The organism is Companilactobacillus sp. y65-5 (assembly GCF_057541095.1).
The window spans coordinates 229,006-459,691 of record NZ_BAAJOA010000002.1 but is presented as its reverse complement, the minus strand read 5'-3'; the positions used below and the strand labels follow the sequence as shown (position 1 = coordinate 459,691).

General features: G+C 40.0%; 218 protein-coding genes, 1 tRNA gene and 2 pseudogenes (2 of these 221 running past the window's edge). 119 read left to right on the top strand and 102 right to left on the bottom strand.

The window, feature by feature from the left end:
- A protein-coding gene (locus tag AC27FM_RS06285; protein ID WP_487086815.1) for a cysteine hydrolase family protein crosses the window boundary here: on the top strand, positions 1 to 136 show its end. 422 nt of this gene lie to the left of the window's left edge; 136 of the gene's 558 nt are visible here — the last part of the coding sequence; its start codon lies beyond the left edge, outside the window; the stop codon is at positions 134 to 136.
- Between the two features lie 34 nt (positions 137 to 170).
- Here the strand turns inward: AC27FM_RS06285 and AC27FM_RS06280 are convergent, their stop codons facing one another.
- From AC27FM_RS06280 to AC27FM_RS06250, 7 genes are all read right to left on the bottom strand, one after another.
- A complete protein-coding gene (locus AC27FM_RS06280; RefSeq protein ID WP_487086899.1) occupies positions 171 to 2,201 on the bottom strand; it encodes a KUP/HAK/KT family potassium transporter in 2,031 nt (676 codons plus the stop codon).
- Between the two features lie 31 nt (positions 2,202 to 2,232).
- Positions 2,233 to 3,000 (bottom strand): DUF1003 domain-containing protein, encoded by a 768-nt coding sequence (locus AC27FM_RS06275; protein ID WP_487086813.1) that lies wholly within the window; start codon positions 2,998 to 3,000, stop codon positions 2,233 to 2,235.
- 143 nt (positions 3,001 to 3,143) lie between these two features.
- Positions 3,144 to 4,331 carry an NAD(P)/FAD-dependent oxidoreductase gene (locus tag AC27FM_RS06270; protein ID WP_487086811.1) on the bottom strand — a complete coding sequence of 396 codons (1,188 nt, stop codon included), beginning with the start codon at positions 4,329 to 4,331 and terminating at the stop codon, positions 3,144 to 3,146.
- A gap of 87 nt (positions 4,332 to 4,418) precedes the next feature.
- Positions 4,419 to 5,567: a cation:proton antiporter gene (locus tag AC27FM_RS06265; protein ID WP_487086809.1), complete on the bottom strand. Its 1,149-nt coding sequence runs from the start codon at positions 5,565 to 5,567 to the stop codon at positions 4,419 to 4,421.
- An 8-nt stretch (positions 5,568 to 5,575) separates the two neighbouring features.
- Positions 5,576 to 6,163: a TetR/AcrR family transcriptional regulator gene (locus AC27FM_RS06260; protein ID WP_487086807.1), complete on the bottom strand. Its 588-nt coding sequence runs from the start codon at positions 6,161 to 6,163 to the stop codon at positions 5,576 to 5,578.
- 118 nt (positions 6,164 to 6,281) lie between these two features.
- The gene (locus AC27FM_RS06255) at positions 6,282 to 7,214 is read right to left on the bottom strand and encodes a glycosyltransferase family 2 protein (protein WP_487086805.1); all 933 of its coding nucleotides are present in this window, start codon (positions 7,212 to 7,214) and stop codon (positions 6,282 to 6,284) included.
- A 71-nt stretch (positions 7,215 to 7,285) separates the two neighbouring features.
- Positions 7,286 to 9,226, bottom strand: coding sequence for a hypothetical protein (locus tag AC27FM_RS06250; protein WP_487086804.1), 1,941 nt, complete (start codon positions 9,224 to 9,226; stop codon positions 7,286 to 7,288).
- 137 nt (positions 9,227 to 9,363) lie between these two features.
- On the opposite strand from AC27FM_RS06250, the gene AC27FM_RS06245 reads away from it, so the two are divergent.
- Complete coding sequence (locus AC27FM_RS06245) at positions 9,364 to 10,560, top strand: acetate/propionate family kinase (protein ID WP_487086803.1); 1,197 nt, start codon at positions 9,364 to 9,366, stop codon at positions 10,558 to 10,560.
- Here AC27FM_RS06245 and AC27FM_RS06240 read toward each other — a convergent pair.
- A complete protein-coding gene (locus tag AC27FM_RS06240; RefSeq protein WP_487086801.1) occupies positions 10,557 to 11,471 on the bottom strand; it encodes a 1,4-dihydroxy-2-naphthoate polyprenyltransferase in 915 nt (304 codons plus the stop codon). The two genes, AC27FM_RS06245 and AC27FM_RS06240, sit on opposite strands and share 4 nt — an antisense overlap.
- Before the next feature lie 82 nt (positions 11,472 to 11,553).
- Here AC27FM_RS06240 and AC27FM_RS06235 point away from each other — a divergent pair, with 82 nt between their 5' ends.
- Entirely contained in the window at positions 11,554 to 12,525 is a 972-nt protein-coding gene (locus tag AC27FM_RS06235) for a polyprenyl synthetase family protein (protein WP_487086799.1), read from the top strand.
- Positions 12,526 to 12,562: 37 nt separating this feature from the next.
- Here the strand turns inward: AC27FM_RS06235 and AC27FM_RS06230 are convergent, their stop codons facing one another.
- The 7 genes from AC27FM_RS06230 to thiD form a co-directional block, all read right to left on the bottom strand.
- The gene (locus AC27FM_RS06230) at positions 12,563 to 12,772 is read right to left on the bottom strand and encodes a hypothetical protein (RefSeq protein WP_487086797.1); all 210 of its coding nucleotides are present in this window, start codon (positions 12,770 to 12,772) and stop codon (positions 12,563 to 12,565) included.
- A gap of 115 nt (positions 12,773 to 12,887) precedes the next feature.
- On the bottom strand, positions 12,888 to 14,627 hold the full coding sequence (gene cydC, locus AC27FM_RS06225) for a thiol reductant ABC exporter subunit CydC (protein WP_487086795.1): 1,740 nt from the start codon (positions 14,625 to 14,627) through the stop codon (positions 12,888 to 12,890).
- A complete protein-coding gene (cydD, locus tag AC27FM_RS06220; RefSeq protein ID WP_487086793.1) occupies positions 14,614 to 16,359 on the bottom strand; it encodes a thiol reductant ABC exporter subunit CydD in 1,746 nt (581 codons plus the stop codon). Before cydD ends, cydC begins: the two co-directional genes overlap by 14 nt.
- A gap of 2 nt (positions 16,360 to 16,361) precedes the next feature.
- The gene (gene cydB / locus AC27FM_RS06215; protein WP_487086791.1) at positions 16,362 to 17,375 is read right to left on the bottom strand and encodes a cytochrome d ubiquinol oxidase subunit II; all 1,014 of its coding nucleotides are present in this window, start codon (positions 17,373 to 17,375) and stop codon (positions 16,362 to 16,364) included.
- Positions 17,372 to 18,814 (bottom strand): cytochrome ubiquinol oxidase subunit I, encoded by a 1,443-nt coding sequence (locus AC27FM_RS06210; RefSeq protein WP_487086790.1) that lies wholly within the window; start codon positions 18,812 to 18,814, stop codon positions 17,372 to 17,374. The genes cydB and AC27FM_RS06210 overlap by 4 nt, the downstream gene beginning before the upstream one ends.
- A 142-nt stretch (positions 18,815 to 18,956) precedes the next feature.
- On the bottom strand, positions 18,957 to 20,042 hold the full coding sequence (locus AC27FM_RS06205) for a hypothetical protein (protein WP_487086788.1): 1,086 nt from the start codon (positions 20,040 to 20,042) through the stop codon (positions 18,957 to 18,959).
- Positions 20,043 to 20,076: 34 nt separating this feature from the next.
- Positions 20,077 to 20,889 (bottom strand): bifunctional hydroxymethylpyrimidine kinase/phosphomethylpyrimidine kinase, encoded by an 813-nt coding sequence (gene thiD, locus AC27FM_RS06200; RefSeq protein WP_487086898.1) that lies wholly within the window; start codon positions 20,887 to 20,889, stop codon positions 20,077 to 20,079.
- 135 nt (positions 20,890 to 21,024) lie between these two features.
- Between thiD and AC27FM_RS06195 the strand changes: the two genes are divergently transcribed.
- Positions 21,025 to 21,789, top strand: coding sequence for a MerR family transcriptional regulator (locus tag AC27FM_RS06195; RefSeq protein WP_487086786.1), 765 nt, complete (start codon positions 21,025 to 21,027; stop codon positions 21,787 to 21,789).
- 38 nt (positions 21,790 to 21,827) lie between these two features.
- Here the strand turns inward: AC27FM_RS06195 and AC27FM_RS06190 are convergent, their stop codons facing one another.
- Positions 21,828 to 22,580, bottom strand: coding sequence for a DUF975 family protein (locus AC27FM_RS06190; RefSeq protein ID WP_487086784.1), 753 nt, complete (start codon positions 22,578 to 22,580; stop codon positions 21,828 to 21,830).
- A gap of 204 nt (positions 22,581 to 22,784) precedes the next feature.
- Here AC27FM_RS06190 and proC point away from each other — a divergent pair, with 204 nt between their 5' ends.
- Complete coding sequence (proC, locus tag AC27FM_RS06185) at positions 22,785 to 23,552, top strand: pyrroline-5-carboxylate reductase (protein WP_487086782.1); 768 nt, start codon at positions 22,785 to 22,787, stop codon at positions 23,550 to 23,552.
- A gap of 6 nt (positions 23,553 to 23,558) precedes the next feature.
- On the opposite strand, the gene AC27FM_RS06180 is transcribed toward proC, so the two are convergent.
- Entirely contained in the window at positions 23,559 to 24,149 is a 591-nt protein-coding gene (locus AC27FM_RS06180) for an NAD(P)H-dependent oxidoreductase (RefSeq protein WP_487086780.1), read from the bottom strand.
- 96 nt (positions 24,150 to 24,245) lie between these two features.
- On the opposite strand from AC27FM_RS06180, the gene AC27FM_RS06175 reads away from it, so the two are divergent.
- From AC27FM_RS06175 to AC27FM_RS06165, 3 genes are all read left to right on the top strand, one after another.
- Positions 24,246 to 24,812: a Crp/Fnr family transcriptional regulator gene (locus tag AC27FM_RS06175; RefSeq protein ID WP_487086778.1), complete on the top strand. Its 567-nt coding sequence runs from the start codon at positions 24,246 to 24,248 to the stop codon at positions 24,810 to 24,812.
- A gap of 65 nt (positions 24,813 to 24,877) precedes the next feature.
- Positions 24,878 to 25,468, top strand: coding sequence for an ECF transporter S component (locus tag AC27FM_RS06170; RefSeq protein WP_487086776.1), 591 nt, complete (start codon positions 24,878 to 24,880; stop codon positions 25,466 to 25,468).
- 14 nt (positions 25,469 to 25,482) lie between these two features.
- A complete protein-coding gene (locus AC27FM_RS06165) occupies positions 25,483 to 26,151 on the top strand; it encodes a type 1 glutamine amidotransferase (protein WP_487086774.1) in 669 nt (222 codons plus the stop codon).
- A gap of 60 nt (positions 26,152 to 26,211) precedes the next feature.
- Here the strand turns inward: AC27FM_RS06165 and AC27FM_RS06160 are convergent, their stop codons facing one another.
- Positions 26,212 to 26,880, bottom strand: a complete 669-nt coding sequence (locus AC27FM_RS06160; RefSeq protein WP_487086772.1) for a type 1 glutamine amidotransferase — start codon at positions 26,878 to 26,880, stop codon at positions 26,212 to 26,214.
- 13 nt (positions 26,881 to 26,893) lie between these two features.
- Between AC27FM_RS06160 and AC27FM_RS06155 the strand changes: the two are divergent.
- Together AC27FM_RS06155 and AC27FM_RS06150 are read left to right on the top strand one after the other, a co-directional pair.
- Positions 26,894 to 28,261, top strand: a pseudogene (locus AC27FM_RS06155) (C1 family peptidase).
- A gap of 139 nt (positions 28,262 to 28,400) precedes the next feature.
- Entirely contained in the window at positions 28,401 to 29,063 is a 663-nt protein-coding gene (locus AC27FM_RS06150; RefSeq protein ID WP_487086770.1) for a helix-turn-helix domain-containing protein, read from the top strand.
- A 44-nt stretch (positions 29,064 to 29,107) separates the two neighbouring features.
- Here AC27FM_RS06150 and AC27FM_RS06145 read toward each other — a convergent pair whose 3' ends face one another.
- The 4 genes from AC27FM_RS06145 to AC27FM_RS06130 form a co-directional block, all read right to left on the bottom strand.
- Complete coding sequence (locus AC27FM_RS06145) at positions 29,108 to 29,755, bottom strand: EAL domain-containing protein (protein ID WP_487086768.1); 648 nt, start codon at positions 29,753 to 29,755, stop codon at positions 29,108 to 29,110.
- A gap of 118 nt (positions 29,756 to 29,873) precedes the next feature.
- Entirely contained in the window at positions 29,874 to 30,593 is a 720-nt protein-coding gene (locus AC27FM_RS06140; RefSeq protein WP_487086766.1) for a zinc ribbon domain-containing protein, read from the bottom strand.
- A gap of 166 nt (positions 30,594 to 30,759) precedes the next feature.
- Entirely contained in the window at positions 30,760 to 31,500 is a 741-nt protein-coding gene (locus AC27FM_RS06135) for a hypothetical protein (protein ID WP_487086764.1), read from the bottom strand.
- Positions 31,501 to 31,578: 78 nt separating this feature from the next.
- Positions 31,579 to 32,037, bottom strand: coding sequence for a GNAT family N-acetyltransferase (locus tag AC27FM_RS06130; protein WP_487086762.1), 459 nt, complete (start codon positions 32,035 to 32,037; stop codon positions 31,579 to 31,581).
- A gap of 187 nt (positions 32,038 to 32,224) precedes the next feature.
- Between AC27FM_RS06130 and rsmG the strand changes: the two genes are divergently transcribed.
- From rsmG to AC27FM_RS06100, 6 genes are all read left to right on the top strand, one after another.
- Entirely contained in the window at positions 32,225 to 32,950 is a 726-nt protein-coding gene (rsmG, locus tag AC27FM_RS06125) for a 16S rRNA (guanine(527)-N(7))-methyltransferase RsmG (RefSeq protein WP_487086760.1), read from the top strand.
- 75 nt (positions 32,951 to 33,025) lie between these two features.
- Positions 33,026 to 33,802 (top strand): ParA family protein, encoded by a 777-nt coding sequence (locus AC27FM_RS06120; RefSeq protein ID WP_487086758.1) that lies wholly within the window; start codon positions 33,026 to 33,028, stop codon positions 33,800 to 33,802.
- Entirely contained in the window at positions 33,783 to 34,655 is an 873-nt protein-coding gene (locus tag AC27FM_RS06115) for a ParB/RepB/Spo0J family partition protein (RefSeq protein WP_487086756.1), read from the top strand. The genes AC27FM_RS06120 and AC27FM_RS06115 overlap by 20 nt, the downstream gene beginning before the upstream one ends.
- Positions 34,656 to 34,665: 10 nt before the next feature.
- Positions 34,666 to 34,932 (top strand): DUF951 domain-containing protein, encoded by a 267-nt coding sequence (locus AC27FM_RS06110; protein ID WP_487086754.1) that lies wholly within the window; start codon positions 34,666 to 34,668, stop codon positions 34,930 to 34,932.
- On the top strand, positions 34,932 to 36,035 hold the full coding sequence (gene ychF / locus AC27FM_RS06105) for a redox-regulated ATPase YchF (protein ID WP_487086753.1): 1,104 nt from the start codon (positions 34,932 to 34,934) through the stop codon (positions 36,033 to 36,035). Before AC27FM_RS06110 ends, ychF begins: the two co-directional genes overlap by 1 nt.
- Before the next feature lie 15 nt (positions 36,036 to 36,050).
- On the top strand, positions 36,051 to 36,797 hold the full coding sequence (locus tag AC27FM_RS06100; RefSeq protein ID WP_487086752.1) for a DUF1129 domain-containing protein: 747 nt from the start codon (positions 36,051 to 36,053) through the stop codon (positions 36,795 to 36,797).
- A 108-nt stretch (positions 36,798 to 36,905) separates the two neighbouring features.
- Here the strand turns inward: AC27FM_RS06100 and AC27FM_RS06095 are convergent, their stop codons facing one another.
- Positions 36,906 to 37,541: a GntR family transcriptional regulator gene (locus AC27FM_RS06095; protein ID WP_487086750.1), complete on the bottom strand. Its 636-nt coding sequence runs from the start codon at positions 37,539 to 37,541 to the stop codon at positions 36,906 to 36,908.
- 135 nt (positions 37,542 to 37,676) lie between these two features.
- Here AC27FM_RS06095 and AC27FM_RS06090 point away from each other — a divergent pair, with 135 nt between their 5' ends.
- The 3 genes from AC27FM_RS06090 (at position 37,677) to AC27FM_RS06080 (ending at position 40,231) form a co-directional block, all read left to right on the top strand.
- Positions 37,677 to 38,444: a dimethylarginine dimethylaminohydrolase family protein gene (locus AC27FM_RS06090; protein WP_487086749.1), complete on the top strand. Its 768-nt coding sequence runs from the start codon at positions 37,677 to 37,679 to the stop codon at positions 38,442 to 38,444.
- 78 nt (positions 38,445 to 38,522) lie between these two features.
- Positions 38,523 to 39,941, top strand: coding sequence for a basic amino acid/polyamine antiporter (locus tag AC27FM_RS06085; protein WP_487086748.1), 1,419 nt, complete (start codon positions 38,523 to 38,525; stop codon positions 39,939 to 39,941).
- 158 nt (positions 39,942 to 40,099) lie between these two features.
- Positions 40,100 to 40,231 (top strand): hypothetical protein, encoded by a 132-nt coding sequence (locus AC27FM_RS06080; RefSeq protein ID WP_487086747.1) that lies wholly within the window; start codon positions 40,100 to 40,102, stop codon positions 40,229 to 40,231.
- A 79-nt stretch (positions 40,232 to 40,310) separates the two neighbouring features.
- Here the strand turns inward: AC27FM_RS06080 and AC27FM_RS06075 are convergent, their stop codons facing one another.
- Entirely contained in the window at positions 40,311 to 40,673 is a 363-nt protein-coding gene (locus tag AC27FM_RS06075) for a winged helix-turn-helix transcriptional regulator (RefSeq protein WP_487086745.1), read from the bottom strand.
- A 107-nt stretch (positions 40,674 to 40,780) separates the two neighbouring features.
- Here AC27FM_RS06075 and AC27FM_RS06070 point away from each other — a divergent pair, with 107 nt between their 5' ends.
- From AC27FM_RS06070 to AC27FM_RS06020, 11 genes are all read left to right on the top strand, one after another.
- Positions 40,781 to 41,956 (top strand): NADH-dependent flavin oxidoreductase, encoded by a 1,176-nt coding sequence (locus tag AC27FM_RS06070; protein ID WP_487086743.1) that lies wholly within the window; start codon positions 40,781 to 40,783, stop codon positions 41,954 to 41,956.
- A 377-nt stretch (positions 41,957 to 42,333) separates the two neighbouring features.
- Positions 42,334 to 43,020, top strand: a complete 687-nt coding sequence (locus tag AC27FM_RS06065) for a response regulator transcription factor (protein WP_487086741.1) — start codon at positions 42,334 to 42,336, stop codon at positions 43,018 to 43,020.
- A gap of 4 nt (positions 43,021 to 43,024) precedes the next feature.
- Complete coding sequence (locus AC27FM_RS06060) at positions 43,025 to 44,152, top strand: sensor histidine kinase (RefSeq protein ID WP_487086740.1); 1,128 nt, start codon at positions 43,025 to 43,027, stop codon at positions 44,150 to 44,152.
- A gap of 11 nt (positions 44,153 to 44,163) precedes the next feature.
- Positions 44,164 to 45,378, top strand: coding sequence for a D-alanyl-D-alanine carboxypeptidase family protein (locus AC27FM_RS06055; RefSeq protein WP_487086739.1), 1,215 nt, complete (start codon positions 44,164 to 44,166; stop codon positions 45,376 to 45,378).
- Between the two features lie 24 nt (positions 45,379 to 45,402).
- The gene (locus AC27FM_RS06050; protein ID WP_487086737.1) at positions 45,403 to 46,923 is read left to right on the top strand and encodes a UDP-N-acetylmuramoyl-L-alanyl-D-glutamate--2,6-diaminopimelate ligase; all 1,521 of its coding nucleotides are present in this window, start codon (positions 45,403 to 45,405) and stop codon (positions 46,921 to 46,923) included.
- A 3-nt stretch (positions 46,924 to 46,926) separates the two neighbouring features.
- Positions 46,927 to 47,664: an amino acid racemase gene (locus tag AC27FM_RS06045; protein WP_487086735.1), complete on the top strand. Its 738-nt coding sequence runs from the start codon at positions 46,927 to 46,929 to the stop codon at positions 47,662 to 47,664.
- A gap of 69 nt (positions 47,665 to 47,733) precedes the next feature.
- A complete protein-coding gene (locus AC27FM_RS06040; protein ID WP_487086733.1) occupies positions 47,734 to 48,261 on the top strand; it encodes a hypothetical protein in 528 nt (175 codons plus the stop codon).
- A 100-nt stretch (positions 48,262 to 48,361) separates the two neighbouring features.
- Complete coding sequence (locus AC27FM_RS06035; RefSeq protein ID WP_487086731.1) at positions 48,362 to 49,249, top strand: metal ABC transporter solute-binding protein, Zn/Mn family; 888 nt, start codon at positions 48,362 to 48,364, stop codon at positions 49,247 to 49,249.
- A 96-nt stretch (positions 49,250 to 49,345) separates the two neighbouring features.
- The gene (locus AC27FM_RS06030; protein WP_487086729.1) at positions 49,346 to 50,005 is read left to right on the top strand and encodes an ATP-binding cassette domain-containing protein; all 660 of its coding nucleotides are present in this window, start codon (positions 49,346 to 49,348) and stop codon (positions 50,003 to 50,005) included.
- Positions 50,006 to 50,015: 10 nt separating this feature from the next.
- Positions 50,016 to 50,813 (top strand): metal ABC transporter permease, encoded by a 798-nt coding sequence (locus AC27FM_RS06025; protein WP_487086728.1) that lies wholly within the window; start codon positions 50,016 to 50,018, stop codon positions 50,811 to 50,813.
- A gap of 25 nt (positions 50,814 to 50,838) precedes the next feature.
- Entirely contained in the window at positions 50,839 to 51,261 is a 423-nt protein-coding gene (locus AC27FM_RS06020) for a GtrA family protein (RefSeq protein WP_487086896.1), read from the top strand.
- Between the two features lie 116 nt (positions 51,262 to 51,377).
- On the opposite strand, the gene AC27FM_RS06015 is transcribed toward AC27FM_RS06020, so the two are convergent.
- From AC27FM_RS06015 to scrK, 3 genes are all read right to left on the bottom strand, one after another.
- Positions 51,378 to 52,325: a 2-hydroxyacid dehydrogenase gene (locus AC27FM_RS06015; protein ID WP_487086727.1), complete on the bottom strand. Its 948-nt coding sequence runs from the start codon at positions 52,323 to 52,325 to the stop codon at positions 51,378 to 51,380.
- Between the two features lie 45 nt (positions 52,326 to 52,370).
- Positions 52,371 to 52,961, bottom strand: coding sequence for a helix-turn-helix transcriptional regulator (locus AC27FM_RS06010; RefSeq protein ID WP_487086725.1), 591 nt, complete (start codon positions 52,959 to 52,961; stop codon positions 52,371 to 52,373).
- Positions 52,962 to 53,106: 145 nt separating this feature from the next.
- Positions 53,107 to 53,979 carry a fructokinase ScrK gene (gene scrK, locus AC27FM_RS06005; protein ID WP_487086723.1) on the bottom strand — a complete coding sequence of 291 codons (873 nt, stop codon included), beginning with the start codon at positions 53,977 to 53,979 and terminating at the stop codon, positions 53,107 to 53,109.
- Between the two features lie 161 nt (positions 53,980 to 54,140).
- Here scrK and AC27FM_RS06000 point away from each other — a divergent pair, with 161 nt between their 5' ends.
- The 3 genes from AC27FM_RS06000 (at position 54,141) to AC27FM_RS05990 (ending at position 57,943) form a co-directional block, all read left to right on the top strand.
- Positions 54,141 to 55,118: a LacI family DNA-binding transcriptional regulator gene (locus AC27FM_RS06000; protein WP_487086722.1), complete on the top strand. Its 978-nt coding sequence runs from the start codon at positions 54,141 to 54,143 to the stop codon at positions 55,116 to 55,118.
- A gap of 158 nt (positions 55,119 to 55,276) precedes the next feature.
- Complete coding sequence (locus AC27FM_RS05995; RefSeq protein WP_487086721.1) at positions 55,277 to 56,500, top strand: oligosaccharide MFS transporter; 1,224 nt, start codon at positions 55,277 to 55,279, stop codon at positions 56,498 to 56,500.
- A gap of 12 nt (positions 56,501 to 56,512) precedes the next feature.
- Complete coding sequence (locus tag AC27FM_RS05990) at positions 56,513 to 57,943, top strand: glycoside hydrolase family 32 protein (RefSeq protein ID WP_487086720.1); 1,431 nt, start codon at positions 56,513 to 56,515, stop codon at positions 57,941 to 57,943.
- A gap of 95 nt (positions 57,944 to 58,038) precedes the next feature.
- Here AC27FM_RS05990 and AC27FM_RS05985 read toward each other — a convergent pair whose 3' ends face one another.
- Together AC27FM_RS05985 and AC27FM_RS05980 are read right to left on the bottom strand one after the other, a co-directional pair.
- On the bottom strand, positions 58,039 to 59,646 hold the full coding sequence (locus AC27FM_RS05985) for a putative polysaccharide biosynthesis protein (protein WP_487086718.1): 1,608 nt from the start codon (positions 59,644 to 59,646) through the stop codon (positions 58,039 to 58,041).
- 13 nt (positions 59,647 to 59,659) lie between these two features.
- A complete protein-coding gene (locus AC27FM_RS05980; protein ID WP_487086717.1) occupies positions 59,660 to 60,031 on the bottom strand; it encodes a DUF1304 domain-containing protein in 372 nt (123 codons plus the stop codon).
- Positions 60,032 to 60,183: 152 nt separating this feature from the next.
- Between AC27FM_RS05980 and AC27FM_RS05975 the strand changes: the two genes are divergently transcribed.
- On the top strand, positions 60,184 to 60,738 hold the full coding sequence (locus AC27FM_RS05975; RefSeq protein WP_487086715.1) for a TetR/AcrR family transcriptional regulator: 555 nt from the start codon (positions 60,184 to 60,186) through the stop codon (positions 60,736 to 60,738).
- Positions 60,739 to 60,860: 122 nt separating this feature from the next.
- Entirely contained in the window at positions 60,861 to 62,660 is a 1,800-nt protein-coding gene (locus AC27FM_RS05970) for an oleate hydratase (RefSeq protein WP_487086714.1), read from the top strand.
- Positions 62,661 to 62,804: 144 nt separating this feature from the next.
- Here the strand turns inward: AC27FM_RS05970 and AC27FM_RS05965 are convergent, their stop codons facing one another.
- The 7 genes from AC27FM_RS05965 to AC27FM_RS05935 form a co-directional block, all read right to left on the bottom strand.
- Positions 62,805 to 63,107, bottom strand: a complete 303-nt coding sequence (locus AC27FM_RS05965; protein WP_487086712.1) for a nucleoside triphosphate pyrophosphohydrolase — start codon at positions 63,105 to 63,107, stop codon at positions 62,805 to 62,807.
- A 61-nt stretch (positions 63,108 to 63,168) separates the two neighbouring features.
- Positions 63,169 to 63,375 (bottom strand): helix-turn-helix domain-containing protein, encoded by a 207-nt coding sequence (locus AC27FM_RS05960; RefSeq protein WP_487086711.1) that lies wholly within the window; start codon positions 63,373 to 63,375, stop codon positions 63,169 to 63,171.
- Positions 63,372 to 63,860 (bottom strand): DUF2975 domain-containing protein, encoded by a 489-nt coding sequence (locus AC27FM_RS05955; protein WP_487086709.1) that lies wholly within the window; start codon positions 63,858 to 63,860, stop codon positions 63,372 to 63,374. The genes AC27FM_RS05960 and AC27FM_RS05955 overlap by 4 nt, the downstream gene beginning before the upstream one ends.
- Positions 63,857 to 64,336, bottom strand: coding sequence for a DUF2975 domain-containing protein (locus AC27FM_RS05950; RefSeq protein WP_487086708.1), 480 nt, complete (start codon positions 64,334 to 64,336; stop codon positions 63,857 to 63,859). The genes AC27FM_RS05955 and AC27FM_RS05950 overlap by 4 nt, the downstream gene beginning before the upstream one ends.
- Positions 64,337 to 64,346: 10 nt before the next feature.
- Positions 64,347 to 64,823 carry a DUF2975 domain-containing protein gene (locus AC27FM_RS05945; RefSeq protein ID WP_487086706.1) on the bottom strand — a complete coding sequence of 159 codons (477 nt, stop codon included), beginning with the start codon at positions 64,821 to 64,823 and terminating at the stop codon, positions 64,347 to 64,349.
- Positions 64,824 to 64,941: 118 nt separating this feature from the next.
- On the bottom strand, positions 64,942 to 65,256 hold the full coding sequence (locus AC27FM_RS05940) for a DMT family transporter (RefSeq protein WP_487086704.1): 315 nt from the start codon (positions 65,254 to 65,256) through the stop codon (positions 64,942 to 64,944).
- A 2-nt stretch (positions 65,257 to 65,258) separates the two neighbouring features.
- Positions 65,259 to 65,594 (bottom strand): DMT family transporter, encoded by a 336-nt coding sequence (locus AC27FM_RS05935; protein ID WP_487086702.1) that lies wholly within the window; start codon positions 65,592 to 65,594, stop codon positions 65,259 to 65,261.
- A gap of 147 nt (positions 65,595 to 65,741) precedes the next feature.
- Here AC27FM_RS05935 and AC27FM_RS05930 point away from each other — a divergent pair, with 147 nt between their 5' ends.
- Complete coding sequence (locus tag AC27FM_RS05930) at positions 65,742 to 66,095, top strand: hypothetical protein (protein ID WP_487086700.1); 354 nt, start codon at positions 65,742 to 65,744, stop codon at positions 66,093 to 66,095.
- 185 nt (positions 66,096 to 66,280) lie between these two features.
- Positions 66,281 to 67,759 carry an IMP dehydrogenase gene (gene guaB, locus AC27FM_RS05925; RefSeq protein WP_487086698.1) on the top strand — a complete coding sequence of 493 codons (1,479 nt, stop codon included), beginning with the start codon at positions 66,281 to 66,283 and terminating at the stop codon, positions 67,757 to 67,759.
- 52 nt (positions 67,760 to 67,811) lie between these two features.
- On the opposite strand, the gene AC27FM_RS05920 is transcribed toward guaB, so the two are convergent.
- Together AC27FM_RS05920 and AC27FM_RS05915 are read right to left on the bottom strand one after the other, a co-directional pair.
- Complete coding sequence (locus AC27FM_RS05920) at positions 67,812 to 68,063, bottom strand: hypothetical protein (RefSeq protein ID WP_487086696.1); 252 nt, start codon at positions 68,061 to 68,063, stop codon at positions 67,812 to 67,814.
- 11 nt (positions 68,064 to 68,074) lie between these two features.
- The gene (locus tag AC27FM_RS05915; protein WP_487086695.1) at positions 68,075 to 68,500 is read right to left on the bottom strand and encodes a MarR family winged helix-turn-helix transcriptional regulator; all 426 of its coding nucleotides are present in this window, start codon (positions 68,498 to 68,500) and stop codon (positions 68,075 to 68,077) included.
- Positions 68,501 to 68,732: 232 nt separating this feature from the next.
- Between AC27FM_RS05915 and AC27FM_RS05910 the strand changes: the two genes are divergently transcribed.
- Entirely contained in the window at positions 68,733 to 69,281 is a 549-nt protein-coding gene (locus AC27FM_RS05910; protein ID WP_487086694.1) for a GNAT family N-acetyltransferase, read from the top strand.
- A gap of 25 nt (positions 69,282 to 69,306) precedes the next feature.
- Here the strand turns inward: AC27FM_RS05910 and AC27FM_RS05905 are convergent, their stop codons facing one another.
- Positions 69,307 to 70,704 carry an amino acid permease gene (locus AC27FM_RS05905; RefSeq protein ID WP_487086692.1) on the bottom strand — a complete coding sequence of 466 codons (1,398 nt, stop codon included), beginning with the start codon at positions 70,702 to 70,704 and terminating at the stop codon, positions 69,307 to 69,309.
- A gap of 134 nt (positions 70,705 to 70,838) precedes the next feature.
- Between AC27FM_RS05905 and AC27FM_RS05900 the strand changes: the two genes are divergently transcribed.
- Positions 70,839 to 72,011: a MalY/PatB family protein gene (locus AC27FM_RS05900; RefSeq protein ID WP_487086690.1), complete on the top strand. Its 1,173-nt coding sequence runs from the start codon at positions 70,839 to 70,841 to the stop codon at positions 72,009 to 72,011.
- 2 nt (positions 72,012 to 72,013) lie between these two features.
- On the opposite strand, the gene AC27FM_RS05895 is transcribed toward AC27FM_RS05900, so the two are convergent.
- Together AC27FM_RS05895 and AC27FM_RS05890 are read right to left on the bottom strand one after the other, a co-directional pair.
- A complete protein-coding gene (locus tag AC27FM_RS05895) occupies positions 72,014 to 72,178 on the bottom strand; it encodes a hypothetical protein (RefSeq protein ID WP_487086688.1) in 165 nt (54 codons plus the stop codon).
- Entirely contained in the window at positions 72,171 to 73,022 is an 852-nt protein-coding gene (locus AC27FM_RS05890; RefSeq protein WP_487086686.1) for a class I SAM-dependent methyltransferase, read from the bottom strand. Before AC27FM_RS05890 ends, AC27FM_RS05895 begins: the two co-directional genes overlap by 8 nt.
- 96 nt (positions 73,023 to 73,118) lie before the next feature.
- On the opposite strand from AC27FM_RS05890, the gene AC27FM_RS05885 reads away from it, so the two are divergent.
- The 6 genes from AC27FM_RS05885 (at position 73,119) to lrgB (ending at position 79,245) form a co-directional block, all read left to right on the top strand.
- A complete protein-coding gene (locus AC27FM_RS05885; RefSeq protein ID WP_487086685.1) occupies positions 73,119 to 73,676 on the top strand; it encodes a M15 family metallopeptidase in 558 nt (185 codons plus the stop codon).
- Between the two features lie 99 nt (positions 73,677 to 73,775).
- Complete coding sequence (locus AC27FM_RS05880) at positions 73,776 to 75,347, top strand: cation:proton antiporter (RefSeq protein ID WP_487086684.1); 1,572 nt, start codon at positions 73,776 to 73,778, stop codon at positions 75,345 to 75,347.
- A 125-nt stretch (positions 75,348 to 75,472) separates the two neighbouring features.
- Positions 75,473 to 77,239, top strand: coding sequence for a LytS/YhcK type 5TM receptor domain-containing protein (locus AC27FM_RS05875; protein WP_487086682.1), 1,767 nt, complete (start codon positions 75,473 to 75,475; stop codon positions 77,237 to 77,239).
- On the top strand, positions 77,220 to 77,930 hold the full coding sequence (locus tag AC27FM_RS05870) for a LytR/AlgR family response regulator transcription factor (protein ID WP_487086680.1): 711 nt from the start codon (positions 77,220 to 77,222) through the stop codon (positions 77,928 to 77,930). Before AC27FM_RS05875 ends, AC27FM_RS05870 begins: the two co-directional genes overlap by 20 nt.
- Positions 77,931 to 78,064: 134 nt before the next feature.
- Positions 78,065 to 78,526 carry a CidA/LrgA family protein gene (locus tag AC27FM_RS05865; protein WP_487086679.1) on the top strand — a complete coding sequence of 154 codons (462 nt, stop codon included), beginning with the start codon at positions 78,065 to 78,067 and terminating at the stop codon, positions 78,524 to 78,526.
- On the top strand, positions 78,523 to 79,245 hold the full coding sequence (gene lrgB / locus AC27FM_RS05860; RefSeq protein ID WP_487086678.1) for an antiholin-like protein LrgB: 723 nt from the start codon (positions 78,523 to 78,525) through the stop codon (positions 79,243 to 79,245). Before AC27FM_RS05865 ends, lrgB begins: the two co-directional genes overlap by 4 nt.
- A gap of 54 nt (positions 79,246 to 79,299) precedes the next feature.
- Here the strand turns inward: lrgB and AC27FM_RS05855 are convergent, their stop codons facing one another.
- The 3 genes from AC27FM_RS05855 to AC27FM_RS05845 all read right to left on the bottom strand — a co-directional run bounded on the left by AC27FM_RS05855 (position 79,300) and on the right by AC27FM_RS05845 (position 83,349).
- Positions 79,300 to 80,238, bottom strand: coding sequence for an AEC family transporter (locus AC27FM_RS05855; protein ID WP_487086676.1), 939 nt, complete (start codon positions 80,236 to 80,238; stop codon positions 79,300 to 79,302).
- Positions 80,239 to 80,305: 67 nt separating this feature from the next.
- On the bottom strand, positions 80,306 to 81,733 hold the full coding sequence (locus AC27FM_RS05850) for an amino acid permease (RefSeq protein ID WP_487086675.1): 1,428 nt from the start codon (positions 81,731 to 81,733) through the stop codon (positions 80,306 to 80,308).
- Between the two features lie 194 nt (positions 81,734 to 81,927).
- Positions 81,928 to 83,349: an amino acid permease gene (locus tag AC27FM_RS05845; protein WP_487086673.1), complete on the bottom strand. Its 1,422-nt coding sequence runs from the start codon at positions 83,347 to 83,349 to the stop codon at positions 81,928 to 81,930.
- 197 nt (positions 83,350 to 83,546) lie between these two features.
- Here AC27FM_RS05845 and AC27FM_RS05840 point away from each other — a divergent pair, with 197 nt between their 5' ends.
- The 3 genes from AC27FM_RS05840 to AC27FM_RS05830 all read left to right on the top strand — a co-directional run bounded on the left by AC27FM_RS05840 (position 83,547) and on the right by AC27FM_RS05830 (position 87,579).
- Positions 83,547 to 85,202, top strand: a complete 1,656-nt coding sequence (locus tag AC27FM_RS05840; RefSeq protein ID WP_487086671.1) for a hypothetical protein — start codon at positions 83,547 to 83,549, stop codon at positions 85,200 to 85,202.
- A gap of 85 nt (positions 85,203 to 85,287) precedes the next feature.
- On the top strand, positions 85,288 to 86,223 hold the full coding sequence (locus AC27FM_RS05835; RefSeq protein WP_487086669.1) for an NADP-dependent oxidoreductase: 936 nt from the start codon (positions 85,288 to 85,290) through the stop codon (positions 86,221 to 86,223).
- Positions 86,224 to 86,373: 150 nt separating this feature from the next.
- The gene (locus AC27FM_RS05830) at positions 86,374 to 87,579 is read left to right on the top strand and encodes an SLAP domain-containing protein (RefSeq protein WP_487086668.1); all 1,206 of its coding nucleotides are present in this window, start codon (positions 86,374 to 86,376) and stop codon (positions 87,577 to 87,579) included.
- A 40-nt stretch (positions 87,580 to 87,619) separates the two neighbouring features.
- Here AC27FM_RS05830 and AC27FM_RS05825 read toward each other — a convergent pair whose 3' ends face one another.
- Both AC27FM_RS05825 and AC27FM_RS05820 read right to left on the bottom strand, forming a co-directional pair.
- Complete coding sequence (locus AC27FM_RS05825; protein WP_487086666.1) at positions 87,620 to 87,943, bottom strand: helix-turn-helix domain-containing protein; 324 nt, start codon at positions 87,941 to 87,943, stop codon at positions 87,620 to 87,622.
- A 166-nt stretch (positions 87,944 to 88,109) separates the two neighbouring features.
- On the bottom strand, positions 88,110 to 89,495 hold the full coding sequence (locus tag AC27FM_RS05820; protein WP_487086664.1) for a DHA2 family efflux MFS transporter permease subunit: 1,386 nt from the start codon (positions 89,493 to 89,495) through the stop codon (positions 88,110 to 88,112).
- 118 nt (positions 89,496 to 89,613) lie between these two features.
- On the opposite strand from AC27FM_RS05820, the gene AC27FM_RS05815 reads away from it, so the two are divergent.
- From AC27FM_RS05815 to AC27FM_RS05805, 3 genes are all read left to right on the top strand, one after another.
- Positions 89,614 to 90,039, top strand: a complete 426-nt coding sequence (locus AC27FM_RS05815; protein WP_487086662.1) for a MarR family winged helix-turn-helix transcriptional regulator — start codon at positions 89,614 to 89,616, stop codon at positions 90,037 to 90,039.
- A gap of 260 nt (positions 90,040 to 90,299) precedes the next feature.
- Entirely contained in the window at positions 90,300 to 91,208 is a 909-nt protein-coding gene (locus AC27FM_RS05810) for a PLP-dependent cysteine synthase family protein (RefSeq protein ID WP_487086660.1), read from the top strand.
- Positions 91,209 to 91,248: 40 nt separating this feature from the next.
- On the top strand, positions 91,249 to 92,388 hold the full coding sequence (locus tag AC27FM_RS05805) for a trans-sulfuration enzyme family protein (RefSeq protein WP_487086658.1): 1,140 nt from the start codon (positions 91,249 to 91,251) through the stop codon (positions 92,386 to 92,388).
- 38 nt (positions 92,389 to 92,426) lie between these two features.
- Here the strand turns inward: AC27FM_RS05805 and argD are convergent, their stop codons facing one another.
- The 7 genes from argD to trpX all read right to left on the bottom strand — a co-directional run bounded on the left by argD (position 92,427) and on the right by trpX (position 99,433).
- On the bottom strand, positions 92,427 to 93,584 hold the full coding sequence (gene argD, locus AC27FM_RS05800) for an acetylornithine transaminase (protein ID WP_487086656.1): 1,158 nt from the start codon (positions 93,582 to 93,584) through the stop codon (positions 92,427 to 92,429).
- A gap of 21 nt (positions 93,585 to 93,605) precedes the next feature.
- Positions 93,606 to 94,337 carry an acetylglutamate kinase gene (gene argB, locus AC27FM_RS05795; protein ID WP_487086654.1) on the bottom strand — a complete coding sequence of 244 codons (732 nt, stop codon included), beginning with the start codon at positions 94,335 to 94,337 and terminating at the stop codon, positions 93,606 to 93,608.
- A gap of 26 nt (positions 94,338 to 94,363) precedes the next feature.
- The gene (gene argJ / locus AC27FM_RS05790) at positions 94,364 to 95,578 is read right to left on the bottom strand and encodes a bifunctional glutamate N-acetyltransferase/amino-acid acetyltransferase ArgJ (RefSeq protein ID WP_487086652.1); all 1,215 of its coding nucleotides are present in this window, start codon (positions 95,576 to 95,578) and stop codon (positions 94,364 to 94,366) included.
- 17 nt (positions 95,579 to 95,595) lie between these two features.
- On the bottom strand, positions 95,596 to 96,621 hold the full coding sequence (argC, locus tag AC27FM_RS05785; protein ID WP_487086650.1) for an N-acetyl-gamma-glutamyl-phosphate reductase: 1,026 nt from the start codon (positions 96,619 to 96,621) through the stop codon (positions 95,596 to 95,598).
- A 180-nt stretch (positions 96,622 to 96,801) separates the two neighbouring features.
- Positions 96,802 to 97,551, bottom strand: coding sequence for an ABC transporter ATP-binding protein (locus AC27FM_RS05780; RefSeq protein WP_487086648.1), 750 nt, complete (start codon positions 97,549 to 97,551; stop codon positions 96,802 to 96,804).
- Complete coding sequence (locus AC27FM_RS05775; RefSeq protein ID WP_487086647.1) at positions 97,548 to 98,438, bottom strand: ABC transporter permease; 891 nt, start codon at positions 98,436 to 98,438, stop codon at positions 97,548 to 97,550. Before AC27FM_RS05775 ends, AC27FM_RS05780 begins: the two co-directional genes overlap by 4 nt.
- The gene (trpX, locus tag AC27FM_RS05770; protein ID WP_487086894.1) at positions 98,435 to 99,433 is read right to left on the bottom strand and encodes a tryptophan ABC transporter substrate-binding protein; all 999 of its coding nucleotides are present in this window, start codon (positions 99,431 to 99,433) and stop codon (positions 98,435 to 98,437) included. Before trpX ends, AC27FM_RS05775 begins: the two co-directional genes overlap by 4 nt.
- A gap of 430 nt (positions 99,434 to 99,863) precedes the next feature.
- On the opposite strand from trpX, the gene AC27FM_RS05765 reads away from it, so the two are divergent.
- Both AC27FM_RS05765 and AC27FM_RS05760 read left to right on the top strand, forming a co-directional pair.
- Positions 99,864 to 100,943, top strand: a complete 1,080-nt coding sequence (locus AC27FM_RS05765; RefSeq protein ID WP_487086645.1) for a YibE/F family protein — start codon at positions 99,864 to 99,866, stop codon at positions 100,941 to 100,943.
- Positions 100,940 to 101,686, top strand: a complete 747-nt coding sequence (locus AC27FM_RS05760) for a YibE/F family protein (protein WP_487086643.1) — start codon at positions 100,940 to 100,942, stop codon at positions 101,684 to 101,686. The genes AC27FM_RS05765 and AC27FM_RS05760 overlap by 4 nt, the downstream gene beginning before the upstream one ends.
- A 34-nt stretch (positions 101,687 to 101,720) precedes the next feature.
- On the opposite strand, the gene AC27FM_RS05755 is transcribed toward AC27FM_RS05760, so the two are convergent.
- Positions 101,721 to 102,674, bottom strand: a complete 954-nt coding sequence (locus AC27FM_RS05755) for an aldo/keto reductase (protein WP_487086641.1) — start codon at positions 102,672 to 102,674, stop codon at positions 101,721 to 101,723.
- A gap of 157 nt (positions 102,675 to 102,831) precedes the next feature.
- On the opposite strand from AC27FM_RS05755, the gene AC27FM_RS05750 reads away from it, so the two are divergent.
- The gene (locus tag AC27FM_RS05750) at positions 102,832 to 104,598 is read left to right on the top strand and encodes a glycerophosphoryl diester phosphodiesterase membrane domain-containing protein (RefSeq protein WP_487086639.1); all 1,767 of its coding nucleotides are present in this window, start codon (positions 102,832 to 102,834) and stop codon (positions 104,596 to 104,598) included.
- A gap of 36 nt (positions 104,599 to 104,634) precedes the next feature.
- On the opposite strand, the gene AC27FM_RS05745 is transcribed toward AC27FM_RS05750, so the two are convergent.
- The 4 genes from AC27FM_RS05745 to AC27FM_RS05730 all read right to left on the bottom strand — a co-directional run bounded on the left by AC27FM_RS05745 (position 104,635) and on the right by AC27FM_RS05730 (position 110,504).
- Positions 104,635 to 105,021, bottom strand: a complete 387-nt coding sequence (locus tag AC27FM_RS05745) for a MerR family transcriptional regulator (RefSeq protein WP_487086637.1) — start codon at positions 105,019 to 105,021, stop codon at positions 104,635 to 104,637.
- A 98-nt stretch (positions 105,022 to 105,119) separates the two neighbouring features.
- Positions 105,120 to 108,257 (bottom strand): AAA family ATPase, encoded by a 3,138-nt coding sequence (locus AC27FM_RS05740; protein ID WP_487086635.1) that lies wholly within the window; start codon positions 108,255 to 108,257, stop codon positions 105,120 to 105,122.
- A 1-nt stretch (position 108,258) separates the two neighbouring features.
- The gene (locus AC27FM_RS05735; protein ID WP_487086633.1) at positions 108,259 to 109,377 is read right to left on the bottom strand and encodes an exonuclease SbcCD subunit D; all 1,119 of its coding nucleotides are present in this window, start codon (positions 109,375 to 109,377) and stop codon (positions 108,259 to 108,261) included.
- A gap of 200 nt (positions 109,378 to 109,577) precedes the next feature.
- Positions 109,578 to 110,504, bottom strand: coding sequence for a hypothetical protein (locus tag AC27FM_RS05730; protein ID WP_487086632.1), 927 nt, complete (start codon positions 110,502 to 110,504; stop codon positions 109,578 to 109,580).
- A 243-nt stretch (positions 110,505 to 110,747) separates the two neighbouring features.
- On the opposite strand from AC27FM_RS05730, the gene AC27FM_RS05725 reads away from it, so the two are divergent.
- The gene (locus AC27FM_RS05725; RefSeq protein WP_487086631.1) at positions 110,748 to 111,227 is read left to right on the top strand and encodes an AraC family transcriptional regulator; all 480 of its coding nucleotides are present in this window, start codon (positions 110,748 to 110,750) and stop codon (positions 111,225 to 111,227) included.
- Between the two features lie 216 nt (positions 111,228 to 111,443).
- Here the strand turns inward: AC27FM_RS05725 and AC27FM_RS05720 are convergent.
- Positions 111,444 to 111,516: transfer RNA gene (locus AC27FM_RS05720), tRNA-Lys, on the bottom strand.
- Positions 111,517 to 111,682: 166 nt separating this feature from the next.
- On the opposite strand from AC27FM_RS05720, the gene yycF reads away from it, so the two are divergent.
- The 9 genes from yycF (at position 111,683) to AC27FM_RS05675 (ending at position 122,447) form a co-directional block, all read left to right on the top strand.
- On the top strand, positions 111,683 to 112,387 hold the full coding sequence (gene yycF / locus AC27FM_RS05715) for a response regulator YycF (protein ID WP_025023587.1): 705 nt from the start codon (positions 111,683 to 111,685) through the stop codon (positions 112,385 to 112,387).
- Between the two features lie 90 nt (positions 112,388 to 112,477).
- Positions 112,478 to 114,376 carry a cell wall metabolism sensor histidine kinase WalK gene (walK, locus tag AC27FM_RS05710; RefSeq protein WP_487086630.1) on the top strand — a complete coding sequence of 633 codons (1,899 nt, stop codon included), beginning with the start codon at positions 112,478 to 112,480 and terminating at the stop codon, positions 114,374 to 114,376.
- Complete coding sequence (locus AC27FM_RS05705) at positions 114,366 to 115,679, top strand: YycH family regulatory protein (RefSeq protein WP_487086628.1); 1,314 nt, start codon at positions 114,366 to 114,368, stop codon at positions 115,677 to 115,679. Before walK ends, AC27FM_RS05705 begins: the two co-directional genes overlap by 11 nt.
- 3 nt (positions 115,680 to 115,682) lie before the next feature.
- Entirely contained in the window at positions 115,683 to 116,504 is an 822-nt protein-coding gene (locus AC27FM_RS05700; protein ID WP_487086626.1) for a two-component system regulatory protein YycI, read from the top strand.
- Positions 116,434 to 117,297, top strand: a complete 864-nt coding sequence (locus AC27FM_RS05695) for an MBL fold metallo-hydrolase (RefSeq protein ID WP_487086625.1) — start codon at positions 116,434 to 116,436, stop codon at positions 117,295 to 117,297. The genes AC27FM_RS05700 and AC27FM_RS05695 overlap by 71 nt, the downstream gene beginning before the upstream one ends.
- Before the next feature lie 160 nt (positions 117,298 to 117,457).
- Entirely contained in the window at positions 117,458 to 118,813 is a 1,356-nt protein-coding gene (locus AC27FM_RS05690) for a S1C family serine protease (protein ID WP_487086624.1), read from the top strand.
- A 379-nt stretch (positions 118,814 to 119,192) separates the two neighbouring features.
- Positions 119,193 to 119,672 carry a 23S rRNA (pseudouridine(1915)-N(3))-methyltransferase RlmH gene (gene rlmH, locus AC27FM_RS05685; protein WP_487086622.1) on the top strand — a complete coding sequence of 160 codons (480 nt, stop codon included), beginning with the start codon at positions 119,193 to 119,195 and terminating at the stop codon, positions 119,670 to 119,672.
- An 18-nt stretch (positions 119,673 to 119,690) separates the two neighbouring features.
- Positions 119,691 to 120,416, top strand: coding sequence for a TSUP family transporter (locus AC27FM_RS05680; RefSeq protein WP_487086620.1), 726 nt, complete (start codon positions 119,691 to 119,693; stop codon positions 120,414 to 120,416).
- 105 nt (positions 120,417 to 120,521) lie between these two features.
- Positions 120,522 to 122,447 (top strand): oxidoreductase, encoded by a 1,926-nt coding sequence (locus AC27FM_RS05675; RefSeq protein ID WP_487086618.1) that lies wholly within the window; start codon positions 120,522 to 120,524, stop codon positions 122,445 to 122,447.
- Between the two features lie 67 nt (positions 122,448 to 122,514).
- Here the strand turns inward: AC27FM_RS05675 and AC27FM_RS05670 are convergent, their stop codons facing one another.
- On the bottom strand, positions 122,515 to 124,569 hold the full coding sequence (locus AC27FM_RS05670) for a hypothetical protein (RefSeq protein WP_487086617.1): 2,055 nt from the start codon (positions 124,567 to 124,569) through the stop codon (positions 122,515 to 122,517).
- A 135-nt stretch (positions 124,570 to 124,704) separates the two neighbouring features.
- Here AC27FM_RS05670 and AC27FM_RS05665 point away from each other — a divergent pair, with 135 nt between their 5' ends.
- From AC27FM_RS05665 to AC27FM_RS05650, 4 genes are all read left to right on the top strand, one after another.
- Positions 124,705 to 125,778 (top strand): helix-turn-helix domain-containing protein, encoded by a 1,074-nt coding sequence (locus AC27FM_RS05665; RefSeq protein ID WP_487086615.1) that lies wholly within the window; start codon positions 124,705 to 124,707, stop codon positions 125,776 to 125,778.
- Between the two features lie 234 nt (positions 125,779 to 126,012).
- The gene (locus tag AC27FM_RS05660) at positions 126,013 to 126,858 is read left to right on the top strand and encodes a LytTR family transcriptional regulator DNA-binding domain-containing protein (RefSeq protein WP_487086613.1); all 846 of its coding nucleotides are present in this window, start codon (positions 126,013 to 126,015) and stop codon (positions 126,856 to 126,858) included.
- Positions 126,859 to 126,962: 104 nt separating this feature from the next.
- On the top strand, positions 126,963 to 127,811 hold the full coding sequence (locus AC27FM_RS05655) for an ABC transporter ATP-binding protein (RefSeq protein ID WP_487086611.1): 849 nt from the start codon (positions 126,963 to 126,965) through the stop codon (positions 127,809 to 127,811).
- Positions 127,808 to 128,527 carry an ABC transporter permease gene (locus tag AC27FM_RS05650; RefSeq protein ID WP_487086609.1) on the top strand — a complete coding sequence of 240 codons (720 nt, stop codon included), beginning with the start codon at positions 127,808 to 127,810 and terminating at the stop codon, positions 128,525 to 128,527. Before AC27FM_RS05655 ends, AC27FM_RS05650 begins: the two co-directional genes overlap by 4 nt.
- A gap of 86 nt (positions 128,528 to 128,613) precedes the next feature.
- On the opposite strand, the gene AC27FM_RS05645 is transcribed toward AC27FM_RS05650, so the two are convergent.
- Positions 128,614 to 129,552 (bottom strand): nucleoside hydrolase, encoded by a 939-nt coding sequence (locus AC27FM_RS05645; RefSeq protein WP_487086607.1) that lies wholly within the window; start codon positions 129,550 to 129,552, stop codon positions 128,614 to 128,616.
- 11 nt (positions 129,553 to 129,563) lie between these two features.
- The gene (locus AC27FM_RS05640) at positions 129,564 to 129,998 is read right to left on the bottom strand and encodes a MarR family winged helix-turn-helix transcriptional regulator (protein ID WP_487086605.1); all 435 of its coding nucleotides are present in this window, start codon (positions 129,996 to 129,998) and stop codon (positions 129,564 to 129,566) included.
- 83 nt (positions 129,999 to 130,081) lie between these two features.
- Here AC27FM_RS05640 and AC27FM_RS05635 point away from each other — a divergent pair, with 83 nt between their 5' ends.
- Positions 130,082 to 130,933: a fructosamine kinase family protein gene (locus AC27FM_RS05635; RefSeq protein WP_487086603.1), complete on the top strand. Its 852-nt coding sequence runs from the start codon at positions 130,082 to 130,084 to the stop codon at positions 130,931 to 130,933.
- Here the strand turns inward: AC27FM_RS05635 and AC27FM_RS05630 are convergent.
- Genes AC27FM_RS05630 through AC27FM_RS05620 form a run of 3 tightly spaced genes read right to left on the bottom strand, consistent with a single transcriptional unit; the run spans position 130,923 to position 133,707 of the window.
- Entirely contained in the window at positions 130,923 to 131,924 is a 1,002-nt protein-coding gene (locus AC27FM_RS05630) for a FecCD family ABC transporter permease (protein WP_487086601.1), read from the bottom strand. The two genes, AC27FM_RS05635 and AC27FM_RS05630, sit on opposite strands and share 11 nt — an antisense overlap.
- Complete coding sequence (locus AC27FM_RS05625; protein ID WP_487086600.1) at positions 131,921 to 132,916, bottom strand: FecCD family ABC transporter permease; 996 nt, start codon at positions 132,914 to 132,916, stop codon at positions 131,921 to 131,923. The genes AC27FM_RS05630 and AC27FM_RS05625 overlap by 4 nt, the downstream gene beginning before the upstream one ends.
- On the bottom strand, positions 132,913 to 133,707 hold the full coding sequence (locus tag AC27FM_RS05620; RefSeq protein ID WP_487086598.1) for an ABC transporter ATP-binding protein: 795 nt from the start codon (positions 133,705 to 133,707) through the stop codon (positions 132,913 to 132,915). The genes AC27FM_RS05625 and AC27FM_RS05620 overlap by 4 nt, the downstream gene beginning before the upstream one ends.
- 281 nt (positions 133,708 to 133,988) lie before the next feature.
- Between AC27FM_RS05620 and AC27FM_RS05615 the strand changes: the two genes are divergently transcribed.
- The 5 genes from AC27FM_RS05615 (at position 133,989) to AC27FM_RS05595 (ending at position 138,629) form a co-directional block, all read left to right on the top strand.
- Positions 133,989 to 134,801 (top strand): ABC transporter substrate-binding protein, encoded by an 813-nt coding sequence (locus tag AC27FM_RS05615; RefSeq protein WP_487086892.1) that lies wholly within the window; start codon positions 133,989 to 133,991, stop codon positions 134,799 to 134,801.
- A 146-nt stretch (positions 134,802 to 134,947) separates the two neighbouring features.
- Positions 134,948 to 135,586 carry an SDR family oxidoreductase gene (locus AC27FM_RS05610; RefSeq protein WP_487086596.1) on the top strand — a complete coding sequence of 213 codons (639 nt, stop codon included), beginning with the start codon at positions 134,948 to 134,950 and terminating at the stop codon, positions 135,584 to 135,586.
- A 155-nt stretch (positions 135,587 to 135,741) separates the two neighbouring features.
- Positions 135,742 to 137,202 (top strand): DHA2 family efflux MFS transporter permease subunit, encoded by a 1,461-nt coding sequence (locus tag AC27FM_RS05605; RefSeq protein WP_487086595.1) that lies wholly within the window; start codon positions 135,742 to 135,744, stop codon positions 137,200 to 137,202.
- A gap of 166 nt (positions 137,203 to 137,368) precedes the next feature.
- On the top strand, positions 137,369 to 137,503 hold the full coding sequence (locus tag AC27FM_RS05600; protein ID WP_487086593.1) for a hypothetical protein: 135 nt from the start codon (positions 137,369 to 137,371) through the stop codon (positions 137,501 to 137,503).
- A gap of 118 nt (positions 137,504 to 137,621) precedes the next feature.
- Complete coding sequence (locus tag AC27FM_RS05595) at positions 137,622 to 138,629, top strand: aldo/keto reductase (RefSeq protein ID WP_487086591.1); 1,008 nt, start codon at positions 137,622 to 137,624, stop codon at positions 138,627 to 138,629.
- Between the two features lie 25 nt (positions 138,630 to 138,654).
- Here the strand turns inward: AC27FM_RS05595 and AC27FM_RS05590 are convergent, their stop codons facing one another.
- The 3 genes from AC27FM_RS05590 to AC27FM_RS05580 all read right to left on the bottom strand — a co-directional run bounded on the left by AC27FM_RS05590 (position 138,655) and on the right by AC27FM_RS05580 (position 141,807).
- Positions 138,655 to 139,041 (bottom strand): YxeA family protein, encoded by a 387-nt coding sequence (locus tag AC27FM_RS05590; protein ID WP_487086589.1) that lies wholly within the window; start codon positions 139,039 to 139,041, stop codon positions 138,655 to 138,657.
- 256 nt (positions 139,042 to 139,297) lie between these two features.
- Positions 139,298 to 140,425 carry a 5-methyltetrahydropteroyltriglutamate--homocysteine S-methyltransferase gene (locus AC27FM_RS05585; protein WP_487086890.1) on the bottom strand — a complete coding sequence of 376 codons (1,128 nt, stop codon included), beginning with the start codon at positions 140,423 to 140,425 and terminating at the stop codon, positions 139,298 to 139,300.
- Between the two features lie 374 nt (positions 140,426 to 140,799).
- Complete coding sequence (locus AC27FM_RS05580) at positions 140,800 to 141,807, bottom strand: D-2-hydroxyacid dehydrogenase (protein ID WP_487086587.1); 1,008 nt, start codon at positions 141,805 to 141,807, stop codon at positions 140,800 to 140,802.
- A 160-nt stretch (positions 141,808 to 141,967) separates the two neighbouring features.
- On the opposite strand from AC27FM_RS05580, the gene AC27FM_RS05575 reads away from it, so the two are divergent.
- Entirely contained in the window at positions 141,968 to 142,315 is a 348-nt protein-coding gene (locus AC27FM_RS05575) for a hypothetical protein (RefSeq protein ID WP_487086585.1), read from the top strand.
- Positions 142,316 to 142,342: 27 nt separating this feature from the next.
- Here AC27FM_RS05575 and AC27FM_RS05570 read toward each other — a convergent pair whose 3' ends face one another.
- From AC27FM_RS05570 to AC27FM_RS05560, 3 genes are all read right to left on the bottom strand, one after another.
- Entirely contained in the window at positions 142,343 to 143,347 is a 1,005-nt protein-coding gene (locus AC27FM_RS05570) for a D-2-hydroxyacid dehydrogenase (RefSeq protein ID WP_487086583.1), read from the bottom strand.
- 25 nt (positions 143,348 to 143,372) lie between these two features.
- Entirely contained in the window at positions 143,373 to 144,296 is a 924-nt protein-coding gene (locus AC27FM_RS05565; protein ID WP_487086582.1) for a DMT family transporter, read from the bottom strand.
- 126 nt (positions 144,297 to 144,422) lie between these two features.
- A complete protein-coding gene (locus AC27FM_RS05560; protein WP_487086580.1) occupies positions 144,423 to 145,859 on the bottom strand; it encodes a C69 family dipeptidase in 1,437 nt (478 codons plus the stop codon).
- A 219-nt stretch (positions 145,860 to 146,078) separates the two neighbouring features.
- Here AC27FM_RS05560 and AC27FM_RS05555 point away from each other — a divergent pair, with 219 nt between their 5' ends.
- The 3 genes from AC27FM_RS05555 to AC27FM_RS05545 all read left to right on the top strand — a co-directional run bounded on the left by AC27FM_RS05555 (position 146,079) and on the right by AC27FM_RS05545 (position 149,315).
- Positions 146,079 to 147,374, top strand: a complete 1,296-nt coding sequence (locus AC27FM_RS05555) for a nucleobase:cation symporter-2 family protein (protein ID WP_487086578.1) — start codon at positions 146,079 to 146,081, stop codon at positions 147,372 to 147,374.
- A 159-nt stretch (positions 147,375 to 147,533) separates the two neighbouring features.
- Positions 147,534 to 148,328 (top strand): hypothetical protein, encoded by a 795-nt coding sequence (locus AC27FM_RS05550; protein WP_487086576.1) that lies wholly within the window; start codon positions 147,534 to 147,536, stop codon positions 148,326 to 148,328.
- A gap of 204 nt (positions 148,329 to 148,532) precedes the next feature.
- Entirely contained in the window at positions 148,533 to 149,315 is a 783-nt protein-coding gene (locus tag AC27FM_RS05545) for a hypothetical protein (protein ID WP_487086574.1), read from the top strand.
- A gap of 65 nt (positions 149,316 to 149,380) precedes the next feature.
- On the opposite strand, the gene AC27FM_RS05540 is transcribed toward AC27FM_RS05545, so the two are convergent.
- Together AC27FM_RS05540 and AC27FM_RS05535 are read right to left on the bottom strand one after the other, a co-directional pair.
- Positions 149,381 to 152,854 carry a SpaA isopeptide-forming pilin-related protein gene (locus AC27FM_RS05540; protein ID WP_487086888.1) on the bottom strand — a complete coding sequence of 1,158 codons (3,474 nt, stop codon included), beginning with the start codon at positions 152,852 to 152,854 and terminating at the stop codon, positions 149,381 to 149,383.
- A gap of 427 nt (positions 152,855 to 153,281) precedes the next feature.
- A complete protein-coding gene (locus tag AC27FM_RS05535) occupies positions 153,282 to 154,166 on the bottom strand; it encodes an aldo/keto reductase (protein ID WP_487086572.1) in 885 nt (294 codons plus the stop codon).
- Positions 154,167 to 154,305: 139 nt separating this feature from the next.
- Here AC27FM_RS05535 and AC27FM_RS05530 point away from each other — a divergent pair, with 139 nt between their 5' ends.
- Positions 154,306 to 156,201: a fructose-1,6-bisphosphatase gene (locus tag AC27FM_RS05530; RefSeq protein WP_487086571.1), complete on the top strand. Its 1,896-nt coding sequence runs from the start codon at positions 154,306 to 154,308 to the stop codon at positions 156,199 to 156,201.
- Here AC27FM_RS05530 and AC27FM_RS05525 read toward each other — a convergent pair whose 3' ends face one another.
- The gene (locus AC27FM_RS05525) at positions 156,202 to 157,485 is read right to left on the bottom strand and encodes a solute carrier family 23 protein (protein ID WP_487086569.1); all 1,284 of its coding nucleotides are present in this window, start codon (positions 157,483 to 157,485) and stop codon (positions 156,202 to 156,204) included. It abuts the gene before it with no gap.
- A 219-nt stretch (positions 157,486 to 157,704) separates the two neighbouring features.
- On the opposite strand from AC27FM_RS05525, the gene AC27FM_RS05520 reads away from it, so the two are divergent.
- The 5 genes from AC27FM_RS05520 (at position 157,705) to AC27FM_RS05500 (ending at position 163,121) form a co-directional block, all read left to right on the top strand.
- Positions 157,705 to 158,313 (top strand): histidine phosphatase family protein, encoded by a 609-nt coding sequence (locus AC27FM_RS05520; RefSeq protein ID WP_487086567.1) that lies wholly within the window; start codon positions 157,705 to 157,707, stop codon positions 158,311 to 158,313.
- A gap of 19 nt (positions 158,314 to 158,332) precedes the next feature.
- Positions 158,333 to 159,040, top strand: a complete 708-nt coding sequence (locus AC27FM_RS05515; protein WP_487086565.1) for a demethylmenaquinone methyltransferase — start codon at positions 158,333 to 158,335, stop codon at positions 159,038 to 159,040.
- 409 nt (positions 159,041 to 159,449) lie between these two features.
- Positions 159,450 to 160,433, top strand: a complete 984-nt coding sequence (locus AC27FM_RS05510; protein ID WP_487086563.1) for a LacI family DNA-binding transcriptional regulator — start codon at positions 159,450 to 159,452, stop codon at positions 160,431 to 160,433.
- Positions 160,434 to 161,208: 775 nt separating this feature from the next.
- Positions 161,209 to 162,594 carry an amino acid permease gene (locus AC27FM_RS05505; protein WP_487086562.1) on the top strand — a complete coding sequence of 462 codons (1,386 nt, stop codon included), beginning with the start codon at positions 161,209 to 161,211 and terminating at the stop codon, positions 162,592 to 162,594.
- A gap of 56 nt (positions 162,595 to 162,650) precedes the next feature.
- Positions 162,651 to 163,121: a YbaK/EbsC family protein gene (locus tag AC27FM_RS05500; protein WP_487086886.1), complete on the top strand. Its 471-nt coding sequence runs from the start codon at positions 162,651 to 162,653 to the stop codon at positions 163,119 to 163,121.
- 59 nt (positions 163,122 to 163,180) lie between these two features.
- Here the strand turns inward: AC27FM_RS05500 and AC27FM_RS05495 are convergent, their stop codons facing one another.
- The 5 genes from AC27FM_RS05495 to AC27FM_RS05475 all read right to left on the bottom strand — a co-directional run bounded on the left by AC27FM_RS05495 (position 163,181) and on the right by AC27FM_RS05475 (position 167,140).
- Positions 163,181 to 163,615 (bottom strand): Hsp20/alpha crystallin family protein, encoded by a 435-nt coding sequence (locus AC27FM_RS05495; protein WP_487086560.1) that lies wholly within the window; start codon positions 163,613 to 163,615, stop codon positions 163,181 to 163,183.
- Positions 163,616 to 163,714: 99 nt separating this feature from the next.
- Entirely contained in the window at positions 163,715 to 164,377 is a 663-nt protein-coding gene (locus AC27FM_RS05490) for an ABC transporter permease (protein ID WP_487086559.1), read from the bottom strand.
- Positions 164,377 to 165,303 (bottom strand): osmoprotectant ABC transporter substrate-binding protein, encoded by a 927-nt coding sequence (locus tag AC27FM_RS05485; protein ID WP_487086558.1) that lies wholly within the window; start codon positions 165,301 to 165,303, stop codon positions 164,377 to 164,379. Before AC27FM_RS05485 ends, AC27FM_RS05490 begins: the two co-directional genes overlap by 1 nt.
- A gap of 2 nt (positions 165,304 to 165,305) precedes the next feature.
- Positions 165,306 to 165,941: an ABC transporter permease gene (locus AC27FM_RS05480; RefSeq protein WP_487086556.1), complete on the bottom strand. Its 636-nt coding sequence runs from the start codon at positions 165,939 to 165,941 to the stop codon at positions 165,306 to 165,308.
- Positions 165,938 to 167,140, bottom strand: a complete 1,203-nt coding sequence (locus AC27FM_RS05475) for a betaine/proline/choline family ABC transporter ATP-binding protein (protein WP_487086554.1) — start codon at positions 167,138 to 167,140, stop codon at positions 165,938 to 165,940. Before AC27FM_RS05475 ends, AC27FM_RS05480 begins: the two co-directional genes overlap by 4 nt.
- A gap of 79 nt (positions 167,141 to 167,219) precedes the next feature.
- Here AC27FM_RS05475 and AC27FM_RS05470 point away from each other — a divergent pair, with 79 nt between their 5' ends.
- Both AC27FM_RS05470 and AC27FM_RS05465 read left to right on the top strand, forming a co-directional pair.
- Complete coding sequence (locus AC27FM_RS05470; protein WP_487086552.1) at positions 167,220 to 167,585, top strand: DUF488 domain-containing protein; 366 nt, start codon at positions 167,220 to 167,222, stop codon at positions 167,583 to 167,585.
- Between the two features lie 63 nt (positions 167,586 to 167,648).
- A complete protein-coding gene (locus tag AC27FM_RS05465; RefSeq protein ID WP_487086551.1) occupies positions 167,649 to 168,485 on the top strand; it encodes a helix-turn-helix transcriptional regulator in 837 nt (278 codons plus the stop codon).
- 104 nt (positions 168,486 to 168,589) lie between these two features.
- On the opposite strand, the gene AC27FM_RS05460 is transcribed toward AC27FM_RS05465, so the two are convergent.
- Complete coding sequence (locus AC27FM_RS05460) at positions 168,590 to 169,477, bottom strand: SDR family oxidoreductase (RefSeq protein WP_487086549.1); 888 nt, start codon at positions 169,475 to 169,477, stop codon at positions 168,590 to 168,592.
- Positions 169,478 to 169,609: 132 nt separating this feature from the next.
- Here AC27FM_RS05460 and AC27FM_RS05455 point away from each other — a divergent pair, with 132 nt between their 5' ends.
- Positions 169,610 to 170,110, top strand: coding sequence for a hypothetical protein (locus tag AC27FM_RS05455; RefSeq protein ID WP_487086548.1), 501 nt, complete (start codon positions 169,610 to 169,612; stop codon positions 170,108 to 170,110).
- A 244-nt stretch (positions 170,111 to 170,354) separates the two neighbouring features.
- Here AC27FM_RS05455 and AC27FM_RS05450 read toward each other — a convergent pair whose 3' ends face one another.
- The gene (locus AC27FM_RS05450) at positions 170,355 to 171,128 is read right to left on the bottom strand and encodes a TerC family protein (RefSeq protein ID WP_487086547.1); all 774 of its coding nucleotides are present in this window, start codon (positions 171,126 to 171,128) and stop codon (positions 170,355 to 170,357) included.
- A gap of 272 nt (positions 171,129 to 171,400) precedes the next feature.
- Between AC27FM_RS05450 and AC27FM_RS05445 the strand changes: the two genes are divergently transcribed.
- The 5 genes from AC27FM_RS05445 (at position 171,401) to AC27FM_RS05425 (ending at position 178,011) form a co-directional block, all read left to right on the top strand.
- Complete coding sequence (locus AC27FM_RS05445) at positions 171,401 to 173,077, top strand: glycoside hydrolase family 13 protein (RefSeq protein WP_487086545.1); 1,677 nt, start codon at positions 171,401 to 171,403, stop codon at positions 173,075 to 173,077.
- Between the two features lie 21 nt (positions 173,078 to 173,098).
- Complete coding sequence (locus tag AC27FM_RS05440; RefSeq protein WP_487086544.1) at positions 173,099 to 174,478, top strand: SLC45 family MFS transporter; 1,380 nt, start codon at positions 173,099 to 173,101, stop codon at positions 174,476 to 174,478.
- A 95-nt stretch (positions 174,479 to 174,573) separates the two neighbouring features.
- Positions 174,574 to 175,581 carry a LacI family DNA-binding transcriptional regulator gene (locus AC27FM_RS05435; protein WP_487086542.1) on the top strand — a complete coding sequence of 336 codons (1,008 nt, stop codon included), beginning with the start codon at positions 174,574 to 174,576 and terminating at the stop codon, positions 175,579 to 175,581.
- 234 nt (positions 175,582 to 175,815) lie between these two features.
- On the top strand, positions 175,816 to 176,865 hold the full coding sequence (locus AC27FM_RS05430) for an ornithine cyclodeaminase family protein (protein ID WP_487086540.1): 1,050 nt from the start codon (positions 175,816 to 175,818) through the stop codon (positions 176,863 to 176,865).
- 12 nt (positions 176,866 to 176,877) lie between these two features.
- Positions 176,878 to 178,011, top strand: a complete 1,134-nt coding sequence (locus AC27FM_RS05425) for an aminotransferase (protein WP_487086538.1) — start codon at positions 176,878 to 176,880, stop codon at positions 178,009 to 178,011.
- 49 nt (positions 178,012 to 178,060) lie between these two features.
- On the opposite strand, the gene AC27FM_RS05420 is transcribed toward AC27FM_RS05425, so the two are convergent.
- The gene (locus AC27FM_RS05420; RefSeq protein ID WP_487086537.1) at positions 178,061 to 179,425 is read right to left on the bottom strand and encodes an Nramp family divalent metal transporter; all 1,365 of its coding nucleotides are present in this window, start codon (positions 179,423 to 179,425) and stop codon (positions 178,061 to 178,063) included.
- 186 nt (positions 179,426 to 179,611) lie between these two features.
- Between AC27FM_RS05420 and AC27FM_RS05415 the strand changes: the two genes are divergently transcribed.
- Positions 179,612 to 180,079, top strand: a complete 468-nt coding sequence (locus AC27FM_RS05415; protein ID WP_487086536.1) for a hypothetical protein — start codon at positions 179,612 to 179,614, stop codon at positions 180,077 to 180,079.
- 88 nt (positions 180,080 to 180,167) lie between these two features.
- On the opposite strand, the gene AC27FM_RS05410 is transcribed toward AC27FM_RS05415, so the two are convergent.
- On the bottom strand, positions 180,168 to 181,790 hold the full coding sequence (locus AC27FM_RS05410) for an ABC transporter permease (protein WP_487086534.1): 1,623 nt from the start codon (positions 181,788 to 181,790) through the stop codon (positions 180,168 to 180,170).
- 5 nt (positions 181,791 to 181,795) lie between these two features.
- Positions 181,796 to 182,704 (bottom strand): ABC transporter ATP-binding protein, encoded by a 909-nt coding sequence (locus AC27FM_RS05405; protein ID WP_487086532.1) that lies wholly within the window; start codon positions 182,702 to 182,704, stop codon positions 181,796 to 181,798.
- A 238-nt stretch (positions 182,705 to 182,942) separates the two neighbouring features.
- On the opposite strand from AC27FM_RS05405, the gene AC27FM_RS05400 reads away from it, so the two are divergent.
- Positions 182,943 to 183,545, top strand: coding sequence for a TetR/AcrR family transcriptional regulator (locus tag AC27FM_RS05400; RefSeq protein ID WP_487086530.1), 603 nt, complete (start codon positions 182,943 to 182,945; stop codon positions 183,543 to 183,545).
- Here the strand turns inward: AC27FM_RS05400 and AC27FM_RS05395 are convergent.
- Both AC27FM_RS05395 and AC27FM_RS05390 read right to left on the bottom strand, forming a co-directional pair.
- Positions 183,507 to 184,166 (bottom strand): endonuclease III domain-containing protein, encoded by a 660-nt coding sequence (locus tag AC27FM_RS05395; RefSeq protein ID WP_487086528.1) that lies wholly within the window; start codon positions 184,164 to 184,166, stop codon positions 183,507 to 183,509. The genes AC27FM_RS05400 and AC27FM_RS05395 overlap by 39 nt on opposite strands.
- Before the next feature lie 125 nt (positions 184,167 to 184,291).
- Positions 184,292 to 186,622: an ABC transporter ATP-binding protein/permease gene (locus AC27FM_RS05390; protein WP_487086526.1), complete on the bottom strand. Its 2,331-nt coding sequence runs from the start codon at positions 186,620 to 186,622 to the stop codon at positions 184,292 to 184,294.
- 186 nt (positions 186,623 to 186,808) lie between these two features.
- On the opposite strand from AC27FM_RS05390, the gene AC27FM_RS05385 reads away from it, so the two are divergent.
- From AC27FM_RS05385 to AC27FM_RS05365, 5 genes and pseudogenes are all read left to right on the top strand, one after another.
- Positions 186,809 to 187,357: a TetR/AcrR family transcriptional regulator gene (locus AC27FM_RS05385; RefSeq protein WP_487086525.1), complete on the top strand. Its 549-nt coding sequence runs from the start codon at positions 186,809 to 186,811 to the stop codon at positions 187,355 to 187,357.
- 101 nt (positions 187,358 to 187,458) lie between these two features.
- Positions 187,459 to 187,749, top strand: coding sequence for a hypothetical protein (locus tag AC27FM_RS05380; RefSeq protein WP_487086523.1), 291 nt, complete (start codon positions 187,459 to 187,461; stop codon positions 187,747 to 187,749).
- 348 nt (positions 187,750 to 188,097) lie between these two features.
- Positions 188,098 to 188,230: pseudogene (locus AC27FM_RS05375) on the top strand (IS607 family transposase); the annotation flags it as partial.
- 31 nt (positions 188,231 to 188,261) lie between these two features.
- Positions 188,262 to 189,428, top strand: a complete 1,167-nt coding sequence (locus AC27FM_RS05370) for an RNA-guided endonuclease InsQ/TnpB family protein (RefSeq protein WP_487086521.1) — start codon at positions 188,262 to 188,264, stop codon at positions 189,426 to 189,428.
- 191 nt (positions 189,429 to 189,619) lie between these two features.
- Positions 189,620 to 190,000: a VOC family protein gene (locus AC27FM_RS05365; RefSeq protein WP_487086519.1), complete on the top strand. Its 381-nt coding sequence runs from the start codon at positions 189,620 to 189,622 to the stop codon at positions 189,998 to 190,000.
- A gap of 48 nt (positions 190,001 to 190,048) precedes the next feature.
- Here AC27FM_RS05365 and yaaA read toward each other — a convergent pair whose 3' ends face one another.
- The 6 genes from yaaA to AC27FM_RS05335 all read right to left on the bottom strand — a co-directional run bounded on the left by yaaA (position 190,049) and on the right by AC27FM_RS05335 (position 197,224).
- A complete protein-coding gene (gene yaaA / locus AC27FM_RS05360) occupies positions 190,049 to 190,792 on the bottom strand; it encodes a peroxide stress protein YaaA (protein ID WP_487086884.1) in 744 nt (247 codons plus the stop codon).
- Positions 190,793 to 190,866: 74 nt separating this feature from the next.
- Entirely contained in the window at positions 190,867 to 192,363 is a 1,497-nt protein-coding gene (cls, locus tag AC27FM_RS05355) for a cardiolipin synthase (RefSeq protein WP_487086517.1), read from the bottom strand.
- 154 nt (positions 192,364 to 192,517) lie between these two features.
- Positions 192,518 to 193,219 (bottom strand): zinc metallopeptidase, encoded by a 702-nt coding sequence (locus AC27FM_RS05350; RefSeq protein ID WP_487086516.1) that lies wholly within the window; start codon positions 193,217 to 193,219, stop codon positions 192,518 to 192,520.
- Positions 193,220 to 193,225: 6 nt separating this feature from the next.
- Complete coding sequence (locus tag AC27FM_RS05345; RefSeq protein WP_487086514.1) at positions 193,226 to 193,660, bottom strand: hypothetical protein; 435 nt, start codon at positions 193,658 to 193,660, stop codon at positions 193,226 to 193,228.
- Positions 193,660 to 196,452 (bottom strand): YhgE/Pip family protein, encoded by a 2,793-nt coding sequence (locus AC27FM_RS05340; protein WP_487086512.1) that lies wholly within the window; start codon positions 196,450 to 196,452, stop codon positions 193,660 to 193,662. The genes AC27FM_RS05345 and AC27FM_RS05340 overlap by 1 nt, the downstream gene beginning before the upstream one ends.
- A 22-nt stretch (positions 196,453 to 196,474) precedes the next feature.
- Positions 196,475 to 197,224 carry an alpha/beta hydrolase gene (locus AC27FM_RS05335; protein ID WP_487086510.1) on the bottom strand — a complete coding sequence of 250 codons (750 nt, stop codon included), beginning with the start codon at positions 197,222 to 197,224 and terminating at the stop codon, positions 196,475 to 196,477.
- Positions 197,225 to 197,292: 68 nt separating this feature from the next.
- On the opposite strand from AC27FM_RS05335, the gene AC27FM_RS05330 reads away from it, so the two are divergent.
- Complete coding sequence (locus AC27FM_RS05330) at positions 197,293 to 197,970, top strand: ribonuclease H family protein (protein ID WP_487086508.1); 678 nt, start codon at positions 197,293 to 197,295, stop codon at positions 197,968 to 197,970.
- Between the two features lie 33 nt (positions 197,971 to 198,003).
- Here the strand turns inward: AC27FM_RS05330 and AC27FM_RS05325 are convergent, their stop codons facing one another.
- Positions 198,004 to 198,954: a DUF1002 domain-containing protein gene (locus tag AC27FM_RS05325; protein ID WP_487086506.1), complete on the bottom strand. Its 951-nt coding sequence runs from the start codon at positions 198,952 to 198,954 to the stop codon at positions 198,004 to 198,006.
- Positions 198,955 to 199,129: 175 nt separating this feature from the next.
- Between AC27FM_RS05325 and AC27FM_RS05320 the strand changes: the two genes are divergently transcribed.
- From AC27FM_RS05320 to AC27FM_RS05310, 3 genes are all read left to right on the top strand, one after another.
- Positions 199,130 to 200,182, top strand: coding sequence for a D-alanine--D-alanine ligase family protein (locus AC27FM_RS05320; RefSeq protein ID WP_487086504.1), 1,053 nt, complete (start codon positions 199,130 to 199,132; stop codon positions 200,180 to 200,182).
- 129 nt (positions 200,183 to 200,311) lie between these two features.
- The gene (locus AC27FM_RS05315; RefSeq protein ID WP_487086502.1) at positions 200,312 to 200,509 is read left to right on the top strand and encodes a hypothetical protein; all 198 of its coding nucleotides are present in this window, start codon (positions 200,312 to 200,314) and stop codon (positions 200,507 to 200,509) included.
- 62 nt (positions 200,510 to 200,571) lie between these two features.
- A complete protein-coding gene (locus AC27FM_RS05310; protein ID WP_487086500.1) occupies positions 200,572 to 200,742 on the top strand; it encodes a hypothetical protein in 171 nt (56 codons plus the stop codon).
- 81 nt (positions 200,743 to 200,823) lie between these two features.
- Here the strand turns inward: AC27FM_RS05310 and AC27FM_RS05305 are convergent, their stop codons facing one another.
- Positions 200,824 to 202,839 (bottom strand): FAD-dependent oxidoreductase, encoded by a 2,016-nt coding sequence (locus AC27FM_RS05305; RefSeq protein WP_487086498.1) that lies wholly within the window; start codon positions 202,837 to 202,839, stop codon positions 200,824 to 200,826.
- A 188-nt stretch (positions 202,840 to 203,027) separates the two neighbouring features.
- Here AC27FM_RS05305 and AC27FM_RS05300 point away from each other — a divergent pair, with 188 nt between their 5' ends.
- The gene (locus AC27FM_RS05300; protein ID WP_487086496.1) at positions 203,028 to 203,951 is read left to right on the top strand and encodes a LysR family transcriptional regulator; all 924 of its coding nucleotides are present in this window, start codon (positions 203,028 to 203,030) and stop codon (positions 203,949 to 203,951) included.
- 59 nt (positions 203,952 to 204,010) lie between these two features.
- On the opposite strand, the gene AC27FM_RS05295 is transcribed toward AC27FM_RS05300, so the two are convergent.
- Complete coding sequence (locus AC27FM_RS05295) at positions 204,011 to 204,853, bottom strand: AraC family transcriptional regulator (RefSeq protein ID WP_487086494.1); 843 nt, start codon at positions 204,851 to 204,853, stop codon at positions 204,011 to 204,013.
- A 189-nt stretch (positions 204,854 to 205,042) separates the two neighbouring features.
- On the opposite strand from AC27FM_RS05295, the gene AC27FM_RS05290 reads away from it, so the two are divergent.
- Positions 205,043 to 206,491 (top strand): amino acid permease, encoded by a 1,449-nt coding sequence (locus AC27FM_RS05290; protein ID WP_487086883.1) that lies wholly within the window; start codon positions 205,043 to 205,045, stop codon positions 206,489 to 206,491.
- Between the two features lie 2 nt (positions 206,492 to 206,493).
- Positions 206,494 to 209,568 (top strand): beta-galactosidase subunit alpha, encoded by a 3,075-nt coding sequence (gene ebgA, locus AC27FM_RS05285; protein ID WP_487086492.1) that lies wholly within the window; start codon positions 206,494 to 206,496, stop codon positions 209,566 to 209,568.
- 131 nt (positions 209,569 to 209,699) lie between these two features.
- On the opposite strand, the gene AC27FM_RS05280 is transcribed toward ebgA, so the two are convergent.
- The 3 genes from AC27FM_RS05280 to AC27FM_RS05270 all read right to left on the bottom strand — a co-directional run bounded on the left by AC27FM_RS05280 (position 209,700) and on the right by AC27FM_RS05270 (position 211,255).
- Positions 209,700 to 210,350, bottom strand: coding sequence for a TetR/AcrR family transcriptional regulator (locus AC27FM_RS05280; RefSeq protein ID WP_487086490.1), 651 nt, complete (start codon positions 210,348 to 210,350; stop codon positions 209,700 to 209,702).
- Between the two features lie 113 nt (positions 210,351 to 210,463).
- On the bottom strand, positions 210,464 to 210,733 hold the full coding sequence (locus AC27FM_RS05275; RefSeq protein WP_487086488.1) for a hypothetical protein: 270 nt from the start codon (positions 210,731 to 210,733) through the stop codon (positions 210,464 to 210,466).
- Between the two features lie 159 nt (positions 210,734 to 210,892).
- Positions 210,893 to 211,255 (bottom strand): ArsR/SmtB family transcription factor, encoded by a 363-nt coding sequence (locus tag AC27FM_RS05270; RefSeq protein ID WP_487086486.1) that lies wholly within the window; start codon positions 211,253 to 211,255, stop codon positions 210,893 to 210,895.
- Positions 211,256 to 211,382: 127 nt separating this feature from the next.
- On the opposite strand from AC27FM_RS05270, the gene AC27FM_RS05265 reads away from it, so the two are divergent.
- The 3 genes from AC27FM_RS05265 (at position 211,383) to AC27FM_RS05255 (ending at position 215,332) form a co-directional block, all read left to right on the top strand.
- A complete protein-coding gene (locus AC27FM_RS05265) occupies positions 211,383 to 213,287 on the top strand; it encodes a heavy metal translocating P-type ATPase (protein WP_487086484.1) in 1,905 nt (634 codons plus the stop codon).
- Positions 213,288 to 213,442: 155 nt separating this feature from the next.
- Positions 213,443 to 214,135, top strand: coding sequence for a GntR family transcriptional regulator (locus AC27FM_RS05260; protein ID WP_487086483.1), 693 nt, complete (start codon positions 213,443 to 213,445; stop codon positions 214,133 to 214,135).
- A gap of 75 nt (positions 214,136 to 214,210) precedes the next feature.
- Entirely contained in the window at positions 214,211 to 215,332 is a 1,122-nt protein-coding gene (locus tag AC27FM_RS05255; protein ID WP_487086481.1) for an amidohydrolase/deacetylase family metallohydrolase, read from the top strand.
- 2 nt (positions 215,333 to 215,334) lie between these two features.
- Here AC27FM_RS05255 and AC27FM_RS05250 read toward each other — a convergent pair whose 3' ends face one another.
- Positions 215,335 to 215,634 carry a metal-sulfur cluster assembly factor gene (locus tag AC27FM_RS05250; protein ID WP_487086480.1) on the bottom strand — a complete coding sequence of 100 codons (300 nt, stop codon included), beginning with the start codon at positions 215,632 to 215,634 and terminating at the stop codon, positions 215,335 to 215,337.
- A 161-nt stretch (positions 215,635 to 215,795) separates the two neighbouring features.
- Between AC27FM_RS05250 and AC27FM_RS05245 the strand changes: the two genes are divergently transcribed.
- From AC27FM_RS05245 to AC27FM_RS05235, 3 genes are all read left to right on the top strand, one after another.
- Entirely contained in the window at positions 215,796 to 217,679 is a 1,884-nt protein-coding gene (locus AC27FM_RS05245; RefSeq protein ID WP_487086478.1) for an LTA synthase family protein, read from the top strand.
- A gap of 119 nt (positions 217,680 to 217,798) precedes the next feature.
- On the top strand, positions 217,799 to 218,776 hold the full coding sequence (locus tag AC27FM_RS05240) for a DMT family transporter (RefSeq protein ID WP_487086476.1): 978 nt from the start codon (positions 217,799 to 217,801) through the stop codon (positions 218,774 to 218,776).
- A 141-nt stretch (positions 218,777 to 218,917) separates the two neighbouring features.
- Positions 218,918 to 220,543, top strand: coding sequence for an APC family permease (locus tag AC27FM_RS05235; protein WP_487086474.1), 1,626 nt, complete (start codon positions 218,918 to 218,920; stop codon positions 220,541 to 220,543).
- Between the two features lie 153 nt (positions 220,544 to 220,696).
- On the opposite strand, the gene AC27FM_RS05230 is transcribed toward AC27FM_RS05235, so the two are convergent.
- Complete coding sequence (locus AC27FM_RS05230) at positions 220,697 to 221,875, bottom strand: multidrug effflux MFS transporter (protein ID WP_487086472.1); 1,179 nt, start codon at positions 221,873 to 221,875, stop codon at positions 220,697 to 220,699.
- Positions 221,876 to 222,210: 335 nt separating this feature from the next.
- On the opposite strand from AC27FM_RS05230, the gene AC27FM_RS05225 reads away from it, so the two are divergent.
- Positions 222,211 to 222,864, top strand: a complete 654-nt coding sequence (locus AC27FM_RS05225) for an HAD family hydrolase (RefSeq protein WP_487086470.1) — start codon at positions 222,211 to 222,213, stop codon at positions 222,862 to 222,864.
- Positions 222,865 to 222,981: 117 nt separating this feature from the next.
- On the opposite strand, the gene AC27FM_RS05220 is transcribed toward AC27FM_RS05225, so the two are convergent.
- A complete protein-coding gene (locus AC27FM_RS05220; protein ID WP_487086468.1) occupies positions 222,982 to 223,158 on the bottom strand; it encodes a hypothetical protein in 177 nt (58 codons plus the stop codon).
- A 138-nt stretch (positions 223,159 to 223,296) separates the two neighbouring features.
- Between AC27FM_RS05220 and AC27FM_RS05215 the strand changes: the two genes are divergently transcribed.
- The 5 genes from AC27FM_RS05215 (at position 223,297) to AC27FM_RS05195 (ending at position 228,812) form a co-directional block, all read left to right on the top strand.
- The gene (locus tag AC27FM_RS05215) at positions 223,297 to 223,839 is read left to right on the top strand and encodes a DUF1836 domain-containing protein (protein WP_487086466.1); all 543 of its coding nucleotides are present in this window, start codon (positions 223,297 to 223,299) and stop codon (positions 223,837 to 223,839) included.
- Positions 223,836 to 224,690 (top strand): DegV family protein, encoded by an 855-nt coding sequence (locus tag AC27FM_RS05210; protein ID WP_487086464.1) that lies wholly within the window; start codon positions 223,836 to 223,838, stop codon positions 224,688 to 224,690. The genes AC27FM_RS05215 and AC27FM_RS05210 overlap by 4 nt, the downstream gene beginning before the upstream one ends.
- A 97-nt stretch (positions 224,691 to 224,787) precedes the next feature.
- On the top strand, positions 224,788 to 225,237 hold the full coding sequence (locus AC27FM_RS05205) for a MarR family winged helix-turn-helix transcriptional regulator (RefSeq protein ID WP_487086463.1): 450 nt from the start codon (positions 224,788 to 224,790) through the stop codon (positions 225,235 to 225,237).
- 57 nt (positions 225,238 to 225,294) lie between these two features.
- The gene (locus AC27FM_RS05200; protein ID WP_487086461.1) at positions 225,295 to 227,058 is read left to right on the top strand and encodes an ABC transporter ATP-binding protein; all 1,764 of its coding nucleotides are present in this window, start codon (positions 225,295 to 225,297) and stop codon (positions 227,056 to 227,058) included.
- Positions 227,058 to 228,812, top strand: coding sequence for an ABC transporter ATP-binding protein (locus AC27FM_RS05195; protein ID WP_487086459.1), 1,755 nt, complete (start codon positions 227,058 to 227,060; stop codon positions 228,810 to 228,812). The genes AC27FM_RS05200 and AC27FM_RS05195 overlap by 1 nt, the downstream gene beginning before the upstream one ends.
- Before the next feature lie 41 nt (positions 228,813 to 228,853).
- Here AC27FM_RS05195 and AC27FM_RS05190 read toward each other — a convergent pair whose 3' ends face one another.
- On the bottom strand, positions 228,854 to 229,933 hold the full coding sequence (locus AC27FM_RS05190; RefSeq protein WP_487086457.1) for a GDSL-type esterase/lipase family protein: 1,080 nt from the start codon (positions 229,931 to 229,933) through the stop codon (positions 228,854 to 228,856).
- Between the two features lie 181 nt (positions 229,934 to 230,114).
- Here AC27FM_RS05190 and AC27FM_RS05185 point away from each other — a divergent pair, with 181 nt between their 5' ends.
- Positions 230,115 to 230,686, top strand: the 5' portion of a protein-coding gene (locus AC27FM_RS05185; protein WP_487086455.1) for a GntR family transcriptional regulator. 160 nt of this gene lie beyond the right edge of the window; 572 of the gene's 732 nt are visible here — the first part of the coding sequence; its start codon is at positions 230,115 to 230,117; its stop codon lies beyond the right edge, outside the window.

Genomic DNA, 230,686 nt, shown 5'->3' with positions numbered 1-230,686 from the left:
TACGGCGATCGACGCATACAACTTGAATTACAAGCTAGTGATCCACAGTTCATGTGTCGCATCGTTCAATCCGGCTGGTCACGATTGGGCTATGGAACATTTTGAAAAGGTCTTAGGCGCTAAGATCGTTAAATAGACGTTTCCAAAAAAAGGAACTAGGATATTATTTTTTATCCCAGTTCCTTTTTTGTCGTGTTTTTAACTTTTTTCTGAATCAAACAATCATCGTGGTGTATACCTAGAAAGAGTGGGACTTTTTCTTCGGTCACATCACTGAATTCTAATCCATACCAGAGAGCTGGCGGTAAGGTGATATTTTGGAGTAAGATTCGTCCGCCGATCAAGAATCTATCCCAACCATTCATATACTCCTGAGCGCCGAGATCTTGGAACTGTTCATTCAAAATGATAAATTTGAACGATCCCACACGACGGTCCGGCATCATCGAGTAGTCAGGTGTCTGTGGATCGATGATCTGATCGTTCAACAGTTCATTGACGATCTGGCGAATATAGATATTAACGTGTTGCGATTTCTTGAATCCCAGATTCAATTGAACATCAACGACATTGCGTGTGTGCATCATATCGACCTTATAGTTACATTCATACGGTTTGTCGGTTTGATTGACGGTAATGAACCAATAAACTTTGGCACGCTTTGGTTCTTGATCGAGAATTGAGTAAATAATCGTCCGTTTGATCGAGTAATCGTCGTTGACGCGATTCAAGAAGACGAGGTTGGTGGCGAATAGGGGCACGCTAGTATCTTTACTGAGTTTTTCCAGTTGCGGTATATAAGCTAATAATGAGACTGATTGGCTCTCGTCTAAGTGTGCATCGCGGCACTTATTACCGAAGTACCAGACGACCATGATCATCAGGATGAGTGTGGTGATGATGACGGTGATATAGCCACCGTGGACGAATTTCGTCAAACTAGAAATAAAGAATAACATCTCTAATGCAAAGAAAAAGCTGACAAAAATCAATGCACCGATCCGATGTTTTTTCATGATCAAAAATTGATGTAATAAAATAGTCGTCATCAGCATGGTCAAGGTTATTGCTAGCCCGTAGGCGGCTTCCATATGTTCAGAAGTGCGAAACCCCCAGACGATACTGATAGTCACTAGGCACAGGAGCCAGTTGACCGATCCGATGTAGAGTTGGCTCTTACTGTCGCCGGGGAATTTGACCCGCAATCGTGGCAGTATCTTGAGTCCGATGGCTTCTTGAACCAGTGTATAGGAACCAGTGATAAGTGCTTGTGAAGCGATGATAGCTGCCATAGTAGCGATGATGATTGCGAAAACTTTGAGTTGTCCCGGTAACATTTCATAAAATGGATTGACGGTATTGAGGTTCATATACTGGCTGTCCAAGTAATATTTCATCACCCAAGCTCCTTGTCCTAGGTAATTGAGCATCAACATCGTGTAGACAAAAGGCCATGTACCGTAAATATTGTACTTGCCGACTTGTCCCATATCGGAGTAGAGAGCCTCAGCTCCAGTGGTAGCCAAAAAGACGCTACCTAAAATAAAGATGCCCACGTGATTGACGGGGCTGTAAAGAATCTTTATTGCATAGAGTGGGGAGAGGGCGCGCAAAATGGTCCAATCGCTTGTGAGATTGATCAGCCCCATGATGCCGATAAAACTAAACCAGATCAACATGATTGGTCCAAATGACTTACCGATCTTTTCAGTACCGAATTTTTGAATCACAAAAATAGTCATCAAGATGATAGTCACCATCACCAAGATTATCCCTTGATCGTTAGGCAAGACTAGTGCGCCGATCGACTGCCCTTTGAGGCCTTCCATCGCTGAAGTAACAGTTACTGCTGGTGTCAGTGTTCCATCTGCTAAGAGCGCTGAGCCACCGATCAAGGCAGGGATCAGTAACCATTTTTTAGCACGCACTAAAGCAAACAAGGCGAAGATACCACCTTCATTGTGATTATCAGCTTTCATGGCGATACCGACATATTTGATAGTCGTTATCAGCATCAAAGTCCAAAAAATCAGAGAAATACTCCCGATAATGTATTCAGGAACGGCTTGTTTCATTTTGCCAGCATCGTTGATGATGGCGTTCATAACGTACAGTGGTGAGGTACCTATATCACCGTAGACTATTCCCAAGGTTATCAGCATACCTAGTTTTGAAAATGAGGATGTCGTTTCTTTCATAATCTGATCCTCCTAAAATAGCGTTAATTTCAAATCAAAGGTTTTTTTTCTGATGCCGTAAGTGTTCAGGATTGATTTGTTTCTTTTTTTCTTTTTCGATCGAATGAATCTCGTTTTCCAATTCGCTCAAAACTTCTACTTGCATCTTTTGAATATCGAGCAAATGAGGCCATTGGACTTCATTCATCTGGTCGATTTTTTTGTGGAGCATGCTGATCTCCATCTCAGACTTACTATTAGTCCGATAATCGTTTTCAGCATCGAAACGATCACGTTCAGCTTGGCGATTTTGACTCATCATGATGATCGGTGCTTGGATCGCCGCAATACAGCTGAGGAATAAATTCAATAAAATAAAAGGATAGGGATCAAAATTGACACCAAATAAGTGGGTGACATTTATCGCCATCCAAGCTATCAAGATGATGATAAAGGCGATGATAAAACCCCAACTACCACCGAATTTAGCCACGGCGTCAGATAGTTTTTGCCCCTTGGTCATCTTGCCATGGATAGTATCGTTCAAGTTACGAATGACATAAGTATTCTTAGCTAATTCTTTTTCTAAGTTGTCGTTCATTTGGCGGTCTATCTCCAGATCATGGTCGATGACTTCTTGCATTCGCTGTAGCCGAATTATCTGTAAATCCTTCAAGCAGACGAAACTGGACTCACGCGCAAAGCTGTTTTTTGTTTTGATCTTTGCTTGCAGTGAGGAATTCAAATCTCTTAAAAAAAGTCCTTCGGTCAGTGAAAATCGATTTTGACAAATAATGCAACGTTGCGTTTTTTTGATTGACATTATTCACCTCCATATTTACCGAAGATACTAATATGAATCTATTAGATATACAATTTAAAGACACTAAAATTGTTATAAGAATACCGATCGTCTATGAATAGTGTACAAAAAAAGACCTCGAATTGAGGTCTTGATTGGGAAGTTTAAATAGTACCCTTCTTGAAGGCAGTCTTGAGACCAGCTACTTCCATCAAACTTCTGTCGCCTGAGAGATGTTTGAGTAGTGAGGCAGTGTGACCTTTGAACTTGTAACCTTTGCTTAATATTTCAGCGATACCGTGGTTTTGACCAAGGGATGCGATCGTACCTAGTGAATTGTAGACGAACGGTACTAATTCTTTGCCATTCAAAGCGGCACCGATATTAGTAGCTACTGACACACCTTCAGCTGATGCTAGTTGTCCAGTAGTTGGTAGTGGACGCTCTGCACCTTCAGGGATCATTGCTGAATCGTCACCGATGAAGAATGCTTCAGGATGATCTTCAAGGTTGAGGAATGATGTCGTCATAACACGGTTTCTTCTAGCTTCGATCCCAGATTCCTTGATAACATCACTACCACTGACACCAACAGTCCAAAGAATCGTGCTTCCTTCGACTTTCTTCTCAGTGTCACCATCCATGTAGACAACGGCCTTTGGTTCGATCTTAGTGATCTTAGCGCCTGTTAGGAGCTTGATACCGTTCTTTTCAAGGTATGAAACGGCATAGCTAGCTAGACCTTCGTCAAACATTGGTAAGATATGAGTTGCCATTTCTAGACAAGTAACTTTGATCTCAGGAACGCCATATTTTGCTTTCAAAATCTTAACAGTATCAACTAATTCCCCAAGAATTTCGATACCAGTGAATCCAGCACCACAGACCACAATACTCAAGTCAGCTGGGTCTTGTGATTCTTTGTAGTTAGCGATATTTTGATTCATAGTTTTATATATATTTTGAGCTGTTTCTAAATCTTGGAGGATGAGGGCGTTATCGCTAGCACCTTCGAGGCCAAAGTCTTCAGAGCGGAAGCCAAGAGCTACGACAACATAATCATAAGTAATATCATCGTGATCCTCAAATCTAACAGTCTTATTATCGAGATCAAGGTCCTTAACTGTCGCTTGAATGAAGTTGACGTTTGAAGGGAGAACTGAACGAATATCAAAACTAACAGCATCTGCTCTTGTTGTTCCCGCTGCGATCATGTGTAGTCCAGTTTTTTCAACGTGTAATTCGTTTTTATCTACTAAGTCGATTTGTGTTCCCGCTGGTGTTGTTTTGGCAAGGTCACGAGCGGCCGTTAACCCACCGTATCCAGCGCCTAATACTAAAATATGTGCCATAATAACCTTCTCCTTCATATAATTGATTAAAAAATTGTTTACGCTATCATTATATATCTTTTTATCAAACAAGTGCTACTGATAAGATTATATAGGGTTTTTACTAATAGAGTGTTTCAAGAAAAACGGTGCTAAAATCGTTATCAAAATAATACTGATAATAACTGATGAATAATATTCCTCTGATAATAGATGAACGCTGAAACCTACTTGAGCCACGATCAAAGCCATTTCACCACGAGATATCATCCCTGAGCCTATCACGTATGAGTCCTTCATGTCGAATCCTGAGATCCGTGCTCCGAAGCCAGCTCCGATAAGTTTGCCAATGATACCAGTGATGGTGAAGAGTAAGATCAACCAGAAGTCTTTGATGAGACTGTCGAATTCCAAATTAAGTCCAATACTGATAAAGAAGACGGGAATGAAGACGGTGTAACCGATGATCTCGATATTACGATTGATCTTAGTATTGTAGTTCTTGGAATTAGAGATAGCAATCCCAGCTACGAAGGCTCCTAGGACGGAATCTAGCTGTGCCCAGTCAGCGAAGTAGGCGAACAAGAGACAGACTACTAGAGCAGTGATGGTCGGTGCGTGAGTCGCGTCGAGGTATTCTGCTAAGTGCATCATCCCCGGAATGAGCCAGCGATAGGAGATGTATGTGATGACCATGAAGAGGATCCAGAGAGCTATTAAGAGCCAGATTTTTTTCATTGAGAAGTGTCCCGTCAAAGTTCCAGACATGACACTCAAGATGGAGATGGCCAAAATATCATCTGCGACTGCCGCACCTAAGATGACAGTTCCAGAAGTACTCGATAAGTAACTAAGGCTCTTCAAGACTTCGACCGAGATCGAGACGGAAGTAGCCGCGAAGACGACGGAAATGAAGATACTCTCACGCAAGTTGATGCCGAAGATTAGTGACGTGAGAAGTGTCAAGGCAACTGGGAGAATAACCCCGAAGATCGCTACGGTAATGCTAGGTCCTAGGTGCTTACGCAATAGCTTTAAGTCACTTTCTAGACCAGCCAAAAACATCAACAAGATGACGCCGATGTCAGCGAATAATTCCAGTTCGTGTGTAGATTGAACGATGTTCAACAGGCCACGTCCTAGGACGACCCCCAAGATCAGCTGTCCGATGACAGCCGGGAGATTCATTTTGTTGAAAATATGACTAACTATCAGAGTTAGGAAGAGCATCAGTGCTAGCAGGGTTATAAATTCCATTAGTTCTCCTATTCTTTTTTGATACCGTGAATAAAAATCTTGATCATGGTATTAAGATTAGCGATATTACGTTTGCGGCGAGCTTCGCTGTACTCGATATATGGAACTAGCATCGTCAAAAAAGTTCCTACTTGAACAGGAATTGATAGATCAGATCGTAGTTCATCTTTGTGCGCCTGGAAGATATTGAAGAGAACTTTATAATATCCACCGTCCCAATTTTTACTGATTTCTTTTTTTTCTTCGTCATTGAAGACCGTGTCTAAGTCGTGTCTCAGCATGAAGAAATTGAGCTTGAAATTTTCGACCATAAAAATTGAGATAGTCGTCAACATCTCGTCAAAGGGTAGATCCTTATTACGATTATATTCATCGTAGAGTTTTTCACTGAAACCACCGACTTCGTGTTCGATTGCCTTGGCATAGAGCACTTTTTTATTCTTGTAGTAATGATACATATTGGGTTGAGTGATGTTGAGTTCTTGAGCAATCTTTCTGGTAGATGTAGCTTGGTATCCTTGGGATAAGAAGTCTTTAGCGGCTACTCGTAAGATCGCGTTCTTAGTGTTCTCCGCTTGTTTATCACGTGAATTCATTTTTTTATCCGTCCTCATGTTCGTTGTTTCTATTATATCCCAATCTAACGTAGTTTTTGGGGTCATTTATCAATTGATAAGAAAATATTTTCCTAAAAAAATAAAGACCTGGAGGTCTTTACTTCTTTTCTCTAATAATATAAATCGGACGTTTTTTTACTTCTAAAAATATCTTGCCGATATATTCGCCCAATATCCCGATACTGAGCAACTGAATCCCACCGATCAACAAGATGATCGAGACCATGGAGGCCCAACCTGTAACGCTACTGAGGGGGTAGATCAACTTGCGAATGATGATCCCGATGATGGCAATCACGGAGATACCTGAGAACAATATCCCCATCCAAGTGGCAAACATCAGTGGTCGTTCGGTGAAGTCGATGATCCCAGTGATTGCGTATTTGAGCAACTTCCAGAAGTTCCATGAAGTCGTACCAGCGACACGTTCACGGTTCTTGTAAGGGATGTACTTAGTTCGGAAGCCAACCCAGCTGAAGATACCCTTAGAGAAGCGATTGTATTCTGTCATAGAAAGGATGGCATCGACCATTTGGCGAGTCATCAGGCGATAGTCTCTGGCCCCAGGGATGATCTTCGTCTGTGACATTTTGTTGATAACACCGTAAAAAGCATTGGAGAAGAAGGAAATAATCGGATTCTCACCTTCGCGATCCATTCTCGCGGTACCGACGCAATCATAGTCGTCTGACTCTAAGAGGTCGAACATCTCGTCCAGCATCTCAGGTGGGTCTTGTAGATCCACGTCCATAACGGCGGTATAATCACCAGTTACAGCGTTGAGACCAGCATAAAGGGCAGCTTCTTTACCGAAGTTTCTTGAGAAAGAAATATAGTGGACCTCGTCAGGATGAGCTTTTTGTAACGCCTTTAATACAGGGTAAGTTTTATCCTTTGAGCCGTCATCTACGAACCAGTATTCAATTTGAAATTTATTGCTGTTGTTTTTTACCTTAGTCATAGCGTCATAATACAAATTGATCGTTTCTTCTTCGTTATAACAGGGCACAATTATGGATATGGTTTTCATATTCTTATTCACTTTCCTAAACTTAATCCAAAAAAAAGTACTCAAACAGATGAGTACCCGTCATGGTTCTATTATATTTCTAGTGATTCAGGTAATGCAAGGTTGCTACTGTTGGAAGTTCTGATAACACTGACGCTGATGTCACGGTGTGTCTCGCTTTCGACAGCATGCAGGTCTTTGCTAAATTGAACTAAGATATTGGCGATGTCAGTATCTTTGTCGAGTGCTTTGATGACGTTGTCAATATTTTCAGAGACACTTTGGATAAGTGGGATAGTTTGATCACTATTCAAATCGTTCTTTTTGACGATCAATTGATAGAGTTGATCGTCTTGGCTACCGACGAAGATAGCATTTTGAGTATCAGGTGAGATGCTCTCAAGCCACCATGAGATGAGCTCTTCTTTGGTATTGAAGTCGTGTTCTAGTAAGCCATTCTTATCGAATAGTTGATAGCTAGTTGGTTTGTCTTCTTCGAAGATGATCGTTAGGACGATCGAACCGTCGGTGCGATAGAAGTTTTGTTCAGTCAGAACTTTTTCTTTGTTGAAGTTTTGGACTGAAGACAATTGACCAGCGGCGTTATAAATATTGGCTTTGACCACTTGATCGTTCTTGTAGTAATTGATACGGTCGATTCTCTTGTCGTCATTGGTATTGTCATATTCAACAGTCATCAATAGAGTGTTGTTTTGGTCATAAATAACGGTGTCGTGTGACTTAACGTCAGTTCTAGTTACCCAGTCTTCATTGGCAGGGATAGCAACTGTCTTATCAGTTGGATTAGGACTAGCTTGTAGTTGGTCAAATAAGCTAACGACGTTAGGAATATGGACTTTTGATTCTCTAGCGTTGTGGTCGACTAATTCGTTCAAGTGATTATTGTAAAAAGTCGAAACTAGAGTAACTGGTTTTTGTAGTTTAGTTTCCAGTAGGGTGACCATATCGAAGACGTCACGTTGTTGTGATTCTGTCTCGAAGGAGTTGGCTGTCACGTAGTAATCCTTATCTTTGTCCAAGTAAACATCACGTACTAAATAAGCAGAATGGAAGACGTCCTTGATGTATTTTTCAAGGTAATCGATCTTACCGTTGACTTCGTCCAACTCAGATTCGATCTTTTTACGTTCTTCATCGAGACTTTGAAGATGTCTCTCTAAACCGGCTTTAGTTTCGATACGATAGTTGCGGTCGTTTTTGATCTTGTCTTCGATTTGATTGACCTTAGACTTCAACATGTCGATGTTAGAGCTAGTGTCGTTGATGTTGTTATTGACTTGGTCGAGTTCTTTTTGAAGATCGTCGATCGTTGACTTGATGTCGGCGATATTAGCTTGAATGACTTCACGCTCTTTGTAAAGTTTGTCGATCGAGTTCTTCTGTTCCTCCATCAAGACCATCATCTTTTGAAGATCTTTTTCTTCTTTGATCGATGAAGACATGTCTGTTTCAGCTTGCTCGTTCTTCGTCAATTCATCTTGAGCATTGCTTAATTTGGATTGGTTATCAGAGATTTGGTCTGACAAGTCTTGTTGTTGTGACTTGAACTTGTTCAGCAATTCATTTTGTTCTTTTTGGTCAGCATGAACTCCAGCTAGGCGTTCTGTCTCGGCATCGTCATTTTGTGCCTTAACGTCAGCTAGCTTCTCACTTGATTCTTTTTGATCACGTTTCAAAGTATTCAAATAATTATCGAGTGTTTCTTTCTTGGTCTCATGCTCATCTTTTTCGGAGAACAAATTGGTCTTCAGATCATTACGTAATTGTGCGTAATGATGTGAAAGTTGATCCATTTGTTCTTCAATACTGATACGTTTGTCATGAGTTGTAACTGGAAGTTGTTCTTTTTGGTCGGTTTTTTCTTCAACAACTTCATTTTTTACATCATTATTTTGATTTTTTTCGTCAACCGTTGCATCCTCTTGAGGTGCCTTGGAGGAAGCGCTATCAGTACTTGGAGTACTTTTCTCCGGCTCTGAATCTATTTTGCGTAGCATATCTAAAAATTTCACGAATGAATTCCCCCAACAATTGACTTATAATAGTTACTAAAGAGTAGCATTTTTTTAAAGTGGTGTAAAGTTGTTACAAAGCCTACCAGCGACCACTTGAGCTAAATGTTAACATCAAAAATAAGGGAGATTTGTATATGAAGATAATGGCCATAAATGCGGGGAGCTCAACTTTGAAATGGAAGCTGTTCGAAATGCCTGAAAAAAAGACGATCGCATCAGGTATGATCGACCGTCTAGGCTCACCAAAATCAGTATTTAAACTTAAATATAATGGTGAAAAGTTTGAACATGAGGAAGCAATCGAATCCAACGAGATTGCTGTCTTGTCAGTTCTTGATGCGTTAAAAGATAAAAATATCATCGAAAAATTCGAAGATATCGTAGCTTTCGGTCATCGTGTCGTAGCCGGTGGTGAAGAGTTTAAGAAGTCTGAAATCGTGACTGAAGAAAACTTAGATAAGATTCTTCAATTATCAGAGTACGCTCCATTGCACAATAAAGTTGAAGCTTACTACATTGACGTCTTCAAAAAATTAGTTCCAAAGGCTATTCAAGTAGCTGTCTTTGACACGTCATTTTTTGCGGATATTCCAGAAGTTAACTACCTGTATAGTGTCGATCTCAATGACTATAAAGAATTCAAGGCTCGCCGTTACGGTGCTCACGGTACTAGTCACCGTTATATCGCCCAACGTCTGAACGAATTAGTTGACGGTGGAATCGATGATAAGAACGTTATCGTTATGCACCTTGGTAGTGGCGCTTCGATCAGTGCGATCAAGCAAGGAAAAGCCTTTGATATTTCAATGGGATTCACTCCACTAGCTGGTATTACGATGAGCACTAGAAGTGGTGATATTGATGTTTCGATCTTGCCATACTTGATGAAGAAGTTAGATTTGACAGATATGGACGACATGATCGAGATCTTGAATCACAAGTCTGGTTTGTTGGGTATCTCTGGTATTTCTGCTGATATGCGTGATATCGAAGCAGTTCAAGATACAAATGAACGTGCCAAGTTAGCCTTAGATATTTTCCGCAATCGAATCATCAAATTCGTCGGTTCATATATCGCAGAAATGGGCGGAATCGACGTCTTAGCATTCACCGCTGGTGTCGGCGAAAATTCTCCTGAGGTACGTGAAGACATCTTGAATGCCTTTGGTTACCTAGGCGTAAAAGTAGATACAGATAAGAACAAGTTACGTGGAAAAGAAGTTCGTATCACGACTGATGATTCAAAAGTTGCAGCATATACCGTGCCAACCGATGAAGAATTGATGATCGCACAAGATACTTATGGATTTGCACAATTACTCAATAACTAGAAGTTGAGCAAAACACCGATGAAGAAGGTCACTACTTCCGTCAGGGTTATCAAGAGTAAGTTTTTGATGATGAACGGGAAGGTCTTTTTCTTGATCGGTTCACTGCAAAAGGCTTTAGTATTTTTGTAAACAATTGGTGTGATCAAGAAGGTCAAAAGCATCATCTTAGGTAAGAGACCAATAATAACAGAACAGGTCAAGGCTAAGTATCCCAAGACGTAGAATGATTTCAAAATGAAAATAGCGTTGTCTCTACCTAGATAGTAGACGATAGTTTTGCGACCGAGAGTCTTATCTTCATCTTCGTCCGCAATGTTATTAGCTAATAATAAGTTTGAGATCGAGAAGACGGTCAGTAAGGATGATAATAAAATATCACCGTAGAACTTGAAATCTAACATGACGGCTGGTGAATCAAAGACGTTGATGTAGATGGCGATCAGATAGATGACAAAGCCCATTGTGAAACCAGAAAAGAATTCACCGAGTGGCCCGCGATTGATCGGGTGGGGTCCACCGGCATAAAAAAAGCCGACGGCAAAAGAGAACAGTCCCATAAATAATAGGGGTAGCCCAGTTCGGTAGACGATGAAGATGCCAATGATCGCTGCGATGGCGGTGAAAGCAAAGTCGATCCAACCGATCAGATGGATATTTAGATGATTGACTCCGATAACGTTGGTGTTCCTGCGAAAACTCTCCGCTCCAGTAGCGTTTTTATAGTCCCAATAGTTGTCATTGATATCGACGGCCATGTTGAATAAGAACATGGCGATGAAGAATAAAATTAAATCAAGAGCATTAATAGACTGCCAGTGATAGTATGAATACAATGTTCCCATCAAAAAGGGAAATACACTGGCAGTTTTTGCTTTTATTTCAACTAATTCAAAAAATACAGACGGTTTCACAAAATCATTCCTTTGGATTTGATAAACTATATTATAGAATTAGTTTAAGCTACACTACAAGTAATAGGGTGAGAGGGATTTCATGGCGCATTCAATTTGGAAGGGTTACCCGAAGATTGATCACAAATTAGATCAAACGACGGAGTTTATTCACAAGAGTATCAAAATTAGAAATACAGAAATAAGTCAGATGATCATTGATTTAACTTCAGGTGGAAAGATGCTGCGGCCAGCTTTCTTTTTACTGTTCAGTGCCTTTGGACCTGAGAAGAGACCGGATGAAGAGCTAATACCACTAGCGTCTTCATTGGAATTATTACATGTCGCCACCTTGATCCATGATGATGTGATCGATGATTCGCCGTTACGACGAGGACGTCCGACCATTCATACGCGTTATGGAAAACGTAACGCTATCTATGCAGGAGATTACTTGTTTACTTTGTATTTTGAGATGATCTCAAGGTATTCTTCGGAACAGAAAAATATCTTGATAAATGCTCTCAGTATGAAAAAGATCTTAATTGGGGAATTAGATCAAATGTTGATCAATTACAACGTTGACGCGACTGCAAAAATGTACATTCGCGAAGTCAGTGGTAAGACGGCAGAATTATTCAGCTTGAGTACTGAGATGGGTGCTATTTTGAGTGGCGCGGATACCAAGTTAGTCAGATTGAGTAAGAATATCGGCCATGACATTGGTATGTCTTTCCAGATCATTGACGATATTTTAGATTTTGGTGACAGTCAAACCACGGGTAAGCCAAACTTTGAAGACTTGAGAAATGGTGTCTACACGCTACCGTATATTCTCGGTTTGCAGGCCAAGGACCAACGGCTAGTGACGATCTTATCCGGTAGTGATATCAGCAATGATGACATTCAGCGTGCGGCTGATATCGTTGAGAATAACGGTTATCTAGATGCTGCCAAAAATATCGCTAGAACGTATAATCGTCATGCCTTGCATCGCATCAGCCTGTTGCCTGATGGTAAGAACAAGATAGTTTTGCAAAAAGTCGTAAAGAAGTTATTAGACCGTATCAAATAAGAAGGAATCTTTATCGTTATAACGATAAAGATTCCTTCTATTTTTTATATTTATTTTGTAGTTTATCTAAGTTCTTTTTATAGGTCGTCTTCTTGTTAGATTTAATGACCAAGTAAGTTGCCACAAACATGAAAATCCCTAGTGAGAAGATGTCTAATGAGGGATTATTCGAGTACAACATTCTAAACCAAATGACGGCTGCTGTGACGATAGCCAAAAGGACTAAATAATTTATCAATTTAAACATTTTGATCACCCCAATGCATTATTTTGGGGAAATAATACTGCCTCAATTACAAATTGGCAACGATAGGAATCGATAAATTGTAAAAAAAATAACGCCAAGCTTGGCGTTATTAGGTTTATAGACCTTGGTCCATTTTGTATAGTTCTTTGAAGTGATCGTTTGTTTGGTATAGTTCATGTGGAGAACCTTGCATCTCGATCTCTTCAGAATTTATGAAGATGACGTGATCGACATGATCGATACCTTGTAGATGATGAGTTACCCAGATGATAGTCTTATCTTTCAAGACTGTGAAGAAGGTCGACAAGAGGTCATTTTCGGTGATGGGATCGAGTCCGACAGTTGGTTCGTCTAATAAGACGACGGGAGCATCTTGTAACAAGATTCTAGCTAAAGCTAGACGTTCCTGTTCACCACCGGAGAAGTTAGAACCATTCTCACCCACTAGGGTATTGTATTTGTCAGGCAGTGATTCGATCAGGTCTTTTAATCCGACTTTTTCAAGGGCATTTTTGACTTCAGAATCACTCGTGTTTTCGTTACCTAAACGGACGTTATTCATAATACTCGTATTGAACAAGAATGGTTTTTGATTCAAGACTGAAAAGATTTGTTCGCGGTGCTCCTGAATCGCTTGAACATCGTGTCCATTGACGGTGATGCTTCCTTTTTGTGGCTGCAGATCACCTAGGATCAATTGAAGGATCGTAGTTTTACCGATACCACTAGGTCCTAATAAAGCGACCTTTTGTCCGCTCTGAATAGTTTGAGTGAAGTTCTTGATCAAGACTGGTGAATCAGTATCATACTCGAAGTCGATATTTTTGATCTCGATCTTGGAGAAGCCTGCTGGATCTAGTTCGACTTGGTCAGGCAAATTATTCTCAACCGGTTTGAGTGTATTCAAGCGCACGATCGAGTCACGATACTCAGGCCACTCCTCGTATCCTTGACTAACGGGAATGAAGGTCTCGGATAGTGGGAAGAGACATAGTACGACAGCAGATACGAAATTGGCTTGTTCTTGTCCGTTTGTCATCGTTAGGTTGGTGAAGACGATGAAGCAGATGGCGATCCCGGCAAAGATCAACTGTAAAAATAAATCACGATTGCGTCGGAATGACTTGGACTTGTCTTTAGAAACGTTCAACTCAGTGATATTTTTGGCAGATAAATCCTTGAAGTCTGCTTGACGACCAGAAATGATCCAGTCATCAGCTCCTAAGATATTGTCGGTAAGATTCGTATACAGATCAGCTTTGATCTGCTTTTGGCGCTCACGACGAGCACTCTCGATCGCAACCGATGCTAGTGGTACGATCAAAACTTCGACAGCTAATAATAAGAAGACGAAGAAACCAAAGGCTGGATTATAAATGCCTAGGACGAGTGAGCCGATGATCGCCAATAAATACGAAATGACAGTTGGAAATACGGTTCTTAAATAGAGATTTTGTAAGTGACTGATGTCTTCCGAAAGCAAGCCCATGATGTCACCAGTCTTGTGGTGTTCATTCAAGAAGGCGGCGTCACTCTCAAGGGTGGTGTATAGTCGTGTTCGCAAATTAGAAGTCACTCGGAGGACCCAATTGTGACTCTTGAGTCGTTCGATATACTTGAACGTTGGACGACCGATACCGAAGGCACGGGTCAGTAGGATGGGAATATATATCAATAAAATATTGACTGGATGAGTTGCCGCCTTATCGATCGTATAACCAGAGGTGAACATCAGTGCTGAGGCACAGATCGAAGTTACCAAACCTAACAGTAAAACGGTGATCAATAGGCCCTTGTATTGCTTGATATAAGGTTTGACCCAAGTGTCGTCTTTAAAGGTTTTAAAGAAGTTCATTTTGATCACCTCGCATATTAGAGATTAATTGCTCGTAGGCACCGTTATGAGAGGCTAATTCTTCCGGTGTACCTTGTTCGGCAATTTGGCCGTTATTCATAACTATCACGTAATCCATTTCCTTGATCCAGTGTAGCCGGTGAGTAGCGAAAATGACTAGGTGATTTTTGAATAATTCTTCCATGGGTTTTTTTAGTGAAGATTCAGTTTCAATATCCAAATGAGCTGTTGGTTCGTCAAAAATCAAGATGTGACGATCACTGGCTAAGAAGGCACGCGCCAACATGATACGTTGCTGTTGACCACCAGAGATACCACGCCCACCTTCCCCAATTATCGTTTGATAACCGAGTGAGAGACTACTGATAAAATCGGTTAGACCGGCTTTTTTAGCGGCTTCCTCAATCTGACCTTCAGTTGATTCTGGTGCGTAGAAGGCGATGTTTTCAGCAATCGTACCAGCGAATAAATATGGGGATTGCGGTAAAAAGGTCAGTTCGTTTTGCCAAGCACGTTGTTTGAAGTGTTTGACGGAGGTGTTATTTATCGTTATAACGCCACTGTCAGGTGTCAAAAATCCACCTAAGGCCCGAATCAGAGTGGTCTTACCAGAACCAGACTTACCGATGACACCGATGTTGGTATAACCCGATAATTTTAGCCGGTCAATGTCCAAACTGGAATCAGCATTAGTTTGATCGCGGGTGTAATTGAAGACTAGGTTTTTGATATCAACTTCGGAATCCTTGTCCCAAGTGACATGTTCCAATTCTTCTTCAGTAGCCGTGTCTTTGAATTCTAGAATCTCAAAGATAGCGTTGAGCGCATTTTTACCATTCAAAGTAGCGTGATAATCACTGGAGAAGTCACGGAGTGGCAAGAAATATTCTGGAGCTAGGATCAAAGTTACCAAAGCGGGAAAGAGCGAGAAACTGTTCTCGATCAGACCTAAGCCTAAGAAGACCGCTAAAATGGCAATTCCAAGCGTTGTGAGCCAGTCCAAAGCGAAAGTCGATAGAATGGCAATCCGCAGAGTATTCATCGTACGCCGCCGATATTCGTCACTGACGGTATAAATATTTTTGGCGTAGCGCTTACTCAAGCCTAGCATCTTCAACGTTGGTAAGCCTCTCAACGCATCTAAGAAATGGTTGGAGAGAATAGTGTATTGATGGTACTGTGCGTCCGCTCTAGCTTGTGCGGCTAATCCCAAGATGATCATGAATAAGATAACTAGGGGCACGATGACGGTAAGAGTGATCCCGGAGGCTAAGTTTTGCATGTAGATATAAACTAGCAGGACTGGCGGGATAATGGACATGTTCATCAGTTTAGTAAAGATCAGTTTGAAATAATTTTCGATCAAGTCGATACCGTCTAAGGCCGAATTTACCAGGCTACCAGTACCCTCAGCAGAAATCATCGCTGGTCCCGATGAGTATACTTTATCGAGTAGGCGGGAACGGACTTCTTCTGAAGTGTTTTCGGCATAATTTTCGACGATGTTGCTATTTATCCAATTGAGACAATGACGGATGAGAAAGGCTACTGCAAATAAGGTCATCGGCTGGATAATCGTTTGGAGAGATTTTTGTTCCCACGAATTTACTAGTGCTTCTGCTAAGAACTTACCTTGGAATAAGATAGCAAATGCTTGCAAGAGGGTTAGTCCTGCAAGCATTATGAATAGTTTCTTTGTTCCTGGTAAGCTAAATAACCGCTTATCAATCATGTTTAATATTTCACCGTATTTTCTCTTGGATTTATTCTCTTAGTGAATAGAGTATATGACCAAATAAAGTAGATAGCTACGATCGGTACCAATATAGCGGCTACGATCGTCATAATCGTCAATGTATATTGAGAATTGGCGGCGTCTTTGATCAAGATACTGTGTGCAGGGTTAGTAGCAATCATGACACGTGGGAATAATCCGTTGAAGATAAGGACGATAACCATGCTGAGTGACAAACCACTACCAGCAAAGCTCCAGCCTTCTCTGTTCTTTAATACTCCGTAGTAGCCGAGGAGTGAGAAGAGAACGATCAGTAATGTAATTACGAGTGATGTACCAAATCTCTTAGTAAAGAAGTCTGTTTGCAAGAATACTAAGATTGCAAAGACTACTTCACCAGCAAATAAAATTGGGTAGAGGATCTGGTTGAGTTTTCTTGCACGTTCACGTAGTGGTCCATCCATTCTTAGTCTGATGAAGTTGAGACCATGAACGAGTGATAGAAGTGTCCCGGCAACTCCTCCGACGACTGATAACAAATTAACAACGTCGAGGAACTTAGGGAAGGCATCGCCGTTGGCGTTCATTGGGATACCTTGAACCATACTTAGAAGCATCAAACATAGTAAGAACGGAGCGAGGAAGCTTCCAAGGAAGAATGCCCACATCCAGATATTCTTACCGGCTTTCGTTTCAGCGTGTTTTACGAATTCGAACGACACACCACGAATGATCAAGCCGACTAAAACTAATAGTAAGACGATGTAATAACCTGAGAACAATGAAGCATACATAAGTGGTAAGGATGCGAACATCGCACCACCAGCCGTAACTAACCAAGTTTCGTTTCCATCCCAGTGAGGTCCGATCGAAGTCATAAGAGCTTCACGTTCTTCTAGATCTTTGGCTAGAAAACGAGTAGACATACCTACACCGAAGTCGAACCCTTCCAAGAAGATGAAAATCGCGAATAAAAGTCCGATTAAGATAAACCATAAATTAGCGAGTGTCATTTTACAAAGGCCTCCTTTGCAAATGGATCAACATTTTGTTTTGAGTCTTCCATTTCATAATAAGGTCCGTGATGGAGTGTTTGTCTACAGTACCAGATCATTACTCCACCAAGTAATGTAAAGAGTAAGAAGTATACAATATTACTGAATAATAGACTACCGACAGTAGATGTTGGCGAAACCGCATCTGCGATCGTGAAGAGTCCGTAAACGATCCAAGGATAACGACCGAATTCGGTGATGAACCAACCAGCCGAGTTACCAATAAATGGAACCCAGATCATTAGTCCAACGATAACCATGAACCATTTCTTGTTTTCGATAGTATCTTTCTTCTTACGTGTCCAAATGACACCGAAGAGAGCTACTAGCATGATCAGCAAGTCGATACCTGTCATAACTCTAAAGCTCCAGAATAAAGTCTTAGGTGGGACATAGTAGTCCATATCCTTACCGAATTGCTTGTCGTATTTAGCATGTAATTCCTTGTTGATAGTGTTCATACCTTTTACGGAACCACTAGCCTTGTGATATGTCAGGATACTGAGGACGGTTGGAATATCAACTTGATTAGATGCTGTGTGACTGTCAGCGTCGATCAATTCCACGACCGTCCATGGAGCTGGATCCTTAGTATCTTCATAGATACCTTCAGTGGCGGCGAATTTCATAGGTTGATCCTTGATCATTTGTTGCGTCTGGAAATCACCTGCTCCAGCTGATAGAATAGCAAAGATCAAACTTGTCCAAAGACCGAAGCGTAAAGAAGTCTTGAAGAAATGATTCTCGCGATTCTTCTTACGCAATAGTCCCCAAGCACTCATACCTGCAATTACAGCACCTGCAGTTAGAATGGCAGCTAAGATAACGTGTGGGAAGACTCTCCACAATTGTGGATTAGCAACCACAGCCCCGAAGTCGGTCAATTGAATCCGACCAGTGGCATTGTTGATCTTGAAGCCTGTAGGATGTTGCATGAAACTGTTAGCGGCTAAGATCCAAATAGCGGATAACATAGTACCGATAGCAGTCATCCAAATCATGAATGCGTGAACCCCAGGTTTAAATCTATCCCAGGTAAACATCCAAATACCGATAAAGACAGATTCGATAAAGAATGCTAGTAAAGCTTCAATAGCAAGTGGTGCACCGAATACATCACCCATGAAACGTGAGTATTCAGACCAGTTCATACCAAACTGGAATTCTTGAATAATACCAGTAACAATACCAACAGCAAAACTTAAAAGAAAAATTTTTCCCCAGAATTTTGCCATATCAAGATATACTTTGTCTTTTTTAACTGCGTAGATAGTTTCCATAACAGCAACTAGAACGCCCATCCCGATGGAGAAAGGAACGAAGAAGAAATGGAATACTGTTGTCATAGCGAACTGAAAACGAGCTAAAGAGACAATGCTTAAACCAATACCTAGCATGGTAATAGCCTCCTTAAAACAATATTTATAATCCCTTATTTATACACATTTATCATATGATTACTTAGTGAATTAATCAACAATAAGCCCTTACAATTAGAAAAAAAGTGCCAAAGTCAACTTTTTGACTTTGGCACTTTTTTTAACGACGACTACGACTCTGGTTAGGGTCGTAATTCGAGTAACCATAAGGGTTGTTCCCATTATTGTTGTTAGGATATTGCGGTGCTTGTGGGTTCTGCTGGTTACCAAATTGATTGTCAAAACGATTGTTCATAGAATTATTTTGATTCTGACCGAACTGTCCGTTTTGACGATTGTTTTGATTATTGTTGAACTGATTTCCGCGAGATTGTCCGGAATTATTAGGCATCGGATAATTGTTGGATTGGTTTTGGTTCTGTTGTGGATATTGTGATTGATTGGGGTTCTGATTGTTGCGAGGGTTGAACTGACCATTTGGCATTGGCAGATTATTTTGTGGCATTTGATTTTGACCGTAAGGATTTTGAGGTTGACTCATATTGCCCATCTGATTGTTGTAATTATTAGGCTGACCAAATTGATTATTGCCTTGATTTTGAGGTTGATTCTGTTGCCCACGTGTCCCATAAGCATTGTTTTGGTTAGGTTGAAAATTAGGTTGTGAGTAACCGTTATTCGCCTGATTATTACCCGGTTGCTGATAAGGATTTTGCTGCTGGAATTGTTGTTGTCCATATTGCGGCTGTCCTTGCATAGGGTCTGGTTGCTGGAACTGACCTTGTTGACCGAATTGTTGTTGAAAATTAGGCTGTTGGTTGAAGTTGTTATTCTCGTATTCGTTATTAGCGTCATTCGCTTCATCATCCTCATCTGGTGCAGGATTCATGATTAGATCGACGATACTGATGATCAAGACGATAGCACCGATCACGATGCCGACCCATGACCAAATAACTAGATATTTGGTGTCTGGTAAATTGGAATTGAATAACCCCATTAATCCACCCAAAATCAAAATAACGAAGCTGACAGCATCAGGTACGATACTGTAAGTTCGATTTGTCAAAATATAAATAGCCGCTGCAATAATATAGGTTATGGCTAACAAAATCCCTGCCGCTCCACCGATTTGACCATTACCGACCAAAGCCGCGATGAAATCTTCAAAACCAGCTTTGATTATTAAGATAATTGATAGAATGAGTAGTAATGTTCCAGCAGAAATTTTTGTGATTCTTACCATGAGTTAACCCTCCGATTCATTTAGTGCTTAACTCTTATTTTACATCATCCTTGACAAAATGGTTAATAGGTCCGTATTTGTGACCTACGTCGATTTCATTCTTGATGGCATGATATGTGAATGTCTTAGAGATCCTGATAGCATCTTCAAGTGATTTACCCTTAGCAACTTCAGCGACGATGCTGGATGAGAGTGTGTCACCTGTGCCGTTGACATGTTCTGTCTTGACGAATGGTTCTGAGATCCAGAATGATCCACCATCTTCCATCAGAACAAAGTCTTCAACGTAATCGAGTGAATCATCAGCGTGTTCACCCTTGATCATGATATTTTTAGGACCGAGGTCACGTAATTTATGTGCAGCCTCAACGATATCTTCTTTGGTTTTGAGTTCAATACCAGATAATTTTTGAGCTTCATAGAAGTTTGGTGTGATCAGGTCAGCGAGTGGGAATAATTCGTCGATCAACGTTTGGTAGGCCTCAGCTTCTAGTAACATAGCCCCATGCTTAGTGATGATAACTGGATCTAGGACAAAAGTTCCGAATGGCTTGTCTTTGATCTCTTCAGCAACCGTATGGATTATTTCAGAATCTGACAACATACCGGTTTTAAAAGCTGAGACTTCGAAGTCATCTTTGATATCCTTGATTTGGCTCTTGATGAAGCTCGAAGGCATATTGATACTGTCGTGGATGCCATATGAATTACCAGCTACCGCAGCAGTCAAAACAGACATACCATAAACGCCACGGGCCATAAAAGTTTTAAGATCAGCTTGAGCTCCAGCACTACCATCAGAGTCGGAGCCAGCTATAGTTAATACTTGAATAAAATTGTTCATTATTTCACCCACCTAGTTTTTTTAATAATTTTAACCTTAATCTTAACAGTTAAGTAAAAAAAGTGATATTGATTTGAAAAATTTCTTGAGATTTACGTTACGTCATACTTTATACTTCAATTTGTTGGAGGAGTTATCATGGAATATACAATCAAGCAATTGGCTGATCTGGCAGGGATCAGTACTAGAACGTTACGTTATTATGATCAAATTGATTTACTGAAACCTAAGTATAATAGTAAGAATAATTACAGGATTTATACTGAAAATCAACTGGATCAGTTGCAACGAATTCTCTTTTACAAGGCCTTGGAGTTTCCGTTGAAAAAGATCCAGTCGCTAATGCACGATGACAGTTATTCTGAAATGTCAGCTTTAAAAGAGCAACAGCGATTGTTGCTCCTGAAAAAGCAAGACTTAGATGCCCTTCTGACAACGATCGATCACACTATCAAGAATAAGCAAGGTGAATTAGAAATGACCGACAAAGAGAAGTTTGAAGCATTTAAAAATGCTAAATTAAAAGAGAACGAAGACAAGTTTGGTGCGGAGATCCGTGAAAAATATGGTGAAAAAGAAATTACTCAATCTAATCGGAAGTTCATGAACTTATCAGAGAGGGATCTGCAACGGATGCAAGCAATCGAAGCAGATCTATTCGATAATCTGAAAAAAGTAAACCGGGATGATCTGGACTCGACGTTTGCGCAAAAAGTATACCAAGATCATCGAGATTGGCTGAATTATAGTTGGCCAAGTTACAGTCCTCAAGCCCACCGAGGTCTAGTCGATATGTACTTAGCTGACGAACGTTTCGCTGAATACTATAACGATAGAGCGGGTGAGCCGATCATCCAGCTCTTACGTGACGTGGTGTATCACTATACGGAACCTCAAAAATAACCCAACTGAAAAAACTTAGATCTCAGTCTAAGTTTTTTTTATTGGATCAATTCAGGATTTTGTTCCGCTAAGTCCTGATAAAAATTAGCCAACGTCAACGAAAAGTATGGGTAGAACCACAACATGTAAAGCGCTAGTAACAAGGTACTGACTATCGTCGAGAAGGGACCAAAGAGGCTACCGATAGAGGCAATGATACCAGATAAGAACCACCAGCCGATAAAGCTCAATTGGAGCACAAAGTAGCGCCATTTATTACCATTCATCAATTGACGGCTGATAGTGATAGCATCGGTTAAAGAATGTTTATCGCCCAAACCTTTGTCATTCAAATCCTTGTAGACGAAGTATGTTTGAGAATAGGCTATTGATTTGATGATTCCTGGTATCACTAATAATATCGACCATAATAAGGTGAAGATGCTCATTAATAAGTATGTGAGAATCAGTTTCCACCAATCAGGGCTCCTGAAGTAATTGAAGTTACTTCGTAATGGATTAAAGTTTTCATCAGGATCACGTAACCAGTCTAGACCTTTGAAGTCAGCTGACTGTCTGATCAACAAGAAGACCATCCCTAAAATAAGATTGACGATCAGGGATACAGATATAGCCTTTATGATGTAAAACTGATCAAAGGTCCCAATATCAGGGATGTGACGACTGGCAGAACCAGTAAATATGATGATGAACATTGGAATCATATACAATAATGAAGCTTGTTTACGATTATTATGTAGAATATCTTTTACCGTGCGTTTCAATTCATACCTAGAACGGTAGTTTTTCATTAGCAGATCCCCCTTGTAATTAGATATACATTTAGCATATCTTAACCAGTAGGAATTATCACTGAAAATATAATGTTATTAACGATTCGTTACGTATATATGTTGTATATTGATATTTATGAGATTAATTTTCTATTTCTTGTGAATTTGTATAGAATATAAAGCATAATAGAAAGAAAATAAGGCTGAAAAGGGGTAGAAGATATGATTGGATTTATTGGTGCTGGTAGTATCGGTGGTGCCGTGATCACAGGTTTGGTGAAGAATGGCTATAATGAAGAAGAAATCATCGTTAAGGGCGGAAAAACGAGTCGGACTAATGATCTGCAAGAACATCTAGGATTTAAGTTGGTACAGAAGATCAAACAAATGGAAGATGCGGATCCAATCTTCATCGCTGTGGGTGCCAATGCGTTGGATAGCGTTCTGGCAGAATTGAAGGCAATTAGTGAGGGTAAGCTCGTTATTGCGTTCACAGGTAGTGCTACGATCACTAAGCTCAGACAGGCACTTCCCGATGCCAAAGTCGCACATGCTATCCCTAATACGCCGGTCAAAGTGGGTGCCGGTTTCACAGGTATCACTTATTCAGAGAAATTCACGGATGACGATAAGAAAAAAGTCGCATCTGTCCTGGGATACACGGGGCAATTGGTGGAAGTTCCAGAATCACAGCTGGGGATCTTAGGTACAGTTGCTGGTTGTAGTCCAGCTTTCTTAGACTTATTTATTGAAGCTTTAAGTGACGCTGGAGTTAAACATGGATTGAACCGTAAACTATCCTATGAGGCCGCAATTGGTATGGCATTGGGTGCAAGTAAACTGGCGATGCAGTCAGACTTGAATCCGTCAGCCTTAAAGGATGAAGTTACCTCACCGGGTGGTTCAACTATCAGAGGTGTGGCAGCATTGGAAGAATATGGATTACGTAACGCCGTTATAAAAGCTGTCGATGCAGCAGAAGGCGAATAATAGGAATTAAAGTCTGAAGTCACGTAACAATTGTTCACGTTTGGCGGCAGACTTTTTTTCTATACCACTGATGTTAGTCCACTTGAATTTTTTGAGTTGGGTTTTTAAAAAAGTTCCTCGGAATAACATTTTTGTGATCGGGGAGCCAAAGATGAGACGGTAGATCCAATTAGGAGTGCTCATGGTCGTGATGACTCTGATCTTTGGTTGACGGGTGAGGTTGTTTTTCATAGAACCACCTTGAAAGAGAATGTTTTTAGCATATACTTTGTCGATGAAGCCTTTAGTCATCGCTGGCATGACCTCCCACCAGATCGGAAACATAAAAATGATCTGGTCGGCAGATTTTAATCGTCTTTGGTAATCTTCCACCTGTTCGTTGATAGGGATGCCACGGCGCCAGTTAGTTAAATCGTGCGCTGACATCGTAGGGTCGAACTGATCAGCGTGTAAGTCGATCAAGTCTACCTCGTCTTCTGGAGTAGATAATTGCTTCATGACCTGTTTGAGTAGGGCAGCTAAAAATGAACGATGATGGGGAATGTTTTCCGATGCGCTAGCAGTATAGGGATGGTCAAAAATAATTACAGTTTTCATAGATTGTTACCTCGCTTAATTGATGAGCTCATTCTATGAAAATTTTTCAGAGGTAGCATTAACAATTGTTAATTTGATAATGGAAGTGACGGGATAGTGCAAAAAGAATTGTCGGCTTACTTGAAAAACAAATTTCCTGAATTGGCTGAACACTGGTCTGAAATAGGTCCATTGTTTGTTTTGGATAGCTACCCGAAGGGTGGGATACTACTGAGAGAGGGGAATGTCGCGACAGAAATATATATCGTCGTCACTGGGGCGTTACGACTCTGGCATAACGATGAAACTAAAGATATAACGTTGCAATTTTTCTTTGAAAATCAGATGGTTTCTTCATTTGAGAGTTTTTATTTAGGCAGACCCAGTGGTTTTTCGATCGAGAGCATCGAAGATACTGAGGTCTTGAAGATCAGTAAGGCTGATTTCGATCAAATCAGGACTAGATATCCGTCTATGGAAGCATCGATCACCGCCTTTATTTGCGAACGTTTCATTGAATATCGAAATATATTTTTCTCACAGATTCAACACTCGCCAGAGGAACGTTATCAAGAACTGGTGAGTGACAATCCAGAATTAGTCGAGCGAGTGCCGTTACACTTTGTGGCTTCATACTTGGGCATCACACCAGTATCATTAAGTAGGATTCGTCAACGAAACTAGACTAAGCTTTGATAAGTTCTGAATAATCAGCTAAAATTAAAGAAATGATTTTGAGGGAGACATAAATGCAAAGAAGAAAAGCCTATCGCATAGCTATTCTTGGTATTTTAATGGCAATTATTTTTGTGCAATCACTAGTGCCATTTTTGGGATTCATTCCTACGGGATTTATTAATATAACAATTATCCATATAACTGTAATTGTGGCAGCGATTGTTTTAGGCCCTAAAAATGGCGCCATCGTAGGCCTAGTTTGGGGATTAGGGACTATGGTGCGTGCTTTTACTAGCCCAACGTCGATCATCGATACGACCGTCTTTACTAATCCAGTAGTGGCAATTTTGCCACGGATCATCGTCGGTATCGTTGCTGGATATATTTATTTGGCTCTGAAAAATCACTTCAAAAGAAGAGTCATCGCGATGGGAATCGCTTCAGCCGCAGGTTCACTGACTAACACCATACTAGTATTAGGCTTGATGAGGCTGATGTATGCCAGTGCGCTTTCACAAGCCTATACTACACAGACTGACTTGTTGAATAAATTATTATTGGTGATCGTCGGAACGAATGGAGTTCCCGAAATGATCGCGGCGATTATAATTGCTCCAGCTATTTCGGCTGCTATTTTGAAAGCTAATAAATTCTTAGATTAAGAGGATAGATTATTATGAGAATAAATATTTTACAACATACCCCGAATGAAGGCCCCGGTTCGATCAAAGATTGGGCGCATTTGCACGGTCATGAAGTCTACGTCTATCATCCTTATGCCTTCAATGGAATATTACCCAGTGCAGATGAGACCGACATGCTGGTGATTTTAGGTGGTCCGATGAGCCCTAATGATGACTTAGATTGGATCAAGAACGAACGAAAATTGATCAAGCAATTGCTAGATGAGAATAAACCCATGTTTGGCGCTTGTTACGGTGCGCAACAGATTACCAAGACTTTGGGTTATCCAGTCAGTAAGGCTCCTGCTAAAGAAGTGGGCTGGGCGCCAGTTTACTTACAAACTGATACGATTTCAGAACTTCCTGACGAGTTAGTAGCATTGCACTGGCATGAAGAAATGTTCGACATCCCCGATGATGCGGAGTTACTCTTCTCCAGTGATTTGGTAAGAAATCAAGGTTTTGTCATGAACCATCGAATCGTGGGTCTGCAATTTCACTTTGAACCGCAAACTGATGATGTCAAAGAGATTGTAATCAATGACGGTCAGTATACGATTGGCTCGCAAATACACCAAACTCCTGCTGAAATTATCAGTCATTCAGTGCCTGCAGAAAATAAAGACGTTATGTTCAAGTTGTTGGATTATATTACAGAATAATAAGCTTTACGTACAAAAATAGCCTCGCGATAGAATAAAATTCTATTGCAGAGGCTTTTTTTAAATCGTAGCCATACGTTCCTGATAAGAAGCAACAATCTTATCAGCAATCGCACGAGCAATATTTTCATTTTTTAAGATAGGACCGTGGGAATAACTACCGATCGTATTCTTATAACGCATACCTTCGACCCCTTCTTCAGGGTTATTACCGTAACCTTCGATCATTTTACCAAATGGTTTCAGCATTTCTTTGTCATCGAAGTAAGTTCGACCAGAATGATTTTCAAAGGCACGAACTTTGCCCCATTCAGTCTCGTATTCGGTGTCGCCGATCATACGACTATCTGCTTTGAAAATAGTGTGGAACGGAAGGATATTCAATCCCTGGATGGTCTCGCCACCGGAAGTCTCGTAGTATTCACCCAGGAATTGGTAACCGCCACAGATGCAGAGCATGGGTTTGTTGGCATTGATGTATTTGTCGATCGTATCTTTGTGACGAACAAGGTCTTTAGCTACAACGGACTGTTCGAAGTCTTGACCACCACCCCAAAAGACGAAGTCATAATCAAAGGCGTTGAAGTCATCTCCGAGACTAATATTGTCAACTTGAGTTTCGTAACCTTTTTCTTTGAGCAAGAAGGCGAGTATCTTCACGTCACCACTGTCTCCGTATGTATTCATTAAATCTTCATATAAGTAAGCAATTTTGATTGTTTCAGGCATAATTTTCTCCAATGTGATTATAACTATTGTAATATATTTAGTTAATGAGGTGATTGAGTTGACTAAAGAAATTAACAAAAAGATTCTAGCAGATTTTCGCAATAACTTAAATCAAGACGTTTCGAACAATGTTTTGAAAAATGCGGTGGCACAAGTAGGAATTTTTCAAGCTGCTCTAAATATTGATGCTAAGAGCAAGCTGAATCCGACCTTTAATATCGAAGTACCCAGTGGTAAGGTCTCGAATCAGAAGCGTTCGGGACGTTGCTGGCTATTTTCTTCATTGACGAATTTACGAACGGAATTCGCTTTGAGATACAAGGTACAAGATTTTGAATTATCCCAAAATTATATCTCATTTTGGGATCGTTTGGAAAAGGCTAATTATTTTTATCAAGGTATTTTGGAGACAGCAGCACTTCCGATCACGGATCGAAAAGTAAATTCACTATTCAGCCATCCGACCGGTGATGGTGGATTTTAGCAGTATGCGGCAGATTTGATCAAAAAATACGGTGTCGTTCCAGCTTACGCAATGCCGGAAACAGCCGTGTCGAATAATACAGCTGAATTCAATGCTACAACGGGCATCATGTTGCGCAAGAACGGGATCGAATTGCGTAAGATGGTCAATGAAGGTAAGTCAGAAGACGAGATCGACCAGAGGATCGAAGACATGCTTTCGGACTTTTACCGAATCTGTGTTTATTCGTTTGGACAGCCACCAGTGGAGTTTGAATTAGCGATTCGGACTGATGATGGCAAGTTGATCGAACAGCCAAATTTGACACCTAAGTCATTCTTCCAACAATATTTCACCACGGATCTGAATGATTACGTCGATGTTGTCAACGCCCCACAAGATTCCAAGGAGTACGGTAAATTATACACGATCGATACTGAAGGCAATGTAGTCGGAGGTACAAAGACTATATTCTTGAATTTGCCGATGGCACGCCTGAAAGAAATCAGTATCGCACAACTACAATCCAACGAGACAATCTGGTTTGGTAATGACGTTGGTAAGCAGTCTCAACGAACTCAAGGGATGTTATCTGGCAATCTGTATCAAGTCGATCAGTTATTTGGTATCGACACGAAGATGAGCCGTGGTGAGGCACTGGATTACAAAGAAGCCAGCATTTCACATGCTATGACGCTGACGGGTGTCAATCTAGTGAAGGGACAACCTAATCGCTGGAAGGTCGAAAATTCGTGGGGTGAAGCCAATGGTGACAAAGGTTACTTCATGATGGACGATGCTTGGTTCAACGACAACGTGTATGATGTGGTAGTCCATAAAAAATATTTAACTGATGATGAGTTACAAATGTTAGATCAAGAACCTATTCTATTGCCAGCATGGGATTCGATAGGTTAAGCGAAATGGTATTGGGAGTATTCCAATACCATTTTTATCGTTATAACGATAAAAAACGATTTGTTTTACAGATAGGCAAAGTTTTTCCACTGTCTTAGCTCTAGTTATACGATATACTGCCTTTAAGGGAGTGAGGCTAGTGGAGCTAGGGGAGATACTAAAGGCCAAACGGCTTGAAATGGATCTGACTCAAGATGAATTGTCAGAGTTGATTTTTGTTTCCAAACGGACGATCACTAACTGGGAAAATAACCGGACGTATCCAGATATTGAGAACTTACTGCAATTGTCCAAACTGTATCAGATCAGTCTGGATGAATTGCTGAACAGTGATGCTCGCGTAGTCCAAAGAATGGACCATCGGATGCACCACTTCAACTTATTGGTATCATTACTGACAATGGTAAGTGTGCTATTAGCCGTTGTCTTGATCGGAGGAGGTCAGGTCATGAATATAGGGATGTTAGTATTGAGTGCAGCCGTGTTTTATTTCGTCATCAAATATGCGACTCGTAATGCCATCATCGAGGCCAAGGTGAGAGAGAAACCACTGTCTAAGCAGATCAAGGTCGATGATCTGTATAATGAAATGTTCCAGATCTGGAATGACTTCGATGCCAAGATCAAGAAGTCCAAGGATATGACTAAGGAAACAAAAAAGGACTACTTGGCTAGGTCAAAACAAATTCAAGATGAAGCGACGGATATTGATCTACTAGAAGAGGATGTCAATGAGCAATATAAAAAAATGCTTCAGATGAAACAAAAACTATTAGTCTTGATCGAGGAAGTAGAAGAATAGCCCCATAATCGGAAGACGATTACAGGGCTATTTTTATGCTATATTCAAATCAATGCCGGCTTACCATATAAGTAACCTTGTTGGATATTGATACCGAATTTTTTAGCTAGGATTTGATCAGCTTGATCTTCAACACCTTCTAGGATCAACTCTAAGTGATGTTTTTCAGCGAGGTGAGCCCAAAATTCTAGGCAGTGAGGGATCTTGTCAGCGTCCCCATTCATCCGTAAATTCTGCATGGCAAACTTGATCTGGTCGACATAAGGGAGCAATGTTTGTACATTATCATAAGTGTTAGTGCCAGTGCCCACATCATCGAAGACGACTTCGATATTATACAGATGTAAGAGTGAACTGACTTCTTTCATTTTGTCCAAAGTAGGAGCTTCAGTTAATTCGATCATTAATGGTACGGGATTGATACGCTTCTTTAGCTGAACGATCGCATTCAAAGTAAGCGGATCATTCAATTGCTTGCAGTTCAAATTCAACGCCAGTGCAATATCTTGTACAGCCGCATTTAGTTTGATAGCTATTTGTTCCAACAGCTTAGCTTGTTGGTCGATCGAAACAGCCGTGAAGTCCTTTGGCAGGTTCCATGAACCACTTTCGTCGGTTCTAAGCAAGAGCTCGTATCCAAAGATAGAATTATTTTCTTCATTTACTTGAGGTTGAGCAAAGAATCGGTACATAAGCGCATCTCCCGTAAGTTTGATTAAAATTATCAAAAAATAATTACACATTCATTTTAAAACAATTGCAATGGTATATACAAACGAAATTACTTATTTCACGGTATTTTTAGCCAATTTAAGGACTAGGGGTATATTTCATCGTTACTTCTACCTCAGTCAAGTCTGATTCACCAGAAACAGGGACGGTCACACGCTCAGTTTTTTGAATTTTACTCGATTTACTACCGATATCGACCGAATATAGACCGGGGATGTCTTTTTGTAAGTAATATTCACCATTTTGATTCTTCGCTTTGACGCTTTTTCCAGCTATTTTAAAAACTGGTTTATTGACATTAGTCTCAACGATTATTTTACGTCTTTTCAGTGCGATCTTATACTTGGGGAATATCCCAAAATATCTGCCGACTTTGATAACTTCAAAGTTGCTATAAGTGCTTTCATGTTCAATGATAGTTCTGATCTGGGCGGTGATATTGGTCTGTTTGGTAACTAATTTTTTTAAGGGTATCAGTTCACCTGGAGAAATATTGTTTCCGTCAGGGGTAACGGTCGCACTGGCCATCTTTTTGGTCACGCCGCTAGTTATATTGTCCGACAGATGGTCGAGTTGACGGTCTTTACTGTAATACCACGAACCCCAAAAGTAACCAGCACTCAGTAATAGCACTGCCAGAGTGATAGGTAGTTTGAGTGATCGTTTCTTAGTATTAGGTTCTGCGTCGGACTTTTTCAAGCGTTTGATCCAGTTTGTGCTAAACAGTTGCTTAATTTTCGTTATTATATTAGTAAAAATTTTTTTCGCAAAATCTTTGACATCTTTTTTTGTTGTCATGTTTATATCTCCCTGATAAAAATAAAATCCACTAATTATTGAGAGTAGAAACAGTGGCTATTTTATCGGTAACCCCAGTTTCTCATGATAATTTTTAGCTCCTTTGATGTCGATTGTCGAATTATTTGCCGCAAAAAAAAAGATACCCATAGGCATCTTTTTTAAACTATTTAAAACTGCTTTCTTCTCGTTCACGTTTTTGCGGAGCAGTATCTTTTAAGACACTCATCTTGAGCAGTGCAATAGCAGTTAGACCGATTGAAGCTAAGAGCCCCATGTAGAAGCCAGTATCGATCATGTTCTTGATGATCACATTACTACCACTAGCGATGTAGGCGATGATATAAAAGGCCGCTGGTACAATAGAACAAATTAGCAAAATAGAGTTATTGTGTTTTCTAAATAACTGGGCAACGGCGCCGATGAAAGCAAAGATGATCGTGATCAGAATCGCATATTTACCATACTGAATGTACTTATCTGGCGTACTAGATTTCGTCAATAGAATACCAATATCAAATAAAGTCATTCCACTCTTGTGTTGTAATGAACCTATCGATGCCATCATGTTGCTGTCTAAATTTAGTTTATTGACGGTTGAATCAAGCGTTAAGACGGGTAGTCGGAAGATCGATAGCATATTTAGAATAAAGGCGATACCTTCCATAACGAAGAAGTCCTTAGTCGTAACGACGGACTTGTCTAATCTGTTGAGACCGGTAACTTCGGCTAGATAGTCGTTTGAAGGCACTTTTCCACCTTGGCTCTTGCTAAAGATCGTGCCTAAGATGACCAATTCTATAACGATAGCGGCGATACCGATATATGTGTTGATGATACAAAAAAGTATCGCAATGATGATGTAGATTGCTATCAGAACTGGATTATTTTTAATGAATTTTGACATTTTTTTACTATTCCCCCTCAAGGATACAATAGTAATAGTATCAAAAAAGAACACTGCTGTGCTCTTAAGTCTAAAAATTTAATTATTCTTTTCGATCAGCATATCCAAATGAGGGATATCATCTTCTAAATAAACGTCAGAGATTGCTTTGAAACCAAAGCTGGCGTAGAAATCCTGCAAGTAAGATTGTGCTTGAATCTGGATATTTTTCTTGGGGAATTTTTGTTCGATCTCGGCTAGCTTTGCGTCGATTAATTCACGGGCATACCCCTGCTTACGATATTCATTGACAACTAGTACACGTCCAAAAGTCACATGGTCACCTTTGTCCATGATCCGAGCATAAGCTGCTAGATCTTTAGTATCGTCGGAATCTTTTGATAATAAGCAGACGTGGATCGCTTGATAATCATCGTCATCAACTTCTTGATAGGGACATTTTTGTTCGACTACGAAGACTTTTACCCGAGCTTTCATAATGTCGATCACTTCGTTAGTTGACAATTCGTTCGTTGTTTTGATCATGATATTAGCCATTGATTTACCTCATTTATACAAAATATGATTTTTTTAAGATAGCGAATATAATAAAACTTTTTTGTTGCAAAAGCAACATAATTTGAACTGAGTTGTTTCTAAATGGATAACTCATCATTGAATTAAGCACTATAATAATATAGGATTAAATAGTGTGAAACATGTGTTTCACGAGTGGAGGGTATAAATGAAACCAGAAGAATTTTATCAGGCTTTGGCCGCAAAAGGTATTGAATTGAACGATGTTCAGAAGCAACAATTTGAGATATATTTCAACGAATTGGTTGAAACTAATAAAGTTATGAACCTGACTTCGATCACCGAACAAGACCAAGTTTATTTGAAGCATTTCTACGACTCCTTGGTTTTGGATTTTGTTGATAATAAGCTGTTGACTGAAGAATTAACGCTCTGTGATGTTGGTTCTGGAGCTGGATTCCCATCGATTCCATTGAAAATCGTCAACCCTAAACTAAAAATAACTATCGTTGATTCATTGAATAAGCGCATCAAATTTTTGGACGGACTAGTCAGCAAGTTGAATCTGGACGATGTGACTTTGGTGCATGGACGTGCTGAAGAGGTCGGCAAGAACAAATCATATCGCGAAAAATTCGATCTTGTAACGGCTAGAGCCGTTGCAGCCTTGAATGTTTTGACCGAGCTATGTCTACCATTATCAAAGGTGGGCGGAACTTTCATCGCTATGAAATCAGAAAAGGCTCCTGAAGAATTGGATAACGCTGAATATTCGATAAAAGTTCTCGGTGGACAGGTCACTGACCAAAAGTCATTCGAGTTACCTAACGCTGAAGGTGTTAGGAATTTTATTTTCATCGATAAAATCAAGTCGACACCCGCCAAGTATCCTAGAAAGCCGGGAACTCCAAACAAAAAGCCACTCGTGAAATAATCAAATGACCTTAAATTAACTACTATTAAATGTTAAAATTTAATGTATGTATTTTGCAAAGAATAGGGGAATAAAATGGCACGAAAAATATCCGTTGCGAACCAAAAGGGTGGTGTAGGTAAAACAACTACGACTATCAATCTTGGTGCGTGCTTAACTGACTTAGGTCAAAGAGTCTTGATAGTAGATATTGATCCACAAGGCAACGCTACAAGTGGTTTGGGTATTAAAAAAGCCAATGTAGAAAAAGATATTTATGATGTCTTAGTGAACGAATATCCACTGACCAAGACGATCATTCATTCAAAACATAAAAATCTTGATATTGTTCCAGCTACGATCCAATTGGCTGGTGCTGAAATGGAACTAACTACGATGATGGCACGTGAGACGAGGTTACGTGCTGGATTGGAAGAGGTAGATGACAAATACGACATCATCTTAGTTGATTGCCCGCCATCTTTGGGCCAACTGTCTACTAATGCTTTCACTGCGAGTGATTCGATCATCATTCCAGTCCAAAGTGAATATTACGCCTTAGAGGGATTGAGCCAATTGTTGAATACGATCCGCTTAGTCCAAAAACACTTCAATAATAACTTGGCGATCGAAGGTGTACTGCTGACGATGTTGGATGCCAGAACTAACTTGGGTGCGCAAGTGGTCGAGGAAGTTAAATCGTACTTTGGGGATAAGGTTTATAAGGCAATTGTTCCACGCAATACACGATTAGCTGAGGCGCCTAGTTATGGTCTACCGATCGTAGACTTCGATGACAAGTCTCGTGGTGCCGAAGCATACTGTGATCTTGCCAAGGAGGTGTTGAAGCGTAATGGCATCAAACAAAAATAAAAAAGGTTTGGGTAAGGGTATCGATGCGATCTTTTCTGAATTTGAAGCGATCGATGAGAATAGTGAGACAGTCGTAGACCTGTCACTTGATGATATCCGTCCTAATCCATACCAACCGAGAAAGACTTTTGATGAGCACGCTTTGAATGAGTTGGCTCGATCGATCCAACAAAACGGCGTTTTCCAACCGATCATTGTTCGTGAAAGCGTCAATGGTTTCGAGATAATCGCTGGTGAACGTCGATTCCGTGCTAGTAAAATCGCTAAGCAGACGACGATACCGGCTATTGTACGTCCACTTAGTGAGTCAGGCATGATGGAGATCGCGGTATTAGAGAATTTACAACGTGAAGATCTGACACCGCTGGAAGAAGCAGACGCATATCAAACTTTGATTTCTAAGTTGAACTTGACGCAGGAACAAGTTTCGCAGCGCTTAGGCAAGAGTCGACCATATATCGCCAATTACTTGAGATTGCTGAATCTACCCGATGCAACCAAAAAACTCGTCCAAAATGGTGATCTGTCAATGGGACAGGCTAGAACATTACTGAGTTTGAAGGACAAAGAGCAGATCGACAAACTAGCCAAGCGAGCAGTCAGTGAAGACTTAACTGTTCGTCAATTGGAACAACTAGCGACTGAAACTAAACATGACATCAAGAAAAAGAAAAAAGTTTCAAAATCTAAATCACCTTATATCCGAGCAACTGAAGAAAGATTAGTCGAAAAATTCGATACCTCCGTAGCGGTCAAAGAAACTCGTAGTGGTCACGGTAAACTAGAGATCGACTTCACTAATACTGAAGATCTCAATCGAATCTTGGACATCTTAGGAATAAAATTAGATTAGAGGGCGACGTATGTTTAATTTAGGCGATATCGTAATGATGAAAAAACCTCACGCCTGTGGGGCCAATAAGTGGGAAGTCATCCGAGTAGGCGCTGATATCAAGGTCAAGTGCCTAGGATGTGGTCATATCGTGATGATCCCTAGAAATGATTTTAATAAGAAATTTAAAAAAGTAATAACAGAAGCTGCACAAGTTGATGTGAGCCAAGAAGAATTTTATTTGAAGCAGACACAAATTGTACAACCTAATATTAATGGAAACGAGGAGAATTTATAATGGCTTTAACTGCCGGAATCGTAGGATTACCTAACGTTGGAAAATCAACACTATTCAATGCCATAACCAAGGCTGGAGCAGAAATGGCGAACTATCCATTCGCTACTATCGACCCTAATGTTGGGATGGTTGAAGTACCTGACAAGCGTTTATCAAGGATCGACACGCTGATCCCTGCTAAAAAATTGATTCACACAACTTTTGAGTTTACAGATATTGCCGGAATCGTTAAGGGTGCTAGTAAAGGTGAAGGACTGGGTAACAAGTTCCTTGAAAACATCCGTCAAGTTGATGCGATCGTACACGTAGTTCGTGCTTTTGATGACGATAACATCACTAGTGTCACAGGAACAGTTGATCCATTGGACGACATCGAAACTATCAACTTGGAGTTGAGTATCGCTGATTTGGATAGCGTCAACAAGCGTTATAGCAAAGTTGAAAAGATGGCTAAGAGTGCTAAGGACAAAGAGGCTATCGCTGAGTTTGCTGTTTTGCAAAAGATCAAGCCAGTTCTTGAAGAGGGTGGCTCAGTAAGAACCATCGAATTCAATGAAGATGAACAAAAAATCGTCAAGGGCTTATTCTTATTGACTTCAAAACCAGTTTTGTATGTCGCTAACATTGCTGAAGATGACATGTCCGATCCAGAGGCTTCGAAGTACTACAAGATCATTGAAGACTATGCTAAAAAAGAAGAGGCTGAAGTCATCGGTGTATCTGCTAAGACAGAGGAAGAAATCGCTGAATTAGATGATGATGATAGACGTGAGTTCCTTGAAGCTGAAGGCGTTAAAGAGTCAGGTCTTGATAAATTGATCAAGGCTAGTTATAAATTACTAGGTCTAAGAACTTTCTTCACCGCTGGTGGTAAAGAAACACGTGCTTGGACATTCCATAAGGGCATGAAAGCACCGCAAGTAGCTGGTATCATTCACTCAGACTTTGAACGTGGATTCATTCGCGCTGAAGTCATGTCATTTGATGCTCTAGATGCTTTGGGCAGTGAACAAGCTGTTAAGGAAGCTGGTAAATTGCGTGTTGAAGGTAAAGATTACGAAGTACAAGACGGCGATATTATTGAGTTCAGATTCAATGTCTAATTTGGGGGAGAATTAATGGCTGACGATTTAAGAGAGAAGAATAAGGTGGCTGCGGAAAAGCAGAAAATTACAGCCGCCAAAAAAATAAAACGTGAAGATACAACTGAAAAAATTTATTCAGCTGATCCAGATGCGTTACGTGAACAATTGAGTAATAAGAATCAGGAATATGTCTTTAAGCTGAACAAATACTTAGTCGATAATGACTTCAAGGAAGATGAAGCCAAAGAAGCGATTGATAAGTTGATGCCAGAGATGATCGACAATCAGATCAATGGTGTACCTGCCAATCAGTTGTATGGTCCAGTAACAAAGAAGGCTGGGGAGATCGTGCACCCGGTTAAACCAGTTAAGAAGACACCATTCTGGGCATCATCAGTCGATAATTCATTGTTGTTCTTCGCACTGTTTGCTTTGTTATACGGAATCGTTGCATTGACCAGCAAGAAGGCTGGTGCCAGCAATCAAACCGGTATCGTGACCTTGGTAATCCTTTCAGGGATGTGGGGAACGTTATTAACATGGTTCAATATTCAAATGAAGAAACCTAAGAAAGAACGTCCCGGTTGGGGAATTACTCTCGGTTATCTAGCCATAGGCTTGATGCTGATGTTTATTTTCCTAGGCGCTATGACGTTTGTTCCAACATCAATCAATCCATCGTTGAGCGCAATTGGCTATCTTATCGTAGCTGCTGTTGCTTACGGAATCCGTTTTGTTTTCCGTCGTTATATGGGAATTCATGATCGTGGATTCTTCTAGGCAGATACTATTTGTAAAATAATATAATAAAAAAGGCATCGCTTATTTATCTTTTAGAAGATATGGCGATGCCTTTTTGGTAACTATTCGGTTGCGATAAACAGCAAGTTACCAAATATCATATTTAGCATTTTTTATATTCCAATGTGTATTCTCTAGAAATGATCTCAGTTCTAGAGATTTTTTTTCTTTAAAATAATTCAGTATTTTTTGATGTTCGTCATTCGTATGTCGTAAAATCTGTTGAATCGAATCTTTATCAACTCTTGAATAGGCTTTACCGATGAATATCTTTTTCTTAGTATTCAACTCTTTTTTAATCAATGAATTGTGACACTTGTCGGTATAAACGTTATGAAATTGTTCCTGTAAACTATTGTATTTTGTATACAATTGATTGTCGATGGCAGAATACATGCTATCGACCAAAAATTGCATCAGTGCATAATCGTCACTATTCAGAGCATCGAGTTCCATTTGCGCGATCTTACCGTCTAAAACGCCGATCAATTGATATACTTCTTCAACGTCTTTCTTGGTATATGTTTTTAACTTGAATCCCTTTCGAGGTTCGCGTTCTAGAATATCATCGGCAGAGAGTTGTAATAGGGCTTCTCTGACTGGTGTACGGCTTATTCCTAAATGGTTAACTAAGTATTGTTCCGTTAATCTATCACTTCGCTGTAATTTTCCCAGCGTTAATTGTTCAGAAATAAAATTATATACTTTTTCTTTTGGCTCCATGCTTATCCTCCTATGAGTATATTGTACTATACGTTATTTCATATTCATAAAATCGTGGTTGTAAATCCATATTGTATATTGTATACTTTAGTTGTGAATTAGTGAACATTAAATACAAGAGAAGAGGAAAATAAAATGTTTAAAAATGTTATTGTACGTGTCCCATCGAAACATATCTCAGAGGGAATCACTAGTGCTGATGAAGGTAAGCCTGATTATCGAAAGGCATTACAGCAACACGAAAACTATGTCAGTGCATTAACAAAAACTGGCGTAAATGTAACTGTTCTTGAGCCAGAAGACGATTTTCCGGACTCATGTTTTGTTGAAGATGTTGCATTATGTACAAGTAAATGTGCAATCGTTACACGTCCTGGTGCTTTGAGCAGAAGAAAGGAAGCAGCACTTCCCGATATGATCGAAGCTCTAAATAAATTTTATGAACATGTTGAGTATATCGAGGATCCAGGTACTGTTGAAGCTGGAGATATCATGATGGTAGGTGATCACTTCTATATTGGACATTCAGCTAGAACTAACGAGGCTGGTGGTAAACAATTGATTGCCATTCTTGAAAAATATGGACTTTCAGGTCAAATGGTAGAAATGAAAGAAATGCTACATTTGAAGACAGGTCTAGCATATTTAGAGAATAATAATTTGCTAACGGCTGGTGAATTTAAAACAGCTCCAGAATTTGAAAAATTCAATAAGATCGGTATTGAAATGGACGAAGCATATGGAGCAAATTGTATTTGGGTAAATGATTATGTATTAGTTCCAGCAGGATATCCTAAAGTGCAAAAGAAGATCGAAGATCTTGGATACAAAGTATTAGTTGTTGATACTTCAGAATATCGTAAGATTGATGGCGGATTAAGTTGCTTATCATTGAGATTTTAGTTAATTGAATTAATTTGGAGAATTGTCATCTACTAAACTATGCAATTCTCTATTTTTTTATCAAAGAAGGTGTAGCGATTGGAAAAAGCTGATAATAAAATTGGTTTATTCTCACTTGTTGGAATAATTATTAGTGCTATTGTCGGAGCCGGAATCTTTAACTTAATGAAGGAAGTAGCTAATTCGGCTTCAGTCGGTGTAACGATTTTAGGATGGATCGTAGCAGGTTTAGGAATGGGTTCATTAGCTTTTTGTTTTGAAAATCTCAATAATAAACGTCCAGACTTGAACTCAGGTGTTTTCAGTTATGCCCAAGAAGGATTTGGCGATTACATTGGGTTCAATTCAGTTTGGGGATATTGGATCTCAGTCATAATCGGTAATGTTGCCTTTGGAACATTACTTTTTAGTGCGCTAGGTTATTTCTTCCCGATTTTTGGAAATGGTCAGAATATTCCTTCAATAATTGGTGCATCTATCATGCTGTGGGTGATTCATGCAATGATCATTAGAGGATTGGATAAAGCGGCACTACTTAATACGATAGTTATGCTTGCTAAATTAGTACCGATTCTCATCTTCATTGTTTGTATACTCTTAGCTTTCAATAAGGATGTTTTTATGGCCGATTTTTGGGGTAATCTCTCTAGTAATGGGACCCATTCATCTAGTATCATGGAACAACTAAAAGGGACAGTTTTAGTTACAATTTGGGTATTTATTGGTGTCGAAGGTGCAGTAGTATTCTCTGGACGAGCAAGAAAACGTAGCGACGTTGGTAAAGCTACGATAATTGGTTTTTCGGCTGTAACATTGATCTATGCCACCGTAACAGTATTTTCATTCGGTATTTTAAGCCAAAAACAATTACAGAATTTACCTAACCCAGCAATGGCCTACGTACTTGAGGAAGTTATCGGTAAACCGGGAGCAATCCTTGTAAATGCCGGTGTCATCGTTGCTATCTTTGGCGCTTGGATCGCTAACACGATGCTAGCAGAAGAAGTTGCTTATCAAGCCGGACTAAGAGAACTATTCCCTAAAGTATTTACCAAAGAAAATAAGAATGATATGCCTATCAACTCCATCTTCATTACTAATTTGATTGTTCAGATCTTATTGTTGAGCTTTTTATTCACGGATGAGGCGTACTCATTACTTTCTAAATTATCGTCTTCTACGATACTATTGCCATACACTTGCGTGGCACTGTTTCAATTAAAATTGACTAAACAAAATAAAGAAAAGTTTCTATCTAAAAACGTATTAGTGGGTTCGCTAGCGACTATTTACATGTTCTGGTTGATATATGCGTCCGGATTAATGTATCTAGTCTTAACTATCCTAGCGTTAGTTCCAGGAACAATCATGTATATCTATGTTAAGAAGAAAAATTCTGAAAAGATTTTTACTAGAAATGAGATTTATATCTTTACCATAGCGGTTGGCCTATTTTGCTATGGGATTTACATGTTACCGGAGATTATCAAGCTCTAATTATCCTCAACCCCCCCAAACTTGCATATTTCAATATTTGCGTTAGCATGGAGTTGTGATCAGTTATGAATTACAAGAAAAGAGCTTCAACGCTAACAACGCCTACTATTTTTTTTGCAATACTCATATGGTCTTAATAAGACGTGGAGGTATTAAGAATGAAAAAGTTAGACAAGAGTGAAAAGAAAAGATTGAGTAAATTGGCTGAATCGAAGGTAAATAGCAAGGGTGCTGACATTAAGAAGTCATCATTTAAGGCCTTTGCCGATCAAATGGACAGTGAAAAGTAAAATTTAGAGTACAAAAAACTACGGCATGATTCCGATATTCCATCGGAATCATGCCGTAGTTTTTTTGATTTAAATCAGATTATACAAAATTGTTATATTGAAAACCAACTTTTTCACCGTGCTTTTCTAGTCCAATCGCATGTTTCTCGCCCCAGTTCGACATGTCGATCAAGACTTTTCGTAAGGATTCTCCTTCAGGTGTCAGTGAATATTCAACATGCAGAGGTAGTCCGGGATAACTAGTTCTTTTGACGATACCATCAGCGATCAGTTCATTGAGCTGTTGTGTTAAGACTTTTTGACTAATATCTGAAATTTTTCTCATTAATTCACCATTGCGCATGGGTCTGGAACCAAGGTTACATAAAATGAGTGATTTCCATTTACCATTAATAATTGACATCGTTAAATCAAGGGCCATGTGATATATTTTTTCAACCATAATAAACCTCCTTGATTTACAGGTGGTTACTTAAAAGTGCGTACTATTATTCTAGCATATTAGCGATTACAATGACTTCATCAACAGTTAAAAGAGAGGTATTCATTGTGACAAAAAATTATAAATTTTTGGAGCCATATACTTTTGCGAATGGAGTTACTGTCAAGAATAGAATCGTAATCCCACCAATGACTGAAGCTGCAGCTCTAGAGAATGGTGCTGTTTCTCAAGATGAATTGAGATATTTTGATATCCATACTGGTGGAGTGGGGATGTTCATTGCTCCAGTAATGAATGTTTCTGACGACGGTAAAGGTTTCGAGGGAGAACCATCAGTCGCTGATGACAAGTTCTTGCCGGGCTTACAAAAATTAGCAAATACGATGAAGCAAAATGGTACTAAAGCGATTTTGCAGATTTTCCACGCTGGTAGAATGTCTAATTCCAAGATCCTACGTGGTACTCAACCTGTATCAGCCAGCGCTGTGGCCGCTCTGCGTCCTAATGCTGAAACTCCAAGGGAATTAACAAATCAAGAGATCGAACAAATCATTGACGACTTTGGTCAAGCAACGAGACGTGCTATTGAAGCTGGTTTTGATGGTATCGAATTGCATGGAGCTAACACATACTTGATGCAACAATTCTTCTCACCACATTCAAATCGTCGAAGCGACAAGTGGGGCGGAAGTGTTGAAAAAAGAATGACCTTTGCGTTGGAGATCATTAAACGTGTTCATGAAGTTGTTGATGAGTATGCTGATGACAAATTCATCGTTGGTTATCGAATTTCTCCTGAAGAAATTGAGGAACCAGGAATTCGTTTGGAAGATACTTTGAAGTTTATCGACGTATTGGCAGATCAACCAATCCACTATCTTCACGTTTCGATGGGATATGCTTGGCGCGCTTCACTCAGCGACAAGTCAGATACGACGCCAATTATTTTAAGGATCAAGGAAGCAGTCAATGGTAGATTACCATTGATTTCAGTTGGATCGATCGAAACACCTGAAGATGCTGAAAAAGTTATCGACGCAGGCGTTGACTTTGCTGCCATTGGTCGCGAGTCGATCAGAGAACCAAACTGGGTTCAAAAAGTCGAACTAGGTCAAGAAAATTCAATCAAGTATGACCTTTCCTTAACTGAATTGGAAGAACTAGGAATTAATTCAGCGTTCTTAGATTTCTTACATCAACTACATTCCGACTTACATATGGTAGATTCAGACCAACCAAAGGATGATTTTGTTAATAACTTGGGTGGAGTTGAAGGTAACTAAACTATTACTATGTATATGTCTGCAAAAAGTTAGACATTTATAAATTTAAGGCTTGCGTTCTGTGATTTACAGGACGCAGGTCTTTTTTTATTTGACTCTAAAGAACATAACGATCGCATACAGTCCAAAACCTATGCAGGCGGACTTTAAAATTTCAGATATCCAAAGTACCCTGTCGCCACTGAGATTTACGTTAGTGGACATCTGCCATTGGACGACGCCAAAAATAATTAGTGAAAAAATAAATATCATGATGAAGCGGATTCTTTTCTTTAAATAGTCCATAGATACTCACTTTCTTATACGGTTAGTAATACACTAACATAATATTGTATAATATGACTAGTTGTAAAAATGTGCGCTTGAGAGGTTTATTAATGAAGATATTAGTGGTAGATGACGATAAAGAAATTGTTGAATTACTCAGTATTTACATAAAAAATGAAGGCTATGAGCCTATATCAGCTAACTCCGGTCAAGAGGCTCTCGATGCATTGGCCGCACACAGTGATATTGCCTTGATGGTCTTGGATATTATGATGCCAGGGATCGATGGGATCGAAGTAGTAAAGCGCGTCCGCAAAGAATCGCAGATTCCGATCATTATCGTATCCGCTAAGACGACGGATATGGATAAGATTCAAGGTCTGATCACTGGTGCAGATGATTATGTCACGAAGCCATTCAATCCCTTGGAAGTTATGGCTCGAGTACGTTCCTTGCTACGTCGTAGTGCACAGCAAACATCCAAAAATGTCCCTGACAAGCTAGAGGTCGGTCCAATCACGATTTATAAGGACTCACATGAGGTAGTTACTAGTTCTGGCAATAAGGTGCAATTGACAGCCTTAGAGTTTGGGGTCTTGTACCTTCTGGCAAGTCATCCCAATCGGGTGTTCTCAGCAGATGAGATTTTTGAACGGGTTTGGAAGCAAGAGAGTGTTGTTTCAGCCAAAACAGTTATGGTGCACGTAAGTCACCTTAGAGATAAGCTCGAAGAAGCAACAGACGGTGAAAAGGTTATCGAGACCGTCTGGGGCGTTGGCTATAAAGTGGAGGTTTGATTTTTTGAATAAGCGAATCAAACTGGATAGAAGAGAAAAAGGTGTCCTCCTGTTTGAAGGAATAGGCACCTTTCTTTTATTTCAGATTATAAATTTTATTTTGATCATCATTTCAGATCTCTTCTATAGTAACGAAACCTTTAAGAGCATCGATCGGGTCATTCAAAATATCAATCATAATTTAGTGAAGTCGACTTTTTGGGGTATCTGGTTTTTCTTGATACTAGTGATTCTGATCGAGTTAGCTGTTTCCGTCCACGTGGTCATCAAAACGTATCGCCAATTTGAAGTTTACAAGGTCGAATCAGAACTGATCCAAATTGCGGCGGGAGATCTTAATCACAAGATAAATCTCAAGGTCAACAAGAGATTACAAAGTATCGTTGACAGTGTCAACCTGTTGGTCTTGAATACAAATAAACATATTTCAGAACAAAAGAAATCTGAGGACAGTAAAGATGAATTGATCGCCAACGTCAGTCACGATCTGCGAACTCCGCTGACCTCAGTTATCGGTTACTTAGGTTTGATCGAGGGCAAGAATTTTGAAGATATCGGTCAGATTTTGAAGTATTCACATATCGCCTACAAGAAATCCTTGGAGATGCAAAATTTAGTCAATTCATTATTTGAGTACGCCAATGTCGAACAAGCTACGAGTCGTCTGTCTATCTCTACCTTTGACATGACTCAGATGTTGGACCAATTGGCGGCTGACTTCGAATTGGAAGCAAATAAACGCGGTATGGAGATCATCGTCAAGTCTAAGCCTGCCAAAATCATGATGAATGGTGATACCGAAAAATTAGGACGGGTCTTCAATAACTTGATAACGAACGCCTTCAAGTATGGCAAAGGGGCGACACACTTGTGGCTAGAAGCTGAAGAAACGGCAACGGATGTCGTAGTGCGAGTAGCCAATAATGGTCAATCGATCCCACAAGAATCATTGACACATTTGTTTGACCGTTTTTATCGGGTCGAGGACTCGCGTAATAAGGAGACGGGTGGCACTGGACTGGGATTAGCTATTGCTCAAAGCATGGTTAAACTCCACGGTGGTACAATAGCAGTTACATCGGATAACGAACGCACGGCCTTTGTTATCTACTTCCCAATTTCAAAGCAATAGCGAGGAACTCAATGAAAAAAATAATACACAAACTCTTATTACTAATGTCCGTGATGATACTATTACCGATCAATCCGCAAGTAGTTAAGGCGGATGATGAACCAGAGTTGAATGCCAGTGCGGCGATGGCATTTGATGAAAATAGCGGTCAAGTTATTTATTCAAAAGAAGCAGATAAAAAAGTGGCGATCGGTTCGATCACTAAAATAATCACGCTCTATCTAGTCACCAAGGCTATCCATCAAGGTGACTTGAAGTGGACCGATACGGCCAGTCCCACAGCTGAGCAAGCAGAGATGACTCAACAAGACGAGTTGACGAATGTTCGTCTTGATACTGACAGGCTCTATACGGTGAAACAGCTATATGATGCATCTTGGATAGTTTCATCGAATTCTGCTGCGATGATGTTGGCACAGATGGTCAGTGGCAATCAAAAATCCTTTGCTAAGTTAATGCGCCAGACTTTGAAAGACTGGGGTATCAAAGACGCCGAGATCTACAATGCGTCAGGATTGAATAACAGTGATCTTCGTGAGGGGATGTACTTAGGCGATGAGACGGGTGAGAATAAGCTATCAGTCAATGATATTGCTATCATCGTCAAGCACATCTTGGACGAATATCCAGAAGTCTTAGAGACTACTTCGCAGGCTAAATTACAATTTCCAGTTGGTGACGAAACGAAGACTTACAACTCGCTGAACTTATTGTTGAACGGTCAGCGTGATTATCAAGCTGGTTATGAATTCGATGGTCTCAAGACTGGTACGACTGAACAAGCTGGTGAGTCCTTCGTAGGGACATTGCCGATGGATAATACTAGGGTCGTCACGATCGTGATGAATGTTGCGGGTGAAGACGATGATATCGACAAACGATTCCGAAGTACGCAGAACTTAGCTCACTACGTGAAAGAAAATTTTGTTTATCAAAAAATCATGACACCGGGTGATCTGGTCAATCAGAAGTACAAACCTAAGCAAGATGTTTATATGTGGTTACCTAATGGTTTCGATAATTCTACATTAAGTTATACTGTATCTAAGAATGATTTAGGGTTTGAGGCGACTGCTAACAAAAAGACGTTCAAGTTGATCGCAACTAACGCCCCGGGTGGCTATATTCCCTATACTCAAACTAAGAAAAAATTAACGATCAAAAAAGTAGTAGTTAAAAAGAATCTGTGGGATCAGATAGTAGATTTCTTTAGTAATTTATTTTAAATAATTTGATTAGGAGTGCAGACGATGAGTTTAGAAGTAAGTAAGGCAATCGATATTTTAAAAGAGCATGACTTATTAGTTTCCAGTAAGGTTCTCGTTGATGACTTGACGGTCACAAACATCAGTTATAATTCTCAAGAAGATCAGACTGATGGGATCTTTTTCTGCAAAGGAAATAATTTCAAGGCTGAATACTTGCGCCAAGCGATCGATTCAGGTGCACGATTGTATGTCTCTGAACAAGAGTATGACGACAGTATCAGTCGTCTGATCGTTACAGATGTTCAAAAAGCACTGTCGATCTTGAGTGCGGCTTTTTACGGTAATCCAGAGAAAGAATTATTCATCATTGCCTTCACAGGCACCAAAGGTAAGACGACAACAGCGTACTTTATCCATAATATCTTGAACCAAGCGTATCCTGGTAAGGTTGCTCTATTCTCGACGATAGATCGGATCGTTGGACCTAAGCCTGAGGATGAGTTCAAATCTGACTTGACTACGCCTGAATCAATGGAATTGTTCCGTGATATGCGCCGTGCAGTAGATAATGGTATGACCAAGTTAGTCATGGAAGTCAGCTCACAAGCTTATAAAAAAAATCGTGTCTACGGTTTGAACTTTGATGTCGGGGGTTTCTTGAATATCACACCTGACCATATCGGTGAGAATGAACATCCAACCTTCGCTGATTATTTGTATTGTAAGAAGCAATTATTAGTCAATTCTAAGGTCAACGTGATAAATGCGCAGACCAATGATTTGGAAACAGTCTTGGCAGCCGCGCGTGAAACTAGTTCTGATGATGACATTTACTTATTTGGTCGTGAGACGGTAGATGCCGACTTCAGTATCTCTAGTAAAGAAACAACTCTGAGCGACAGTATCTTCGATGTCACAGCTGTGACTGACAAGGGCAAAAAACTCAACCTCGATGGTGAATACAAGTTGGGGGTAGTGGGTGACTTCAACGAGATGAATGCGATAGCAGCTATTATCGCTTCCGGTCTTGCTCACGCTAGCAAGGAAGATATCGCTGAGGGATTACATACAGCGCGGGTACCGGGTCGAATGGAGCATATCAACACTAAGAGCCACGGGACAATATTCGTGGATTACGCGCACAATTATGCTAGTATGAAAGCTCTACTAAGTTTCTTACGAAAAGAATATCCAGAATCAAAACTAAAAGTAGTCGTTGGTAGTACTGGGAATAAGGGCGTCTCTCGTCGTGAAGGTTTTGGTAAGGCTCTGACTGAGTCTGCCGACAGTGTGATCTTGACTACCGACGATCCGGGATTTGAGGATCCAGTTGAGATTTGTAAGCAGATCGACTCATATATCGACCACTCCAAAGTCGAAGTTAAGACGGTCATTGATCGCCAGAGCGCTATTCGGGAAATGATTGAGACTAGCTCAGGCAGTGATATTGTTGTCTTAGCAGCTAAGGGTGAGGATCATTATCAAAAGACAAATGGCGTGGACGTGCCATATCCTAGTGACCCAGTTGTTGCAAAGAATATTTTAAAAGATATCGAGGGATAAACTATGCAAAAATTCTTTACTGTTATTGGTGGTATGGGAACACTCGCCACTGAAAGTTACATTCACTTATTGAATCAAAGAACGCCGATAACTAAAGATCAAGATTACTTGAACTATATTCTCGTCAATCATGCGACTGTTCCTGATCGAACTGCCCATATCTTAGACCACTCTAAGCCTAGCTTCTTGCCACCACTAGTGGAAGATTTGAAACAACAAAGTCTCTTGGATCCAGCCTTCATGGTCATCATCTGTAATACAGCCCATTATTACTATCAAGAATTGCAGGCGGCGACAGATATTCCGTTGATCCACATGCCACATCTAGCCATCACAACGATGAAGAAAAAATATCCAGATGCTAAAAAAGTCGGTTTGATCGCTACTAAAGGTACGATCGACGACCATATCTACGAAGATGAGATCAAGAGTGCCGGTTTCAATTACACATTAGGTGATCAGTCCATCCGTGATGACGTCGAGAGTTTGATCTACGATGACATCAAGGAAAAAGGTCAAATGAACGCTAAGAAGTATTACGATATTTTGAAGCGCATGTATAATGAATTCGATTGTGACGTGATCGTGTTGGGCTGTACTGAACTATCATATGCTCAAGAAAAAGCCTCAGATCATCCTTATAACGTGATCGATGCGCAAAGCATCGTGGTGGATAAGTCGATCGAGTTAGAAACAATGATGCGTCAAGGTGAAAAAATCGATTTCTCTAAGATTTATTAATGTTTCTTGTCTACTGTTGCATAATGGCGAATTCCCCATATATAATAAAAAGATAGGGAGGTACCGATTATGTTTAAAAAAATCTCACTTGTAACTATAGCTTTGCTCGGAGTTTTATTAGCGGGCTGTTCAACACAATCAGCAAGTTCAACTGATTCTAATTCCAAGTCAGAACAAACACAAAAGAGTACCAAGAGTGCAACACCTGAGAAATCTACCAAATCAACTTCAAGCAGTGACAATCAATCAACTAAAGATGATAATGATGATTCCGATAGTGAGAGCAATAATTCTCAAAGCACTACAAGTAGTAATGACACTAATACTGATAGTGACAAGACTGCTACGACTGATACTCAAAAGGATCAAGAGACACAGACTAGTGTTAATTTGACCACTTCGGACCAAGCGGTCGAGTATTTGGCTAGTGCTTTGAGTACGACGTATGACAATAGCACGACGCAATACGTTGCGAACGGTAAAATAACTTGGAACAACGTAACAGGTTACCAAGTAAACATTTATAGCAAGAATTCAGATTCACCAGTTGGCAGTTATCTGGTTCAAACTAATGGGCAATATTCACAGCTCTGGTAGAACGGGATTTGCTTGCCTTTGAAGTTAATATTCGATACTATTCTAGAGATTGGGACTTCGTCCCGAACTCTATTTTTTTGGGCAATTTAGGGAGATTGATATGATGCGAATCAAACAAATTAAAATAATCATGCTACTGACGTTGGTCACCATGCTTGTAGTTTTGAGCGGGTGTGCTCCCACGGAGCATGCACAAAATGTGATAACCACCACGGTCAATACTTACAAGGAACCAGTTCAAAGTGTCGTGGGGGATAAGTACAAAGTCGAAGCAATCATCAAATCAGTTAACGTTGACCCGCACAGTTTCTCTCCATCAAACAACAATGCCAAGCAAGTCGCTGACTCTAAATTGATCATTTCAAATGGACTGGGTTATGACGACTGGGTGGATAAATTAGTGACGGCTAATAGTCAGGATAAAAATTTGATCGACTTCTCGTCTGACGTGCTTCACAAAAAGAACGGTGATAATGAACATGTCTGGTTTGGTGTGTCAAATGTTCAAAAACTCAGCCGCGCGGTCTATCAAAAGATGGCCAAAAAAGATCCCAAGAATAAGTCTTACTATCAGAAGAATTACCAACAGTATGCTAAAAAACTGGATAAATTGATCGTTCGTGAAGATAAGTTGAAACAAAAACTCAATGGTAAAAAAGCTTACGTGACTGAACCACTCCCTTATTACTTACTGCAAGACCTTGGTGTCACGATCGATAATCAACATTTTGCCAAGGCGGTCGAAGAAGACACTGACCCGTCGATCTCTGATATTGAGAATATGCAGAATGGTTTGAAAAATCATAAGGTCGATTTCTTAGTCGTCAATAAGCAAGTAACTAGTGGCATCATTACTAAGATGACCAGTTTAGCCAAAAAAAATAATATTCCGATAATTTATTTCACAGAGACTCTACCTAGTGATTTAGGCTACTATCAGTGGATGAATGACAATCTCAATCAAATTGAAAAGATAGTTAATGAATAAATTCTTGTAAATGATAATTTTTACTATTTACAAATGAACTAATTTTGTTTATTCTGTAATATGTCATTAAATCGATGAAAGGCCTAGGATTAATCAGTGATTGAAGCAAAAAACTTAACTAAAAAGTTTGGCAAACAATTAGTATTTGAAAATGTAAATTTTAAGATAGATGATGGTGAATTCATCAGCCTAGTTGGACCTAATGGGTCTGGTAAAACGACATTGGTCAAGATAATCATGGGGATGGAGAAGAAAACTAGTGGGGAATTATTGATGAACAGTAAGCAGACTGTCGGTTATGTCCCACAATTTCGCAACATTGACATCGACTATCCACTGGATATCGAAAGTTTTGTTAGATTGAATTTGAAATTTACACTTAGTCCCCAAAAGCGGACAGAAAATAATGAATTGATTGAACAGATCCTCGAAAAAACTCGCTTAACACACTTGAGAAAACGAGCTTTAGGATTGGCATCTGGTGGTGAAAAACAAAAAGCCTACTTAGCGCAGGCTCTGTTGAACGATCCGCAAGTCTTGATCTTGGATGAATCGACTGCCAGTCTGGATGTCGAAGTGAAGATGCAATTGATGGATCTAGTGCAAGAATTGAACGAAAAATATAATTTGACTGTAATATTTATCACTCATGATTATGATTTGACGAAGAAATATACACATAGAGCATTGTTCTTCGAGAACAATACGATCAAACCAATCGGTGTCGATGAAATTTCAGAAGCAATGTTTGAGTGAGGTGTAGTCTATGTTTGGATATGAATTTATGAGGGAAGCTTTTATAGCCAGTACTTTTATCGCTATAACGGCTGGATTAGTAGGTGTTTTCGTTGTTTCCAGAAATATGTCCTTTTTATCGCATACACTTTCTGAAATTGGTTTTGCGGGGGCATCATTTGGTATTTTGATTGGTATTTCACCATTAGCGGGGATGATAATCTTTACACTGGTCAGCTCGATCGCAGTTGGTTCATTGAGCTCGGAATCTTCAAGGCGTGAAGCCTCGATCAGTGCCATCTCATCACTATTTATTGGTTTAGGTATCCTTTTCTTGTCATTATCATCAGAATCAAGTAGCTACGCGACAAATATCTTGTTTGGTAGTATCGTTGGTATTAGTTCTAAGGAAGTACACCAGTTGATGATACTAGCACTGTTCGTGATTTTGGTATTCGTCATCTTTTATAAACCGCTGGCCTTTGACTCGTTCGATCACATCGGTGCGCGATCAGCAGGCTTACCGACACGGATGTTGTCAATTGCCTTCTTAGTGACGTTGGCACTAAGTGTCAGTATCGGAGCCCAGATCGTTGGATCGTTACTAGTGTTCATCTTGCTGACATTACCTGGCGCAACTGCTAAATATCTGGTACACTCAGTTTCTAAGTTAATTATGGTTTCAGTCGGTTTGTCACTGGCTGGTGTATGGTTAGGACTGTATCTGGCTTTTGTTACCAATTGGCCGGTTACGTTCTTTATTTCTGCATTTGAAGTCATTGCTTATTTCTTAGGATTGACTTATAAAAACTGGAAATTAAACCATTAGAGTTGGAGAACTTTTTACTATGGATATGAAACAATTATGGAGCAAATATAAAGATGCCATTCCTTATCTGGTCTTCGGCGTCTTAACGACAGTAGTGAACTACGTTGGTTTTTGGTTTTTTACTTATATTGCTGGGTGGAACTATCAATTTGCCAACGCCTTCGCATACTTATTATCAGTGATCTTTGCATATGTGACGAATAAATTATGGGTATTTGACTCACATACGGACACGATGAAGGCCTTTTTGTTAGAGATGGGTTCCTTCTTCCTCTTTCGTGGAGGTTCGTGGATCATCGATCAAGGGACGATGACGATTGGCGTTTCGCTACTACATATTAACGATATGATCGTAAAATTATTCGCTAATGTATTCGTAGTCGTACTCAATTATATTTTCAGTAAATTTATTATTTTCAGAAAACGTGAAAAATTCGATAAAAATTAAAATAGATGCAAAACCAAATTTTGGTTTTGCATCTATTTTTTTTAGAGCTTATTTATGTCAAAAACAATTTGAACGGCAATTTCTTGCATATAAGAGTTTGTCAAATGTTATATCGATCAAACAATTCGCTGGATCTCTTGACCATCGAGCCAAGCTTGAACTTGTTCACCGACTAGTCGCACTAATCGTTGGCGTGTCTCCAATCCTCGCCAGCCGATATGTGGTGTCAAAATGACGTTGTCCAGATCATACAATGGCGATGTCTCTGGTAGTGGTTCGGTTGCCTGAACATCTAAGCCAGCTCCAGCTAATTGACCTGCTTGCAGGGCCGCTACTAAAGCCGATTCATCTACTAGGCCGCCACGTGCAGTATTGATCAAAAAGGCACTTGATTTCATCTGCTTCAAGGTCTCCGGATTGATCAGGTTTGCCGTTTCCTTGGTCAAAGGAGCGTTCAATGAGACAAAGTCACTTTTAGCCAACAAATCTGACAGATCCGTGAAGTGAATCCCAGGTTGATCGGGTCGAGCCGTGCGGGTCGAAACTAAAACATTCATTTCTAAAGCCTGTGCACGTTTAATAATGGCTTGTCCAATATGCCCAAAGCCAACTACTCCCAATGTTTTGTCATTTAATTCCACATGTGGAACTTGTAAATGGTCGGTAAAATTAGTGTGATCACCTGCGGCCAACATTCGTATCTGCTGTTGTAGTGAACTGGCTAAACTCAGCATCAACATCAATGCAGTGTCGGCTACTCGTTGTGTCGAATACGCCGAAACATTGGTCAAAGCGATCCCACGTTCTTTTAATGCTGCGAGATCATAATTATTGTAACCAGTTCCTGCTTCTACACATAGGGTGACTGAGTCTGGCAATTGTTGAATCAGTTCAGCTCCCATCGGCATTTCTTTAGTTATGATGACTGTTGCTCCTTGCACGTGTGACGCAAAATCACTCGAAGTCGTTTGGCCATACACGACTAGATCTGGTGCTATTTTGGTGTAGTCGATCTGTCCATCGTAATTAACAACGTCACCATTTAGAACTACAACTTTTGACATGCTTATTTTCCTCCGCAATCCCAGTATGTCGCCAGTATACACCATTTACTTAGCACCGAATAGTAAGGCAACTGCTATCGACAGCAGACAGATGAATAAGAAAACGAGGATGAAGATGGTTACCACACCAACCATCGACAGGAAGTTGCTCAACCGATCAGTTTTTGGTTGCTGTTCGACAGGTCTGCCCTCAGAAAAAGCCACAATATCCGAGAATGTTTTGAGTTTAGCCGATCGTTTGAGTATTTCGATTCTGTTCGAGCTGTAAAGGCCCGGTAAAAATAATACTAGAGGTACTAGAAAGATCCAGCGTGAGTGAACAAACATGATTGGCCCAAGGGATATTGCTGCCAAGGTAAGGGAAATCAGCATGATCTTTACGTAGTGATTCATTTGTTGGTCGATTTTATTATTATCTAAAGTTTTTTTCATTGTCGATAAATCCTCCTTTACTAAGGCATCTAGGGAAGTATTGAAAATGGCACTCAGTAGTAAAAGACTTTGAATATCGGGGTAACTTTTGTCATTTTCCCAATTGGAGATGGTCTGTCGTGAGACAAAAAGTTTTTCCGCTAACTGTTCTTGTGAATAGTGAGCGTCGGAGCGATATCGTTTGATTTGTTTTCCTAGTTCCATGTTCTACTTCCTTTCTGCTTAATCTCAGGTTACGATTTTTAGGATGATTTGTCTGTCAAAAGTGTTTGACATTGGGTAAAATCAGCTTTTTGGGGGAATAAAATAGAACCGAAAATCATCTTCGATTCTATTTTTGAAATTCTTTTTATTCAGCTAATTCGCGTACTGCCAACGCAAAGTCTCCCATGGTGGCAGAGCCATTATTCTTAACCAATGGCATGGTAATGTACTTATCTAGCTCTGGTACTTCAACGTAGTCGTTGAGCAATTCTTTGAATTGTTGACGAACTTTCACTAAGAAGGTCTCACTAACAACGCCTCCTCCGAAAACAATCTTGTCAGGACGCAGGATCAAAGTCGCTTGAAGGGCTGCTTGAGCCACGTAATAGGCCATGATGTCCCAAACGTGATCAGTCATAGGAACGTCCTTACCTGGTTTGCCGAGTCGAGCATCAAAAGTAGGACCAGCCACTAGTCCTTCTAGGCAATCACCATGAAAGGGACAGATACCTTTGAAATTCAAATCGTCAGGATGTCGTTTGAGTAACGTGTGTCCCATTTCGGGATGACCTAGACTACCAACAAACTTGCCATCCGCAATGGCACCAGCGCCGACACCAGTTCCAATCGTGTAATAGACTAGCGAGTCGATTTTTTCATTGGAGAGAGTCGACATGACATATTCTCCGTATGCGGAGCCGTTGACGTCAGTTGTCCAGAAGATGGGAACGTCCAATTCTGCTTTGATCTTTCCGACGAAATCGATATTTTGCCAACCCTTTTTAGGAGTTGATGTGATATAGCCGTACTTAGGTGAATTCTTACGTAATTCGATCGGACCAAAAGAAGCGATACCGAGTGCTTCGATGTCGAATTGTTTAAAATACTCGATTGATTTTTGTAAAGTTTCTTCTGGCGTTGTGGTTGGAAAATGAATACTATCCTTGATACGATAGTCCTCGTCACCAATTGCACAGACAAATTTTGTTCCACCTGCTTCAATACTTCCCACTAACAATATAATTTCCTCCCATGTGTATAAAATGCGAAACCGTTTTCGATGACATAAGATACCATTATAAAAACTGACCGTCAATTGGATTTCTTTGGGATTTCGTAAAAAAATACTCGTATACGGTATAATGGATTTATTAGAATCAAGGGTATAGGTGAAATTTTATGGTAGTAAAAATCGATGATGTAGCAAGGGTTGCCGGAGTTTCTAAGACGACCGTTTCACGAGTGATGAACAATCGTGGATATCTGAGTGAAAAAACAATAAAAAAAGTTCATGATGCAATGGAATCTTTGAACTATCAACCGAATGCTGTAGCTAGACAACTTTACAAAAAAGAAACGAAATTGGTCGGCTTGATTTTTCCGACGGTTGACAATCCTTTCTTTGGTCAGCTAGTGGCTGCGTTAGAAAAACGTTTATTTGATGCAGGCTTCAAAGTATTGATCGGTAATTCGATGAATGATCCTGCTAAGGAAGAGACTTATCTAAAGGAATTGATAGCGAATCAAGTTGATGGTTTGATAGTCGGGGCTCAAAATAGAGGTATCGATGAATATCACAAAGCAAACTTGCCGATTGTCGCGATCGATCGAGTAATGAATGAGGACATACCAGTCATCGCCTCAGATAACTACCAAGGCGGTAAGTTAGCGACGGAATTATTGATAAAGAACGGCGCTAAACACATTATGAATACTGATGGACCTGTCAATTTGGAAACACCAGCCCATCGTCGCCGTGAAGCTTATGAAGACGTTATGCGGGAACATGGACTAGAACCTCACACGTACATTGTTGATTTTAGCTGGGATACAGCTAAGAAAAGTCATGCGATCGAAAAACTATTTGAAGAATACCCTGAGATGGATGGAGTATTCGTGACCAATGATATGGACGCAGCTTTGGTTTGGCAGACGGCTACTAGGCTAGGCTATAAAGTGCCAGATGATTTGAAGATTGTTGGATATGATGGAGCTGATGCTACTAGAGTGTTGTTGCCCGAATTGACTACGATTGAACAACCTATCGAGGAAATGGCAAATGTAGCGGTTGAAACTCTACGATCGCGGATAAACGGTGACGATACACCGTTAGAACAGATCATCCCTGTTAAAGTATGGCAAGGTAAGTCGGTCTAGTTTATGATCAAAATCACTGTTAAATGATTTTGATTATTTTTTAGAAACTTTATGATAACCGGTTGACATGTTAATTGTTAGCGATTACAATAACTTTTGAAAACGTTTTAATAAGAATGTGTCAACCGGTTGCTATAAAATATATTGGGAGAGTTATTATGAGAAAACAAGTCTATTTTAAGCTAAGTGCCTTTTTCTTCTTCTTCTTTGTCAGTTGGTCAGCCTGTTATTCGCTATTTGCTATCTGGTTAGGTCAAGAGATTCATTTGAACGGAGCGGCTACTGGCTTGATCTTTGGTATCAATGCCGGATTTACCCTAATCATGCAACCACTTTACGGGTTCATATCAGATAAGCTAGGTGTCCGTAAGAATTTACTTATTGGTTTGAGTGGTATTTTGATTTTTACTGGTCCATTTTTTATCTATGTTTATGGACCATTGCTCAAATACAATGTTTTACTGGGTTCCATTGTTGGAGGACTATTTCTTGGAATTGGTTATTTAGCTTCATGCGGTGCGATCGAATCTTATATCGAAAAAATTAGTCGCAAATATGATTTTGAATATGGTCGCGCTAGGATGTGGGGATCACTAGGATGGGCGGCTGCTACTTTCTTTGCGGGACAGCTATTCAATATTAATCCTAATTATAATTTTTGGATTGCTTCAATTGCGGCCATTGTTATGTTTGTTATCATGCTATCATTAAAAATTGAAATTTCAGATGTTGAGGTTAAAAAAGCACAATCTGTAAAAGTAGTTGATATTTTTAATTTATTCAAGATGAAGGACTTTTGGTTCTTTATTATCTTCGTTCTAGGTGTCACTTGTGTTTATGGTGTTTACGATCAACAATTTCCAAGATATTTTGCAGAACAATTCAGTACGATCAAGGAAGGTAACTTGATGTTTGGCTACCTGAATTCATTCCAAGTCTTTCTAGAAGCTGGAATGATGTTTATTGCACCTAAGATCGTTAATAAATTAGGAGCTAGGAACTCGCTATTACTAGCAGGATTTTTGATGGCATTTAGAATTACAGGTTCAGGTTTGGTCAATGGTCCAATTCTGATTTCTATGATGAAATTGATCCACTCGATTGAATTACCGATTTTACTAGTCTCAGTCTTCAAATACTTAGATGCTAATTTTGAATCCAGACTTTCATCAATTCTTTATTTAGTCGGCTATCAGTTTTCAGGTCAAATCGGAACCATTATTTTATCATCATTGGTTGGTAAGCTATACGATCAGATGGGGTTCAAAACCACATATTTATATTTAGGAATATTTGTTTTTATATTCGCAACATTAGCAGTCTTTACATTGAAAAAAACAAATCAACAAGAAATAGATACCTCACAAGTAGGTCACATCTAATAGGAGATTATCATGCAAACAATTTTGAAACCGATAAGAGTAAGTAATAATCGTTATCGCTTAGGCTACCATGTGGCGGCTAAAGCAGGATGGATAAATGATCCTAATGGATTCTGTTATTTTAAGGGATACTATCATATTTTTTATCAACATTATCCTTTTGCGGCAGAATGGGGACCAATGCATTGGGGTCATGCTCGTAGCAAGGACTTAGTTCATTGGGAAACTTTACCGGTTGCACTTAAACCTGGTGATAAAGAAGATGAAGATGGTTGTTTCTCAGGTAGCGCCGTTGTACATAATGGAAAAATGTATCTAATCTATACAGGTCATCATTACTATGCAGATGACAATGATCCAGAGCATTTTTGGCAAAATCAAAATTTGGCTGTCAGTGAAGATGGTATTAATTTTGAAAAATACGCAAATAACCCTATCATCGAACATGCCCCTTCGGATAATACTCAACATTTTCGAGACCCAAAGGTCTGGTATGAAAATGGTAAATGGTATCTGATTCTAGGTAGTCAAGGTAATGATGATCTAGGTAGAGTTCTTTTGTATAATTCTAATGACTTACTGAATTGGGATTATTTAGGACCGATTGCTAAATCATCCAATCGTGAAATTGAAGGCTACATGTGGGAATGCCCTGACTTTTTCTCTTTAGGAGACAAACAAGTTTTATTGATGTCACCACAAGGGATGGTTGCGGATGGCATGCACTATCATAATGAAAATGAAACTGGTTACGTGACTGGTGATTTCAGCTACACAGATAATAAATTTGAGCATAATTCTTTTAAAGAATTAGATAGTGGACATGATTTTTATGCGACACAGACACTCTTAGCGCCAGATGGTCGTAGATTGTTATTTGGCTGGATGGATATGTGGGGTAGTGAGTTCCCTGAAAAAGAGGATGGATGGTCAGGAGCATTGATTTTCCCTAGAGAGTTAACGTTAAAAAATGATCAACTATATATGAATCCTGTCACTGAATTGAAATTACTGCGTACTAGACAATTATTAAGTGGTGAGAGTAATGTGGAAAGAAAATTACAACTGGATTTTTCGAGTCAGCAATATGAGGCTTTAATAGAATTCAACAATAATAATTCAAACGAAGTTGGTTTTTCATTAACCGATGATGATGGAGAAAATTTACTAGAGTTCAAGTATTCTAAGAATAATAAGCATGTTTCTGTTAAACGGCTAGGACATGATGGTCTTAGAGAAACTGAACTTCAAACGACTGATAAATTAAAGCTACATATATTAGTAGATACTAGCTCAGTAGAGATATTTATCAATGACGGTGAAGCAACGTTTACAGAACGAATTTACAGTGAGAGAAATCTGAAATTTAATATCTTGTCAGATGCTGGCGTAATGGTTAAATACGATATCTACCAGTTAGAAAATAATGCAATTAAATATTAAAGGTTATTATCAAAAAGAGGCTGATATTTTTCAGCCTCTTTTTGTCATCTAATCCATCGTTATAACGCCAAAAAAAATAAGCCTAACGGCTTATCCTAATAAATATCAGTACCACGAATTTCTTTAAGAATCTTAATCGAACCATCTTTGTAAACTAGTATTCCATAGACGATCATACCGATAACGGCACAGATCGAAAGGATGATTGCGGCACCTATCTTGGTCTCGCCATTGATAAACTTCGACAACAGAAGATCAGCGCCATAAACGATGATCAGCATGATGACGGCATCAACGATGATCTTCAGCAAGCGGATAGCCAAAGCTTTATCGACGATTTGATATTGCTTATTGATGATGCGAAAGGCGAAATGTCCCATAATAATGAAGGCAATCGCTGTTGCTACAACTGGACCGAAAGCTCCCATGTAGATGGTCAAAGGATACTGCAACACGATTTTGATCAAATAGGCGATGGCCAAAAAGATCATTGAAGTTTTAGTCTTATTATCTACTTGCAGGAGGTTCTCTAGGATCATGAAGATACAATAGAAGAAGGCCTCGATACATGACACGGCTAAAATCTGAGTCCCCAAGGTACTAGGCTTGTAAAAGGCGGTCCAAAGATGTCGACCGATACCGATCATACCGAAGGTGGCGGGTAAGATGATGAAGACGGTAAATTGGACCATGTTACGAAGTAATTTTTGAATCTCTGCGTGCTTAGCCTTACGGCTAATAAGTGCTGACAAAGCGGGGATGATCGAAGCTGAAACGGAAATAGCCAAGGAAACTAGAACCATGATCAGTTTGTTAGCCTGGAATCCGAACATGGAGTATAGGTCATCGATCGTGCTTTGACTAGCGTGCAGGACATTTTGATAGATCAAAACGAAAGTAGTCTGATCGAATAATTGTAAGACGGTCATGATAGTATCGACTAATAAGAACGGAATCGAAGATTTCAACATTGATCCGAAGTTTACTTGGGTCAATTCACTATCAGGGACTTCGTCGGCAGTCTTGATATCTTCAGCCGGAATCGACTTTCTAACACGAATTCGCATCCAGATCAGGAAGATATAAGCTAAAGTGGCACCGATAAAAGAAGCAAAGGTAGACTGATTGACGGCACTCATATAGCTACCTTTTTGCATGACCATGATGGTATAAGTTGCGTATAACATGTAGGCTACACGGGCGATCTGTTCGATAACTTGAGAAAAAGCTGAGAACGAGATGAAAGCATAACCTTGAATATAGCCCCGCATGATCCCGAGAGCAGGAATGATTAAGAGAGCGACACTCAAGTACTTGATCGGTGTAACGACACGCATGTCCCCAGCCGCAAAAATAATAGCAACGTACTTAGCACCAAAGAACATGAAGATGGCTAAGACGATTCCGACTAAGGTCATGTAGAAACTGTATTTCTTGAGTAATTTTTCACTCTGATCATAACGCCCTAAAGCATTATGTGCAGCGACTTCTTTGGAGATGGCTGATGGGATACCAGCGGTGGCGATGATCAGAAACAAGTTGTAGATATTATAAACTTTTCCGTATAACGCATTCGCTGCTCCTAGAGCAATGGGTCCGATCCAGATATTCCAAGGGATGATATAGACTACGGCTAGGATCCTTGAAAAAATACCAGAGATCGAAATCCAAAGCGAACTTTTAAGTAGTGAATCTTTTTTCATTTCAATTTCCTAACTATTTATAAAATACTGCTACAAAAATCAACACGATCAGAGCAGGCAATCCCTGTAGATATAATATTTTTTTAGTGGCAGTGAAAGCACCATAGACAGCGACAACGATGATGTAGACCATCAAAAGGATCATGATAGTTTTTAGAACGGCACCAGTAAAAAATAAAATCATAGCTAGGATCAAAACACCTAACATTCCGTTATAGATTCCTTGGTTCGATAGAGCAGTCTGAGCATTTTTTTGTTTGACAAAATCTAATGGCATATCAAAGGCAGCGGCTTGCTTTTCTGGAGCTGCGAATATTTCTAGAATAGCAATTCCAATATGTTCTAGGGCAATCAATGCGACTAGAAATAAGGTAAGAATTTCCATAAATAATTTCCCCTCCTCTTAGGGTATGTCTACTATAATAAACTGTTTTTACAGTCTTCACAATGTTACACCTGAATGTTGGACTAAAAAGAGAAATAATATTAAAAGAATTATATAATTAACTTAGTAGAAACTTCGAAAGGATGAGTTAGATGCAGATTACGACTAAGAAAATTTTGTCAGATTCTTTAAAGAGTATTTTGGTCAAAAAACCAGTCGATAAAATTACGGTTAAAGATATCGTCAGTGAATGTGGTTTAACTCGTCAGACCTTTTATAATTATTTTTCTGACATTTATGAGTTGGTGGAATGGACGGCTAAGATGGCGGCGGAACGGTCTTTGGCTAATGTTGCTGACTACGAAAATTGGCAACACGGATTTTATAACGTTATGGTGGCGATCAAAGATAATAAGGATTTAATCATGCATACTTATCAGTCAGTCTATCGTGATTTATTTGAGAAGTATATTTACGAGGTGATTTACAGTTATATCATCGTTGTAGTCGAGCGTCAGGCAGTCGGCATGGTCGTTGATCAGAAGCACAAGGATTTCATCGCGCACTTTTATACGTTAGCGTTCATCTCGCTGATTTTTGAATGGGTCAAGGATGGGATGAAGGAAGATCCAAAGGATATCGTAGAACAAACTGGGGTCCTAGTTCAAGGAGATTTCAAGAAGGCACTCAAGAAATATGCGGAGTAGTGGTTTACAAAAGTTGGGAAGTGTAAATTTATTTTACACTTCTCTTTTTTTGTAAATTGTTTGATCGATAATGTGGGCTTATCTTAGATGCAAGGCAAATAAAACGAAAGAGGGTCAACAGAATGAATATTTATAAAACAATGTATCATCCACACAAACCAGCTGGGGTCGACGATCGTCAAGCAAATATCGTCGGTGGTGGTATCGCTGGTTTAGCAACTGCTGTCTTTTTGATCGACGACGCTAAGATGCCCGCCAGAAATATTACGATTTATGAGAAGAAACCAGTCATGGGTGGCTCGATGGACGGAACTAAGAGCAATCAAGGTTATCTCTGTCGTGCTGAGCGTGAACTGGAGCCATACATGGAGTGCCTGTGGTATCTTTGTAGCAAGATTCCATCATTGGAAAACGAAGGCAGAACCGTCCTAGATGATGTTGTGGACTTCAACCGTGATGAACCTATTCACAGTGAAGCACGTGTTATCATCGACCAAGGTAAGATCGACGGTCACTATCACGAATACAAGTTAGCTCCTCAATACGCTGCCGCAATGAGTAAGATCGTTGCTTCTTCTGAGGAAGAATTAGCTGACAAGAGTTTAAATGATTTCTTTGACAAAGACTTTTTCAGAACTAACTTCTGGACTTGCTTCCACAGTCAATTAGCATTCAAAGATTATCACAGTGTTATCGAATGCCGTCGCTATTGGCAAAGATTTACTTTTATCGCTCGTCACGAATATCTCGAAGGTTTCATCCATACTAAATATAACGAATATGACGCAATTATTTTGCCTATTGAGAGATTCTTGATCGATCACGGTGTAAAGTTTGTTAACAACTTCTCTGTCTACGATCTCGCCTTCGACGACAACAACAATACAGTGCAAAAAATCTTGGCTCGCCAAGATGGTGCTGAAGTTGAAGTTCCTGTTCAAGCTAGAGACTTAGTCTTCGTAACGACAGGTTCGATCAGTGAGAACAGTACTTTCGGTGACAATAAGACAGTTGCTGTAACTAACACTGATACAGAAGATATGGGTACTTTCACTATCTGGAAGAATCTAGCTAAAAAAGATGACAAATTCGGTCATCCTGAAAAATTCTTAGGTCAGATCGACAAGACGAAGTGGATCTCATTCTTCCCAACAGTCAAAGACTATCCAGAATTCTTCAAACGTGTCGAAGAGTTATCAGGTAGTAAAGCTGGTACTGGTGGTTTGATGACCTTCAAAGATTCTAATTGGGACATGTCATTCGAACTACATCACAAACCATTCTTCCCATATCAAGCTGATGATGAAGAAGTTGGCTGGGGCTATGGTTTGTATGGTGAAAATATCGGTAACTACATCAAGAAACGCATGTGGGATTGTACTGGTGACGAAATCTTGACGGAATTGCTCTATCATCTGGGCATGCTCGACATCAAGGATGAAGTATTGGCACACACATACATGTCGACAGCAATGATGCCATACTGTACTAGTCAATTCATGCCTAGAAAATATGGTGATCGTCCTAAGGTTGTTCCCGATGGCTGTACTAATCTCGCCCTACTAGGCCAGTTCGTTGAAATCGACGATGATGTAGTATTCACCGTTGAAACTTCAGTTCGGACAGGTTTGGAATCAGTTTATGCCTTGCTAGACGTTGAAAAAGATGTATTGGAAGTTAACCCTTCTCGTTACGACATTCGTTATCTGTTGGAACGTATCAAGAGATTCAGAGGTATCAAGGGTCAAGTTACAGCTGATGACTTACCAGCGATCACACCTGAATCAATACCACAGATCACGCAACAAGCACTACACTTGATCAATAATGTTCCACCATATTATCAAATGTATCTAGGACGTGACCAGACGATCCCTACTAAAGAGTCAGTCTTACATCCTAAAGCACCACATACCAAGTAGAAGTAACATCTAACAGATTGAATTACTCCCAAGTGTTGTCTCTTAAATTCCATAATATACAATAGAGAGGTTGGCAGACGTCAGCCTCTTTTTTCTGCAAAAAAATTGCAGAAGGGACTAAAAAAGACCGCCATCGGCAGTCTTTTAGTTTTTAGCTATCATTACGTATTTTTGTTCGAACTTACCTCGTTGTAGAATTTTTGATTGACGGATACTATCCATCTCTTCGTAATTGATCGAGGCGTCATTCAAAATTGCGCGCATTACTTCTTCCAAGTCCCCCAACTCTTCAACAAGACTGGCGCGAGTGTCAGCGGCCTTAACTTCTTGGGCCTCCTCGACTAATTTATCACGAAGCGACGTTCGATATTCATCGTTAGACAGTATTTCGAACTCAGCTTTCCCTTCGGCAATATCCGGTATTTTATCACGAACTAATTTTTTCATATATCTTCCCCCTACGAAACTAATAAATAGTCTGTAAAAGAATTTTACCATAATTATTGGTCTAGAGGTTTGATTTGTATTCCAGAATGTCGCCCGGTTGGCATTCTAGGACTTGGCAAATTGCCTCAAGGGTCGAAAAGCGAATGGCTTTAGCCTTACCATTTTTGAGGATCGACAAATTTGCCATCGTCAGACCGACTTTTTGAGACAGCTCGGTCAAACTCATTTTTCTTTTGGCTAACATTACATCTAAGTTAATTACAATCATAGCGATGGCTCTTTTTCTATATTAGAGTGGGTGGTACTGGAGGGGCGAGTGATACTGCGGAGGATCCGTTCTAGGACATTAGTGAAGACGCCTAATGTCAAGGCGACTGAAATCAAAAATCCGTTCATGAACAGTCCAACGGGGGAATAATCGTCAGATAGTATCTCTGAGAATACGGGGATGAGCAGGGTGTAAATGACGGTGATCGTATAAAAACAGCGCTTGATCATTTGGACTGAATGCAAGCTGGCACTGGAAAAAATACGGTGTTGATCAGTCAAATTCAACAGTTTCCAAGTTAGGTAAATAATGCCATAGGAGATCAAACCAGACAGATAGAGACCGATGGTGAAGAAGACTTGTTGGCCTCTAAAACTATAATCCGTCGTAGTGATCAAGTCAGGGAACAGGAACCAAAAAATCAGTGCTAATAAAAAAATCAAGATCACTAAGACGAAACGTAAAAATTTTGTTAGTAATTTCATAGTGTTTCCCTCCTGATGACGAGATGATCGTCCAGTGCCGACTGCATGATCTTTTGAAGTAAGTGAGTGAAGATGCCCATCGTCAGACCGACCACGATAAAAATCACATCGACCATGATAGGTGCGGGAGCTTTTTCGATTTTTGCGATTTCCATGGCACCGACAAAGGCTAGTAAGTAGCAGATGCTGATGCTGTAAAATGAAATTTTGATGACTTTGATAGCGAAGAAATTCGCCATTGAAAAGATTTTTTTGTGATCGATCAAGTACAACAGTCTCCACGTGAAGAAGATGATCGAGTAGGATAAGATAGCTGATAAATATAGTAATATCCCAAACCAGATCGTAAGGAATAAGGGTGAGTTATTGGAGTTCATGTAGCCTAGTAAGTTAGGGAACATCATTATGATCGTACGAGTTAGAAAAAGTAGCATCCAACAAAGTGTTAAACGTAAAAAAATCGTCAGTAGTTTCATTTTTCTCCTCCTAAATCGTTAAGTCGTTTTCAGATTTGATTTCGATTGCTTGGTGGAGCAGTTTTTGTAACATGCTGGCGAAGATGGCGATGACTAAGGCTGCACCCGAGAAGACTAAACAGACGAGGATCACGCCCGGTGCGTCATCTTTATCGGCAAAGATGAAGAATATTGGTAGTTCTAGGATGTAGATTAGGCAGATGAGATAGGCGTAGTTCTTGATATTTTTCAAAGCCAGGACTGATTTATGTGAAAAGGCAGCCTGTCGGTCGATCAGATTCAGTAATTTCATTGCCTGATAAAGCACTAAGAAAAATAAAATTGCTGTGCTGTATAAGCCCAAGCCTAATAAGGTCGGGAAAATCAGATTAGGGATGAGATTGTGTGCCCCAATCAAATAATGTGGCGCTACGATGGTACACATCAAGACCATAGCTAGCGCCATGACGTAAATAGTAATCCTCAAGAAGATGGTTTCTTTCTTCATTTTAGTGACACCTCATTAATAATTTATGACTTTAGTATAGCATGCATTTATCGATAAAAAATAAATAATTATCATTTTACAATAAAAAAAGACCGTGACAGCGTCACGGTCAGTGTATCTAACTTACTAGTTTTAAACCAATAACAGAAATAATTATCAAGAAGATAAAGAAAAAACGTTTGAAACTCTTGGACTCATTGAAGAGCCACATATTCATCAAGGAACCACCGGCAGCGCCGATCCCGGTCCAGATCGAGTAACCGATCGACATGGGGAGGGTCTGCAGTGATAGATACAAAAAGGAGAAACTAAAGATAAAAGAAATTATCATCGCGGCTAAGGCCGTTTTTTTCTTGGTCGATGAGTAAAATCCGAGGGATGTAACGCCGGACATCTCACCGCACCCCGCCAATATCAAAAAAATCCAATCCATAATTAATGAGCCTGTCTTTCTTCGATGTCAGTGACTATCTTTAGTCCGATCACACCGATGGTTAGTAGGAGAATGAAGAATAATTTGGGCCAACTGAAAGGTTCGTGATAGACTAGGACCCCCGCCAAGACGACGAAGAGTGAACCCAATCCCACGTAGACCGCATAGGTCGTCCCCGCGGGAATATTCTTACTGGCATCTATCATCAAATAAAAACTCAAGATCAAGATTGCAATTACTACGATGGCTGATATGAGTGAATGTTCGTGTTTCATAGCTGAAACCCAAACGACCTCAAGTAGTGCACCGATAAAGATTTCGAACCAACTTCTGGACATAATGTCACCTCTAAATAATTTTGTGCTAGTAACTAATTTACTTGAGATACGTTAATAGTCAATCGCAAATTAAGCGTAAAAATTGATAAAAAAAATAGTAACATGATACGATATTATCAATTAAATCCAACAAAGTAGCTGATAATTATGAACAGGGTAAATGTTGAAGTATTTGGCATATATGGGAGTATCTTCCTATTAGCACTCGTCGGCATTATTGTAGCATTAGTTGTCAACGACCTGCTGCGACGGAGAATGATTTTAGCGTGCAATTCTTTATTAGACGATAATAATAAGATATCAAAAGTAGCCTTGGATCAAGAGACCAAGAACTATTTGCTCAGCAATCATCACAGTCATCTTTATCGAATCGATGAAAAAATCGAGCGTGAAGGTGGTGTTTTGAAGTATCAACTGTGCTTGAGGAAGAAGACTTTCAAATTTTATTTGAAGAAACGCAACTTTTGGAGCTACGATGTATTGGCAGTCAAAATGAATTAGATTTTAGTTGGGAACTTGCGACCTCAGTCACGAGTTCTTTTTATTTTTTTGTGATAACTCAGTGAAATTATCTGGAAAATGCTCGCAAGTTATGATTTTGTTTGATTGACTAACTTATCAAAATCAGCTACCATGTTTATAAATTTTACCTATCTAATAGGCAAACAATAATAGGAGGCTTATTCATGTCGGCATGGGAAACAAAATTTGATAAAAAAGGATTCACTTTTGATGACGTTCTACTGGTACCTGCGGAGAGTCACGTTCTGCCAAACGAGGTTGATCTATCGGTTCAATTAGCAAAAAATATTAAATTGAACACACCAATCTTGAGTGCAAGTATGGATACTGTTACAGAAGCACCAATGGCTATTGCGATGGCTCGTCAAGGTGGTTTGGGTGTTATTCACAAGAATATGTCCATCGAACAACAAGCAGACGAAGTTCTAAAAGTAAAACGCTCAGAAAATGGAGTTATTATCGATCCAATCTACTTAACAGTCGATGCTCCAGTAAGTGCCGCTGAAGATTTGATGCACACTTATCGAATCAGTGGTGTGCCAATTGTTTCTAATACCGAAGAATTAAAATTAGTCGGGATCATTACTAATCGTGACCTTCGCTTTATCGACGATTACTCAGTAAAAATCGATACAGTTATGACTCGCGAGAATTTGATCACAGCACCCGTTGGAACTTCATTGGAGGATGCTGAAAAGATTTTGCAAAAACACAAGATCGAAAAATTACCATTGATCGATAAGAACGGCCGTCTAGGCGGACTAGTAACGATCAAAGATATTGAAAAGTTACAACAATTTCCTAATGCCGCCAAAGACCAATATGGTCGTTTACTAGTCGCTGCCGCAGTCGGCGTTACAAGTGATACCTTCGACCGTGCTGCCGCATTGCTCAATGCCGGAGCTGATGCGATCATCATCGATACAGCCCATGGTCATTCTGCCGGTGTGCTTCGTAAGATCTCAGAGATCCGCGCGAAGTTCCCAGACGCAACTTTGATTGCTGGTAATGTTGCAACTGCTGAGGGTACACGTGCCTTGTATGACGCTGGTATTGATGTCGTTAAAGTTGGTATTGGACCTGGTTCTATCTGTACGACTAGAATCGTTGCCGGTGTCGGTGTTCCACAACTAACAGCCATTTATGATGCTGCCAGTGTAGCGCATGAATATGGCAAGACGATCATCGCTGATGGTGGTATCAAGTATTCTGGTGATATGGTCAAAGCGCTAGCCGGTGGTGGTAACGCCGTTATGCTTGGCTCGATGTTGGCTGGTACTGATGAAGCACCTGGCGATTTCGAAATTTATCAAGGTCGTCGTTTTAAGACTTACCGTGGAATGGGTAGCTTGGCTGCCATGTCACATGGTTCATCAGATCGTTACTTCCAAGGTGGAGTTAACGAAGCTAATAAGCTAGTTCCAGAAGGTATCGAAGGTCGTGTCGCAGCTAAAGGTGCTGTCGGCGACGTGATTTATCAAATGCTAGGTGGACTACGTTCAGGTATGGGTTACGTAGGTGCACACGATTTGAAGGAATTACAAGATGCTCAATTCGTTCAAATCTCAAACGCAGGTTTGAAAGAATCACATCCACATGACGTTACGATCACTAAAGAAGCTCCTAACTATTCAGTTCGTTAATAAGATTCAAAAAAATATGCCAACCGGAAAATTCCCGATCGGCATATTTTTTTTAGTCACGATATTTTTTCAGTCGTTCGTAATTATCAGTGTTTATTTCTGAACCGATGATACCAGTGATCATCAGTGCAACTGGAAAAATATTGCTCAGGACATTACTGATACCCGTGAAGGCCATGATGTCTAGTCTAAAAAAGTGATTGACGACTAGTAATGAAAGTTTGATGAATAAAAAGATAAACCCTAACATGAAGGTCACATTAAAAGCAGTTTTTAATCGGGAAGCGGTAGTCTTATGAGCCATAGCAGTAACTCCTATTCGCTTATTTCAGCGTCCATTTTTCTTAGTAGTTTTAATAAAATTTTGGTTTCGTCTTTTGATAGTGGTGCAATTACTTGATTTTCTACTTCTGCGAAGAGATGTCCCAATTCTTTGATGATCGCCATACCTTTGTCAGTCAAAAAGATACGCTTGTTACGGTCGCTATGACGGTCACGTCGTCTTATAACGTAGCCGTCACGCTCTAAATTCTTTAACATGCTGGAGACACTGGCGTCTCGGATACTCAAAAATTCCGCGATCTCACGCTGGATCATCCCCGGAGTTTTTTCGATCAGTTCCAAAGTCCTAGCTTGCTGGACCGTTAAATCGTATTTGTTGGACTTTTCATTGAAAAGCCTCTGTTGGTTAAAAAGTATAGAATGCATTAAATAATTGGTTTCCTGGGCACACTCGTCCATAATTCCCTCCGTATTACATAGATACGTTTAGTATAGCATATGGAAATATTAAACTGGTATAGATACTGTTAAATCAGCGTTTAAAAATTTAAATCTCTCATTGTTAGATATTTAATCATTAAATACTTGACAGTCGCCTCTATTGGTATTATAACTTTACTTGTCAATATTTTAATTCTTAGATATCTAAGTGTTAAAAATGAGATAAATAAAAAGTAAAGAAGTGAGAATAATGTTGTTACGTCATGCGGAAATGAAAGATTTGCCACAAATTAAACAAATAATCTTAGATGGGAAGGCCCACCTGGCGGCCCAGAATATCAATCAATGGAGGGGACAATATCCGAATATGGATGTCCTAGTTCATGATATTCAGAATGGGTACAACTTTGTTCTCGCTGAAGGTGATGAGGTTCTTGGGACTGTCTCAGCTATTCCCGGACCAGATATGAGCTATCAAACACTCGATGGCGAATGGTTGACGGAAGAGGGAGAATACATCGCACTTCATCGCGTTGCAGTGTCAGCGAATCACCGTGGCGAGGGCCTATCCACTAAGTTATTCAATGCTGTGTTGGACGAACTATCACTTAATCCAACGATCAGAGGCATCAGAGTCGATACACACAAAGAAAATTTTGGCATGCAACATGTCATCAAGAAGTCAGGTTTCCAAGAGACTGGTTTCGTTAAAGTGCTCAATAGTAGCAATATAGAACAAGTTTATAACATCGGTTATGAGAAGCTCAATCTACCTGTTTCTCTTCCAATGGCAAACTAAAAGAGACCATGCGGTCTCTTTTTTTTTAACTATTTTTTTTGACTAAACTGTGCCAATATCCATAACCAAAGTAGATCAGCAAGCCGATCCCAGTCCAGATACCGTACATATGCCAAGTGAATGGCTGTAATTGTGTCATCAAATAAATGCAGGCTACGAAAGAAACTAGAGGAAAGATGGGATATAGCGGTACCTTGAAGGCAGGCTTGAGTTCTCTAGTGTTCTTGCCGTGGCGCAGGAAGATCACACCGATGGAGGTGGATGCAAAAGCTAGTAAGGTACCGATATTAACTAATTCAGTGATTTTATCGATCGGTAAAACGGCGGCGGCGATGGCAGCTGCCAATCCAACTAAGAGCGTACTGTTGGCGGGGATGCTCTTTTTGTTTACAGCTTTGAAGCTCTTGGGCAATAAACCATCGCGACTGAATGAATAGATCAATCGGGTACCACCATACATGATGACGAGTAAGACGGTCGTCATACCCATAACGGCACCTAGTGAGATGATACCAGATGCCCAGTTTTGATTGAGCAGATTGAGGGCGTGAGCCACAGGGTCAGCTACGTTCAATTGTTTATAGTTAACTGCCCCGACGAGCACGAATGATACCAGACTATACAAGATCGCAACCACCAGCAATGAGACGATGATACCGATCGGCATGTTGCGTTTAGGATTCTTGACTTCCTCACTAGCGGTCGAGACGACATCGAAGCCTAAGAAGGCATAGAAGGCGACTGAGGCACCTTTACCGATCCCGCTCCAGCCGAATGGTAGAAATGGATTGTAGTTTTCTGGTTTGACGAAGAAGGCAGCAACGACTACGAATAATAAGATGACGAAGATTTTGACGTAAACCATGATAGCGTTGATCCGGACAGATTCAGTCAATCCTTGTAGCAACAAGGTCGTTGCCAAGAGCACGATGACGAAGGCGATCACGTCAAAACGACCTTGATAATTGCCATTGGTGTTAGCGGCCGATTGGAGCGCCTTAGGCAACGTTACTCCAAAACCTGCCAGTAGGTTTCGGAAGTACGCAGACCAGCTGACAGCCGTTGATGCGGCCGCAAAGAGGTATTCTGATACCAAAGACCATCCGACTATCCAAGCGATGATTTCCCCATAGACTGAATATGAGTAGGTATAGGCACTACCGGCTAAAGGGATCGTAGAAGCGAACTCAGAGTAACAAAAGGCAGCACCGATACAGACTAGTGCCGCAAAAAGATACGTAAAAATAACCCCAGGACCAGCGTAGTTAGCGGCAATGATCCCCGGTGTGATGAAGATACCTGAACCAACGATCACGCCGACGCCCATGATAACTAGGTCTTTGGCAACGAGTGTTCTTGTAAGGATCACATCTTTATTTTTTAAGTCGTTGACGACATCTTTTTTTCTGAAGAACGACGGCATAGCTATCTCCTCTAATTTTTTTCTAATTAGATTAGTATAATACAAATGACATCAATAATGGGAGTTATCCCATACTTTTTTTGAACAAAGTGATAATATTTTAATTAATGAATTATCTAATGAGGGGTGAAGTTATGTCATTTGATTTTGATAAAATAAATAATCGTTTTAATACTTCTTCTGTTAAGTGGAATGTTAAGGAAAATGAGTTGCCCATGTGGGTAGCGGATATGGACTTTCAGACGGCACCTGAGATTTTGGAAGCAATGCATAAGTCCATCGACGGAGGTATCTTTGGTTATCAATTAGTACCCGACAAGTATTATGAAGCCGTGATTGATTGGTTTGAAAAAGAACACGACTTTAAACCAAACAGGGACTGGTTGCTCTTTAGTACTGGCGTTCTACCTTCGATCTCAGCTGTGATTCGCCATTTGACTGATGTAGGCGACAACATCTTGTTACAAGAACCAAATTACAATGCGTTTTATGGTGTGATCGAACATAACGGTCGTAACGTTACAAATAATGAATTGGTCTATGAAGATGGCACTTATAAAATCGACTGGGAGGACTTGGCAACCAAACTAGCTGATCCACAAACGACAGCGATGATCGTCTGCAATCCACACAACCCCACAGGACATATTTGGAACAAGGAGACGCTGACAAGAGTTGGTCAATTGGCTAAAGAACACAATGTCATGATCATTTCAGATGAGATCCACGGTGATCTCTCTATGCCTGGACACGGATATACGCCGTTTTCATCACTAGACTCACAAGTTGCTGAAAATAGTATCTCACTAGTCTCACCAACGAAGACTTTTAACTTAGCTCAGTTACACGCTTCAACTGTCATCGTACCTAACGCAAATCTTCGTGCTCGAGTAGAGCGTGCCATTTCGATCGATGACCAGATAGAACCGGGTATCTTAGCAATCGATGGCACGATAGCCGCATATACGCAAGGACATGAGTGGCTATCTGGATTGAGACAGTATGTGGATATCAATCGCCAATTGTTAGTTGATTATGTTGAGAAGAACATCCCCGAATTGAGTGTCGTTAAGAGTGATGCAACTTACTTGGCTTGGATCGACTGTACTAAGGTCACTGACGATTCAGCAGCGTTGAATAATTTCATTCGTGAAGAAACTGGTCTGTACTTAGCAGAGGGTACTAAGTATCGCGGTAATGGTGATCAGTTCTTGAGGATCAACCTAGCTACGAACAAGTCACGAGTTGAAGATGGACTGCAACGACTTGAACGCGGTGTTAAATCGTACTTGAGCACGAATAAATAATTTCAGTGTTTGATGGAATGACCGTAACAAATCGCGGCGATCAAAAAACCACCGATCAATGAAAGGACAGCAGAGATTTCGACTGGACCGTGTAGGATGATGTTGCCCAATAAAATGACAATGGAGATGGCTAAAACTATGGAGAGACTCTTGATAGTTTTAGTCATTTTTTGATACCTTTTCGGCGACTATTGCAAAAGTCAGCGGGATCTGCGGTGCATCATCAGGCAAAGTGAACCAATCATCCTTCTGCACTAATTCAGGTAGTGACTGCCACTCAGTTCGTGGGTATTCACCGAGAAACTTGATCGTCAGTCCTGCTGATAATAGTGCTGAGGTTATTTCTTGAAAATCGTGATTCCAATTGTGATTGGTCGTGTGCGTTATTTGAAAATCACTGCTGTCAGTATACGAGTCAGCGCTCTCATAAGTATCTACATTAAGGTTGAAATAATCAGCTGACACATTCATGGATTCAAAATTCAAGGCACTCAATATCGGATGATCATCACGAATCAAGAAATGACCGCCATCGAGCAAGAGCTGGTAGATCGACTCAGCCCAATCATTCAAGTCCGGCAACCAAGTGATCGTCCCCATACTGGTGACGACGATATCGAATTGTTTGGCAATCTTACTCGAAGCAAAACGGGCATCTCCTTGGATATAAGTGATGTCAGTATCAGCCTTTGAGGATATTTCACGAGCATGGAGCAAAGAATTTTCCGAAAAGTCCAATCCGTAGACTTCTTTAGCACCCAGGCGCTGCCAAGAGAGCGTGTCAGTTCCAATGTGACATTGTAGATGTAGTAAGTCTAATCCGGAGATACTGTGATCAGGTAAAAAAGGCTTTATCACGTCATAGTCGTGCTTAGTCGTGATCGAAATATTATTCTGATCGTTGATTAGTTCATCGACCTCATAAAAATCAGACTGTACGTGCACCTCGGCACGGTCATTCCAATTGGCCTGGTTATCCAAAATATCTTGTTGAATATTTTCACTTTTCATGGGCTACCTCCTCTAATAACAACAGATTAACAGACATTAAGAGCTAATCAAAACGATATCAGATATAATGAAATTAATACTATTTGGAGGTGTCACATGCCACAACTGAAAACCGGATTTACTAACATACAGACGCTAGATCCTGAGATTATTGTCGACTTGCGTTACGCCACTACCAATAACTTCACCGAACAGGTGGTGTATGATTTCACCACGGCGATCGCTAGAACAGGAACTGCCGAAAAACTAGCTGTCGTCAGTGGAGAATTAAAAAAACAAGGTTATCGTATCAAAGTTTGGGATGCCTTTCGCCCAGTCAAGGCACAGGAACGGTTATTTGAGGTTTATCCCGATCCCGAATTCGTTGCCAAGCCGAATCCGAACTTCTCTCATCAAAAAGGAGTGACCTTTGACTTAACGCTCTGTGATCTGGAAGGTAATGAATTGGAGATGCCGACGTTATTCGATGATTTCACAGCCAAAGCTCATCGTGGCGCTGATTGTTCAGCTGAAGCTAAGAAACATTATCAGATCCTTGATGACGCAATGTTAGAGGCCGGCTTCGTCGGTTATGAAAACGAATGGTGGGATTATCGCGATGCTGATATGGACGACTACGAACCAGCCGCCGCTGACCCTAATGACTACAAATAACTAAATAATTGACAAAGTTTTTAGATTACTATAATCTCAACGTAACTTAATATGCAGGCTCTTCTGGAGACTGCTTTTTTATTTTTCTGGGGGAATATCATGGAGCTTTTTATATCAGCAGTAGTTATTTTGCTATTAGTAGCTATTAGTAATTTGATTGCTAAATTTATCAAAGTTATACCTAGGTCGTATATTAACTTATTCGTCGGGATAATTTTTGCATGTATTCCTGCAATCAGCTCACTGGTCATCGGTTTTGACTCTGAATTTTTCATGGTCTTCATCATTGCCCCATTACTATTTTTTGATGGACAGCAGACACGAAGTTTCATCGTCCAAAAAGGATTTCGAGATATTTTAGGTACAGCCATCGTCCTAGCCTTGATCTCGGCTGTGGTTGGTTTGTTCGCCATCAACAAAATCTTCGAGGTCGCCTTACCATTAGCGTTGATCATGGTAGCCATCAGTACACCGACCGATGCGACAGCACTGGATTCAGTCCGTGAAGGTCGCAACGTTCCCAAGCGAACGGAAACGGTTTTGAAGATGGAATCATTATTCAATGATGCTTCAGGGATTATTTTGTTGCAGGCGGCGGTCGTCTGGTACAAGACCGGTGAGTTATCATACACTCAGAATTTGGGAGATTTTTTGTTTTCAGCGATCGGTGGGGTGATTTTTGGAGTGATCGTCGCCTTTATCACGATGTTGATTCGGCAGATGATCATTCGTAGTCGTTGGAACGTGACTTCATCACATTTGATAATTTACTTTGCGACTCCGATTTTGATCTATTTGATCTCTGAGGAATTGAAGTTATCCGGGATCATCGCTGTAGTCAGTGCAGGCTTGATCTTCAATGGTGAGATGAGCCGTAGTCGTTTTTCGATTCCGCGCTATTTGAGTTTCTTCAATCAAACAGTCAATTTTATTGGCGGGGCACTGAATAGTTATGTCTTCGTAGTTTTAGGGATCTCTATTGCACGGATCGTGACCGAGCAGCGTGCTGAGATGACTTCGACCTTGAAATGGCTGTGGATCGGGATAGTTATTTATTTGGTCTCAGTGACGATCAGATATTTGTATGCACGATCGTTAGCCAAAGATTCGCGGATCGAATCGATCACCTTTGCTTTTGGTGGAGTTCATGGAGCCGTCACTTTAGCCTTGGCCTTCTCCCTGACTGGTATGGGCATTAGAGGTAATAATTTTGACTTGATACTGTTGACCGAGTCAGTCGTGATCGTGTTGAGCATGTTAGTACCCACGATCTTTTTCAAGTTCATTTTGGACCCTATCCTAGACGAGGATGACTTACGGGAAAAATCTAAGCGAGTACGTGAGAAGATGGTCGGCATCGGCATCAACTACGTGCGTGACTTAGAGATATCTCCAGCCGTAAAAGAGAGCGTGACCTTTGACTTGTTGGATCAAACTAGACGAACGACGGTGAAAGAATTCCTCAGACAATGGCGGGGGGTCAATAATACACGCTATGTATTCAGCGGTTTTCAAGCTGTTGAAGAACGTCAGATCTTGATGAATGCTTTTGAGAAAGAACGAGAATTTTTGTACGAGTTACTAGATGGTGTAGCCTTAGAGGAAGCACAGTATATTTATGATGTTTATAGTGAATTATTGATCTCGGAATCATTAGTTCTCGATTATTAAGGGTCTAAGTCAAATCGTATTGGTGAGACAATTTAGACTCATTAAAACCGCTGAATAAAGCGGTTTTTTTATTGCGAAGAATATTTCATGGTATGCTTATAATAATCTACCTCAAGGAGAGAACCATGTTTAATTTATCATTCCTAATGTTAGAGCGCGTTGGACTAGTAATCATTTTGGCCTATTTATTAGTTAGTATTCCTCCACTCCGTCAGCTTTTATATAAAAATCAATCCCCCTCTGATAAAGTCAGGCTCGTCTTGATATTTTCGATATTCGCCATTTTTTCAAATTTGACTGGAATCGAAATTGACCAGAATAATAACATTATTACTTCGGGAATTATTTTCAGCCTGCCACCCGAATATTCAATTGCCAACACAAGACTGTTGTCAGTCACCGTTTCTGGTATCGTTGGTGGACCGTATGTGGGAATGATCGTCGGTTTGATAACTGGGATCCATCGGGTGCTTCAAGGTGGGATCGCCGGTTGGTTTTATATCCCCAGTTCGATCATCGTTGGTTTATTATCGGGGATCTTGTTCAAACAAAAGCAACAAGCTAATGACAATCGAATCATGTTGATGACCCCTAGACAAGGCTTGATCGTCGGATTCACGATGGAATTGGTTCAAATGGTATTTATTCTTTTCTTTAGTCCGACTCGTTTGGAATTGGTCAAGTTTATTTTTGTACCAGTTATCGTTGCGAATACAATTGGAACATTTATTTTCCTGACGATCATCAAAATGTTTTTGAATCAAGAAACAGAAACACGTGCCGTTCAGACTCACGATGTGCTTGACCTTGCTGATACCACCTTACCGTATTTGCGAAACGGGTTAAATTTGTCGTCTGCCGGTGCAGTAGTCTCGATCATTCAAAAATATACTAATTACTCCGCTATCAGTTTGACCTCCACAAAAGAGATCCTCGCCTATATCGGTGCCGGTAGTGACCATCACGTCCCGACAAAAAATTTGGTAACGAAACTTTCAGAAAAAGTCATCAAAACTAACAAAGTCAATATTGCTCACAACAAGTCAGAAATAGGCTGTTCCAATCCAAATTGTCCACTTGAAGCAGCAATCGTCGTTCCTTTGAGTGTTGACGAAAAAGTATTTGGAACTTTGAAGATGTATTTCACTGATAATAAAATGTTGACACCAGTGGATATCCAATTAGCTGAAGGGTTAGGCTCGATTTTCTCCAGTCAAATTGCCTTAGGAGAAGCAGAAAATCAGTCAAAATTGTTGAAAGATGCTAAAATCAAATCGCTTCAAGCGCAAATCAATCCACATTTTTTCTTCAATGCCATCAATACTATCTCCGCAATGATCAGGATAGACGCCACCAAAGCACGAAGCTTGTTGATCGAGCTAAGTACCTATTTCCGGGCCAATTTGACTAGCATCCGCGAAACAAAAATCAATTTGAGCCAGGAGTTAGAACACGTTGACGCATACCTAAGTTTGGAACAAGCACGCTTTCCAGATAAATATCAGATCGATTTTGACATCGAGACACCTGATTCGGTGATCTTGCCACCATTTACGATCCAGGTTTTATTGGAAAATGCCATTAAACACGCCTTTCATGACCGTAAAAAAAATAATATCGTCAACATTAATGTCACTCATCCCGATAATAATTTGCAGATACAAGTCAAAGATAATGGTTTTGGAATTGATGAAAGTAAACTTGCCCTCCTTGGAAAAGAAGTAGTTCCTTCTGAATCCGGGAGTGGAACGGCATTACAAAATCTCAATCAACGTCTGCAAGGATTATACAATTCTGACGGAAAAATGAAGATTGAAACTAACGAAAATGGAACCAATATCATCGTGACGATTCCATATGAGGAGGCAAACAATGAAAATATTAGTCGTTGATGACGAACCACTTGCACGTGAGGAACTTAAATACTTACTTGAACAAAACTCATTAGTCAGTTTTGTCGATCAGGCGGAATCAGTTGATTCAGCCAAGGACAAATTATTAGGAAACAATTTTGATTTAATATTTTTGGATATCGAATTAGGAAATCAAAGCGGCTTCGATTTAGCAAAAACGCTCAAACAATTAACTAACCAACCTCGAATCATTTTTGCGACTGCATATAATCAGTATGCTTTGGATGCCTTTGAAGTAAATGCTATTGATTATATCTTGAAGCCTTTTGATCCAAAGAGAATCGACCAAGCCTTAGAAAAGGCAAAACCGTTAATAAAAGAAAATACGACGATAATTCAAGAGTCCAATCGTATCTCAGTTACGATCGATGATCGAACGATTGTTTTGAAAATAGCTGACATTTTGTATGTTTATACTGAAGCGGGCAAATTAAACATTACAACTGCCGAACAGACCTATCCAAGCAGGCAAACTCTAGCTCATTTTTTCAAGTCACTTGATCCCAGACAGTTTATGCAAGTTCATCGTAGTTATATCGTTAATGTCTCTGAGATATTGTCTGCAGAGCCTAGTTTTAACAATACTTATTTGTTAACAATGAGTAATCACGACAAGGTTCCAGTCGCTCGATCTTATGTTAGTCAAATGAAAGCTGCACTTGGGATGTAATCGATTGCATTTCAACCGCTCATTTTGTCATTTCATCTCGAATATATGTCATTCTAACCAAAAAAACGCCAATTTGATTGGCGTTTTTGTATACTCTGGTTGTTAAGTAATTCACGTAATTGGAGGATGTTGAAATGACCAAAGAAAAAGAAACAAAACAAAGCGCACCGGTTTTAGTCCAACTTGGGATTTTTTCAGGAGTATTGTTCGTCTCAAGTTTTCTCTCATCACTCTTTCCTAAAAACTTCCCAGTACCAACTCCGGTCATCGGATTAGTACTGTTGTACTTACTGTTGACAACACACATTATCAAACTGGAATGGGTCGACAGCTTGAGTAGCTTTCTAATTAGTATTATCGGATTCCTCTTCATTCCATCAGGAATCTCACTTGCTGGTAGTTTAGGAATCATGCAAGCGCAAGGTCTACAAATTATTACTGTAATAATCATCTCAACCATCATCATGCTGGTTGTCACTACTTACGTAACTTTGTTCTTCATCAAAGTAAAGAGTCATTTGGCTAAACCAAAGGCAAAAACTCGTAAGGCACCAATTTTCATTAAACAACAGATCCAAGGGGGTACATCAAAATGACAACCACATTAGCACTTCCATTTTTCGGAATCTTTTTATCATTATTTGTATTCTTGATTGGACAATATTTATTTAAAAAAACAAATGGATTTTTCATTTTCCAACCGCTATTTTTAGGAACCGTTTTAGGAATATTGATTTTAGTCTTGATCGCTGTTGGTTTAAAAATGCCTGTCGAAAATGTTTATACTAATTTATATAAACCGGGTGGGGACATTGTCTTCTGGTTCTTAGGACCAGCCACTATCGCCTTTGCTATCCCGCTTTACAAACGAAATGATGTCGTTAAAAAATATTGGGTCGAGATCTTACTGTCATTGATCATTGGTACTGCCGTTTCTATGGTCTTGATCATCTTAGTTTCAAAACTTATGGGATTAGATCAAGCTGCAACATTGGCAATGTTACCGCAAGCCGCAACAACTGCAATCGCCCTACCAATTTCAACTGCTATTGGTGGAAGCACAGCAATTACCGCCTTAGCGGTTATCCTCAACGCCGTTATCATTTACGCTTTAGGTGACTATTTGATCAAAATGTTCAAACTCGACAAATCTGACATTGGTTTAGGTCTTGGACTTGGAACTGCTGGACATACGATTGGTTCAGCAAAAGCCTTAGAAATAGGCGCAATCCCAGGATCCATGGCATCAATTTCAGTTATCGTTATCGGAATCGTCGTTGACTTGATTGCTCCAATTTTTGCAAATCTAGTCTAGCAACAGAGCTCAAAAAATAGCATTCAACTAAAAGTTGAATGCTATTTTTGTATATTACTTGATTATCATCATCAAAACTGGAACTACGAATAGGCTCAAAATGGTGGTCTCTGTTACCATAATAGCGGCGTAATTGGCGTCTGCGTGGTATAACTTAGCCACGACAGGTGCGTTGGTCATAACTGGCATGGCTGCTTGAATAATGAAGACTTGTTTCATCAAGGCAGGACCAGGTATGAAGAGGAATAGGGCACTCATCAGTAACGGTGCACAGATGAAGCGTCCGAATAAGATCCCGACATTCTCCTTGTGGAGAGTAACATTGGCTAATCCGGCGTTATAGATCGAGATACCGATGAATAACATTGAGAGCGGGATAGTCAGATTACCGACATATTGCAAGTCTGACATCAAGAATGATGGCAATTCGACGTGCAAGATGACTAGGATCAAACCGATGATAAATCCTAATAGTGGAGGTGAGAATAACTTGGAAAGTGTAGTTTTCCAATTAAATGAGCCTTTTTTCTCACCGTCGATCTGGATCAAATAGGTTCCCAGAGTCCAGAAGAAAGTAGTATTTGCCATGTAGTAAACCAATACATAGGGCAAGCTTTGTGAGCCGAACAATGCCATATTGACAGGTAGGCCGACGAAAACAGTATTTGAGTTGAAGAACATTGATGAGAATAAACCTTGTTGGCTCTTATCAATGTGTAATATCTTGATCATCAAGACCGAGATACCGATCAAAATTGTCATCGACAAACAAGGTATGACTAGATTAGGTAGCAATCTGATCAACTTATTGGCCGTAAAGTCACTTGTGATCGTATAGATCATGTATGCAGGCAGTGCGACTTGTGTGACTAGTTTTGCGATCAGCTTAGTAGCGTCATCTGAAAACCAGTCATTACGAGCTAGAACGTATCCGACTGCGATTAGAACGATAATTATTAAAATCCCCTGAACACTCTGAAAAAATACTCCCATATAGTTTGCCTCTTTAGAAAAAAATATATGACCCCTATCATACACCATTCCTTGCGTGTTTTAAAAGTTAATCTTCAATAGAATCCGTGTCGTCGTCAGTGTCATCAGTGGATTTTTGTGCAGCTAATTTGTCCACACGATGTTCTCTGATGAAATAGATCAATGTCATGATCACTAGGAATACTACACCTACTAATAGTGAAACGGTAGTTTCTGGATTCAGAAACATGAAGAATAAAATCACTAGTAGAGAAATAATAGAAAGGTAGTTACTGATAGGATATAGCGGCATTTTGAAGGGATGTTCCGGCATGTGTTCCGCATTGATCTTTCTAAAGCGTAACTCACTGAATAAAATAACGAACCAAGGCACCATACCGGGTAAAACACTAGAGCTATATACGATAACGAAGATATTATTTGAAGTGTGGAAAATAGCAGGTAATGCAAAATTCAAAATCAAACCTAATAAGATACCTACGGACATAACGATTACAGGTAGATAAGGTACGTTATGACGCGATAACTTTGTGAAAGCCTTTGGTAGACGGTGTTCTATACCTAATGTATAGAGCATCCGACTGGAACTGAAGATTCCAGAATTACATCCTGATAGTGCAGCAGTCAAGACGACGAAGTTGATGATCTCAGCCGCAAAGGTAATTCCGAACTTAGCGAATGTTTCAGTAAAAGGTGAACCGATCGTACCGAGCTTGTTCCAAGGGTAGATCGTCACGATAACAAAGATCGCACCAATATAGAAGATCAAAATTCTACCAACGATAGAGCGGATAGCATGTGTGATCGTTTCTTTGGGATTCTCAGCCTCACCAGCAGTAATACCGATGACCTCGATACCCTGATAGGACGCGACGACGATGGATAAGGCAAAGATGAATCCCTTGAGTCCGCCGGTGAAGAAGCCGCCGTTTTTCCAAAGATTACTAAAGCCAACGGGATGTCCACCGTTACCGAAACCGAGTAAGATCACTAATAGTCCTAAAATAATCATGAAGATGATCGTAACGACTTTGATGATCGAGAACCAAAATTCCAATTCGCCATAAGCTTTAACTGAGGTTAGGTTGGCGACACCTAATGTAATTACGACGACGATGCCGACGATCCACTGCGGTAGATTAGGCCACCAGAAACTCAAATAAGTCCCGACGGCTATAACCTCACTGATACCAACTACTAACCACTGAAAGACGCTACTCCAAGCAGTCAAATATCCAACAACAGGATGGATGTATTCCGTACCGAATTTTGCGAAGGATCCAGTCGAAGGATCGACGTATAGCATTTCACCTAATGCCCGCATGACCATATATAAAATAAGTCCGGCTAATGCATAGGCAAGTAGAACTGAAGGCCCGGTCCACTTGATCGTGGAGGCGGAACCCATGAATAATCCAACTCCGATTGTTCCCCCAAGTGCAATCATCTGCATTTGACGTGAAGACAGGCTTCGTTTCAGTTTTTCTTCGTCCATAAATAGACAGTCCCCCTTCATTTGTTTAAGAATGATAAACAAATGTACAATTTATTGATACTATAATACTATACCTTTTCAGTAAAGTGCATGATTTTATGAAAATAAATTAAAAAAATTTTAATTAAAATAAAAAAAGTCCCCTAATTATTAAATTAGAGGAGCTTCTGTATTTATATATTAGTATTACAATATTAAAATTCTTCTTCGGCTTCTTCAAGAGCTTCATCGGTCGAATCGAGTGGTTGATGATCACGACCGCGTTCACGAACGAAATAAATCAGCGTCATCACGACTAAGAAGACTACGCCGACTAAGAGTGAGACGGTGGTTTCTGGATTCAAGAACATGAAGACTAAGATGACCAACAATGCTGCAATCGAGAGATAGTTACTAATCGGATAGAATGGCATTTTGAAGGGATGCTCATCCATGTGTTTTTGATTCAGTTTTCTAAATCTAAGTTCACTGATCAAGATAACGAACCAAGGAACCATACCCGGTAACACACTGGAACTATACACGATGACGAAGATGTTACTTGATGTATGGAAGAAGAATGGTAATGAATAGTTCAAGATCAATCCGATCAAGATTCCTGTTGAAATAGCAATGACAGGAATATATGGCACTTTGTGTGTAGATAGCTTAGTGAATGACTTTGGTAAGTATTTTTCGATACCTAGAGTGTAGAGCATCCGACTAGAACTGAAGATACCGGAGTTACAGCCCGACATTGCAGCCGTTAGCATAACAAAATTAATAATTTCAGCCGCAAAAGTGATTCCGACTTTTGCAAATGTCTCAACGAATGGTGAGCCGATGGTACCAAGCTTGTTCCAAGGATAGATTGCAACGATGACGAAAATAGCACCGATATAGAAGATCAAGATTCTACCAACGATGGAGCGGATGGCACGAACGATATTTTCTTGAGGATTCTCAGCTTCACCGGCAGTGATTCCGATAACTTCGATTCCTTGATATGAGGCGACAACGATCGACAGCGCAAAAATAAAGCCCTTCAGTCCGCCGGTAAAGAAACCACCGTTAGTCCATAGATTACTGATACCTACGGGTTGACCGTGATTGCCGACACCAAAGATAATGACTAATAGTCCTAGGATGATCATGAATATAATAGTAAGTACTTTGATCAAGGCGAACCAGAATTCTAGCTCACCGTATGCCTTAACAGAAGTTAAATTAGCGATACAGAGCGTGACGACTACAATGACACCAGCAATCCACTTAGGCATCGTAGGCCACCAGAACTCCAAATAAGTCCCGACGGCGATAACTTCACTGATACCAACGACTAAGTATTGAAAAACATTGCTCCAAGCCGTCAGATAACCGACCACGGGATGGATATACTCAGTCGCGAATTTAGCGAACGAACCTGTTGATGGATCGACGTACAGCATTTCCCCTAGTGCTCTCATAACCATGTATAGTATCAAACCTGCTAGTGCATAGGCTAACAGCACTGATGGCCCGGTCCACTTGATTGTGGATGCTGAACCCATGAATAATCCAACACCGATTGTTCCACCCAGAGCAATCATCTGCATTTGTCGTGATGATAAACTACGACTTAGCTGTTTTTTAGCCATAAAATAATCCCGCCTTTGAAACTGTTCATTAATCATGAACATATGTATTAATTGTATGCACCATATAATACTCTTTGTTTGTGAAAATGTCATATTTTTTTTAAAACTTATTTATTAGTTGGCTATTGCGCATAAATTGCCTATTATTTAAGTAGATGAATAATAGGGAAAGACATATTATAGTGGGGAGAAATACATTGAACATTAAAGAAAAACGATATTTGATTATTGCAGATATTTTTATTTTAGTGCTGGCAATATATCCGATCTTTTTAGGGGCAGTGATCGGCGGATACGATCCAGGATTTCACATGGGTCGGATTCAAACACTCGCTAGCAATATTGCCGCAGGGCATTTTCCCAATCCGATCGGTTTTGAGTATTTGAATAAATTTGGCTATGGGGTAGGCTTCTTTTATGGTAATTTCTTCCTTTACCCCTTCGCCATATTAAACTTATTAGGTTTGAGCTTATATCATTCCTATCTGGTTTATATTATTACATTCGTAGTTTTGAATATTTTTTCGATCAATTATGTAGTGCAGAGACTTTTTAACAATTCTTGGGCCACGATCTTGTCTGCCCCAATTTATTTGAGCTCATACTATTTCATTGGGGTGATGTACTTCCGTGCTGCTGCCGGGGAGTTGATTGCTTTTGCCTTGGTTCCGTGGGCATTACTGAGCTTATTCAAGATCGTACAAGGTGAGTATAAGTATTGGTACATGTTAGCAATATCGTTCAGTTTATTATTAGCGACCCACGTATTGTCATTTCTGATCGTCGCTGGGACGGCTATTTTTATCTTTATCATGAACTTTCTTCCAATTTTGAAAGATAAAAAAATCTTCGTGGCTTTCGCGAAAGGTGTCGTGCTATTTTTAGGACTAGTCAGCGTCTTCTTATTCTCATTCGTCCAACAATATTCAGTGCAAAAATATGTTTCTACTTCAGCGGATAATAATGGTAGATATTTATTATTCGTCAATGCGGACTGGCTGAATCAGACCTTTGATACACGTCAATTTGTTTCCGTCAACGGGACCTTTTTAGTTTTATTATTGCTATTTTCATTCGGTTATTATCTATACAAGGGACGCGGGTTTCACTTCTCATCCAATCTAATACCGCAGGCATTTATTATAATTCTCGTCTATGGATTCTTGATGTTGTCGCCAGTATTTTTACACTTGGTAGTGAAGTTATTCAAGCCCATCATCTTGTTACAAGTGGTGACGCGAGTCAATGTTGTCATCTTACCATTATTGACGTTCGTCGTCGCCAATGCGTTGGGTGAACTGATAAATAAGTCTGGCAAAGGCAAGTTCCCACTGGCGATCATTTTTTGCACAGTGATAGCCGTTATAACGGTTAAGTTTCCGATCCAAACTAACTTGGATTTTGTTGCTAACAGAAAAGCTCCTATACCAGCTTTGAGCGTCAGCATGGGTGAGTATGAGCCACGAGAGTTTTTCTCGTACAATAGTGCTAACAACTTCAAGGTCAATGAGAATTTCCTCGAGAAGGATGAGAAAATCAATATCGTCAAGAATAATCACTACAAAGCGGTGATCAAGATCGATGACAATAATCAAGCGCGAACGATCATGTTGCCGCGGCTTTATTACAAAGGTTATCAAGTAAAGCTGAGTTATGATGGTAAGACTAAGACTAGTCCCGCTGGCAGTAAAAATGGATTAGTTGCGGCTCACTTACCTGCTGATTTCAAGTCTGGTAAGGTAGAAGTAACTTATCAGATGACGACGGTGGCTAAGGCAGGTTGGCTCGTCTTTGTGATTAGCTTGGGATACTTAGTTTGGGCTGTTTTGCGGAAGTTTAGACGTGGGTTTTAAAGTTCAAAATGTTTGTAAATGGTTCGTGATTAATTTAAAGTATTGAAGACATATATAAATAATTTTGTGTTGAGAGGGAACTGTTATGAAAGCAGTAGTCATTAATGAATACGGAAATAGAGATAAATTAACAATGGAGAATATCGCGATCCCAGAGATTGCTGATGACGAAGTCTTAGTTGAAGTTAAGGCTACGTCAGTCAATCCCATTGATTGGAAATTACGTGAAGGTTATTTGGCAGAAGCGATACCATTAAAATTCCCGATCGTTTTGGGATGGGATGTTGCTGGCGTTATAACGCGAATCGGATCAAAGGTAGAAGGCTTTAAGAGTGGTGACAAAGTCTTAGCCCGTCCTGATCTGACCAATCGAGGTACCTATGCAGAATACACTGCTGTTAAGGAAGATAAATTGGCCGTACTGCCCGAAAACGTGTCATATGAGGAAGCTGCCGCTCTACCATTAGCTGGATTAACGGCCTGGCAAGGAATCTATGAAAATCTTAAAGTTAAAGCTGGTCAAACTATCCTGATCCAAGGTGGAGCTGGTGGTGTTGGTATTATTGCGATTCAGCTATTGAAGCACATCGGTGCACACGTCATTACTACGGCTAGTTCTAAGAACAAGGAATTCCTTGAAGCATTAGGTGCAGATGAGGTGATCGATTATCATGAGACGGATTTTTCAGCTGTTTTGCATGATATTGACGGTGTCTTCGATACGATCGGTGGAGATACTCTTACTAAGAGTTATGAAGTCTTGAAACAAGGCGGCAGTTTAGTCACGATTGCTGGTGATATTGACGACAAATTAGCACAGGCCAAGGATATTACTGCTAATGGCATCTGGCTTCGTCCTAACGGTAAACAACTGACAGAATTAGTCGACCTAGTTAGTGCTGGTGTCGTCAAGGTTATCATCGATAGCACGCACCCATTTAGTGAGGATGGCGTTAAGTCTGCACAAGAGGTGAGTGAATCACATCATGCCAAAGGTAAAATCGTTATAACAATGAATTAATCCTAAAAATCAAAAATAATCCAGCAAAGGTGTAAATTTGCTGGATTATTTTTTAAAATTTGTATAAACTTTAGATGATATATTGCAACATATGTTCGTATAAGTCTATATTTAAGGTAGCTCTAAATAATTTTCGGGAGGAAAATTTTGATGAAGAAATCATTAATCGTAAGTGGTTTATTATTTTCAGGCATGATCTTAGGATCAGTCGCTACACCAGCCATTGTTCAAGCCGCTGATACAACGACAACTACTGCCACTACATCAGATTCAAAAACTGATAAAGTATCTAATACTGTTACATTCAAAGACCCAGATGGAAAAACATTAGCTACGGTAAAGGTATCTGGAGAGGTCGGTACAGCTATAACGATTCCAGATGATAGTGCTTTAACTAACTATTATTTCAATGGAACGGTTCCAGTCTTCAAAGCTGACGGTAACGCTTTTGATGTTACTGTCACAAAAGCCAGCGATATGGCTAATGTGGTTACTTTGACTGTTAGTTACTATCTCGGTGACAAATCTAATGTTGTAGGCACAGAAACAATTACAGGACCATACAGCACAACTAAGAAAGTAAACAAAGTGCCAACAGGTTATGTATTAGTGAATGCATCTGATGCTAATGTTAATTTGAAAAAGGGAACTGAGTCGTTGAGCATTGAAGTTAGACGTCCAGTTGCTAACACCGTTATCTTCAAGACATCTGACAATCAACAAGTTGGTACAACAACCGTCTCAGGTGAAAAAGTCGGAGATGCAGTTGCATTGACTGATGGCCAAATTCCATCAGGTTATACGATTGCTGATAAGAACTTGACTCTACAAACAGACGGAAATACACAGATCATCGCCGCAACTAAGGCCGATGCTGCAGCCATCACTAAGTATAAGGCTGTTGGTACAACTGGTAATTTGGGAGCTTTGATCTATACTCAAGAAGGTAAATTGATCAAGGCTCGTGGATTGGGTGCAAATACTGCTTGGCAAATTGACAGAAAATTAGTTCTCAACGGTGTTACATATTATCGTGTGGCAACTAATGAATTCGTTAAAGCTGCTGATGTTACACTATCTGGTGTTGAAGACAACTCAGGTACTGACAATGGCTCAACCGACAATGGTTCAGGTACAGTAACTACTCCAACTGATGCTGTGAAGACAGATAAGTCAGTCGTTACAACGACATCCGATGATCCAACGTACTTGTACAAAGGTAATGGCGAAAAGATCAAGAACCGTGCATTGTTACCACATTCAGCTTGGCAAGCAAGTAAGATGGCAACGATCAACGGCGTCAAGATGTACAAAGTCGCTACTGATGAATGGGTTCCAGCCAGTGATGTTGAATAATTAAAAAATGTGCAAATCTTAAAAGATTTGCACATTTTTTTTATAACTTATCCATTAATTTTAACAGAGCAAGTAGTTTCTTAGACAATTCCTCGCGATCGTCTCGTGGAAATTTAGCTAGATAATCTAATAATTCTAAGTATTGAATGCCACTTTGTTCGGGTTCGTCGAATAATGCGGGCAGTCTTAAATTAACTGCGGTAGCAATCCTGTCCAACTTATTCAACGAAATATTACTGTTAACACCACGTTCTAGTTGAGAGATCAAACTCTCGCTAACATCGGCCTTTTCCGCTAATTGTTCAATGGTTAAGCCCAATGACCTTCTCTTGTCACGTATTATTTTACCGATTTCGCTTATCATTCGTTTCCACCTCACAGTATCCTTATGCAACCATAGTTGAGAATTAGAACGATTTGAACAGAAAATAATACAGCTTTCATTTATATTTGAAGTATTTATTGCTTCAAAATATTCTTTGCACGTATTATTTGAATAATCCGTCAACTATGCATCATGTTAACGCTAACTAATTATAATTTTTAGTAGCTATATTTAATTCCAAGCAAGCGATGATCAAAAAAATCAATAACAGCAAAAATGAATTTTGTGCACCCGCTGCCGTTTTGTCCGCATAACTGAGACTAGAATGTGTATTTTGTGAAAAAGCAATAACTGTGGAGACAATTGATGTACCGACTGCTCCAGCGAATTGCTGAACGGTATTGAACATGCCATTTCCGTCAGCGTTTCGGCTGTCATCCAACTGTTGTAAAGCGTTAGTCATCGTATTGCCCATGACCGAGCCCATGCCGATCATTAGTATTAGGTAGATAGTCAAAATTCCCCAAATGGTAAGTGATTTACCAAAAGTGAAAAACAGGATCATCGAAATTATTTGGAGGATGATCCCAAACATGATCGGTCTTCTGGCACCTAACTTGTCATAAATAGTGCCACTCAAAGGAGCAAGTACAGCTCCAATCGCTGCTCCAGGCAAGACGATCAGACCAGCTGTCAAAGCCGTTTGATGATTGACTAGTTGAATATAATTAGGCAGGATGAATGATATTCCTAATGCTTCCAATTGAATTAAGAAGTAAGCTCCTAAGTGAAGCGAGAAAAGTTTGTTTTGGAAGACTTGGAGGTTCAATAGTGGATTGGGCGAAGTGGCAGAGTGTTTTAAGAAAAGAACTAACGCAATGATACCTATTATGAAGGGAAGTAAAAATAGACTAGTTTTTTCAGTGATCGAGGACAAGTTACTGAAACTGATAATTATACCAACAAAGGCTAGGGCGATGTAAACTAGGCCCAGTACGTCCAGTCTCGTGCGTTGGGGAGTAGTTATTTGCTGAATCGACAATAGTCCGAGTACCAAAGCTAGAATTACGACCGGTATCAAGAATAAGAATATTTCTCTCCAGCCAAAGAGGTCGACGATCAAACCGCCAAAAGTTGGGCCGATGGCTGGGGCAATGGCGGTCACTAGTGTACCTAATCCCATTAAAAAGCCGATTTTATCAATCGGTGCTTGTTCCAAAATGATATTGAACATTAGTGGTAGTGCGATTCCGGCACCGATACCTTGAACGACACGGCCGCTGACTAGCTGGATAAAGTTAGGTGCCGTGACGTCTAATGTCAAACCCAAAATGAATAGCAGTGATGCTAGACTAAAGAGTTTTTTAGAGGTGAAACTCTTCTTTAAGAAAGCTGACAATGGCATCATGATGGATGCTACCAACAAATATCCGGTCGTCATCCATTGTACAGTTGAAGTACTGACACTGAATTCTCTCATCAGCGTCGGGAAGGTCACGTTAGTAGCAGTCTCGATCACGACGCCACAAAAAGATAATAATCCCGTCGCTAAGATTGAAATGATTAATTTTGAATTTAATGTTCGTTCCATAAAATCGTCCTCTTGAGTAATTGTTAGAATTCAAACTAACTAAGAAAGTTATAACATAAAATTGACAATATATGCTAGTATTGATTAACAGTTAGAACATGAACAATAGGAGTTAAATATGGATAGATCATTTGAAACACTGATCAAACAGACCAACAATGCAGTCAATCGTGACGCGGATAAATTTGCTCAAACGTTAGGACTGACTAGCGTTCAGATCAGTATCATCGATTATGTTTCGCAGGAAGAAGATTGCCGCAATGTATTTCAAAAGGACGTAGAACAGGAATTCAACATTCGCCGTGCTACGGCTACTAGTGCGTTAAAGTTGATGGAAGAACGTGATTTGATCGTGCGTGTGTCTGTTAAGCAAGATGCGAGGTTGAAGCGAATCCTCTTAACTCCCAAGTCACATCTCCTAGCGAAAAAAATCAATAATTATTTTGATATGACCGAAAAAAAGATTGCTCAAGTGATCGGTATGGATAACAAAGATGAATTTAAGAATGCCTTAAAACAGGTGATAAATAGTTTATCTGACTAGTTATAGCGCTATAACGCTAAAAAACATTTGACAATGTCTTTTGATAAGCCTATTCTCATACTCATAAATCAACGGGAGGTCCTAGACATGCTTTTAACTGATATTCAAACACAAAACAGTTGTTGTTGTGGTTCGCATCTTATGCGATCCACTAGTTTGAGTATCTGATTTTGATCTACGGACTAGTAGTATTCGTATGGGGTGCAGACATCTATCTGCACCCCATTTTTTTATACTTTTTTATTGAGAAGGGAATTCATATGTTAATAAACAATATTTATAAAACTATCGGCAATACACCACTACTCAAGCTGAATATCCAGACACCGAACCACAGTCATATTTATGCCAAACTGGAGATGTTCAATCCGGGAGGGAGTATCAAGGATCGTCTGGGGGTCAATTTGATCGAAGATGGTATCATCAAAGGTTTGATCACAAGTGGCACGACGATTATCGAACCAACTGCGGGGAATACGGGTATTGGTGTGGCACTGGCGGCTCAACGTTATCAATTGCCTGTAAAATTGGTAGTTCCTGAGAGATTCAGTCAAGAGAAGCAAGTCTTAATGAAGGCTTTGGGAGCTGAGTTGATTAACACTCCTGCTGAGGAGGGCATCGTTGGGGCCATGAAAAAAGCGCGTTTTCTAGCGGAAGAAATTCCTAATTCTTATGTACCGATGCAGTTTGAAAACGACGCTAACCCAGAAGCATACTATCGCACGATGGGTCCAGAAATCTTGTCCGACTTGCCAGATGGGATAGATGCCTTTGTGGCAGGCTCTGGTAGTGGTGGAACCTTCGTAGGTACAACTAAGGCTTTGCAGGAAAAAAATCCACAGATGAAAGCTATCACGGTCGAGCCGGAAGGTTCGATTCTCAATGGTGGACCAGAACACGCTCATCGCACCGAAGGGATCGGCGTGGAATTCATACCTCCATTTTTTAAGGATATTACCGTAGACGGGGTCAAAACTATTAGTGACGACGATGCCTTTTACTACGTGGGTTGGTTAGCTAAAAACGAAGGATTGTTTGCAGGCAGTTCCAGTGGAGCGGCATTAGCTGCTAGTTTAAAGGTTGCTGCGGAGTTACCTGAGGATTCGACTATCGTAACGGTATTTCCAGATTCCAGCGAACGTTATTTGAGTAAAAATATCTATAAGTAGTCTATAATAAAAATGATTTTAAAGAGGGAGCAGTATTATTATGAAATTCAATACAAAACTTATTCATGGCGGTTTCAGTGAGGATCCAACGACTGGAGCAGTTTCAACACCGATCTATCGTTCGTCCACATTCCATCAACACGAATTGGGAGCAGGTCCAAAATGGGAATACGGTCGTACTGGTAATCCTACCCGTGCTTCATTAGAGAAATTGATCGCACAGATTGAAGATGGTAAGTATGGATTCGCCTTTGCATCTGGTTCTGCAGCCATTCATGCGGTCTTTTCAACTTTTTCATCCGGAGACCACATTGTAGTTGGAAATGATGTCTATGGTGGGACTTTCCGATTGATCAACAAAGTCTTGAAGCGCTTTGGCTTAAAATTCACTTCAGTCGATACCCGTGACTTTGATGCAGTAGAGCAGGCCATCCAAGCTAATACCAAAGCAATTTATTTGGAGACACCGACTAATCCATTGCTGAAGATCACTGATATTGAAGGGATCGCAAAGATTGCCAAACAACATGGATTAGAAACTATCGTTGACAATACGTTTGCGACACCATATAACCAGAATCCCTTGACACTAGGAGCTGATATCGTGGTCCACAGTGCTACAAAATACCTTGGTGGACACAGTGATGTTGTTGCTGGATTAGCAGTTACTAGTGACGATAAGATTGCTGAAGATCTTGCATTCTTACAGAACTCGATCGGTAGTGTTCTAGGACCAGATGACAGTTGGTTATTGATGCGCGGCATTAAGACGCTCGGTGTTAGAATGCGGGTACACGCTGATAATGCCAAGCTAGTATACGATTACTTAGATAATAATGACAAGGTCGCTAAGATCTATTATCCTGGCAATCCAGATTCAACAGGTTATCAAATTGCCAAGAAGCAGATGCGTACCTTTGGCGCTATGATTTCATTTGAATTGCAAGCGGGACTTGATCCTAAGAAATTCGTGGAAAGCTTACAATTAGTCGACTTAGCTGAAAGCTTAGGCGGAATCGAAAGTTTGATCGAAGTGCCCGCCGTTATGACACATGCGGCCATTCCGCGTGAGATTCGTCTGCAAAATGGAATTAAAGATGAATTAGTCCGATTGTCGGTTGGTATCGAAGATTCCGAAGATCTAATGGCTGATTTAAAACAAGCCTTTGACCAAATTTAACTAAAAAATCCTCCTACATTTATTGTCGGAGGATTTTTTTATTTGTCAGTCGTTACCGTTACAGCTTTTTGTAACGCTGTTTTGATCATCGCTAAACCGCTGAGTAGTTGTTGCTCACTCATGATAAGAGGAGGTAGCAGACGCAATGTATTGTATTTAGCGGATAAGGTTAGCAATCCATCAGCCTGTAAATCAGTAATGAGTTCGCTGACAGAAATATTTTTATTTAAGTGGATACCAATCATTAGACCTAAACCAGAAATACTTTCGACGTTTTCCAGTGGCTCGATCTCATCGTTCAAGTAATTCCAAACTAGTTCGGATTTGTGTTGAACTTGTGCCAAAAAGTCTGGAGTTAGCTGTTGCAATACACCAGTCGCTGCTGCCAACGAGAGCTTGTTACCGCCAAAAGTCGTTCCGTGAGATCCGGGACCGAAAGCAGAGGCAAACTTCTTATTGCCGATCATCGCACCGATCGGTGTACCGTTACCGAGAGCTTTGGCCAGAGTGATGATATCGGGTTTTAGACCGAATTGCTCGAAAGCAAACTTTGTCCCAGTTCTGCCTATGCCTGTTTGGACTTCATCGACGATCAGGATGACGCCATTTTCATGGCAAGCAGTTTGAATCTTCAATAGCCAAGCTGGATCAGCGACATTCACACCACCTTCACCTTGAATGACTTCTAGGATAACCGCCGCTATATCGGGTGTTATCTGTGTGATAGCTTGATCATCGTTATAGTCGGCGAAGATAATGTCTGGCACCATCGGTGAAAAACCTAACTTGATATCAGGATTGCCGGTCAAAGACATTGATCCATACGTACGGCCGTGAAAGCCATTGTTGAAAGCAATCACGGTCGATTTGCCACTAGCTTTACGAGCCAATTTGAAGGCGGCCTCATTTGCTTCAGTACCTGAATTACAGAAGAAAGCTAACTGGTCATCGTTACACAACTGACTAGCGACTTGTTCTTGTAGTTGGCTTTCGTAGAGGTTTGACGTGTGCCAAACTTTTTGTAATTGATCTGCCAGACTATCTTGGATCACTTGATTACTGTATCCAAAGCTGCAGACACCAATACCACTAGTAAAATCTAAGTAAGTTTTGTCATTATTATCTGTTAAGTAACAATCGTGTCCTTCGACTAAGTCAAAGGGGAAGCGTTGATACGTTGGAAATACATGTTCCATAAATGGGATCCTCCAGTTGTTTTATTGAAATTTCGTTCCCGGTTTGCACAAGTCGTTGGTGATAAAAGTCTGATCGACACCGTTGTTGTATGCGGTGAAGGAGGCATTTATCTTAGGCATCATGCCTGATTTGATGATATCTTTTTTGAAGAGGTCATCAGCCACGGTCTCTGTCAGTTTGGGTAAGACTTTGCCCGATTTGAGGACGCCCGGAACATCAGTTATCAAGACTAACGACTCTGCTTCAAGCTGAACCGCAATCGTTGCTGCCGCCATATCGGCATTAACGTTGAGCCAATTTCCCTCTGAAGTCTGTGCCATGGGCGATAGGACTCCGATTTGATTTTGCAGTTCATCATCTAGCCAATCCTTGTTGATGCTAGTAACTTTGCCGACTTCACCATAAGTCGTTTGATCCAGATATTGACCTTGGATCAGATGATTGTCACTGGCATTCAAACCTACGACTGGTAGTCCCTTGTCAGACAAGCTCTGACACAATTTGGGTTGAACCATTCCTAATAAAACAGCTTTGGTCACTTCCAAAGTAGTTTGATCGGTAACACGAATACCATCGATTTTTTGGACTTTCAAGTGAAGCATCTCACTCCACTGTGATATTTGTGGTCCACCACCATGAATGATCAGGACGTGTTTGCCCTCATCCCACCAATTTTTTATTTGTTCAAAGAACGTTTCGGGCAGCTGGTCACTGGCATTGCCGCCGATTTTTATCACGATTGTTTCTTCCATTTTCTCCACCTCATACCGATTTATTTTTAGCTTTTGTATGTGGCATTGATTCGGACGTAATTATAAGTAAGATCACAGCCCCAGGCCTGCCCAGATTCAAAACCGCTATTAAGGTCGACATCGATCGTAATCTTATTACTAGTTAGAGCTTGTTTCATTTCTGCTTCATCGTAATCAGCCGCGTGACTATTTTCTACCAATGATAAGTGGTTGAGTTGGATCGATGTGTGTTCGATATCGACTTGCGCATCAGTTTGTCCGATTGCTGCAACGATCCTACCCCAATTGGGGTCTTCACCGAAGATGGCTGATTTGACTAAGTTGGAACCGACGATAGCTTTGGCAACTTTTTGACCATCATTATGGGTAGCAGCGTTATGAACGTTGACTTCGACTAGCTTAGTTGAACCTTCACCATCCTCTGCAATATCTTGAGCTAGTTGGCTCAGAACTTGATGAAAGGCGTTGACGAATTTTGGATAATCTTGACTAGTTGGTGTCAATTCGGGGTTGTCAGCCAGACCGTTCGCCATAGTCACGACCATGTCATTAGTAGAAGTGTCACCATCGACAGTAATCTGATTGAAGGTCGAATCTACCTCGGTACTGAGGATATCTTGCAATAGATCATCTTCTACCAAGGCATCAGTCATGACAAATCCTAACATCGTAGCCATTTTGGGATGGATCATACCAGAACCTTTGCAGAAACCACTGATAGTAACAGTTTGGCCGGCGATATCAAGTTGTGTACTGATAGTCTTGGTGTGTTTGTCAGTCGTTAACACGGCACTAGTAACATTAGTATTGTCAGTCAATTGCAACTTTTCGATACCGCTCTTGATGATATCCATCGGTAAATTCTCACCGATCAATCCAGTTGAAGCCACGCCGACTAATTCAGGCGCGATATCTAATTTTTCAGCAGTTAATTTTTGTGTGGTGAGAGCGTCAAGCTCGCCTTGTTCACCAGTACATGAGTTGGCGATAGCACTATTGATGGTGATGGCTTGTAGTTGATGATCCTGATTGATCATTTGTTTGGTCAATTTGGTTGGAGCCGCTTGAAATTGATTAGTAGTGTAGGTTCCAGCTGCTTGAGCAGGTACTTCTGAGTAGATCCACCCCAAGTCTTTTTTGACTTTACGTAGTCCCGCGTGGATTCCGTCTGAGTAGTAACCCTTAGGCCAAGTGAAGTCGATAATCTGGTAATCATCCGTGTCGTTTTTGATTTTAAGCATAAAAAAATCCTCCTAATTTATGGTAGAACAGGCGTTAGATTCAAGCCCGTTTCTGGTGCGAAATCAAACATTTGGTTAAAGTTTTGAATCGCTTGTCCAGCTGCACCTTTTAGGAGGTTATCAATTACACTGACTATTACAATTTGATGGGTAACAGGGTTTAATTGATAACCTATGTCACAGAAGTTAGTCCCGATCACTTGTTTCAAAGTGGGGAACACTCCTTCAGTAGCATTCACAAAGGTGTCATCTGAATATGTTCGGACAAAAGCGTCCCGTACGTCATCTTCAGTTATGTCAGTTTTTGCCTTTGCGTAGCAACTGGCCATGATTCCACGTGTCAGTGGTAATAATGTTGTTGTGAACTGAATATAAGGTACGCTCTCGTCCCAAATTTTTAATTGTTGAACGATTTCTGGAATATGTTGATGCTCATTTACCTTATACAGTTGCAGATTTTCATTTGTGTTAGTGAAGTGTGTCATCTCATTTGGTTTCTTACCAGCTCCGGAAGTTCCGGACTTGGCATCCACGACGATAGAAGTCGGATCGATGATGTGATTTTGAACTAACGGTGCTAATGCCAATAAGGTTGCGGTGGCATAACATCCGGGGTTACAGACATAAGTCTGCCCTTTTGAAGATACAAAATCGGTCAATCCATAAAATGACTTCTGGAGGTACTCAGTTGCAGGAGCGGTTTTTTTATACCACTTCTCATACGTCGATGGTTCCTTCAAACGATAATCACCTGCCAGGTCGATCACTGGGAAGTTAGCTTGCATAAAAGGCTCAGCTAATTTCGTAGTAACGCCGGCTGATGTGGCAAAGAACACTAGTTGATTATTCTTCATGATATCAGCAGGATCGTAAGGTAAAATGTCAGCTCGTGATCGCAATTGTGGCAAAACTTCATTTAGTGGTTGTGCTACTTTATTTGCGTGTCCATACAAGTTAACGTGATCAACTTGAGTATGTCGTCGTAGAAGCTCATACAAAACACTCCCACTGTAACCAGTAACTCCGACAAGTCCAACATTCATTCCTATCATCCTTTCTCATCTGTCAGATTAATTCCGTTGTCTTTAGAAATTAATAAACACAGTACACTTTTGAATTTAATAAAACAAGTATTTTTTTAATCTGAATTAAAAATATTCTAATTTATAAAACGAAAAGAACGTCTCTGTTGACTGCAACAGAGACGTTCTTCTTTAGTTATATTAAAAATATTCAAGTAAGTCTTCTTCTTTGAGTTTTGACTTGGCTTCATTGTCGAGATCTAAGACGATTTCGCCTTTCTTCAATACGATCAGGCGGTTACCGTATTTGACCGCTTCAGTCAAGTTATGAGTGACCATCAGACAAGTCAATTTTTTATCGATAATGACTTTGTTAGTCAGTTCCATGAGTTCCTGACTAGTTTGTGGATCAAGAGCCGCAGTATGTTCGTCCAGCAGCAATAATTCAGGTTTTTGAATGATCGCCATCAAGAAGCTGAGTGTTTGTCGTTGTCCACCGGATAACTTTTCGGTAAAAGTATTCAATCGATTGTCTAGAGTTGGTAGATCCTTGGTGAATTCTTCAAATTCTGAGATATGATCCTTGAGATTACGCAACCGTAGTCGACGTGGTAGGCCACGACGTTTAGCTAGCAGCAAATTCTCGGCAACGGTCATTCTAGGGGAAGTCCCGAGCTTTGGGTCCTGATAAACACGGCTGATATAACGACTGCGCTTGGCAAGATTGGTTTGTGTAATATCGTCATCGTTCAGTAAGATCTTCCCGGAAGTCAGGGTATTGGCACCAGTTATCGCGTCCAGTAGTGTTGACTTACCAGCACCATTCGTTCCTAAGACGACGATGAAATCCTGTGGCCTGATCGACAAATTGATGCCGTTCAAGATGTTGAGTTCTTGACTGTCGTTGTATATAGTTTTAACGGCATTATCTATTTCTAATAATGATTTCATTTACTTCTGACCCCGTTTCTGAAAGCTTGAAAGAATTGTGCTCTGATGGTTGGCAATGCTAGACATAGAGCCAAGATGATAGCTGAGATTAATTTCAAATCATTCGTATTGAATCCTAGTAGTAAGACTAGCATCAGGATCAAACGATAGACGATCGAACCAATTACGATCGTGACGATTCTGGCGCTCAATGAAACGTCAGGGTAGAGCACTTCACCGATGATGATAGCTGATAGACCAATAACGATGGAGCCGATACCCATGTTGACATCCGCAAAACCATTTTGTTGTGCGATCAACCCACCTGTCAGGGCAACAATGCCGTTTGAGACCATGATGCCGATGAACTTCATGACGGTCGTATTGATACCCATTGAAGCAGCCATTGTTTCGTTGTCACCAGTGGCGATAACGGCCTGACCTTTTTCAGTATTTAAGAAGATGATCAATAAGAAGGTGATGATAGCGATGATGATGATTCCTAGAACGATACCATTGAAGTTGACTGGTAAATTATTCAAACCGTAGCGATTGAAGATGTTGTTGGATTTAGTCAGTGACATATTAGCTTTACCAAGGATCCGAAGGTTGACAGAATATAACGCCGTCATAGTCAAGATCCCAGCTAATAGACTAGGGATGTGTAGCTTGGTATACATGAAGGCTGTCGCAAAACCAGCCAATGTGCCGAAGATGAATGATACTAGTAAGGCTAATTCTGGTGAATAGCCATGTTGGATCAAGATGACTGCCGTGACAGCGCCTAAGGGAAAACTTCCTTCAACGGTCATATCAGGGAAGTCGAGAATTCTAAATGTAATAAAGAGGCCGATGGCCATGATAGCCCAGATGAAGCCTTGACTGATAGTAGATATTATTAGATTCATTTGATGATCTTCCCTTCTTTTTGAGCTCGTTTAACTACTGAATCTGGGAACGTGATGTTGAGTTTTTGAGCTTGTTTTTCGTTTAAAATTAAATGACCTTTTTTGATGAAGGTAACAGGCATAGTTGCTGGTTTACCTTTGCCTTGTAGAATCTTAACTACATCTTCACCAGTTTGTTCACCTAATTCATATTGGCTCAGTCCATATGTAGCAAGTCCGCCGTCAGATACCATCGTTGTTGCGGCTGGAAAGACTGGTATGCCTTGCTTAGCAGCGATGCTGGATAGCAGCTTCATACCACTGGCAACCGTGTTATCGGTAGGAACGAAGATAGCTTGGACTTTTTGAGATAGACTAGTTGCCACTTGTTCGAGGTCATTGACGTTACTGATACTAGAAACAGAAACGGTCATACCTTGTTTAGCAGCGATTTTTCTCATTTTTTTCATTTCAGTAGTAGCTGACATGTCACTCGAAGTATAGATGATACCGATATTTTTAATGTCAGGCATGATTTCTTTGATCAATTTCAATTGACTCTCAAGTGGTGCTTGATCGGAGACACCGGTGATATTGCCACCCGGTTTAGTATTGCTAGGGATGATACCGAATCCTTTCGGATCAGTGACAGCACCCATGACGATTGGGATAGTAGATGTTGCATTTTTCAATGATTGAACTGATGGAGTAGCGATTCCGACAGCAACGTCGACATTGTCCTGTACGAATTGTTTACTGATAGTTCTTAAATTACTCTGGTCCCCTTGGGCATTTTGGAACTCGATTTTGATGTTTTTACCGTTGATATAACCGTGCTTCTTCAGTGTGTCGTCCAATCCTTTATTGATCTGGTCTAAGGCTGGATGCGACATCAATTGTAAGACACCGACCTTAGGAATCTTGTTTTTGGCGACCGTTTCGTTGTGGCCTGTGTAGAAAAAGGCAAATATCAAAAAGGCGAATAAGAAAATAATAGTTCCGTATAAGCGTTTCATATGTTTCATTTTTTCTCCCCCGTAACTCGTGAATTAGAATTTATAAAAAACAAAAAGACAATCTCATAGCTTGTGAGATTGTCTTAGTACAAAAAAATCCCACATGGACTTAATCTAGAAATTCCATGTGGGCTTAAGTTTTAAACTAGTTTAATAAGCCGACACGGATATGATCCTCTTCAGGTCACATCCATACCGGATCAACCTGAATTATCGGCTTTGCCAACGAATATTCACGATGTTTAGAGAATTAATATTTTTCATAACGAAATCTCCTAACGAATTTTCAGCTGATGTTCAGTTGAGTAGTTGATGACAAAAATGATATTTCAAATTTATGACATTGTCAACAAGAAATTTAGATTTGTTAGGATTTGTTGTGTTTCATACCTAAGTGCTACTATAGGATAATAATTGAAATGGTGAAGACATGAAAAAAAAATATTTACGGATTATTACAGTAGCGATGCTGGTTTTGGTCGCAACTTTGTTGACGCGCTTTGATTCGTTTTTGTATCCTGATCCCGTCATCAAGGTGGAATCAGTCCAAGTGTTAAAAAAGGATAAGAGCACGGATGAGTATAAAAATACTGACACGCAAGTCACACAGAAAATCACCGGTCGATTTTTGAATACTGCTAAACGAGGTCAAAAACTCTCGTTAAAGAATACATATTATCAATCACAATTAACTGACCAAAAATTTCGGGTAGGGCAACAGGTGATGCTGATCAAAACAGGGAAGCATTACTTGATCAACGACGTGAAGCGAGATACGATCTTGGTCTTTACGATTGGCCTGATCGTTATCTTACTGTTTTGTATGCAGTTTAGCCGTCAAAAATTATTCATCAGTGTGATGCTGAACTTATTGGTTTATTACGGTTTCATGAAAATACTTATTAATACGCATAACAGCATTTTGTTACTGATGACCGTTATAACGGCTTTGATCATCTCTGGAATCGCACTGGTCGTTATTTTAGGTTTTACATCAGATGCGCTGATGGCATATGCTAGCACCGTCATCGCCACGACGGTCTCTATTTTGTTGAGTATTTTCTTATTAAAAATCTCGAATTACAGTGGTGTGCATATCGAACTGACTGATTTTGGCTTACAGCCGTACTTTAGCGTCTTCATCTCACAAGTCATCTTCAGTGTTCTAGGTGTTATTTTGGATGAGACGATGGATATTTCTTCCTCGCTGATCGAAATGAAAAAAGAAATTCCAGCGGTGACAGAAACGACTCTGTTCAAGTCGGGAATTAATATCGGTCGCGAACTGATCGGACCGCTGATCAATATCTTGTTATTCATCGTCATAGCGGAACATCTGAACGTTGTTTTGTTGTACTTGAGTAACGGTAATTCGATCAATTATACATTCAATATGACCTTGAGCTTAGGCTTGGCGCAGTTGTTGATCAGTGGAATCGGAATCGTTCTCACCGTTCCGATCACAAGTTTCATCGCTAGTAAAATAATTACAAGGAGGGCGATGGCATGACATTCTTGTTAGGCGCATTTGTAATTTTGTTGTTATTGGTGGCTGGTAGTCGAGGTATCTCGCTCTTGTTTGGATTGGTCATCAACGTTATTTCGATCGTTGCCTTACTGATACTGATAGCTGATGGTTTCAATGTCTTGATCACTACTGCCATAGTATCGGTAATTATCTTGATCGTCGCGATATTTATGAATGTCGAGAATCCTAATACCGCTAATATCGCCTTCAAGACGTCGCTACTGATCATGGTAGTCATCATCTTGGTTACTATTCCGATTGAATATTGGGCAAGCGCACAGGGGATGGGAGTGGAAGACCAAGAAGAGTTGGAAGGTTTCTCCCTTGCCGCGGGTGTGTCCTTTCCACAATTGGCGATCGCCATTATCGTCGTCAATAGTTTGGGTGTGATCTCTGAAACTAGCGTTGCGATAACTAGTGGTTTGAATGAAATTGTCGATAACAAGCCGACGCTGACACCGACTGAGGCCTTTGACGATGGCTTCTCAGTTGGTAATAGAATTTTAAGCACGCAGACTAATACGCTCCTATTCAATTTCTTTGCTTCGACTTTTCCGCTATTCTTTTTGATCCACTCACTGAATGACAATTTGACTGAGATCATCAATGATAAATTGGTAGTCGCACAGGTCATAACGATGCTGATCTGTGAAATAGGCGTCATTTTAACTGTTCCAGTTACTTCATACTTGGTATATCGTAGCGTTAAACGGAATAAAAAATAACACTCCATGTTGATGGGGTGTTATTTATTTATCTTTATGGTAAATCATTTCCTGCAGCGAAGTATACGTCGTACCATTCTTGCTTCGTAAGAGTGATATCCGCACCAGCCACACTGTCGGTAATGTGCTCAGGATTCATTGTACCGATAACAACTTGCATGTTAGCGGGATGTCTCAAGATCCAAGCAGTAGCGATAGCGTTTTTTGAAACTTTGTATTTGTCAGCTAGTTCTTGTAATTTTTTATTCAATTCAGGGAATTTGTCATTGTTGATGAAAACTCCTTCGAACATGCCGTATTGGAATGGTGACCAAGCTTGGATAGTTACGTTATTTCTTCTTGAAAATTCCAGGATGCCGCCGTCATGATTGATCGAACGTGTGTCGGCCATATTAGTGTGCATGCCGTAGTCGACCATGCCAGTGTGCATGATACTGAATTGTAATTGATTGATCAAAAGTTTTTGATCCACAGCAGCTTGAACCATCCGAAATTGCTCAGTATTGAAATTAGAAACACCGAAGTGACGGACCTTGCCGCTAGCTTGTAATTCATCAAAGGCTTCAGCGATTTCTTCCGGTTCCATCAGTGGATCCGGTCTGTGAAGTAAGAATGAATCTAAGTAGTCGATATCCATACGTTCCAAGATACCGTCGACTGCATCAAGCAAATGTTTTTTTGAGAAGTCGTATCGTTTACCAAAGACTAGATCACCGCCGCCACGTTCAGGATCTGTAACGATACCACCTTTTGATTGAATGAATAACTGATCTCTAGAAACAGAGGATTCTTTGAGAGCTTTACCGAAGACTAGCTCAGAATTTCCATTCGCATAAATGTCGGCTGAATCAATGAAGTTGACACCGCTATTTACACTGGCTTCGATGGCCTTGGTTGCGTCTTTTGTAGACAAAGTTCCCATGCGCATGATACCCAAAGCGACAGCAGATGCTTGCCACTTAGTCTTACCTATATTTACTTGTTTCATTATGTTGCCCCTCTCTAGTTGATAACTACACTTTAAGTCTTAGAGTGTAGTCTAAGTCAAGTCTGAATCGAAATTATTTCATAAATAAATTTTAATAATTACTTTTTACCCGTTCACTAGTATTATTATCAAAGTAGTTAGAATGGGGGAATCCGTTATGGGGAGCTTTAGGTTTTTTAAGGAACAAAACCGCAACTTCTGGAAATTCTTTTGGAAATACAGTCAGGTTATCATTCTGATAGAATTGATCATCAATTTTATTTTGATTCCAGCTTTGGCACTGTTGACCAACTGGATTTTGATGTTAGGGGACATCAAATACGTTTCATATACTAATTTATTGGATATCGTCTTACAGCAACCACTAGTCTTTGTAGGATTGATTTTGGTTTTATTGCTGATACTACTGTTAGTATTTAGCCAATTCGCAGTTGTGCTGCTCAGTTTTCAAGCCATCAAATCTAGGGCTAATTTGCGATGGCGGGATTATTTGAAGTCGATCGTTCGAGAGATCGCCAGTTTACCATTCAAAGCCTTCGGATTTTTCTTATTGTACTTTTTGATCATCACTCCCTTTGCGGACATAGGCTTCTCGTCGAACTTATTGAGTAAGGTCAAAGTTCCTCAGTTTATTTTAGATTGGTTATTCACAGAACATCTACCTTGGGGTATAACTCTGCTAGTTCTTTATATAGTTATTTTTTATATCGGGATACGTTGGCTATTTGTGATTCCGCTGATTATTTTTGATAATCGCAGTATTAAGAGCGCGCTAGATCGTAGTTGGCGCATGACTAGAAATAAATTTTTTTATTATTTAGGTGCGTTTTTTATCTTGTTCGTCGCCGCCTCGATTTTTTCCAACGTATCATACGGATTGATTCTGGCAGCGCAGTGGGGATTAGATCACATTTCGTTAGTACAGTTCCCCATGGCGATCGTCAACTTGACATTAGTTCAATTGATCAATATTTTGACAAGTATATTTGTGACTTCGGTATCAACCTTGATAATACTGAGTCAGACTAAGACCATGTATATTTACAATCCACGTAAGAATCGTTCTCACAAGTGGTTTTGGGCACTCTTATTCGTGGCAACGATTTTTAGTTTTGTGACATATGATGTAGTTTACTTCCAAGGTTGGCTGATGGAACGACCAGCGACTATCTCTCATCGTGGAGTTGATAACGGTAATGGTGTTCAAAACTCTATCTCAGCGTTAAAAGCTACCGCTAAGGAAAAACCTACTTACATTGAAATGGATATTCAAGAAACAAAAGACCATCAGTATGTTGTTTATCATGATAATACCCTCAAGGGGTTGGCAGGGATCAATAAGCGACCTAGCCAGATGACGCTGAACGAACTGACTCAGACCAAGATCCATGAGAATGGGAAGACGGCCTATATTGCTAGTTTTGACGATTACTTAAAAACTGCTACGCAGTTGCATCAAAAACTATTAGTCGAATTCAAGTCGGTCAGTGGAAATAGTGACCAATTTGTAGAGAATTTTGCCAAGAAGTATGGAAAACAATTGGGCAAAAATGGCGACATGGTTCATTCGTTGAAATACAGCTATATCGAGCAGAGTAAGAAATACATGCCTAAGATTGCTGCCAATTACATTCTTTCGTTCAATTTAACGGGAGTACCTATTAGTGATGCCGATGGATTCACTATGGAATATTCCACTTTGAATTCGAGTTTTGTTGATGGTAGTCACGCTATCGGTAAAAAAGTATATGCTTGGACGGTGAATGATACGGCTGACATGAGCCAGATGATGTTTTTGGATGTCGATGGCATTATTACTGATGATTTATCAGATTTGAAATCGGAGATACGAAGTAATTTTGATCAAGCAGGCTATGCAAAACGTATTTACAATTATATCTTGCAGATGCAAAATCCATTCTAAAAAAACGAGCTTGGAAATTTATTTCCAAACTCGTTTTTAGCATTCGACACCATCTTCAGTACCTTTTTCGTAAGCTCTGGAGTAGTAATCGATTTTACGGTCGATCTGATCCAAGTATGATTGAACTTCTTGGAGTTGTTTTTCTACGTCTTTGCGGTGTCCGATCAAAAAATCACGTCGTTCCTCCAGCGTGTCATCTCCATCTTGGCACCATTCGATGAACTCCTTGATATCTTTGAGACTCATGCCGGTTTTTTTGAGACAATTGATCGTCGATAAATAATCAAAATCATGTTCTTTGAAGTGTCGGCGACCATTGTCATCGCGAGTCACGAAAGGTAGGAGTCCTTTTTTATCGTAATATCTTAACGTGTACGAACTGATACCAGTTCTCTTTGCTACATCACTGATTGTATATCCCATAATTATCTCCTTACAAAATCAACTAAGAAATTTGTATCAATCTATTATCAATAGATTATAGACTATAAAGATTATTATGGAACACTTATTTAATACGGCTATTCAAATTCAAGCTGATATTTGACATGGCTGATACCATCGCCATCGGCGATCACCTGCAATTGTGCGGGCAGTTGATCTTCCAATTCACGCACGTGACTGATTATACCGATCATCCGTGAGTGGCTTTCGATCGTTTGGAGAGCTTCCATGGCAGTTGCCAGTGCATCCTCATCGAGAGAACCGAAACCTTCGTCGATGAAAAGGGCATCGATCTTGATACCACCAGCTTGGTTTTGGATCACTTCAGCCAGTGCTAGGGCTAACGACAGAGCAGCGATGAAACTCTCACCACCTGATAGCGTATGAACGCTACGAACTTTACCAGCGTTGTCATCATAGATGTTGATCTCTAAGCCAGTACCGTTCTTGTATGTACCGATATCTCGGTCAAGTTGGAATTGATAGCGACCGTTGGTCAGCTGTTGCAATCTAGTATTACCCAAAAATAAAACTTTTTGGAGATAAGTTTGTAAGACGAAACGCTCTAAACTTAATTTTTGTGAACCACTGCCGTTAGTGACGTCAGACAATTGCTTTAGTTCAGCTAATTGACCCTGTTGTTCTTGGACGTGTGAGAGGATCTCTTGCATCTTCTGGGTTAATTTTTCGTTGCTCTGAATCAAATTATCTAAATCGTGATATTTATTATCGAGACCATCTTCATTGTCCGAAGCCGATTGAGTTTTTTCGGCTAGTTTTGATAAGTCTGGTTGAGGTCTGTTAGCAATATTTTTCTGAGTAGTCTCAATTTTCCCTGCTAATGTAGACTTGTTTCTTTCGAAGTCACTGATGATAGACCGTAAGTTAGCTAGTTGAGGTAGTTCGGCTAATAAGGTCGCCAATCGTGGGAAATCAACGTCATGCCATCTAGTTCTCATTGCAGCAGCTAATGAATCATTGAGTGACTCGCTTCTCTTGTTGGCGTCAGCCAAGTATTCATTGGTGGAAGTTAAACTGGATGTGTTAGCAGAAAGTTGATTGTTGAGTATATTTAAACTTTGATTAGCTTCAGTGACGGTTTGCTGATACTGTGCTTCTACCACTGTAATTTTATTCAGATAAGTTTCTAGTTCGGCTAGATTTTCAAATTTTTCCGCCAGTTGCTCTTTTTGAGTGTGTAACTGAGTTTGTAGGCGGAGAACGATATTTTCATGTTCTTTAGTCTGAGTAGCCTGTGTGGTTTGTTGCTGCACGGAATTGGTCAAGTTTTGTTGAACCACGACTAAAGCTTCTTTAGCTTGTTGGGCAGTGATTTTTTGATGATGATTATTCATTTGTTCAACCTGTAAATTCGCTTGATAATCAGTTAATTTAGTATTCAATTCCGATAGGCTAGTATATTTAATTTCTAACTCTGCTTGTACTAGCGTAGCTAAAGAATCTTGAGAGGATGTTAATTCTTTTTTCATATCATCCAACTGTTGTTTTGAGTTTGCCAATTGAGTTTGTAAACTCACTAGCTGAGAATTAGCTTGGTCACTGATTTTCTTAGCCTGCTTAACTTGTTCTTCAGTTACTGTGATCGTATTCGTTGCTGCGGGCGCGGGATGTTCTGTGGAACCGCAAACTGGACACGGAGCGCCTGCGACTAAGTCCCTGCTCAGGAGGGCTATTTGTTCACTGGCCCAATCACTGTTTATTTGCACATACGCTTTTTTAAGTTTTTCAAACTCGTTTGTTTGTTGATCGACATCTATCTGCTGAGTGTTAATTTTTTGATTTTGAGATTCAAGTTTCGTTTGTTGCTGAGATACGGCTGTCACTTGCTCGAATATTTTATCGAGCTTATTTTTTTGTTCAGCTAAGTGATTTTCAGTTTCTAAGATAGTCGATAAGTTATCAGCCTGATTCTGCAAAATTCTATTTTGCTCAGTCAATTCTTTTGATTTTTTAGTTAATTCAGTATCTTGGATCTGGGATTTATTCAATTGATCTTGAGCCGTTTGTAAAGCTTTTTTTGTATCTTCGACTTGTTGATAAACTTCTTTTTTATCTTGTAGTGTCAGAATTTCATTCTGACGTTCTTTGGACAATTCTTTTTCATCATCGAGGTTTTTGATTTTATGTTCGACTGATTCTTTTCGTGTTTCTAAAGTCTCTTTAGTGGTTTTTAATTGTTGGATCTTTTCAGTATTCGTTTCGACTTGTTGCTGAGTTTGTTCCAACTGTTGGGACGCAGAAGCTAATGACTGCGCCCAATCTAAGGTCTCAATTTTTTGGCGCTGCTGTTTGATAGTTTCTTCTTGTTCCGAAAGTTCTTCTAGGTTTTTATTCAAGGAACTTAAGTCCGCATAATTTTGAGCTAGTTTCTTACCTTCAGCCTCGTTGTTTTGCGCGACGGACAAATCTTTCTTAGCCTGATCCAAAGACTGTTTCAGTTTAGCAAATTGTTGAGTTTGTAGTTTTTTTTGTTCTAATTGTTTGTCCAATGCCATTTGTGGAGTCAGTTCAGAAGGTTCCTCATCGTCCAAGTCTACCCAAACCAGCTGTTGTTGATAGGTACTGAGTTCTTTGGAGGCATCTTCATTTAGTTGTTGCTGTTGCTTGAGCTTGTTCTTAATATCCTGAGCCCAGTGACCGTAGAGATTAGTACCAAAGATATCACGGAGGACTTTTTCTTTTTCATCACTATTGGCCATCAGGAACTTACGAAATTGACCTTGCGGCAGTAAGACTATCTCTACAAATTGTTCTCTAGTTAATTGTAGTAATTCGTGAATATATGATTGAACTTTATTTATTTTTTTATATTCGTCCACTTGAGTCCCAGTCTCATCGAAGACTTGTAGCGTAACTTCGGCGGGTTGGAGACGAGTACCAGTACCACGTTTTTTTGGCAGTTCTTGCTCCGGTGTCCGAATGATCGAGTAAGTTCGGTCTTGATGTTCAAACTTGAATTTTACTTTAGTCTCGTCTTGCAGGGTCGCAAAGTCAGAGCGCATCTGCTTAGCCTGTCGATCGTTGCCAGAAGTACCGCCAAATAGAGCAAAGCACATGGCGTCAAAAATCGTGGTCTTGCCAGCGCCAGTATTGCCACTGATCAAGAAGACGGAAAAGTCATTGAAACGGGTGAAGTCGATCTTTTCGTGGCGATATGGTCCGAAATAATTCAATTCTAATTGTAAAGGTTTCATCCTAATTGACCTCCTTGTTGGCGTTCTTCAGTGTGCTTGCCGCCCAGTGTTCTTGATTAGGTGACATTTCTTCGTCAGTTGACTCAGTAAAGAAGTTTTTGAGAAGTGCCATGGGGTCGAGATTAGGATCTACTTTGGCGATAGTGTCAGTCTGAATTGGTCCGTTAACTCGCTCTAGGTTGATGATAAAAGGATAGATCTCACGCAATTGTTGCATCACATTAGGGATGATTTTTTTATCAGTCAATTGAACTGACAAGAAGTCATCTCTTTTTTGATGGTTATAAAACTCTGGTGTCGTTAGTGTCTGATAATCTTCAGTCAGGATACGAATGTCTTTGGAAGGTGTCAGTGGGAAGAATTCAATGTGATAAGGATCAGTGTCCACGATCCAAACGCCCTTCGTCTGCTTGGTCTCCGAAATAGAAAACTTCACAGGTGAGCCACTGTACTTGATCTTATCTGCATGTAATGCGTCTTTACCGTGTAAGTGACCAAGTGCCACATAGTCGAAGTCAGTGAGGATGTCGATTGGTACAGCGTTCAAACCTCCGACTGAAACTTGAGTTTCGGAATCCACGTGTTCGCTACCAGCCGCAAAAAAATGTGCTACTAAAACGTGTTTTTTTGCAGGATCGAATTGAGTCTTCATTTCTTCGACTAATTTGATCATCGCCTGATTGACATTTTTGATATCTTCATCTTGAAGATATTGTCGAGCTTGGAAAGGCTCAAAGTATGGTAATAAAAAGAACTGTGTATCGTTGAATTCCACAGGAGTGGTCGAATGACTGACTTTGGTATTCAAGTAGAAGTTAGTCGCACTGAACCACTCGCTACCAGTATGTAGTCTAGTTGCGCTATCATGATTGCCACTGATAGCCAATAATGGGAACTTGTGCTCCAAGTTCAAGTCTATCAGCATGCTGTTCAGTTGTTTGACCGAGTCTTCTCCGGGAACGGCGCGATCGTACAGATCACCGGCGATGACCACGGCGTCGACCTTTTGAGTTTCAGCGATCTTCAATATTTGTTCGTAAGTATCTTGTTGTTCATCGTGCAAATCGAAACCGTGTAATTTTTTACCGATGTGCCAATCTGCCGTGTGCAAAAACCGCATATAGATATCCCCCATGTTTTTAGTAACTATTTTTTAGTAACTATTATAATCCTTATTCAAGGATATACTTTAGCGTAGGAGATTCTATGTGAATGTTTGCAGAGTGTTTCTTGTGAAACAATTTATTCAATAGCACAAGAGTATTCCTAACTAAAGATATCGTTAAGAATATTATACGAACGTAGGTTTGCACACGCAAGCTAAATTTTCTCAACACATTTTTTGATCGTCGGAACGGAAATATTCTCATCGTAATTGATTTTGAGAAAGCGATGAATTTCAAAAATATCAACACTGTAACGATTGGAAAGTAAGCGGATGAAAGTCTTGGCGTCATCAGTCAAGCGTGATCTAGGTGAATCGTTGCGCCGAAATTTACCGATAAAGTCAGGTAGCTCCTGTTGGGGATTTTTTTCATAGGAGATGCTCTTGCGATCAGTCAGGGATTGGATCAGGTCGGACTGTCGCTCAACTTGTTCCTCTAATTCGTGGACGTGCAAAACTAATTCGGAAGTCACACTCTTATACTGTTCGATCTCTGATTTATAATTTTGTTCTCGAGCGACTAAGGTGTCCAATCCTTCTTTTGTCCAGAGGATGGCGTGGTCGATATTGAAACAACCGAGGTCGTCGATTTTTTCTAATTTGAGCGGATTGATCGGAGCGTTGGGTGTATCGGCTGTTTTGTCGTAATTGGAGTAGGGGTAGGTAGAGAAGTAAGCCTTGGTGTTCTTCGTGTAGCTAGATTTGGTATCGTGTTGGCGTGAGCGGATGTCCTCGATGAACTTCGGTATCAGATGCTTCATTGATTTACGATCCTTGTAGTGAATGATCAGCAGAGGGATGCTATTTTTTTTAGCAAAATTCATTCGAGCTGAACCATTTTGGGTGAGCCGGTGCCAAGCTGCGATCGAGCTGGGATTGTTATTGATAGGCCGATAATGTTGGGATCCGTTATATTCGATGATTGCTAAGAACCCATCGACATTCAACGCAAAATCTACGGGTAAAAAGGCGTCGTTGTTAACATTTTTCAGCCCTTGAAAGATCTTTTCGCGTTCAAAAAAGATGTTGTGGCGGTTGAGAATCTCAATTATATCCGATTCTGAATTTGAAGGTTGTTCCATGGTGGTGGTCCTCCTCATTTAAGCTATCCATATTCTATATAACTAAGTTGGTGCTCGTCTAATGAGAACCCTTTATTTTCTGATAAAAGCGTTTGAATAATTCTGGTAATTATTTAGTATTTATATACTGATTTAATCAGTGATTGAAAAATATATTTTGGAATATCATAAAAAAGTTTCACCCAATTTATTATCAAATCTTTAATAAAAACTGCTGTATTTCATTTTAATAGAAGTTATGATATGAGCACAGGTCGACCGAGTAAAAAAATGGAGCGAATCAAATTGAATATCGAATATTTACCACCGACGAAGGTGGCTTATTTTAGACGGGTAGGAATCTATGGCTTTGAAAATAAATCTCTGATGAAAACTTTTAAAAATTGGCTCAAAGCTGAAAACTTGTTCGAAAACTCTACCATCTTAGGGATAGCCTTGGATGATCCCCAAGTAACACCAGATCAAGACTGTCGTTATGACGTATGCTTAGTAACCGATAAAGAGGATTTTCAGACTACGATCAGTCAGAGCACTTTGACTGGTGGAAAGTACGCTGTCTTTAAAATTGAACATACGAAAGAAGCTATTCAAGATTTTTACACAGAGATGCCGCGACTACTAACTGCCAACGAGTTGGTGATCGTGGGACGACCTATAATCGAGCGCTATCGGCAGTCACTGGTAACAGCCGGTTATTGTGAGATGATGATTCCAGTTAAATAATAAAAAAGAAGGCTCGGGAGTCAAATTCCGAACCTTTTGTTTTGAAATCTACACATGATATTTGTATATACAATTGGATGCATCTATAATTGGAAGTAGAATGACATAATTCGCGAGTAAAGAGTCATCTAAGTGGTAGTGTATTATTGTTGTAAAATAAAAAGCGACTATGTTAAGGTATAAAACCTAAACATAATCGCTTAACTGATGCATTTATGGGCGGCCAGGGGATCGAACCCTGGACCCACGGATTAAGAGTCCGTTGCTCTGCCAGCTGAGCTAGCCGCCCATGTGTTAATGTGTTGTATCAACCAACGAGATATATAATACCATACGGGTAAAATATCAGGCAAGTACTTTTTCAATAAAATTTTTATTTTTTTTAAGCTTCAATTATGTTGATTTTGTTTTAATAGGATATAACTAGTATAATAGTCACGTCAAGGAGAGATAATATGGCAAAAAAAATTCTAGTAGTAGATGATGAAAAACCCATTTCCGATATTGTAAAATACAATTTGGAAAACGAAGGTTACGAAGTCATAACAGCTTTTGACGGTCAAGAAGCACTCGATAAAGTAGAAGAAGACGATCCAGATCTGATTTTACTTGATCTAATGTTGCCAGTTATTGACGGTTTAGAAGTGGCTAGAACTGTAAGAAAAACTAAAGATACACCGATTATTATGTTGACCGCTAAGGATACTGAAATCGATAAGGTTATTGGTTTGGAACTTGGTGCTGATGATTATGTGACCAAACCATTCTCTAACCGTGAATTAGTTGCTCGTGTGAAAGCTCGATTGAGAACGCAGAGAAATGTTCAAAATGACGAAAGCAAAAATAGCGAAATCAAGATTGGTGATTTAACTATTCTGCCCGACGCATACACAGTAACCAAGAATGGAAAAGAAATTGAATTAACTCATCGAGAGTTTGAACTATTGTATTACTTAGCTCAGCACATAGGTCAAGTAATGAAACGTGAACATTTACTTCAAACAGTTTGGGGTTATGACTACTTCGGAGACGTTAGAACGGTAGATGTTACCGTCCGTCGTCTTCGTGAAAAAATCGAAAATAATCCTAGTCAACCAGAATGGCTCATGACTAGACGTGGAGTGGGCTACTACCTCAGAGATCCTGAGGCAGAAGCTTAACTCATCAACTGACTCTTCGGGTCAGTTTTTTTGTTATCTTGAAAGCTGTATAATGAAAACTATATATTGCAATTTATAGGTGGAAAAATTTTGAAAAATAGATTCGTATTTTTACATTCGATTAATTTCAAAATCGGATTGTCTTTTATTTTAATTCTTATCGTCACGATTGAAATAATTGGGGCTTATTTCGTGCAGAGATTGGAAGAACAAAATGTCTCGGATTTTGAAAACTCGATCATCGTGCCGGCATACACTTTGAATCAGATTTCTGACAACTTGAACGATAACGATAATGCAACGCGAGAGAATATCAGTAATGTTATTCAAGACTATGCCCGAAACAATTCTGACATCACGGATATTCAGATAGTGGATCGTAACGGTATCATCGTTGGGACTAAGGATGTTGATAAGTCGTCATTAATCGGAACTAAGACGATGAAAAATCAGATCAAGCAGAGTATCAGTAATGGTAAGAAGATAACTCAGATTTATTATGACAAAGGTTCAGGTAGTTCATATGAATCGGTTTCGCCAGTTTCATCCCCAGACAATAGCTCGATCGTTGGTGCAGTATACGTCCGTGCCAGCATGGAATCAGTCTATACAGGGATAAATAATATCATCGTGATCTTCCTGACGGCTTCTTTAGTAGCTGGTGTTCTGGGAGCTGTCATAGCCATCTTTATCTCCAGAGCTATCACTCGACCGATCGACGAGATGAAGCAGCAGGCGGTACGAATGGCGGAAGGAGACTATTCTGGACAGGTTCGAGTTTATTCTCCAGATGAATTGGGCCAACTTGCGATGGCGGTCAATGACTTGTCAGTCAAGGTCGAAGAGGCGACTGAGAACTCGGAGTCAGAACGACGAAGGCTAGACAGTGTCCTCACTCAAATGTCAGATGGAGTTATTGCAACCAATAGATTGGGTAATATTACTGTAATCAACGAAATGGCGCAGGAGTTCTTGAATAAGGACGAGGATGAAGCTGACGGTAAGTCATTAGTAGAAATTCTTGGGATCGCTGACCATATCACGTTTGACGAGTTGCTTGAGAATCCTGATCCGATGGTTATCGAGACCAATGACGGTTCAGATGATTCTTACGATGACGGCGATGATAATTCCTTGATCTTGAACGCTGACTTCTCATTGATCCAAAGAAACAGTGGTTTCATCAGTGGTATGGTCTGTGTCTTACACGATGTTACTGAGCAACAGAAGATCGACAGTGAACGTCGTCAATTTGTTTCTAATGTTTCCCACGAGTTGAGGACGCCGTTGACTAGTATCAGTAGTTATATCGATGCTCTGAATAACGGTGCTTGGAAAGACCAGAAGCTAGCACCACAATTCCTAAATGTGACTGCCGAAGAGACTGACCGAATGATCCGAATGATCCAAGACCTCTTGAGCTTGTCTCGAATGGATCAAGGACGTTCGAAGTTGGATAAGGAATTAGTGAACTTCAATGAATTCTTCTCATACATCTTGGATCGCTTCGATATGATGTTGAAGAAAGAAAAGGCCGATGCGAAAGAAGATGACACGAAGGTCGTCAAAAATTATCGGATCAAGCGGATCTTCACTAACAAGGATCTGTGGGTAGAGATAGATACAGATAAGATGACGCAAGTGATCGATAATATCATGAATAATGCTATCAAGTATTCACCAGATGGTGGTGTGATAACCTGCCGTCTCTTGGAAACTAATAAACATATCATCATTAGTATTTCTGATGAAGGTTTGGGTATCCCTAGAAAGGATATCAAGAAAGTCTTTGATCGATTTTATCGAGTTGATAAGGCCAGATCTCGTAAGCAAGGTGGTACCGGTCTGGGATTATCTATCTCGAAAGAGATCGTTGAGCAACACAAAGGTAGAATTTGGGTAAACAGTGCGGAAGGTAAAGGTTCGACCTTCTATATCTCCCTACCGTTTAATCCTAATGAAACTGGAGGGGAATGGGATGAAATTTAGTCGATTGATCGTACAAGTCCTGCTAGTCATAGCGGTTATCACGAGTATTGTCCTATCCTTCTATATTTGGACCAATACTGCGAGATACCAAGCAGGTAGAAATATTGATGTGACTACAACTGATACTGATAAGAATAAAATACCGATCGATCAAGTGATCAGCCCAACGCAAGTTATTTTGCAGGATGGGAATGATCAACGTCTGATCTATAACAATGAAGAAAACATCTCAATGAGTATTCAAAAAGTTATGAAAGACTGGAAGATCGGTGAACCTGAGCGGGTCTTCAAGAAGGATGGCGCTAGGTATCAAAAGATGATCCAACAAGATAACACGATTCAGTTAGTCTACCCTACGGCAATCTCAGTCAAGACGTTAGGATACTTGTTAGATAGCTCAGAGTTGAGACGTGCCACTGATTATTCATTCAATCGAATCATCTTCACGGTAAAGAATAAACAGGACAGCTATGTTTATTTGGCAAATGACAGTAACTATGCCGTCTATCGTGCCAAAGTTGAGGATGCGTTGTCAGAACCAATCTTGAAGCTGGCTCGCAAGGCGAATGTGGACTTGAAAGTCCGTCTCAATCTCATGAAACACGGAGTGTTTACTTTTTATACTGAGCCTATCAAGATGAAGTCATATTCGTATGTGATGAGTGGTAAAAAGGATTCTGAATATACGACAGCGCTGTTTGATTCTAACAGTGATGACTTGGTCACAACACAGAATGATAATCTTTATACTTATAATTACGGTGAGACTAAACGCCTGATCTCTGACCGTGATAAGGGAGAACTCACCTTCTACGATTACACTGATACGACAGTACCAAAAGATAAACTATCATTTTTCCAACGTGGGTATAATAAAGCGGTCAACTTACAAAACTCTGTTTCGAACTTGCGGCTGTATGATGCCGACTGGAACGACAGGGAATTGACTTATCGTGAATACGTCGAAGGGTTCCCGATCTTCAAGAAGAGTCAATTCGGCTCGATCAAGATCAAGTTTAGCCGTAGCGGAACGACTGAATACTTCCTCAACAAGGTGCTGGAAGTCCCAGTCCCATCTGATCAGTCAGCGACGACTCTGAAGGCAACGACTGATGTGTTGAAGGGCTTGGAACGTGCGGGATATTCACCGAACGATGTTCAAGATATTCAGATCGGTTATCAGTGGGAAAGTGAAACCGACAATGAAGATGTGATTGATCTGACCCCAACGTACTACATTAAGATCGGTGGTCATTGGAAGACTTATAGTGATTGGTCAAATGAACCAGCAGAGGAGGAATAGTAAATGGATTTTAGAAGAATTGAAATCATATTTTTGATTGTTTTCTTTTCATTAGATATCTGGTTGCTGTTTTCCTTTCGTAACGGTCAACAGATCGTATCTAGCAGTAACACCACGACTTCTACTGTAGCTGATATGCGTAAGCGAGATATTAGTTTTGGAAAATTGGATTCGAAGACGGGGACGGCGTATTATTTGGGCTCACGTCCGAATAATCAGCTGGCAAGTAACGTCACTCGTTTGAGAAATCAAGAAGTGCAATATGATTCTGACGAGCACAAGATCGAGAGTATATTGAACAACCCGATCACTATTACTAAGAGCAATCAAAAAACTAAGCTAGATGATTTTTTGAAAAAAGATTCGAATGTTCTGCTTGGAAATAAATATAAGTATGCGCCACAGTTATCGACCTCTTCGCTGATAGTTTATGCCCAGACCGATCAGGTCGGAGAGTTGTATGATAAGACCGGTCGTGTTACATTTGACGTTGAAAATAAAAAAGTTGTCGGATACACACAAACTTACGTAGATAAGTTGATGATTTTACACGAAAAAGAAGCTACAAAGAGTGAGAAAGATGTTATCTCTAGTCTATATACCAATTCTGAGATTCCGAATAATTCTAAGATAACATATGCCAACTTGGCGTATACCAAATTGACAGAAGCTAAGGGTAGCACTATTTATATACCAGTGTGGTTTGTTACGATTCAAAATAAAGACAGTAAGGTCAACTCACTCAAGCGGGTGAATGCCTTTACGGGTAATATTATTAAGAATTCGACCACGACAGCAACAACGGGGGACGAAGATAGTGAGTGATGATTTGAAGGTAAGTGTTTTAGTCAGTAGCAGTTCAGGTAATGTGACTTATATCGAGACGCCTAAGCACCGTGTGCTAGTTGATGCGGGGATGTCTGGTAAAAAAATCAAAGAGTCATTGGAGAGTATCGGCAAAGATATCAATGATATTGATTCTCTCTTCGTGACCCACGAACACTCTGATCACGTCAAGGGCGTAGGAGTTTTGGCGCGTCGTTATGACTTGAACGTTTATGCCAACAAAAAAACTTGGGCAGCAATGTCGTCTAAGATCGGCAAGGTTCCGGAAGAGAAGAAGAATATCTTTGAACACAATAAGGTCTTGACCTTAGATGACTTGGATATTCAGAGCTTCGCTGTTTCTCACGATGCTGCGGACCCACAGTTTTATAAATTTTATCATAATGGCAAAGAATTCGTTATCTTGACTGATACGGGGTATGTTTCAGAGAAAGTCGCCAAGACGATCGAGAATGCGAATGGCTACTTGCTGGAGTGTAACCATGACATCGAGATGTTACGCAACGGGATGTACCCATGGCCGCTGAAACAAAGGATCCTCAGTGAGCAGGGTCACTTGTCGAATGATGACGGTGCGAGGACGATCATGGATGTGATCGGCAATAAGACTAAGGAAATATACTTAGGTCATTTGAGTCCTGAGAACAACACTAAACAAGTAGCGCGTGAGTCCGTGACGGAGATCCTAGAGCAACACGATTATGCGGTTGGCCATGACTTCAAGATCATGGACACGGACCCGCAGATAGCCGATCCATTGATAAGTTTGTAATCGAACAATTAAATAGGAACTGTGATGATTGACTTTGTTGCAGTTCTTTTTCTATATCAAACTTTGTCAGCCGTGCACTCTTTTCTCAAAAATTCTTCATAATTTTTTCAAAATTTAAGGTTATATTAAGTATAGTGATAAGTGGGGAAGTGATTACGTAATGGATAATAATCAAAATGATTCTAGAATGAATAATAATGGAAAGAAGAGAGATCCTAAAGTGAAATCAGGAAATTCTTTAGTTAAAATCAGTATTGTTGCATTTATTTCGGCAATGCTTGGTGTTGGGATTGCTTTTGCCGGTTTTAGTTATTTTGGAAATAACAACGTTACCGATACGTCTTCCGACGGAACTGCGGGTACTACGCAAGTAAGTAATACCAAAGCTAAGACTGCCAATAGTATGTCTGGAGCATATAAGCAAGTGAATGGAGCGGTCGTCTCAGTTATCAACTTGCAGAAGCAACAACAGCAATCTTCCGGTGATGGGAGTTTGAATTCTATTTTTGGTGATTTGTTTGGAGATAGTGACTCGTCAGATAGTGGGTCTTCGGATAGTAATTCTACTGACGGTAATTCCAGTGACAGCAGTAGCAGTGACTCCTCTAGCTCGACTGACTTAGAGGAATACAGTGAAGGCTCAGGTGTGATCTATTCTAAACAAAACGGCAAAGGCTACATCGTAACTAATAATCACGTTGTCGAAGGTTCGGATTCTCTGGAGGTCATCTTAGAGGATGGAACTAAATTATCCGCTAAGTTGGTCGGGAGTGATTCAACTACTGACTTGGCTGTTTTGGAGATTGCTGGTAATAAAGTTCCAGCAACGGCTTCATTCGGTAATTCCGATAATGTTTCACCCGGAGACCCTGTGATCGCGATTGGTTCGCCTCTAGGTAGCCAGTATGCGACGACAGTAACACAAGGTATCATTTCAGCTACGAATAGAACGGTGGAGACACAAGATCAAAACACAGGACAAGTTACAGGTGAGGCTACCGTAATACAAACCGATGCTGCGATCAATCCCGGTAATTCAGGGGGACCGCTAGTTAATGAGGCAGGGCAGATCGTCGGGATCAACTCGATGAAATTAGCCTCCAATACTGATGGAACTTCAGTTGAGGGTATGGGCTTCGCCATTCCAAGTAATGAAGTAGTGAAGATCATCAATCAATTAGTCCAAAATGGAAAGGTTGAACGGCCATCGTTGGGTATCAAAGTTATTGACCTTGATCAAATAACAGATGATTCACAATCTAGCCTGAAGTTGCCAAGTAATGTAACTAAGGGTGTAGTGATTTATAGCACTACTACCGGTTCAGTTGCTAAACGTTCCGGACTAGATAAGAACGATGTGATCGTCAAGTTGGGAAACAAAAAAGTAAGTTCGGTTGCTGACCTACATAGCGCATTGTATTCGCATTCAGTCGGTGACACGGTCAGTGTTCAATATTACCGTAACGGTAAGTTGAAGACGGCTGAGGTTCATTTAACTAAAAAAACTTCTGAATAAAATGACTTGTGAAACTAGTTAATACTAGTTTCACATTTTTTTTTGAACATTTATTGGCTAATCATCAAATATATTTCGTGTTTTTATCGCGTGAATAAAATCCACTTTTCCACAGATGTGGATAACTTGTGGAAAAGTGGATAATATTTAGGAAAAACACTGTAGAAAAGTTATCCACAACCACCTTTCTACCTGTTGATAACGTAAAAAATATTAATTATGAATCTTACCAAACGACTGGTATAATAGGTCTTTGGTATGTTCCACATAGTTATACAAACTTTTTTATTCATGTGTATAAAAACAACTAGTTTAAAATTCGTTTTTAGTCATTATTTTAATTGTTAATAATTATGTTGGTTATTTATGGAGGTTAATTGTGAATATTAAATTAATTACTGTTGGAAAATTAAAAGAAAAATATTTAAAAGCAGGAATCGCGGAATACGCTAAGCGTCTGGGGGCGTTTTGTAAGTTTCAAGTGATCGAGTGCCCGGATGAGAAAGCTCCGGAAAATTTGAGCGAAGCAGAAGATGCCCACGTCAAAGAGGTCGAAGGCGAGAGAATCTTATCTAAGATCAAAGATAAGGAATACGTCATCTTGTTAGATTTGCGTGGTAAAGAATTGACGTCGGAAGAGTTGGCGAAAAAAATCGACGACTTATCCACCTATGGAACTAGTGATATTTCCTTTATTATCGGTGGTTCCCTAGGTGTCAGCCCTGCTGTCACCAAGCGTGCGGATTACAGCATCTGTTTTGGCAAATTCACCTTGCCACATCAGTTGATGCGCTTAGTTATGACGGAACAGATCTATCGCTCGTTCATGATCATCAATCATCGTACCTATCATAAATAATAACGAAGGAGTATTAGTATGCCGTGGTTTTTTGTATTAGTACCGGGAATACTAGCTGGACTAGTTCAAGGTTTGACAGGATTTGGACCAGCTATAGTATTGATGGTCTTTTTGCCGAGTATTTTACCGATGGCGAAAGCAGCCGGTGTAGCGGGGATTATCCCGGTGATATCAGTGGTCATGCTGGCGATTCATTATCGCGCACATATCAAGTTCAATCGGATCATCTGGCCTTTTTGTTTGTATGTCATCGTAGCCTCGCTCATGATCCATCTGGGTGGTCTCATGGATGTGCAACTTCTTCGGGCGATGCTCGGTGGATTGTTGATAATCCTGGCGTTGTATTTTCTGTTGTTCCACAAGGGCGTGAATAAGCCATTTCCAATCTACGTGGCGATTGTCTTCGTACTGATCTCAGGGTTCTTCAGTGGTTTATTTGGCATCGGTGGTCCTTTGATGGCACTGTATTTTTTGTCGTTGTCCAACTCCACAGAAGAGTATATGGCAACGGTCCAGATGTTTTTTGTTTTGGATATGGTATATACATCTTCGTTCAGAATATTCAACGGCATCATCGGTGTGAGTGAGATCCCGATAATTCTAGTTGGCATCTTGGGTGCGACGATAGGGACTTTCATTGCTAGCCGATTACTGAATCACATGAATCTGGCACTAGTCAGTATATGCATCTACACTTTCATCGGCTTCAGTGGCATGTATTACTTGATCACCGCACTCATCTAAAAAAAGTTTGTAAAAATAATCACAAAACTACTTGACCTTACTGTTAGGTCATACTCTATAACTTATATTGGGAGTAACTCAGCTAATTGAAGTGGAGGAAGTCAGATGTTTTTTCAAAAACTATTTGCGCCATATAAAATCAATCAATGTGAGATAAAGAATCGCTTCGTGGTTCCAGCAATGGTGACCAATCTCTGTGACGAGGATGGGAATATCACCGAAGCATTTATCAAGTATCATGAAGCTAAAGCACGTGGCGGTTTTGGCTTGATCATTACGGAAGATTATGGTGTGAATCCAAATGGAGTCGGCTATAAAAACTGTGTTCGTCTGTACGATGACGCACAAGTCCCAGCTAATCAGAGATTGACAGAGACGGTGCATATGTACGGGGCGAAGATATTTGCTCAAGTTTTTCATCCCGGTCGTCAAACTAATTCGACCGTCAACGGCGGTGTCCAACCAGTGGCCTCAGCTAGGATTCCCGACGCCTTCAATCGTGAGGTACCACGGGAACTGACAGTATCTGAGATCCATCAATTGGTAGGGGAGTTTCAAAACACGGCACGTTTGATGAAAAAATCCGGTTTCGATGGGATCGAATTACACTTAGCCCACGGATATTTATTGGCGGGGTTTTTGAGTACTCGTCAAAACCGCCGCACCGATGAGTACGGTGGCTGTTTCGAAAATAGGATTCGTATCATTGCCGAAATATATCAAGCTATGCGTTCAGAAGTGGGAGAGGATTTTCCAATCACAGCGCGTCTATCATTGACCGAGGACACAGTGGATGGACGACAATTACCCGAAACCTTGATGATAGCTAAGTATTTGGAGAAGCTCGGCTTCAATGGTTTGAGCTTGACCAATGGGGAATATACGTCGTACGCACCAGAATTGATTTCATCTACTTTTACTAAAAAAGGTTATAACGTTGAAAATGCTAAAAAAGTTCGCGACTTCGTTAATCTGCCAATCATTGTTGCTAATGGCATCAATGATCCAGCACTGGCGGAAACGGTCTTGGAGCATGGTGCTTGTGACTTCGTTGGGATGGCGCGAGCCTCACTAGCCGATCCAGATATGCCACGTAAGACAGCCCGCGGACAATTAGGCGATATCAATTACTGCATTCGTTGTTTACAAGGTTGCGAAGGTAGTCTATTGGAAGGTGGACATGTGCGCTGTCTCGTCAATCCGGAATTAGGTAATGAGACTAAGTATACATTCGCAGACAAAGTCGCTGCTAAAAAAATCTTGGTGATCGGTGGTGGTCCTGCGGGATTGGAAGCAGCGACTGCTGCCGCTAGACGTGGTCACGAGGTGACATTGTGGGAACGATCTTCTGAATTAGGTGGTGAGTTTCTAGCTGCTATTTATCCACCTGCAAAGGGCGAATATGCGAACTTCCTGGTCTTTTTGAATCATCAGATCAAAGCATTGAAGGTGGATGTAGAACTGAACAAGACAGCTAACCTAGCTAACGTTAAGGATTTTGGCGCCGACAAGATCATCGTGGCAACGGGAGGTAATCCCAATAAACCAGCTTTGAAGGGGATCGAGTCTGATAAGGTCCACTTTGCCAATGATATTTTGTTGGGTAGAGCGACCGCCGCGGGTGAGATCGTAGTAGTTGGTGGTGGTGAAGTCGGAACGGAAACCGCCATGTACTTGGCAGATGCCGAACGCGGACACGTGACCTTACTAGAGATGACTAATGATATTGATGCAGGCTTGTTGCGCACTGTACCGACCAAGCGTTTTTTCAGAGATCACGAGGTCGATGTTCTCACAGATGCTAAGGTAAAAGAATTTACTGAGAATGAGATCATCATCGATCACAATGGTAATCGAGAAGCCATCGCCGCGGATGAGATAGTTTTGGCGATGGGCTATCATTCTGATAACGACTTGCTCAAATCATTGCAAGCAGAGTTGGATCATGTAGTTGCAGTCGGTGATGTCAACGAACCAGATAATGCTTTGGAAGCTTCTACTGCCGGATTTGAAGCTGGGTATTACGCATAACATAATATTGGGTATAAAAAAACCAGTCGAATAATTGACTGGTTTTTTGATTGAATCATCTACAATATCAAATCCCATCGGTCAAAGACCAAGTGAGGGTAGTGCTGTAATTACCTTCACTCCTAGCTGTATTAGGATGGACGTACAGGAGTGGACCGTGTTCGTTATCCCAAGTTAGCACGGAATTATTATTGGAATTGATTCGTTTGACAAATGTAGGTTCGGTGCCAACCTGTGAGGTTGCGGCGTCAGTTACGAATAATGTTTGTAATCCGGGGTCGATAGTAGTGGGGAAGTCTGTCTTAGTCCAGGGATTTTGTTGAGAAACTGACAAGTTCAGAGGTGTACTTTCACGGCGAGTATCATCTAGTTGGATCGAAAATTTACCGGCCTTACGGTATTTTGTCGTGTCAGATTCGAAGTTTTTTATATCTTGGAAGATAACATTTTCAGGATTGATAGTAATGGTGTTCTTAGTTAGATTGATCGTCTCGGTGGTAGCATCGACATGAAAGTCAGGATCGGATTCATCATAAAAATACGGTGTGTAACTGAACTTTGCCTCATCGGTGATATTCGCTATAGTAGCGTCAACAGTTACGTTCTTAGTGACGTATCCGTTGAAGTTTATACCACTGATGTCTAATTTAGTACCATCATTTGTCTGGAGCAATTGGTATTGACTAGAGTCCAAAATTTGGTCGTCCACTGCAACACTAGTGATATTTATATTGTCTTGGATAGGTATCACGTAGTGACCACTTTTAATGATCGACTTCGATTCATTCGTCAAACTAGCTTGATAAGAAATATTATCTCTGTTGGCTACTTGAAAAAGATTGTGTGCGTCATTTTTTGACGGTGAAAAAGTCATGTTTTGGATGGAATTGGTTATTTTTACGTTCTTAGTGTCCGGCAGAGGAATCACGTTTAATTTAGCTGGATTAGTCTTCAAACTGAAGGTCTTATTGTTAGTTTTGACTACTGTGTCTAAGTAATAGTATGCGCCGTTATCCTTAGCCAATGTGGTGTTTTCAGTCGTGTAAGTCTTGTCATTGGCACCAGATATGGCGACGGCATTACTGTATGGTGAATTAGAATTGAATTTGTTTGCTTCGATCCGATACCAAGTCAGTGAATATTCGGCTTTCCCGGAATCATCTGAACCTGATCCGGTGATTTCAGTTAGTGGTGTAAAAGTAGCTTTTTGATTTTCGTAAACTGTCTCATCATTCAACCCACCGCCCACTTGGATAGGATCTGACGTTCTAGTTAGTGAGGTACCGTCAATATTGGTGAAGGTCGCTTGAACCGTCACAGTCCCGCTCTTTCCGTAGGCATTAGCGACGATCTTTCCATCACTATCAATCGTGGCCAATGATGAGTCACTGATGGACCAATTAATATCACCAGTTGATTCCTTAGGATCTAGGATGGCTTTGGCGTTAGCGACGTTAGGTCCTATGTCAGGGATACCGTCTTCGTCGACATCTTGTGATAATTTATTTACACCGTTGTCGGCTGTTGAATACATTAAATAGTATTTATTGACGTCAATATCCATATCTGTGATATTAACTTCATGATCCAAGACGTGTACGGCGGCAATCCTGGTATAGAAATGATACCAACCTAGCGGGTCGGTATTTTCAGTTATGTCGCTAGAGACAGGCCACATTACATAGTAAGTCTTCATCTGATAATGAAATGTTCCTACTTCAGTCGGAGTCACGCTGAAGTGCATTTTGTTTCCATTGTCACTCTTAGATACACTATTCCAGGTTTTACCGTAGTCGGAAGTTTTATACCAGCGATAATGTGGCGATAGTCCAAAGTTCAAAGCTGCGTTCCAGAGCGCTCGACCGGCACTGGCGTATATGGGAACTGTATGTCCTCGAACAGTGTAGTAGTCAGACTCAACGTTTGGACTATAGCCACTAGTCCACCAGATGCCCAGCCAGACAGTGGGATCACCGGTGGGTTCTCTCCGTGGTGTTACCGGTGTACTGCTGGCAGTCGCTAGGTTGATATCTTGACTACTAGCTTCGACGTCGTTACTAGATAAAAAACACAATGATGATAAAATTAATAATATAACAGAAAAAACAATATTTTTTTTCATGACAAATTGCCCCAAGAGATAAGTTATTTTACTTATTAATTAAGTTTTATTAGTATTAAGTATATGCGGGGTTATTTTATTTTTTTATAATCATAATCACATTTGTATCATTTTTTATACTTAGGAGGAATATGTATGTTATCTAAGATACCGTATTTAAAAAAATTGTTGAATATGCCTTTTGCAATGTACGAAAATAAAACATGTATTTTTGAATATGGAATCAATGATGAGATAACCATCAATACGATTTCCGCCAAGCTGTGGACACGAATAAAAATAGACGAGCTCAGCCTATTGCACATCGGTAATAAAACAACGATCGCGACAGAATTAGAGATAGAGAATGTCAAATATATGTTTACGATTGTTTTGATGGACCGAGACGAGTTAGATAAGCTGGATTATCTAAAAGAAAAAATGGAAATTGCAGTTTCCATTCTGAGTACGAAAAATTTGGAAATTAGTGTTCTAGATACATCAGAAAATATTAAAAAAGAAAAAATTACGAGTAAAGAACAGACTTTTAATTATGATTTGCTTAATGAAGAAACTGTATTTAATCTTGAAGAGATTTTTTTGCATGAATTAGTCAGAAGGAACGAAAAAAGTGTTCAATTATTACTAAGTAAATTACTGAACATAAATAGCTCGTCACTGTCGGTTGAGGAGTTATTAGCCAAGAAATATCGTTTCGTATCACTCATTACTTTGATCAGTCGTATTTGCGTCAAAGAAGGCTGTCCCATCGGAGTGACCATGCGCACTTCGGACAAAATGATTGCACAACTAGACAAAGTGGAAGATGAAAAAGATATTAAGTTGCTTCTAGAGTATGCTGCAGTGGAATATTATATTTTATTGAACGATAACTCTGAGAAGTACGACTCCAAAATTATTAATGAGATGATTAGATTCGTCAACGATAATTTGTATCACGATATTAACAACCAGTCTGTCAGTAAGTATTTGAATATGAATCCGGCTTATTTAGCGACTCTATTCAAACGGGAGACGGGGATTACGCTAAAAACATATATCAGTGATATGAAGATCAAGGAATCTAAATACTTGTTGAGAAATACCTCCATGTCGATCAATGAGATATCTACGATACTGAATTTTTGTAGTCAAAGTCACTTTACCGATAAGTTTCGTCAAAAAACGGGTTACACTCCTAAGCGTTATCAAGATATTGTTAATAATTAAAAAAGGACCGATTCTGAAATAGCTTTCAGAATTGGTCTTTTACTGATATAAATAAGGTAAAACAGTGACAAACGCAATAACATTCTAAAGAAAAAGAAAGTGTACGCGATCTTGCTAAAGCTAAATCAGATAATCAAACAAGTTGATAACCAAACGTTTCTCAAAAATATTGATCTCGAACTAGTTACTGATTCACAAGTTGGGATCAAAATGACCCACAAGGAGAGTGCTTTTTTGTTTGGGATTATTTCCGGCAAGATTCAACCGTCTAGCGGCAGTGTGACGCCTAAAGATCTGTCGATCGTCACTTCGATCAATGAAGATCAGCTCTATGATACATTCAGTGTGCAAAAGTATCTCAAGTTGTTTGCACGATTAGCTGACAATAAAGCTGATTTGCGAGAATACGCAGAAATTTTTTCACTGTTAGATGTATGGAATACCAAAACTAGTAATCTAACCATCGACCAAAAACGTCGAGTTCATTTGTTGCGGATGTATCTCTCACAAGCACAATTGATCTTGATTGACAGTCCCTTACTAGATCTGACCGATTCGGGGATCGAATTATATTTACGCGCTTTACAATTTGTCCGGTCTACCGCTATAACGGTACTGATAACTTCAAACTACATGGAAGAATTGTTGCTGACTAGTACAGAAATTTATCGTTATAACGGTAGTGCAGGGCTAGAAAAGACCGATATAGACGTTGAAACTGGTTCGGGAAGGCCTGAGATGCGTCCTAAGAGTGTATTTAAAGTAGCATGTAAATTTGACGATAAGACAGTCTTTTTCAGTCCCAATGAGATTGATTATATTGAGAGCATCAATGGTACTAGTAATATCCGAGTAGATGATACATACTTCCCCTCAACACTAACGATGAATGAATTGGAAGAAAAGCTGAAATACTTTGGCTTCTTTAGATGTCACCGCTCGTATTTGGTGAATCTACAACGTATCTCCGAATTGATCAGCTACTCGCGCAATAGTTATACTCTGATACTGAAGAACTCGACTGATAAATTGCCGTTATCTCGTAATCGACTCGACGAATTGCGTCAGTTGATCGAATAATCGGTACAGCTGAACTAGAATTTGCCACCACTGACCAGAAATTTGCGACAAATACCCACACATTCTTTAATATGAATCTCGACAACAGAAAGGAAGATTCATTAATGGACGAAATTATCAAAGTTGAACACTTGTCGAAACATTTCGATGACAAATCAGCTTTAAAGGATGTAAGTTTTTCTATCAATCAAGGTGAGATATTTGGGTTCTTAGGTCCCTCTGGTGCGGGTAAGACTACAACTATCAAGATTTTGACGGGTCAGTTGAGACAGGACAATGGTCAGGCATCTGTCTTGGGAATACCTGTTCAGCAGATCAATGAACAGATTTATGAGCAAGTGGGTATCGTCACTCACAATAGTGGTATTTATGACCGGCTGTCAGTATATGACAATTTGAAATATTTTGCGAAACTACTCAATGTCGATCGAGAAAAGATCGATCGAATTTTGCAGCGCGTCGCTCTCTATAAAGATCGAAAGATATCAGCGTCAAAATTGTCCCAAGGGATGAAACAACGGTTGATTTTAGCTCGGGCCGTTTTACATAATCCCAAGGTGTTATTTTTGGATGAACCTACTAGTGGACTAGATCCGACCACCTCCAGAGCGATTCACGATTTATTGAGGGAGTTGCGCGATAAAGGTACGACGATCTTTTTAACTACTCACAATATGGAAGAAGCAGACAAACTATGTGATCGAATCGCACTGTTGAATGATGGTAAAATCGTAGAGCTAGGAACCCCGCAGAGTATTAGATTGAAATATAATCGTCACAAAGAATACAAAGTTTTACTTAAAAATGGGGAGAAAATGGCACTGAAGAATTCTGAAGAAAATATTTCTAAAATCAATTTTTGGATGATCAATCATGATTTGATAACGATCCATTCTTCAGAACCTACACTAGAAGAAGTCTTTTTGACAGTTACGGGGAGAAAATTAATATGAGAATATCACTTAGAAGAATCGGCGCTATTTTTGAAATCAAATCGCGGTTAATGTTGGCTAACAAGAGTATTATCATCGCACCACTACTGTCGATCGGATTCGTGTGGTTCATGCAATACGTCTATCCGAACAGTCAAGGTGCCAAGGCGTATCTTTTAGGATTGGGAATGTTCTTTAATATCTTCGTCGGTGGTATCGAAATGAGTGCTTTTCCATTAGCTGAAGAAAAAGAAAAGAAGACGTTAAGAGTGTTGATGACGTCTTCAGTGAATGGCTTAGAATATTTTATTGGTAGTATGTTGCCAGCATTGTTACTGCTAACTGCGGTTAACTTCTTATTGATTCCTTTTAGTAAAATTTCTTGGAATCAAGTGCCCATCGCATCATTTTTGATAATCACGTTCGTCTGCGGTATCACGAGCATTTTGATCGGTTATGTGATAGGGATATTTTCGAGTAATCAGTCACAGGCGGGCTTGCTCAGTACACCGTTGTTTATTATTTTTTCACTAGCTCCGTTATTACAAACTGTCAACAAGTCGCTAAGCAAGGTGGTTTCTTACACCTTTGTGGGAGTTATGAATGACTTCAATAATAAATTTATTTTGGGTGATTTCCAGTGGGACGTCAAGGTGATCGGGGTATTACTCAGTTGGTTAGTCATCTCAATTGTCATCTTCTTGTATGCGTATAAGAAAAATGGCTTAGATAATTAAATTCACCAAAATAGGCGAATGCAAACTCCGTGATCGGGGTTTCTTTCGCCTTATTTTGTATCCAAATCGTATCTAACTTTTATTTTTTACTTATCGTACGAAGCGATCGAGTCAAACAAGTATTTCACAAATGCTTCACGGTCAACGTCCTCTAGAACAGTGACATTATTCTGTTCTTCGGCATAGACACGACGGTCAGGGTAGGTCATACCACGGAATTCGTCGTTTGTTAGCGAAACATCCATTGAATAATCAGTACTCTCAGTGAATAATTCGGGTGCGATCAAGCTCAATACGGCACAAGCATCATGCACGGGGATCTTCGTCATGCCCTTTTCTAATTCAGCTGAAGAATAGAAGTCTAAGATGGCATTAGCCATGACTCCAGCCTTACCGAGGTTTTTGATATTATTTATCTCATCCATCGTCAAGTAGGCCTTATTTTCAGTGAGGTTAAGACCGGACAATGTAATTGGTAGACCGGAGTTAAAGACGATACGCATTGCTTCGGGATCAACGTATGCGTTGAATTCAGCAGCTAAAGTGATATTGCCTTGAAGTGTAGAGCCACCCATGATATAAATACGGTCAATATTTTCTTTGACGTCAGGGAAAGTTTTCAACAACAATGCCACGTTAGTCAATGGTGCTGTAGCAACAATGCTGACTTTTTCGTCACACTTGGAGATCCGGTCATACATGAAGGCCACGGCATTGTCACTAGCTAATGGATAATCGGCACTGTTGGCAGGGAAATCATATCCGTCCATACCAGTCTTACCGTGGATCTCACCAGCAGTTTCGATTTCTTTGACTAGAGGTGTAGCTTGACCAGAGGCTAGTTCAGCGTGAGAACCGAGAAATGTCAGCAGCTTCTTTGCGTTAGCTGTAACATAATCCAACTTCACGTTACCACCAACGGTAGTTACACCGATCAAGTCAGCCTTTTCAGGATGAGCTAGTAAGACCGTTAGAGCAACGGCGTCGTCGATACCGGGGTCACAATCCATAATTACTTTTGTCATTAATTCCTACCTCACTTTTTGTTTGTTTTCAGCTTTTCAGGTAACTTTTGAAGAGCACGGGTAAAACCAAGTCGTTCAAACGCGCCTAAGCTAGAAAGTATCTTTTGGTCATTTTCCTTCATGAATTCGGCGATAGCACCTTGCAATTCAGTGGATTTAGGTAAAAGAATGATTTTTTTCAAGCGTGAGTCGGTTGAGACTTGAACACGTTTGATCAGTTCTTTTTTTTCCATATTTTTGAGGATGTTAGTTGCAGTAGAACGCCGAATATTAAATTCTGCTTCAATATCTCTTTGAAAAATGTCTTTTTTTTCGGGCAAATTCGTCAAGAAGTCGATTATTTGCACTTGTGTACCAGTTAGATTATATTTAGATGCAAAATCGTTGATACTGCGTGAAATCTCATTTGAAGCGACCTTAATAAGATGGGCCACGTTACTCGTCATAGCAAGCCTCCCTTGAGAGCCATTAGTATTACACTCAAATTATATCATTTAAAAATAGCGATTTGTGGAAAGGGTATGCAAAGATGGAATTAAATCAGGAATGGTTCAAAGAACTGGGATTAGATAACGTAATTGACTGTCAAACCGTATCGGGAGGGGACATCAATCACAGTTATGCTATCGAGACTTCGGAACAAAAATTTTTCTTAAAAGTTCAGCCTAATAATGACGGTTCGTTTTTTGATCATGAGGTGGAAGGACTTAATTTGATCGGTTCCGTAGCGAATACTCCGCAACCATTAAAGTCTGGAACAATTGCGGGAAGTGGATATTTATTGATGAACTATCTTGCATTTGGCGAAGGTCACGATACTGAACTAGGTCAGATGGTTGCTAAAATGCACAAAAAACATAATGACAAGTTTGGACTCGATCATAATATCCTGAATGCTAAAAATCCTAAGATCAATACGTGGCAAGATAATTGGGGTGACTTTTATGTCAATCAACGTCTAGAAGTATTGGTCAATGAAGTTCGCAAGAAGTCGTATTGGAATCAGTATCGCGAGGATCTGATGATGCAGTTAGAGGATAAGATCATCAGTTATTATCAAGTGCATCCAGTCGTTCCCAGCCTGATGCATGGGGATCTCTGGAGTGGTAATGTTGGTTACCAAGCAGATGGCACACCGATCCTCTTTGATCCCGATGTCTTTTATGGTAATCGTGAGATGGATCTGGCGATGACATTATTATTCGGAGGCTTTGGTCGAGAATTTTATATCGGATATGCCCAAGAGTACCCGCTAGAGTCAAATTGGAATGAGCGGATGCCTTGGTATCAGACGTATTATTTGTTAGCCCATTTGAATTTGTTCGGTGAAGGCTACGGCTCCAGTCTCGAAAATGCCATGCGTAAGAGTATCAACTATTAGACTTGATCAAAATATAAACAAAATACGGCGCACCAATAATTGCAACTATCACACCGACAGGAATCTCAGTGGTAGTACTGAGACACTTGCCGAGCGTATCTGCCATGATCAATAAACAACTACCCAGTGTTCCTGACAGCAACATGCGCTTGTTGCTCTTGAAGCCGATAACTCGGCGAGCTAAGTTAGGAGTGATCAAGCCAATGAAGCCGATCCCACCAGAGATCGAGACACTGACACCGGCCAAAATAACAGCAGCACCGATCAAGATGATCCTTTCACGACGGAGTGAGATGCCTAGAGATTGAGCCGCTTCATCACCGAGATTGAAAGTATCCAGGACTTTGGACTTACTGAAGATAACGGCAGTGAAGACGATGAACCACGGCAAGAAGATCAAAATAAATGACCAACTGGTACCCCAGATACTTCCAGTCAACCAATTCATGACGAATTGGTAATTCTCTGGTGATAACTTGAGTGTGAACAAGACCATAATAGATGAGAAACAACCAGATAGTGCGATACCAGTTAGCAGCAAGCGATTTGCGGTTATACCGGTGTCTTTTTTGTATGCACAAAAGAAAACAATAATAGTACTAAGGATGGCTCCCAGTAGTGCCATCATCGGCAACATGAATAAATTAGCGTCTTGATTTTTGATGAAAGCGATGAAGATCATCACGGCTAATCCAGCGCCAGAATTGATACCTAGAAAATTAGTATCTGCCATGGGATTTTGCGTAGTCGTTTGAAGGACATCACCAGCGATAGCCAAGGCAAATCCGACCAGGATAGCGATGACGATCCGTGGCATCCTAAAGTCAAAAATAACGATCGACTGAGAATATGTGCCACCACCAGTGACGAGTTGCCAGATCTCTTGCGGAGAAATCCTCATCTGTCCGGTATTTAGGTTGATGATCGCTAACAAGACGATGAGAGCGGATAAAGCAACGATCCAAGTGGTGAGTTTAGCGTTTTTTTTCATATGCGTTGATTATCCTTTCTGGCTAAGTAGATGAAGAAAGGTACACCAACTAAGGAAATGATGATTCCGAACGGTGTTTCGTTTGGAGGATTGATAGTTCTAGCAATCAAATCCGCACAGAGAGTCAGATTGGCACCTAAAACTAACGTCAGTGGTATGACGTGACGGTAATTGTTCCCAACCAAAAAACGGGTGATGTGGGGAACGATCAAACCGACGAAAGCCACGGCACCTACGAGTGAAACAGAGATACCGGACAATATCACCACACAGATCAAGGCAACTAGTCGAATCGTATTGATATTTTTACCGAGGCTTTGGATCGAGTCATCACTGAGATTGAGAAGATTCAAACTTGGTGCCATCAAGAGCGTGACCAATAGACCGAGTGCGATCCAGGGACCGAGGTTAGCTAGTTGCGACCAACTGACAGCTGAGATACCACCGAAATGCCAGAAGGCTAAGTCCTGTTTTAATTGCGTGACTAGTGCCAGTCCCTCACTCAAGGCAGTGAAGAAAGCACTGATCGCCATTCCGGCTAAGACTAAGATCGTAGGGCTGACTTGTTTTTTCATTGAACTCAGTCCAAAGACTAAGATAGAAGCTAAAGCAGCACCGAAGACGGCAAAAATCGTCGTCTGCTGAGTGGACAGCTTAGGGAAGAAAATAAAACTAAAGGTCAACATCAAAGCAGCTCCAGCGTTGATCCCTAGTAGTCCAGAGTCTGCCATTGGATTTTTGGTCACACTCTGCATCAAGGCGCCACTGCATGCGAGTGCCGAACCAATCAAGGCAGCACCGATGACACGCGGAACTCTGATTTGGCGAATGATACGTTGATCTAAACTATTTGCTTGGTAGTCGAACAGGGCGTGAATGACGGTACCGTTGCTATTTTCGTTGGCACCATAGCGAATACTCAAAATCAATAAGATACATAGTAATACAATTTCGATGCTGAATTGTAACATGAATCTAGTGCGTGGGCTCAATTGGCGATCCCTTCTTGCCAGCGGTCGTAAGTTAAGATCAAGGGTTTGCCATGATTGTCAACAATGGTTGCATCGATGTTGAAAATATCACGGAGGTTCTGTTGGTTGATGACTTCTTGAACTGGACCGTTAACTTGTAAGACGCCGTTTTTGATCGCAATCAATTGATCGGAAAATCTGGCGGCATGATTGAGATCATGTAGTGCCATAATGATGGTTCGATGTTCTTTTTCATTTAGTTCTTTGATCAAGAGCATCACGTCGAGTTGATGAGTCAAGTCCAAGTATGTCGTCGGTTCATCTAAGATGATAGTGTCGGTATCTTGGGCGATCGCCATTGCTATCCAAGCTCGTTGGCGTTGTCCACCGGATAGAGTGCTGAGCCGACGGTTTTTAAGATCTGTCAGTGAGGCACGCTCCAAGGCCCAATCGATCTTTTCACGATCCATTTTTGACAAAGTGGCAAATCGTTTGCGATAAGGGATTCGACCAAAGCTGACTAGATCGTTGACCGTCAAGTCACTGGCAGTGTTACTGGATTGCGGTAAGACGGCTACTTTTTTGGCGATCTCACTAGTTTTTTCACGATTAATATCCTGACTATCAAGGAAGACTGTGCCATCGCAAGGTTGCAACAAATGTGCAATCGTCCGAATCAGCGTTGACTTACCAGACCCGTTAGGGCCGATCAGGGTCGTAACTTGTCCTTTGGGAATTTGAATCGTTAAGTCATGAATCGTTAACTTTTTCTCATAGCTGACACAAACATTTTTTGTTTCAATGACATTCATAGTCGTACCTCCAAGTCGGTTTGTTGTGAACACATATTTTTGGTATAAAAATAATATGTACAAGGAATAATTTTAATATTATTTTACCGCAATCTATTGACATTTGTTAGCACTTTCACTAATAATCAATATAACTTGAGAAGTTTGGGGGAAGGAATATTTTGAAAAGAAATAAATTTGTGAGAACACTTTTAATAATTACGTTGTTTTTTGCCGTTTTTTTAACGGCATGTGGCAATAGCAATAAGAGCTCGGAGTCGACACAGTCGTTGACAGATACGATGGGACATGAGGTTTCAGTACCCACACATCCTAAGCGCGTCGTCGGGAGTTATTTGGAAGATTACTTAGTAGCTTTGGGAGTTAAGCCAGTCGTCCAATGGTCAGTAAAAAATGGCTCTGGAACTCAGAAGTATTTGAAAAAAGAATTGAAGAATGTTCCTTTGATCGACTACTCATTACCATATGAGGCAGTAACCAAGGCCAAGCCTGACTTGATCTTGATGGGTACGAACAGTGCAGTTGAAAATGGTAAGTATGCTCAATACAAGAAGATCGCGCCGACATATGTTGTTAAGAACGGGACTGACGTCAGCTGGCGAACTCAATTCTTAGACGTAGCTAAGGCAGTTAATAAGACAGCTAAGGCCAAAGAAGTCCTTAATGATTATGATAAAAAAGTTGATACAACAAAGTCGGAACTGAAACAAAAGGCCGCCGGCAAATCGGTCGCTGTTTTGTGGGTAACTAATAATTCAGCTTTCATGGTCAGCGAAAAATCAGCTAGTGGATCATTATTATATGGTGATTTAGGTTTGAAAGTACCATCGCTAGTGAAAGAAGTATCAAAGAAAGCTACAGCCGATTGGTCGTCAGTTTCCTTAGAGAGATTGGCTAAGTTAGACGCTGATTATATTTTCTTAGTCAACAGTGACAAGGATGCTAGTTTGTTCAAAGATTCATTGTGGCAAAGCATTCCCGCCGTACAGAATGGTAATTTGTTCCAATACGGCGATGACTCCAGTTGGCAATACAAAGGACCGATCGCGTATAGCGAAATGATCGATCAAGTTCAAAAGGATATATTGAAGTAGTATTTGGGGATGCAACCAATAATCGACAATACAAATATAATTATCATTTTTATGTCTATATTTATTTCACGAGAAGCTATTTTTGTAAAAAAACCGTTGCTACATTATAGTGTGATTGTAGAGAAAAATTAGAGGGAGATATGATTATGACTAGAGTATTAGTACTTGGCGCTAACGGTAAGATTGCTAGATTGGCTACACAAATATATTTGGATTATACTGATAACAGTCTGAGACTTTATCTGAGACGTCCGGAGAGATTACAAGACTTTGAAAATAACCTAGTTGAAGTTGTCGGTGGGGATGTAACTGACGAAAAGACATTGACTGATTCTATGAAAGATATCGACGTCGTCTATGCCAACCTCGCTGGTGGCAATATCGAAGAACAAGCTAAGGATGTTGTAGAAGCTATGCACGCAACTGGCAAGAAGCGTTTGATCTGGATTTCTACTTTGGGAATCTACGATGAAGTTCCTGGCAAGTTTGGCGAGTGGAATAATAGTACACTGGGCAACTACATTACAACTTATGCAGCTGCAGCTAAGGTTATCGAAGATTCAGACTTGGATTATACGATCGTTCGTCCAGCTTGGTTAACTGACAAGGACGAGGTAGATTATGAAATTACTCAAAAGGGTGAGACTTTCAAGGGGACTGAAGTTTCTCGTAAGTCGATCGCTCAATTAGTTGTTGATATTACTCAAGCACCAGATAAGTTCAATCGTGAATCTATCGGTGTCAACAAACCTGGTACAGACGGCGACAAGCCCGCTTGGTACTAGACTTAAATTTAAATATTAATCAAATATGATCGAGTTTGGATAATAATTCCAAGCTCGATTTTTTTGTAAGCAAAAAAATAATTTCAGAAAAAACTTACGAAAAGATTTTTTTTCTGGTATATTAATCCACTGTTGCAACAAAAATGGAGGTAAGTATGAGTAAATCTCAAATTAACACAAACCCAACACATCCCTATTTGGCTTTAATGGGTGTATTGATCGGTGGATTCGTGGGTATGTTCAGTGAAACATCACTAAATATCGCCCTTCCATCTATTATGAAAGCTTTTTCTATCGAAACTGGTACAGCACAATGGCTCATTACTGGCTACATGCTAGTGATCGCGATCGTCTTACCACTTTCAAGTTTATTGACTAAACATTTTTCTACCAGAGGACTAGTTCGCTTTGGTTTGATCGACTTCATCGTAGGCTCGATCATCTCCGCAATAGCACCTAGTTTTTCGATCCTCTTAGCAGGTCGTATGATCCAAGGTATTGCTACTGGTATTATTTTGCCCTTGATGTTCTCGATCGCCATGAGAATTTTCCCACCTAATAAGTTAGGTGCAGCTCTTGGTTCAGCGGCGTTAGTGATTATGTTCGCCCCAGCTATTGGACCTACGATCTCTGGACTCATCTTAGGTGTCTTATCATGGAGATGGATTTTTGTTTCATTTATCGTTTTCCTAATAATAGGACTAGTATTTATGGAAAGAAATCTGACAAATGTTTTCGAAGTTACCAAACCAGATGTTGATTGGTTAGCTATTGCACTCTCAACAGTCAGTTTTGGCTTGATCGTCTTCGGTGTCAGTTATTTATCTAATAGTGTAACTGTTGCCGTCATAGCATTGATCGCTGGTTTGGTCATGTTAGTCATCTACATTAGACAGCAGATGCATACCAGAATCCCTACGTTAGATTTTGCCGTTTTACGTAGATCAGAGTTTGTTACTGGCTCTGTATTAGTTATGTTGAACTTTGGTATTACCTTGTCTGCGATGTATCTACTACCAATGTATCTCCAAAATGGTCTAGGCGTAGCTGTTGCCTTAACTGGTGTAGTGATGCTACCAGGTGGTATCATCAATGCCTTAGTGTCCTTTGGTGCAGGTCGTGCGTACGACAGCATTGGTGCCAAGTGGATGGTACGTCTCGGATTCTTGATTTCTGCAATTGGAGCCGCAATGTTCTTGTTCAGTAATCAAAATAGTTCATTAGGTTATATCGTTGCTGCACATATCGTCTTGATGATCGGTGTGCCATTGGCAATGTCACCATCGCAAACTTACGGTTTGAATTCATTGAATGAATATCAATCAGCCGATGGTTCAGCTATCATTAATACGTTCCAACAAGTTATCGGTGCCGTAGCTACCGGTATCGCAACGATCCTCTTGAGCACTGGTCAAAACAATTATTTCGCTAATGGCGGACATTCCACTGCCTTAGCCTTTACTAACGGTGCTCATTACGGATTTGCCTTTACACTGAGCTTGGCAGTATTAGGCTTCATCTTGGCATTCCGTGTTCATTCCAAAGAATACGAAGCACAAAAAGTTGCTAAAGAACAGTCTCATAGAGCAACTAAACTAGCAACTAAAGAAGCTTAATTTATTACTTGAAAACAATTGATACGGTTTTGGACCAATTGATACTTGCAATCAGTTGGCTCTTTTTTATATAATAGGAAAATAGTTGTTGAATAATTTGACTGATTCCTTTACAATAATAGGGTTGAATAATAAGACAATACTAGAAAAGGGAGGAGGGATTTAGATGTCACAAAATACACATAAAGGCTATACAGGCCACCGCCGTCCCGTTAACGCTAAGAACGGTGAAGAACGCATGGCAAAAGCTCAAGCCGTTAAAGAATTCCTTAAGAGTCGTGATGAAAAAGCTGCTAAATAATTAGGCAGTATAAGCCAGTGAATATTGTTCACTGGCTTTTTTGATGTTCCAATTCAATTATCCTGTCGAGATTATTGTGCTACAATCGTCTTGATACTGTATGAATGGAGCTGATGGAATGGAATATACTAAATTAGGCAATACAGATATTGATATTTCCAAAATCTGTGTTGGTGCAATGAGTTTTGGCAAGGCAGGCACGATGCACGACTGGACTCTGGATGCCGATCAGAGTGAAAAGGTCGTCTCACATGCATTGGGTCTAGGCATTAATTTTTTTGACACTGCTAATGTTTATTCTGCTGGTACCAGTGAGGAATATCTCGGACGTGCGTTGAAGAATAATGTGGCGAGGGATAAAGTCGTTATCGCTTCAAAGGTATATTTCAATCCGGGGCGATTATCGAAGAGCGCGATCGATCGCGAAATCGACGGTACCTTATCTCGATTAGGGACCGATTATTTGGATCTATATATTATTCATCGATTCGATTACGATACGCCGATCGAAGAAACAATGTCGGCCTTGAATGACTTGGTCAAGGCCGGTAAGGTGCGTGCAATTGGAGCTTCAGCAATGTATGGTTATCAATTCTACAATATGCAACTGGCAGCCCGTGATAACGGCTGGACGCCATTTTCAGCGATGGAGAATCACTACAATCTCTTGTATCGTGAAGATGAGCGAGAATTGATTCCGATTTGTAAGCAGATGAATGTTTCGCTGATGCCATATAGTCCTTTGGCTGCCGGTCGCCTAGCAAGACCTAATTGGACGGCGAATACCAAACGGAGTCAGACTGATGTAGTCGCCGAAGGTAAGTACGATCATACGAAGAATTTTGATATCAAAATAACTCAGCGAGTCCATGAGTTATCTGAAAAATACAACGTTTCAATGTCCCAGATCGCCATAGCTTGGCAGTGGGCTAAAGGAATTTCAGCGCCGATCATCGGTGCTACCAAGAGCAAGCACTTTGACGATGCTGCCAAGGCTTTTGAAGTACATTTGACTTCAGAAGATATTGATTATTTAGAGGAACCTTACGTCCCACACAAGATCATTGGTGCGATAGATCATAACCCCGCTGATGGGGTAGTCGTTTTAGATGCTGATAAAAAATAGAGCTGACAATTTTGTCAGCTCTATTTTATTGGGTCGTTAATTTGTTATAGACATCTTTAGGCATATCTTTTTGGAATACTTCTTTGTAAGTGTAAACAAAAGCCCCTTTAGTCGTTAGTTCTAAGAAGTGGCCTTGTTTCAACTTTCCCATGCCAGTGAATTTGACTGGGTGGGCCTGACCTTCGTCATCATAACTAGTTAGGTTATAAATGTAATTACCATAACCATCTTCGTCTTTACCTTTACTATTGTCTATTTTGACGTATCTAGGTTCCTTTTTAACCATGAAATTGTATTGTGCCAGTGCTTGAGAGAACTGATCGGTTCGATCCTTGGTATAGGCGCATGCGCCCACGTATGCCAATCCTATAATAGTAGCTGATAACAACAAAAACTTTAGTAGACTTCTCATTTATCCTTACCTCCTGAGAAATATACTAAAGTTTTTTGGTTCAATTCTACATTTGTTTCACTTACATTCTTCTTACAAAATCGTAAGCTACTTAATTCCCCACCAATCGAAGTTGATTGTATAGTCCACGATCTTGTTGAAGATATTAGCAATAAGGTTTAGCATGATCAACACCTCCAACATATATTAACTTCTTTACAACCTTATTATAACGCGTGTTGGAAGCGCTAACAATAATTTAGCGTTATTTAAAAACTTATCCCCAAACTTCTTCTTGGATCGACTTAACGAGTGCTAATTTGGCCCATTCTTGTTGTTCTGTGATGACATTACCTTCCTCAGTTGAAGCGAATCCGCATTGAGTAGAGAGCCATAATCTATTTAATGGAAGATACTTGCTAGCCTCATTGATACGGTCGATGATAGTTTGACGATCTTCTAGTTCCCCAGACTTAGAAGTGATCAAACCGAGTACGACACGTTTGTCACCAGATACCTCAGCGAGTGGTTCGAAGTTACCTGAACGAGTTGAATCGTATTCTAGGAAGTATGTATCTACGTTTTCTTTGGCAAAGACAGTATTAGCAACAGGACCGTAACCACCAGCGAAAGCGAAGTCTGAATGATAATTACCACGGCAGATATGTGTATTTACAGTCAAGTCCTCTGGCAAATCTTTGATAGCGCCGTTGTTTAATTCGAGGAGCGTATCTTGAATACCTGAATTAGCGTAGGCTTTACCATCTGGAGTTGCTAGGAACTTGTCATCAAGGAATAGTCCCCACGAACAATCATCCAGTTGAATGATACGTGCACCTTCATCGTAGAAAGCCAAGATTGCGTCATGATAAGCTTTTTCGATGTCAGCGTATAGTTCTTCGTCAGTATCATAAAATTCTCTGATCTTATCAGCATTGGTACCACGAACTAGTTCGATATACAGTTGAGCTGGAGCAGGAATAGTCTGTTTAGCTTCGACGTCAGTTCCGTCAGTGATTGATTTCAAAAATTTAAAATGCTCGATGAAAGGGTGCGTGTCTTTATTGAATTTGATTTTGCCAGAAAGGATCGCAGTGTCATCGCGAGTTTCTTCATGAGCAAAATTATAACCTTCACCATAGTGGATGTGATCGATGCCCTCAAAGCCCCAGAAGAAGTCTAAATGCCAATATGAACGTCGGAATTCACCGTCAGTTACGTAGTCTAATCCGGCTTGGATCTCTTTGTTTACTAAGTCCTCGATTGATTCATTCTCTACGGTCGTTAGTGCTACTTGGTCGATATTACCAGCTTCAAAATCTTTGCGTGCTTGTTTTAGTACATCTGGTCTTAAGAAACTTCCTACATGTTGAAATCCGATCTTTGTTTGTGTTTTTGTCATAATATTTTCCTCCGTTAACTTTATTTAATCCAATAAAAAAATCGTCCCTACATGCACAGAATTACTCTGTAATGTAGGGACGATTACCGTGGTACCACCCTAATTCATATTTTGCTCGCACAAAATACCTCAACGACACTAACATGTCCGGGATGATATCGCATCCTTGCGTACTTTCGGCTTTCACCTAAGTAAGACTCCAAGCTCATCTTCAGTTAAGTTTTCGTTCCGCCTTTTCACTATCTAGCGGTCACTATACAAACTACTCGTTAACCTACTCTTCTCTTCAACGTCTAATTGGATTAAATAAGTTTTAATTATTTGATTGGTGAATAAATTACACTATGTTTTATACTTTGTCAAATTAAATTTAAAAATTATTTGGTATTAACGATATTTTTGGTGATTTCACCGTTCAATAATTTGATCTGTGTATCCATAGCTTCGTAGACCATATTGTGGACCGCTCTCTCGGTGTAGAAGGCGGTGTGTGGGGTGATGATCACGTTGTCACGACTAGCTAGATTCTTGAATTTTTCGTTAGGGATAGCGTCGAAGTCGCCGAAGTCCTTTTGAAAAATACCATTTTCGTTATCGAGCACGTCTAGGCCGACACCAGCTAATTTGCCAGAGTCCAAGCCTGCAATAACAGCGTCGGTGTCAACTAAGCCACCACGAGCACAGTTGATCAAGTATGATCCTTGCTTCATTTTTGAGATGGCATCGGCATCGATCATGTGATAATCCTCTGGTGCTAGTGGAGTATGGATCGAAATGATGTCAGATTGTTCTAACAATTCATCAAGAGAATCTACGTAGATACCCAAATTTTCCAGAGCAGGGTTAGGGTCGATATCATAGGCGATGACCTTAGCACCGTAACCGAATTGCATGATCCTTGCGAAGACACTACCGATATGTCCAGTACCAATAACACCAACAGTTTTACCGGCAATTTCAGTACCGATAGTTGGAGACCACTTGAGATTTCCCTTGCGGAATTTAGCGTCGAATTCAGGCACGCGGCGAAGTAAGCGACCGACTAAGAAGGATGCGTGTTCGGCGATAGCATTAGGTGAGTATACTGGCACATTAGTCAGCGTAAAGCCGAAATCATTCAGGTCTTTGAAGGCAAAACCATCGATACCGACATTTCTAACTGATAACTTGCTGATACCATAATCGTGCAACATCTTCAGTGCTTCGCGAGCATAGGGCTCACGTTGAACGGCACATACACCATCGTAACCCTTGGCTAAATTTGCATTGTCAGGTGTCAGGATGTCATTAGTGTAACCTACTTCAATATCGGGATGTTCTGCCATCCAATTTTTTAGAGGCTCTTCTTCGTCCCCACCTCGGACGCCAAATACGTAAATCTTCATAAATAAAATCCTTCTTTCTGTGAAATACATTAGAACATTAGTAAATTTTAATAAACTGTGTTAATAAGTGTAACGCAATTTTCACAAATTAAAAGAGCTAAACATTCAAATAGTCAAAAAAAGCGTAATTATGCTATTCTTTATGAAAGGGGGATCGATAGTGATAAAAAAATATTCATTCTCACAATTATTAGGATTCGCCATCATGGTGGTGACTAATATCGCTACTATTTTTACAGTGATTCACACTTTTCAAAACTCGGCTCTCTTAGTTTTGACATCTAGAAGTTTGATCGTATCAGTGATCGGATTGATTCTCTTTGTTGGATATTCATTATTGCAATTATTGATCTATTTTTCGATCGTCGGCTTGAACAAAAACGACGGCGGTTGGGCAGTAGTCTTGTTATTAGTCGGTATCTTGAATCATCTTTACTGGATCCCAGCTATCTGGGCGCTAGTAGTCAACTACACAAATAAAGTACAGTTGTACAAAAATAGACCTTAGGACAATTGTCCTAAGGTCTATTTAGTTTTATTTAGATGTGTCGATCAAGGTATCTGGTGTTTCACCACTGATCAATGCTAGATTAGAGTCGAACGCTACGGTGATCATATTGTGCACCGCTGTTTCAGTATAAAAAGCATTGTGGGGAGTGATGATGACGTTGACACGTTGAGCTAGATTTTTGATCTTGGGATTAGGTAAGTCATCGATGCTGCCCCATTTGTGTCCGAAGACTGAATTCTCATCGTCCAACACATCAAGACCCGCACCGCCAACTTTGCCACTATCTAAACCAGCAATCAAAGCATCAGTATCGATCAGTTCACCACGTGAACAATTGATGATTATAACGCCGTCTTTCATTTGAGAGATGGCTTTTTGATTGATCATGTATTTATTGCTATCGAATAATGGTACATGTAATGTGACTATATCGGATTGCTTATAAAGCTCCTCAAGACTGTCTACATATAGTCCTTGCTGCTCTATATCGGCGTTATGGTATACGTCGTACGCCACGACTTTTGCACCGAAGCCTTGCAAGATCTTGATAACTACACGACCGATATGACCCGTACCGATAACTCCGACGGTTTGTTCACGATATTCTCGCCCGATAGTAGGGGCCCACGTGAAATCGCCGTTATCAAACTTAATATCGACTTCCGGAACGCGGCGCAATAATCTACCCATCAATAAGACGGTATGTTCAGCAATCGCGTTAGGTGAATAAACCGGTACATTGGTTAATTTCATCCCGAAGTCATTGAGGTCTTTGAATTCAAGATTATCGAAGCCTACGTTACGAATCGAAATAAATTTGATACCGTAGTCGGATAATTTCTCAAGTGCGAGACGTTCGTATGGTGTTGTTTGTAATGTAACAACACCATTAGAGCCTTCGGCTAATCTAGCTGTTTCTGGAGTCAAAGTGTCACCTGAATAGCCCACTTCGATGTCTGGATGTGCAGCTTCCCATTTTCTCAATGATGATAGCTCATCATCACGGATGCCGTAAGCAAAAATTTTCATAGTTTGTCGATCTCCTTAATATGGATTAGTCTCCAGAAGTATCATATCTATTTAAGATGTAGATGGCAAAGACAACGATTATTGCCCCGATTATTTCTGGAAGATTGATGCTATATGATAAGAAAATAACGCTCAAGACCAAGGTCGTGAATGGCTGAACCGCATCGGTGATACTGATTGTTGCGGCAGTCGTATACTTGGTACTGAAGACCATCAATAAGAAGGCAATGACATTACTTAATAAAATCACCGTTATAACGCCGATCAAACTCTTAGTTGAGAGATGTGGTGGATTGATCCAAACGGGTGTGAAGATATTCGAGAACAAACCAGCTACTAACATTCCCCAACCAGTGACCAGGAGACCGTTATGTTTAGCAATCAGTCTTTGAGGAATGACGATATAAAGTGCAGCGGTGATACCGCCACCGATTCCCCAGAGAACAGAAACAAACGGAATTGCTAAGTGGGAGATATTACCGCGGGTGATCAAAAGAATTACTCCCAACAAGGCGAGTGAGAATGAAATAATATCGATCCGTAAAACTTTTTTGTGTGAGAAGACTACTGCACCGACCATAATAAATAGTGGTGATAAATACTGTAAGATAGTTGCAGTCGAAGAGTTACCTGTTTGAATAGCGTAGAAGAAAGTGTACATGTTGGCGAAAAGCCCGAAAATAGAAAAGGCAATCAAAGTCAACGTATCCTTCCATGATGTGAAGACTGAAAAGAATTCTTTTTTTGGTAGAATAAAAAATGCAATCGTTAATAAAATAATACCAGCTGCCAGGGTCCTAGTGCCTACGAACCACATGGCAGGGATGTTGCTATCCTTAGCTACGATCTGCTGGACAGCGCCGGAAACACCCCAAACAATTGATGCAAGGAAAGCTAAGAGAAACCCTTTGTGTAAGGTCTTCTTAGTCATTTTCTTACTTTCGTCCATAAATTTCCTCCTAAAATAGAGCATACATTTTGTAAAAAAACACCAATAAGTATTATACAGTTTAGTAGTTAAATTTGCCTAAAAAAAACACCTGAAATAGTTTCCTATTTCAGGTGTCTCGATTGATTATAAGTTCTTATCTATGTCAAAAGTAAGTTTGGAGAGGTCAATACCCTTAGTGTATAGTTTTCCGAACAATGCCTGAGTTTTTTCAGCCATTTCTTTGACAACTTTTTGGTTTCTAGCTGTTAAGAAGTCTACTAGTTCATCACCAGAATAATCCTTAGCCAGTTTGTCGGTTTCGGCAATGCTTGCATTTAGATCTTGACGAACCTCGATCAAGTAGTCGATGTCGTCTTGAATGAAATCAGTGTAGCGTGATTCTACAAGAACTGACAAGGCGTTGTACATCCAGTATGCATCTTTGAAATTGAAGTCGATAGATGTGTTGTTCATACTTTCGTCTGTTTCGTTCATGTTGGTGTAGAAAGGAATGTAAGGAGTGAATGTTGGGAAGCCGATACATTGCCACATGATAGCAGCATATTCTTCCGGAACATCATTTCTGATTTGGATAACGTGTGAGTTTTGAGTTCTGTTCAAGCCGATTGGACGATAACGATACTTGTCAGCATCTGAAGCGTCAGGACTGAACGGGTCAAAAGGAGTTTCGTTGTAATGTGAGCCTAAGATATATTCGATATCATCAACTGTAATCTTATGATCTGTCTTCATGATGAATGGTAATTCACCATCTTCAGGATCGTTTTCGATTTCAGGATTGAAGAATCTTTGACCGAACCAAACACGTGGATTGTTGTAGTGACGATCCTTCATGTTGTTCGTACCAAAGATGTGACGGAAGTTGAAGCCCGTCTTATCTGTATTCAAGTGATTCGTCTCAACGAATTCTTGGATACCATCTGACCACATGAATTGTGAAGGGTCATTGAAATCAACTTGTTGAATTGAGACACGGTTAGCACAAATTGCATAGCTGTCATCAGGGATGCGCTGAGCAACCCAGTGATGACCTGTAACTAGTTCCATGTACCAAACATCATTCTTGTCACTGAAGAGAAGTGAGTTACCAGCAGCTGAACCATATTCAGCAATCAACTTACCAGTACGTTCAACAGCACCTCTGGCTGAGTCAACGTAAGGTAAGATCATACGTGTGATAACGTCTTCGTCCATACCGTCTTTTTCGAGAGGGTCGATGGCTAAGGTACGTTCGTTACCATAAGTACTCTCAGTAGCTGACATGGCAACGTTAGCACCGTTGACACCATTTTCGTCGTAGTAACCGAGTTCTTTGTAGTCTACATTAGGAACGGCAGGCCACTTGTATCCGTCTTCAGGAACTTCCGCTTCGAATCCGTTGAGCCATGATTTAACTTTACGGCCCTTCTCACCTTTAACGGCAGGATTCATCACGAAGCTTTGTGGTGTAACTGCCAAAAATGTATCGTCATTTCTAGCAATCATGGTCGATCCATCTAAACTGGCGTTTTTACCAACTAGGATAGTTGTACAAGCGTCATTCAAATGATTTTTTTTCATTATTACGCAATCCTCCTATTCGTATACTATTTTACATTCTATCATATTTGAAAACGGTTATCATTTGCATACTTATTCCATTTAATTCCGAATTAGTGATATAATTTTGATTGTTAAGTATCTAAGATTAGGGTTAATCACGAACTTTAATACTATATATATGAATAAAGTTCACTAGATAACGAATAATTTTCATTATTATATTGGGGAAGGTGCAACATGGAAGTAAAAACAATCGAAACTGAAGGTTCTTTTTTGAAGAATTTACTACTCGGTTTTCAACACTTGTTGGCTATGTATTCTGGGGATATTTTAATTCCTATTTTGATTGGTGCAGCATTAGGGTTCACTCCTACACAGATGACATACTTGATTTCGGTCGATATTTTCATGTGTGGGGTCGCAACATTACTCCAAATCAAACGTACACCACTTACAGGAATTGGTTTACCAGTAGTTTTGGGTTCGGCGGTAGAATATGTAACTCCGCTTCAAAATATCGGACATCACTTTGGTATAGCTTATATGTATGGCGGGATCATCGCCGCCGGAATCTTTATCTTATTGATATCAAAGATGTTTGCGAAGCTAAAAAGATTTTTCCCACCAGTAGTGACGGGGTCTTTGATCACCTTGATCGGGTTCACCTTGATCCCAGTCGCCTTCCAAAATATCGGTGGTGGCGATGCTACAGCGAAGAACTTTGGTAACCCAACTGACTTGGCTTTAGGATTTTCGACAGCACTGATCATTTTAATAATCAGTATTTGGGGACGAGGCTTCATTAAGCAAATTTCAGTGTTGATCGGGATCGTCGTCGGCTCGGTAGCTGCGATCGCTATGGGTACGATCGGCTTTTCCAGCGTGCACAATGCGCACTGGTTCCAATTACCACAACCATTTTATTTTGCGACACCAAAGTTTGAGTGGTCATCGATCTTGATCATGTTGTTGGCTTCACTGACATGTATGATCGAATCAACTGGTGTTTACTATGCACTATCTGAGATCACTGGTCGTGAATTGAGTGAGAAGGATTTACAACATGGCTATTCGTCAGAAGGTTTAGCCGCCATTCTCGGTGGTATCTTCAATACCTTCCCATATTCGACCTTCTCACAAAACGTGGCTATCGTGCAATTATCAGGGATCAAGAAGAACAAGCCAGTTTATTTCTCAGCCTTCTTGCTCATCCTTTTGGGATTGATCCCCAAGGTTGGAGCCATCGCCACTTTGATTCCTACTTCGGTTTTGGGTGGAGCAATGCTGATCATGTTTGGTACAGTAGGTGCCTCTGGTGTCAAAATGCTGTCTAAAGTTGAAATGAACAACGAAAATATGTTGATCATGGCAGTTGCCATCGGCTTGGGACTAGGTGTGACTGTTCAACCAACACTGCTACATTTCTTGCCATCAACTCTTCAAACTATCTTGAACAATGGACTAGTCGTTGGTAGTTTCTCAGCTATCATCTTGAATATCGTCTTGAATCCACGGACTAAGAAGAGTCATTAAAGTCTTTGAAATAGTGTGAAAATTCACGCTATTTTTTTTGCAAAATTTTCGTATTTACAGCAAAGTTGCATCATAGATTATTCACATTCTGCCGATATAATTCCCTTAAATAGAAAAGTACATATAACTCATACATAAAATTATTAAAGGAGAAATATTATGACAGAAACGAAATATTATTATCTAACTTCGTCACTTAAACAAATGAATGCGACATTTAATATTGTTGTCGCAACGACGGATCCCTCTGGTTCGATACAAGATGCGCTGGATGATGCCAAACATCATATTGAAATGGATCTGCATGAGATCGACGATGATTTTTCGATTGAAAAGAAAAATTCGATGGTCTCGAAATTTCAACAAGGTGATCAAGACCCACTGATAAATTCTGAATTGTTCCAATTAGTCTATGACAAAACGATCATCGCTGAACAAATGACTCAACACTATTACAGTGCTTATTTTAATGGTAAATATGATCCTACGGGCATCATCAAGGCTTGGGCGATGGAGCGGGTCTTTGACGATTATCTCAGACCACTGTTGAATCAAGACGTTGAAGGTGTCTCCTTCAAGAGTGGTGATGAGATCAAATTAGCTACACGCCGAGATTCTGATTATCGTTGGAGCGTAAATATCAATCGCCCCGATACGGAAGATAATTTCACTAGTTATTATCTTCAAAATGGAGCTATCGCTACGGTCAATGTTTTTAATTTTGAACGTGTACCTCGGAGCCAACCGAGTGATATGGAACAAGTAACTATCCTGAGTGGTGACTTGACGGACTCGGTCGTCTGGGCGAATGCGGGCATCTCCTCTGGAACGGAACGTTTTCCTAATATGATCGTCAGAGCCGATCTAACAGGGATGTTAGTAGATAAAAAACTCGGGATTGTTAATTTTCGAGATGGGTCACTTAGCACCAACAAAAAAATATTTCTAAAATAAAAATCTCTCAAGAACCTTGGGAGATTTTTATTGTTTTAACCTTTGATGTCAGGTCACATAATAAGGATTAATTTTCTAAGTTCCGTCATATTTTTTTCACACAAACCCTTTACAATGAATTTGTGAAGTAAAAAATTGCTTCATATCAAATAATAAAATTAACATTTAAAAACTCAAAAAATAAATTATGTAAGGAGTTAGCCTATGACTGAATTTTTAACTAAAACCATCAATTCGATGAATATACCTTTTATCATCCGAATTGCGTTCAATCAAAATAACGATACAAATGAAGACCTGATGTTCCAAACTTATCAACAGATGAGTCATTACCTAGAAAAAGTCGATTTGAAATATTCACCTTTTCGTGAAGAATCGCTAGTCTCTCGCTTCCAACGAGGTGATAGATCACCACTCTTGGAGTCGGAAGTTTTCAAGTCGGTTTATTCAAAGACGGTCGTTGTCGGTGAATTTAGTAATGGTTCGTTTGACGTATACTTCAATGGTGATCCCACCAAATTGATCAAAAGTTGGGCGATCGAACAATCTTTCAATCGCTACTTGATTCCTTTATTCGAAAATGATGAAGTTATCGGTATTTCGTTGGAAGCTGGTGGTAACGCAAAATTCGCCGTGAGACCTTCGACCGATTTTGAATGGGAAATTCAAACTATTTTGAAAAATTACAACATGCGCTATGGTTCGATCTCTACTGCTAAGATCAATAGCCGAACTAAGTATCTGAAAAAAGACCGCGGTGACGCGATCCAGGAACTAGCCATCGTCAGTGATGATTTGATCAATGCTGATATCTGGGCCAATGTCGGAATAGCAGCTGGGACAGATAAATTTACTAGCTTGATTAAAAATGCCTATCTTTCAGGTATCTTGGTGGATAATGAAGAGTCGATCATTTTTGCGGAAGGTATTTTGGATCGACACCAAAATGAAAAAACACTTAATCTCGATAAAATAAAAGAGAAATAAAGAAGAGTGTGGGATGTAAAAGAGTGACCGAATTTTTCGATCACTCTTTTATTTTGTACCTTTAGTTAGGACTTTTTTACTATAAAGCGTAGAAGTACTAATAAGAAAAGCAAAATACTTAAACCAATAATCGAGACTTCTTTGTTATTGCCAGTTTGTGGTAGCTTGTTGCTGCCATTCTGGTTAGAACTTGAAGAATTGGTATTTGGTACAGCGGAACCAGTACCAGTTGTTGGACCACCAGGATTTGGAACTGATGGGTTAGGTGTTGAAGGTAGCACTTCACTAGGTGTTACAGGTGGAGCAGGAATGCTAGGTTCAGTCGGTACAACTGGTTTTTCGGGTTTGCTTGGTACGGTAGGTTTCTCAGGTTTGATAGGTTCGCCTGGGACAGTTGGTTTCTCGGGTTCTACAGGTTTAGTAGGAGGAGTCGGATTCTCAGGTTTGCTTGGTACGGTAGGTTTCTCAGGTTTGATAGGTTTGCCTGGGACAGTTGGTTTCTCAGGCTCTACAGGTTTAGTAGGAGGAGTCGGATTCTCAGGTTTGCTTGGCTTTTCGGGATTTGTTGGAGTAGTTGGCTTCTTGATATCGGTTTGAGTCAAGGTAGTATTATCGCCATCTTTAACCTCGAAGACGATAGGCTCCTTGTTCATTTGATAACCATTTGGAGCTTTAGTTTCGACCAAAGAGTACTTGCCAGGAAGTAAGCCGTCGAGGCTAATCTCGCCGCTAAGTCCGGTGGTCAAGTCTTCTCTAACAACATTTCCTTGACTATCCAATAGATTGTAAGTAGCCCCAGCAAGGGCTTCTTTAGTAGTTGCATCTTGTTTGGTCAAGATGAAGCTACCAGTACTATCTTCAGGTGGTTTCGGATTTGATGGTAGTTTAACATCGAGTTGTTCTAGTTCTTCGATGGTATTGGCTTTGATCTCGAATTCCATTGGGATGTCGTTGAGACGATAACCTTCAGGAGCTTGAGTCTCAATCAATTGATAAGAACCGACCGGCAAGTTGCCCAGTTTGATTTGACCATTCTGATCGGTTACTAAATCTTTGATGACGATGTTTCCATCTTTATCCAATAGATCATAGTGAGCTCCAGCTAAGAACTTCTCTTTGACGTTCGTCTTGAATAGGATAAAACCGCCAGTATCCTTGGTAGGAACTTCAGGTTCAGAAGGTTTCTTAACATCAAGTTGTTTAACATCCTCAATGGTATCAGCTTTGACTTCAAACTCGATTGGGGTTTGATCAAGTAGATATACTTCAGGAGCTTGAGTTTCAACCAGTTGATACGTTCCAGCTGGTAAGTTCTCAAACTTGATCTGACCATTTTCATCAGTTACTAGATTTTTAGCAATGATATTGCTCTTAGCATCTAATAAGTCATAGTGAGCGCCAGCTAAGAGGTCTCCTTTGTCATCAGTCTTAGTCAAAACAAAACCGCCAAAGTTGTTTTCTTCACTAGGAATCTCAGTGTCTTCTTGTTGTAAGTCAGTCGTTTCATCCTTTTTTATTTCAAATTTGATCGGAGCTGAATTCAATTCATATCCGTCAGGTGCCTTTGTTTCGATAAGGGTGTAGGAACCAGCCAAAAGACTGTCAATTTGGATCTGACCGTTTTGGTCTGTAGTGAGGCTCTCCAGAACTATTTTACCGTTAGCGTCCAACAGCTTATAAACAGCTCCTGCAAAGAGGCCGTTAGTTTTGGCGTCGATCTTGGTTAACTTGAAGCCTCCGAAGTCATTTTCATCTTCAGGTAATTTTGTATCTTCTTGAGTTACATCTTCAGTTTGATTGACTGTGATCGTGAATTTGATTGGTTTACTATTCAGCTCATAGCCTTCAGGAGCCTTTGTTTCGATGAGTGTATATGTTTCAGGATAGAGATCTTTAACTAGGAATTGACCATCTTCGTTAGTGACTAGGCCCTTGATCAGAACTTCGCCACGAGCATTGATCAAATCGTAAGTTGCACCAGGGACGAGTCCTTTAGTAACGGAGTCAGTCTTGGTGAAGACTAGATTACCAAACTCTGAATCATCATCTGGCAACGGAGTATCCTTTTGATTTAATTCTTGTGCCTTTTGGACGGCATTAGAGATTGTGAAGGTAACAGGGGTTTGATTCAGTTCATAACCCTCTGGTGCCTTGGTTTCAATCAAGGAATACTGACCTTCTGCTAGACCATCGAGAGTCAATTGACCTTGAGCATCAGTAGTCAGGTTTTCCTTAACTACATTGCCATCGGCGTCAACTAACTTATAGACGGCGTTAGCTAATGGATAAGTCCCAGTTTGATCGGTCTTAGTAAAGATAATCTTAGAGGCCAACGGAAAATCATCTTGTGTCAAATCGACGTTGGAGTCTTCACCGCTTTCAACTGTGAAGTTGATCGGATTAGGATTTAGTTCGTAACCTTCAGGTGCTTGTGTTTCCGTTAAGCTATATGTGCCAGGTACCAGATTAGGAATTCTGAGGAAGCCGAATTCATTAGTAACCAGACGTTCTTGGACAATTTTTCCAGTGCTATCACGTAATTCGTAGTAAGCGCCGGGAAGCAAAACTTGGGTGATCGCATCGTGTTTAGTCAAGACAACATCGCCATGACTAGTACCGGTACCAGTACCGCTACCGCCCCAGGTAATGGAGGCTGAAGAATTGCCGCCAACCGTATCGGAGGTCAAGACGGCATCGTCAGTCCACTTGTTATTTCCGTTCACATCAGGATCGATCTTAGTTCTGAAAGTCATATTGACAGTAGAATTAATGCTACCAAAATCGAAGATGACTTTGTTGCCATCAACAGTAACCTTAGGAATTACTCGATTGCCATCAGCAATAAAAGTACCACTGCTATCGTATTTTCCAGTAGGTGCCAAGACACTGTTGGGAATATAAGTTTGTCCAGGACCCAAAGTATCGGTAACGACAACATTGGTTAACTTCGCACCTTGAGGATTGAGAGCAATATTCCAAGTACACTCACGAGGAGTGCCGTATTCATCTAGATTAGAGTACCAACCAAATTTATTGATATTCCAATCAAAATGATTATTGGTATTGTCAGAGGCGGTTGCCCCGAGTGCGTGGAAGAATAACATCCCATGACGATCAGTCGAAGTATTGGCTAGGGCATCATTGAAGATGATCCGGCCAGTCGAACGGCCGGCAACTAGGTTGAAAGTACCAATTTGAATGCCATCGTGGTTGTACATTGGAATTGACAAATTAGATTTAATTTTAATGTTACTTGGAATTTCGAAGGTGGCAATATCGCCGGTATTGATCTTGACGCCGTCAGGTATGGTCCAGGCATAGGTGACATCGTAGTTCTCGTAATCATAAAGAGTCTGACCAGGCGGAACAATATTGCCATTAACATCTTTAATAGTGGCGTCGGCTGCCGTTAATCCACCAATTTCGATAGATGAGGTGGGGGCAGTATCGGCGCGTGCGCTTGTTTCATTGGGGATGAAGAAAAGAAACAGCGCCATAAAGATTGCTGAAATGAAGATTAAGATGGATGATCTTTTCATTTTCACTTTAAACATCTCCCTTATAAAGTGCCGATAAAACTCTTTCGACTTTTATCAAATGTATTATAGGCCGAATAGAAATATTGTAGGTAGCAATATAGCCAATGAATGTTTAATGTTGATATAATAACAATTTTAATGTATACCAATTATTTTTAATTATAAAATTTTTTTTGTAATTAGTTTGTAACGGCGTGATGATTTTAATCGGCGATACTTCTTCTTGGGTAGACAAGCAAATAATTAAAGCTTGTCTATCTTTCAGGTATCTTGGTGGATAATGAAGAGTCGATCATTTTACGGAAGGTATTTTGGATCGACAACAAAATGAAAAAACACTTCATCTCGATAAAATAAAAGAAAAATAAAAAAAGAGTATAGGACAATAAAAGTCCCATACTCTTTTTTGCTTATGGTTATATTAAGATTAATCGTCCCAATCCACGACCGAGTCTTTTAAACCGTCAGGATTACCACTCCAGAAGAAGTTACCATACCAGAGACTACGCTTGTCAGTGTCGAAGCCACTGATTTCTGCAACGTCCGCGTCACTTAATTCAAAGTCATAGATATCAGTATTTTGGATGATGCGTTCCTCGTGTACGGACTTGGGGATGGTGATGATTCCACGTTGTAGATCCCAGCGCAAGATGACTTGAGCCACTGACTTGTGATACTTGTCAGCAATCTTTTGGAGCCGTTTGTCACCTAGGACAGCACCTCCACCCAGTGGAGACCAAGCTTCCAGATAAATATTGTGTTGATCACAGAAGTCCTTGATGTCCTCTTCTTGGCAGAGAGGGTGGAATTCCATCTGATTGACAGCTGGTTTGATTGAGGAATTCAAAAGTAAATTCTTTAACTTGGCAATGTTGAAGTTGGAAACACCGATGGCTCTAGCTTTACCGTCACGATAAATTTTTTCAAGTGCGTGCCAAGTATCCAAATATTTGCCATCTACTGGCCAGTGGATCAGTAATAGATCGACGTAGTCAGTTTGAAGTCGTTCAAGCTGACCGTCGAAGCCTTTTAACGTCTGATCGTAGCCGTGATCACCATTGAAGATCTTGGTAGTTAAGAAGATGTCTTCACGTTTTAACCCGTTGTCAGTCAAAGCCTTTTGTAAACCTTCACCGACACCTTTTTCGTTACCGTATTGTTTAGCAGTATCGATAGCTCTATATCCATGTTTGATCGCCCACTCGACGGATTGAGCAGCACTAGAATTATTTACTTTCCAAACACCTAAACCTAATTGAGGCATTTTCACGTTGTTATTAAGAGTTACGGTTGAATTTAATTTTAAAGTCATATGAAAACCTCCTAATAAATATTCTAACGCAAAAGATTTTGTGATTCTTGTAAAATCCTTGACTATTTGGTATAGTTCGAGATGTTCACGTCTATCAATAATGGAAACTATTTCATAAAGGAAAGGTATAGCCCAAAACATGCAAAAAACATTCACAAGTACTAATGAAATAAAATCAGAAATTATTAATTTATCGGCAATTTTGAACTTGCCTAAAGGAACCGAAGCGTTCATCAGTGATATTCATGGCGAATATGACGAGTTCGCACACATACTTCGTAACGGATCTGGTAATACCAAACAAAAAATCGGTGAACTATTCACTGGCCGTTTGACTGGTGAGAGCCAAAAGAAATTAGCATTTTTGATTTATTATCCTTCAGAAATACTCAAACAGACCAAGAAAAATATCAAGACACAAGCTGAACTCTGTCAATGGTACATGACGACCTTCAACAACTTGATCGAGATGTTGCGCTACACGGCCAATAAATACACGCGTTCCAAAGTTAGAAAGGCTATCAAACCCGATCTAGTCTACATCACGGAGGAATTATTGTACGCTGACATGACTGACGCAACCAAGCACCAATATTACCGTGAAGTCATGGACAATATCATCAGTTTAGATATGGCAGATTCGTTCATCATTTCTACTTGTCACACGATCCAACGACTAGTAGTCGATCATCTGCACATCATTGGCGATATCTATGATCGAGGACCACACCCTGACTATATCATAGAACACTTGATGAAACGTTGGGGCAGTATAGATTTTCAGTGGGGGAATCATGACATCCTCTGGATCGGTAGTGCTGCTGGTTCAAAGCTCTGCATGGCTAATCTAGTTCGGATCAGTGCTCGCTACGACAACTTAGATATCTTGAGTGACTCGTATGGGATCGACTTCGAAGAATTAGAGAAGTTCGCTCTGCGACACTATCAACCATTAGACTCTTTCAAACCCAAGTCCGACACTGGAACTAAGATTTCGGCAGATTTGGAGAAACGCAATAACTGTGTTCAACAAGCAATGTCCATCATGCAATTTAAGATGGAAGGCAGTGCCATCAAGCGTAATCCTGAATTTGACATGGAACCACGCATGTTACTAGATAAGATCAGTGCAGATCGAAAATCCGTAACGATCGCAGGCGAGCAATATCAAATCACAAATGGATGTTTCCAATTAGTCGATCCAGATGATCCTTATCAACTGACCAATGAAGAACAGACTATCTTGGCTGACTTGATCCAGCAATTCATTGCTTCACCAAAATTGCGTTATCACATGGGTTATATGTTGAACAACGGGTCCATGTATCTTCGTTATAACGGTAACTTACTACTTCACGGTTGTGTCCCAGTTGATAATAACGGCGCTATGCTGAGTCTTAAATTGGGCGAACACAAATATTCAGGCAAGAGTCTGTTCGACTTTTTTGAAGTCACTTTAAAAGGTGCCTTCCAAAAACCACAAGCTGCCGATTGCTTCAATTCGGATGTTCTCTGGTATCTCTGGACGGGCAAGTTGTCACCGCTATTCGGTAAAGAAGCGATGACGACGTTTGAACGTTACTTTGTGGATGACAAGGAGTTACAACACGAGAAGAAGAACCCGTATTATTCATTGAGAAAAGAAGAGTGGTTCGCTGATAAGTTACTTGAAGAATTCGGTTTGGATACTGAAGAAGGTCATATCATCAATGGTCATACACCTGTGAAGATCGGTCACACGCCGATCATGGCTAACGGCAAGATCTTCGTCATCGACGGGGGCATGTCGAAACCATATCACAAGACGACTGGTATCGGTGGTTACACATTGCTGTCTAACTCTTATGGCTTGCAATTAGTAACGCATGAACCTTTCACAACGCGTAAACGGGCTATTGAGGATATGACAGACGTCGTTTCAACTAAGCGAGTTATCGAACAGTCGGTCAAACGTAAAACGGTCGCAGACACTGACAATGGCATCAAAATAAAAAAGCAGATAGCTCAGCTATCTGCTCGATTGAAACAAAAGTAATTATTCTGATAAAGCTTTTTTAGGTAAGATCAGATTCAAGACGATACCAACGATCGTAGCAACACCGATACCTGTGAATTGGAAAGTTCCAACTTTCAAGTAGGCATTACCAATACCAATAACCAAAATAACTGACGCAATCATAAGATTGTGTTTTTTATTGAAGTCAACTTTGTTATCGACCAGTAACTTGAGACCACTAGAGGCGATAACACCGAAGAGGACAAAACTTATTCCACCGATTACTGGTCCGGGGATAGTTTGGATCAAAGCACTTAATTTACCGACGAATCCAAATAGGGCAGCGAAGACGGCGGCACCGATAATAACGTAGACACTAAAGATTTTGTTGACGGCCATAACGCCGATATTTTCACCGTATGATGTGATGGGAGGACCACCGATCAATCCAGCAAAGATCGAAGCAGTACCATCACCGGCTAGAGTTCTGTGAAGTCCGGGATTCTTGAAGAAGTTACGATGTGTCAATTCATCTAGAACCATGATGTGACCCAAGTGCTCCGCCATCGTTACGAACGCTATCGGGGCAAAACTCAATATGGCATCCCAGTAGATCTTCTTAGGGGTGTAGCTGATAAATGGGAATTCAAAGTTGGGAAGTTTGAACCATGGTGTGGAGACTACTTTTGAGAAGTCAACGATACCGAAGGCAACCGAGATGGCATAGCCGCAGACGATACCTAGTAGGATGGCGATGTTGCTCCAGAAACCTTTAAAGTACATGTTGAATAATACGGTTAAAAATAAAGTGATCATCGAGATGATGAAGTATTTTAGATCATAGTGACCGTTGTTCATCATGGCATTGTCAGCAGCGTTGCTGGCAACTGATAGACCAATAACAATGATGATCGGTCCAACAACGATCGGTGGCAAGGCCTTGTCGATCCAGTCAGACCCGATGAAGGCAATCATCAAGGCTACTACCAGATAGACGATACCAACGGCGATAGTACCTTGGGCAACTCCGGCATAACCAGCAGTCTTCATCAAGGCGATACTAGGAACGATAAAAGAAAAACTGGAACTCATATACGCTGGGATTCGACCCTTTGTGATCAAGATATGTAAGATAGTACCGATACCAGAACTGAATAAGGCGATACCGGGATCTAGTCCAATCAGTAACGGTACTAGGACCGTTGCTCCGAACATTGAGAATAAGTGCTGCAAGGATAGGAGCCACCAGCTACTTAAAGGTGGCTTTTCATATAAGTCGATAACCGCTTCAGGATTTCGATATGATTTATCATTTGCGTCCAAGTTTATTTCCCCCACTTACTTTTTTGCAAAAAAATAGTCCTCTATCCCGTGTATATGCGAAATAAAAGACTGAACGTGTTCCCTTCATAGCCTCACGGGACCAATGTTAAAGGACTATTTAATTTTCTTAATCATAATAGAGTTGAAATGCAATGTCAATAATGAAATACTTAAGAGTATGAATGCCAAGCGCTGACAAGAGGAGAGAATTTTTAAACTATGGTTGAATTGTATATTGTAAGACACGGAGAAACAGATACTAATTATGAGAACCGTATCAACGGTATGTCGACTGATAAGCCTTTGAATGACAACGGGATCAAACAAGTTGAAGAGCTTGAAAAATACATCGATGTTAATATGTTTGACGAAGTGTATTCAAGTCCGATGAAGCGAGCTGTACAAACTGCTGAGATCTTGAATCAAGGAATCCACGAAGTAAAACTCGATAAGCGACTTTATGAAGCTGATTATGGTAGTTGGGATGGATTATCCGAAGCAGAATTAAAAGTTAAGTATCCAGAAGTATTCGATGAAAATAATTATTTATTACCTAATTACACCAAATACGCCAAAGACGGTGAAGAATACGAAGACGTCTATAAGCGTGTTGAAGATTTCATGAATGATATGGCTAAAAAGGGTGACAAGAAGATCATGGTCGTCTGTCATGGTTTTGTCAGTCGTTCATTCTTAAAAGTCGTGACTGGTGCAGAAGACATTTCGGCGATTATCCAACCAGACAATGCCGGAGTATCGAAATATACGGTTTCTAAGTCTGGACGCAAGTACTTGAATTATTACGGTAGAAAAAACAGCATAGACTAGATTTTGATGAGGTGTAAGTTTGGCTCTAACAAATAAAGTTCCAGAACGTGACGTCAGAAATGTTTTTAACTCGATCGCTACGAATTACGACAAGATGAATTCCATTATGAGTTTGGGGACCCACAATAAGTGGCGCAGTACTGCCACCGATATGATCGACAATCACCCTAAGCGGATTTTGGATCTCTGTTGCGGTACAGCTGATTGGACGATCTTATTAGGTAAGAGATTCCCGTTAGCCAGAGTGACCGGCATGGATTTTAGTCAAGAAATGTTGAAGATCGGCCAGAACAAAGTGGGTCAAGCTGGTATTGAAAACGTAGCACTATTGGCGGGAGATGCCATGCACCTGACATTTTTGGACAATAGTTTTGATGTGGTCACGATTGGATTTGGGCTCAGGAATGTTCCGGACGCTAATGCAGTCTTGCAAGAGATCTATCGAGTTTTGAGACCCGGTGGACAGATCATCTGCCTAGAGGCATTCAAAGTTGAAACACCAGTGATTCGACTAGGCTGGAAAGTATACTTCAACCGGTTGATGCCACTGATGGGTAGACTGTTTGTCTCTAAACAGAGTGAATATCAGTATTTGGACGATTCCGTCAATAAATTCGTCAGTATCCCACAACTAGTCGAGATGTATCGTAAAGCTGGTTTTGAGAATGTTAAAGTGAAAGACTTGATGTTGAAATCTGCCGCAATTCACTTTGGCGAAAAAAAATAAAAAAACTGTCGTAGATGAGTGAACTCGAGTGGGTTCAGTCACTTACGGCAGTTTTTTTGTGTAAAAACGGCGAAAGAAAAAGCCATCCTGGGGAGGAATGACTTTTATGTTTTTAGGGGATTAAATATATGTTATAGGGGGGATGAGGTGAGAGGCTCTCGTCTCTCATCTACAACTACTAATATACAGGCTAAGTGTGAAACAAATGTTTTTAAAATGTGAAGAAAGTGTGAACTTTTTCAAAAAATCTCTTTTGACTTGATATAATCAAAAAAATATCAATGTCGCAAGCTAACAATATCAAGATATTCAATTATTATTTGTTAAAAATTAGATTTTAGTGATTTTATTTGATATGAAACCCGTTCGATGAATTATATTAGTCTTGTAAAAAGAAAGGTGGTAAATGATGACAAATATTCGGGATGTTGCCAAAACGTCTGGTCATTCGGTCTCGACCGTCTCTCGAGTAATAAATAAACGAGGTTATGTGTCCGACCAAACTAGGTGTGAGATCGAAGCGGCGATCAAGCAATTGAATTATCACCGCAATGACATGGCTCGGGCGCTTAGTCTAGGAAAAACGCACCAAGTCGGTATTGTTGTTCCTTATATCGATCACCCGTATTTTCAAAAACTAGCTAATGCAATTATAAGTGCGGCATTCGATCATAATTACCAAGCCACATTATTGCAGTCGAATTATAGTTCAGAACAGGAGATCGATTTTTTGGATATGTTAAAGCATCACGTTTTTGATGGCTTGATCTTTACTTCCCGTGCGATCTCGTTTGACAAGTTAGTGGAATATCAAAAATTCGGACCGATTGCTTGTTGCGAGGATACTTTCGATTATCCCATCTCGTGTGCCTTTACGGATCGAAAAGCGTCATTTGTCGATGCTATGCAAGTGCTAAAAAATCAAGGGTATTCTCATCTCGGGGTAACGATCAGTCGCAGTGAAAGTACCAGTCAGAGCGCTCGCTTGACGATTGCTGCCTATGAGGAAGTTTTTGATCAAAAAATCGATGAGCAATTGCTATTTCGTGAATCTAAAACGATGTTTGATGGAATAAATGCGGCGGAACAATTTCTCAATTACGATCCTCAGTTACAAGCAATTTTTGGTGACGACGATGAGATCGCGGCAGGCGCAATTCGTAAGTTACAACAACTAGGGCGCCAAGATATCGAAGTCATTGGTCAAGAGAATTTATCCATCAGCTTTCTGATGAATTTTTCCACCATCGATCACCGTTTGACGGACATCGGCGAGGAGGTCTTCAAATTATTATTCCAGAGGCAAGTTATCAAGAAGCCGATCCCTTCCAAATTTATCCGACGTGGTAAGTTAGAACTGGCAACTGACGTGTCCGATGAATTATGGCACTGAAATTTAGGCAACAAAAAAACACCCCGGGGAAGGGTGTTTTTTGTATAGGGGATTAAATATTGTTATAGGGGGGATGAGAAAAGGGATTTGTTTATCTCTTATCTACAATTTATATAATACAGGCCTATCATGAAGTAATTGTTTGTAAATTGTGAAAATTATGTGAATCTTGGATAGCCAACTTTTGATGATAAGTCTTTTTTATAAGTTTAAATTCTTTGTCCAATTTTAATACGACAACAATAGTTGTCTCCCTTGGGATAACTATTCATCCCACGCTTACTAGTATAACTTATTTTTTGTATAACTACTACTGGTTGGTACTCAAAAACCAAAAAAAGAGAAATCGTCCTGGGGAGGGGCGATTTCTTTAGGGGATTAAATATATATGTTATAGGGGGGTGAGAAAAGGGATTATGTATCTCTCATCTACAAGTAATATATTAACCGAAGATTATGAAGTAAATAATTCCAAAATATGAAAAAAGTGTGAATTTTTAATATTTTGGAATTATTTATTTTATAATGTTAGTTGCATTTTAATCTTATACCAATTATACTATACACGTGTCTTGTGCATATATTCACTAATAGGTTATTAACTTTTAGGCTGAAAGTTAATAGTGAAAATGTATCTATTGTTTAATAGGATTACTTGTCTTTAATTGTCACCGGGATGCGATATTTGCAACTCTTGGTGGTGATAAATTGAAGATGTCCCTAGTACTGAAGCGTATTTTAGACGTCTTCTCTATTTTATAAGGGAGTTGATACTATGAGTAAGAAACAGTCGCTTTCTAGATCACTAGGAAGCAGACACATACAGATGATTGCTATTGGTGGTGCCATTGGTACAGGACTATTCTTAGGTTCTGGTGAAGCAATTCACAAGTCAGGACCATCCATAATCATTGCATATATTGTTACAGGACTTTTTTGTTTCTTCATGATGAGAGCAACTGGAGAATTGCTACTGTCAGATATTAAGAAACATTCGTTTTTGGATTTTATTAGTCAATACTTAGGTGATGGCTATGAATTCGTTACTGGTTGGGCCTACTGGTTCTGCTGGATCACATTGGCAATGGCTGATTTGACAGCAACTGGTATTTATATCAAGTTTTGGTTCCCACAAGTTCCACAGTGGGCAACGGCCTTAACCGTCTTATTGATTTTGTTTGGAATTAATTTCGTTAATGTAAGAATGTTCGGTGAATTGGAATCGGCGTTCTCAATGATCAAAGTCGTTGCGATCATCTTGCTTATCATTGTTGGATTCGCAATGGCATTTATCCACGTTCCAGTAGGTAGTGGACAGGCCGGATTTAGTAACTTATGGAGTCACGGTGGATTCTTCCCTACTGGGATCAACGGATTCCTATTATCATTCCAAATGGTAGCATTCGCTTTCGTTGGAATCGAAATGGTTGGTATTACTGCAGGTGAGACTGACAATCCTGAAATAAACCTACCTAAGGCTATCAACGCTGTTCCTATCAGAATTGCTATATTCTATGTTGGTTCAATGATAGCCATCATGGCAGTTTATCCTTGGAACAATATCGTCACCACCGTTAGTCCTTTCGTTCAAGTTTTCTCTGGAATCGGTATCAAGAGTGCCGCAGGGATTTTGAACTTCGTTGTTCTAACGGCTGCCTTCTCGGCAACCAATAGTTGTCTGTTTAGTACTAGTCGTACATTACACAGTTTGAGTATCAAAGGTAACGCTCCCGAGAGGATGTCTTTAGTAAGTAATCATAGTGTTCCTATTTGGTCATTAATGTTCTCTGGTGCCGCATTGCTAGTAATCGTTATTATGAATTACTTCATGCCGGCTAGTGTCTTCAGTTTGATTTCAACTGTTTCAACGATTAACTTTATTGTTGTTTGGGTAGTCCTATTATGGACACACGTAGTTTACCGTCATAAGGTTTCTGATCTTGGTAAATACCAAATGCCTGGATACCCTGCAACTAGTTACTTGAGTTTGTTGTTCTTTATTGCGATCTTGATCTTACTTATCGTTATTAAGCAAACTAGAGTAGCTATGATTGCAACGATCATCTTCTGGATTGCATTGATCGTTATTTATAAAATCAAAGTTAAAGTTCAATCTAAAGCCGGAGATAAAGTCGATGCAGAAGCAAAGACTGAATCTTAGACTAGTTTATGGTAATATAGCTTACAATTAATTATTTTTTGATTGGAAGCGATATTATGTCTTTGGAAAAAGTACAAAGTTTTTTTGCAAGCGTAGGTCTTCAAGATCGCATTAAGGTGTTTGATGAATCTAGCGCTACTGTTGAAATGGCTGCAGAAGCAATTGGTTGTCTGCCTGAACACATCGCTAAGACAATGTCGTTTTTAGTCGATGAGAACCCCATTCTTATTGTCATGGCCGGCGATGCTAAGGTCGATAACCATAAGTATAAGATGATGTTCCACAAAAAGGCAAAGATGATACCGTGGGATGATGTAGAATCGATTACTGGACATGCTCCTGGAGGTGTCTGCCCATTCGCGGTCAACGATGGTGTGAAGATTTATTTAGACAAATCCTTGAGGCGGTTTAAGACTTTGTATCCTGCCGCTGGCAGCACTTCCAGTGCTGTGAAGCTCTCATTGGCGGAGTTGGAGCAGTACACAGATGCTCAAGGTTGGGTCGATACTTGTAAGAATTGGGAATAAAGAAATAGAGCTAAGGCAATTTGCCTTGGCTCTATTTTTGTATTACTAGATTTAGATTACTAGTTGATTTCGATATGATGAACTAAGTCTTGCTTGTCAGCCACCTTAGGTAATGTGATCTTCAAAACGCCGTCATTGTAGTCAGCCTTGATATTTTTATCGTCAACTGCTGGCAAGTGATATTGTCTTGCGAAGCGACCGCTGGAACGTTCGCTCATGATCATATCTCCATTCTTGTCCTCATGATCATTGAAGCTATCACGATGACCACTGATAGTTAATGTGTCATTTTGATAGTTGATGTCAATGTTCTTCTTGTCGAACGCTGGCATGTCTACATGGACTTCATAGTTTTTGTCAGATTCTTTGATGTCAGTCTTAAGTGTTGCATTTGTATTAGCATCCTTAAAGAATGTTGGAAAGCTATTCATCCAATTGGTATCAAACCAATCTCTCATAATGTCGTTTGGACGATCCATAATTTCGTTACTCATATATCAATTACTCCCTTTCCTTCATTACAAATACATTGTAGTACCTATTAGGAGGGGAATTCAAATATTTAGCACTCTAAGTTATTGAGTGCTAACAAATTATTTTTTCATATAATTTGTAGGCTCGAAATATTTTTGAAGCAAACCGATCAAAAGGTCAGTGATGACGGCCATCAGTGCTGTTGGCAAAGCACCAGCTAGGATCAGTGGTGCACCATCAGTCGCATTAGTGCCACGGATTATCAAATCTCCTAAACCACCAGCCCCAACGAAGGAACCGATCGCTGTATTACCGATGGCCACGACCATAGCCGTTCTGATACCCGACATGATGACTGACATCGCCAAGGGTAATTTGACCATGTATAGCAATTGTAAGCCAGTCATGCCCATGCCCTTGGCAGAATCAATAATATTAGGATCAACGTTTTTCATACCAGTATAGGTATTCTTGAGGATCGGTAAGAGTGAGTATAAGAAAATAGTGACGATAACGGTGTTGGGTCCAAGACCTAGTCCTAACATGATGATCGATAGCATTGCTAGTGAGGGGATAGTCTGAATAACATTAGCGATGCTGATGATGAAATCGCCCAACTTGTAATGATTGGCGATGTAGATTCCTAGGGGGATACCGATCACTGCCGCGATCAATACTCCGTAGAATGAAATCAAAAAATGTCGACAAAATTGTTCTAAGATATAAATTCCGTTGTGAGTAAAATAAAAAATCAGTTGTTTCCATAACGGCTGTTCAACCATTAATTGTCACCTCTAAAGTAATTATGTTTTTGTAGGAATTCTCGTGCAACGTCCGCAGGTTCACGGAGGTTATTATCCACTTCGTAATTCATCGTTTGCATCTGTGACAATGATATCTGACCATCCAAACGATGTAAGAGTGGTTTCAGTTCGGGATGTTTGCGCAACAGGCTATTGTTGACGACCATACTAGTATCGTATGGTGGGAAGAAATGCTTGTCGTCTGGCAATATCTTCAAGTTGTAACTCTTGATCCGTCCGTCGGTAGAATAGCCTAGAACGGCAGACATCTTACCTGCGGCGACCGCAGAGTAGACTAGCCCAACTTGCATTGGATAGACGCGTTTGAAAGTAAAACCGTAGGTACGTGAAAAAGCTGGATAACCATCGTCAGGTCGATTGATCCAGATATTGTCAGCGCCAATATTGATATTGGGAGCGATTTTTTTGAGGTCACTAATATCATGTAAATTGTATTTTTTCGCAATTTTTTGAGTTACTAGCATGTTGTAAGTATTGGCGAAGCCGTAAGTTGGGAACCAAGTCTGGTCGAACCGTTTTTGATAGAGTTCTTTAACGACGCGGTTAGCTTTAGCTCGATTCTTGATCGGCTTGTGATTTAAGGTGGCGATCAGTTCATCACCAGTGAAATTTTCTGCGGCGATGTCGGCGTTATGACGCATCAAAGCGGCATGAACTAGCTGATTAGAACCTAAGTTATTGACGATTTGAGTGTGATAATTCGTCTCATGTGAGATGAGTTCCATGATTATTTCAGACATGATCATCGACTCAGTTGTCGATAGACTGGCGACCTTGATAGTGTCTCGTGAACCGGAACCTAGTCCGGGCCAACCACAGCCCGAAACGAAAAGGAGCGAGGCTAGCGAAATTAAAGTAATAAACTTTTTGAGTAATTTTTTCATAGTTACACCTCACGACTTTTCGTTTTTGGTGTAACTTTTTTTTCGAATATCCCTAATAAATAGTCTGCTAAAATCGCAAGAATCGTAACAGGGATAGTACCACCGATGATCAGACTGGGATTATAAAGATTCAGTCCATTAAAGATGAAATCACCTAATCCACCGGCACCAATGTATGATGCCAACGTAGACCAAGAAATCACATAGACAGTTGAGAGCCTTACACCAGACATAATAATAGGCATGGACATAGGTATTTCAACTTTAAAGATGGACTGCATCGTTGTCATTCCGAGACCACGGGCGGCATCGATCAGATTGGGGTTAACTTTTTTCATCCCAATATAAGTGTTGCGCAAAATGGGTAGTAGCGAATAAATGAAGAGGGCGACGATCGCAGGTGTCTTGCCGATCCCAAAGATGGGGATCATTAACGCTAACAGTGCTAACGATGGAATCGTCTGCAGCATGCCGGAGATCGACATGACGTACTTGGCAGTCTTGTTGTAACGTGTCAATACGATACCTAGTGGGACGGCCACGATTATTCCCAGAACAATGGCGAAGGCTGAGATATAGATCTGTTCCCAAGTCTTGATTATTAACTCAGAGCCGTGTTGATTCAGAAAAGTGATCATGCATTATCACTCTCCTTTGCGATCGTAGCTGGTAGTTTGATATTTTCGGGGTCGTCTAATTCATCCTTGCCCCAGATGGCATCATAGATGATATTGACGAGGGATGCACGGGTTACGATACCGATCAAGTTGTTGTCGTCGTCGATCACGGGGACATACTTGTACCCTTGCTTTAAGATACGTTCACTAGTGTCTCGCAAGTACGATGTGGTCTTGACTTTGAAGCGATTAGCTTTGTAAATATCCGAGACATTGGAATACTTCGAGTATCGGTCGTTGATCGTCTCTAAGTCGATGTAGCCTTTGAGTTTGTTATTGTCGTCCGTCACTAGTAGCGTATCAACGTGATGATAACTCATCGCCCGAATCGCTTCAGCTAGTGACTGTCCCAGCGTGATCTTAGCAGGATTCTTAGACATGATGTCACTAACGGAGAGGGTGTTTTGTTGCGCTTGTAATAGACGTTCTTCACCGAGTAATTCCTTAACGAAGTCATTACCGGGATGTTGCAAGATATTATCAGGTGTATCGTCTTGAATAACGTGGCCGCTGTCCATGATAACTATATGAGTAGCGAGTTTCAGAGCTTCATCCATATCGTGCGTGACGAAGATAATGGTTTTGCCGAGTTCTTCTTGCAAGTGTTTGACCAAGTCTTGTAAGTCATCACGCGTGATTGGATCAAGCGCACCGAAGGGCTCGTCCATCAAAATAATATCTTGATCAGCGGCCAGAGCACGTACGACGCCGATCCTTTGTTGCTGTCCACCGGATAGTTCGGCAGGGTAACGTTCTAAATAGCTTTCAGGCAAGTCAGCCAGATTTATTAATTCTTTCGCCTTACGGTCCATTTTTTCCTGTTGCCACTTGAGCAGCTTAGGTACAAGGGTGATATTATCCTTAATGGTCATGTGAGGCATCAATCCATTGTTCTGAATAACGTAACCAATTGTACGTCGTAATTTTACTGGATCGAATGTTTTAAGATTCTTTCCTTTGAAGATGATCTTGCCGCGACTAGGTTCGATCATACGGTTGATCATTCTCATCGTCGTGGTCTTCCCAGAACCTGAAGTTCCGATCAGACAGACGAATTCCCCTTTATTGATAGTTATGTTGATATCCTCGACAGCGTCATTGCCGCCGCGGTAATTCTTTGCTACATTCTGAAATGAAATTATTTCTTTCGTAGACTGCATAGAACCTCCTATTAATATGACTAACGTTAGCTATGATACAATTATAGTGAGATTAATTCAAAAAGAGGTCGAAGATAATATGGCAAAAATAGTTATCAAACGTATCTATAGCAAGGAATTACCCGATGGATATAGAATTTTAATTGATCGCCTATGGCCACGAGGTATGTCCAAATTACGTGCCAATTTAGACCTTTGGGCCAAAGAAATCGCTCCGTCACCAGAATTACGCAAATGGTTCGGCCATGATCCTGAAAAATTTTCAGAGTTTGAAGTGAAATATCTGGAAGAAATAAAAAATAATGACTATACCAAAGTGTTTGTTCAAAGCGTTATAACGGCGTTACAGGAGCAAGATGTTTTGATTTTATACGGTGCCAAAGACGAAGAACACAATAATGCAGTCGTTTTACAAAAGTATTTGAATAAAGAAATTAATAAATAATTGAAGTATAGACCTATCGTATTATAATGATATAAGTGAAGCTAATAGACGGGACGGATAAAAATGGAAGAATTCGATTTAGCAACTCTTCTTTCCAGCAACGAAAAAACTTTGATACGAGTGTTACAAAACTACGCCAGAACGAATGATCTGGTTGTTTTTGTGTTAGATAACAATGATAAGTTGATGTCAAGAGCTCTCGGTGAGACGCGTGATGGGAGTGTTTTGGCAGATTTAGAAAAGGTCAAAAACTTTTCGGAATTGAGTATCAATCGCTTCAAGTACAATATTGAGTTAACAGACGTGCCCATCCGTATTTCAATGATCAATCAGATGGTCGGGAAGTTGTATGTTGCTCACGATGTTCAGGGCAAGCCTAGTCCTGAGAGCCTGATGCTATTGCAAAGATTACAAAAACAAGCTGAGTTTTTGAAATACTTGGTTGAAAATATCGCCCGCCTCTTGGTGGATAATCGTGGTATTGATGACTTCTTAGTCAAGCAAACTGTCAGTGTAGATGAGATGATCGACGAGTTGGATGATAGTGAAGCTTTAGCTTTGCAACAACTGAAAGAATTGTCCACCTCCAATCGCGCCATCATCACTGCTATTGAGTTCATCGATGATAATTTGGACAAACGATTGACGTTGGATCAAGTTGCTAATCGGGTTTATTTGTCAGATTATTATTTTAGCAAGCTCTTCAAGAAGGAGACAAAGCTGAGTTTTTCAGTCTACTTGAACGCCAGAAAAATTCAGCGGGCGATGTTTTTGTTGAAGGATACAGAGCTAAGCATCCAAGATGTGTCCGATGAGTTAGGATTTACGCGAATGAGCTACTTTAGTCAGACGTTTAAAAAATACACTGGTTATACACCTTCCAAATTTCGGAGAAATTAAAAAATACACTGGATTGACATGAAGTGCGATAGAAAAGTTAGACAATTTGAATTAATCAAAAATGGCTTGTTCCCGGTATTCCACTGGGATCAAGCCATTTTTGATTAGAGATTACTAGATAAATCATCTATTAAGTTGATGTGAGTTGGGTTCCAACCTAATTCCCTTTGCGTTAATATACTGGAAGCGGGGAGATCAGCACTGAACGACTGTAAAATATTGAAACTGTTATTATAATTGGCTTTCACTGGCTTAATTGGTAGTTCTAGTTTTTTTGATAAAATATTAAGAATGTCGATCATCTTGACTTGTCCATCACCCACAGCATTGAAGACAGTCATGGGTCCACCGTTCAGTTTGTATTTTAAAACTAAAACAAATAAATGAGCAGCATCGTTCACGTTGACAGCATTCCAACGATTTTGACCATTGCCAATGTATGGTATGTAACCGAGCTCGTTAGACTGATTGATTAACATAGAAATTAAACCATAACGTCCGGCGCCATGTACTGAGGGAGCAAAGCGGACGGTTGCCGTGTTTAGACCCTCTTGTTTGAGTTGGCGTGCGAGTAACTCTGATTTACGTGGCGTTGTCTCAGCATAATTTTCAGATCCCAAATCATTCTCTGTCAAAATTTCACCAGGGTCTACTCCCGCAGTTCCGGCAGTGATGAGAAATGGTTTATCAGTATCTTTGATTGCATCACCAATTGCTAAGATTGCGTTTTTATCCAAAAGAGCAGCTTGGTCAAAATGCGCAAAATCATTTGTGAACCCTAGATGAAGAACTGCATCAGCTTGTTTGGAAGCGTCTTTAATAATATCTAGGTTTGATAAGGTTCCCATAATTGTTTTTCCACCCATATCGGTTAATTTTTGGGCACTTTTTTCAGAGCGAGTTAAACCACTAACAGTAAAGCCATCACTAATTAATTCCTTTGCTACTAGTGATCCAACATAGCCAGTTGCCCCAGTCATAAATATGTTCATAAGATCTATCTCCTCTTGTTAATTTCTTGATATTTCTTATAATAACAGCATAGATTAAATAGTTAATATTCATTAATTAGATATAATTCAATAAATAGACATTGTCTATAAAATGTCGATGAGGTAGATGAGATGACCAGTTTACAAAATGCCAGGACAGAAAAAATGATCTTCATAGGTTTTCAAGAATTACTTACTAAGAAGCTCTTCAGCAAGATTACAATCAATGATATCGCTGAAGAATCAATGATTAATCGTTCAACTTTCTACATCCATTTTTTGGATAAATATGATTTATTATCTAAATTTCTTGCTGATAAAGGGACAGCGACTAGTTTGAATATAGACAGTGTTTATCAAAAACCTTATACAAGCTTCGCGACACTTGGAGGACCGACATTATTACCCATTTTCAAATTCCAACGTCAAGATAGTGAATTCCGTAATGCTCAATTTCAATTTATTATGGATTTCATTATCAAAAGTGAATCTAAAAAAACTGAATTGGAAAAATATTTTTTGATTGGAAGATTTAAAGGGATGAATATCTGGTTGGAACGTACACATCAGAAGTACGATCCCTTTGTTGACTATGAGCGCCTAGACGAAATTTTTCGAAGTGGTAAAGAGTAGACGTACTAGGATTCTATGTTTTATGGACACTGACCTCTTGGATTGCGATGTATGCCTGCTGATATGAAACTTGAAAGTGCTCTGTCGCCTCAGTGTATGAATACTTTTGCTTGACCACTTACTAAACTACTTCAATTCGTTCTTCTAAAATCGTCTTTTTTGTGATCGTAAAAAAGACACACTCTTTCGAGTGTGCCCAGAGTCTAAAATTTCTCACCAATACGATGTTATTTAGAGCCGTTTTTTAGTTTGTTTTTCTTTTTTTCTTCTTGTTAAATTGATGAAGTATCAAAGTAATGATGATCGACAATACCAAGACACCGACGAACAGCATGTTAGGTATTTCGATGTCGATAGCGGGGATGGAGAGGAACAACTTGATAGAGATGAACAAAATCAAGAAGTATGCCATTCCTTGTAATTCAGGGATCCGTCCCATCAAGCCCATGATCAATTCTGCGATTCCACGCATGGCGAGGATACCGATCATACCACCGATCAAAACGATGACGGGATTACTGGAAATCGCCAATGACGCCAAAACCGAGTCGATCGAGAAGACAATGTCCATCAATTCGATCGATATAACGACCTGCCAGAATTGAGAAATATGGATATGTTTTCTCCAACCTTTAGGTTCAGGTTTTTTGGTTGGGACTTCCACTTCTTTGTTTCGTTTATGTCTGTCGAAGAAGAAGTACTTCAAGAACAGATAGAATAGATAACCCGCGCCGAGGACTTTTATCCACCAGAAGTTGATCAGATAGACACCGATACCGATAACTAGAAAGCGGAAGACGTAAGCTCCCACTAAACCGTAGAATAAGGACTTTTCTTGTTCCACCTTGTTAGGTAATGACTGTGTTTGTGCGGCTAGTACCACAGCGTTATCAACCGATAACATACACTCCATGATCACCAAGGATAGAATTATTAACCAATCTTCGCCAGATTCGATAACCGTTGCCCAGTTATGGAGGTCGAAGAATGGGCCGTACATGTTAGCAAGTGCATTCAATCAGAATATGCTCCCTTAAATATTATTATTTGTCATATGATACTTTATTTTATGACGGTTGTATATTTTTATCTCCCTTTTATTCTACTAGAAATTTGGCCGAATGGTATCTATCTAGGCTATTAAATTTAGAATTCTTTAAAAATGTTTTCAAAAAAATAATCGTTTACTAAAATATTTGTTGACAATTTAAGTGAAAGGGATTACATTTTATTTGCGCAAACGTTTGCTTAGGTGGGAATTATTAATAACAAAAGTGAGGATGACGAATTTTGGAAAAATGGTGGAAGAACGCAGTTGTTTATCAAGTATATCCGGCCAGCTATCAGGATAGTAATGGTGATGGAATTGGAGATCTACCAGGCATTACCAGCCGATTAGAATATATTAAGAAGTTAGGTGCGGATATTATTTGGCTGAGTCCAATTTATCAATCGCCTCAAGTCGATAATGGTTATGACATTTCAGACTATCGTGCTATCAATCCAGATTTTGGAAATATGACAGACTTCGATAATTTATTAAAGAAAGCACACGAACTCGGATTAAAGATAATGATGGACTTAGTAGTCAATCATACTTCCGATGAGCACAAGTGGTTCCAAGAATCACGCAAGGGTAAGGATAATCCGGATCGTGATTATTATATTTGGCGTGATGGCAAAAATGGGGAAGCACCTAATAACTGGGGTTCATTCTTCACTGGTCCGGCATGGAAATATGATGAACAGTCAGGACAGTATTATTTGCACTTATTCGCTCCTGAACAACCAGACTTGAATTGGGAAAATACCAAAGTTCGTCATTCCGTCTATGACATGATGAATTGGTGGGCAGACAAGGGTGTTGATGGCTTCCGAATGGATGTTATCAACTATATTTCTAAACCTGACGAATTGTCAGATGCTCCTAAAAAGGCAGACGAATTATACGGTAACCCCGAACCACTAGTTGCTAATGGACATCGCATTCATGAATTCCTACAAGAAATGAATCAGAATGTTATGAGCAAGCACAAGATGGTAACTGTTGGTGAAGCTCCTGCCGTAACGACTGAAGAGGCTAAGGAATATTCAAACCTCAATGGCCAAGAACTGGATATGGTCTTTCAATTCGAACACATGGGATTAGATGGTAGTGCTAATCCTGCGCTAGGACGTTGGGCGGATCGAAAAGCTAGTTTGACTGACTTGCGTACTAATTTGACTAAGTGGCAAACTGCCTTAGCAGGTTCGGCATGGAACTCATTGTATTGGAATAATCATGACCAACCTCGAGTCGTTTCTAGATTCGGAAATGACAGTACAGAAGAATATCGAGTTTTGAGTGCGAAAATGCTGGCAACGATGCTACATTTTCAGCAAGGTACTCCGTACGTCTTTGAAGGTGAAGAAATCGGGATGACCAATGCATATTTTGATAAGTTGAGTGACTACGTAGATCTAGATTCGATCAACTCATATCATCAAATCGTTGATGAACAACATCTGCTTGATGGACCAACGATGTTGAAGTATCTAGGGATGCATAGTCGAGATAATGCTCGTACTCCGATGCAATGGGATGACAGTGCCAATGGTGGCTTCTCAACTGGGAAACCATGGGAAAATATGAATCCAAGTTATAAACAAATCAATGTGGAAAAAGCCTTGGCTGATCCAAATTCAGTCTTCTATTATTATCAACACTTGATCAAGCTGCGCCATGAATTGCCTGTCATTACAGACGGGACCTATGCGTTAGTTGCTGATAATGAAAATGATGCAGAGGTGTACGCATATACTCGTAGTGATGAGAAGACGACGCTGTTAGTAGTCTTGAACTACACCGATAAAAATTTGGAACGTCATTATGATGTACCAGAAGATGCAAAATTATTGATAAGTAACTATGACAATGATCAAGACGATAAATTACGTCCATATGAAGCAAAGGTCTATCAATTTTAGTGGGTGAAGGGGGTATAGATTATGATAAAAGCATCTGCAGATAAGTCGGATGAAGTAACGACTAAGAAAGAAAAATCATTTGGTTTCGATAATGCATTACCTACTTTGCCAATGAAAACTATTTTTGCGATGACCTTTGGATGTATTGGTGTGAACATGGCTTTCACATTGCAAGGCTCACAAATGAGTAGAATTACTCAAACTATCGGTGTTAATCCTAATAATTTGGGATGGTTCTTCCTATTGCCACCATTGTTAGGTATGTTCGTTCAACCGCTCATTGGTAAATATTCTGATATCACTTGGACTAAGTGGGGACGTAGAATACCGTATTTATTGGTCGGTGCTCCTATTACCGTGGTGGTAATGATCATGCTACCATTCACAGGTTCTTTTGGATTTGGATATGGTTCTCTAACGGCACTGATATATGCCGCAATAGCAATTGCACTGATGGATTTATTCAGTAATGTCTGTCTGGCACCATACAAAATGTTGGCGGGTGATATGGTCAACGAGGATCAAAAAAATCTCGCTTGGTCTTGGCAACAAATTTTTAGTTACGCTGGGGGAATCTTAGCTGCATTATTGCCATTTATTCTTACTAAACTAGGTATGCCGAATACGGCTGCTAAAGGTCAAGTTCCGGCAACCGTTATCTGGGCATATTTGATCGGTGCCGCAATGCTATTGATCACCAGTTTGATTACGATCTTCAATGTTAAAGAATACGATCCAGAAAAATATGCAAAATATCATAAGATTGACGCAAAAGAACAAAAAGTAACACCTAACTTGTGGAAATTAGTAAAAAAAGCTCCCAGAGCATTTTGGGAATTAGCTGTTGTCCAATTATTTAGTTGGATCGGAATCATGTATACTTGGACTTACGCAACGGGCGCTATGGCTAACAATATCTGGCATACCACTAATCCAGCCTCGGCAGGATTTCAAGCCGCTGGTAATTGGTATGGTGTTATGACGGCATTTTATAGTGTAGCCGCCTTACTATGGGGACTATTCTATGCAAAAACCAAAGCAACTCAACGTAAATTCTGGTATTCATTCGGACTATTCGCAGATGCAATCAGTATTATCATTGTCGCCGTCACACATAATCAGTGGATTGCGTTACTAGCATTTGCATTGTACGGAATTGGTAATTTCACCATCAACACATTGCCATTTGCAATGTTAACGACATCATTGGATGGTAAGAACAACGGCTCATATTTAGGATTATTCAATATTGCTGTGTGTTTACCGCAAATCATTGGTTCTCTAGCTAGTTTCGTAGTCTTCCCATTAGTTGGAAATAGCCAAAGCATGATGATGATCATCGGATTTGTTGCAATGGTGATCGGTGGATTCTCAGTTGCGATCATTCACGAAGGTAAATAAAAAAATGTTATTAGTGAATTACGAGTCTTTCCTTTAAATATGTTAGAAGGTAAACTTATAGTGAATCTTATAACAAGAAATGAGGAGACAGGTGAATGTCAGCAACAATCAAAGATATAGCTCGAAAAGTTGGCGTGGCACCATCAACTGTATCTCGTGTATTAGCTAATAAATCACAGTATTATACTTCGGAGACGGCAGAGAAAGTTAAAAAGGCTGCCCGAGAATTAGGCTATAAAAAAAATCAAGCGGCAGTTGAATTAGTCAAGAAAAGCAGCAATGTCATTGCAGCAGTGGTTAGCTCGGTTAAGACTAATTTTGCTGGTCAAATAATCGAAGGTATTCAGTCCGAAGCTGCTAAACATGGTTACAATCTAATTATTGTGTATTCCAATAGTGCCAATTCTGAAGAACAAAAAAAGGCCTTGCTAACAGTGATCGAACGGCCAGTTATGGGAATATTACTGCTATCGATTGCCTTATCTGATGATAATTTAGATTTATTACAGGAGTCAGAGATACCATATTGCTTTTTATCGATGGGATTTGATGATACCCGACCATTTGTCAGTTCGGATGACGAAAGGATCGGTTATCAGGCGACAAAGTTATTGATAGAGAAAGGCCATCGTAAAATTGGTCTAGCTGCCATTGATAAATACCCTTATACCGGACAACTGCGACTGGCGGGGTACAAAAAAGCTCTAGCCGAGGTAAATATCGTTCCACAAAAATCATGGGTTCAAGCTGGGGATTATAGTTATCAGGCTGGCGTGTCCGCTATGGCGGCATATGGTGCCGAGACTGAATTAACAGGTATTGTAGCCGTCAGTGACTTGGCTGCTATCGGAGTTTTGAATCAAGCTAGAAACTTAGGACTTAGAGTTCCACAAGATATTTCAATCGTGAGTATCGACGGCACAGAAATGTGTCAGATCGTTCAACCACAGCTGACCAGTATTTCTCAAGATTTTTATAAAATGGGAGTAGTAGGTGTTCAACGTATTCAGCAAACTTTGTCTAAAAAATCTCAAAAGACAGGTGAGCAACAATTGATCCCAGTTCATATTGATGAGCGAGAAAGCGTTATTGAACGGGATTAAATAGTTTGTTTTTAGGGGTTGAATAATATTGATTCTAGAAAACGAATTCAAAAAAATAATTGACAAAGAACAATCTGTTGATTATGATAAGCATAATTATTCGAATATGTTGGGAATTTATCACCGGGTAAATTCTCAAGTAGGGTATTTTCCGATAAACCGCAGGTACGGCGCATAAGCGCTATAAGGTTTATCAGGGAGATACCCTTTTTTATTTTTTAGGAGGAAATCTTGATGAGTAAAGTAAGAGTACTGAATGGTCAAGTCGTTGGTCAGCTGTTGGATATGGGTAGTGTTATTAAGGTGGTAGAACAGGGCTACATTGCTAAAGAAGATGGTACAGGGATCATTTGGCCAATGATTTATAACGAGTTTGAAACTGGAAAAGCCGATATGGATATTCGATCGGGTTATTTAAAAAAGCAAGGATTATATGGAACAAAATTATTATCGTGGTTTTCATCTAATGCGGATAATAACTTGCCAGAACTGTCAGGAACAACCATGCTCTATGATGATAAAACTGGTCTTCCTAAGGGATTGGTGAATGCCGTAGCTTTGACGGGATTAAGAACTGGTGCCGCTGGAGCCGTAGGGAGTAAGTATTTGGCTAATCCAGATTCACATAATCTATTGATTGTCGGAGCAGGTAATCAAGCTGTATATCAAATTTGGGGACAACTGAATGTTATGCAACATTTAACTACTGTTAGTATTTATGATCCAATAAACAGTGATAATGCTGTCGAGCTAGCCAAAAATTTACCAGAAATTCTTAATCAAAAGATCGCAGATTCTGCAGTAACTAGCGATAATGTCGATGACTTGAAATCTAGAATTTCGAAAGTCCAATTTGTAGCAGTAAATAATATTGAAGATGCTACTAGAAATGCAGATATCATTGTAACAGTAACGCCATCTACTAAACCAATTTTGAAATCTTCATGGATTTCACCAGATACACATCTCAATACAATCGGCGCTGATATGACGGGTAAACAAGAAGTTGACGAACATATTTTTTCAAAGGCGCAAGTATTTGTCGATGATGTTGAACAGGCCACTTCGGTGGGAGAAACACAGACTGCCATCCGCCAAGGGTTAATTAAAAAAGATGATGTTACAGAGATTGGAAATTTAATACTTGCGAATAAGGACGACCACCAATTTGCAGGCATTACTATTTTTGATAGCACGGGTATTGCATTACAAGATCTCGCAACTGCAGGGTTAGCGATTCAAAGAGCTGAAAAATTAAATCTAGGTGAAAGTGTTGAGTTATAGAGGATAATAGCAATGAAAATCAAGACATTCGGTGTCGAGCAATGGATGAATGAGTATGAAACCAAAGCAAAGTATAATTTGGGTGAAACTTGTGTTTCTCCTATGTCTATCAAGGATTTATTGGATTTAGTAAATTCCACATCGGCAGAGGAAATACTGAATCAAGTTCTTAATCTACGATTAACTTATGGAGATATTGTAGGTAACGATGATTTGAGAAGAAACATCACCAAATTGTATAGAGGCCTAGATTACACTGATGTTGTCACTACACACGGGGCCATCGGTGCCAACAGTCTAGTTTTGACATCTATCGTTGAATCAGGAGATGAAGTAGTAGTAGTAAAACCTACATATCAACAGCTACAGTCTATCCCTGAGACCATTGGCGCCAAGGTAAAGACCTTAGATTTAAAATTGGGGAATAATTACTTACCAAGTATTGAACAATTGAAGTTATTAGTAAGCAATAAAACCAAGTTGATTATCTTGAATAACCCTGATAATCCTAGCGGGGCTTTGATTCCCAATGAATTACTGGCTGAAGTGATTGAAATTGCCAAAGGTGTTGATGCATATGTCCTGTGTGATGAGGTTTATCGTCATTTGAATCAAGCCGACGTATACTCTAATTCGGTAGTTGATCTCTATGACAAAGGTATTTCAACTAGTAGTATGTCAAAAGTATTCTCGATGGCAGGTCTTCGATTAGGTTGGATTGCGACTAAAGACGAAGAATTGATGAAAATCATCTTAAATCATCGGGATTACAATACTATCAGCAATGGTGTTATCGATGAATTGATTGCTAAACTTACTTTAGAGAATGCCGACTTGGTAATTAAGCGTAATCGAGAGATCGTAAAACATAATTTACAAATATTAGAAGAATGGGTCGACTCCCAAGAACATATCTCATGGGTCAAACCCCAAGCAGGAACAACGGCATTGTTGCATTATGATCTAAACATTTCAAGTGAAGAATTCTGTGATAAGTTAATGACTGAAAAAGAAGTTTTGCTAGTTCCCGGTGCATGCTTTGATATTGAGCATTCATTGAGAATTGGATATGCCTTTGAGAGTGATGAGCTTTTGAAGGGATTAAATAAAGTCAGTGATTTTATAGCAGAATTACAAAAAGGATAATAAATTATTCCAAACTAAAAAGGAGATGCCCAAGGCATCTCCTTTTGTATTAAACGGCTGGAACGAATGTAGTATAGATCAACCAAACATTTAAGATGGTTAAAACAACCGCAATCGCGTAACCGATATATTTAATGTAGTTCTTATTCGCAAATTCACCCATCAGTTTTTTGTTACTGGAGAAGGCGATCAATGGGAAAATCGAGAATGGCAATGCGACACTCAAGAATACCTGTGAGAATGTCAATAATGATTCAATCTTCGCTTCATTTCCCTTATAAATTATAGCGAAAGTGATAACTGGTAAGATCGAGAGCAAACGTGTAACCACACGTCTTGCCCAGAGTTTCATCTTCATGTGGACGAAACCTTCCATAACGATCTGACCTGACAATGTACCGGTGATAGTTGAGTTTTGACCTGAGGCTAACAGAGCCACCGCGAACAAAATACTCAAGATCGGACTAGCCACGGCACCGGCAATCTTTGGATCTTTCAAAGCATTGTATAGATCTACGAAACGACCTAAATCACTCTTTGTACCATAGAACAGTGCGGCACCCAGAAGTAATAGTAGCGTGTTAACAACAAAGGCTAAGGTTAATTGGATATTTGAGTCCCATGTTGAGAAGCGAACGGCTTGTTTAACACTCTTAGCATCGTTACGATCGTATTTTCTAGCTTGCGAAATACTCGAATGTAAGTATAAGTTATGCGGCATGACAGTCGCACCAACGATACCTAACGAAATATATAGCATACTTTGATTTTGTAGAATCACTGGGTCGGGAACGAATCCAACGACCATTTGACCCATATTAGGTTGTGCCAAAACCACTTCGTACATAAATACGGCTAAGATAACTAAGATAAGTGCGGCAACGATTGCTTCGATCTTTCTAAAGCCTAGTTTCATCAGTACTAGCAATAGTAAGACGTCGAAGGCGGTAATGATAACACCCCACAGGATCGGGATGTTAAATAGTAGTTTCAAAGCGATCGCAGAACCAATGATCTCCGCGATATCTGTCGCCATGATGGCTAATTCAGTAACGATCCAGAGAACAAAACCAACTTTTTTGGTAGTTCTATCTCTCGTTAATTGTGCCAAGTCTCGACCCGTTACAATCCCTAGTTTAGCGGCCATATATTGTAGTAACATAGCGATTAAACTAGATATCAAAATCACAGTCAAAAGTTTATATTTGAATTGAGCACCACCGGCAATTGAAGTGACCCAATTACCAGGATCCATATATCCAACGGCTACCAAAGCTCCAGGACCACTATAAGCTAGTAAAGTCTTGAAGAATCCAGCATCCTTTGGAATTTCAACGGTATCATTTATTTCTTCCAGAGAAGGACCGTTTGCATAATGAATCAGGCTCTCGTGTTGTTTATTATTTTCACTCAAGCTTGTATCCCCCTTTTCAATCCTCCAATATAGTATCATGTTACGTCATCCTTTTAAAGAGTAATAAAAAATAAATTTAGGTTGTCTTAACTTATACTTATTTATTAATATTTGATATAAATCAACGTAAAGATTTGTAAAAAAGCTTAGAGTAACCTACAATTAATTAAAAAGGGATGAGGCCGTATGGACTTAATAATAATCGTAGTAGACGTGATTTTCCTTGCCGGAGCTGCCTTTAACATTTATTGGCAGTCCCAAATAGAAATTCGTTCGATTTACAAAGTATCATCATTGATCTTTGCCACCTTTATTGGATTCTGGCTATTAGTTTCAGCAACTAATGATCTGCCATATATCATTATGGTAGCTGGATTCGTAACTCTCACCATTATGAATGGTGTCGGGGGAATCGGCGAGAAAAAAGTCGTGATGAACGGATTTTACTCGGGCGTGCTAGATTACGCTCAAATCGTTCATGTGACACTGATTCCAATCGAAGTTCCAGAGCGAAAGCCTAAAGTTGCGGTGATTTTTAATACGAATCGACCACAACAGATACAGATGAGTTTTAATACTTCTTATAAGACGGTGCAAGATTATTTGAGTAATAAGCTGTCCTCAGGTGTTCAAGTTGAGGTCGGACAAATATAAATAAGCAGTACAAAAGGCTGTATTACGGTGATTCCCGTAGTACAGCCTTTTTGGTGTAACTATATTAATATATTTGTATATAAATATATTAATTAGCACTCTTTAAGTCACGAACACAATAACCAATGTATCCAGCGATGATCAGAACTGCTGCGATACCTAACTGCCACCACATCGTGCCCAAGTCGATTTTGGCAACAGGAACGTTAGAGATGAACCCGAAAGGTGTCAATTTAGAGGCCCACTTTGGTAGATCAATCAGCTTACCGAAGTAGCCGATGAATAGTGCAAAACCTGTATATAGGTAGCCAGTGATAGCAAACTTAGGTACCCAACCAACGATGCAGGCGGATAGTCCTAATATTACCATTATCGGTGAGATATAGGCGTAGAAGCAACGTAGAAAAACTGACATCTCGACGGGGTGTTTCATCACTGAAGCACCACCCAGCTGTAAGCCCCACATACCGGCGAAGAGGGCTACGATACTGGTGAGTATCCCCAGTATCAGAGCACTAGTGAATAAGTAACTCCGACTAACGGGTTTGGAATGAATCAACTCTAAGTAACCTTTGCTCTCGCCAGTCTTTAAGTAGTTGATGATTTGAATTCCGGGGAAGAGCGCTAATACTCCGAAGACGATCATTAAGATGGCTACGAAGTGCTTGATGATCAGCACGTTTGCTTTATGGACGGCGCTAGCTCCGACGAGTTTTTCCATCGTTGGATTAGTCTTGAGGATATCACCGATCGTATTGAAGATCGATCCGTAAGTGAATCCAAGGACTAACAAGCCAATGACCCAGACGATGATCGTCGTTCGATGCAATCTCCAAAACAAACTCAGTGGACCACGTAAGAAAGCAGAAGCCTTGGCCCGCCCCGGTCTAGTGGCGATGATACCGGAACCGATATCACGATGATCGTTGACCCATAGAGCTGCCACGGAAAGAATAAGCGATAATCCTAACATCAAGAAGACGGGAAGCCAATTGTTATCTTGATAAGTCGAGAATTTTTCTACCCAACCGAAAGGCACGAACCAAGTCGCCTTCGGATTAGAAACGTCGGTCGACATTCTAGCGATATACATGATACCGAAGACGGTATATGAGAGAATCGTTGCGGAACGTGAGTTGTCGACTAATTGTGCTAAGAAGGCCGCCATAGCGGCGAACATGAACCCAACGGCACCGAGACCCAATCCGAGTAGGAAGTTACCATTAGTATCTGTACCAGTTAAGTTAGCTAACTGTAATCCAAGGCTATAGAACAAACCGATAATAAGATTGATGATGAATAGTTCGATCAAAGAAGAAGCTAGATTGGACAACTTTCCAACCGGATGTGATTGAATTATTTCGAGCAATCCGGAGTCTTCTTCACCACGAGTATTCTTGATGATGATCGAGAAGTTCATAACTGCAGCGATGATCGCCATGAAGATGGTCATCTCACCTGCAAAAACGTCGGCTGAAGTGTATGGAGCGCTGCCCGATAGCTTACCAAACAGTGAAACCATCGAGGGTGATTTTAAAGTTTTGACGATTTCGTCAATTGACGATTGTGTCCCATAGATCGAAGTGAACTTAGCAGCAACTGATGCGAACATTACAACCATGATCACTGACCAGAGGGTGAGTTTGAGCCAGTCTCGCTTCAAACTAAAACGGGTCAAAAACCAAGTTTGATGAAAATTACGATTTTCCATAATTATTATCTCCCTTCGTTTGTGCTGTAATATCTCATGAACAAGTCTTCCAAAGTTGGTGGGGTCGATTGTAGTGAGACTACTTGCTTGGAAGCTAAATATTCCATGATGTAACCAATTTGGTCGGAGTCAACGGAAAAGGTAGTTAGCCCATTGGCTCCGACAGTCACGTTGTAGACACCATGCATGGCTTGTAATTCCGGTGCCGGCTGCATAGCCTGGAACTGAATCACAGTTCTCGTCAAATGACGCATGTCAGACAGGGAGCCAGTCTCAACAATCTGGCCGTTACGAATGATCCCGATTCGATCACACATTTTTTCCACTTCCGATAAGATATGACTGGATAGGAGGACGGCTTTACCTTCTTTTTTTAATTCCATGACGGACTGTTGAAATATTTCTTCATTGAGTGGATCAAGTCCAGAAGTCGGTTCGTCAAAAATATAAAAATCCGCATTAGTTGAGAAAGCGGCGATCAGTGCGACCTTTTGGCGATTACCCTTGGAATAAGTCCGAGCTTTTTTTGTTGGGTCCAATTGGAATCGTTTGATCATCGCATCAGTCTTGCGATTATGTTTAGTGTTGCCTAGTTTTAAGAAGAGGTCGATTATCTCGCCGCCAGTGAGGTTGGGCCACAGATAGACATCTCCCGGGACATATGCAATGTGCTTGTGGATTGCAACCGAGTCTTTGTAGACATCCTTGCCAAAGATCGTAGCTGTACCACCACTGGCGCGCAGTATCCCCAATAGCGTTCTGATAGTAGTGGATTTACCGGCACCATTCGGACCGATGAATCCGAAGACTTCCCCCGGGTAAACATCGAAAGTTACGTTTTTAAGTGCTTGTACTTTACCAAAATTTTTTTGTAGATGATCAATATGTAATATGGCGTTATTATTTTGTCGCATCATATTATCCCCTTTGTACGAATCCCAAATTTATGAGCAATAAACTTGAATTATCACTAATAAAATGAAATATTTTTATTGAATAGTTCACTTATCAAGATGTATATTAAGTGTACCGGTAACGAGTGTCAACCTTAAAATATTGCTAAGATGAACTATCTATCGTATTAAAAATAATTATATTGATATATCAATAACAAAAGTGAAATATCAGTCAAAAATATTTTTGGAGGAAATTATGGCGACCAACCAAAAACGTAAAGAAAAGAAAAAATTAGAGATATTGAATGCCGCAACCAAGGTTTTTATTACCAATGGATACAAAAATACCTCCATCGCAGAGATTGCGAAGGAGGCACATTCATCACAAGTGACCTTGTACAAGTATTTTCCTAGTAAGATCGAACTGGCGCGTGAAGTTACTATCAAGATGATCATTGACGGGTACGCTAGTTATGATCGAGAGCTGAGTAAGACTAATTTGAGTTTCAAGGAAAAAGTTCAGGCGATTCTTGATTTTGGTAGTGACTCTGTCAATACGGTCAATCCTGACTTCATGAACTTTATGATCGATGAATTCCAAGCTACTAATGGTGACGATCGGGTGATGAAAGTTTACGACCAAGGTAAGGATGGCTTTTGGAGCAAAATATTGAAGCAGGGTCGTGACGAAGGGATGATCAGTGATGATATTCAAGATGAAGTTGTCATGCTCTATCTCGATATGATCCTTTCTTATTTCATGAATCCTGTGACATCCCGGAATAGCAAGGAAGTCGTGACTAAGAAATACTCTAACGGCCTAGCGCGCGTCTTTTTTTACGGAATTATGGGCAAGTGATTGTGGTAGCTTCAAGCGGTAATTGTCGAAGAAGTCACTTTTCAACTTGCCAAACTCATCAATCAAGGCGTGGAACTCGCCAGCTTCGTCAGGCGTGAAATCAAATTCGGCTTCGACGGAGTTTTTTAGTTGCATATAAGTTGGTTTGTCGGTAAACGCATGTAGAACTTTGAACAGACGGATACAATAGTTGTCAGCTACAAAGGTAGAACGATGGAAGTAATATAGTAGCAATACGTCAGCGGTCTCATTACCAACACCTTTAAGACTTAGTAATTTTTTGCGTAATGCAGGTGTGGGAAGAGCCTCCCACTGGTCGAAGTCGTCACGATAAGCAGTCAATAAGGCTCTGATGTAGATTGACTTATTTTTGTAGAATCCACTCGGTTGAATCAGTTCTTGTAGATCATTCAGTGATAGGGCGAGTAATCTATTCAAGTCAAAGTCAGTGGCTTGCTTCAGATTAGCGAGTGAACGGTCGGCATTTTTCCAATTAGTATTTTGAATCAAGATCATCCCGATCAGCATCTCTTCTGTACTACTAGTAGGCCACCAATTCTGGCGACCGAGCTGCTGGTTCAAGAGTTGGAATAATTCTCTAATAGTTATCTCTTTGTACAAAATTTTCCCCTCCAAGACATCCATTATCTACCAAAACTATTAAAATGTCTTAAATTGTTTCACGGGGAACGTTATAACGCCAAAAAAATAAACCTAGAAATTTTCTAAGTTTATTTTTTTTGGAGCTATTCAGAACGTAAAGCCGTTGCGGCATCTTTTTTCGCAGCCATTTTAGCTGGGATATGTCCACCGATAACGGTCAAGACGGTACTGACGATGATCAAGGTGATAGCATGGACGGGATTCAACTGAGCAACGTTAGTCAAATCAGTCATGCTCTTCAAAATTGCATTAATCGGGAAGGTAGCTAGATAGGCGATCACTACACCTAGCAATCCAGATGCGACACCTAAGATGGTCGTCTCAGCATCGAACACGCGGGTGATATCTTTCTTTCTAGCACCGAGAGCCTTGAGGATACCGATTTCTTTGGTACGTTCAAGCACTGACGTGTAAGTGATGATGGAGATCATGATCATACTTGTTACTAATGAGATTCCCGCAAAGGCAATCAAGACGTAAGTGATCGCGTCCATCAATCCACCAGTCAAGTCGGAAACTTGGCCAGCCATATCAGTATAGATAACTTTGTCGGTTTTCTTCTTGCCTTTGTTGTACTTATCTAAGTAATCTAGGACCTTATCCTTATTCTTGAAAGTATTAGGATAGATCATGATACTTGAAGGAGTCGTTGAACCACCTAAGTAGCTGACAAGATTGGCTTTAGTAGCGGCGTCTGCAATATTGGCACCAGTCAAGACGTTGTCGTTACTGCTCTTTTGAGCTTTGACGATGTCAGAATCTTGATTAGCTTGAATGATATTCTTAGTTAATTGGTCACTATATGCAATCCCTGAAGCCAAGATATTGTTTGATGACTTGGATTTGACGCGGAGGATACCGGAGATCTTCAGAGTTGTATTGGAACTATTGTTGTATAGTTCGTCACTGGCAGCATTGGGCAAGAACGTGCCAGTTTCTAGTTTTTTATAGTAGGTATTATTATTGACTACCTTGACTTCTTTGCCCACCAGTTGGTCGAAGTTTAATTTTTGACCATCTTTGACTGAGATTCCTAAGTTCTTCAAAGCGTTGATATTGGTAGAATTATCGCTATCAACTAGTAGGACGATATCGTTGGCGCTAGTTGGCATAGAGCCGGAAACAACTTTGTAGTGCTTCTTTAAGAATGACTGGCCACTTTTTCCACCAGGATAGACCGAACCACCGATACCAGTTGAAGTTGCCATAGCATTAGTCATGGCGCTGGCAGAATTATTACTGTCAGTGTTAGAGAAAGTAACGTTTTTGATCTTTCCATTAACATTACTCAATAGATTCATCCCCGTTGAGTAAGTATAAGTAACAGTCTTACTCAATTCTGGGTCGATGTTGTCAATATAGTTCATGTATTTCTTGTTGATCTTGTTGACGTGAGTTGATTTATCCGCCTGACTCAGCTTAGCAGTGACTTTAGTCTTCTTAGACTTGGTCATCTTACTGTCATCAGTCGGTGGCCCCGATTGAGTCGAGGCAACTTGTGAGATGGTGATAGGGAATTGTGCCAAGGTATTTGACTGTGTTTTGTCGATCTGCTTTTGGAAGCCGGATGATAAGGCCAAGACGATGGCGATACTGATGATACCAATACTTGAGGCAAAGGCGGTCAAGAAAGTTCTGGCCTTTTTAGTCTTGATATTAGTGTAAGACAGCTTCAACGCAGTCCAAAAAGTCATCTTGGTCTTTTTGAGTTCAAACTTGTCTTTGTTTTCATCTTCAGCATAAGGGTTAGAGTCATCTTTGATCTTACCGTCAGCGAAGTTGATAATACGGTCAGCGTATTCAGCGGCTAAGTCAGGGTTGTGTGTAACCATGATTACTAGTCGTTCTTTTGAAAGCTCCTTGATAAGCTCCATGATTTGAACACTGGTTTCAGTATCTAAAGCGCCAGTTGGCTCATCACAGAGTAGGATCTCAGGATCATTGGCGATCGCACGAGCGATAGCCACACGTTGCATCTGACCACCAGAGAGTTGATTAGGCTTCTTATTCATGTGTGGACCTAATCCAACCCGTTTCAGTGCTTGAATAGCCTTTTCTTTTTTGACTTCACTGGGCACGCCACTGAGAGTCATTCCCATTTCCACATTATCAATGATGCTAAGGTGTCCGATGATGTTGTAGCTTTGGAAAATAAAACCAACCGAGTTGTTACGGTAGGCATCCCAGTCGGACTCTGAGAAATCCTTAGTTGATTTACCCTTAATGATCAAGTCACCAGAATCATAAATATCTAAGCCACCGATTCCGTTAAGCATTGTGGTCTTACCTGAACCACTGGGTCCCAGTATGGCAACGAATTCTTTGGGGCGAAATGACACGGATACGTCATCTAAAGCCTTGGTTACAGAATCACCGACATAAAAATACTTTTTAATGTGTTTTAATTCCAGCATTGTATTAATCCTTTTATTTAGATTTTGTAATGTTAAATAATCAATTCTTTGTTAGAATGTCATTATTGCAACACCATGTTTCATATAATAAAAACTTTAAATAAATATAGCAACCGTCAGTTTTTTTCAAAATGTTGTGAATACGACACTTGCTAGTATTCTGTTGTATTGAAAGGATAGCATATTATGGTAGGAATCAAAAATAATCGGCGTGCCCGTTATACCCGCAAGGTAATACAAAATGCGGTGTTATCGTTGTTGGAGAATAAATTTATTAATGATATTAAAATAACCGAAGTATGTAAATTGGCAGATATTAATCGTACAACTTTTTATCGATATTATGATGACGTATATGATTGTGTTGACAATATCGAATTAGAATTCATCGAATCTCTAGGGCCAATTGATGATTTGACACCAGTCGAGGGGTTCCAAAAATTACTAGGGGCTTTTCGGGAACAACAACTACTCAGCAATTTGGTTTTCGTTGAAGGCAAGACCAAGTTGATCGACAAGATACATGAACTGATCGAGAGTGGATCACCTGATAAGCCCGATATGAGAGCCTTTGGACAGTATCAAGAAGCCTATTTGATGGCAGGGATGTTAGCAATCATGAAGCAGTGGGTCAAGGGTGGCATGAAAGAAACTCCGGAAGAACTCTCAAAAATAATTATTCAGGTGACCTTTGCGGATAATATTCAAGAGATACGAAAACAGATAGAAAATTGATTATGGATACGTTTACGTAAGTGGTATTGCTTATTTTCTGAAAATATTTATGGTAACATTTTTATTAGTTAATTAATACGACTTATGGGGAGGACGTATATATGCGAGAAATTTTATTTGTGTCGGGTTCGTTATTAGTGTTGATGATCGAAAAATATGCCCTAGCCAACAATGCGATCGGCTGGTTAGGTGCCGTCGTGCCAATAGTGTCGATTATTTTTATTATTTGGCTACTAGTTACTAAACAGCTGAACTTTGATCTGTTGGATGTATTGGTTTCAATCTTATACATATCACTGAATTTTATTTTTTGGAGCCAAGGTAATGACTTGTATCATCGCAGAACGATCAAAAAAATATCTGAAGAAACCACTTCTAGGTCGAGTATTTAGAAGTGGTTTTTTTGAGTTTAAATAGTGGCAATTATCAAATAAAGGTTACATAATAGATGTGGATTTAGAGTTCCATGTCTCTAAATCTAATCGAACAAGTGGTTCGATTAATAGTCCTTAATTTATAACCTTCCCCCTGTGACTTACATTGCATCAGTGTTTAGAGGCGCTGGTTATGTAAATAATGAAAAAGTACATTTATTTTCAGCGATAGAGTATACTTTCAGTGTAGTATACTCTATTGTTTTGGAGGTAGGGGACTGCAAACGTAAAAATAGAACAATGCATAACAATATAATATAATGAGGATTCAATAATTTAGTGGGAGGTATCCTCATTCTCAAGCCAAACAACCCAGATTTATCCCCTCAAGAAGAAATGACGCAAGACTTGATCGGTATCATTCACGTTTTCAGTTGCCGTATCTACGAATTAAATAAATATAAAAAATAAAATTGAGAACGACAAAAAGCTGAAATAGTTCCGTAATTCAACTAGAGGTGGTGAATCGAATGATCAAGACACACAAAATCAAGATCTATCCAAATTCCACGATGAGAAAAATCTTGAATGACTTGTTCAATTATCGGCGATACTGCTATAACCAAGCTTTAGAAACATGGAACGCAATGTACGATGAATCTACTGTTCTTGGTGATAAGTCGTTACGTCCTAGTGAGCGCAAAGTTCGGGACGAACTCGTGAATGATAAGCAAGATTGGCAATGCCTTCGATCCGCGCGAGTCCTACAACTAGCTGTGAATGATTTAGCCAAAGGTTGGAAGAACTATTTCAACCCCAAGATGCCAAACCATGCTAGACCGCTCTTCAAGTCGAAAAAACGTTCAAAGCAAGTATTCAAGACTGACCGCGCAAAAGTGATTGATGGTCGCTTACGACTTGATAAGCCACGCGGTACCAGCACTTGGTATGGCATTAAACTGGCTGAAGTCCCACGCTGGCAAGGCGAAATTAAGCTCGTTACCGTGGTAGAAGAAGCGGATGGGTATTATGCCTGTTTGTCCATTGATGTAGCGGATGACATCGTAGAAAAGCATGGTAACGAAGTTACCGGCGTTGACGCTAATATCGCCCGGTTTAACTATAAAGATGCCAACGGCTATCAAGTAGTCAACACGCTAACGGAACGTATGCTTAGACTGTACCAGCGTATTACCGCCTACCAGCGGTTGTTAGCCCGTAAACGTTTGGCAAATCCGACGAATTTTCGGTCAAATAATTATCGCGCAATGAGAGCCAAGTTGCAGCGGGATTATCAAAAAATTTGCAGGATACAAGAGGATCTGCTCAAAAAGTTTGTGGCGAAGTTGGTTGCGGAAAATGATGTGATCGCCATCGAAGATTTGGATAATCTACACATGCGCATGAATAAGCATCTGGCAAAGAACCTCCATCGCTCGTTGTTTGGTAAATTCAAGCAAATGATGTCATATAAATGCGAGTGGAATGGCGTGAAATTGGTTCTAGTGGATCAATTTTACCCAAGCACCCAGCGGTGTTTCCAATGTGGATACGTCAAGACGGGTGATGAAAAGATTGGCCTAAACGGCAATCAAAAGCATCACACCGGACATGACGTGTATGTGTGTTATCAATGCGGCGCAGTAATGCACCGTGATGAGAATGCGATTGAGAACTTGATTCAATACGCAAGCTAATCAATCATTCAGGGTATGGCTAATACCTTATAGTTCAAGAGTTGGTCAATGTCGCGAGGACTTATGTCTGCGTGAGAATATCAATGAAGACTGGACTAAGTGAAATGTAGAATGTAAATCAAGAAAGGGAATATATAAACCTTTATTGGTGTCAAATAGACATTCTTCCACATTTTATATAGCAGGTAATTATGTTAAACAAGCTTGAAGTGATGTTGTATGTTAGGAATGTAGATTTAATCTCGAAGTTTTTTCAAGATGCAATGGGTGCTCGGCTGATCAAAGAAACAAAGATGATTGATAGTAGTTTTGAGTTTAAGTTAAGCATACTCGACCAAGTCAATATTAATTTGTACGATATCGAATTTATTAAGGAATATTCACCGATGGTGTCATTAGAAACGCCATCACTGATGTTTGTGACGAACAACATTAGAGATCTGCATGACCAGATCGAGATGTACGCTAACACTACTAGTGAGATCGCCGTACAAGGTGACCAGTTGATATTCAATTTTTCCGATCCAGAAGATCATTACTTTGCGGTGGGTAGTTTAGTGGACGACGAGTAACATGATGAATAATATAAAAAAGCCAGTCAGATAACTGATTGGCTTTTGTTATTTGTGTACAAAGATGATATTAGTCGAAGTGGATAATTCAGCTGAAAAATTCCAGTCAGGGTGATCAAAGTTCTTGATATCATCAATATCAGTGACTTGATGTTCAGCTAGAAAACGCACCATTTCACCGCGAGCCATTTTAGCCAGCGTGGCCTTAGTCTTGATTTTTCCAGCAACGAGACTGCCAAAGGTCACATTGACAAATGGTTGTTCCGGCAATAGATAAGGTATGATCGACTTCGCATATTCCTGTGAAGCTAAGTTGATTATTGGCTCTAAGGTCGGGCTCAGTGCGTTGTACAATCGTGCGTCCCAAAAAGAATAGAGATTTTGAGATCTTCCTACTTGCAATGGGGCTTGTAATTCTAAGCGATAAGGTACCACACCGTCGAAGGGACGAAGAATACCATAAAAACCAGAAAGAATGCGCAGGTTTTTACGAACATACTCCAATGCTGGTTCGGTGAATAAGTCCGGTGCCATGTATTGATACTGGATACCGCTGAATGCCAAGAGTGCTGGTGTCAGCTGTTTGGTCAGATCTAGTTCTTGTAGCCAGCGATAGTTTGGTTCTGCCAGCTTATCACTGCAATGCCAGAGAGTCTTGAGTTCGACATAACTTAATTCCCGTAATCTAGTTAAAATCAATTGTGTTTGGTCAAGATATTGCGGTAATTTCTCGTAGTTGAAGGTATCAGTGTCAGTGACCATTTTTTTAGCGGGTGCAATAATGATTTTTATATGAAATCACTTCTTTCAAAATATTTTATTGAAAAATAAAGCCGACGATCCTGCCGTAGCAAGACGTCGGACTCTTATAAAATAGGCGATAATAATCTTGAGAAACGTTGTTTGAAGTGTAGCCAGTGTCCTTGGCTTTTGATAACTTCTGGTGTTATCAACAAACTGTCTTTCATGTCGTTTTCGAAGGCACGGGCAACTTTGTGGGCAACCTTGGAGTCATAGATGAAAGCATTGGCTTCAAAGTTCAATGAATAACTTCTGAAGTCTTGGTTCATAGAGCCAACAGTACAGATCTTATCATCAAAGACACTTGCCTTAGCATGTAAGAAACCTTTTTGATAACTGTATATTTTGATACCGTAGCTAGTTAAGAGGTTGGAATAATACTGAGTTGCACGATAGATGAAGGGGTGATCAGGCATGCAGGGGATCATGATCCGGACATCGACACCTGATCTGGCCGCAATCGTCAGCGCTGTGAACATAGGGTCATCGGGAACTAAGTAAGGTGATTGAATCCAGACGCTCTTCTTGGCACTGACGATCATATCGATGAAGCCATCCTTGAGGACTTCTTCACGCCTGTCAGGGCCATCGGTGACGATCTGGATAGGAAGGTTAGTATCGACATCAAAACGATCAGAAGGGAAGTATTTCTCTTCAAAGGAGAGGGCTTCTTCTTTTTTCTCGATCGAAGCGTTCCAATCTTGGAAGAATCGCTCCTGAAGTAATAAAGTAGCCACACCTTTGATTCGAACGTGGGTATCACGCCAATATCCGAATTTATCAGTCACATTGACGTATTGGTCACCAACATTGAAGCCACCAGTCCAACCGACACAACCATCGATAACAACGATCTTTCTGTGCAAGTGATAGTTGAGACGGGTCTTGGCGATGACATTCTTAGAAGTAATGAATTGCAATACTTCACCACCTGCGGCAACGAAGTCATTGAACCATTTTTTACGAGTACCGTTTGAACCCCATGGATCATAGAGCAAGCGGACCTCAAGACCTTCTTTAGCTTTTTGAGTCAGTAGCTCTAGGAATTGATCACCGATATCGCTCTTGATGAAGGCGTAATATTCTACGTGGACAGTTTCGGTGGCGTTACGTATGTCCTCAAACATCTTCTGGAACTTTTCTTTACCATCAAAAACTAAGTCGACTTCGTTATGACGAGTCAGTGGTGTTTCTTCAGTTTCGTTGAAGAATTTTATGATATGGGCTGCGTAGTGAGTCTGATCGTAACGATTGCGCAAGTCCTTCTCGTCATTTTGACGTTCGATGGCCTTACGTTTAGCCTCATCGGTCACTTCCATCAGCTTCAATTGGTCCAAGCCGACGTGTTTTTGATTACTGATGCTGAAGATTTTTTCCTGCGCGATTCCACGCCCAAAGAACGCATAAATCAAGAAACCGATAATTGGTAGTAGCGTCAGAACTAAGATCCACGCCCAAGTAGTAACAATATTTCTAGGTCTATGGAAGACGGTTATCAGTGCTGAGATTGTATTCAGTAATAAGATAATTAATATTAGCCATATAATCCAAACGTCAATCATTGTATAAATTCCCCTCTATTCATACTAAAGAGTTTATCTCAATTGCTAAATAAAATCTATCTTCGCGGGTAGAGAAGGTGAACAATGATGGTATTTGGAGATATAAAAAAAGTTATTCAATTTTATAATTTGAATAACTTTTTTTTGATGGAGATTATTCGCGATTGTTTCCAAAAATCAAAATCAATCTTAGTAGTTGTAAGGCGGTAGAGATCGCTGCGGCAACGTATGTCAGAGCAGCAGCTCCGAGCACTTTTTTGACCATAGGAACTTCGTTAGTCTCAAGTAAACCACCTGAGCTGAGGATCTTGATGGCACGTCCTGAAGCGTTGAATTCAACTGGTAATGTTACGACTTGGAATAAGACGACCAAAGCAAATAACCAAATACCGATCGTGATCAAGGTTTGATTCATACCTAAGAGCATACCGACAAAGATCAAAGGAATGGAAGCTTGAGAACCTAGATTAACAGCAGGCACTAGTGCCGCCCGTACGCGCATTGGGACATAACCTTTTTGATCTTGGATCGCATGTCCACATTCGTGAGCAGCTACCCCGATCGCGGCAACAGAAGTGGAACCATAAGTCGATTCCGATAAGTTCAATGTCTTGTTACCGGGATTGTAGTTATCAGTAAGATTACCCTCGATTCGATTGATCTGGATACTTTGAAGCCCTGCTTGATCAAGAATGTATCGAGCCGCTTCGGCACCAGTAGTACCGCGTTGACTGTCATATTGGTCGTATTTATTGAAATTATGTTTGACAAACCACGATGCCCACAAACTAATAACTAGACCAACGATAATTAAGATGAAAGTGGGGTCAAAACCATATCCGTAATATCCGTACATTTATTATTAACTCCTCTTTAGTTCTTTGTTAGTTATATTATATCCATTCTTTATGAAGTTTTCTTGAATAACGCTATCCAAGTTCATAAATTTTATCGTATCCAGTTTGATTTGTTCTTTGACAAAAGTTATCAAGCGTTGTCCAATCTCGTTTTTAGAATCTACGGCCAAATCACTTAGATTCACAGTGATCTCAGCCGTAGAGTTGTCGATGCTTTCCAGTGCGATCAAGCCGATGATCTTTTTAGTGGTTTTGGTCTGTAAGAACCAATAAATACCATCATTGCGCATGATTTCTTTGGCGGTATGACTGATATAGTCCGTCGTTTCAGCGATACTTAGCCCCAAGAACTCACTGGCTTCTTTCAACTTAAAATGTGTAGGGAATTCCCATAAAAAATTTTCAGTTATGAATGGTCTGTAAGATTTTAGTTTTGTCATTATTCGATTATCATACTCTTCTTAGCGCTCTTGTGTAGTTTGTTGATTAGAGGTTTCAATCTTTCAGTTAGTAACAGTCCCATTAGATAGAAGCCGATCCCAAATGCTAACAGTACGAGAATGTCTTTTGTAGCATTCGGCCAGTATATCCCACCGACTGCTTCACGAATCAGATTAACGGCGTACGTGAATGGTAAGTACGGATTAATGAACCTGAAGAAGCCACCAGATAGTACGACAGGGAAGTTACCACCAGCTCCGGAGATCGATAGAACAAGGATGATGATACCAATACCTTTACCGATCGTTCCGAAGATTTGAACCAGTGAATATAGGATCGATATGAAACAGAAACTTACCAGCATGATAAATATTATCAGGGCAACTTTTTCTTTGACATACGCATGAATGATGAAGATATTACCTAGGGCGGCGGCCAGTGACTGCAACATGTTCAATGATGCAAAAGTAAGATACCGTCCGTTATATCGCTGTCTGAAGTTGTAACGATATTTCTGGCGATCATTCAATTTGAAGTGGACCGTGAAGACACTGGATAGCAACAAGGCACCAACCCAAACACAGAGTACGAGATAGAATGGAGCACTGGCAGAACCGTAGTTCGGCACGTCATACAAGTTGTTTTGTTTTAATTTAACAGGGTTAGAGAAGAAGTCAGATTCAGTGTTGGCATCAGCCTTCATTAGTTTGATAATGGCTGACAGATCGACATCCTTTTCGCCGTCTTTGAGTAGTTTGGCGGAATGGTGAATATCCTTCTTGAGTTGTGGCCAGTCATTGACCGCAAAGTCGTTAGCGGCTGACAATGATTGTTCTAATTCCGGCGTCTTAGAATTTACCAAAGCTAAGGCCGTCGTTAATTGATTCTCGATTTCGGGCAATTGGAACTGCACGAAGAAGGTGGCCTTGGATAGTTTATTCTTCAAGTTAGGATAGTCATTGTTGTAGAAGTCATTTGCAAGATTGATACCATTGACGATCGTACCCATATTACCGTTCAGCAAGGTATTGGCGTCGTGAATCTCGTTACCAACAGCAGGCAGTTGTTTTTGGTACTTCTGCAAGTATGTCAGAGCTGTCTGCAAGATTCCCTTAGTGTTACTTAGAAGTCCGGGGATAGCCGGGATGACATTGGTATTTATCTCACCCAATGTCTTGCTGGCATCAGTTAAGAACGTCTTGATGTCTGCGATGCTGTCAGCAACAGAGTCGATGATCTTGAGGTTCTTGATCTCATTGACCTTGTCTGCTATCGTATCTGAACGATCGGAGAGGTCGGAAAGCCTAGACTGTAGTTCTTCAGTACTCAAATTGTCGAAGTTATCGATGATCGAAGTAGCCTTGTTGGACAAACTGTCATTCAAGGCTGCTAAATCATTCAAACGCTTGATCGGTGAATCGAAGATGGTAGTTTGATCATGACCGAATTGATCAGCTAACTTGTTGTAGAGACTTTGTAAGTCGGTCAAGGTAGAAGCAACTTGGCGGCTGACGGTAGCTAATTGTGTCGCATTATCAGCCATGTTTTGAATGACAGTCTTCAATTGTTCTTTTAGATCAGTATTGTTAGGGTCAGCTTGGATCTTATCGATCAGCGTGTTGATATTCGTTGCCGAAGTACTGATCTGTTTGGCTAGGTTGTAAACCATCGACAAACCAGTATCGATAGTTGATTTGATAACTGGTAAGGCATTTTGAATTTTGGGTATCAAGTTAGTGTTAGCGTTGTTGATGGCCGTTTCGGCGTCAGTACCGAGTTTTGTAACATCGGGCATGACATTTTCCACTTGATTGATGACCTTGATACCATTGTCAACTTGAGTGATACTACTATCCATCAAATTAGATATTTGACTGAAATCATTGTCGATCGTGTTGATCTGTGAACCAGCACTCTTGATTTCAGGAATCTTATTTTGCAATTTATTGACAGCAGTTCCACCTTCATCGACTAGCGGCAGGAAGTTGTTCAAGGTAACTAGCTTCTGCGCATCCGCATTCAATTCGGGGATGTAGCCGTACATGTCATTGACTTCGTCTAATTTATTATTCAAGTCAGGAATCAAAGTATTGGCAGTTTTTACTTTATCCATGATACTTTGAAGTTCATCACTATTTTCATCGGTGGTTATCAAGAGAGTCGATAATCGCCGTATCATCGGCAAGTTATTTTCAATCTCAACCCCAGATTTGTTTAGCACCGTGGCGATAGTCTTACTGATCGTACCGATGAATTCGTCAGAGATCGTATTTTGGAGAGTCGTCGCACCCGATTCAGTCAGCTTCGGCGCGACGGCATTGATCTTTTGATTAACTGAATAAACCAATGTAGGTTTCTTGATTTCGCCAGAGGCAAAACTCATAATGTCCTTTGAAAAACTCTTAGGGATGTAGATTCCGGCATAGTACTTACCAGATTTTACCCCCTGGTCCAATTGTTCTTTGGAGTCTGTGAAGACCCAGCCGAGCTTCTTGTTCTTCTTTAAATTGGCGATCAGATCTTCACCGATTTCAATTTTTTCACCTTCGAGTTTTACAGCTTGGTCATCTGAATATACAGCCACTTGTAAGTCACCAGTATTTGAATAAGGATCCCAGAGTGCCCATACGTTGAACCAACAATACAGGCATGGCAAAATTATCAAAGCCAACATTAGTAGTGTTGCTGGCGTTGATTTAAGTGTTCGCTTAATATCTATTCTGAACAATTCCCAAGATTTGATGATGTCGTCCTCCTCAACGGTTCGGTTCCTAACAAAATAAGTTAACATAAATCAACTATTAAATAAACTATTATATTAATAGATAAGAATAAATGAAATTGTTAACACGCTTAAGTATTTCAGAATCATCATGCATAAGTGAGTGTTCTGCCATGGAGCCATTTACTGGATAGTCAATGTATTCTTTAACACGTGGCTTGAGGATATAAGATATCGACTGAACCGACGTTACAGAAATATATTTATCGCTATTTGAATAGTCATCTACGTTGCCGTAAATATTCAAAACCCGTAGGTCGTCGGAGATCCTTTTGCGTCCCATAAAGATACGAAAATACGTAGGACTCATAAAGGCCGGTCGGCCGTCGGGTTTGATTCTATTGAGATTTGGGAGATCGCCTAGCCCGATGATGCCATTGAATGGGCCGGCGATGAGAACTAATTTTTTCAGTCGTGGTATGTAGGGATGTGTTTTTTCTTTTAAGTTGACTAAGACTAGTGCAACGGCACCTAGTGAGTGCCCAATCGCATCATAAGTATCAAACTGGTGCTTGGTTCTCAAGTTGAATAACAACTTGGATAGCCAATAAGAAATCAGATTACTACCGACATATTTGTTTTTAAAAACCACTTGGATAATTGGATGATCATCATCAGTCCATATCCCTTCATATGTGATTCGACCACGCCAATCAACGATGGCTTTAAGATAATCTTGCTTGTGATTAAATTTTAAAGCCGATTCGATCATTTTTTCGGTCGTAAAATCCCCACCACGGAAACCGTGAATATAAAATACCGGCCACTGTTTTTTTTTCATAAATTCACCCCAACACTAACCTATTATATAATTAAAAGTAATAAATTATAACTAATCGAGGTAAGACAGTGCAAAAATATTATGCAGTAAGACGTGGAAAGACTCCGGGCATCTATCGAACATGGGCAGAATGCAAAAAACAAGTAGATGGATTTACGAATGCTCGCTACAAAAGTTTTACAACTGAAGAGGAAGCTAAAAAGTTTTTGAATGATAAGGATAGCTATACTCCGAAAAAAAAGACTAACAGTTCTAGTGATTTAAAGGACTTTGATGTGGTGATCTATACGGACGGAGGCTCGCGTAATCATGGTAATGTCAAAGGTGGGCATGTTAGAAGTAATGATCGAGCCGCTTGGGCATATCATATTAACTTTGGTGAACAGATTTATGAAGGCACTGACGGCGAGTTCGGTGCAACCAATAATCGCATGGAGATCATGGCTTTGATCGAGAGCATCAAACGATTGAACGAATTACAACTTAATAATAGGAAATTAATATTTATTTTAGACTCACAGTACGTCCTGAATGCCATTAATAAAGGCTGGCTGAACGGATGGAAACGTCGTGGATTCAAGAAGGCTGATGGGCAAGTTCCAGTTAATGTTGAATTGTGGCGTCAGTTGGATCAGCTGTTGCCAACTCTTTCGGACAAGACATTCGAATGGACCAAGGGACATGCGACTAACGTCGGAAATAACCGAGTTGACGAATTACTGAATCAAACTATGGATAGGATGTAAAAAAAAGATATCCGATTTCGGATATCTTTTTGATTAATTGAACAATCCTTGGAAAAACGATACGATGCTATCCCAGATTCTCTGGACTAAATTTCGATTTTCTTCGGTATTTAAATTATTAAAAATATTTTTGGCCTTGTTCATAATATCACTGCTCAATTTTGAAGCTTGTTCTTTGAAGTTTGAGTTGTTTAAGGCACCTGAGTCTCTGATTTCTACCATTAAATTAATGATTTTTTGTTTTTGATTATCAGTAATAATGTTTTGTAGATTATTCTTTTGTAGATTATTATTTACGATCGTTGTGATTTGATTAACGGTGATGTTATCGCCCTTTTGAGCAATATCTGACTTCATGCCGGCTACAGCGTTATTCAATTGTTTATCAGAGTAACCGTCAGTTCCCTTGTTGGCATCGGTAATGCCACTTAGGACGCCCATTTCGTTTTGGGCGGCATTGACTTGGCTTTGGTTCAATGAATCGCCAGTACTTGCATAAGCAGCATAGATACCTGCTAGAGCACCGGAACCGTCGATTGGTGTTGCAGAAGTTACGTAGATGTTGGCATCACTGATACCAGCAGTTACAGCCGCATTACGATACTGATCGGCAGTGATGGTAGTGATATTGTTCTTACCATTGTAATCAACGATATTAACGTTGATACCTGAACCAGATGAAGTCTTCTGGATCAAGGCTGAAGACCAGACACCAGAACTGCTAGTAAAGGAACTACCACTTGGGTTTAGATACTTAACTAGAGTATCACCAGTCACAGTAACAGTCGTGTAATTGCTACTGTTACCACTGATCTGTGAAGATAGAGCATCGATCGTACCTTGTTTTTGGCTATCAGTCAGCGATGTTCCCAATGTCATAACGGGTTGGTCACTCAAACTGTCGGCCTTAACACTCTGGGTAGTGAAGATTCCTAGAGTGATTAAAGATACTAAACTAAGTAAAACAATATTTAACTTTTTCACGAGTCAAATCCTCCTTGCCTACATTAAACCAAATAAATATGAAAAATTCGAGAATTTTAATAAAATCATAAAAATGTAAGCGCTAAAAATAGCCAAGCAATAATGATTGTGGTATCCTATAGGTTCTAGGAAATCGCTTGATTTACAAAAAAAGAAAGAATAGGTGAAACGAACAATGAAAATCGTTGTCCTCTCAGGTGGAAGAAGTACCGAAAGAAACGTTTCTTTATCTTCAGGTGTGAAGATTACAAACGCATTAAGAAGTAAGGGTTATGAAGTCGCATACATCGATTCATTCCTTGGTCTGGATGTAGAAGAAGATAAGATCGATGATCTCTTCACTACAGAGCCAGAAGGTGAAGCTAACTTGATCATCAGTGATGAAGTTTTGACAGATGAAAAGATCAATGCCTTACGTACCGACGGCACTCGCGGATTACTTGGAAAGAACGTATTGAAGGTTTGTCAACATGCCGATATCGTTTATATGGGTCTTCATGGTGAAGACGGTGAGAACGGTAAGATGCAAGCAGTCTTTGACGTATTTGATATTAGATATACAGGAAGTGGTTCATTAGCTTCAGGTATCGCCATGGATAAGAAATTCTCCAAAGAAGTTTTCGTTCAAAACCACATTCAAACAGCTGATTACACTACAACTACAACAAGTAAAATTTCAGCTAAAGATATACCATTTGGCTTCCCAATGGTAGTTAAACCATCTAACGGTGGCTCAAGTGTTGGTACTCATATTGTTCAAGATGAATCAGAACTTGAAGAAAACATTGCTGACGCATTGAGATTTGATAAGGAAGTCTTGATCGAAGAATACATCAAGGGTAGAGAGTTCTCAGTTGCACTAGTTGATGGTCACGCATTACCAGCCGTCGAGATCACAGTTGATACTGGTTGGTATGACTTCCAACACAAGTTTGTTGAGAATAGTGTTACACATTTTATTACACCTCCAGAATTAGATGATGAGACCCACGCACGTATGCAAGAAATGACAAAAGATACTTTCAATGCTTTAGGCATGAGTAACTATGGACGTGTTGACTTCTTATTACGTGACAGTGAATTATATGTCATGGAAGCTAATACTTTGCCAGGGATGACACCATTATCATTGATGCCACGTGAAGCTAAGGCAGCAGACATCTCATACGCTGACTTATGTGAGACTATCATTAAGAGCAAGATGCGTATTTACGACGAAAAAAAATAATGCTCGGCTCCTTATCTATTTTTGGATAAGGAGTTTTTTGTTTCCTTCGATATCCACTAATTTACTAAACACCGAAAGCCCCATCTACATAGTCAAATGGTATAATAAACCCCATAAGTAGGTGAGGTAATGTTTCTTAGATTAGGTATCATCGTACTAGTAGCTTATTTGATAATAAAAAATTCCGGTAACCGAGTTCGGATCGCGTGGATAATCGGTATCGGCCTAACGGTGTATATAGTTATCGGCATTATTCCAAGTGCTGGAGCGAGCTTAGGACATATGCACCCGTTCTTTTTATTACATCTTTTACGTCGATTATTTTAAAAAATTACGGTTAATTTGTTCAAAAATTATTATAATAGAGAGCTTAATGGAGGGTAAATGTTATGGTTAATTTAATATTTTTGTTAGCTGGGGTATTATTGATCATCTTGCTGGTATCAGGTTCAGTGGATGAAAAAATTTCGAAATTTCTCGTAGCTATTGCAGGAATCTTATTGATTTTTGGTATCGTTCCAGTGAATGGACTTATGAGTATGGAACTAGTTTGTGGATAATAAATAATAATAGAAGAATCACAAATGGCGATCGTCACAAATCATGTAGATTTGGGCGATCGCCATTTTTTATGTAATGAATTAAATATCTTTTGCAACAGCGTAAGCTGACCAAATGGCACCCATAATATTTGAAACATTATGAGAATCACCAACTAAATATGATTCCTTGTCAGTAGTTGCCAATAAATGCATGAATGGATTGTTTGGAGAATATCCCAATGCACAAACCACATCATCACCAGCAATAGCGCTCTTAGCACCGTCTTTTGTAGAGACGTTAACGGTAGTATCGTCAATGGACTCAACTTTTGTATTGAGTTTTACATCGATACCTTCATACGGTAATAGCTCTTTCATCATTTGGTAGTTCGCAAATGACTGGGCATGAGGTCCGCCACAAATATCGTCTGACATTTCCACGACAGTAACTTCTTTACCCTTGCGTTCTAGCCACAATGCAGTCTCGCAACCAACTAGTCCACCACCAATGACAGTGACCTTTTGTCCAACTTTGTTGTGATCAGTTAGTACGTCAGCAGCTGTGACTAGTTTGTCACTACCAAAATCAGGAACGATCGGAGTGGAACCAGTGGCGACAACGACAGTGTCATAATCATTACTATCAAAATCTTTCTTCGTTGCGGAAGTGTTCAATTTGATAGTCACGTTGTCCATCTTTGCCAGCTGGCGTGTATACCAAACGACTAATTCGTGATCATCTGACTTAAAACTAGGCTTTGATCCTGGTACTAATTCGCCACCTAACTCTGAATGTGATTCAAATAAGGTTACGTTGTGACCTCTGGTACCGCAGATCCAAGCAGTCTCTAGTCCAGCAGGTCCACCACCGATGACTAGGACGTTCTTGGTTTTCAGTGGAGCTGTGAGCTTGTACGCTGCTTCTCTACCAGTGGCTGGGTTGACTGTACATGAGAAGGGGAGACCTTTTTCAAGACGTGCCAAGCAACCATCCTGACAAGAGATACATGGACGGATGTCTTCCCATTCGTCGGCCTTGATCTTGTTTGGCAGATCAGGGTCAGCTAGTAGGGGACGACCAAACTCGATTAAGTCAACACCTTGGTCGAGTGCATTGTTGATGACTTCAGGGTCATCCATTCTGCCAGCAACTCCTACGGGAATATCGACAGCTGTTTTAACTTGGGCGCCGAAGGTATTGTAGATTCCCTTCTTGTCGAAGTACATTGGCGGATGATTCCAGAACCAAGCGTCATATGTTCCGGCATCGACGTTGAGCATGTCATATCCAGCAGCCTCAAGAATTTTTGCGGCTTCCAAGCCTTCCGAAATATCTCTACCTTTTTCTTCGAATTTTTCACCCGGCAGGGCGCCATCTCTGAGTTCTTTGATAAAGCTCTTCAATGAGAAACGAATTGATACAGGGAAATCCGCACCACATTGTGCTTTGATACCTTTGACGATATCGGTAACGATCTTCAATCTGTGTTCCAAGTCGCCACCAAATTCGTCATCTCTGTGATTGAAGAGACTCATGGCGAATTGATCGAACAAGTATCCTTCGTGGACGGCGTGGATCTCTACGCCGTCAAAACCACTAGCCTTACAAATAGCAGCACCTTTTACGAAGTCACTGATAGTTTTTTCGATCTCATCGTGTGTCATTGCACGGTGTTTTTGATTAGGGTCGAATCTATTAGTAGCCTCCGATGGGGCCCATTGTTTCTTGGAAGCACCAGGGAATGAAGAACGTCCTGATCCAGCACTGATCATACAGATGGCCTTAGTTCCGTAGGAATGAATTTGTTGCAACATTTCAGCTGAAGTATTCATGAAATAAAATGGATTATTGATTGGGCAAGGGATGCTACCCTTTGCAAAATCATCATAACTACAAACTACTAGTCCTACAGTTAGTAGTCCGATGCCACCTTTTGCTCGACGAATATACATATCTTGAGCAGTCTTGGAGAAGCCACCTTCGCTATCGGAATACCCGATCAATCCTAAAGGAGCCATGACGGTGCGGTTTTTGATAGTCAGTGAACCGATTTTTGTAGGTCCAAAAAGACGCGAAACATTTCTTTTTTCAACATTATCTGTAACTACAACCATAAAATTACCCTCCCGATGAATGATTTAATACAATCACATTGTGTATCAACTCACAAGTTATGTACAATTAGTATTGGTGACGATCAATATAACTGAATAGTTATATTCCGATCATTGATATAGAAGGAATAGTAATAATATATAATTATCAATTATTAATAAATAATTCACACTTAGAAGGTGATTTCATGTCTGATGACAAATTGATGCGTTTCTTAGATGCCATAGTCAGTAATGGTGGAATTTCAAAAGCAGCTAATAGTTTATTTGTGACTCAGCCATATATCAGTCAAACGATACATCAAGCTGAGAAAGAGTATGGCGTGGAGCTACTCGACCGCAGTGTTAAACCAGTTGGGCTGACCCGTGCAGGTCAATTATTACTGGATTATTTACATAAGGAGAAGAGTGCGTATTCCGATTTGAAGAGTGAAATGAACAGTTTGGCGAAGTACGCTCACGGTGAGATCGTGCTAGCGACTAATCAACCGCTAGGTCGATTTTTCTTCCCCAAGTTATTGCCGGGATTTCAAAAACAATATCCTGATGTAAAAACACGTCTGATCGAGTTACCAACGACTCAGGCTGAAAAGCTACTTCTCACAGGTGAAATAAACTTCTTTATCGGCATGCCGATTTATAACAAAAAATTGGATTATGAAAGAATTTCATCCGATCCAGTCTATGCGTTGATTCCCAAGAGTTCTGTATTATTTGATGATTCGAGAAATTATCCACCAGAATTCCCCTATGCAGTCGAAGCGCTGGATGGTGAAAGAGTCATCAGTATCAGACAGGATTCACACTATCAGGAAGTCCTGAATCACTTCTTCATCGATCATGGAGTCCATCTGCAGACGGTCATCGAAGTGGCCAACATGGATATCGCCGCTCAGTTGGCAAAACAACAAGTAGGCTGTGCCTTTGTTTCTTCATTAATAGTGGATGAGAATTTTGCCATTCCAACGGATACCTTGAACGTCTTTAAAATCCCTACTAGTATTTTGAAGACCGATTTTGGGATAACTTATAAGAAGGTTCAAGGAATGTCTGATCCGATCCAGTTGCTCATTGATTTGGCTCGTCAGAATATTCCGACTATTATAGCTTAAGGTTAAGCACAAAATACCCTCCAATTACCAGATCATCTCGGTAATTGGAGGGTATTTTGTTATTTTCCAACTTTAATAATAAATTTATTTCGATACGTTAAAGGAGTCATGCCGATGTTGTTAACAAAAAACTTTGAAAAATAAGATGGAGAGGCAAAACCACATTCATAACTGATATCGGTGACTGACAACGAACTCTTCCGTAACAGAGAACAGGATTTTTGAAGTTTTAAATTTTGAATATAGCGACTAGGAGTAGTCTTCTTATACTTTTGAAATAATTTGAACAAATATGATCTATCAATACTGTGAATCTTGGCTACTTTATCCACTGAGATGTTTTCGGAATAATGTCGCTTTATATAATTAGTCACCTGTATTAAGAGATGTTCTTTGGAATTCAACTCATCTGGGAGATTCTCACGAGATGCAATGTAGTCCAGCAAAGAAAAAGTGGAGCTTAGAGATTTAAAGAGGTTGTTTTGTTTAAAGTTATTATATGTTTCTTCAAATAATTTATTTACGTTGTTATCAAAGGCATCATGAATAACAAATTCTCTGGTGGTGAGGTTGCATTTCTTGAGTACTTCTTCAGCCTTGTCACCTGAGAGACCGATCCATCTGTACGTCCAAGGATTATCGTGCTTAGGATAATACTTGTTACCGCAATGGGCAGGAATCATAAATATATCTCCAGCACTAATGTGTTCATTGGGTGAATCGGTGAGAGAAAAATATCCTTCACCATCGATACAGTAATGGATGACCCAATAATTAATCGGAATGTACTCCACTGGTTTTGTAGGTCGGCATTTTTCAAATCCGGCTTCACAAATATTGAAATCAGAACTGAATGCTTCATTGTTGATGACTACATCTGCTTGTTCTATTTTTTTGGTCATAATAACCTCCAAGTTCAATTATATTGGTTTAGTTTATGGTTTGGCAACATAAGTACAATGATATGGAATCATCTTGTGTTTTTAATATGTTCGATAGCGGCTATATTTAGAGTATCAAATGATTAAGACGAAGGGATGATAAATTTGGAGGAGTCAAATAAAATAGAGCGCATAGGTTCAATTGCCCTAATGTTAATGACATTTTCAGCTGTTTTTGCGTTTCCTAGTATTGTTAATAACAGTATTCAAATTGGTTTAGCAACCATTCCTGGTTATATATTTGGATCAGTATTTTATTTTCTGCCATTTATTTTGATGGTTGCGGAATTTGCTTCAGCGAATTCAACTAAGGAGTCAGGGGTACACAGTTGGCTTGAAAGTGTCTTGGGTCCCAAATGGGCCTTCCTAGGTGCATGGTCATATTTCTTTGTAAACTTGTTCTTCTTTTGTTCACTCTTACCTAACACATTGATCTACGGGTCGTATGCACTCTTAGGTAAAAATGTATTCGGTGGTAAAAACGGAACAGTTATTATTGCAATTATTTCAATAGCACTATTTTGGTTAATGACATGGGTATGTATCAAAGGTGTATCGTGGATTGCGACAGTTACTAGTTTAGCTGGAAGCGCCCGTCTATTCATGGGAATAATTTTTGTTATTTTAGCTTTTGTAGTAGTTTTCGGATTTGGGAAAGCTCCAGCACAAGAATTCTCGATGAGCAGTATTTCGCCAAAATTTAATTGGACTTTCTTCATGACTATGGCCTGGATCTTGCAAGCCGTAGGTGGTGGTGAAAGTATCGGTGTCTATATCAAAGACGTTAAAGGTGGTAACAAGACTTTTGTTAAGACGATGGTCAGTGCAACTATCTTCGTAGGTATCATGTACATCTTAGGGGCAATTGCAGTTGGATTTATTGTACCTACGTCAGTTCTTAAAGGTAACTTCTCAAATGGTATCTTCGATATCTTCAAGATTTTAGGAACTCACTTTAATATCTCAGGTGGAGTTATGGTGCGCTTAGTCGGTGTGATTTTGTTCCTAGGTAGCTTAGGTTCACTAGCCCTTTGGACAGCGGCACCAGTAAAAGTATTCTTCTCAGAGATTCCTGAAGGAGTCTTCGGTAAGTGGTTAGTTCGTACTAATAACGAAGGTAATCCTACTAATGCCTTAATCGTTCAAGGAATCATAGTTACAATTTTACTTATCATACCAGCTCTTGGTATAGGTGATATGGATAGCTTCTTAGAGACTTTGATCAATATGACGGCTTCAACTTCATTATTGCCAGTATTATTTATTTTAATTGCTTATATTGGATTGAGACTCAAAAAAGACGACATGCCAAGAGATTTCAAGTTTGGTAACAGAACCTTTGGATTGACAGCAGGATTCTTCTTATTACTTGTATTTATCTTCATTTTCTTCATGTCAACAGTTCCAGATCCAGCGTTGATATCTCAAGAACTAAATGGAGATCTTCCTAAGGGAACGGCTAGTCCGATCGGTACGTTGATTTATAACTTATTAGGTTTAGTGATATTTATGGGATTCGCATGGATATTCTGGGCTAGATACGAAAAGAAAAATAAAAAAGAATTAGAAAATAATGATATTGAAGGGGTAGCTAAGTAATTATGAAAATATGGGAAAACTATCAAGTGGATGACATTAATAGAGAACCAGCACGAGCTCATTTCTTAACTTTTCCAACTAAAGAACGGGCACTGTTAAATGAGAATCAATATACACATGCTTTTGAAAATTTGAATGGCACATGGAAATTTATGTTTCTAGATGCTCCTGAATATAGTCCAAAAGAATTTTATGAAGAAGATTTTGATACTAGTAATATGGATGACATCACTGTTCCAGGATGCTGGCAAATGCAGGGTTATGGAAAAATGCATTATTCTGATCTGTGGTATAACTTCCCGATCAATCCTCCGTTTGTTCCCACAGAAAATCCTACCGGAATCTATAAGCGTACTTTCGAAGTGAATGATAGCTATGCAAATAAAAAAGTTATTTTACGATTTGGTGGCGTAGATTCAGCCTATCACGTGTGGGTAAATGGTCAAGAAGTTGGATATAGCAAGGGCGCTCGTAATGAAGCAGAATTTGACATCACTGATGTTGTTAGAATCGATGGCGACAATGACCTAACTGTTAGGGTTTATCAATGGTCAGACGGGACATATCTGGAAGATCAAGACATGTGGTGGTTGAGTGGCATTGACCGTGACGTGGAATTGATCGGTGTTCCTAAAAATGGAATTCAAGATTATACTGTGACCGCTGACTTGGATAATAATTATCTCAATGGACTGCTGAATATCAAAGCAGAGTTAAGACAAGATGACGGACAAGAAGTTACTGCTACATTGATCGATAGCGATGGGAAGATAGTTTATGAAGATACTAGTGTGGTTAAGGATGGCAAATTTGAAGTAGCTACAGAAATAAATAATGTTGCTCAGTGGACTGCTGAGATACCTAATCTTTATCGATTATTATTGACAGTTAAAAAAGCTGGTGAAGTAATAGAAGTGATTCCACAAAACGTTGGCTTTAGAAATATACACGTAGCAGGTGAAACTTTCTTAGTTAACGGAGTGGCAATCAAGATCAAAGGTGTAAATCGCCATGACTACAACCCTCGTAATGGTAGGGTCGTTGCTAAAGAAGAAATCGAAGCCGATATCAAGTTGATGAAGAAATATAATATCAATGCTATCAGAACCAGCCATTATCCTAATTCATATTATTTATATGACCTCTGTGACGAATATGGTATGTACTTGATTGCAGAAGCAGATGTAGAGTGTCACGGATTTGAGCTGACTAAGAAGTACGATTGGATCACAGATGATCCTAAGTGGGAAACTGCCTATGTAACTCGAATGACAAGAATGATTTCACGAGAAAAGAATCATCCAGCAATTCTCTTCTGGTCATTGGGAAATGAATCAGACTTTGGTCATAACTTTAGAAAAATGGCAGAAGTTACTAAACAAATGGACCCAACTAGGTTAGTTCACTATGAAGGTGACTTCGATGCTGAAGTAGTTGACGTTTACTCGACTATGTATACTTGGCTGGAAAATCCAAAGAGAAAATTATTGATGAAGGATATCATCGCAAACTCAAAGAAACCGCATATTTTATGTGAATATGGTCATGCGATGGGTAATGGTCCCGGTAATCTTAAAGAATATCAAGATCTGTTCTACGCACATGACAAATTACAAGGTGGATTCATTTGGGAGTGGTTCGATCATGGAATTGAATCATATACTGATGATGGTCAAAAGTATTACCGATATGGTGGTGACTTCGGGGATGATCCAAGCAATAATGACTTTTGCATCGACGGATTACTGATGCCAGATCGCACACCATCACCAGGCTTACACGAATACAAGAAAGTAATTGAACCAATCGAAACTTCAGAGATCGACATTGAGCAAGGAAAGATCGAACTACTAAGTCGCTATGATTTTGCCAATCTTAATATTTTCCGCCTAGTATATACTGTCATGGAAGATGACATAGTACTGGAAAGTGGCTCACTGGACTTGCCTTCGATACCTGCAAGAACCAAAAAAGAAGTAACTATTCCCTATAAGTCGGATATTACTCCTAAACCGGGCTCAGAATACTTGCTAAATATTTCATATCAACTAAAGGCGGATACAGATTATGCTAGTTCTGGATATGAATTAGCAACTGCCCAGTGCGCACTTCCAATTCATACATCAGGAATTAGCGTAATTCCACATGGTAACCTTGATATTTGTGAAGGGGCAGCTTGTTTGACTGCCAGTGGAAATAATTTCTCAGTGAAGTTTGATACCGTTCGTGGGACGATCGTTAGTTTGATTCGTAATGGAATCGAATTGATGGATAGAGGTCCTAAGTTCACATTTTGGAGAGCTCCGATCAGTAATGATATGGAAATCATCGATGAAATGAAGAAAGTTCAATTCTTGCATTTGGAACATGATGTTGTTAAGTCATTTGAGTATGAGATGGAAGAAGGACATTTGAACGTTGTTGTTAAGACGTTACATGGAACGACTAATAGTTCATGGAACTTTGAGTGTGATTACTATTACACAATTTATGCAACCGGAGACATCTTGGTAGATGTCAAAGGAACTCCAGGTGGTAAATTAGATATGGCACCTGATATGTTGCCACGTCTAGGTCTAGCTTTGAAACTAAATAAATCACTAGAAAAAGTTAGATACTTCGGCCGAGGTCCTGGTGAAAATTATTCAGATTCTAAAGAAGCAGGGCTATTAGGCCTATACGACAATACTGTTGATGGGATGTTCACAAATTATGTAGTGCCACAAGCTAATGGTAATCGTATGGATACTAAGTGGGTCTCTCTGACTGATGATCGTGGACAAGGACTGGTATTCTCCACAACTGATTCATTTAACTTCAGTACATCATATTATGATGAAAAGACGCTAGATGATGCAAAACACACTTGTGATTTGAAGAAATCCGATAATGTATTTCTGAATATTGACTACAAACAAAATGCACTTGGTACATATGCTTGTGGTGAATGGCAACTTGAAAAGTACAGAGCAAAAGTTGAACCTTTCGAAATACAATTTAGAATTACACCATTTAATAATAAGGAAATCAGCGATAAAGCAATCGCACATGAAGATTTCAAATCTGATAACGGGTGAAATTTGATTAGTAAGTACTCTCCCTAGAGTCATCAAATCAACCTGATGTTAGATTAGCGCTTAAGATTAATTTCTTAAGTGCTATTTTTTTGTCATGGATACAAAAAAGCCTTGCCCGTTTTCGAGCAAGGTTATTTATTGTCAGGTGTTAATCCTTTGACTAAAAATTCTACCAGATGATCTATCTCTTCTTCCTCATCCCAATTAGGGGACATAAATATGAAGTAATGTTGAGCTAGATAACCAAATATAGTAGAAAAGATCAATCTAAATATCTCAGTATTGCTCCAATCGACTAATAAGTTTTTATCTTTAAGTCTGTCCAGCGAATCGTTGATATTTTTCATGTAGCTATATGGTATTTCAGCGATGACGCTCTTTCTGATCTCATTATCGTAAATGAATTCATCAACGAAGATTCTGATGACGTCAATATTATCCTTGAAGAATTCCATTCGGTTGCGCAGGATAATGTTGATGAAATCATACAGAGTAGGGTAGCCAGAATTTAACGTGTCCTCAGAAAATTCGGTCAGAATCTCAGGAAGGATGACTCTGGAGATGGGTTTGAGAATTGATAGCAACAATTCTTCTTTATTCTTAAAGCGCTTGAATAGACTGCCCTCTGACACGCCAGCCTCTAGGGCGATCTCTTTGGTACTAGTATCTTTGTAACCTTTTTTAGCAAACAAAGATATCGCTGCTTGAAAAATTTTCAACTGTTTTTTTGTTAACCCTGATGTTTCAGGGGATTCTTTATAAATCTCGATTAGATTTTTCATGTGCTTTCCTCAATAATTATTGTTGATTTAATTGTAATTCAATTACAGCGAAAAAGCTGGGACAAAAACAATTTTGTCCCAGCTCTATCAGGGGTGAATCAAAAATATTAAGATTAGGCGTGTTTTACGCTATTACCATTGCGGTAACCTAAGTACAACTGTGTTGCCGCAAGGACGATATTAACGTAGTTTAGGATATTGAACCAAGTGTCGATACCAGCGACTTGGGTAGCACCGAAGTATGTCCAAAATCCGGCGATAACAGCCACTACGTTGACCCAACCGAGAGTCTTTTGAAGTTGTTTGTCATCCCTCTTTACATACATCCAAATAACGTTAATGATAAACCAAATTGCTAAAATCCAAAACATTGCTGTAAACATAATATCAGCTCCTCTAAAATTCTTTGCTTCAATTAGAAAGTGAGCACTCACTTTCTTGATTACAAGTCCATTATAGTTCCAATAAATTTAAAGTCAATAGTTTAAATTTAAAATTTTTCCAATAAAAAAAGAGCGTCAGTATTAACGCTCCACAAGGGTCTATAAGTCGTTTTCATCTTCGATGATGTGATCTTTTGTCTGACTAAAAATAGTGATGATGTGTTGATCACTCAATCTATAATGAATATTTCGGCCGTGTCGTACGCTGGAAACCAAGTTTAACTGGCGTAGCATGCTCAATTGGTGGGAAATTGATGATTGGCTCATGTCCAACGTATCGGCGATTTCACCCACGCTCAATGGAGTTTTGGATAACGCTAGAATAATTTTTACACGAGTCATATCACCAAACGCTTTAAAAATATTGACCATTGTCTCTAGTTCTTCGTTAGCGGGGATACTTTCCTTCAAGTGATTGAGGGCCTCTTTATGTTCCAGATCTGAAAAATCTTTTTCTACCATATTATTTCACCTTTTTCTTAAAAATCATTGAATTTCCCTGTCGGATATATTATATTATAGATGATATATGAATGAATGCTCATATATTCATGTAAACACTTACAAAACTGTAGGGAGGATGTTCTAAATGAAATCATATAATGTCCAATCCGAATATCAAGCTAAGAGTAAGCAAACGAAATCAAAGAGAAAACTAGACCAAGAATCTATTGTTAGAATATGGAAACTAGTGATTTCGGCCATATTTATGGTTACTGGATTTATCGGATTTTTCGACAAACCAATCAATATAGGACTTTATTTTATCGGTTACTTTGTGATCGGTGGAAGTATCGTGCTAAAGGCAGTAAAAAATATTTTTCACGGTGAAATTTTTGATGAAAATTTCTTGATGACGATCGCTACCGTGGGTGCCCTTATTTTAGGTGAGTATCCCGAAGCTGTTGCTGTCATGTTCTTCTATGAAGTAGGTAATCTATTCGAAGACATCGCTACTAATAACTCTAAACGATCGATCTCGGCGTTACTAGAGGTCAAGCCAGTCTTTGCGACTATAAAATTGGCAAGTAGCACTAAGCAAGTTGAACCGAACAAAGTACAGGTCGGTCAAATAATCGTCGTTAAGCCCGGAGAAAAAATCCCTCTAGACGGGATGGTCGTTTCTGGTCAATCAATGGTCGATACGTCTGCCTTAACAGGTGAGTCAATGCCACGTAGTATCAAAGAAAACGACATGGCAATGAGTGGTTCGATCAACCAAAATGGAACCTTAGAAATAAAAGTTACGAAAATTTATAATGACTCGACTGTTGCTAAAATTTTGGATATGGTTCAAAATGCCAGCAATAAAAAAGCTCCAGCAGAAAAATTTATTACTCGTTTCGCAAAAGTATATACACCGATCGTTGTAGCCATGGCAGTTGCTCTGGCGATCATTCCACCGTTATTCACAGGTAACTGGGGTGAGTGGATCTCACGTGCCTTGGTATTTCTAGTTATCTCGTGTCCATGTGCCTTAGTGATCTCAGTGCCACTTAGCTTCTTCGGTGGTATCGGTGCTGCTTCTAAGCAGGGTGTTTTAGTTAAAGGTAGTAGCTATTTAGAAGCACTGAATAGTGTTGATACAGTGGCTTTTGACAAGACTGGTACTTTGACTAAAGGTCGTTTTGAAGTAGTTAAGATCGACCCTGCTAGCGGAATCGAGAGACAAGAACTACTCGGTATCGCAGCCGCTACTGAACAAAATTCAACGCACCCGATCGCTCAATCGATCATCAAAGCTTACAATGGTGACCTCAGCAAGTTTGAAGTTACTAATGCTAAGGAACAAGCCGGACACGGTTTGAGCGCAGTTGTTAATGGCAAAGAAGTTATCGTGGGTAACTCCAAAGCTATGGCAGGTATCAACTTCGTCAGAGACCAAGGCATCGGTACGATTGTATATGTCAGTGCAGATGGTAAGTTCATGGGTAGTATCGTTATTGCGGACGAACCCAAGGCCGACGCCGCCGATGCGATCGAATTACTACATCAACGCGGTATCAAGAGTGCCATGTTGACAGGTGATAATATCGTAGTTGGTCAATCGATTGCTGAAAAACTCAAGCTTGATCAAGTTTATACTGACTTGTTACCTGAGGATAAGGTTAATATCGTTGAAAAACTATTGAATACTTCCAAGAAGTATCGTAAAAAGGTCGCTTTCGTCGGTGATGGTATCAATGATACTCCAGTCTTGACTACTGCTGACGTTGGTTTCGCAATGGGTGGTCTCGGTAGTGACGCCGCAGTCGAAGCTGCCGATATCGTCATTATGGGTGACGAGCCTTCGAAAGTTTCGAAGACGATCAAGATTGCTCAAGTGACTAGAAAAATAGTTATGGAAAATATTAGCTTCGCTATCGGTATCAAAGTATTATTCTTGATCTTAGGAGCATTCGGATTTGTCGGTATGTGGCAAGCCGTCTTCGCTGATGTCGGTGTTACCGTTATAGCGGTACTAAATGCGGTTAGATTACAATTTTTGAAATAAGATTATCTTGATGAAGAGTGGATTGGAACAATGGTTCCAGCCGCTCTTCTTTTTATTTTCTCTTTTACTATCGCTCTATTTTTTGATTTGATATAAAATTATAATTGAATATATATTAAAATAATTAATCTAATATGATTATTGGAGAAAATAACATGATAACAGGAAGTTTATATCAAAATATTGCCAGTGACATCAAGAAGAATATCTTGTCTGGTAAATATGAGGTTGGGACCTTGATCCCAACTGAGAATGAATTGGAAAAAATGTACAAGGTCAGTAAAATCACTATCCGTAAGGCGGTAGAATTACTGGTAGGGGAAGGCTATTTAGTTAAAAAGAGCGGTATCGGGACAACGGTCATCAGCAACAATCTCTTTAATAAATTGTCTAAAGCACGTTCTTTTTCATCAATCTTGGACGAACACGGAGAATTAACGAAAGAGATCCTCGAAATCAAACTAATCCCCTCACAAGGTACGCCGTTCGAAGATATCGGTCGCCGTCAGGTATTATACATTAAACGACTTTATTCGTTGGATCATAAGCCATTCATCATCTTTGAACATTACTTGCCTAATGTAGCGATTCAAGAGGAATTGAAGGACTTGCGACACAAGTCACTCTATAAGATCTTGCAAGAGAGTGGTCAAGAGATTTCTGGATTTAAAGATGAATTTAAAGCGGTCAATCTGGATGAAGAAAATCAAATACTATTGAATAAAGAAGATTCAATCGCTTTGAAGCGGATCAGGCGTGGATTCGACCGTTTCAACAACTTAGTCGAATACTCATTAGCCATGTACGATACTAATAAATTTCCTTATGAGATCGAATACGAAGTTTAGACTTCGTTATAAGCGTTTACATCATAATATTATAATGTTATAATCTTTTCGAAATTAATATTGGAGGCTATTGCAATGGCTGATTTGTATATTAAGAATGGATTAAATGAACATTCTGAACCAATTGAGATTTTGATTACGAATGGGAAGATCGAACGTGTGGGCAATCAATTGACTGAGGTGGTAGCGTCAAAGACGATCGACTTGGAGAAGAAGTCATTCGTCACACCCGGCTGGATCGACGATCACACACATTGCTATGAGAAAGCAACGACTTATTATGATGATCCCGACGAGGATGGATATAAAACTGGCGTTACAACGTTAATAGACGCTGGTTCCACTGGTGCCGATGAAATCGGGGATTTCTACCACATCACCCGTGACAAGACGACAAATGTCTATGCTCTGATAAATATTGCTAAGGGAGGGATAAATGACCAAGCTGGATTGAAGGACATGAGTCAGATCAGTCTTGAGGCAGTCCAAGCATCCGTCAACAAATATCCAGATTTCATTGTCGGTATCAAGGCACGTATCAGTAAGTCAGTTGTGGATGACAATGGGATCAATCCGCTGATCGAAGCCAAGTATATTCAGATGAAGCTGAATAAGGAACTACCACTGATGGTTCACATTGGCTCTAATCCTCCCAAATTATCAGAAATAATGTCCGTCATGGAACGTGGAGATATTTTAACTCATTGCTTTAATGGTAAGGACAATGGCATCTTAGATGAGAACAACAATATTCCTGTCTATATCCAAGATGGCTACGAAAGTGGCATTGTTTTTGACATTGGACATGGATCTCACAGCTTTGACTTCCATACTGCCGAGGTCGCGAAAGAATACAAGCTGATTCCAGAATTACTGAGCACGGACATCTATCACTCTAATCGTGAGGATGGTCCTGTTTATGATATGTCCACCTGTATTGAAAAACTCTTAGTTATCGGCTATAAATTATCAGAAGTAATCCCAATGATCACTGTACGCCCAGCAAGAATCTTTCATCTCTATAATAAGGGAAAGATTACTGCGGGATATGATGCCGATATAACCATCTTTGATATAAAAAAAGGTCGCAAAGATCTGGTCGACGCTAACGGCAATCTCAAAACGACTGATACGTTGATCCTACCTAAATATACCATCGTCCATGGAAATATCTATCCTGTCGGTGGGATCTGTTAAGCTCACACACCTAGGGTCATTCTAGCCATCTTTGACATTTTTTCTTTAGTCCAAACCGGTGACCAGACTAATTTTAAGGCGCATTCGTCTATGAATGAGAGTTTTTCGACTGACTTGATCACGTTTTGAGTGATGGATTCGCCATAATGACAACTTCTAGTCGGCATCGTCATTGTGATGCTACAGGTAGTGTCCTTCAAGGATATGTCGTAGATTAGACCTAGATTGACAATGTCTATTTTCATATCGGGATCGATGACTTCTGATAATTGCTTTTTTATAGTAATTATTTTTTCGTCCATTATTATTGCTCCTTATTAACAATATCTATTAATCAATATACTTCTAATATACTTCAAAACTATTTTTTTGTTATTACTTTTGTTTTGATTTAGGTTAGTATATAGAAGTGTTAATTGAGAACGGTATGTTCGTTTAAGAAATAATAAGGTGTTATTAAATAATGAAAAGATTTAACAAGTTATATATATTGCAGTTCGTGTTCATAATACTATCCGCACTCCTGATGGGATACATATTGAGTTATTCGCAGATAGGTTCATTTCAATATGCGTTTTCGACTATAACCCAGACGTATCCAGGCATGTATATGGTGACGGCAGTTATTTTATTGCTGATATACTTGGGACTTTACGGGCTAATCAATCGCTTTTTCTATTCGACGGCATTGTTCTACGTCTTTTTCCTGATCTATGCCATCGCCAATCGACTCAAAGTTATTTATCGTACAGAACCGATCCTACCCAGTGACTTGATGTTCTTGAGCAACATAAAAGAGTTATTGACTATGATCAGTCTGAAATTAGTTGCGGAGATCATGCTGGGACTTATTATCATCATCGGTATTTGTGTCTTCTTAGAGAGAAGATTTGGTAAGTCATTCTTACGGATGAAGTGGCCTATACGTATCGTCTTTGTAGCGTTGGCCGTCCTTGGTTTAGGTAGTTTTTATTCTGCTAATGACGAAGGATCTGTAACTAATAAGGTTCTAGCCAAGGCCGGACGTTCTGATTTTACAGCGAACTTGATTTGGGAGACCAACAGTAATGGACCGTTGATAACTTTCCTAACTAACGTACGTGTCAACGTTATGGACGAACCTGAAGGGTATAGTGCTCAAAAAATCAAGTCGATCGTTAAAAAATACAAAAATGTCGCAACAAATATCAATAAAGAACGCCCAAATAGTAACGTCAATAAACAAACTCTGATCTTTATTCTGAGTGAAAGTTTCTCTGATCCTAGTCGAGTCCCTAATATTAAGGTCAACTCAGATGCAATGCCTGATATTAGACAGATCAAGAAAGAAAATACTTCAGGTCTGATGTTGAGCTCTGGCTATGGTGGTGGGACTGCCAATATGGAATACATGACCTTCACTGGTCTAGCTTATAATCAGTTCTCAAAGGCGTTGCAATCACCATACGTGCAACTAGTCCAAAAACAAGAGAACCCTGAGAATATCACTGATCAATTCAATACTAAAGCGGCGATTCATCCGTATATCGCCAACTTCTACAGTCGTGCTAGTGTGTATAAGAAGTTTGGTTTTCAGACTTTTAGAAATATCAATTCTACTGGCGATCTCGCCTTGCAGTACACCAATCCTGCTGACGGCGGACAGTATGTCGGTGATGAGGCGTCATATGATGATGTCTTGTGGCAAGTTAATAACGTTAAAGATGGTCAATTCATCAGTCTTGTAACGATGCAAAATCACATGCCTTACACTAACAAATATCAGGACAATAAGTTTACAGTCAGCGGCAGTGGTGCTGGTAAAAATACTAAGCAAGTGGCAAACTTCGCCAAAGGTATCAGCCTAACCGACCAGTCGACTAAGGCGTTCCTTGAAAAGTTAGATAAGATAAATAAACCGATAACGGTAGTCTGGTACGGTGATCACCTACCAGGTATTTATGATGGCAACAATATGTCGAAGTACAATATCGCCCAACATGAGACTGATTATTTTATTTATAGTAATAAATACGCTATCGAACATGATGAAGCTACTAAAAAAATTGGTAAGAGCACTAATATCACGGATCCCAATGGCTTCATCGCTTTGGCGTATAAACAAATGGGACAAAAAGTAACGCCGTTTTATGCTTTGCTAACGGAGATCCAAGAGGATGCCCCAGCAATGGCCAAGAGTACGGTCGGCAATTCAGAGAGCCTGTATGTCAATAAGAAGACAGGTGAAAAGATTGCGTATAAGAATCTAACTGATAAACAAAGAGAATTACTGGACGATTATAAATTGATTCAATATGATCTGACGGCTGGTAAAGGTTATAGTACAAAATTAGGTTTTACTAAATAAAAAGTTAAATTAACCCTTCTATAAAAACGTTTTCATAGAAATCCTTTCAAAATGGTAGCTAAAGAGTAGTAGACTAGTATTGTTACGTTACTATTTTTTGGGGGGATGAATTAAACGTTTTGAAGTTAAAGAGTCTGCTATACATAATAATACCGATGTTTTTATTTAGCTCTATGGAAATAGCCTTAAAGATCGCTGGTAGTCAATTCCATCCAGTTGAATTGAACTTTATTAGATTTCTGATTGGTGGATTGGCACTATTGCCATTCGCCATCAGGCATCTCAATAAAAATGGAGTTAAGATGTCCGCATATGATTGGGGACGCTGTGCCTTGACGGGGTTTGTGATCGTAGTTGTCAGCATGACGCTGTATCAGATGTCGATTCAAGTCACTGCCGCTTCAGTCATTGCCATTATTTTGAGTGCCAATCCAATCTTTGGTTTGATCATTGGCTTTGTCTTTTTAAATGAAAAACTATCTCGAACAAATGTCTTCGCTTTAGTTTTGACCTTGATAGGACTGTTGATCATCATCGATCCATTCCACTTGAAGAATCCTATGGGAATCGTCTTGGGGCTCTTATCGTCGATCATTTTTGGTGTCTATGGCGTTATGTCGCGGATCAACGGACACAAGATCGGCATCAATGGGCTATCTATGACTTGTTTTTCGTTTTTATTCGGTTCATTAGAATTGGGCGCTTTGATGCTTCTTAGCCACACACCATTAGCTACACTTTTGCCAGCTAATTATAGTGAATTCGTTAATATTCCCTTTTTCAAAGGACTAACGCTTCAGACGTTACCGTTGATCTTGTACATTTCAGTCCTAGTCACCGGCATCGCTTTTGGATTGTACTTTATCTCAATGGAAGAAGTTGGGATCGTTCAAGCCTCACTGATCTTCTTGATCAAACCAGCTTTGGCACCAGTATTGTCATTACTGATCCTAGGTGAAGCAATCAGTAGTCGTACGATAGCAGGTATCATGGTGATTCTTCTGGGATCAGTTATAACGCTGATCGGAGAGGATATCGCCTACCGAGTTATTGCACTGGTTCGGCATCAGTCTAGCCAGCATCATATAATAAAATAATTAAATCAATCAAATACCAATTGAAGTATTGGTATTTTTTTATAACTAAAAAACGTTTTCACACGTATAATGATTCAAAAAGTTGTAAAATATTTAATGCAATTAGTTTACTAAACTAATAATTATTTTTCGGGGGATTTTATGGAAACTTTAGAACCTAAAAAAAGTTTCATTAGTTGGCCAGTTCTGGCTCTAATGAGCTTTGTTACGGTAATTGGTTTTGATGATTTAACTTATAACTTTCAAAACCAAGGGATGGGAGTTATCACATCTTGGGTTATTATGCTATTTTTGTATGTCATTCCATATTCACTTATGGTTGGACAATTGGGGTCTGTCTTCAATCATGAAGGTGGTGGACTTACTTCTTGGGTCCGTGGAACTAGTGGTGAGTTCTTAGGTTATTTCACTGCATGGACTTATTGGGCTGCTTCGATTCCTTACGTTGTCGATACCGCTAACTCGATCGTCGTTGGTCTGGGTTGGGCTTGGTACGGTGACGGTCAGTTGCAGGACACCATGTCGAACGGTTGGTTCGCCTTTTGGACCGTTATAACGTTTGTCGTCTTCATCTTTGTTCAATCAAGATTCAAGCACTCACTTGAATTCTTGAGTACCATCGGTGGTGTAGCTATGTTTGGGATGACGGTTTTGTTCGTTATCATGACACTGGCAGCACTAAGCATGGGTGGTCATATCGCAACACAACCGATGAACGTTCATACGATCGTTCCTAAGTTCGACTTACATTATCTGACTACTTTAGGACTTTTGATCTACGCGATGAACGGTGCTGAATTGATCGCACCGTTTATTACTAAGATGCGTAAGCCTAAGCGTGAATTTCCTAAGGCAATGATCATGTTAGCCGTTATGACGGCTTTCTTGACGATCTTTGGTTCTTTCTCACTGGGTGTTTTCTTCGATGCCTATCACTTACCGAATGATTTGAAGATGAATGGTTCATACTATGCTTTCTTGGCATTAGGAAAACAGTTTCACATGGGTAATACTTTGATGTACATCTTTGCTTGGACAGAAGTCTTTTATCTCGCTGCCTTATTGGCAGTCTTGCTAGATGCTATGACTAGAATGTTGATCTCTGACACAGGAGCCAAGTACATGCCAAAGGTTCTTCGTAAGAAGAATAAATCTGGCTTGCCCGTTAATGGATACTTGTTAACTTGTGGTTTGAGTGCTTTCATCATGTTACTAGGTATTTTCTTACCAAGTATGAATGATATTTTTAACTGGTTACTAAACCTTAATGGAATTATTTCACCCGGTGTTACTTGTTGGATTTTCTTTGCTTTCATTAGAATTCGCCAAAATAGCGCAAAGTATCCTTCTGAATATGTCTACATCAAAAATGACAAGACAGCCTTAGCCGTTGGTTGGTGGTGCTTGATCATTACTGGTATCGCTACAGTCTTTGGTATTGGACCACAAGATGTGGCCTTTGGAACTAACGTCTGGTGGTATGAGTTGATCATCAACTTCGTTGCCATCATCGTCTTGATCGGTTTAGGTGCAATCATGCCTTACGTAACTCGTCGTGAAGATCGTAGTCAAACTGGCTCAGCCTTCACACACTTACAATGGACTGGTATTCTCGCTACATTACTAGTAGTTATCGTAGGTGATTTGTACCTAGGTGGTTCAGATACCGCCAACAATATTGCGATGATAATTGGCTTGAGTCTAGTGGGTATTCTCTTGATCGTATTGTTCGGTTGGCGTGAACACGACTTGATTTCTGAGGATTAATTATCAACAACAAGGCTGTGACATCAGCCTCAAAAAGCAAAAATGAGATGAAAAACCACAATTTGGTTTTTCATCTCATTTTTGTATATATTTATTAAAAATAAACCATTACTTATCTTGCAAACTCAAAATGATCAATCAGCGGCGACTGTGCTATGACTTTCGTCGAATTAACCAGGTATTCGCAACAAGCATCGCGAGGCTGAGTCCTAAAATATAAGCTGGTAAGATTTCGATCTGACCGTTATGCAACCAACTCATCAAATACGTGAGGGCACTAACGACTAAATAATAACCTAGACTGAACCAACCACTGGCACTGCCCATTACCGTCTCATAACCAATCAACGCCTGATTTAAGGCATTCGGTAAGGCTATGTTCAGGCCTAGGAAGACGGTAAATATTGTCAAAATCATCATTGTGAGCTGATCGTTGTATGCGGCAATCATGAGACCAACCGCAGAGAGTGTACTTAGCAACAGACCACTCTGAGCAATTTTTGCTGGAGACCAGTAATTGACAAGCCAATTAACGAGTAAGGCTCCACCTAAACTCGCTGCTGCTAAGACTAAGCCAAGGCTACCATAAGCGAGGGCAGAAAAATTGAAGTGCGTTTCGAAGATGAAGGGCGCTTCAGCGTAATAACTGAACAAGATTCCATTGATACCACTAATTAATAAGCCGTATACGAGCACTTGTGGATCACGCAACAAGCGGCCCACGACACGAAATTGAGTGTCCAAACTAGCGACTTGAACGTTTTCAGATCTAGTCTCTGGCAAGCGCAATCGAGCATAGAGATAGCACGCCAGAGCCATTAAGACGAGTAGTTCAAAGACGGCTTTAGAACCTCCGATTGTTAGTCCAATTCCGCCGATCAGCGGACCCAGTGCGGGGGACAAGGCCATAGCCGCACTGACTTTAGCGAACACTTTAGATCCAGTGACTCCGTGAAAGCTCTCACGCATGATAGTTTGCGTGACTACGGAACCAGCACTAGCGCCAAAGGCTTGAATCAGTCGAAATATTAGTAGTGTTGTAAAGTTGGGACTAAGTAATAGTCCTATGTTACCGACCAAGTAGAAGACTAATCCACTCAGTAGAGCAGGGCGGCGACCACGCAGATCAGCGTACTGTCCCCAAATTAGTACGCCAACTGCAAAGGCCACAAAGTATGTGCTCATGGTCAATTGGCTACGACTAGCACTAATATTTAGTTGGCGGCTGAGTGACGGTAGGATCGGCGTAAAGATAGATTCGCTAATTTGCGGAAAGCCGACTAATACGATCAATAATAGTAATGATGGAACTTGTTTTGGGACGTTTTTCATTTAATTAATACTCCTGATATTTAATTAATTTGCGGAAAAACGTCCGAATCCTTCTACGGCAACACATACTAAGATATGTTCATACAGCATATGCTGACACCTCCTTTTAGATTATTTCACTTTACTAAATTTAGACTAGATTGTCAAAAAGCCCGGAAATTTTTTCCGAGCCTATTTCTATTCCTCAGGTTTAAGTTATGACATCTTTTGATTGGCAAATGTGCCATTCGGTCAAAGATTGTACATTTTTTCACATTTAATGTAGTCACAAATACTTTATAGGGTTATTCTAATTGAAGAGAGCACGAAGTTTATTTTGATTAGGAGGGGTAGTAATGCAAAAGTATTTGACCTTTGATTGTTATGGCACTTTATTGAGTGAGAGTGGAACTTATGATGCAGTGGAAAAAGCCGGTAATGAGATCGGGATCGACGGCAAAAAAGCTCGTCAACAATTTCATGACTATCAAGAGGACTGGTCTCTTAGACATCCGTATATAGATTACGATCTATTGACTAGGAATAACTTGATCAAGTTAGACTATTATTTTGGATTGAAACATCGCTTTGAAGAATATTACATCGACATTATGGAAGCACATCGTAACTTGAAACCATTCCCAGAAGTCATTGAGACACTGCAGGAATTCATCAATCGTGGTTATAAGTTGATCATGATGTCTAATTCATCGTGGAGTATTATTCCTGAAAATGCCAAGGCTTTGCAAGTACCGTTTGATGTTTGGATTGCCGAAGATGTCCACACCTATAAACCTGATGTGAAGTTTTTCAAGACGATCGAAAAAGAATATGGCTTTACTAATGACAATCACTTCCATATCGCTCAAGGCTATGATGTCGATATCGTTCCTTGTGATCAGATCGGCTGGGATAGTATCTGGGTCAACCGTGACAATGAAGTCGCCACTACGGCTAAGCCAACTTATGAGATTCATACTTTGGATGAGGCATTGAAGATCGTTAAATAACCATCTTTAATTCCATGAAGATCAATCGAGGTTAATATGGGTCCGTCACAACTTAACCCAGCAGCGCTAACCATGAGTCCACTGATGATTACGAAGGATGTAGCCTTCAAGAAATCGTTAGTGGGCTTTTTGGTGTTCGATGAATCTTTGCATTAAAATTTTATTTTCTAGAATGATTGCTACTATCCAAGTGTAAAGTTCGTCATATGGTGAGATGAACGCATCCACGATAACTACGGGATACGTGTTCTCGTTGTTGAAGGAGTCGGCGATGAAGGGTTGGGACTGTTTCATGATCCGTTGATCAAGGATACTGATAGTTGTGAAATTAATTTAGGAAAAACATTAGCGTAAGCTAGTTATTAAAACTATGTTGAATAGTATCAACAATTATGATAAATTGTATTGGTAATCATAAAGAGGTGCTTTTTAATGGATGAATTGCAAGAATGGTTAGATAATTTGGAAGAATTCAAGTTGCCACGCTGGTCTAGTTTGCCAGAATTGGATTTGTATCGAGATCAGTTATTGACATTGATCGATAAATATCTCGGACCTATCTGGTTAGAAGATGGGCCGATCGTTACTACATCAATGGTCAATAACTATGTGAAAAACGGACTTCTACCACATCCGATTAAAAAGAGATATACCAGAGAACATCTGGCATATTTAATTGCTATCACATTTTTGAAGCAAGTAGTTTCGATTGGTGAGATCGAAAATGGCATCAAACTGATGACTAAATTAAATGGAGGAATCGAGAATGCTTTTGATTTCTTCTGCGCCAAGCAAGAAACTGCCTTTAAATTGATCAATCATCGAACTGAGGATCAACAACTCTCTGAAGGTAACAGTTCGCAAGAGTATTTGATGGTTGAGATGGTAACGATGGCTTTTGCATCCAAATGGGTGACGAAAAAAATACTGTTACTAGATAGCGATGGCTCGAAAGAAAAGAGTAAAGAGAAATGACAGAACATATTGCGATATTGGTTGATTCCTGTTGTGACATTCCTGAGGAGTACCTAGGCAAGCCAGGAATTTATGAGCTACCAATGCAAATTATTTATAAAAATAAAACATATTTAGATCGAAAAGATATTACTGCAGTTGAAGTTTATGATGGATTAGAAAAAGAGATACCTAAGACCTCACTACCATCAGGTGAGTGCATCAAGCAGACCTTGGATCAAATAGCCGCTGACGGCTATGACCATATTGTATCCATCTCAGTCTCATCAGGATTGAGTGGGACGTACAATTTTTTGAAGGTGCTATTAGAGGACTATGATCAATTTACCTATACGACTTTTGATACTAAGCAAGTGGCTGTAGCGGCTGGTTTGATAGCCGTTGGCGCTAAGGATCTAGTAGATGCTGGCAAGAGTTATTCAGAAGTAGTAGCCGGGGTTGATAAGATGATCAAGAATACGGTCGTTTACTTCTGCATCCCGACGCTAGAATACCTACGTGCTGGTGGTAGAATTGGCCTAGTCACTTCAGTTGTCGGTAATATGCTGAAGCTAGCACCGATCATCACGTGTAATGATGAAGGAATTTATACAACCGCTGCCAAAGCCCGTGGAATGAAGAAAGGGCAGAGATTGATGTTAGGCTTGGCTGACAAGTTTATCGGAGACCATAAGGATTACTTGCTGGCAGTCGGACATGGTGCGGATGAAGCATCTGGTCAACGGATGGTCAAGTTACTAGATGAGGACGGCATTCATGGCTCGAAACAATTCTTCGGACAAGTGGGACCGGCTCTAGGAGTGCATACCGGACCGGGTCTAGTCGGTGTTGGAATCGTTTTGTTAGATTAATTATTGAAGCGAAACTTAAAAAGTTTCGCTTTTTTTATTGACTTGTAAAATAAAAAACAGTATTATAGTTCGCATACGAACGAATGGAGGGAGAGTAATGATCAATCCAGAATCAACGATCATGTTTCAAATTAGAGAAGTTTCATTGAAAATGGATCGTTTTATCAAATCACAGTATCCTATTTTTGATCATGACCACAGCCATCCCCATGTTTCCAAATTGCAGGGCATGGCTGCTGGTTACTTGATCATGAATGACGATAAGGAGATCTTCCAACGTGATTTAGAACGTGCCATGTCGATCAGTAAGTCGACCGCCAGTGGCTTGGTTGGTCGTATGGTCAAGAACGGTATTATCGAAACCTCTCCATCCAGTCATGACGCACGCTATAAACGCTTGATGTTGACGCCAGAAACAAGAAAGCACATGTGTCAGATCGATCAATCCGCCAAGTTGGTCGAAGCGTCACTTAGTAAAGGTGTTTCTGCGGAAGATATGGCCGTGTTTCACAAGGTATTAAAACAGATTTCTGATAATGCTGAATAAGCATTTTATTTTTGAGGGTATAGTTCGTATACGAACTGAAAATGTAAAGGAGCTACAATGTTTAAACTACTAAAACGAATGAACAAAAAAGAATATGGCATGATAGCGATAAGTACGTTCTTCATCGTCATTCAAGTCTGGCTCGAACTGAGTATCCCAGGCTACATGTCAACTATCACTCAACGGATCGAGACGAAAGGGACCACGGTCAGCCAGATTTTACAACCCGGTGCAATGATGTTACTTTGTTCGATTGCTAGTGTCCTAGCCGCAATCGTCACAGGTTATTTTGTTGCTAAGATCGCGGGCGGTTTTTCAGCCCGAATCAGAAAGAATGTCTTCGATCAAGTGATGGATTATTCCACACAGGACATCAAGAACTTCTCTGTATCGAGTTTATTAACACGCTCGACTAATGATATTACCCAGATACAACAATTTGTTGCGATGGGCCTGCAAGTCATTATCAAGGCACCTATCACTGCTGTCTGGGCGATCACTAAGATTGCTGGTAAGGGTTGGGAGTGGACGACTGCCACCGCCGTAGCCGTATTGGTATTGTGTTTGATGTTGACGCTGATTTTGACAATGGTTCAACCAAAATTCAAAATCGTTCAAAGCCTGACGGACCGCTTGAATCTCGTAACACAAGAGAACCTATCTGGTATTCGCGTAGTTCACGCCTACAATGCTGAAGACTATCAAAATAAAAAATTCAACAAAGCTAATGATGATTTGACCAAAACTAATTTATTCGCTTATCGTTTCTTAGCCTTGATGAATCCAGGCATGACATTCATCTCAAGTGGGTTGACGCTGGCTGTCTACGGGATCGGAGCAGTTATTATCAATCAGGCTGTGGGAGCACAGAGATTGACATTGTTCAGTGATATGATTGTATTCTCATCATATGCCATGCAAGTTATTTTAGGATTCTTACTATTATCGATGATATTTATTCTATTGCCACGTGTAACTGTATCAGCAGGTAGAATCAATGAAGTTTTAGCAATCAAGCCTTCGGTCAACTTCAATGAACAGACAGAAGTTAAGCCTGAGGATCAGGGCGTACTTGAATTCAAAGATGTTACATTCAAGTATCCCGGAGCTGAAAAACCAGCCATCCAGAATTTGTCTTTTAAAGCACAACAGGGTCAAACCGTAGCCATCATTGGTTCAACTGGTAGTGGTAAGAGTACATCACTACACTTGATCCCTAGATTATATGATGCTACTGAGGGACAAGTCTTAGTTGATAACGTTGACGTTAAACGGTATTCAGAAACAGATTTGAATAATCGTATCGGTTATATCCCACAAAAAGCCGTTTTATTCAGTGGAAATATCAAGAGCAATCTCGACTTTGGGACTAGTGCCAACAAGTCGGATCAACTATCTGATGATGAAGCATATCAAGCCCTAGACATTGCTCAGTCAAAAGATTTTGTGGAAGAAAAATCTGACCAGTTGAATGCCAATGTAGCGCAACACGGTGATAATTTCTCAGGTGGACAAAAACAACGTCTGGCAATTGCGCGTGCGATCGCACGCAGACCTGAGATATTGTTATTCGACGATTCATTCTCCGCTCTGGATTATGAGACTGACAAAAAACTGCGTGACATGTTGAAGCAAAAAGCCGCTACAACGACCAAGGTCATCGTGGCACAACGTATCAGTACCATTATTGACGCTGATGAGATCATTGTCTTGGACAAAGGTCGAGTCGTCGGTCAAGGTAAGCACGAAGAACTATTAAAGAATAACGAAGTTTATCAACAAATCGCTTATTCACAATTATCAAAGGAGGAATTGGCTTAATGCGTAGAGCTAATACAAGAGACGTCAGTATCAAAGATGGCGTGTTAGAATACGGACGATCATACGTCGGCCCCGTCTTCGTAGCGTTGATCTTCGCCGTTTTGGGCAGTGTGACTTCGATCATTGGCCCCAGCCAATTAAGTAAGATTACTGATCTGATCACGGATGGCTTAGTCAAGGGCATCGATGTCGCTCAGGTTATGAAGATAGTCATTGTTTTAGGGACTATCTATGCGGTTGGGGCAGTCATGTCTTACGGACAAGGGTTTATTATGGCGACTGTCACGCAGAAATTTACTCAAAAACTGCGAACAAAGATCACCACTAAAATCAATGAATTGCCACTAAACTATTTTGATACTCACAACGAAGGTGATACGTTGAGTCGTGTCACGAATGACTTGGATACCATGGGACAGTCACTGAATCAAAGTCTAGGAACATTGATCTCGTCGATAACTCTATTGATCGGGGTCGTTATCATGATGTTGGTAACCAATGTTCCTATGAGTGTCACGGCCATTCTTTCAGTTTTGGCGGGATTTATCGCCACGATGGTGATCATGGCTAAGTCACAGAGGTTTTTCAATTCTCAACAGAGTAGACTAGCTGACATCTCGAGTTACACTGAAGAGATCTATTCTGGGCACGATGTCGTAAAGACTTACAATTATGCTGACACAGCCAAAAAAGATTTTGACCAGATGAACGATCACCTATACGATGCCGTTTGGAAATCACAGTTCATCTCAGGGATCATGCAGCCGCTGATGGGGTTCATTGGTAACTTCGGTTATGTGATGGTCTGTATCGTTGGGGCTATCTTAGCGATAAAAGGTAGTTTGAGTATGGGGACGATCGTGGCCTTCATGATCTATGTTCGTTTGTTCTCACAGCCACTATCCCAAATAGCTCAAGCATTCTCTAGTTTACAGACGGCTTCAGCTGCTATGAAACGTGTCTTTGGCTTTTTGAAAGAGCCAGAAGAAGTCGACGACTCTGATAAGGCGGATGAACTCACTACTACAACTGGTGATGTAGAATTCAATAACGTAGAATTCGGATACTTACCAGACCAAAAGATTTTGAAGAACTTTACGATGCATGCAAAACCGGGACAAAAAATCGCAATCGTGGGACCGACTGGTTCAGGAAAAACCACAACGGTCAACTTACTGATGAGATTTTATGACCTCAATAATGGAAACATCAAGATTGATGGTGTTGATATTACTAAGATGAAACGTTCCGAAGTGCGTGATCAGTTTGACATGGTATTACAAGATGCATGGCTGTTCGATGATACGGTCAGAAATAACTTAGTTTATAATCAAGTTAACGTTACTGACGAACAGATCAGAAAAGCCTGTGAAGCAGTGGGTATCGACCACTTCATCGATACTTTACCAAAAGGACTAGATACAGTTTTGGACGACTCGGTCAGTTTGTCAGTTGGACAAAAACAACTCTTGACGATTGCCCGAGCTTTGATCAGAAATGCTCCAATGCTGATCCTCGACGAAGCTACTAGTTCAGTTGATACTAGAACTGAAGAACAGATCCAAAAGGCAATGGACTTATTGACTCAAGGTAGAACGTCATTCGTTATTGCCCATCGCTTGTCAACGATCAAGAACGCCGACGTGATCTTAGTCGTAAAAGATGGTGAGATCATCGAACGTGGTGACCACGAACAATTGATGCAAAAAAATGGCTTCTATGCAAACATGTACAACAGTCAATTTCAGGAATAGCAAATAGGCTGGGGAAAATTTTCCCCAGCCTTTTTTTTGGATTAATAATTAACATATTCGCCATTAAGGCTATTTTCCAAGAAACGAGCGATCGTTTTACCGCCATCTTCTGAAAAATGAGCGTGATCTCCACAATCAAATTCCTTGGATAATTTCTTTTTAGAATCATCGCAAACAAAGGTTGCCAAGTCGATGGTATTGGTTAAACTTAAGATGAAGTCATTGATCTTGGTACGAAGATTTTCTTTTTCTGAACTCCAAGCATCGTGACCGTCAATGATCGTGCCTTGGAATGGTGGTATAGTTAGGCAGATCAATTCAATATTTTGGGCTTTACAGACTTGAATTATTTTCTGGTATCCAGCGACCATATCTTCAACTGTGGGCAGTTCTGACAGCGGTGTTCCTGTTCCAGGTAGTAGTAAGTCATTAGTTCCCTCCAATAAAATAACTGTATTGGGAGAAAATTCAGTGAGCATCTTCTCAAAACGGTCAATGCCGGCTGGACCAAAACTGTGAGACCAATTAGAAGTACTGTTGCCCTTTCGTAACAGACGATTACCAGAGATGCCGTAATTAGCAGTTACGGTGTTTTCTTTGACGAGTGACTTTGCCAGAGGGGTAGTATATTGGCCTTGATTGGTTAAGGAATCACCGAAGAAGGCGATTTTGTTGACTAAAACATCCGTATCAGATTGAACAGCAGAGATGCCGTAGATGAAGTGATTGTCCCCATCGATGTAGTTGTCAGAATCAACCAACTCCGTTGCGATAGTTGAACCGAGTGTATGGATAGAGTGGTTGTAAGCTTTGATCTCAACTTCAAAAGTTGAATTCTCAGCTAGATGGATCGACAACCAGTCGCTCCACAAACTTTGCTTGGATGCAATGCTAAAACTGGCATGTTTATTTACCGTAACGTCATAGGGAGTATTATCTTCGATCACTTTGATAGATTTTATCTCCAGCGGGATTTTTCCGTATTGATTATTGATGCGTAATCTGATTTTGTCAGTAGCTATGGGTTGAAATATCGTAATAGATTGCGGAGTACCGCGGTTTATATGTCTGATATTAGGAAAATATGAAAATTCTTTTGTCCAAGTATTGATGATTGTCATAATTAGTCACCATCCGTGAGTTCAGTATATAATAAATTATTTATTATTATTTTATATAGGTTATGCTATAAAATGGAATCGTATGTTATAATTCTAGTGTAAAACACTTGTTTAAACATTTGACATATTGTCTACCGTTTATGCACATACCACACAATTTGTTTATTGAGGAGAAGGTACCATGCCGAAAAAATTATATTCTGATATTTATGATACATTAAAACAAGAAATCAATAAGCAAGTCTACCAACCACGTAATACTTTGCCCGGTGAAGAAGAACTAGCGTCACGTTTTGAAGTGACGAGAAACACTGTCAGACGTGCTCTCAAAGAATTACAAAATGACGGACTTGTTTATGCCGTGAAAGGACGAGGGGTCGTCGTATTAGAACCTATCCGCGATGATCGAGTTATCTTTCAAGCTGAAAACAAAGAAGGCTTTGAAGCGTTGAGAAATTTCCCTCAAAATGAGTTCATTCAACGTCTGTCAACTGATGTTCTAACTTTTAAGGAAGTAGAAGTTAATGATGCGATCGAGAAGATGACGTCATTCAACGCTGGTGATGAGGCTTACTTCATTGAACGATTAAGATTGTTCGATGGCAAGGCTCTAGCAGTTGACAATAGCTACTTCCGCCGGAGCTTGCTGGGAAATATCACTCGACAAGATGCTGAGAATTCTATTTATGAATATATTCGTGAAAACGGATTATTCAAGATCGCTGCAGAGCGTTCAACTACCACTGTAGAGTC

What these genes read in the sequence shown, in the direction of transcription:
- AC27FM_RS06275 (WP_487086813.1), bottom strand. Translation starts at nt 3,000, where the DNA reads ATGTCAATCAAAAAAACGCAACGTTGCATTATTTGTCAAAATCGATTT.
- AC27FM_RS06270 (WP_487086811.1), bottom strand. Translation starts at nt 4,331, where the DNA reads ATGGCACATATTTTAGTATTAGGCGCTGGATACGGTGGGTTAACGGCC.
- AC27FM_RS06265 (WP_487086809.1), bottom strand. Translation starts at nt 5,567, where the DNA reads ATGGAATTTATAACCCTGCTAGCACTGATGCTCTTCCTAACTCTGATA.
- AC27FM_RS06260 (WP_487086807.1), bottom strand. Translation starts at nt 6,163, where the DNA reads ATGAATTCACGTGATAAACAAGCGGAGAACACTAAGAACGCGATCTTA.
- AC27FM_RS06255 (WP_487086805.1), bottom strand. Translation starts at nt 7,214, where the DNA reads ATGAAAACCATATCCATAATTGTGCCCTGTTATAACGAAGAAGAAACG.
- AC27FM_RS06245 (WP_487086803.1), top strand. Translation starts at nt 9,364, where the DNA reads ATGAAGATAATGGCCATAAATGCGGGGAGCTCAACTTTGAAATGGAAG.
- AC27FM_RS06235 (WP_487086799.1), top strand. Translation starts at nt 11,554, where the DNA reads ATGGCGCATTCAATTTGGAAGGGTTACCCGAAGATTGATCACAAATTA.
- AC27FM_RS06230 (WP_487086797.1), bottom strand. Translation starts at nt 12,772, where the DNA reads ATGTTTAAATTGATAAATTATTTAGTCCTTTTGGCTATCGTCACAGCA.
- cydC (WP_487086795.1), bottom strand. Translation starts at nt 14,627, where the DNA reads ATGAACTTCTTTAAAACCTTTAAAGACGACACTTGGGTCAAACCTTAT.
- cydD (WP_487086793.1), bottom strand. Translation starts at nt 16,359, where the DNA reads ATGATTGATAAGCGGTTATTTAGCTTACCAGGAACAAAGAAACTATTC.
- cydB (WP_487086791.1), bottom strand. Translation starts at nt 17,375, where the DNA reads ATGACACTCGCTAATTTATGGTTTATCTTAATCGGACTTTTATTCGCG.
- AC27FM_RS06210 (WP_487086790.1), bottom strand. Translation starts at nt 18,814, where the DNA reads ATGCTAGGTATTGGTTTAAGCATTGTCTCTTTAGCTCGTTTTCAGTTC.
- AC27FM_RS06205 (WP_487086788.1), bottom strand. Translation starts at nt 20,042, where the DNA reads ATGGTAAGAATCACAAAAATTTCTGCTGGAACATTACTACTCATTCTA.
- AC27FM_RS06195 (WP_487086786.1), top strand. Translation starts at nt 21,025, where the DNA reads ATGGAATATACAATCAAGCAATTGGCTGATCTGGCAGGGATCAGTACT.
- AC27FM_RS06190 (WP_487086784.1), bottom strand. Translation starts at nt 22,580, where the DNA reads ATGAAAAACTACCGTTCTAGGTATGAATTGAAACGCACGGTAAAAGAT.
- proC (WP_487086782.1), top strand. Translation starts at nt 22,785, where the DNA reads ATGATTGGATTTATTGGTGCTGGTAGTATCGGTGGTGCCGTGATCACA.
- AC27FM_RS06180 (WP_487086780.1), bottom strand. Translation starts at nt 24,149, where the DNA reads ATGAAAACTGTAATTATTTTTGACCATCCCTATACTGCTAGCGCATCG.
- AC27FM_RS06170 (WP_487086776.1), top strand. Translation starts at nt 24,878, where the DNA reads ATGCAAAGAAGAAAAGCCTATCGCATAGCTATTCTTGGTATTTTAATG.
- AC27FM_RS06165 (WP_487086774.1), top strand. Translation starts at nt 25,483, where the DNA reads ATGAGAATAAATATTTTACAACATACCCCGAATGAAGGCCCCGGTTCG.
- AC27FM_RS06160 (WP_487086772.1), bottom strand. Translation starts at nt 26,880, where the DNA reads ATGCCTGAAACAATCAAAATTGCTTACTTATATGAAGATTTAATGAAT.
- AC27FM_RS06145 (WP_487086768.1), bottom strand. Translation starts at nt 29,755, where the DNA reads ATGTACCGATTCTTTGCTCAACCTCAAGTAAATGAAGAAAATAATTCT.
- AC27FM_RS06140 (WP_487086766.1), bottom strand. Translation starts at nt 30,593, where the DNA reads ATGACAACAAAAAAAGATGTCAAAGATTTTGCGAAAAAAATTTTTACT.
- AC27FM_RS06135 (WP_487086764.1), bottom strand. Translation starts at nt 31,500, where the DNA reads ATGTCAAAATTCATTAAAAATAATCCAGTTCTGATAGCAATCTACATC.
- AC27FM_RS06130 (WP_487086762.1), bottom strand. Translation starts at nt 32,037, where the DNA reads ATGGCTAATATCATGATCAAAACAACGAACGAATTGTCAACTAACGAA.
- rsmG (WP_487086760.1), top strand. Translation starts at nt 32,225, where the DNA reads ATGAAACCAGAAGAATTTTATCAGGCTTTGGCCGCAAAAGGTATTGAA.
- AC27FM_RS06120 (WP_487086758.1), top strand. Translation starts at nt 33,026, where the DNA reads ATGGCACGAAAAATATCCGTTGCGAACCAAAAGGGTGGTGTAGGTAAA.
- AC27FM_RS06115 (WP_487086756.1), top strand. Translation starts at nt 33,783, where the DNA reads ATGGCATCAAACAAAAATAAAAAAGGTTTGGGTAAGGGTATCGATGCG.
- AC27FM_RS06110 (WP_487086754.1), top strand. Translation starts at nt 34,666, where the DNA reads ATGTTTAATTTAGGCGATATCGTAATGATGAAAAAACCTCACGCCTGT.
- ychF (WP_487086753.1), top strand. Translation starts at nt 34,932, where the DNA reads ATGGCTTTAACTGCCGGAATCGTAGGATTACCTAACGTTGGAAAATCA.
- AC27FM_RS06100 (WP_487086752.1), top strand. Translation starts at nt 36,051, where the DNA reads ATGGCTGACGATTTAAGAGAGAAGAATAAGGTGGCTGCGGAAAAGCAG.
- AC27FM_RS06095 (WP_487086750.1), bottom strand. Translation starts at nt 37,541, where the DNA reads ATGGAGCCAAAAGAAAAAGTATATAATTTTATTTCTGAACAATTAACG.
- AC27FM_RS06090 (WP_487086749.1), top strand. Translation starts at nt 37,677, where the DNA reads ATGTTTAAAAATGTTATTGTACGTGTCCCATCGAAACATATCTCAGAG.
- AC27FM_RS06080 (WP_487086747.1), top strand. Translation starts at nt 40,100, where the DNA reads ATGAAAAAGTTAGACAAGAGTGAAAAGAAAAGATTGAGTAAATTGGCT.
- AC27FM_RS06075 (WP_487086745.1), bottom strand. Translation starts at nt 40,673, where the DNA reads ATGGTTGAAAAAATATATCACATGGCCCTTGATTTAACGATGTCAATT.
- AC27FM_RS06065 (WP_487086741.1), top strand. Translation starts at nt 42,334, where the DNA reads ATGAAGATATTAGTGGTAGATGACGATAAAGAAATTGTTGAATTACTC.
- AC27FM_RS06055 (WP_487086739.1), top strand. Translation starts at nt 44,164, where the DNA reads ATGAAAAAAATAATACACAAACTCTTATTACTAATGTCCGTGATGATA.
- AC27FM_RS06050 (WP_487086737.1), top strand. Translation starts at nt 45,403, where the DNA reads ATGAGTTTAGAAGTAAGTAAGGCAATCGATATTTTAAAAGAGCATGAC.
- AC27FM_RS06045 (WP_487086735.1), top strand. Translation starts at nt 46,927, where the DNA reads ATGCAAAAATTCTTTACTGTTATTGGTGGTATGGGAACACTCGCCACT.
- AC27FM_RS06040 (WP_487086733.1), top strand. Translation starts at nt 47,734, where the DNA reads ATGTTTAAAAAAATCTCACTTGTAACTATAGCTTTGCTCGGAGTTTTA.
- AC27FM_RS06035 (WP_487086731.1), top strand. Translation starts at nt 48,362, where the DNA reads ATGATGCGAATCAAACAAATTAAAATAATCATGCTACTGACGTTGGTC.
- AC27FM_RS06025 (WP_487086728.1), top strand. Translation starts at nt 50,016, where the DNA reads ATGTTTGGATATGAATTTATGAGGGAAGCTTTTATAGCCAGTACTTTT.
- AC27FM_RS06020 (WP_487086896.1), top strand. Translation starts at nt 50,839, where the DNA reads ATGAAACAATTATGGAGCAAATATAAAGATGCCATTCCTTATCTGGTC.
- AC27FM_RS06015 (WP_487086727.1), bottom strand. Translation starts at nt 52,325, where the DNA reads ATGTCAAAAGTTGTAGTTCTAAATGGTGACGTTGTTAATTACGATGGA.
- AC27FM_RS06010 (WP_487086725.1), bottom strand. Translation starts at nt 52,961, where the DNA reads ATGGAACTAGGAAAACAAATCAAACGATATCGCTCCGACGCTCACTAT.
- AC27FM_RS06000 (WP_487086722.1), top strand. Translation starts at nt 54,141, where the DNA reads ATGGTAGTAAAAATCGATGATGTAGCAAGGGTTGCCGGAGTTTCTAAG.
- AC27FM_RS05995 (WP_487086721.1), top strand. Translation starts at nt 55,277, where the DNA reads ATGAGAAAACAAGTCTATTTTAAGCTAAGTGCCTTTTTCTTCTTCTTC.
- AC27FM_RS05990 (WP_487086720.1), top strand. Translation starts at nt 56,513, where the DNA reads ATGCAAACAATTTTGAAACCGATAAGAGTAAGTAATAATCGTTATCGC.
- AC27FM_RS05985 (WP_487086718.1), bottom strand. Translation starts at nt 59,646, where the DNA reads ATGAAAAAAGATTCACTACTTAAAAGTTCGCTTTGGATTTCGATCTCT.
- AC27FM_RS05980 (WP_487086717.1), bottom strand. Translation starts at nt 60,031, where the DNA reads ATGGAAATTCTTACCTTATTTCTAGTCGCATTGATTGCCCTAGAACAT.
- AC27FM_RS05975 (WP_487086715.1), top strand. Translation starts at nt 60,184, where the DNA reads ATGCAGATTACGACTAAGAAAATTTTGTCAGATTCTTTAAAGAGTATT.
- AC27FM_RS05970 (WP_487086714.1), top strand. Translation starts at nt 60,861, where the DNA reads ATGAATATTTATAAAACAATGTATCATCCACACAAACCAGCTGGGGTC.
- AC27FM_RS05965 (WP_487086712.1), bottom strand. Translation starts at nt 63,107, where the DNA reads ATGAAAAAATTAGTTCGTGATAAAATACCGGATATTGCCGAAGGGAAA.
- AC27FM_RS05960 (WP_487086711.1), bottom strand. Translation starts at nt 63,375, where the DNA reads ATGATTGTAATTAACTTAGATGTAATGTTAGCCAAAAGAAAAATGAGT.
- AC27FM_RS05955 (WP_487086709.1), bottom strand. Translation starts at nt 63,860, where the DNA reads ATGAAATTACTAACAAAATTTTTACGTTTCGTCTTAGTGATCTTGATT.
- AC27FM_RS05950 (WP_487086708.1), bottom strand. Translation starts at nt 64,336, where the DNA reads ATGAAACTACTGACGATTTTTTTACGTTTAACACTTTGTTGGATGCTA.
- AC27FM_RS05945 (WP_487086706.1), bottom strand. Translation starts at nt 64,823, where the DNA reads ATGAAGAAAGAAACCATCTTCTTGAGGATTACTATTTACGTCATGGCG.
- AC27FM_RS05940 (WP_487086704.1), bottom strand. Translation starts at nt 65,256, where the DNA reads ATGGATTGGATTTTTTTGATATTGGCGGGGTGCGGTGAGATGTCCGGC.
- AC27FM_RS05935 (WP_487086702.1), bottom strand. Translation starts at nt 65,594, where the DNA reads ATGTCCAGAAGTTGGTTCGAAATCTTTATCGGTGCACTACTTGAGGTC.
- AC27FM_RS05930 (WP_487086700.1), top strand. Translation starts at nt 65,742, where the DNA reads ATGAACAGGGTAAATGTTGAAGTATTTGGCATATATGGGAGTATCTTC.
- guaB (WP_487086698.1), top strand. Translation starts at nt 66,281, where the DNA reads ATGTCGGCATGGGAAACAAAATTTGATAAAAAAGGATTCACTTTTGAT.
- AC27FM_RS05920 (WP_487086696.1), bottom strand. Translation starts at nt 68,063, where the DNA reads ATGGCTCATAAGACTACCGCTTCCCGATTAAAAACTGCTTTTAATGTG.
- AC27FM_RS05915 (WP_487086695.1), bottom strand. Translation starts at nt 68,500, where the DNA reads ATGGACGAGTGTGCCCAGGAAACCAATTATTTAATGCATTCTATACTT.
- AC27FM_RS05910 (WP_487086694.1), top strand. Translation starts at nt 68,733, where the DNA reads ATGTTGTTACGTCATGCGGAAATGAAAGATTTGCCACAAATTAAACAA.
- AC27FM_RS05905 (WP_487086692.1), bottom strand. Translation starts at nt 70,704, where the DNA reads ATGCCGTCGTTCTTCAGAAAAAAAGATGTCGTCAACGACTTAAAAAAT.
- AC27FM_RS05900 (WP_487086690.1), top strand. Translation starts at nt 70,839, where the DNA reads ATGTCATTTGATTTTGATAAAATAAATAATCGTTTTAATACTTCTTCT.
- AC27FM_RS05895 (WP_487086688.1), bottom strand. Translation starts at nt 72,178, where the DNA reads ATGACTAAAACTATCAAGAGTCTCTCCATAGTTTTAGCCATCTCCATT.
- AC27FM_RS05890 (WP_487086686.1), bottom strand. Translation starts at nt 73,022, where the DNA reads ATGAAAAGTGAAAATATTCAACAAGATATTTTGGATAACCAGGCCAAT.
- AC27FM_RS05885 (WP_487086685.1), top strand. Translation starts at nt 73,119, where the DNA reads ATGCCACAACTGAAAACCGGATTTACTAACATACAGACGCTAGATCCT.
- AC27FM_RS05880 (WP_487086684.1), top strand. Translation starts at nt 73,776, where the DNA reads ATGGAGCTTTTTATATCAGCAGTAGTTATTTTGCTATTAGTAGCTATT.
- AC27FM_RS05875 (WP_487086682.1), top strand. Translation starts at nt 75,473, where the DNA reads ATGTTTAATTTATCATTCCTAATGTTAGAGCGCGTTGGACTAGTAATC.
- AC27FM_RS05870 (WP_487086680.1), top strand. Translation starts at nt 77,220, where the DNA reads ATGAAAATATTAGTCGTTGATGACGAACCACTTGCACGTGAGGAACTT.
- AC27FM_RS05865 (WP_487086679.1), top strand. Translation starts at nt 78,065, where the DNA reads ATGACCAAAGAAAAAGAAACAAAACAAAGCGCACCGGTTTTAGTCCAA.
- lrgB (WP_487086678.1), top strand. Translation starts at nt 78,523, where the DNA reads ATGACAACCACATTAGCACTTCCATTTTTCGGAATCTTTTTATCATTA.
- AC27FM_RS05855 (WP_487086676.1), bottom strand. Translation starts at nt 80,238, where the DNA reads ATGGGAGTATTTTTTCAGAGTGTTCAGGGGATTTTAATAATTATCGTT.
- AC27FM_RS05850 (WP_487086675.1), bottom strand. Translation starts at nt 81,733, where the DNA reads ATGGACGAAGAAAAACTGAAACGAAGCCTGTCTTCACGTCAAATGCAG.
- AC27FM_RS05845 (WP_487086673.1), bottom strand. Translation starts at nt 83,349, where the DNA reads ATGGCTAAAAAACAGCTAAGTCGTAGTTTATCATCACGACAAATGCAG.
- AC27FM_RS05835 (WP_487086669.1), top strand. Translation starts at nt 85,288, where the DNA reads ATGAAAGCAGTAGTCATTAATGAATACGGAAATAGAGATAAATTAACA.
- AC27FM_RS05830 (WP_487086668.1), top strand. Translation starts at nt 86,374, where the DNA reads ATGAAGAAATCATTAATCGTAAGTGGTTTATTATTTTCAGGCATGATC.
- AC27FM_RS05825 (WP_487086666.1), bottom strand. Translation starts at nt 87,943, where the DNA reads ATGATAAGCGAAATCGGTAAAATAATACGTGACAAGAGAAGGTCATTG.
- AC27FM_RS05820 (WP_487086664.1), bottom strand. Translation starts at nt 89,495, where the DNA reads ATGGAACGAACATTAAATTCAAAATTAATCATTTCAATCTTAGCGACG.
- AC27FM_RS05815 (WP_487086662.1), top strand. Translation starts at nt 89,614, where the DNA reads ATGGATAGATCATTTGAAACACTGATCAAACAGACCAACAATGCAGTC.
- AC27FM_RS05810 (WP_487086660.1), top strand. Translation starts at nt 90,300, where the DNA reads ATGTTAATAAACAATATTTATAAAACTATCGGCAATACACCACTACTC.
- AC27FM_RS05805 (WP_487086658.1), top strand. Translation starts at nt 91,249, where the DNA reads ATGAAATTCAATACAAAACTTATTCATGGCGGTTTCAGTGAGGATCCA.
- argD (WP_487086656.1), bottom strand. Translation starts at nt 93,584, where the DNA reads ATGGAACATGTATTTCCAACGTATCAACGCTTCCCCTTTGACTTAGTC.
- argB (WP_487086654.1), bottom strand. Translation starts at nt 94,337, where the DNA reads ATGGAAGAAACAATCGTGATAAAAATCGGCGGCAATGCCAGTGACCAG.
- argJ (WP_487086652.1), bottom strand. Translation starts at nt 95,578, where the DNA reads ATGCTTAAAATCAAAAACGACACGGATGATTACCAGATTATCGACTTC.
- argC (WP_487086650.1), bottom strand. Translation starts at nt 96,621, where the DNA reads ATGAATGTTGGACTTGTCGGAGTTACTGGTTACAGTGGGAGTGTTTTG.
- AC27FM_RS05780 (WP_487086648.1), bottom strand. Translation starts at nt 97,551, where the DNA reads ATGAAATCATTATTAGAAATAGATAATGCCGTTAAAACTATATACAAC.
- AC27FM_RS05775 (WP_487086647.1), bottom strand. Translation starts at nt 98,438, where the DNA reads ATGAATCTAATAATATCTACTATCAGTCAAGGCTTCATCTGGGCTATC.
- trpX (WP_487086894.1), bottom strand. Translation starts at nt 99,433, where the DNA reads ATGAAACGCTTATACGGAACTATTATTTTCTTATTCGCCTTTTTGATA.
- AC27FM_RS05765 (WP_487086645.1), top strand. Translation starts at nt 99,864, where the DNA reads ATGAAAAAAAAATATTTACGGATTATTACAGTAGCGATGCTGGTTTTG.
- AC27FM_RS05760 (WP_487086643.1), top strand. Translation starts at nt 100,940, where the DNA reads ATGACATTCTTGTTAGGCGCATTTGTAATTTTGTTGTTATTGGTGGCT.
- AC27FM_RS05755 (WP_487086641.1), bottom strand. Translation starts at nt 102,674, where the DNA reads ATGAAACAAGTAAATATAGGTAAGACTAAGTGGCAAGCATCTGCTGTC.
- AC27FM_RS05750 (WP_487086639.1), top strand. Translation starts at nt 102,832, where the DNA reads ATGGGGAGCTTTAGGTTTTTTAAGGAACAAAACCGCAACTTCTGGAAA.
- AC27FM_RS05745 (WP_487086637.1), bottom strand. Translation starts at nt 105,021, where the DNA reads ATGGGATATACAATCAGTGATGTAGCAAAGAGAACTGGTATCAGTTCG.
- AC27FM_RS05740 (WP_487086635.1), bottom strand. Translation starts at nt 108,257, where the DNA reads ATGAAACCTTTACAATTAGAATTGAATTATTTCGGACCATATCGCCAC.
- AC27FM_RS05735 (WP_487086633.1), bottom strand. Translation starts at nt 109,377, where the DNA reads ATGCGGTTTTTGCACACGGCAGATTGGCACATCGGTAAAAAATTACAC.
- AC27FM_RS05730 (WP_487086632.1), bottom strand. Translation starts at nt 110,504, where the DNA reads ATGGAACAACCTTCAAATTCAGAATCGGATATAATTGAGATTCTCAAC.
- AC27FM_RS05725 (WP_487086631.1), top strand. Translation starts at nt 110,748, where the DNA reads ATGAGCACAGGTCGACCGAGTAAAAAAATGGAGCGAATCAAATTGAAT.
- yycF (WP_025023587.1), top strand. Translation starts at nt 111,683, where the DNA reads ATGGCAAAAAAAATTCTAGTAGTAGATGATGAAAAACCCATTTCCGAT.
- AC27FM_RS05705 (WP_487086628.1), top strand. Translation starts at nt 114,366, where the DNA reads ATGAAATTTAGTCGATTGATCGTACAAGTCCTGCTAGTCATAGCGGTT.
- AC27FM_RS05700 (WP_487086626.1), top strand. Translation starts at nt 115,683, where the DNA reads ATGGATTTTAGAAGAATTGAAATCATATTTTTGATTGTTTTCTTTTCA.
- AC27FM_RS05695 (WP_487086625.1), top strand. Translation starts at nt 116,434, where the DNA reads ATGCCTTTACGGGTAATATTATTAAGAATTCGACCACGACAGCAACAA.
- AC27FM_RS05690 (WP_487086624.1), top strand. Translation starts at nt 117,458, where the DNA reads ATGGATAATAATCAAAATGATTCTAGAATGAATAATAATGGAAAGAAG.
- AC27FM_RS05680 (WP_487086620.1), top strand. Translation starts at nt 119,691, where the DNA reads ATGCCGTGGTTTTTTGTATTAGTACCGGGAATACTAGCTGGACTAGTT.
- AC27FM_RS05675 (WP_487086618.1), top strand. Translation starts at nt 120,522, where the DNA reads ATGTTTTTTCAAAAACTATTTGCGCCATATAAAATCAATCAATGTGAG.
- AC27FM_RS05670 (WP_487086617.1), bottom strand. Translation starts at nt 124,569, where the DNA reads ATGAAAAAAAATATTGTTTTTTCTGTTATATTATTAATTTTATCATCA.
- AC27FM_RS05665 (WP_487086615.1), top strand. Translation starts at nt 124,705, where the DNA reads ATGTTATCTAAGATACCGTATTTAAAAAAATTGTTGAATATGCCTTTT.
- AC27FM_RS05655 (WP_487086611.1), top strand. Translation starts at nt 126,963, where the DNA reads ATGGACGAAATTATCAAAGTTGAACACTTGTCGAAACATTTCGATGAC.
- AC27FM_RS05650 (WP_487086609.1), top strand. Translation starts at nt 127,808, where the DNA reads ATGAGAATATCACTTAGAAGAATCGGCGCTATTTTTGAAATCAAATCG.
- AC27FM_RS05645 (WP_487086607.1), bottom strand. Translation starts at nt 129,552, where the DNA reads ATGACAAAAGTAATTATGGATTGTGACCCCGGTATCGACGACGCCGTT.
- AC27FM_RS05640 (WP_487086605.1), bottom strand. Translation starts at nt 129,998, where the DNA reads ATGACGAGTAACGTGGCCCATCTTATTAAGGTCGCTTCAAATGAGATT.
- AC27FM_RS05635 (WP_487086603.1), top strand. Translation starts at nt 130,082, where the DNA reads ATGGAATTAAATCAGGAATGGTTCAAAGAACTGGGATTAGATAACGTA.
- AC27FM_RS05630 (WP_487086601.1), bottom strand. Translation starts at nt 131,924, where the DNA reads ATGAAAAAAAACGCTAAACTCACCACTTGGATCGTTGCTTTATCCGCT.
- AC27FM_RS05620 (WP_487086598.1), bottom strand. Translation starts at nt 133,707, where the DNA reads ATGAATGTCATTGAAACAAAAAATGTTTGTGTCAGCTATGAGAAAAAG.
- AC27FM_RS05615 (WP_487086892.1), top strand. Translation starts at nt 133,989, where the DNA reads ATGGGACATGAGGTTTCAGTACCCACACATCCTAAGCGCGTCGTCGGG.
- AC27FM_RS05610 (WP_487086596.1), top strand. Translation starts at nt 134,948, where the DNA reads ATGACTAGAGTATTAGTACTTGGCGCTAACGGTAAGATTGCTAGATTG.
- AC27FM_RS05605 (WP_487086595.1), top strand. Translation starts at nt 135,742, where the DNA reads ATGAGTAAATCTCAAATTAACACAAACCCAACACATCCCTATTTGGCT.
- AC27FM_RS05600 (WP_487086593.1), top strand. Translation starts at nt 137,369, where the DNA reads ATGTCACAAAATACACATAAAGGCTATACAGGCCACCGCCGTCCCGTT.
- AC27FM_RS05595 (WP_487086591.1), top strand. Translation starts at nt 137,622, where the DNA reads ATGGAATATACTAAATTAGGCAATACAGATATTGATATTTCCAAAATC.
- AC27FM_RS05590 (WP_487086589.1), bottom strand. Translation starts at nt 139,041, where the DNA reads ATGAGAAGTCTACTAAAGTTTTTGTTGTTATCAGCTACTATTATAGGA.
- AC27FM_RS05580 (WP_487086587.1), bottom strand. Translation starts at nt 141,807, where the DNA reads ATGAAGATTTACGTATTTGGCGTCCGAGGTGGGGACGAAGAAGAGCCT.
- AC27FM_RS05570 (WP_487086583.1), bottom strand. Translation starts at nt 143,347, where the DNA reads ATGAAAATTTTTGCTTACGGCATCCGTGATGATGAGCTATCATCATTG.
- AC27FM_RS05565 (WP_487086582.1), bottom strand. Translation starts at nt 144,296, where the DNA reads ATGGACGAAAGTAAGAAAATGACTAAGAAGACCTTACACAAAGGGTTT.
- AC27FM_RS05560 (WP_487086580.1), bottom strand. Translation starts at nt 145,859, where the DNA reads ATGAAAAAAAATCATTTGAATGACGCTTGTACAACTATCCTAGTTGGT.
- AC27FM_RS05555 (WP_487086578.1), top strand. Translation starts at nt 146,079, where the DNA reads ATGGAAGTAAAAACAATCGAAACTGAAGGTTCTTTTTTGAAGAATTTA.
- AC27FM_RS05550 (WP_487086576.1), top strand. Translation starts at nt 147,534, where the DNA reads ATGACAGAAACGAAATATTATTATCTAACTTCGTCACTTAAACAAATG.
- AC27FM_RS05545 (WP_487086574.1), top strand. Translation starts at nt 148,533, where the DNA reads ATGACTGAATTTTTAACTAAAACCATCAATTCGATGAATATACCTTTT.
- AC27FM_RS05540 (WP_487086888.1), bottom strand. Translation starts at nt 152,854, where the DNA reads ATGAAAAGATCATCCATCTTAATCTTCATTTCAGCAATCTTTATGGCG.
- AC27FM_RS05535 (WP_487086572.1), bottom strand. Translation starts at nt 154,166, where the DNA reads ATGACTTTAAAATTAAATTCAACCGTAACTCTTAATAACAACGTGAAA.
- AC27FM_RS05530 (WP_487086571.1), top strand. Translation starts at nt 154,306, where the DNA reads ATGCAAAAAACATTCACAAGTACTAATGAAATAAAATCAGAAATTATT.
- AC27FM_RS05520 (WP_487086567.1), top strand. Translation starts at nt 157,705, where the DNA reads ATGGTTGAATTGTATATTGTAAGACACGGAGAAACAGATACTAATTAT.
- AC27FM_RS05510 (WP_487086563.1), top strand. Translation starts at nt 159,450, where the DNA reads ATGACAAATATTCGGGATGTTGCCAAAACGTCTGGTCATTCGGTCTCG.
- AC27FM_RS05505 (WP_487086562.1), top strand. Translation starts at nt 161,209, where the DNA reads ATGAGTAAGAAACAGTCGCTTTCTAGATCACTAGGAAGCAGACACATA.
- AC27FM_RS05500 (WP_487086886.1), top strand. Translation starts at nt 162,651, where the DNA reads ATGTCTTTGGAAAAAGTACAAAGTTTTTTTGCAAGCGTAGGTCTTCAA.
- AC27FM_RS05495 (WP_487086560.1), bottom strand. Translation starts at nt 163,615, where the DNA reads ATGAGTAACGAAATTATGGATCGTCCAAACGACATTATGAGAGATTGG.
- AC27FM_RS05490 (WP_487086559.1), bottom strand. Translation starts at nt 164,377, where the DNA reads ATGGTTGAACAGCCGTTATGGAAACAACTGATTTTTTATTTTACTCAC.
- AC27FM_RS05485 (WP_487086558.1), bottom strand. Translation starts at nt 165,303, where the DNA reads ATGAAAAAATTACTCAAAAAGTTTATTACTTTAATTTCGCTAGCCTCG.
- AC27FM_RS05480 (WP_487086556.1), bottom strand. Translation starts at nt 165,941, where the DNA reads ATGATCACTTTTCTGAATCAACACGGCTCTGAGTTAATAATCAAGACT.
- AC27FM_RS05475 (WP_487086554.1), bottom strand. Translation starts at nt 167,140, where the DNA reads ATGCAGTCTACGAAAGAAATAATTTCATTTCAGAATGTAGCAAAGAAT.
- AC27FM_RS05470 (WP_487086552.1), top strand. Translation starts at nt 167,220, where the DNA reads ATGGCAAAAATAGTTATCAAACGTATCTATAGCAAGGAATTACCCGAT.
- AC27FM_RS05465 (WP_487086551.1), top strand. Translation starts at nt 167,649, where the DNA reads ATGGAAGAATTCGATTTAGCAACTCTTCTTTCCAGCAACGAAAAAACT.
- AC27FM_RS05460 (WP_487086549.1), bottom strand. Translation starts at nt 169,477, where the DNA reads ATGAACATATTTATGACTGGGGCAACTGGCTATGTTGGATCACTAGTA.
- AC27FM_RS05455 (WP_487086548.1), top strand. Translation starts at nt 169,610, where the DNA reads ATGACCAGTTTACAAAATGCCAGGACAGAAAAAATGATCTTCATAGGT.
- AC27FM_RS05440 (WP_487086544.1), top strand. Translation starts at nt 173,099, where the DNA reads ATGATAAAAGCATCTGCAGATAAGTCGGATGAAGTAACGACTAAGAAA.
- AC27FM_RS05435 (WP_487086542.1), top strand. Translation starts at nt 174,574, where the DNA reads ATGTCAGCAACAATCAAAGATATAGCTCGAAAAGTTGGCGTGGCACCA.
- AC27FM_RS05430 (WP_487086540.1), top strand. Translation starts at nt 175,816, where the DNA reads ATGAGTAAAGTAAGAGTACTGAATGGTCAAGTCGTTGGTCAGCTGTTG.
- AC27FM_RS05425 (WP_487086538.1), top strand. Translation starts at nt 176,878, where the DNA reads ATGAAAATCAAGACATTCGGTGTCGAGCAATGGATGAATGAGTATGAA.
- AC27FM_RS05415 (WP_487086536.1), top strand. Translation starts at nt 179,612, where the DNA reads ATGGACTTAATAATAATCGTAGTAGACGTGATTTTCCTTGCCGGAGCT.
- AC27FM_RS05410 (WP_487086534.1), bottom strand. Translation starts at nt 181,790, where the DNA reads ATGGAAAATCGTAATTTTCATCAAACTTGGTTTTTGACCCGTTTTAGT.
- AC27FM_RS05405 (WP_487086532.1), bottom strand. Translation starts at nt 182,704, where the DNA reads ATGCGACAAAATAATAACGCCATATTACATATTGATCATCTACAAAAA.
- AC27FM_RS05400 (WP_487086530.1), top strand. Translation starts at nt 182,943, where the DNA reads ATGGCGACCAACCAAAAACGTAAAGAAAAGAAAAAATTAGAGATATTG.
- AC27FM_RS05390 (WP_487086526.1), bottom strand. Translation starts at nt 186,622, where the DNA reads ATGCTGGAATTAAAACACATTAAAAAGTATTTTTATGTCGGTGATTCT.
- AC27FM_RS05385 (WP_487086525.1), top strand. Translation starts at nt 186,809, where the DNA reads ATGGTAGGAATCAAAAATAATCGGCGTGCCCGTTATACCCGCAAGGTA.
- AC27FM_RS05380 (WP_487086523.1), top strand. Translation starts at nt 187,459, where the DNA reads ATGCGAGAAATTTTATTTGTGTCGGGTTCGTTATTAGTGTTGATGATC.
- AC27FM_RS05370 (WP_487086521.1), top strand. Translation starts at nt 188,262, where the DNA reads ATGATCAAGACACACAAAATCAAGATCTATCCAAATTCCACGATGAGA.
- AC27FM_RS05365 (WP_487086519.1), top strand. Translation starts at nt 189,620, where the DNA reads ATGTTAAACAAGCTTGAAGTGATGTTGTATGTTAGGAATGTAGATTTA.
- cls (WP_487086517.1), bottom strand. Translation starts at nt 192,363, where the DNA reads ATGATTGACGTTTGGATTATATGGCTAATATTAATTATCTTATTACTG.
- AC27FM_RS05350 (WP_487086516.1), bottom strand. Translation starts at nt 193,219, where the DNA reads ATGTACGGATATTACGGATATGGTTTTGACCCCACTTTCATCTTAATT.
- AC27FM_RS05345 (WP_487086514.1), bottom strand. Translation starts at nt 193,660, where the DNA reads ATGACAAAACTAAAATCTTACAGACCATTCATAACTGAAAATTTTTTA.
- AC27FM_RS05340 (WP_487086512.1), bottom strand. Translation starts at nt 196,452, where the DNA reads ATGTTAACTTATTTTGTTAGGAACCGAACCGTTGAGGAGGACGACATC.
- AC27FM_RS05335 (WP_487086510.1), bottom strand. Translation starts at nt 197,224, where the DNA reads ATGAAAAAAAAACAGTGGCCGGTATTTTATATTCACGGTTTCCGTGGT.
- AC27FM_RS05320 (WP_487086504.1), top strand. Translation starts at nt 199,130, where the DNA reads ATGAAAATCGTTGTCCTCTCAGGTGGAAGAAGTACCGAAAGAAACGTT.
- AC27FM_RS05315 (WP_487086502.1), top strand. Translation starts at nt 200,312, where the DNA reads ATGTTTCTTAGATTAGGTATCATCGTACTAGTAGCTTATTTGATAATA.
- AC27FM_RS05310 (WP_487086500.1), top strand. Translation starts at nt 200,572, where the DNA reads ATGGTTAATTTAATATTTTTGTTAGCTGGGGTATTATTGATCATCTTG.
- AC27FM_RS05305 (WP_487086498.1), bottom strand. Translation starts at nt 202,839, where the DNA reads ATGGTTGTAGTTACAGATAATGTTGAAAAAAGAAATGTTTCGCGTCTT.
- AC27FM_RS05300 (WP_487086496.1), top strand. Translation starts at nt 203,028, where the DNA reads ATGTCTGATGACAAATTGATGCGTTTCTTAGATGCCATAGTCAGTAAT.
- AC27FM_RS05295 (WP_487086494.1), bottom strand. Translation starts at nt 204,853, where the DNA reads ATGACCAAAAAAATAGAACAAGCAGATGTAGTCATCAACAATGAAGCA.
- AC27FM_RS05290 (WP_487086883.1), top strand. Translation starts at nt 205,043, where the DNA reads ATGTTAATGACATTTTCAGCTGTTTTTGCGTTTCCTAGTATTGTTAAT.
- ebgA (WP_487086492.1), top strand. Translation starts at nt 206,494, where the DNA reads ATGAAAATATGGGAAAACTATCAAGTGGATGACATTAATAGAGAACCA.
- AC27FM_RS05280 (WP_487086490.1), bottom strand. Translation starts at nt 210,350, where the DNA reads ATGAAAAATCTAATCGAGATTTATAAAGAATCCCCTGAAACATCAGGG.
- AC27FM_RS05275 (WP_487086488.1), bottom strand. Translation starts at nt 210,733, where the DNA reads ATGTTTACAGCAATGTTTTGGATTTTAGCAATTTGGTTTATCATTAAC.
- AC27FM_RS05270 (WP_487086486.1), bottom strand. Translation starts at nt 211,255, where the DNA reads ATGGTAGAAAAAGATTTTTCAGATCTGGAACATAAAGAGGCCCTCAAT.
- AC27FM_RS05265 (WP_487086484.1), top strand. Translation starts at nt 211,383, where the DNA reads ATGAAATCATATAATGTCCAATCCGAATATCAAGCTAAGAGTAAGCAA.
- AC27FM_RS05260 (WP_487086483.1), top strand. Translation starts at nt 213,443, where the DNA reads ATGATAACAGGAAGTTTATATCAAAATATTGCCAGTGACATCAAGAAG.
- AC27FM_RS05255 (WP_487086481.1), top strand. Translation starts at nt 214,211, where the DNA reads ATGGCTGATTTGTATATTAAGAATGGATTAAATGAACATTCTGAACCA.
- AC27FM_RS05250 (WP_487086480.1), bottom strand. Translation starts at nt 215,634, where the DNA reads ATGGACGAAAAAATAATTACTATAAAAAAGCAATTATCAGAAGTCATC.
- AC27FM_RS05245 (WP_487086478.1), top strand. Translation starts at nt 215,796, where the DNA reads ATGAAAAGATTTAACAAGTTATATATATTGCAGTTCGTGTTCATAATA.
- AC27FM_RS05235 (WP_487086474.1), top strand. Translation starts at nt 218,918, where the DNA reads ATGGAAACTTTAGAACCTAAAAAAAGTTTCATTAGTTGGCCAGTTCTG.
- AC27FM_RS05230 (WP_487086472.1), bottom strand. Translation starts at nt 221,875, where the DNA reads ATGAAAAACGTCCCAAAACAAGTTCCATCATTACTATTATTGATCGTA.
- AC27FM_RS05225 (WP_487086470.1), top strand. Translation starts at nt 222,211, where the DNA reads ATGCAAAAGTATTTGACCTTTGATTGTTATGGCACTTTATTGAGTGAG.
- AC27FM_RS05220 (WP_487086468.1), bottom strand. Translation starts at nt 223,158, where the DNA reads ATGAAACAGTCCCAACCCTTCATCGCCGACTCCTTCAACAACGAGAAC.
- AC27FM_RS05215 (WP_487086466.1), top strand. Translation starts at nt 223,297, where the DNA reads ATGGATGAATTGCAAGAATGGTTAGATAATTTGGAAGAATTCAAGTTG.
- AC27FM_RS05210 (WP_487086464.1), top strand. Translation starts at nt 223,836, where the DNA reads ATGACAGAACATATTGCGATATTGGTTGATTCCTGTTGTGACATTCCT.
- AC27FM_RS05205 (WP_487086463.1), top strand. Translation starts at nt 224,788, where the DNA reads ATGATCAATCCAGAATCAACGATCATGTTTCAAATTAGAGAAGTTTCA.
- AC27FM_RS05200 (WP_487086461.1), top strand. Translation starts at nt 225,295, where the DNA reads ATGTTTAAACTACTAAAACGAATGAACAAAAAAGAATATGGCATGATA.
- AC27FM_RS05195 (WP_487086459.1), top strand. Translation starts at nt 227,058, where the DNA reads ATGCGTAGAGCTAATACAAGAGACGTCAGTATCAAAGATGGCGTGTTA.
- AC27FM_RS05190 (WP_487086457.1), bottom strand. Translation starts at nt 229,933, where the DNA reads ATGACAATCATCAATACTTGGACAAAAGAATTTTCATATTTTCCTAAT.